This is a genomic window from Aestuariibius insulae (assembly GCF_040783535.2).
In the GTDB taxonomy this organism is placed as follows: Bacteria; Pseudomonadota; Alphaproteobacteria; order Rhodobacterales; family Rhodobacteraceae; genus Aestuariibius; species Aestuariibius insulae.
Genome location: NZ_JBFONW020000005.1, coordinates 162,856 through 388,045, shown reverse-complemented (window position 1 = coordinate 388,045; position 225,190 = coordinate 162,856). Strand labels below are relative to the sequence as shown.

General features: G+C 63.0%; 218 protein-coding genes, 2 tRNA genes, 1 pseudogene and 1 riboswitch (1 of these 222 cut by a window edge). Of the genes and pseudogenes, 102 read left to right on the top strand and 119 right to left on the bottom strand.

All coding sequences use genetic code 11. The annotated features are described in order from the left end of the window. From AAD018_RS15775 to AAD018_RS18420, 3 genes and pseudogenes are all read left to right on the top strand, one after another. On the top strand, positions 1–315 hold the end of the coding sequence (locus AAD018_RS15775; RefSeq protein WP_367316644.1) for a xanthine dehydrogenase family protein molybdopterin-binding subunit. Its footprint begins 1,827 nt before the window's first position; only the last 315 of its 2,142 coding nucleotides appear in the window; the start codon falls outside the window, past its left edge; it ends in the stop codon at positions 313–315. Further along, a complete protein-coding gene (locus AAD018_RS15770) occupies positions 312–1,034 on the top strand; it encodes an SDR family oxidoreductase (protein ID WP_367316643.1) in 723 nt (240 codons plus the stop codon). Before AAD018_RS15775 ends, AAD018_RS15770 begins: the two co-directional genes overlap by 4 nt. Before the next feature lie 231 nt (positions 1,035–1,265). Beyond that, a pseudogene (locus tag AAD018_RS18420) lies at positions 1,266–2,295 on the top strand (IS30 family transposase). 152 nt (positions 2,296–2,447) lie between these two features. Here the strand turns inward: AAD018_RS18420 and AAD018_RS15750 are convergent. Next, positions 2,448–2,798 carry an ArsR/SmtB family transcription factor gene (locus AAD018_RS15750; protein ID WP_367316639.1) on the bottom strand — a complete coding sequence of 117 codons (351 nt, stop codon included), beginning with the start codon at positions 2,796–2,798 and terminating at the stop codon, positions 2,448–2,450. A 50-nt stretch (positions 2,799–2,848) separates the two neighbouring features. Between AAD018_RS15750 and AAD018_RS15745 the strand changes: the two genes are divergently transcribed. From AAD018_RS15745 to AAD018_RS15730, 4 genes are all read left to right on the top strand, one after another. Further along, positions 2,849–3,184, top strand: a complete 336-nt coding sequence (locus AAD018_RS15745; protein ID WP_367316638.1) for a hypothetical protein — start codon at positions 2,849–2,851, stop codon at positions 3,182–3,184. Then, on the top strand, positions 3,174–4,238 hold the full coding sequence (locus AAD018_RS15740; RefSeq protein WP_367316637.1) for a pyridoxal phosphate-dependent decarboxylase family protein: 1,065 nt from the start codon (positions 3,174–3,176) through the stop codon (positions 4,236–4,238). The genes AAD018_RS15745 and AAD018_RS15740 overlap by 11 nt, the downstream gene beginning before the upstream one ends. 49 nt (positions 4,239–4,287) lie before the next feature. After that, positions 4,288–4,911 (top strand): LysE family translocator, encoded by a 624-nt coding sequence (locus tag AAD018_RS15735; protein WP_367316636.1) that lies wholly within the window; start codon positions 4,288–4,290, stop codon positions 4,909–4,911. Between the two features lie 304 nt (positions 4,912–5,215). Continuing rightward, complete coding sequence (locus AAD018_RS15730; RefSeq protein WP_412005296.1) at positions 5,216–5,635, top strand: hypothetical protein; 420 nt, start codon at positions 5,216–5,218, stop codon at positions 5,633–5,635. Between the two features lie 40 nt (positions 5,636–5,675). Here the strand turns inward: AAD018_RS15730 and AAD018_RS15725 are convergent, their stop codons facing one another. After that, the gene (locus AAD018_RS15725) at positions 5,676–8,174 is read right to left on the bottom strand and encodes a glycosyltransferase (RefSeq protein WP_367315222.1); all 2,499 of its coding nucleotides are present in this window, start codon (positions 8,172–8,174) and stop codon (positions 5,676–5,678) included. A gap of 167 nt (positions 8,175–8,341) precedes the next feature. Between AAD018_RS15725 and rfbC the strand changes: the two genes are divergently transcribed. Genes rfbC through AAD018_RS15700 form a run of 5 tightly spaced genes read left to right on the top strand, consistent with a single transcriptional unit; the run spans position 8,342 to position 12,564 of the window. Further along, a complete protein-coding gene (rfbC, locus tag AAD018_RS15720; protein WP_367315223.1) occupies positions 8,342–8,890 on the top strand; it encodes a dTDP-4-dehydrorhamnose 3,5-epimerase in 549 nt (182 codons plus the stop codon). After that, complete coding sequence (gene rfbB / locus AAD018_RS15715) at positions 8,887–9,930, top strand: dTDP-glucose 4,6-dehydratase (RefSeq protein WP_367315224.1); 1,044 nt, start codon at positions 8,887–8,889, stop codon at positions 9,928–9,930. The genes rfbC and rfbB overlap by 4 nt, the downstream gene beginning before the upstream one ends. Then, positions 9,927–10,775, top strand: a complete 849-nt coding sequence (gene rfbD / locus AAD018_RS15710) for a dTDP-4-dehydrorhamnose reductase (RefSeq protein ID WP_367315225.1) — start codon at positions 9,927–9,929, stop codon at positions 10,773–10,775. Before rfbB ends, rfbD begins: the two co-directional genes overlap by 4 nt. Beyond that, positions 10,772–11,644 carry a glucose-1-phosphate thymidylyltransferase RfbA gene (gene rfbA / locus AAD018_RS15705; RefSeq protein WP_367315226.1) on the top strand — a complete coding sequence of 291 codons (873 nt, stop codon included), beginning with the start codon at positions 10,772–10,774 and terminating at the stop codon, positions 11,642–11,644. Before rfbD ends, rfbA begins: the two co-directional genes overlap by 4 nt. After that, positions 11,641–12,564, top strand: coding sequence for a glycosyltransferase (locus tag AAD018_RS15700; RefSeq protein ID WP_367315227.1), 924 nt, complete (start codon positions 11,641–11,643; stop codon positions 12,562–12,564). Before rfbA ends, AAD018_RS15700 begins: the two co-directional genes overlap by 4 nt. A 4-nt stretch (positions 12,565–12,568) precedes the next feature. Here AAD018_RS15700 and AAD018_RS15695 read toward each other — a convergent pair whose 3' ends face one another. Next, positions 12,569–15,664 carry a rhamnosyltransferase WsaF family glycosyltransferase gene (locus AAD018_RS15695; protein WP_367315228.1) on the bottom strand — a complete coding sequence of 1,032 codons (3,096 nt, stop codon included), beginning with the start codon at positions 15,662–15,664 and terminating at the stop codon, positions 12,569–12,571. 261 nt (positions 15,665–15,925) lie between these two features. Here AAD018_RS15695 and AAD018_RS15690 point away from each other — a divergent pair, with 261 nt between their 5' ends. After that, a complete protein-coding gene (locus AAD018_RS15690) occupies positions 15,926–18,313 on the top strand; it encodes a M10 family metallopeptidase C-terminal domain-containing protein (protein WP_367315229.1) in 2,388 nt (795 codons plus the stop codon). On the opposite strand, the gene AAD018_RS15685 is transcribed toward AAD018_RS15690, so the two are convergent. Together AAD018_RS15685 and AAD018_RS15680 are read right to left on the bottom strand one after the other, a co-directional pair. After that, positions 18,314–18,988 (bottom strand): ABC transporter ATP-binding protein, encoded by a 675-nt coding sequence (locus AAD018_RS15685; protein ID WP_367315230.1) that lies wholly within the window; start codon positions 18,986–18,988, stop codon positions 18,314–18,316. Positions 18,989–19,004: 16 nt separating this feature from the next. Then, on the bottom strand, positions 19,005–20,297 hold the full coding sequence (locus AAD018_RS15680) for a sugar transporter (protein WP_412005295.1): 1,293 nt from the start codon (positions 20,295–20,297) through the stop codon (positions 19,005–19,007). An 89-nt stretch (positions 20,298–20,386) separates the two neighbouring features. On the opposite strand from AAD018_RS15680, the gene AAD018_RS15675 reads away from it, so the two are divergent. Further along, positions 20,387–21,193, top strand: a complete 807-nt coding sequence (locus AAD018_RS15675) for an ABC transporter permease (protein WP_412005294.1) — start codon at positions 20,387–20,389, stop codon at positions 21,191–21,193. Between the two features lie 9 nt (positions 21,194–21,202). Here AAD018_RS15675 and AAD018_RS15670 read toward each other — a convergent pair whose 3' ends face one another. Further along, the gene (locus AAD018_RS15670; RefSeq protein WP_412005293.1) at positions 21,203–23,965 is read right to left on the bottom strand and encodes a hypothetical protein; all 2,763 of its coding nucleotides are present in this window, start codon (positions 23,963–23,965) and stop codon (positions 21,203–21,205) included. 221 nt (positions 23,966–24,186) lie between these two features. Between AAD018_RS15670 and AAD018_RS15665 the strand changes: the two genes are divergently transcribed. The 3 genes from AAD018_RS15665 (at position 24,187) to AAD018_RS15655 (ending at position 26,232) form a co-directional block, all read left to right on the top strand. Beyond that, positions 24,187–25,476 (top strand): nucleotide sugar dehydrogenase, encoded by a 1,290-nt coding sequence (locus AAD018_RS15665; RefSeq protein WP_367315234.1) that lies wholly within the window; start codon positions 24,187–24,189, stop codon positions 25,474–25,476. A 71-nt stretch (positions 25,477–25,547) separates the two neighbouring features. Then, a complete protein-coding gene (locus AAD018_RS15660) occupies positions 25,548–26,057 on the top strand; it encodes a hypothetical protein (RefSeq protein WP_367315235.1) in 510 nt (169 codons plus the stop codon). Beyond that, positions 26,047–26,232, top strand: coding sequence for a hypothetical protein (locus AAD018_RS15655; RefSeq protein ID WP_367315237.1), 186 nt, complete (start codon positions 26,047–26,049; stop codon positions 26,230–26,232). The genes AAD018_RS15660 and AAD018_RS15655 overlap by 11 nt, the downstream gene beginning before the upstream one ends. On the opposite strand, the gene AAD018_RS15650 is transcribed toward AAD018_RS15655, so the two are convergent. Further along, on the bottom strand, positions 26,229–27,353 hold the full coding sequence (locus AAD018_RS15650; RefSeq protein ID WP_367315238.1) for a glycosyltransferase family A protein: 1,125 nt from the start codon (positions 27,351–27,353) through the stop codon (positions 26,229–26,231). The genes AAD018_RS15655 and AAD018_RS15650 overlap by 4 nt on opposite strands. 8 nt (positions 27,354–27,361) lie before the next feature. After that, on the bottom strand, positions 27,362–27,958 hold the full coding sequence (pncA, locus tag AAD018_RS15645; RefSeq protein ID WP_367315239.1) for a bifunctional nicotinamidase/pyrazinamidase: 597 nt from the start codon (positions 27,956–27,958) through the stop codon (positions 27,362–27,364). 98 nt (positions 27,959–28,056) lie between these two features. On the opposite strand from pncA, the gene trhO reads away from it, so the two are divergent. Next, complete coding sequence (trhO, locus tag AAD018_RS15640) at positions 28,057–28,932, top strand: oxygen-dependent tRNA uridine(34) hydroxylase TrhO (RefSeq protein ID WP_367315240.1); 876 nt, start codon at positions 28,057–28,059, stop codon at positions 28,930–28,932. On the opposite strand, the gene AAD018_RS15635 is transcribed toward trhO, so the two are convergent. From AAD018_RS15635 to hslU, 4 genes are all read right to left on the bottom strand, one after another. Further along, positions 28,919–30,136: an MFS transporter gene (locus AAD018_RS15635; RefSeq protein ID WP_367315241.1), complete on the bottom strand. Its 1,218-nt coding sequence runs from the start codon at positions 30,134–30,136 to the stop codon at positions 28,919–28,921. The two genes, trhO and AAD018_RS15635, sit on opposite strands and share 14 nt — an antisense overlap. Before the next feature lie 45 nt (positions 30,137–30,181). Next, positions 30,182–30,790 (bottom strand): hypothetical protein, encoded by a 609-nt coding sequence (locus tag AAD018_RS15630; RefSeq protein WP_367315242.1) that lies wholly within the window; start codon positions 30,788–30,790, stop codon positions 30,182–30,184. 102 nt (positions 30,791–30,892) lie between these two features. Beyond that, complete coding sequence (locus tag AAD018_RS15625) at positions 30,893–31,987, bottom strand: alpha/beta hydrolase (RefSeq protein WP_367315243.1); 1,095 nt, start codon at positions 31,985–31,987, stop codon at positions 30,893–30,895. A 68-nt stretch (positions 31,988–32,055) separates the two neighbouring features. Beyond that, positions 32,056–33,357: an ATP-dependent protease ATPase subunit HslU gene (gene hslU / locus AAD018_RS15620; RefSeq protein ID WP_367315244.1), complete on the bottom strand. Its 1,302-nt coding sequence runs from the start codon at positions 33,355–33,357 to the stop codon at positions 32,056–32,058. A gap of 255 nt (positions 33,358–33,612) precedes the next feature. Here hslU and AAD018_RS15615 point away from each other — a divergent pair, with 255 nt between their 5' ends. Further along, positions 33,613–34,071: a hypothetical protein gene (locus AAD018_RS15615; RefSeq protein WP_367315245.1), complete on the top strand. Its 459-nt coding sequence runs from the start codon at positions 33,613–33,615 to the stop codon at positions 34,069–34,071. Positions 34,072–34,248: 177 nt separating this feature from the next. Here AAD018_RS15615 and AAD018_RS15610 read toward each other — a convergent pair whose 3' ends face one another. From AAD018_RS15610 to regB, 10 genes are all read right to left on the bottom strand, one after another. Next, complete coding sequence (locus AAD018_RS15610; RefSeq protein ID WP_367315246.1) at positions 34,249–35,310, bottom strand: hypothetical protein; 1,062 nt, start codon at positions 35,308–35,310, stop codon at positions 34,249–34,251. After that, complete coding sequence (hslV, locus tag AAD018_RS15605; protein WP_367315247.1) at positions 35,307–35,873, bottom strand: ATP-dependent protease subunit HslV; 567 nt, start codon at positions 35,871–35,873, stop codon at positions 35,307–35,309. Before hslV ends, AAD018_RS15610 begins: the two co-directional genes overlap by 4 nt. 101 nt (positions 35,874–35,974) lie before the next feature. Next, positions 35,975–36,295, bottom strand: coding sequence for a thioredoxin (gene trxA / locus AAD018_RS15600; RefSeq protein ID WP_367315248.1), 321 nt, complete (start codon positions 36,293–36,295; stop codon positions 35,975–35,977). A 60-nt stretch (positions 36,296–36,355) separates the two neighbouring features. Then, positions 36,356–39,736, bottom strand: a complete 3,381-nt coding sequence (gene addA / locus AAD018_RS15595; protein WP_367315249.1) for a double-strand break repair helicase AddA — start codon at positions 39,734–39,736, stop codon at positions 36,356–36,358. Then, the gene (gene addB / locus AAD018_RS15590; protein WP_367315250.1) at positions 39,733–42,666 is read right to left on the bottom strand and encodes a double-strand break repair protein AddB; all 2,934 of its coding nucleotides are present in this window, start codon (positions 42,664–42,666) and stop codon (positions 39,733–39,735) included. The genes addA and addB overlap by 4 nt, the downstream gene beginning before the upstream one ends. Continuing rightward, positions 42,663–43,346 (bottom strand): nucleotidyltransferase family protein, encoded by a 684-nt coding sequence (locus tag AAD018_RS15585; RefSeq protein WP_367315251.1) that lies wholly within the window; start codon positions 43,344–43,346, stop codon positions 42,663–42,665. Before AAD018_RS15585 ends, addB begins: the two co-directional genes overlap by 4 nt. Then, positions 43,343–44,320: an aminoglycoside phosphotransferase family protein gene (locus AAD018_RS15580; protein ID WP_367315252.1), complete on the bottom strand. Its 978-nt coding sequence runs from the start codon at positions 44,318–44,320 to the stop codon at positions 43,343–43,345. Before AAD018_RS15580 ends, AAD018_RS15585 begins: the two co-directional genes overlap by 4 nt. Further along, entirely contained in the window at positions 44,307–44,774 is a 468-nt protein-coding gene (gene tsaE / locus AAD018_RS15575) for a tRNA (adenosine(37)-N6)-threonylcarbamoyltransferase complex ATPase subunit type 1 TsaE (protein WP_367315253.1), read from the bottom strand. Before tsaE ends, AAD018_RS15580 begins: the two co-directional genes overlap by 14 nt. A gap of 41 nt (positions 44,775–44,815) precedes the next feature. Continuing rightward, positions 44,816–46,435 (bottom strand): PAS-domain containing protein, encoded by a 1,620-nt coding sequence (locus AAD018_RS15570; RefSeq protein ID WP_367315254.1) that lies wholly within the window; start codon positions 46,433–46,435, stop codon positions 44,816–44,818. 96 nt (positions 46,436–46,531) lie between these two features. Then, positions 46,532–47,896 carry a sensor histidine kinase RegB gene (regB, locus tag AAD018_RS15565; RefSeq protein WP_367315255.1) on the bottom strand — a complete coding sequence of 455 codons (1,365 nt, stop codon included), beginning with the start codon at positions 47,894–47,896 and terminating at the stop codon, positions 46,532–46,534. Between the two features lie 99 nt (positions 47,897–47,995). On the opposite strand from regB, the gene AAD018_RS15560 reads away from it, so the two are divergent. Further along, on the top strand, positions 47,996–48,589 hold the full coding sequence (locus AAD018_RS15560; RefSeq protein WP_412005292.1) for an SCO family protein: 594 nt from the start codon (positions 47,996–47,998) through the stop codon (positions 48,587–48,589). A 75-nt stretch (positions 48,590–48,664) separates the two neighbouring features. Next, positions 48,665–49,213 carry an ActR/PrrA/RegA family redox response regulator transcription factor gene (locus AAD018_RS15555; protein WP_367315256.1) on the top strand — a complete coding sequence of 183 codons (549 nt, stop codon included), beginning with the start codon at positions 48,665–48,667 and terminating at the stop codon, positions 49,211–49,213. Positions 49,214–49,222: 9 nt separating this feature from the next. Here AAD018_RS15555 and AAD018_RS15550 read toward each other — a convergent pair whose 3' ends face one another. From AAD018_RS15550 to AAD018_RS15530, 5 genes are all read right to left on the bottom strand, one after another. After that, positions 49,223–49,990 carry an ATP-binding cassette domain-containing protein gene (locus AAD018_RS15550; protein WP_367315257.1) on the bottom strand — a complete coding sequence of 256 codons (768 nt, stop codon included), beginning with the start codon at positions 49,988–49,990 and terminating at the stop codon, positions 49,223–49,225. After that, positions 49,987–51,048: an ABC transporter permease gene (locus tag AAD018_RS15545; protein ID WP_367315258.1), complete on the bottom strand. Its 1,062-nt coding sequence runs from the start codon at positions 51,046–51,048 to the stop codon at positions 49,987–49,989. The genes AAD018_RS15550 and AAD018_RS15545 overlap by 4 nt, the downstream gene beginning before the upstream one ends. 80 nt (positions 51,049–51,128) lie before the next feature. Next, complete coding sequence (locus AAD018_RS15540; protein ID WP_367315259.1) at positions 51,129–52,145, bottom strand: sugar ABC transporter substrate-binding protein; 1,017 nt, start codon at positions 52,143–52,145, stop codon at positions 51,129–51,131. A gap of 194 nt (positions 52,146–52,339) precedes the next feature. Next, the gene (locus tag AAD018_RS15535; RefSeq protein ID WP_367315260.1) at positions 52,340–52,996 is read right to left on the bottom strand and encodes a YjbF family lipoprotein; all 657 of its coding nucleotides are present in this window, start codon (positions 52,994–52,996) and stop codon (positions 52,340–52,342) included. After that, the gene (locus AAD018_RS15530) at positions 52,987–55,116 is read right to left on the bottom strand and encodes a YjbH domain-containing protein (protein WP_367315261.1); all 2,130 of its coding nucleotides are present in this window, start codon (positions 55,114–55,116) and stop codon (positions 52,987–52,989) included. Before AAD018_RS15530 ends, AAD018_RS15535 begins: the two co-directional genes overlap by 10 nt. A 207-nt stretch (positions 55,117–55,323) precedes the next feature. Between AAD018_RS15530 and AAD018_RS15525 the strand changes: the two genes are divergently transcribed. Both AAD018_RS15525 and AAD018_RS15520 read left to right on the top strand, forming a co-directional pair. Next, positions 55,324–55,971, top strand: coding sequence for an alpha/beta hydrolase family protein (locus AAD018_RS15525; RefSeq protein ID WP_367315262.1), 648 nt, complete (start codon positions 55,324–55,326; stop codon positions 55,969–55,971). A gap of 74 nt (positions 55,972–56,045) precedes the next feature. After that, positions 56,046–56,639 carry a glutathione S-transferase family protein gene (locus AAD018_RS15520; RefSeq protein ID WP_367315263.1) on the top strand — a complete coding sequence of 198 codons (594 nt, stop codon included), beginning with the start codon at positions 56,046–56,048 and terminating at the stop codon, positions 56,637–56,639. On the opposite strand, the gene AAD018_RS15515 is transcribed toward AAD018_RS15520, so the two are convergent. Beyond that, positions 56,614–57,780: a TIGR03862 family flavoprotein gene (locus AAD018_RS15515; RefSeq protein ID WP_367315264.1), complete on the bottom strand. Its 1,167-nt coding sequence runs from the start codon at positions 57,778–57,780 to the stop codon at positions 56,614–56,616. The genes AAD018_RS15520 and AAD018_RS15515 overlap by 26 nt on opposite strands. 39 nt (positions 57,781–57,819) lie before the next feature. Between AAD018_RS15515 and AAD018_RS15510 the strand changes: the two genes are divergently transcribed. Then, complete coding sequence (locus AAD018_RS15510; protein WP_367315265.1) at positions 57,820–58,116, top strand: HNH endonuclease; 297 nt, start codon at positions 57,820–57,822, stop codon at positions 58,114–58,116. Between the two features lie 165 nt (positions 58,117–58,281). On the opposite strand, the gene AAD018_RS15505 is transcribed toward AAD018_RS15510, so the two are convergent. Both AAD018_RS15505 and AAD018_RS15500 read right to left on the bottom strand, forming a co-directional pair. Next, positions 58,282–58,890: an enoyl-CoA hydratase/isomerase family protein gene (locus AAD018_RS15505; RefSeq protein WP_367315266.1), complete on the bottom strand. Its 609-nt coding sequence runs from the start codon at positions 58,888–58,890 to the stop codon at positions 58,282–58,284. After that, entirely contained in the window at positions 58,887–59,654 is a 768-nt protein-coding gene (locus AAD018_RS15500) for an SDR family oxidoreductase (RefSeq protein ID WP_367315267.1), read from the bottom strand. The genes AAD018_RS15505 and AAD018_RS15500 overlap by 4 nt, the downstream gene beginning before the upstream one ends. Before the next feature lie 114 nt (positions 59,655–59,768). On the opposite strand from AAD018_RS15500, the gene AAD018_RS15495 reads away from it, so the two are divergent. Beyond that, positions 59,769–61,283: a DUF2125 domain-containing protein gene (locus tag AAD018_RS15495; RefSeq protein ID WP_367315268.1), complete on the top strand. Its 1,515-nt coding sequence runs from the start codon at positions 59,769–59,771 to the stop codon at positions 61,281–61,283. Between the two features lie 148 nt (positions 61,284–61,431). On the opposite strand, the gene AAD018_RS15490 is transcribed toward AAD018_RS15495, so the two are convergent. Beyond that, positions 61,432–62,022, bottom strand: a complete 591-nt coding sequence (locus AAD018_RS15490) for a TetR/AcrR family transcriptional regulator (protein WP_367315269.1) — start codon at positions 62,020–62,022, stop codon at positions 61,432–61,434. A 135-nt stretch (positions 62,023–62,157) separates the two neighbouring features. Here AAD018_RS15490 and AAD018_RS15485 point away from each other — a divergent pair, with 135 nt between their 5' ends. Both AAD018_RS15485 and yaaA read left to right on the top strand, forming a co-directional pair. Continuing rightward, complete coding sequence (locus AAD018_RS15485) at positions 62,158–62,559, top strand: RidA family protein (protein ID WP_367315270.1); 402 nt, start codon at positions 62,158–62,160, stop codon at positions 62,557–62,559. Between the two features lie 412 nt (positions 62,560–62,971). Then, on the top strand, positions 62,972–63,745 hold the full coding sequence (gene yaaA, locus AAD018_RS15480) for a peroxide stress protein YaaA (RefSeq protein WP_367315271.1): 774 nt from the start codon (positions 62,972–62,974) through the stop codon (positions 63,743–63,745). On the opposite strand, the gene AAD018_RS15475 is transcribed toward yaaA, so the two are convergent. Further along, on the bottom strand, positions 63,742–64,911 hold the full coding sequence (locus tag AAD018_RS15475) for an acetyl-CoA C-acyltransferase family protein (RefSeq protein ID WP_367315272.1): 1,170 nt from the start codon (positions 64,909–64,911) through the stop codon (positions 63,742–63,744). The two genes, yaaA and AAD018_RS15475, sit on opposite strands and share 4 nt — an antisense overlap. 88 nt (positions 64,912–64,999) lie before the next feature. Beyond that, positions 65,000–65,470, bottom strand: coding sequence for a CreA family protein (locus AAD018_RS15470; protein WP_367315273.1), 471 nt, complete (start codon positions 65,468–65,470; stop codon positions 65,000–65,002). A 105-nt stretch (positions 65,471–65,575) separates the two neighbouring features. Between AAD018_RS15470 and AAD018_RS15465 the strand changes: the two genes are divergently transcribed. From AAD018_RS15465 to selD, 5 genes are read left to right on the top strand one after another with little or no spacing between them, the layout of a single operon-like run. Further along, entirely contained in the window at positions 65,576–66,235 is a 660-nt protein-coding gene (locus AAD018_RS15465; RefSeq protein ID WP_367315274.1) for an ABC transporter ATP-binding protein, read from the top strand. Then, positions 66,232–68,628, top strand: a complete 2,397-nt coding sequence (locus tag AAD018_RS15460; protein WP_367315275.1) for an FtsX-like permease family protein — start codon at positions 66,232–66,234, stop codon at positions 68,626–68,628. Before AAD018_RS15465 ends, AAD018_RS15460 begins: the two co-directional genes overlap by 4 nt. Next, positions 68,618–69,658, top strand: a complete 1,041-nt coding sequence (locus tag AAD018_RS15455; RefSeq protein WP_367315276.1) for a lipocalin-like domain-containing protein — start codon at positions 68,618–68,620, stop codon at positions 69,656–69,658. Before AAD018_RS15460 ends, AAD018_RS15455 begins: the two co-directional genes overlap by 11 nt. Beyond that, complete coding sequence (locus tag AAD018_RS15450) at positions 69,651–70,208, top strand: pyridoxamine 5'-phosphate oxidase family protein (RefSeq protein WP_367315277.1); 558 nt, start codon at positions 69,651–69,653, stop codon at positions 70,206–70,208. Before AAD018_RS15455 ends, AAD018_RS15450 begins: the two co-directional genes overlap by 8 nt. Before the next feature lie 48 nt (positions 70,209–70,256). After that, entirely contained in the window at positions 70,257–72,407 is a 2,151-nt protein-coding gene (gene selD, locus AAD018_RS15445; RefSeq protein ID WP_367315278.1) for a selenide, water dikinase SelD, read from the top strand. Here the strand turns inward: selD and mnmH are convergent. Next, on the bottom strand, positions 72,404–73,450 hold the full coding sequence (gene mnmH, locus AAD018_RS15440; RefSeq protein WP_367315279.1) for a tRNA 2-selenouridine(34) synthase MnmH: 1,047 nt from the start codon (positions 73,448–73,450) through the stop codon (positions 72,404–72,406). The two genes, selD and mnmH, sit on opposite strands and share 4 nt — an antisense overlap. 84 nt (positions 73,451–73,534) lie before the next feature. On the opposite strand from mnmH, the gene AAD018_RS15435 reads away from it, so the two are divergent. Continuing rightward, positions 73,535–75,103 carry a hypothetical protein gene (locus tag AAD018_RS15435; protein ID WP_367315280.1) on the top strand — a complete coding sequence of 523 codons (1,569 nt, stop codon included), beginning with the start codon at positions 73,535–73,537 and terminating at the stop codon, positions 75,101–75,103. 59 nt (positions 75,104–75,162) lie between these two features. Here AAD018_RS15435 and AAD018_RS15430 read toward each other — a convergent pair whose 3' ends face one another. The 3 genes from AAD018_RS15430 to AAD018_RS15420 all read right to left on the bottom strand — a co-directional run bounded on the left by AAD018_RS15430 (position 75,163) and on the right by AAD018_RS15420 (position 78,901). Beyond that, positions 75,163–75,963 (bottom strand): metallophosphoesterase family protein, encoded by an 801-nt coding sequence (locus tag AAD018_RS15430; RefSeq protein ID WP_367315281.1) that lies wholly within the window; start codon positions 75,961–75,963, stop codon positions 75,163–75,165. A 79-nt stretch (positions 75,964–76,042) separates the two neighbouring features. Beyond that, the gene (gene serA / locus AAD018_RS15425) at positions 76,043–77,638 is read right to left on the bottom strand and encodes a phosphoglycerate dehydrogenase (RefSeq protein ID WP_367315282.1); all 1,596 of its coding nucleotides are present in this window, start codon (positions 77,636–77,638) and stop codon (positions 76,043–76,045) included. A 111-nt stretch (positions 77,639–77,749) separates the two neighbouring features. Then, on the bottom strand, positions 77,750–78,901 hold the full coding sequence (locus tag AAD018_RS15420) for a phosphoserine transaminase (protein WP_367315283.1): 1,152 nt from the start codon (positions 78,899–78,901) through the stop codon (positions 77,750–77,752). Between the two features lie 252 nt (positions 78,902–79,153). Here AAD018_RS15420 and serB point away from each other — a divergent pair, with 252 nt between their 5' ends. Continuing rightward, positions 79,154–80,026 (top strand): phosphoserine phosphatase SerB, encoded by an 873-nt coding sequence (serB, locus tag AAD018_RS15415; protein WP_367315284.1) that lies wholly within the window; start codon positions 79,154–79,156, stop codon positions 80,024–80,026. Here serB and AAD018_RS15410 read toward each other — a convergent pair whose 3' ends face one another. Further along, the gene (locus AAD018_RS15410; protein ID WP_367315285.1) at positions 80,027–81,010 is read right to left on the bottom strand and encodes an asparaginase; all 984 of its coding nucleotides are present in this window, start codon (positions 81,008–81,010) and stop codon (positions 80,027–80,029) included. Between the two features lie 180 nt (positions 81,011–81,190). Between AAD018_RS15410 and AAD018_RS15405 the strand changes: the two genes are divergently transcribed. From AAD018_RS15405 to AAD018_RS15395, 3 genes are all read left to right on the top strand, one after another. Beyond that, positions 81,191–81,721 carry an invasion associated locus B family protein gene (locus AAD018_RS15405; RefSeq protein ID WP_412005291.1) on the top strand — a complete coding sequence of 177 codons (531 nt, stop codon included), beginning with the start codon at positions 81,191–81,193 and terminating at the stop codon, positions 81,719–81,721. A 112-nt stretch (positions 81,722–81,833) separates the two neighbouring features. Continuing rightward, positions 81,834–83,006 (top strand): dual-specificity RNA methyltransferase RlmN, encoded by a 1,173-nt coding sequence (gene rlmN, locus AAD018_RS15400; RefSeq protein ID WP_367315286.1) that lies wholly within the window; start codon positions 81,834–81,836, stop codon positions 83,004–83,006. A gap of 45 nt (positions 83,007–83,051) precedes the next feature. Next, complete coding sequence (locus tag AAD018_RS15395; RefSeq protein WP_367315287.1) at positions 83,052–83,243, top strand: hypothetical protein; 192 nt, start codon at positions 83,052–83,054, stop codon at positions 83,241–83,243. Positions 83,244–83,247: 4 nt separating this feature from the next. On the opposite strand, the gene AAD018_RS15390 is transcribed toward AAD018_RS15395, so the two are convergent. Then, the gene (locus tag AAD018_RS15390) at positions 83,248–84,093 is read right to left on the bottom strand and encodes an LOG family protein (RefSeq protein WP_367315289.1); all 846 of its coding nucleotides are present in this window, start codon (positions 84,091–84,093) and stop codon (positions 83,248–83,250) included. 92 nt (positions 84,094–84,185) lie between these two features. Here AAD018_RS15390 and dapD point away from each other — a divergent pair, with 92 nt between their 5' ends. The 5 genes from dapD to rnr all read left to right on the top strand — a co-directional run bounded on the left by dapD (position 84,186) and on the right by rnr (position 89,628). Then, positions 84,186–85,010, top strand: a complete 825-nt coding sequence (gene dapD, locus AAD018_RS15385) for a 2,3,4,5-tetrahydropyridine-2,6-dicarboxylate N-succinyltransferase (protein WP_367315290.1) — start codon at positions 84,186–84,188, stop codon at positions 85,008–85,010. Between the two features lie 564 nt (positions 85,011–85,574). Further along, positions 85,575–85,820 (top strand): GlsB/YeaQ/YmgE family stress response membrane protein, encoded by a 246-nt coding sequence (locus AAD018_RS15380; RefSeq protein WP_367315291.1) that lies wholly within the window; start codon positions 85,575–85,577, stop codon positions 85,818–85,820. A 38-nt stretch (positions 85,821–85,858) separates the two neighbouring features. Further along, complete coding sequence (locus AAD018_RS15375; protein WP_367315292.1) at positions 85,859–86,179, top strand: hypothetical protein; 321 nt, start codon at positions 85,859–85,861, stop codon at positions 86,177–86,179. Then, on the top strand, positions 86,172–87,311 hold the full coding sequence (gene dapE / locus AAD018_RS15370; RefSeq protein WP_367315293.1) for a succinyl-diaminopimelate desuccinylase: 1,140 nt from the start codon (positions 86,172–86,174) through the stop codon (positions 87,309–87,311). Before AAD018_RS15375 ends, dapE begins: the two co-directional genes overlap by 8 nt. A 61-nt stretch (positions 87,312–87,372) precedes the next feature. After that, the gene (gene rnr / locus AAD018_RS15365; protein ID WP_367315294.1) at positions 87,373–89,628 is read left to right on the top strand and encodes a ribonuclease R; all 2,256 of its coding nucleotides are present in this window, start codon (positions 87,373–87,375) and stop codon (positions 89,626–89,628) included. Here rnr and AAD018_RS15360 read toward each other — a convergent pair. Next, positions 89,625–89,969, bottom strand: a complete 345-nt coding sequence (locus AAD018_RS15360) for a hypothetical protein (protein WP_367315295.1) — start codon at positions 89,967–89,969, stop codon at positions 89,625–89,627. The genes rnr and AAD018_RS15360 overlap by 4 nt on opposite strands. A gap of 139 nt (positions 89,970–90,108) precedes the next feature. Here AAD018_RS15360 and AAD018_RS15355 point away from each other — a divergent pair, with 139 nt between their 5' ends. Further along, the gene (locus AAD018_RS15355; protein WP_367315296.1) at positions 90,109–91,452 is read left to right on the top strand and encodes a lytic murein transglycosylase; all 1,344 of its coding nucleotides are present in this window, start codon (positions 90,109–90,111) and stop codon (positions 91,450–91,452) included. 3 nt (positions 91,453–91,455) lie between these two features. On the opposite strand, the gene AAD018_RS15350 is transcribed toward AAD018_RS15355, so the two are convergent. From AAD018_RS15350 to AAD018_RS15305, 10 genes are all read right to left on the bottom strand, one after another. Further along, positions 91,456–92,310 carry a class I SAM-dependent methyltransferase gene (locus AAD018_RS15350; protein WP_367315297.1) on the bottom strand — a complete coding sequence of 285 codons (855 nt, stop codon included), beginning with the start codon at positions 92,308–92,310 and terminating at the stop codon, positions 91,456–91,458. Positions 92,311–92,329: 19 nt separating this feature from the next. Continuing rightward, positions 92,330–92,800, bottom strand: a complete 471-nt coding sequence (locus AAD018_RS15345) for a hypothetical protein (RefSeq protein ID WP_367315298.1) — start codon at positions 92,798–92,800, stop codon at positions 92,330–92,332. Then, positions 92,797–93,309, bottom strand: coding sequence for an RNA pyrophosphohydrolase (locus AAD018_RS15340; RefSeq protein WP_367315299.1), 513 nt, complete (start codon positions 93,307–93,309; stop codon positions 92,797–92,799). Before AAD018_RS15340 ends, AAD018_RS15345 begins: the two co-directional genes overlap by 4 nt. Then, the gene (locus AAD018_RS15335) at positions 93,309–94,655 is read right to left on the bottom strand and encodes a S41 family peptidase (RefSeq protein WP_367315300.1); all 1,347 of its coding nucleotides are present in this window, start codon (positions 94,653–94,655) and stop codon (positions 93,309–93,311) included. Before AAD018_RS15335 ends, AAD018_RS15340 begins: the two co-directional genes overlap by 1 nt. Positions 94,656–94,660: 5 nt before the next feature. After that, the gene (locus tag AAD018_RS15330) at positions 94,661–95,743 is read right to left on the bottom strand and encodes a murein hydrolase activator EnvC family protein (protein WP_367315301.1); all 1,083 of its coding nucleotides are present in this window, start codon (positions 95,741–95,743) and stop codon (positions 94,661–94,663) included. Further along, entirely contained in the window at positions 95,740–97,257 is a 1,518-nt protein-coding gene (gene gpmI / locus AAD018_RS15325) for a 2,3-bisphosphoglycerate-independent phosphoglycerate mutase (RefSeq protein ID WP_367315302.1), read from the bottom strand. Before gpmI ends, AAD018_RS15330 begins: the two co-directional genes overlap by 4 nt. Positions 97,258–97,571: 314 nt before the next feature. After that, positions 97,572–98,042, bottom strand: a complete 471-nt coding sequence (gene rlmH, locus AAD018_RS15320) for a 23S rRNA (pseudouridine(1915)-N(3))-methyltransferase RlmH (protein ID WP_367315303.1) — start codon at positions 98,040–98,042, stop codon at positions 97,572–97,574. Then, the gene (gene rsfS, locus AAD018_RS15315) at positions 98,043–98,426 is read right to left on the bottom strand and encodes a ribosome silencing factor (RefSeq protein WP_367315304.1); all 384 of its coding nucleotides are present in this window, start codon (positions 98,424–98,426) and stop codon (positions 98,043–98,045) included. Positions 98,427–98,626: 200 nt separating this feature from the next. After that, a complete protein-coding gene (locus tag AAD018_RS15310; protein ID WP_367315305.1) occupies positions 98,627–100,063 on the bottom strand; it encodes a mechanosensitive ion channel family protein in 1,437 nt (478 codons plus the stop codon). A gap of 52 nt (positions 100,064–100,115) precedes the next feature. Next, positions 100,116–100,736 (bottom strand): SOUL family heme-binding protein, encoded by a 621-nt coding sequence (locus AAD018_RS15305; protein ID WP_367315306.1) that lies wholly within the window; start codon positions 100,734–100,736, stop codon positions 100,116–100,118. A 221-nt stretch (positions 100,737–100,957) separates the two neighbouring features. Between AAD018_RS15305 and leuC the strand changes: the two genes are divergently transcribed. The 3 genes from leuC to AAD018_RS15290 all read left to right on the top strand — a co-directional run bounded on the left by leuC (position 100,958) and on the right by AAD018_RS15290 (position 104,387). Continuing rightward, positions 100,958–102,364: a 3-isopropylmalate dehydratase large subunit gene (gene leuC, locus AAD018_RS15300; protein WP_367315307.1), complete on the top strand. Its 1,407-nt coding sequence runs from the start codon at positions 100,958–100,960 to the stop codon at positions 102,362–102,364. Positions 102,365–102,551: 187 nt separating this feature from the next. Beyond that, positions 102,552–103,157, top strand: a complete 606-nt coding sequence (gene leuD / locus AAD018_RS15295) for a 3-isopropylmalate dehydratase small subunit (RefSeq protein ID WP_367315308.1) — start codon at positions 102,552–102,554, stop codon at positions 103,155–103,157. Positions 103,158–103,550: 393 nt separating this feature from the next. Beyond that, a complete protein-coding gene (locus tag AAD018_RS15290) occupies positions 103,551–104,387 on the top strand; it encodes a hypothetical protein (protein WP_367315309.1) in 837 nt (278 codons plus the stop codon). On the opposite strand, the gene AAD018_RS15285 is transcribed toward AAD018_RS15290, so the two are convergent. Beyond that, positions 104,384–104,563 carry a hypothetical protein gene (locus tag AAD018_RS15285; protein WP_367315310.1) on the bottom strand — a complete coding sequence of 60 codons (180 nt, stop codon included), beginning with the start codon at positions 104,561–104,563 and terminating at the stop codon, positions 104,384–104,386. The two genes, AAD018_RS15290 and AAD018_RS15285, sit on opposite strands and share 4 nt — an antisense overlap. Between AAD018_RS15285 and AAD018_RS15280 the strand changes: the two genes are divergently transcribed. The 5 genes from AAD018_RS15280 to AAD018_RS15260 all read left to right on the top strand — a co-directional run bounded on the left by AAD018_RS15280 (position 104,546) and on the right by AAD018_RS15260 (position 108,864). Continuing rightward, the gene (locus AAD018_RS15280) at positions 104,546–105,472 is read left to right on the top strand and encodes an endonuclease/exonuclease/phosphatase family protein (RefSeq protein WP_367315311.1); all 927 of its coding nucleotides are present in this window, start codon (positions 104,546–104,548) and stop codon (positions 105,470–105,472) included. The two genes, AAD018_RS15285 and AAD018_RS15280, sit on opposite strands and share 18 nt — an antisense overlap. A gap of 56 nt (positions 105,473–105,528) precedes the next feature. Further along, on the top strand, positions 105,529–106,635 hold the full coding sequence (gene leuB, locus AAD018_RS15275) for a 3-isopropylmalate dehydrogenase (protein ID WP_367315312.1): 1,107 nt from the start codon (positions 105,529–105,531) through the stop codon (positions 106,633–106,635). A gap of 25 nt (positions 106,636–106,660) precedes the next feature. Then, positions 106,661–107,659, top strand: a complete 999-nt coding sequence (locus AAD018_RS15270; RefSeq protein ID WP_367315313.1) for a DMT family transporter — start codon at positions 106,661–106,663, stop codon at positions 107,657–107,659. 14 nt (positions 107,660–107,673) lie between these two features. Further along, positions 107,674–107,750 (top strand) — tRNA-Pro (locus AAD018_RS15265). Positions 107,751–108,078: 328 nt separating this feature from the next. Beyond that, entirely contained in the window at positions 108,079–108,864 is a 786-nt protein-coding gene (locus AAD018_RS15260; protein ID WP_367315314.1) for a MauE/DoxX family redox-associated membrane protein, read from the top strand. Between the two features lie 232 nt (positions 108,865–109,096). On the opposite strand, the gene ilvD is transcribed toward AAD018_RS15260, so the two are convergent. Then, positions 109,097–110,830, bottom strand: coding sequence for a dihydroxy-acid dehydratase (gene ilvD / locus AAD018_RS15255; protein WP_367315315.1), 1,734 nt, complete (start codon positions 110,828–110,830; stop codon positions 109,097–109,099). A gap of 107 nt (positions 110,831–110,937) precedes the next feature. Between ilvD and AAD018_RS15250 the strand changes: the two genes are divergently transcribed. Genes AAD018_RS15250 through AAD018_RS15240 form a run of 3 tightly spaced genes read left to right on the top strand, consistent with a single transcriptional unit; the run spans position 110,938 to position 114,086 of the window. Beyond that, positions 110,938–111,789 carry a CPBP family intramembrane glutamic endopeptidase gene (locus AAD018_RS15250; protein ID WP_412005290.1) on the top strand — a complete coding sequence of 284 codons (852 nt, stop codon included), beginning with the start codon at positions 110,938–110,940 and terminating at the stop codon, positions 111,787–111,789. 54 nt (positions 111,790–111,843) lie between these two features. Beyond that, a complete protein-coding gene (gene accD / locus AAD018_RS15245) occupies positions 111,844–112,809 on the top strand; it encodes an acetyl-CoA carboxylase, carboxyltransferase subunit beta (protein WP_367315317.1) in 966 nt (321 codons plus the stop codon). A 41-nt stretch (positions 112,810–112,850) separates the two neighbouring features. Then, on the top strand, positions 112,851–114,086 hold the full coding sequence (locus tag AAD018_RS15240) for a bifunctional folylpolyglutamate synthase/dihydrofolate synthase (RefSeq protein WP_367315565.1): 1,236 nt from the start codon (positions 112,851–112,853) through the stop codon (positions 114,084–114,086). A 430-nt stretch (positions 114,087–114,516) separates the two neighbouring features. Here AAD018_RS15240 and zapE read toward each other — a convergent pair whose 3' ends face one another. After that, complete coding sequence (gene zapE / locus AAD018_RS15235) at positions 114,517–115,572, bottom strand: cell division protein ZapE (protein ID WP_367315318.1); 1,056 nt, start codon at positions 115,570–115,572, stop codon at positions 114,517–114,519. A 140-nt stretch (positions 115,573–115,712) separates the two neighbouring features. Between zapE and AAD018_RS15230 the strand changes: the two genes are divergently transcribed. After that, complete coding sequence (locus AAD018_RS15230; RefSeq protein WP_367315319.1) at positions 115,713–116,954, top strand: MFS transporter; 1,242 nt, start codon at positions 115,713–115,715, stop codon at positions 116,952–116,954. A 4-nt stretch (positions 116,955–116,958) separates the two neighbouring features. Here AAD018_RS15230 and AAD018_RS15225 read toward each other — a convergent pair whose 3' ends face one another. Genes AAD018_RS15225 through AAD018_RS15205 form a run of 5 tightly spaced genes read right to left on the bottom strand, consistent with a single transcriptional unit; the run spans position 116,959 to position 120,854 of the window. After that, positions 116,959–117,876: an alpha/beta fold hydrolase gene (locus AAD018_RS15225; RefSeq protein WP_367315320.1), complete on the bottom strand. Its 918-nt coding sequence runs from the start codon at positions 117,874–117,876 to the stop codon at positions 116,959–116,961. A gap of 13 nt (positions 117,877–117,889) precedes the next feature. Then, entirely contained in the window at positions 117,890–118,804 is a 915-nt protein-coding gene (locus AAD018_RS15220; RefSeq protein WP_367315321.1) for an ornithine cyclodeaminase family protein, read from the bottom strand. Then, on the bottom strand, positions 118,801–119,421 hold the full coding sequence (locus AAD018_RS15215) for an HAD family hydrolase (protein WP_367315322.1): 621 nt from the start codon (positions 119,419–119,421) through the stop codon (positions 118,801–118,803). Before AAD018_RS15215 ends, AAD018_RS15220 begins: the two co-directional genes overlap by 4 nt. Next, positions 119,418–119,870 (bottom strand): YaiI/YqxD family protein, encoded by a 453-nt coding sequence (locus tag AAD018_RS15210; protein WP_367315323.1) that lies wholly within the window; start codon positions 119,868–119,870, stop codon positions 119,418–119,420. The genes AAD018_RS15215 and AAD018_RS15210 overlap by 4 nt, the downstream gene beginning before the upstream one ends. 54 nt (positions 119,871–119,924) lie before the next feature. Next, positions 119,925–120,854, bottom strand: a complete 930-nt coding sequence (locus AAD018_RS15205; protein ID WP_367315324.1) for an AEC family transporter — start codon at positions 120,852–120,854, stop codon at positions 119,925–119,927. Between the two features lie 288 nt (positions 120,855–121,142). Here AAD018_RS15205 and AAD018_RS15200 point away from each other — a divergent pair, with 288 nt between their 5' ends. Next, entirely contained in the window at positions 121,143–121,358 is a 216-nt protein-coding gene (locus AAD018_RS15200; RefSeq protein ID WP_367315325.1) for a hypothetical protein, read from the top strand. Positions 121,359–121,446: 88 nt separating this feature from the next. Further along, complete coding sequence (locus AAD018_RS15195) at positions 121,447–122,061, top strand: TetR/AcrR family transcriptional regulator (RefSeq protein ID WP_412005289.1); 615 nt, start codon at positions 121,447–121,449, stop codon at positions 122,059–122,061. Here AAD018_RS15195 and AAD018_RS15190 read toward each other — a convergent pair. The 3 genes from AAD018_RS15190 to AAD018_RS15180 form a co-directional block, all read right to left on the bottom strand. After that, positions 122,058–122,771 carry an NYN domain-containing protein gene (locus tag AAD018_RS15190; protein ID WP_367315327.1) on the bottom strand — a complete coding sequence of 238 codons (714 nt, stop codon included), beginning with the start codon at positions 122,769–122,771 and terminating at the stop codon, positions 122,058–122,060. The genes AAD018_RS15195 and AAD018_RS15190 overlap by 4 nt on opposite strands. A gap of 99 nt (positions 122,772–122,870) precedes the next feature. After that, positions 122,871–123,350: a GNAT family N-acetyltransferase gene (locus tag AAD018_RS15185; RefSeq protein ID WP_367315328.1), complete on the bottom strand. Its 480-nt coding sequence runs from the start codon at positions 123,348–123,350 to the stop codon at positions 122,871–122,873. Further along, positions 123,347–124,459, bottom strand: coding sequence for an S-(hydroxymethyl)glutathione dehydrogenase/class III alcohol dehydrogenase (locus AAD018_RS15180; protein ID WP_367315329.1), 1,113 nt, complete (start codon positions 124,457–124,459; stop codon positions 123,347–123,349). Before AAD018_RS15180 ends, AAD018_RS15185 begins: the two co-directional genes overlap by 4 nt. A 96-nt stretch (positions 124,460–124,555) precedes the next feature. On the opposite strand from AAD018_RS15180, the gene AAD018_RS15175 reads away from it, so the two are divergent. The 3 genes from AAD018_RS15175 to AAD018_RS15165 all read left to right on the top strand — a co-directional run bounded on the left by AAD018_RS15175 (position 124,556) and on the right by AAD018_RS15165 (position 125,516). Next, positions 124,556–124,840: an I78 family peptidase inhibitor gene (locus tag AAD018_RS15175; RefSeq protein WP_367315330.1), complete on the top strand. Its 285-nt coding sequence runs from the start codon at positions 124,556–124,558 to the stop codon at positions 124,838–124,840. Positions 124,841–124,893: 53 nt separating this feature from the next. Next, positions 124,894–125,103 carry an I78 family peptidase inhibitor gene (locus AAD018_RS15170; protein WP_367315331.1) on the top strand — a complete coding sequence of 70 codons (210 nt, stop codon included), beginning with the start codon at positions 124,894–124,896 and terminating at the stop codon, positions 125,101–125,103. An 80-nt stretch (positions 125,104–125,183) separates the two neighbouring features. Continuing rightward, the gene (locus tag AAD018_RS15165) at positions 125,184–125,516 is read left to right on the top strand and encodes a DUF2794 domain-containing protein (protein WP_367315567.1); all 333 of its coding nucleotides are present in this window, start codon (positions 125,184–125,186) and stop codon (positions 125,514–125,516) included. 2 nt (positions 125,517–125,518) lie between these two features. Here the strand turns inward: AAD018_RS15165 and AAD018_RS15160 are convergent, their stop codons facing one another. The 3 genes from AAD018_RS15160 to AAD018_RS15150 all read right to left on the bottom strand — a co-directional run bounded on the left by AAD018_RS15160 (position 125,519) and on the right by AAD018_RS15150 (position 128,122). Next, a complete protein-coding gene (locus AAD018_RS15160; protein WP_367315332.1) occupies positions 125,519–126,277 on the bottom strand; it encodes a C40 family peptidase in 759 nt (252 codons plus the stop codon). Then, complete coding sequence (locus tag AAD018_RS15155; protein WP_367315333.1) at positions 126,274–127,653, bottom strand: leucyl aminopeptidase family protein; 1,380 nt, start codon at positions 127,651–127,653, stop codon at positions 126,274–126,276. Before AAD018_RS15155 ends, AAD018_RS15160 begins: the two co-directional genes overlap by 4 nt. An 85-nt stretch (positions 127,654–127,738) precedes the next feature. Continuing rightward, on the bottom strand, positions 127,739–128,122 hold the full coding sequence (locus AAD018_RS15150; protein WP_367315334.1) for a hypothetical protein: 384 nt from the start codon (positions 128,120–128,122) through the stop codon (positions 127,739–127,741). A gap of 141 nt (positions 128,123–128,263) precedes the next feature. Between AAD018_RS15150 and AAD018_RS15145 the strand changes: the two genes are divergently transcribed. Both AAD018_RS15145 and AAD018_RS15140 read left to right on the top strand, forming a co-directional pair. Then, positions 128,264–128,911 (top strand): carbonic anhydrase, encoded by a 648-nt coding sequence (locus AAD018_RS15145; protein ID WP_367315335.1) that lies wholly within the window; start codon positions 128,264–128,266, stop codon positions 128,909–128,911. Between the two features lie 80 nt (positions 128,912–128,991). Then, positions 128,992–129,651, top strand: coding sequence for a hypothetical protein (locus AAD018_RS15140; RefSeq protein WP_367315336.1), 660 nt, complete (start codon positions 128,992–128,994; stop codon positions 129,649–129,651). Between the two features lie 15 nt (positions 129,652–129,666). Here AAD018_RS15140 and AAD018_RS15135 read toward each other — a convergent pair whose 3' ends face one another. The 6 genes from AAD018_RS15135 to AAD018_RS15110 all read right to left on the bottom strand — a co-directional run bounded on the left by AAD018_RS15135 (position 129,667) and on the right by AAD018_RS15110 (position 137,215). Next, on the bottom strand, positions 129,667–130,689 hold the full coding sequence (locus AAD018_RS15135; protein WP_367315337.1) for an aspartate-semialdehyde dehydrogenase: 1,023 nt from the start codon (positions 130,687–130,689) through the stop codon (positions 129,667–129,669). A 391-nt stretch (positions 130,690–131,080) separates the two neighbouring features. After that, positions 131,081–132,325 (bottom strand): lytic murein transglycosylase, encoded by a 1,245-nt coding sequence (locus AAD018_RS15130; RefSeq protein ID WP_367315338.1) that lies wholly within the window; start codon positions 132,323–132,325, stop codon positions 131,081–131,083. 284 nt (positions 132,326–132,609) lie between these two features. After that, positions 132,610–133,635: a DNA polymerase III subunit delta gene (gene holA / locus AAD018_RS15125; protein ID WP_367315339.1), complete on the bottom strand. Its 1,026-nt coding sequence runs from the start codon at positions 133,633–133,635 to the stop codon at positions 132,610–132,612. Then, entirely contained in the window at positions 133,632–134,111 is a 480-nt protein-coding gene (lptE, locus tag AAD018_RS15120) for an LPS assembly lipoprotein LptE (protein ID WP_367315340.1), read from the bottom strand. The genes holA and lptE overlap by 4 nt, the downstream gene beginning before the upstream one ends. Continuing rightward, positions 134,098–136,653 carry a leucine--tRNA ligase gene (leuS, locus tag AAD018_RS15115; protein WP_367315341.1) on the bottom strand — a complete coding sequence of 852 codons (2,556 nt, stop codon included), beginning with the start codon at positions 136,651–136,653 and terminating at the stop codon, positions 134,098–134,100. The genes lptE and leuS overlap by 14 nt, the downstream gene beginning before the upstream one ends. Positions 136,654–136,711: 58 nt before the next feature. Further along, complete coding sequence (locus AAD018_RS15110; RefSeq protein WP_367315568.1) at positions 136,712–137,215, bottom strand: DUF3576 domain-containing protein; 504 nt, start codon at positions 137,213–137,215, stop codon at positions 136,712–136,714. A 252-nt stretch (positions 137,216–137,467) separates the two neighbouring features. Between AAD018_RS15110 and AAD018_RS15105 the strand changes: the two genes are divergently transcribed. Together AAD018_RS15105 and AAD018_RS15100 are read left to right on the top strand one after the other, a co-directional pair. Next, positions 137,468–138,487, top strand: coding sequence for a porin (locus tag AAD018_RS15105; RefSeq protein WP_367315342.1), 1,020 nt, complete (start codon positions 137,468–137,470; stop codon positions 138,485–138,487). Positions 138,488–138,554: 67 nt separating this feature from the next. Beyond that, a complete protein-coding gene (locus AAD018_RS15100; protein WP_367315343.1) occupies positions 138,555–139,208 on the top strand; it encodes a YggS family pyridoxal phosphate-dependent enzyme in 654 nt (217 codons plus the stop codon). Here AAD018_RS15100 and AAD018_RS15095 read toward each other — a convergent pair. Beyond that, the gene (locus AAD018_RS15095; RefSeq protein WP_367315344.1) at positions 139,205–139,705 is read right to left on the bottom strand and encodes a L,D-transpeptidase family protein; all 501 of its coding nucleotides are present in this window, start codon (positions 139,703–139,705) and stop codon (positions 139,205–139,207) included. The genes AAD018_RS15100 and AAD018_RS15095 overlap by 4 nt on opposite strands. A 185-nt stretch (positions 139,706–139,890) precedes the next feature. Between AAD018_RS15095 and AAD018_RS15090 the strand changes: the two genes are divergently transcribed. Then, entirely contained in the window at positions 139,891–141,300 is a 1,410-nt protein-coding gene (locus tag AAD018_RS15090; protein WP_367315345.1) for a cytochrome ubiquinol oxidase subunit I, read from the top strand. A gap of 4 nt (positions 141,301–141,304) precedes the next feature. After that, complete coding sequence (locus AAD018_RS15085; RefSeq protein WP_367315346.1) at positions 141,305–142,315, top strand: cytochrome d ubiquinol oxidase subunit II; 1,011 nt, start codon at positions 141,305–141,307, stop codon at positions 142,313–142,315. Here AAD018_RS15085 and AAD018_RS15080 read toward each other — a convergent pair. The 5 genes from AAD018_RS15080 to AAD018_RS15060 form a co-directional block, all read right to left on the bottom strand. Beyond that, entirely contained in the window at positions 142,306–142,785 is a 480-nt protein-coding gene (locus tag AAD018_RS15080; RefSeq protein ID WP_367315347.1) for a GNAT family N-acetyltransferase, read from the bottom strand. The genes AAD018_RS15085 and AAD018_RS15080 overlap by 10 nt on opposite strands. 4 nt (positions 142,786–142,789) lie before the next feature. After that, positions 142,790–143,383: a YfbR-like 5'-deoxynucleotidase gene (locus AAD018_RS15075; protein WP_367315348.1), complete on the bottom strand. Its 594-nt coding sequence runs from the start codon at positions 143,381–143,383 to the stop codon at positions 142,790–142,792. A 65-nt stretch (positions 143,384–143,448) separates the two neighbouring features. After that, positions 143,449–144,024: a YceI family protein gene (locus AAD018_RS15070; protein ID WP_367315349.1), complete on the bottom strand. Its 576-nt coding sequence runs from the start codon at positions 144,022–144,024 to the stop codon at positions 143,449–143,451. A 74-nt stretch (positions 144,025–144,098) separates the two neighbouring features. After that, positions 144,099–145,034 carry a DUF5996 family protein gene (locus AAD018_RS15065; RefSeq protein WP_367315350.1) on the bottom strand — a complete coding sequence of 312 codons (936 nt, stop codon included), beginning with the start codon at positions 145,032–145,034 and terminating at the stop codon, positions 144,099–144,101. Positions 145,035–145,090: 56 nt separating this feature from the next. Further along, a complete protein-coding gene (locus tag AAD018_RS15060) occupies positions 145,091–146,068 on the bottom strand; it encodes a threonine dehydratase (RefSeq protein ID WP_367315351.1) in 978 nt (325 codons plus the stop codon). Positions 146,069–146,199: 131 nt separating this feature from the next. Here AAD018_RS15060 and ahcY point away from each other — a divergent pair, with 131 nt between their 5' ends. From ahcY to AAD018_RS15040, 4 genes are all read left to right on the top strand, one after another. After that, positions 146,200–147,591 (top strand): adenosylhomocysteinase, encoded by a 1,392-nt coding sequence (ahcY, locus tag AAD018_RS15055; RefSeq protein ID WP_367315352.1) that lies wholly within the window; start codon positions 146,200–146,202, stop codon positions 147,589–147,591. Positions 147,592–147,603: 12 nt separating this feature from the next. After that, positions 147,604–148,278: an extensin-like domain-containing protein gene (locus AAD018_RS15050; RefSeq protein WP_367315353.1), complete on the top strand. Its 675-nt coding sequence runs from the start codon at positions 147,604–147,606 to the stop codon at positions 148,276–148,278. A 109-nt stretch (positions 148,279–148,387) separates the two neighbouring features. Next, positions 148,388–148,729 (top strand): DUF2853 family protein, encoded by a 342-nt coding sequence (locus AAD018_RS15045; protein ID WP_367315354.1) that lies wholly within the window; start codon positions 148,388–148,390, stop codon positions 148,727–148,729. 359 nt (positions 148,730–149,088) lie between these two features. Next, the gene (locus AAD018_RS15040) at positions 149,089–149,706 is read left to right on the top strand and encodes an SRPBCC family protein (RefSeq protein ID WP_367315355.1); all 618 of its coding nucleotides are present in this window, start codon (positions 149,089–149,091) and stop codon (positions 149,704–149,706) included. A gap of 287 nt (positions 149,707–149,993) precedes the next feature. Here AAD018_RS15040 and AAD018_RS15035 read toward each other — a convergent pair whose 3' ends face one another. Beyond that, a complete protein-coding gene (locus tag AAD018_RS15035; RefSeq protein WP_367315356.1) occupies positions 149,994–150,593 on the bottom strand; it encodes a TetR/AcrR family transcriptional regulator in 600 nt (199 codons plus the stop codon). Positions 150,594–150,661: 68 nt separating this feature from the next. On the opposite strand from AAD018_RS15035, the gene AAD018_RS15030 reads away from it, so the two are divergent. Further along, the gene (locus AAD018_RS15030; RefSeq protein ID WP_367315357.1) at positions 150,662–151,087 is read left to right on the top strand and encodes a VOC family protein; all 426 of its coding nucleotides are present in this window, start codon (positions 150,662–150,664) and stop codon (positions 151,085–151,087) included. Between the two features lie 240 nt (positions 151,088–151,327). Here AAD018_RS15030 and AAD018_RS15025 read toward each other — a convergent pair whose 3' ends face one another. Genes AAD018_RS15025 through AAD018_RS15015 form a run of 3 tightly spaced genes read right to left on the bottom strand, consistent with a single transcriptional unit; the run spans position 151,328 to position 154,049 of the window. Further along, positions 151,328–151,756, bottom strand: coding sequence for an EVE domain-containing protein (locus AAD018_RS15025; RefSeq protein WP_367315569.1), 429 nt, complete (start codon positions 151,754–151,756; stop codon positions 151,328–151,330). Further along, the gene (locus AAD018_RS15020) at positions 151,756–152,724 is read right to left on the bottom strand and encodes an NAD(P)H-dependent glycerol-3-phosphate dehydrogenase (protein WP_367315358.1); all 969 of its coding nucleotides are present in this window, start codon (positions 152,722–152,724) and stop codon (positions 151,756–151,758) included. Before AAD018_RS15020 ends, AAD018_RS15025 begins: the two co-directional genes overlap by 1 nt. Next, positions 152,721–154,049: a UDP-glucose dehydrogenase family protein gene (locus AAD018_RS15015; RefSeq protein WP_367315570.1), complete on the bottom strand. Its 1,329-nt coding sequence runs from the start codon at positions 154,047–154,049 to the stop codon at positions 152,721–152,723. The genes AAD018_RS15020 and AAD018_RS15015 overlap by 4 nt, the downstream gene beginning before the upstream one ends. 100 nt (positions 154,050–154,149) lie before the next feature. Between AAD018_RS15015 and AAD018_RS15010 the strand changes: the two genes are divergently transcribed. Together AAD018_RS15010 and kdsA are read left to right on the top strand one after the other, a co-directional pair. Then, a complete protein-coding gene (locus AAD018_RS15010; protein WP_367315359.1) occupies positions 154,150–155,097 on the top strand; it encodes a KpsF/GutQ family sugar-phosphate isomerase in 948 nt (315 codons plus the stop codon). Further along, positions 155,097–155,933, top strand: a complete 837-nt coding sequence (gene kdsA, locus AAD018_RS15005) for a 3-deoxy-8-phosphooctulonate synthase (RefSeq protein WP_367315360.1) — start codon at positions 155,097–155,099, stop codon at positions 155,931–155,933. Before AAD018_RS15010 ends, kdsA begins: the two co-directional genes overlap by 1 nt. Positions 155,934–156,237: 304 nt before the next feature. On the opposite strand, the gene AAD018_RS15000 is transcribed toward kdsA, so the two are convergent. From AAD018_RS15000 to AAD018_RS14990, 3 genes are all read right to left on the bottom strand, one after another. After that, complete coding sequence (locus tag AAD018_RS15000) at positions 156,238–157,914, bottom strand: hypothetical protein (protein ID WP_367315361.1); 1,677 nt, start codon at positions 157,912–157,914, stop codon at positions 156,238–156,240. 209 nt (positions 157,915–158,123) lie between these two features. Further along, the gene (locus tag AAD018_RS14995) at positions 158,124–160,010 is read right to left on the bottom strand and encodes a polysaccharide biosynthesis protein (RefSeq protein WP_367315362.1); all 1,887 of its coding nucleotides are present in this window, start codon (positions 160,008–160,010) and stop codon (positions 158,124–158,126) included. Between the two features lie 199 nt (positions 160,011–160,209). Next, entirely contained in the window at positions 160,210–160,833 is a 624-nt protein-coding gene (locus AAD018_RS14990) for a sugar transferase (RefSeq protein ID WP_412005288.1), read from the bottom strand. 118 nt (positions 160,834–160,951) lie between these two features. Here AAD018_RS14990 and AAD018_RS14985 point away from each other — a divergent pair, with 118 nt between their 5' ends. Next, entirely contained in the window at positions 160,952–161,788 is an 837-nt protein-coding gene (locus AAD018_RS14985) for a DUF2793 domain-containing protein (protein WP_367315363.1), read from the top strand. On the opposite strand, the gene AAD018_RS14980 is transcribed toward AAD018_RS14985, so the two are convergent. Continuing rightward, complete coding sequence (locus AAD018_RS14980; protein WP_367315364.1) at positions 161,785–162,648, bottom strand: NAD-dependent epimerase/dehydratase family protein; 864 nt, start codon at positions 162,646–162,648, stop codon at positions 161,785–161,787. The two genes, AAD018_RS14985 and AAD018_RS14980, sit on opposite strands and share 4 nt — an antisense overlap. Beyond that, complete coding sequence (gene tsaD, locus AAD018_RS14975; protein WP_367315365.1) at positions 162,645–163,733, bottom strand: tRNA (adenosine(37)-N6)-threonylcarbamoyltransferase complex transferase subunit TsaD; 1,089 nt, start codon at positions 163,731–163,733, stop codon at positions 162,645–162,647. Before tsaD ends, AAD018_RS14980 begins: the two co-directional genes overlap by 4 nt. 57 nt (positions 163,734–163,790) lie before the next feature. On the opposite strand from tsaD, the gene AAD018_RS14970 reads away from it, so the two are divergent. The 11 genes from AAD018_RS14970 (at position 163,791) to AAD018_RS14920 (ending at position 173,794) form a co-directional block, all read left to right on the top strand. After that, entirely contained in the window at positions 163,791–164,495 is a 705-nt protein-coding gene (locus AAD018_RS14970; RefSeq protein WP_412005287.1) for a uroporphyrinogen-III synthase, read from the top strand. Positions 164,496–164,565: 70 nt separating this feature from the next. Continuing rightward, positions 164,566–165,936: a COG4223 family protein gene (locus AAD018_RS14965; RefSeq protein WP_367315367.1), complete on the top strand. Its 1,371-nt coding sequence runs from the start codon at positions 164,566–164,568 to the stop codon at positions 165,934–165,936. A gap of 9 nt (positions 165,937–165,945) precedes the next feature. Continuing rightward, positions 165,946–167,526 carry a heme biosynthesis protein HemY gene (locus AAD018_RS14960; RefSeq protein WP_367315368.1) on the top strand — a complete coding sequence of 527 codons (1,581 nt, stop codon included), beginning with the start codon at positions 165,946–165,948 and terminating at the stop codon, positions 167,524–167,526. Between the two features lie 75 nt (positions 167,527–167,601). Continuing rightward, positions 167,602–167,677: transfer RNA gene (locus AAD018_RS14955), tRNA-Thr, on the top strand. A 116-nt stretch (positions 167,678–167,793) separates the two neighbouring features. Further along, positions 167,794–168,297, top strand: a complete 504-nt coding sequence (locus AAD018_RS14950) for a GNAT family N-acetyltransferase (RefSeq protein WP_367315369.1) — start codon at positions 167,794–167,796, stop codon at positions 168,295–168,297. Positions 168,298–168,415: 118 nt separating this feature from the next. Continuing rightward, positions 168,416–169,213, top strand: coding sequence for a DUF6478 family protein (locus tag AAD018_RS14945; RefSeq protein ID WP_367315370.1), 798 nt, complete (start codon positions 168,416–168,418; stop codon positions 169,211–169,213). A 13-nt stretch (positions 169,214–169,226) separates the two neighbouring features. Then, positions 169,227–169,580: a hypothetical protein gene (locus AAD018_RS14940; protein WP_367315371.1), complete on the top strand. Its 354-nt coding sequence runs from the start codon at positions 169,227–169,229 to the stop codon at positions 169,578–169,580. Next, positions 169,577–169,942, top strand: a complete 366-nt coding sequence (locus AAD018_RS14935; RefSeq protein WP_367315372.1) for a DUF4087 domain-containing protein — start codon at positions 169,577–169,579, stop codon at positions 169,940–169,942. The genes AAD018_RS14940 and AAD018_RS14935 overlap by 4 nt, the downstream gene beginning before the upstream one ends. Positions 169,943–170,008: 66 nt before the next feature. After that, positions 170,009–172,030: an FAD-dependent oxidoreductase gene (locus AAD018_RS14930; RefSeq protein WP_367315373.1), complete on the top strand. Its 2,022-nt coding sequence runs from the start codon at positions 170,009–170,011 to the stop codon at positions 172,028–172,030. Between the two features lie 120 nt (positions 172,031–172,150). After that, on the top strand, positions 172,151–173,056 hold the full coding sequence (locus AAD018_RS14925; RefSeq protein ID WP_367315374.1) for a LysR family transcriptional regulator: 906 nt from the start codon (positions 172,151–172,153) through the stop codon (positions 173,054–173,056). A gap of 63 nt (positions 173,057–173,119) precedes the next feature. Continuing rightward, complete coding sequence (locus AAD018_RS14920; protein WP_367315375.1) at positions 173,120–173,794, top strand: diguanylate cyclase domain-containing protein; 675 nt, start codon at positions 173,120–173,122, stop codon at positions 173,792–173,794. 180 nt (positions 173,795–173,974) lie between these two features. Here AAD018_RS14920 and AAD018_RS14915 read toward each other — a convergent pair whose 3' ends face one another. From AAD018_RS14915 to AAD018_RS14900, 4 genes are read right to left on the bottom strand one after another with little or no spacing between them, the layout of a single operon-like run. Further along, a complete protein-coding gene (locus AAD018_RS14915) occupies positions 173,975–174,940 on the bottom strand; it encodes an OmpA family protein (protein ID WP_367315376.1) in 966 nt (321 codons plus the stop codon). Beyond that, a complete protein-coding gene (locus tag AAD018_RS14910) occupies positions 174,937–175,503 on the bottom strand; it encodes a peroxidase-related enzyme (RefSeq protein ID WP_367315377.1) in 567 nt (188 codons plus the stop codon). The genes AAD018_RS14915 and AAD018_RS14910 overlap by 4 nt, the downstream gene beginning before the upstream one ends. Beyond that, positions 175,500–176,228 carry a GNAT family N-acetyltransferase gene (locus AAD018_RS14905; protein WP_367315378.1) on the bottom strand — a complete coding sequence of 243 codons (729 nt, stop codon included), beginning with the start codon at positions 176,226–176,228 and terminating at the stop codon, positions 175,500–175,502. The genes AAD018_RS14910 and AAD018_RS14905 overlap by 4 nt, the downstream gene beginning before the upstream one ends. Beyond that, a complete protein-coding gene (locus AAD018_RS14900; RefSeq protein ID WP_367315379.1) occupies positions 176,225–176,947 on the bottom strand; it encodes a competence/damage-inducible protein A in 723 nt (240 codons plus the stop codon). Before AAD018_RS14900 ends, AAD018_RS14905 begins: the two co-directional genes overlap by 4 nt. 38 nt (positions 176,948–176,985) lie before the next feature. Here AAD018_RS14900 and sfsA point away from each other — a divergent pair, with 38 nt between their 5' ends. The 3 genes from sfsA to AAD018_RS14885 all read left to right on the top strand — a co-directional run bounded on the left by sfsA (position 176,986) and on the right by AAD018_RS14885 (position 179,693). Further along, a complete protein-coding gene (sfsA, locus tag AAD018_RS14895; RefSeq protein ID WP_367315380.1) occupies positions 176,986–177,702 on the top strand; it encodes a DNA/RNA nuclease SfsA in 717 nt (238 codons plus the stop codon). Positions 177,703–177,757: 55 nt separating this feature from the next. Continuing rightward, complete coding sequence (gene map / locus AAD018_RS14890) at positions 177,758–178,567, top strand: type I methionyl aminopeptidase (protein WP_367315572.1); 810 nt, start codon at positions 177,758–177,760, stop codon at positions 178,565–178,567. Positions 178,568–178,655: 88 nt separating this feature from the next. Continuing rightward, a complete protein-coding gene (locus tag AAD018_RS14885; protein ID WP_367315381.1) occupies positions 178,656–179,693 on the top strand; it encodes a TRAP transporter substrate-binding protein in 1,038 nt (345 codons plus the stop codon). 56 nt (positions 179,694–179,749) lie between these two features. Here the strand turns inward: AAD018_RS14885 and AAD018_RS14880 are convergent, their stop codons facing one another. Genes AAD018_RS14880 through AAD018_RS14870 form a run of 3 tightly spaced genes read right to left on the bottom strand, consistent with a single transcriptional unit; the run spans position 179,750 to position 181,690 of the window. After that, a complete protein-coding gene (locus AAD018_RS14880) occupies positions 179,750–179,917 on the bottom strand; it encodes a hypothetical protein (RefSeq protein ID WP_412005286.1) in 168 nt (55 codons plus the stop codon). Positions 179,918–179,927: 10 nt separating this feature from the next. Beyond that, positions 179,928–180,482 carry a 16S rRNA (guanine(966)-N(2))-methyltransferase RsmD gene (gene rsmD, locus AAD018_RS14875; RefSeq protein ID WP_367315382.1) on the bottom strand — a complete coding sequence of 185 codons (555 nt, stop codon included), beginning with the start codon at positions 180,480–180,482 and terminating at the stop codon, positions 179,928–179,930. Beyond that, entirely contained in the window at positions 180,479–181,690 is a 1,212-nt protein-coding gene (locus AAD018_RS14870) for an NAD(P)/FAD-dependent oxidoreductase (RefSeq protein ID WP_367315383.1), read from the bottom strand. The genes rsmD and AAD018_RS14870 overlap by 4 nt, the downstream gene beginning before the upstream one ends. A 98-nt stretch (positions 181,691–181,788) precedes the next feature. On the opposite strand from AAD018_RS14870, the gene AAD018_RS14865 reads away from it, so the two are divergent. After that, the gene (locus AAD018_RS14865; protein WP_367315384.1) at positions 181,789–182,277 is read left to right on the top strand and encodes a peroxiredoxin; all 489 of its coding nucleotides are present in this window, start codon (positions 181,789–181,791) and stop codon (positions 182,275–182,277) included. A 2-nt stretch (positions 182,278–182,279) separates the two neighbouring features. Here the strand turns inward: AAD018_RS14865 and AAD018_RS14860 are convergent, their stop codons facing one another. Genes AAD018_RS14860 through AAD018_RS14830 form a run of 7 tightly spaced genes read right to left on the bottom strand, consistent with a single transcriptional unit; the run spans position 182,280 to position 188,987 of the window. Then, on the bottom strand, positions 182,280–183,161 hold the full coding sequence (locus tag AAD018_RS14860) for a mechanosensitive ion channel family protein (RefSeq protein WP_367315385.1): 882 nt from the start codon (positions 183,159–183,161) through the stop codon (positions 182,280–182,282). Between the two features lie 4 nt (positions 183,162–183,165). Next, positions 183,166–183,462 (bottom strand): 4a-hydroxytetrahydrobiopterin dehydratase, encoded by a 297-nt coding sequence (locus AAD018_RS14855; protein ID WP_367315386.1) that lies wholly within the window; start codon positions 183,460–183,462, stop codon positions 183,166–183,168. Beyond that, on the bottom strand, positions 183,459–184,640 hold the full coding sequence (locus AAD018_RS14850; protein WP_367315387.1) for a GNAT family N-acetyltransferase: 1,182 nt from the start codon (positions 184,638–184,640) through the stop codon (positions 183,459–183,461). Before AAD018_RS14850 ends, AAD018_RS14855 begins: the two co-directional genes overlap by 4 nt. Before the next feature lie 44 nt (positions 184,641–184,684). Further along, positions 184,685–185,446, bottom strand: a complete 762-nt coding sequence (locus tag AAD018_RS14845; RefSeq protein WP_367315388.1) for a glycerophosphodiester phosphodiesterase family protein — start codon at positions 185,444–185,446, stop codon at positions 184,685–184,687. After that, positions 185,443–185,907, bottom strand: a complete 465-nt coding sequence (locus AAD018_RS14840) for a RidA family protein (protein ID WP_367315389.1) — start codon at positions 185,905–185,907, stop codon at positions 185,443–185,445. The genes AAD018_RS14845 and AAD018_RS14840 overlap by 4 nt, the downstream gene beginning before the upstream one ends. Positions 185,908–185,946: 39 nt before the next feature. Then, positions 185,947–187,248, bottom strand: a complete 1,302-nt coding sequence (locus tag AAD018_RS14835; protein ID WP_367315390.1) for an HlyD family type I secretion periplasmic adaptor subunit — start codon at positions 187,246–187,248, stop codon at positions 185,947–185,949. Beyond that, a complete protein-coding gene (locus AAD018_RS14830) occupies positions 187,245–188,987 on the bottom strand; it encodes a type I secretion system permease/ATPase (protein ID WP_367315391.1) in 1,743 nt (580 codons plus the stop codon). Before AAD018_RS14830 ends, AAD018_RS14835 begins: the two co-directional genes overlap by 4 nt. Before the next feature lie 206 nt (positions 188,988–189,193). On the opposite strand from AAD018_RS14830, the gene AAD018_RS14825 reads away from it, so the two are divergent. Further along, on the top strand, positions 189,194–189,634 hold the full coding sequence (locus AAD018_RS14825; protein ID WP_367315392.1) for a hypothetical protein: 441 nt from the start codon (positions 189,194–189,196) through the stop codon (positions 189,632–189,634). Positions 189,635–189,643: 9 nt separating this feature from the next. On the opposite strand, the gene AAD018_RS14820 is transcribed toward AAD018_RS14825, so the two are convergent. Then, positions 189,644–191,869: a transglycosylase domain-containing protein gene (locus AAD018_RS14820; protein WP_367315393.1), complete on the bottom strand. Its 2,226-nt coding sequence runs from the start codon at positions 191,867–191,869 to the stop codon at positions 189,644–189,646. Between the two features lie 276 nt (positions 191,870–192,145). On the opposite strand from AAD018_RS14820, the gene AAD018_RS14815 reads away from it, so the two are divergent. Both AAD018_RS14815 and AAD018_RS14810 read left to right on the top strand, forming a co-directional pair. Further along, positions 192,146–192,484, top strand: coding sequence for a P-II family nitrogen regulator (locus AAD018_RS14815; protein ID WP_367315394.1), 339 nt, complete (start codon positions 192,146–192,148; stop codon positions 192,482–192,484). Between the two features lie 29 nt (positions 192,485–192,513). Further along, entirely contained in the window at positions 192,514–193,893 is a 1,380-nt protein-coding gene (locus AAD018_RS14810) for an ammonium transporter (protein WP_367315395.1), read from the top strand. Positions 193,894–193,953: 60 nt separating this feature from the next. Here the strand turns inward: AAD018_RS14810 and AAD018_RS14805 are convergent, their stop codons facing one another. The 4 genes from AAD018_RS14805 to AAD018_RS14790 all read right to left on the bottom strand — a co-directional run bounded on the left by AAD018_RS14805 (position 193,954) and on the right by AAD018_RS14790 (position 197,500). After that, positions 193,954–195,135, bottom strand: coding sequence for an amino acid aminotransferase (locus AAD018_RS14805; protein ID WP_367315396.1), 1,182 nt, complete (start codon positions 195,133–195,135; stop codon positions 193,954–193,956). Then, a complete protein-coding gene (sseA, locus tag AAD018_RS14800) occupies positions 195,135–195,992 on the bottom strand; it encodes a 3-mercaptopyruvate sulfurtransferase (RefSeq protein WP_367315397.1) in 858 nt (285 codons plus the stop codon). The genes AAD018_RS14805 and sseA overlap by 1 nt, the downstream gene beginning before the upstream one ends. A gap of 69 nt (positions 195,993–196,061) precedes the next feature. After that, complete coding sequence (smpB, locus tag AAD018_RS14795) at positions 196,062–196,538, bottom strand: SsrA-binding protein SmpB (RefSeq protein ID WP_367315398.1); 477 nt, start codon at positions 196,536–196,538, stop codon at positions 196,062–196,064. Positions 196,539–196,648: 110 nt separating this feature from the next. After that, a complete protein-coding gene (locus tag AAD018_RS14790) occupies positions 196,649–197,500 on the bottom strand; it encodes a LysR family transcriptional regulator (RefSeq protein WP_367315399.1) in 852 nt (283 codons plus the stop codon). 96 nt (positions 197,501–197,596) lie between these two features. Here AAD018_RS14790 and AAD018_RS14785 point away from each other — a divergent pair, with 96 nt between their 5' ends. Continuing rightward, positions 197,597–197,761 (top strand): hypothetical protein, encoded by a 165-nt coding sequence (locus tag AAD018_RS14785; RefSeq protein WP_367315400.1) that lies wholly within the window; start codon positions 197,597–197,599, stop codon positions 197,759–197,761. A 10-nt stretch (positions 197,762–197,771) separates the two neighbouring features. Here AAD018_RS14785 and AAD018_RS14780 read toward each other — a convergent pair whose 3' ends face one another. Further along, positions 197,772–198,803, bottom strand: coding sequence for an NAD(P)/FAD-dependent oxidoreductase (locus tag AAD018_RS14780; RefSeq protein ID WP_367315401.1), 1,032 nt, complete (start codon positions 198,801–198,803; stop codon positions 197,772–197,774). Between the two features lie 52 nt (positions 198,804–198,855). On the opposite strand from AAD018_RS14780, the gene mnmD reads away from it, so the two are divergent. Beyond that, on the top strand, positions 198,856–199,512 hold the full coding sequence (mnmD, locus tag AAD018_RS14775) for a tRNA (5-methylaminomethyl-2-thiouridine)(34)-methyltransferase MnmD (RefSeq protein WP_367315402.1): 657 nt from the start codon (positions 198,856–198,858) through the stop codon (positions 199,510–199,512). After that, on the top strand, positions 199,509–200,372 hold the full coding sequence (locus tag AAD018_RS14770) for a DMT family transporter (RefSeq protein WP_367315403.1): 864 nt from the start codon (positions 199,509–199,511) through the stop codon (positions 200,370–200,372). The genes mnmD and AAD018_RS14770 overlap by 4 nt, the downstream gene beginning before the upstream one ends. Here AAD018_RS14770 and AAD018_RS14765 read toward each other — a convergent pair. After that, a complete protein-coding gene (locus AAD018_RS14765) occupies positions 200,338–202,506 on the bottom strand; it encodes a lytic transglycosylase domain-containing protein (protein WP_367315404.1) in 2,169 nt (722 codons plus the stop codon). The two genes, AAD018_RS14770 and AAD018_RS14765, sit on opposite strands and share 35 nt — an antisense overlap. 140 nt (positions 202,507–202,646) lie before the next feature. Between AAD018_RS14765 and dapA the strand changes: the two genes are divergently transcribed. The 4 genes from dapA (at position 202,647) to AAD018_RS14745 (ending at position 206,437) form a co-directional block, all read left to right on the top strand. Continuing rightward, entirely contained in the window at positions 202,647–203,516 is an 870-nt protein-coding gene (gene dapA, locus AAD018_RS14760; protein WP_367315405.1) for a 4-hydroxy-tetrahydrodipicolinate synthase, read from the top strand. Positions 203,517–203,528: 12 nt separating this feature from the next. After that, the gene (locus AAD018_RS14755) at positions 203,529–203,930 is read left to right on the top strand and encodes a VOC family protein (protein WP_367315406.1); all 402 of its coding nucleotides are present in this window, start codon (positions 203,529–203,531) and stop codon (positions 203,928–203,930) included. After that, a complete protein-coding gene (locus AAD018_RS14750; RefSeq protein WP_367315407.1) occupies positions 203,923–205,575 on the top strand; it encodes a thiamine pyrophosphate-binding protein in 1,653 nt (550 codons plus the stop codon). The genes AAD018_RS14755 and AAD018_RS14750 overlap by 8 nt, the downstream gene beginning before the upstream one ends. A 94-nt stretch (positions 205,576–205,669) precedes the next feature. After that, positions 205,670–206,437 (top strand): hypothetical protein, encoded by a 768-nt coding sequence (locus AAD018_RS14745; protein ID WP_367315408.1) that lies wholly within the window; start codon positions 205,670–205,672, stop codon positions 206,435–206,437. Here AAD018_RS14745 and cobO read toward each other — a convergent pair. Then, positions 206,434–207,042, bottom strand: coding sequence for a cob(I)yrinic acid a,c-diamide adenosyltransferase (gene cobO, locus AAD018_RS14740; RefSeq protein WP_367315409.1), 609 nt, complete (start codon positions 207,040–207,042; stop codon positions 206,434–206,436). The two genes, AAD018_RS14745 and cobO, sit on opposite strands and share 4 nt — an antisense overlap. A gap of 285 nt (positions 207,043–207,327) precedes the next feature. Between cobO and AAD018_RS14735 the strand changes: the two genes are divergently transcribed. Next, complete coding sequence (locus AAD018_RS14735) at positions 207,328–207,624, top strand: hypothetical protein (protein ID WP_367315410.1); 297 nt, start codon at positions 207,328–207,330, stop codon at positions 207,622–207,624. Positions 207,625–207,627: 3 nt separating this feature from the next. Here the strand turns inward: AAD018_RS14735 and AAD018_RS14730 are convergent, their stop codons facing one another. The 6 genes from AAD018_RS14730 to cobN all read right to left on the bottom strand — a co-directional run bounded on the left by AAD018_RS14730 (position 207,628) and on the right by cobN (position 215,524). Then, the gene (locus tag AAD018_RS14730; RefSeq protein WP_367315411.1) at positions 207,628–208,161 is read right to left on the bottom strand and encodes a hypothetical protein; all 534 of its coding nucleotides are present in this window, start codon (positions 208,159–208,161) and stop codon (positions 207,628–207,630) included. A 144-nt stretch (positions 208,162–208,305) separates the two neighbouring features. Continuing rightward, positions 208,306–209,013: an LrgB family protein gene (locus AAD018_RS14725; protein ID WP_367315412.1), complete on the bottom strand. Its 708-nt coding sequence runs from the start codon at positions 209,011–209,013 to the stop codon at positions 208,306–208,308. Beyond that, positions 209,010–209,348 carry a CidA/LrgA family protein gene (locus AAD018_RS14720; RefSeq protein WP_367315413.1) on the bottom strand — a complete coding sequence of 113 codons (339 nt, stop codon included), beginning with the start codon at positions 209,346–209,348 and terminating at the stop codon, positions 209,010–209,012. Before AAD018_RS14720 ends, AAD018_RS14725 begins: the two co-directional genes overlap by 4 nt. A gap of 99 nt (positions 209,349–209,447) precedes the next feature. Next, on the bottom strand, positions 209,448–210,704 hold the full coding sequence (locus AAD018_RS14715; RefSeq protein WP_367315414.1) for an NADH:flavin oxidoreductase/NADH oxidase family protein: 1,257 nt from the start codon (positions 210,702–210,704) through the stop codon (positions 209,448–209,450). Positions 210,705–210,778: 74 nt separating this feature from the next. Beyond that, the gene (locus AAD018_RS14710; protein ID WP_412005285.1) at positions 210,779–211,234 is read right to left on the bottom strand and encodes a hypothetical protein; all 456 of its coding nucleotides are present in this window, start codon (positions 211,232–211,234) and stop codon (positions 210,779–210,781) included. A 435-nt stretch (positions 211,235–211,669) separates the two neighbouring features. Then, positions 211,670–215,524 (bottom strand): cobaltochelatase subunit CobN, encoded by a 3,855-nt coding sequence (gene cobN / locus AAD018_RS14705; RefSeq protein ID WP_367315416.1) that lies wholly within the window; start codon positions 215,522–215,524, stop codon positions 211,670–211,672. A 472-nt stretch (positions 215,525–215,996) separates the two neighbouring features. Between cobN and AAD018_RS14700 the strand changes: the two genes are divergently transcribed. After that, a complete protein-coding gene (locus tag AAD018_RS14700) occupies positions 215,997–216,161 on the top strand; it encodes a hypothetical protein (RefSeq protein ID WP_367315417.1) in 165 nt (54 codons plus the stop codon). 5 nt (positions 216,162–216,166) lie between these two features. Here AAD018_RS14700 and AAD018_RS14695 read toward each other — a convergent pair whose 3' ends face one another. From AAD018_RS14695 to AAD018_RS14685, 3 genes are all read right to left on the bottom strand, one after another. Then, positions 216,167–216,622: a GNAT family N-acetyltransferase gene (locus AAD018_RS14695; protein ID WP_367315418.1), complete on the bottom strand. Its 456-nt coding sequence runs from the start codon at positions 216,620–216,622 to the stop codon at positions 216,167–216,169. 111 nt (positions 216,623–216,733) lie between these two features. Beyond that, complete coding sequence (cobW, locus tag AAD018_RS14690; RefSeq protein WP_367315419.1) at positions 216,734–217,783, bottom strand: cobalamin biosynthesis protein CobW; 1,050 nt, start codon at positions 217,781–217,783, stop codon at positions 216,734–216,736. Positions 217,784–217,847: 64 nt separating this feature from the next. Beyond that, complete coding sequence (locus AAD018_RS14685; RefSeq protein ID WP_367315420.1) at positions 217,848–218,495, bottom strand: HupE/UreJ family protein; 648 nt, start codon at positions 218,493–218,495, stop codon at positions 217,848–217,850. A 120-nt stretch (positions 218,496–218,615) separates the two neighbouring features. Beyond that, a riboswitch (cobalamin riboswitch) is annotated at positions 218,616–218,841 on the bottom strand. A gap of 227 nt (positions 218,842–219,068) precedes the next feature. On the opposite strand from AAD018_RS14685, the gene smc reads away from it, so the two are divergent. Beyond that, entirely contained in the window at positions 219,069–222,521 is a 3,453-nt protein-coding gene (gene smc, locus AAD018_RS14680) for a chromosome segregation protein SMC (protein ID WP_367315421.1), read from the top strand. A gap of 51 nt (positions 222,522–222,572) precedes the next feature. Here smc and AAD018_RS14675 read toward each other — a convergent pair whose 3' ends face one another. Genes AAD018_RS14675 through AAD018_RS14665 form a run of 3 tightly spaced genes read right to left on the bottom strand, consistent with a single transcriptional unit; the run spans position 222,573 to position 225,108 of the window. Next, positions 222,573–223,406 (bottom strand): glycosyltransferase family A protein, encoded by an 834-nt coding sequence (locus AAD018_RS14675; RefSeq protein WP_367315422.1) that lies wholly within the window; start codon positions 223,404–223,406, stop codon positions 222,573–222,575. Beyond that, a complete protein-coding gene (locus AAD018_RS14670; RefSeq protein WP_367315423.1) occupies positions 223,403–224,242 on the bottom strand; it encodes a glycosyltransferase family 2 protein in 840 nt (279 codons plus the stop codon). Before AAD018_RS14670 ends, AAD018_RS14675 begins: the two co-directional genes overlap by 4 nt. Continuing rightward, positions 224,239–225,108 (bottom strand): glycosyltransferase family 2 protein, encoded by an 870-nt coding sequence (locus tag AAD018_RS14665; RefSeq protein WP_367315424.1) that lies wholly within the window; start codon positions 225,106–225,108, stop codon positions 224,239–224,241. The genes AAD018_RS14670 and AAD018_RS14665 overlap by 4 nt, the downstream gene beginning before the upstream one ends. Positions 225,109–225,190: the final 82 nt, after the last annotated feature.

Sequence of the window (225,190 nt, the reverse complement as noted above, 5' to 3'; positions counted from 1 at the left end):
TCGCAGCTCATCGGGGGCGTGGCTTTCGCCATTGGCATGGCGATGACTGAGCACACAATCCGCGATCCGCGGAATGGTCGAACCGCGAACCCCGACCTCGGTTTATATCACATGCCCGTCCAGGCCGACATGCCTGAAATGCGTTTTGAATTCCTTGAGGAGAAGGACCCGCACGTGAACCCGTTAGGTGCCAAGGGTCTGGGTGAACTGGGTGGCGTCGGTCTCCAAGCCGCCATTACCGACGCCATGCGACATGCCACGGGCCGGCACGTGAGATATCTTCCTTATACGCCGGAGGCGCTGTTTCCTGCATGATCTTTAACCTCAGAGGCCAACACGTGTTGATCGTCGGCGGCTCCTCCGGCATCGGCTTCGCAGTCGCCAGGGCAGCTCTTGATCTTGGCGCTCGCGTCACATTAGCAGGCCGATCCATGCAACGTCTGGCGATTGCCCGTACCGGCCTACAAGCCGCCCCGGCGATCCTCGCTCTGGACGCGACCGACCGAGAAGGCACAGGTGCGGCCTTGGCGAAAGTTGACCCGATCGACCACCTCGTGCTGACGGCTGGGGGCGGCTCCACCGATGGACCCGTGGCGGAGATCGGCTGGCAAGGCCTGGCCGACACAATGACCAATAAACTTGGTGCCCAGGTCACGGCCTTAGCAGCAGCTCTGCCGCATCTCACCGAAAGCGCCTCTGTTACGCTGACAAGCGGTGCCGCCAGCCGATCCGCTACGCCTGGCATGGGCGCTCTGACCGCCACAAATGCCGCCATCGAAGCCCTGACACGCACACTCGCCGTGGAACTGGCTCCTTGCCGGGTCAACGTAGTCTCTCCCGGCCTCGTCGACACGCCCGGGCTCGCGACATTGGCCGGCGATGGTAAGGACGCCATGCTAAAAAATACCGCTGCGGTACTCCCCGTGGGCTTCGTCGCCAAGCCCGAACATATCGCTCCGCTGTATCTTGCCGCCATCACCAGCCGCTACGTCACTGGTGCGGTCCTGGACGCAAACGGCGGCGCGCTGCTGTGATTAGTGCGATGGCTGCATTTGCGGCCTTTCCCCAGCCTGCCGGTCAGGCGAGGACTGCATTGACTTTAAGGCTGGCTTCCAACACGGACGTCGGCGCCTATATAGCCGCGCATAAACCGGCTACCCGGCCTGGGGCGGGCGCGGCAATATCGCCACTGCCAATTCTAGATCGGTGCATTTTATCTCGAAGTGCGACAAACGAAGGTTATCAATGCGTTGGGAGGTCCAGCCATGACGCGATCGTTTGTTCATTTGAGCTTGGAAGAGCGACGGACACTTTACCATCTCCTTCATGCGAAGGCTTCGATCTCGGAGATCGCGCGGATCATGGGTCGCCATAGATCCACGATCTATCGGTAGATTCGTCGCAACTGGTGGCACGATAAGGAAGTCCCGTCGACCGATGGATATTGGCCGCTCACCGCTGAAAGCCTCGCATCTGACCGTCGAGCTCGTCAGCAGAAGTTGGTTCACAAGCCTGCGCTGCGCGTTGTGATCATCGATCGGCTGGAGGCGGGCCAGTCTCTCGAACAGATCGTGGGCCGCTTGAAGATCGAGCCAGGACAACCTGATCGGATTTGCCACAAGATGATCTATCGCTTCATCTATCCAGAGAACGGCCAGTCAGCCGAGTTGGCGCGTTATCTTCCAGGGCGCCGACGGAAGCGTCGGCCGCGTTTTGCACGCAAGCCGCAAGGTTCTGTCTTCCTTGAGAGCATCGCGATGAAGACCCGGCCGTATATGATCGAAGGCCGAAAGAGCTTCGGGCATTGGGAAGGGATCTGATGATCTTTCAGCGAGGACACGGCGCTGCAAACATTGCCACCATTGTTAAACGCAAGACCCGATATACAGTTCTCCTCCAAAACAACGATCGGCGGTCAAGATCCATCATGCAAAGGCTCATTGATGCGATGGCGCCCCTAATCCTACAGGCCCGCCAGTCCATCACGTCCGACCGCGGCTTCGAGTTCACGGCCCGGCGCGGGCTGTATCGTGGTATAAGAACCGCGAGCTGGTTCTGTGATCCGCAATCCCCCTGGCAGAAAGGAACGGTCGAGAACACAAACCGCCGATTGAGACGCCACTTGCCCTATGACACCGCCTTGCTCCCTCTTTCTCGCGGCGCAGTCCAGTCCGTCGCAGATCAGCTCAATACCACGTCGCACAAATGCCTGTGCTTAGGACGCCGGCCGAGGCGTTCCGCGAGGAGCTGGCCGAGATAAGAAGCGATAGATCTCTCGACGAGCGTCCGGATTGAGCCCACCTTGACCGATGCTGCGCAGAGCCTGAATGGCAGCTTCGGGGGTTTCAGATGGATCTAGGCCAGCGATCTGTTCCGTCCCAAAATGCAAGAACGATTGTGTTGGAACGGGCCATATGTTCCGCGGCGACGTCCCGCGAAGGTGCACCCTACTTCAACCGGTCCCCCAACCGCCCCAGCACTTGCTCGATGGCGTCCCGATCCGGCTTGTAGAACACCCAGTTCTTGATCTGCTTGGACGTGACCAGCCCGGCGCGGGCGAGCGCCTGCATGTGCGTGGTCACGGTCGGCTGCGAGAGCCCGATCTTCTGGGTGATGAACCCCACGCAGACGCCGTCTTCGACGAGATCGCCGTCGCGCTGCCGGGGGAAGTGGGCGCGCGGGTCGAGAAGCCAGCCGAGGATCGTCAGCCGCTGCGGGTTGGCCAGCGCGCGGAGTGGGGCGACGAGGTCATCGACCTCCGCGCCCGAAGAGGACGTTGACGGATCGGGCCCATCCATATAGTCGATAACCTATATAGATTCTCTTCTATCAGGATCGCACGACCCTCATGGCTCCGCAAGACACCCTCACCGATCCGCTGCGCGCAAGCACCGCAGCCCTCGACGCGGCCCACGGCTGCGCGCGCGCCTATCTCGACGGCGCCCATGCCCGGCGTGTCTCGCCCGACGCGGCCGCCCTGGATGGCCTCGCCGCGTTCGACGCCGCGCTGCCCGACGCGCCCTCTGACCCCGCCGCCACGGTGGCGCTGCTGGACCGCCTCGGAACGCCCGCCACGGTGGCCTCCACGGGCGGGCGCTTCTTCGGTCTCGTGGTGGGGGGCACGCTGCCTGCCGCCCTCGGCGCGCACGCTTGCCGCCGCCTGGGACCAAGTGGTGTTCAATGAGGCCACCAGCCCCGTCGGCGTCGCGCTGGAGCGGGTCGTGGCACGGTGGCTCCTCGACCTGCTCGACCTGCCCCCGTCCGCGTCGGTGGGCTTTGTCACCGGCGCGACCATGGCGAACCTGACCTGCCTCGCCGCCGCCCGCCAGCACTTGCTGGCGCGGCAGGGATGGGACGTGAACGGGAAGGGGCTCTGGGGCGCGCCGCCCCTGCGCCTCGTGGCCGGGGCGGAGACCCACGTGACGGTCAAGAAGGCGCTCACCCTTCTGGGCTTGGGCACGGACGCGCTGGAGCTCGTGCCCTGCAACCCGCAGGGCGCGCTCGATCCGGTTGGCGTGCCGGAGCTCGACGATCGCACGATCGTGCTGCTTCAGGCGGGCAACGTGAACTCGGGCGCCTGCGACCCGGTGGCAGAGGTGGCCGGGCGGGCGCGCGACGCCGGCGCGTGGGTTCATGTGGACGGTGCCTTCGGCCTCTGGGCGGCCGCGTCGCCGAACACGCGGCATCTGCTCAATGGGCACGGCGCGGCGGATAGCTGGGTCGTGGATGGCCATAAATGGCTCAACACGCCCTACGATTGCGGCGTCGCGATCTGCCGCCACCCGGCCGCGCTGCACGAGGCCATGCGGACGCAGGCCCCCTACCTGAAGGACGGGAGCATAGCCGCGCCCAAGGACATGGTGCCGGAGTTCTCCCGGTCGGCACGCGGGGTCGAGCTCTGGGCTGCGCTGCACTCGCTCGGGCGCGCGGGCGTGGCCGAACTGATCGACCGGTGCTGCGGCCACGCGCGAACGCTCGCCGACGGTCTGAGATCGCTGGGGTTCGATGTGCTGAACGATGTGGTGCTGAACCAGGTCGTCGCGACGGCGCCGAACAGCGAGGACCGGATGGCCGACCTCGCCGCGCGGGTCCAGGCGTCGGGCGAGGCGTGGTTCGGGCCCACGACGTGGAAGGGGCGGCCGGGCGTGCGCTTCTCGATCGCCTCCTGGACCACCACCAAGACGGACATCGAACGGACGCTCGCGGCCATCGAAGCGGCGATGGCCGATCTGCGCTGACCGGCCATTTCCCGCACCCAACCGAACCAGTCCCGAAGGTCCGCTTCCCATGAACCCCGCATCCATCGACCTCGTCGCCGCAGGCGCCTTCACCCTGGCGGCGATCGGCCTGCTCGGCTCGCCCGGCCCGGCGATCGCCGCGCTCCTTGCGGTCGGCAAGACCCACGGGCTGGGCCGGGGCCTGCGCTTCTACGGCGGGCTTCAGATCGGGCTCGGCGCAGCGGCGGCGATCAGCGCGGCCGGGCTCGTATCGCTTCTGATAGCCATGCCCGCCATGCGCATCGTCATGATGGTGGTGGCGACCGCCTACCTCCTCTACCTCGCCTGGAAGATCGGTACCGCCCCCGTGGGCGCAGACCCGTCGGAGGCCGACGCAACCGCACCCAAAGGGGGCTTCGCGCTGGCCGGTGCGGTCATCGGCATCACAAACCCAAAGGCTTACGTCGCCTTCGCCTCGCTCATGGCTCCCGTGATCCTGGTATCCGAAGCGCCCTTCGCGGACGGTCTGCTGAAATGGGCGCTCGTCGTCCTCGTGATGATCGTGGTCGACATCCTGTGGCTCTTCGCCGGGGTCGCGCTCGGCCGCGCCAGCCTGCCGCCGAAGGCCGAGCGTGCGCTCAACGTCGTGCTCGCCCTGATGATCGTCGCGGCAGCGGGGTTGGCGTTCCTGTAGCTGACAGCGCTTCAGCTCAAGCGTTCCAAAGGTATAGCCATGCTAAACCAGATCGTCGCGCCGACCGCAGCGGAAGGCGGCGAAGTCCCGCGATGCAAACACCCAAACGCCAGAATGCCGCGCCATCAAGCAATGTCCGGTCTGGCAAACTGCAGCGCGGCGCCGATGCTCAGTACGAATGACCGAAATGGGCTGGCCCCGGTCATCTAACCAAAACCGTCAGATGACGGCACCGAGCCCAAACGTAGATTGAGATTGGACCCTTCATAGCTTCATATAGCCTAAGCCAATAGTAGGAAGTATTGTGTCGAAGCGCGAACTCTTGATCGATGGCATCAAGCCAGACGAGATTGTGAATCTCGATGATTTGGACGCCTACACTCTCGCTGGGCGTCCAATTGTATTCTCTGTTGGCGAAGCGAAAGTTCTCGCTGAGTTCTCCAAATCAGGGAAAGTGCTTACTGTTGAAATTGCCGTTGTAGAACAAGGTGGTGAAGGGGTGTTCCCGGTGCTGATCAATACTATTGAAAGAGCGGTATTGAAGCGGGATTTTGCTGCAATCGAATGGTCTGTCCTTGCAAGGAACTGCTCGGCGCCAAATCCTAAACTGATGCGAGTTCTAGAGAAAATCGGCTTCGAAGTACGACAACTAGATAGTGGCACCGAGTTCTACTGGCAGCGACGGTCCATCAATGACTCTCTCTTGCGGCGTGTTTCACGCTAGGTCCGATTTGTCCGCACACCGGACATCCGACAGTGGAACGTCACGCGCCGCTGGTTTCGATGTGGCTTTTATAGGCGCGGGCGGTTTTACTGAGGGTTGCGTTGGGCTTTTCGGAGGCGCTTGGGAAAAGGGACGGCAGGCGGCGGGCTATGACGTCGGTGCCGTAGAGCTGGAGCGCCAGATCCTGGATCTCTTTGAGATGGGCGATGCGGGCGGCGTCGTCTTCGGCCAGGGCACGCAAAGCGGGCAGGACGCCGGAGGGGGGCAGGTAGAAGGGCAGATCGCCGAAGGTTTCCTCGAACTGGTGGGGCAGAAGGCAGGGCAGGCCCGCGATCATCGCCTCGATAATGGTGCGCCCGAAAGCCTCCCTGTAGTCGGTGTCGGGGAAGTAGACGAAGGCATCGAGACCGGAGAGATACTCCTTGGGGTCTATCGATCCGAAGGGATGATCTTCCCAGTTCGAGGGGAGGCATCCCAGCATCAGGAAGGGCTGAAAGGCGCCGCCGAGGATGACGACGCGGACATCCTCGTGGTCGGGATAGGCCTGCAAGAGCTGCTCTGGATCTTCGAGCCATTTCTCATGGGCGTCGCGTCCGTGGCGGCCAATCCGGTAAGGTGCGGTCATCTGGGGCTTTGGCTCGGCCAGGTAGGTGGCGGCGTCGAAGGTCGGCGTCCAGTCGAGGTCTGACAGGGGTGGCGCGTCGGGGCGGCTGCGCACGGCCTCTTCGATTTCGGCGCGTATCAGGGGGCCGATGGGGCAGATTTCCTTTGTCTCGGCGTTGACGCTGTCGATCCGGCTCAGCAGGTGCTCGCGGTCGTAGACGATCTGGTCCGGCGGGCGCTGGAACGAGTTGTTTATGACGAAGAAGGCGTGCCGTGCCTCGATCTTTGGCGCGACGATGCCAAAATGACCATGGGTGATGACCGAGGGGTTGCGGATGATCAGATGATCCACGGTCAAGTGATCGAAGGTATAGGGTTCGACGATCTTACCTGCCAAATCGCCGTAACGCGGTGTTGTCGGGCGACCGCGGTCGTAGTCGCAGCCGCAGTGAATCAGGATCGGCTCCAGGCCCTGTGCCGCGAAATAGCGCATTTCGTCCACGGTCGAGGATGTGTTGCCGCCGGGAAAGACGGTGTCGGTGAGGATCGCTATCTTCGCGGTTCGGCGGCGGTCCGGCGGCGCGTGGCCGGTCAGGGCCTCGGTGACACGCTCTGGCGGATTGAGCGCCTCGGGCGGGGCGGGAAACGGGCGGTCCTCCTGCGGGAAGGACATGACAAGATCGCGGGGGCGTTTCGTGTCGTGCCACCGGGTGAGCTCGTCACGGTAGCGCTGGCGCGGCGTGGTCATGCCGAATTTGGGCGAGTATCCGGAGACGGGATCGTTCGTCAGCGAGTTCGGCAGGTCGGCGAAGAAGGTGAGCGGGTCGTTGAGGCGAGGGACCGGCTGCCCGGTGATGCGCGTGATGCGGCGCACGATTTCGCTGTCGGCGGCGAACCGGACGCTGTCCCATGCGCCGAGGGCCTCGTGGAAGAAGCGGGCCCTGACCATCAGATTGATGAAGCCGCCGGTCACGATGCCGTCGGCGGAGTTCGCTCCGATCGGCGAGAGCCTGGTGGGCGTGCCGTCGGTGTCGAGCCGGATGGTACCCATCATGCTGGCCGGCAGATCGGAGGCGGTGAGCTGACGAAGATGACGCGCGATGCGTTCGGGATGCGACCAGTCGTCGGAATCCTGGCCTGTGAGGTAGGCGCCGCTGGCAGCCCGGGCCGCGCGGTTCTTGGACACATAAGGCCCGACATTGGCGGCGTTGCGTAGAAGGCGGATGCGGGGATCTTCTGACGCGAGGCGCTGGAGCGTGGGCCAGCTGTCGTCGGTGCTGCAATCGTCGCAGATCAGCAGCTCAAGATTGCGGTGGCTCTGGTTCAGGATGGAGCGGATGGAGCGTTCGAGCAGGTCGCCGCCGTTCCAGACGGCCATGAGGACGCTGACAAGCGGACCATCCGTCACCGGCGGCACCGGGTCGGTCGAGAGGCGATGAAAGAGCGGCTGGCCGCCATGCTCAAGGGTGATCGGCGCCGCGCCCTCGCGGGTGACGTAGCGGTTGATGATCTTGAGCCAGCGCGCCTCCTCGCCTGTCTGCGCGGCCTCTACGGCGTCGAAAATATCGACCCGGTCTGCCATCCGGCCCGGCAGGTGATCGCGGGCGAAGGCGCGGGCGCGGCCCAACTCTCCAGCCGCCATGATGGCTCCGGCGGCGGAGAGGACGTAGTTCGGATCATAGACGATTTGGCGCTCGAGCGGGCCATAGATCGCCTCGGCATGGAGGACAGGATTTTTGGGCTTCATCCCCGGATGACAGATCCGGTAGGCGACGGGGTCGAGATCGGGATGCGGCCAGCGTCTGAGATAAGCTCCGAAGCGCAGGTAGTGATGCGCGGGGTCGAGCCCGCTGACGGCGACGTCTGGATAACGGTCGGCATACCATTCGGCGTCGAAGTACCGCGAGCGGGCAATCCGCTCAATCTCGTCGCTCACGGGATCGGGCCTCTTGGTCGGTTGATGTACCCGGATCGGTAGCATCCGGTTGGCGGAGCAACAATGCAAAGGCGCGCCCGGCTGGCGGTTTCCGCAGGGTCAATGCGGCTGGCCCGTGCGCCCCGGCTTTGGTAAGAGAGCCAAAAGAGCAGGGATCGCAAGACCATATGCAAGTCGAGACAACCGCTCTGGAGGGCGTTCTGGTGCTTGAACCCAAGCGGTTCGGGGATGCGCGCGGGTTCTTTTCGGAAAGCTGGAATGCGCGGGTGATGGCCGAGCACGGGATCGAGCTGGACTTTGTGCAGGACAACCATTCGATGTCGGCGCGCGCGGGCACGGTGCGGGGGCTGCATTATCAGGTGGAGCCCCATGCACAGGCCAAGCTGGTGCGTTGCGGGCGCGGGCGGCTGTTCGATGTGGCGGTCGATATCCGGCGCGGCTCGCCCACGTTCGGGCGCTGGGTCGGGGCAGAGCTGAGCTTCGAGAACGGGCGGCAGCTTCTGGTCCCGGCGGGGTTCGCGCATGGCTTCGTCACGCGGGAGGACGAAACCGAGATTGTCTATAAATGCACTGATTACTACGCGCCCGATGCGGATCGGGCGATCCGCTATGACGATCCGGAGATCGGAATCGACTGGGGTCTGAGCGGGGCGCCGATCCTGTCCGAGAAGGATGCGGCGGCGCCGCTGCTGGCGGATGCGGAGGTGTTCGCATGACGCTGCTTGTCACAGGCGGGGCCGGGTTCATCGGCTCGGCGGTGGTGCGGCTGGCGGTCAGTCGGGGCAAGCGCGTCGTCGTGGTCGATGCGCTGACCTATGCGGCCTGTCTGGAGAATCTTGCGACGGTCAAGGACAGCCCGCTTTACGGTTTCGAGAAGGCTGATATTCGGGACCGGGCGGCGATGGATGCGATATTTGCACGGCACCAGCCAGAGGCGGTGATGAACCTGGCCGCCGAAAGCCATGTGGACCGTTCAATCGATGATCCCTCGCCGTTCATCGATACGAATATTGGGGGGACGTTTACCCTGCTGGAGGCAGCGCGCGCCTATTGGACCGGGCGCGGGCGGCCAGGGGGCTTTCGGTTTCATCATATCTCGACCGATGAGGTTTTCGGGTCGTTGGGGCCGGAGGGGGCCTTTGACGAGACGACGGCCTATGCGCCGAACTCGCCTTATTCGGCGTCAAAGGCGGCATCGGATCATCTGGTGCGCGCCTGGGGCGAGACTTACGGCCTGCCGGTTCTGACGACGAATTGCTCGAACAATTACGGGCCGTATCATTTTCCAGAAAAGCTGATCCCCGTGGTGATCCTGAACGCTTTGGCGGGCAAGCCGATCCCAGTTTACGGCGCGGGCGAGAACGTGCGCGACTGGCTTTATGTGGAGGATCACGCGGAGGCGCTTTTGACCGTTGTGGACAAGGCCGCGCCCGGCAGCAGCTATGCGATCGGCGGCAATGCGGAGGCGCGCAACATCGATCAGGTGCGGACGATCTGCGGGATCCTCGACCGGCTGCGGCCCGGGGGCGCTTCGCATGCGCAGCTGATCGAGTTCGTGACCGACCGGCCCGGGCATGATGCGCGCTATGCCATCGATGCTTCGAAGATCCGGGCGGATCTGGGGTGGACACCGTCCGTGACGCTGGAGGACGGATTGGAGCGGACGGTGCGCTGGTATCTGGAGAACGAGACGTGGTGGCGCGCCCTGCAGGCGCGCGACGGGGTCGGCACGCGTTTGGGGGCGCTGGCCTCGTGAAGGTCCTGTGTTTCGGACGGTCCGGGCAGGTTGCCACCGAATTGCGCGCGCTGGACGTCGAGGCGCTGGGCCGCGATCAGGTGGATTTTGCGCAGACGGCAGAGGTCTGGGCGACCGCTGAACGCGCGCCGGCGGATGTCTGGATCAACGCGGCGGCCTGGACGGCGGTGGATGCCGCCGAAGAGCACGAGGCTGAGGCGCGGCAGATCAATTGCGTGGCGGTGGAGGCTTTGGCCGAGGTAGCGGCCAAACGTGGGATCCCCTTGGTGCATCTGTCGACGGATTATGTCTTTGACGGGAGCGGCGAGCGGCCGTGGAGGCCGGAAGATCGTGTGGATCCCTTGGGCGCTTACGGGCGGACCAAGCTGGCCGGGGAGAACGCGGTACGAGAGGCTGGCGGGACCCATGCGGTTCTGCGGACGTCCTGGGTGTTCTCTGCGACCGGGTCGAATTTCGTCAAAAGCATGCTGCGGCTTGGGGCCGAGCGGGACAGCCTGCGGATCGTGGCCGATCAAGTGGGCGGGCCGACCTCGGCGGCGTCGATCGCGGCGGCCTGTCTGGAGGTGGCGCGGCAGCTGGTCGACGCGCCGGACAAGAGCGGGACCTATCATTTCGCGGGGGTTCCGGATGTGAGCTGGGCCGGGTTCGCGCGAGAGATCTTTGACGCGGCGGGCATGGATGTGGCGGTCGAGGAGATCCCGACGTCGGGTTATCCAACGCCAGCCGCGCGCCCGCTGAATTCCCGGCTGGACTGCAGCGCGACCGAGCGGGTCTTTGGGATCGCGCGGCCGGACTGGCGCGAGGATCTAAGGGCGGTGTTGGCGGATCTAAAGGTGGCGGCATGAGCCGGAAGGGGATCGTTCTGGCCGGAGGGTCGGGCACGCGGCTTTATCCGGTGACGCTGGGGCTGTCGAAGCAGCTGCTTCCGATCTACGACAAGCCGATGATCTATTATCCGCTGTCGGTTCTGATGCTGGCGGGGATGCGCGAGATCGCGATTATCACGACGCCTGAAGATCAGGACCAGTTCCGGCGGCTGATGGGCGATGGCAGCCAGTGGGGGCTGTCGCTGAGCTTTATCACTCAGCCCAGCCCGGACGGTCTGGCGCAGGCCTATCTGTTGACCGAAGAGTTTCTGGGCGGTGGATCTTCGGCGATGGTGCTGGGGGACAACATCTTTTTCGGGCACCGCATGCAGGAAATGCTGGCCGAGGCCGATGCACAGGAGAGCGGCGGGACGGTCTTTGGCTATCGCGTCGCCGATCCGGAGCGGTACGGGGTGCTCGATTTCGATGCAGAGGGTGTCGCGCGCGATATCGTAGAAAAACCGCAGGTGCCGCCGTCGAGCTATGCGGTGACGGGGCTTTATTTTCTGGACGGGACGGCGCCTGAGCGGGCGAAGGCGATCACGCCCTCGGCGCGGGGCGAGCTGGAGATCACGTCGCTGCTGACCGATTATATGGCCGATGGAGCGCTGACGACCAAGCTGATGGGGCGGGGGTATGCGTGGCTCGATACCGGGACGCATGGCAGCCTGCTGGATGCGGGTAATTTCGTGCGCACGCTGGAAAGCCGTCAGGGGCTTCAGACCGGCTGCCCCGAGGAGATCGCCTTTCAAAAGGGTTGGATCGACCGCGCGCAGCTGGCGGATCTGGCGGAGCGGTACGAGAAGAACGCCTATGGCCGTTACCTAAAGGCCTTGGCCGAAGCGTGAGCGGCGCGCCCCATGTCACCGTGCTGATGGCGAGCTATAACGGGCGGGATTGGCTGCCCGCGCAGGTGGATAGCCTGTTCGCGCAGACGCATGAGAACTGGTCGCTTCAGGTCAGCGATGATGGATCGGTCGATGGCACGCGCGATCTGCTGGATGTGCTGTCGGCGGAACATCCTGGCCGGATCGCCTGGCAGCCGGGGCCGGGGCGCGGAGCGGCACAGAACTTTCTGGCGCTGGTGCGGGATTTGCCGGAAGCGCCCGGCTGGATCGCCTTTGCCGATCAGGACGACGTGTGGTTTCCGGACAAGATCGAGCGTGGCGTGGCCGCGCTGAAGGGTGAGGCGGGACCGGCGCTGTATTGCAGCGTAACGCGGATCGCGGAGGCTGACCTGACGCCAAGGGAAGTGTCGGATGCGCGCCCTCGCCCGCTTGGGTTTCGTAACGCACTGGTGCAGAACGTGGTGGCGGGCAATACGATCCTCGTGAACCCGGCGGCGGCCCGGCTGCTGCGGCAAGCCGCGCAGAGGACCGGCGAGGTCGTCATGCATGACTGGTGGGTCTATCTGCTGCTCTCGGGCGCCGGGGCGGCCTTGCATCATGATACCGAGCCGGGGCTGCTGTACCGGCAGCACGGGGGCAACGAGGTCGGCGCGAACAAGGGCGCGCGGGCGCGGCTGATGCGGGTGGGGATGATCCTGACCGGCCGCTACAAGCAGTGGACCGATACGAACATGGCGTGGCTGCGATCCGTGGAGGATCTGCTGACGGAGGAGAATCGCGCGCTGATGGAGGAGTTCGACCGGATGCGGGCCGGGCCGCTTTCCGTGCGGTCGCGGCTCGTGGATCGGCTTGGGCTTTATCGGCAGACGCGGCTGAGCACGCAGGCATTGAGGCTAGCGGCCGCTCTGGGTCGGATCTGAGGTTTTAGATCCGGATGCCGAAGCGGTCGTAAAAGCGGTCGCTTTCAGCGCGCATTGCCTTGTCGATGATTGCCAGACGCTCGGGCGTTTTGCCCGGGTCGGGTTCGAAGACGGCGCGATGCGCCTCTTTGAATAGCGCGACGATATCCTCATCCGAGTTCGCCGGATCGCGCATCGCCTCGCAGATGCGTTCGCAGTCGATCATTCTGAGGGACGGATTGGTCTTTTCCGGCGGCACCGTCCAATCCAGTGGGACAGGCGGCAACAGAGCCTCGAGCGTCTCACGGATGTCGCCGCGCAGTCGCGGGGTGATGGGCCGATCGGGGAACCGTGATTGCCATTTGTCGACAAACTTGGTCGGGCGGATGACTGCGCGCCGTTGCTTGACGAAGGCCTGAAAGCTCTGGCCACCGAACGGGTTCCGCGTCTTGAGCCAGCGGTCGAAATTTTCCTTCAGGTATTGGGAATAGTCCGCGAAAACAATTTCTGACAAAGGCCGGATGAAGACCAGAATATCGACCGGGATACCTTTCTCTTGCACCAGATCGATAAACGGATCGGCCGCCCCCAGGTTCGAGAACAGCGCCTCGTGAGAGAGGATGGCCAGCTGGCCCTGCGTCATTTCCTGAAGCTGTGCCTCAGAAACGGAGCCGATATCGGCAGCATTGCCGGGATGGATCGGGTCGTTGTGGGGATAGCAGATCCCCGCCTTGGCGAGCGCATCCCTGTTCTGCAGAAGGACGTTCTGTAGATAGGTCGACCCGCATTTCGGGGCGCCGATATGAAGGAGGATCTTCTTGTCGCTTCGGGCGGGTTCTGACGGCCCATCCACTTGCGGACGGCTTATGCCCGCTGCGATTTCCGGGATCACTTCGTCCAGCGGACGGCCCAACTTGCGCAGATCGATCCGGCGGTCTTCGGGCGAGACAGGCGTGCCCGTGCGAAGATCAGTCAACGCCTCGCCCAGCTTTGCCGCGAGCGCGGGGGCGAAGGGGGCCGCCGAATAGATCGCCGGGCTGAGTGCGCTGAGATCCTTGACGTCGAAGCTGTTGGTGACGACGCGCACACCCGAGGCCGCCATTTCGAGCGGCGGGTGGCTGGGATGGGGGGACAGCATCAGGGACAGGGCCAGATCGACCGTCAGCAGGTAGGAGGGATAACGCTCGAACGGCAGCTTTCCGAGGCTTTTCAGCTGGTGGCCGTTTTCCAGCCGTATCGTATCGTGGCGCAGGCCCATGCTGACCAGCTCGATCTCTTGCGGGGTCAGGCCGGTTTGCTTGAGAAAGAGGTTCAGCGTCTCGAGCGTGGTCTCGAACATGTTGCGGGCGACTTCGGGGCGGCCATAGACCGCGAGCCGGATTGGGCGGTCGCCTTTGAAGGGCGCGCGCTGACCCTTGGCGTAGTGTTCGATGTCGATGGAGGGATGAAAGGAGGGCGCTTCGGGGGTTGCGCAATCGACGCCCTGACCCGCGCAATAGTCCCTGAGCAGGGTCGTGTTGAAGATCGGCGCGATATCGAAGCCGTAGCTGGCCGTCGCGTCAGCGTGATCGGCGCCCCAGGGATAAAAGCCCGGCTCATAGTCCTGAATGAGATAGCGGATCGGCGTCTTGGCGTAGCCGAACCGGGTCTGGAGATCCTTCGCGACATGGGCGGTCCACCAGGCGGTGGCCACGAAGATATCGTCCTTGTGCGCCGGAAGGCGATCCGCGCTTTTGCCGCAATGAAGCGTGATGCGGCCCGGCAGGTCTGCATCCTCCATCGCCTCTGGCTTGAGCCGACCCAGAACGAAGCTGCGCGAGGCGCCTTGCACCGCGATGGGCAGATCCGTGGCCACAAAGCGGACGCGCAGACCCTCCCGGGCAAGGCCGAGTCCCAGATCGACCGCGGTGGCGATGCCCGCAAAGATCTCGGACGGATTGAGCGAGGGCAGGAGGATCGTTACCGAGGGCTGCGTCTCACTGAAGTCAGGGGTCCAGGAGGCCACCTTTCGGTTCACCTCCGGCAGCTTGCCCGGCGCCTTGTCCGGGCCTTCGAGCCGCGGCGGGGAAAGCCCAGGCGAGAGGCTGAAGAGGCGGGTGTCGAAGCGGTCGAACGCATCGTCGAGCCCCGGCCCCAGCGCCATCCGCCAGGTCCAGATGCGCCGGCCAAGCCCGGTCACGGCATAGGTCAGCGCGATCTTCGCGCGGTCGATATGACCGGTGACGGCCATCCATGCCGCGTCCGCCAGAAAGGGCAGCATGCCGCTGCGCCGTCCCAGGAACGGGCGCAGGCTTCTGAGCTTGGCCGGATCGGGGCGTCCGGTCTGCTGCGCACGGTAGGCGAGGTCGTTTGCGAGGTAGCGCGCGAGCGCGTAGCCCGACGCCTTTTGTCGCATCCACGTCATATCGGGTCTGGGTAGGCGGGGACGCGCCGATCCGGTTTCGCGGTCCACCGCCCCGATCGCGTTGCCGCCGTGTTGCCGATAATCGACCAGCGGTCGGTCGATCCGGGCGATACCGCCCATGGCTTCGGCGACGAGGCCAAGCCACAAGTCATGGTAGAAGTGAACGCCGGTCTGGGCGGGAAACGGCAGGGCTGCCGCCACGAGACGGCCGGTCATCAGCGCTGTCATACCGGTGATCGTATTGCGATAGAGAAGCCCGCGCAGCCCGGGTTTCGGATGCCGTTTTTCGATCTGGAACATCGAGGCGTGCAGGGGCTCTCCGGTTTCGTCAATCAGGCGAGCATCCGCATGGGCCAGATCCGCGCCGCCTTGCGCAAGAGCGTCGATCCCGGCGCGGAGCCGGTCCGGGTGCCAGATATCGTCCTGATCGCAAAGGGCATAGAGCGCGTCCGGCCCTGCCTCCGACAAAGCCGCTTCGAGGCCCGCCTCGAAAGCGCGCACCGCATCGAGCGGGCCCGCCGGTTCGATCAGCGTATGGGGCAGATCACCGGCCAGCTCTGCCGCGAGATCGGCGGAAGTGGTGTCGGCAATAACGAGATAAAGACGAAGGTCCGCATCCTCGGGCAGGTCCTGCGCGGCGATCGATGCCAGTTGCTCGCTCAGGTAGTGTCGATCCGGGCGGTAGATGGCCAGGACGATACGGATAACAGGCGACATTTCGCGTTCCGAAAGGTTTCAACGCCGCGTGCCATACGGACCCGACGCGCCCGTCTTAGTGTGTCTGCAGGGGAGGAACAATCGAGACGAGCCGAATTTTACACGGCGTCATCGGGGCTTGCCCTGATGTTGCCAGATTTCGGCCATGCCTCTACTGCATCAGGCCGAAAACGATAACGACGAAGATGAAATTGCGACCCGGTGAGTCGTCCTGCCTGCAGGATCGTGCCGGATCGCAGGGGACAGACGGGACGGAATATCATGGCGATTGTAAACGAAAGACCGGATCGTGACGCGGCTGGGGACAGATCGACATCCTATGACGCGGATGTCGGGGACATCATCTATGGCGAGCTGAGTTCGGGCAGCGATAGCGATTGGTATGAGGTCGAGCTCGAGGAAGGCGAGACCTACGTCTTTCAGGGCTACGGTCGCGGGGGTTCTATTAACGGTTTATCTGATTCAACGCTTGCTCTTTACGACAGCGATGGCAATCGGGTCGCCTTTAACGATGATGTCGGTGGCGATAACCGGTTTTCACAGATTGAGTATACGGCAACTCGGGACGGCACGTTCTATGTGGCCATTGATGGTTATTCGACCTCCGACGATGGTCAATATGGTATCCAGATCGCGACGGATGTCTTCACGCCGGAACAGGCCGGGGTTCAGCTTTCTGACTTTGGTTGGGGCATTCCGACACGGATCGCTTTTGAGCCTGGCTCGGACGGTGTCATCACCGTCAACCTGACTGCTTTGACCGAGGAGGGCCAACAGCTTGCGCGCTGGGCTCTCGATGCGTGGGAAGATCTGATCGACGTCGATTTCCAGGAAACGTCCGGCAGTGCTGACATCACCTTTGACGACAATCAATCGGGCGCTTTCGCGGGGCCAAGCAGCTTTAACCCCTCGACAGGCGAGATCTTTACTTCGACTGTCAATGTTAGCACTAATTGGATCGACACCTACGGCACGACCGTCGGCAGCTATTCTTTCCTGACTTATATTCACGAGATCGGCCATGCGCTGGGCCTCGGACATGCGGGTGAATACAACGGCACGGCCAGCTATCCGAATGACGCGACTTTCCTGAACGACAGTCACCAGCTAACGGTCATGTCCTATTTCGGGGTGCGCGAAAACACGTTCATCGACGCGACCGACGCTCTGCCGATCACGTTGATGATCGCCGATATCGAAGCGGCCAAGAACCTCTACGGGGACTCCTCGGCCTATTCCGGGGCGACGATCTGGGGCGCGGATTCGAATGTCGGGGGATATCTGGGCGAGATCTTCTCGACCGTTTTCGACGGAGAATCGCGGGACCGAGACGTTTGGGGCGGTCAGGAATTCATGTTCACGATCCACGATACCGGCGGGTATGATCGATTGGCTTTGCAGACCGTGAACTTCGATCAGCGGATCGATATGCGCCCTGGAGCTATCTCTGACGTGAATGGCCGTGTCGGCAACATGATCCTCTCGCTTGATACGGTGATCGAGGAAGTGCGCGCCGGTGGCGGAGATGACGACATCATCGGCAACAGCGCGAACAACCGGATCGTGGGCGGTGGCGGGAATGACGCTATCGATGGTCGCGGCGGCTTTGATACAGCGGTGATCGACGCGCGGCTTGACGATCTGGCGGTCAGCATGGGCGGCGACACCCTGACCGTTATCTCGGCCGCTGGACGGGATACGTATCGGAACGTCGAGCGGTTCGAGTTGCGCGACGGGATCTATACGCTCGAAGAAGTCCTGAACGGAGGGTTCCTACCTGGTGCCACCAATGGCGACGATCGTCTGATCGGCACCTGGGAGGAGGACCGGGTCAGAGGACTGGAAGGCAATGATTTCATCGACGCCCTTCAGGGGAACGATGAGGTTTATGGAGATGAAGGTGCCGACCGCATCTGGGGCGGTGCCGGGGATGACCGGATCTGGGGCGGCGATGATGATGACCGGATCTATGGCGGCTTCGGAAAGGACGACATTAAGGGGAATGCCGGTCAGGACCGCATCTTCGGCGGCGAGAATGACGACATCCTCCATGGCGGCAACAGCGCCGATATCGTGGAAGGCGGACGCGGCAACGACACCATGTCCGGCGGTGAAGGGGCGGATAAGCTTTATGGTGGATCCGGCCTTGATACTATCAACGGGAACAACGGAAACGACCGCATTTGGGCGGGCGATGGCGCCGATACCGTCAATGGCGGCGATGGGGCTGACATCATCAATGGGGGCGCGGGCGCCGATACCCTGAACGGTGGCCGCCAGAACGACGAGATCTACGGAAATGTCGGGAGCGATATCCTCAATGGTGGGGACGGGAACGACATTCTCGGCGGTGAAAGCGGGTTCGACCGGATTAGCGGCGATGCCGGCAACGATACGATGTCGGGCGGAACAGGCGCGGATGTGTTCGTGTTCAACAGCCTTCGAGGCGGAGAGTTCGACACGATCACCGACTTCCGGACCGGGATCGACGATATCGAGATCGGCCCCGTGAACAGCTTTGGCGATCTGACGATCTCGGATGTGACGATCGGAGGGGTCGATGGAGCGGCGGTGGACGCAAATGGTCACCGGATCTTCCTGGAGGATGTCGCGGCCGCAGATCTGTCCGCGGGCGACTTTATCCTGTGATCAGTTGATCTGCTTGACGGCCTGTTTCATCACTTGCTGGTGATACTTGATACCCGCTTTGACGTCCGTGAAATAAGTCAGCTTGCCGTCTTCGATGACGGCGGCATGCTGGCACAACCGCTCGATCTGGCCCAGACCGTGCGAGACGACGATGGCGCCGCTATTCTCCATCCGGTCAAAGAACACACGCTCGCTTTTCTCCCGGAATGAGGCATCGCCGACGGCGGTGATCTCGTCCACGAGATAGGTGTCGAAATCGATGCCCATGGAGACCCCGAAAGCCAGTCGAGCCTTCATCCCCGAGGAATAGCTGCGGACCGGTAGGTGGAAGTGCTGGCCCAGCTCGGCAAAGTCGCGCACCGCCTCGACCAGATCGTCGGTGTCGACGCCGTAGACGCGCGCGATGAACCGGACGTTCTGCGCGCCTGTCAGCTCTCCGTGAAAGCTGCCGGCAAAGCCGACGGGCCAGGAGATCTGGCCGGTCGTCGTGACGCGCCCGCTATCGGGGCGCATCGTGCCCGCGATCATGCGCAGCAGGGAGGATTTGCCCGCACCGTTCCGACCCAGAAGACCGACGACCGTTCGGGACGGAAAGACCGCGTTGATGTTGTCGGCGACGACCTTGTGCCTGCCGTTCAGGATATAGGTCTTGGTCAGGTTCTCGAGACGGACCATATCGGCGCGGCTTCCGTTACTTTCTGTCGCGCAGGGAATAGAAGACGAGGGTCAGGATTGCCCAGCTCATGAAGAGCGCGCCGCTGATGAGCAGCAGGATCAGGGTTCGCCGCGGATATTGCGATGTCTCCGCGAGGGTCGGCCCGATATAGTTGGCAAGATAGCGGGAGGTCCGGACCGCTTCGGCCTGCGCGGCGTCATAGGAGGCGGAGGCCGACAGCCAGGTGGCCTGCGCAAACTCCTTGTCGACGGCTAGCGCCTCGTATTCGCCCAGAAGCTCGGAATAGGCGTTGTCGAGTTCGTTGTCGGATTCCACGAGGCTTCGCTTCTCGGCCTCGATCCGATCGCTGATCGCGTCGATCCGGCGCTCCAGGCTTTGGATCCGAGGGTCGGAGCTGTTGGTCGTGGCCAGCAGAAGATCCAGCTCGATCTGGGTCGAGACAAGCTGGGTCTGAAGCGTGTTCATCACGGTCATCTGCCCGACAACATCCGCCTGGGGATCCACGATCCGCGTGCGGGTCTGGAACTGCGTGAAGACCTGACGGGCCTCTTTGAGGCGCTGGCTGGCGCGTTCCAGCTCTTCGGCGGCGTAGCGTGTGGCGTCGTCGCGCGCGATCGCCGACATCTCGTTGATCATCCGATTGCTCTCGTCGAAGATCGCGTTCGCGATGGCGGTCGCATCCTCGGGAGAGAAGGCGTGGACGCGAATTTCGATCAGGCCGCTTGAGCCGTCGTAGAAGACCTTGACCATACGCTGCCAATAGTCGGTCATCTCTTCGATCTTGGCATCCGGCGACATGCTGAAGACGGGGTCCTCCTCCGCCACATATCGCGAGCTGAGATCCAGCTGCTCGTCAATCAGCCGCACCATCTCCTGGCTTTGGATGAACTCGTAGAGGATATCGGTGTCCGAAGAGGAGGAACTGCCCCCTAGCTCTGTGATGCCGCCCAGAAGCTCGACGGCGGACGGCATGTCCTCTGTCTGTACGGCAAAGCCGACGGTCGAGGCATATTGCTCTTTCGCGATCTCGTAGAGGTAATAGGCCGCGCCGCCGATGGGCAGCAGGACGATAAGGAGGAACGACAGGATCGCCCCGTAATGCCGCCGCTTCATCGTTGCGCGGGCGGCCAGCTTCTGTCCCGGCTCGGCGGCGGGCGCGGGCGGGATCGCCTTGAGCGCCGGTTCCTCAAGTGATTTGAGGGGCTTGAGGGGTTTGCCATCCTCGACGGCGGCGATGCGCGGCGCGATGCGGTCCGGCTGATCGTCGGGGCCCTGCTCGTTCTGCGGCTGTGATCTCTGCTCTTTCAACTTCGGGCCCATCGCTTATGCTGTTTGCGCCTGTTAGACGATAATTTCACCATCTATCAAAGGCTGAACGGAAAGACCAACCGCCCCCGATGACGAGTATGCCCCGCTCCCGAGCCGTCCCGCGTTCGTCCTGGCCTGTCAAGTCCGGGCGCACGATTATTGCGCTGATGCTACGCGAAATGTCGACGACTTATGGGCGGTCGGCGCTGGGATATCTGTGGGCCATCCTCGAGCCGGTCGGCGGCATCATGTTGATGACGTTCATCTTTTCGCTGGCGTTCCGGGCGCCGCCGATGGGCGACAGCTTCCCGCTTTTCTATGCGTCGGGAATGCTGCCCTACTTGATGTATATGGAAATGAGCGGCAAGATCGCGGGTGCGATCCGGTTCTCGAAACCGCTGCTGTTCTATCCCGGCGTGACCTTCATGGATGCGCTGATCGCGCGTTTCCTACTGACCGCGCTGACCCAGCTTGCCGTTTTCGTGATCGTCCTGACGAGTATCATCGTCTGGTTCGATCTGACGGCGATCCTGAATTACTCGGCGATTGCCACAGGTCTGGGAATGGCGCTGATGCTGGGGCTCGGCGTCGGAACACTGAATTGTTATCTTTTTGCGATGTCACCGATGTGGGAGCGGAGCTGGGGTATCCTTAACCGGCCGCTTTTCATCATCTCTTGCATCTTCTTTCTGTTCGACACCGTCCCGCAGCCGTTCCGCGACTATCTATGGTTCAATCCGCTAATCCACGCGATCGGCGCGGTCCGGCAGGGGATCTATGCGACCTATTCGGGCGACTATGTCTCGATCCTCTATGTCTTCGGGATCAGTTTCACCTGTCTGGTCCTCGGGCTTATCTTCCTGCGCCACAGCTACCGCGATATCGTCAATATGTGAGCTGCGTTGTCAGAAGCTGAAGTCGTCGATCTCGATCTCGCTTGGCTTGATGTCCCGCAAACGGATCGTCGTCTCGCCGCTCACAATCTCGGTTCCGGACGTTCCTTCCACCGTGGCAGAGCGAATGGTAAGGCCGCCATATTTTTCATAAACCGAGCGGCCGGGCGCGATCATCGAGATCGTATCGATCCCGGGTTCGAAGTCGCGGATCGTGTCGACCTGACGCCCTTCCCACGGGTGGAAGATGAAGGTGTCCCGGCCGGTCCCGCCGACAAGGGTGTCGTTGCCTTTCCCGGAATTGATCCGATCATCCCCAGATCCGCCGTCGAGATAGTCGTCGCCGTCCTCGCCGCTGAGGAAGTCGTTGCCAGCCTCACCGTAGACGGTGTCGGCATGATAGCCAGATCCGATCGAATCGTTGCCGTTGCCGCCATACATGACGTCAAAGCCGTAGCCGCCGCCCAGCATGTCGTCGCCGTCGCCCCCTTCGATATGGTCCGTTCCAAAGCTGCCGGCCATCGTATCGTTGCCCGCCCCGCCGATCACAGTGTCCTGACCGGGGCCGCCGGAGGTGATGTCGTTGCCGTCGCCCGCGTCGAGCCAGTCGTCGCCTGGACCCGCGCCGATCGTATCGTTGCCGTCGCCGCCGTAGATCCGGTCGTTGCCTTCGCCGCCGCCCATATTATCCCGACCCTCGCCGCCATAAACGATGTCGTTCCCATCGCTGGCCGAGAGCGTATCGTCGCCTCGGCCGCCTTCGATCAGATCGTCACCTGCTTCGGCCATAATCTCGTCGTTGCCGTCGCCGCCGATGATGTGGTCGTCGCCGCGACCGCCTTGGATCCAGTCGTTGCCGCCGCCGCCATCGAGAACGTCGTCCTCCGGGGTGCCGTAGATAAAATCACGAGTCTCCGATCCGATGATCCGCTCGATCGAGGTAAAGCTGTCGTTACGCGCCGCGCCTCCGTTATTGGACGGGTCGCTAAGGTCGATGGTCACGCTTTCTCGCGTGCCCGCATAGCTGACCGTATCGATACCGCGTCCGCCATCGAAGCGGTCGGCGCCGCCGCCACCGATGAAGAGATCGTCGCCACCGCGTCCGTTGAAGGATTCGTTCGCGCTGGTGCCGCCGAACCGGTTATCGGCTCCATCGCCTTCAAACTCCCTGCTGGGCGGAGGGGCGGGGGTCTCCTCCGGTTCAGGGGTCGGATCCTCGTAGGGGGTGGTCACGGGATCCTCTCGCGGGGGGGGAGGCGCGATCGGATCGGGCATCGGCGACCGCTCTTCCTCGGGTGCGACGTCAAAGCGGGTGAGCCCCACGAAATGGTGAGGGGCGAAATCCGACCGCTCGAGCGACCGGCCATTCGCGGTTTCGATCACGAGGCGCTCGCCGCCGAAATCGAGGATGACACCGCCGTCATGGGGCAGGAAATTGATCTGATCGATGGTATAGAAGGGTGCGATCATCGACAGGTCGAGCCGGTCCTCGTTCAGGCGGAAATCACGGATCACATCGTCCTGGCCGTCTTTGGTAAAGACGAAGGTGTCGCGCCCCCCTTGCCCGAGAATCGTGTCGAGGCCCGCACCGTCCAGCACGACGTCGTTGCCGCCGCGAAGGGTCACGAAGCCGCCACCGTCATCGAGCTGGAGGATATCGTCGGAGGCGGTGCTGCTCGTTCGTGCCGCCTCGCCGGTAATGGTGCGTCCCTGCGCGGACAGATCCACGGAAAACTGCGAAACCCCGGCCTCGGCGGCGGAGGCGGCGAAGATCTGCAGACCGTCCGCGGTTTCGACGATCTCGACCGCGGAGACGTTGTTCAGCGACGAAAGCGCGTCGTCGGCAATCGTGTCGAGATGGACAAGGTGCCCGTCGGGCAGCATCGTGAAAAGCGACAGTCCGTCATCCCCGCCGCCGGCAACGACATAAACGCGGCCATCCACCTCGATCGCGTCGAGGGCAGTGACCGTTCCGAACCGCGTCTCAAGCGTGTCCATAACGTGATCGACCGATGTCATCTCTCCGTTGTCCTCGATCCGCAGGACCGTCAGGCTGGAGGTGATCGAAGACGCCGCGATCAGGAAGTGATCCCCGGCGATGCTGATTGGTTCGATGGCGGTGATTGCTCCGACGGGAAGCTGGTTCCCGGCACCGAGGTCCTCCACATGGGTGAGGCGGCCATCGGTGCCGATGCGGTAGCCTGACAGGCCATGTTCGGTTCCCGAGCCGACATAGAGGAACGTCCCCGCTCCCGTCTCGACCGTGGCCATTGCTGTGATGCCGCTGGCATAGGCGTCGCCTTCATCATCCTGGTGCCCCCGGGAGATCAGCGTGTTGCCCTGCTTTTCAAAGACCGACACGCCCTGACCGGCGGAGCCTGCGATGTAGACGAATGTGGTTCCGCCGACATTGGCGGCGACCATCTCGGCCGCGTTGACGAAACTCGGGGATCCGTTGAGCTGCACATGCAACGATGACATCTCCGAGGTGTCGCCCTCACCTGCTGCAAGACCAGCGGCAGCGTCCAGAACGGTCGTCAGAACGTTCTTGTTCTCTCCGTCCAGAGTGAACCCCGTCACATCGTTGCCATGGCTGATCGGAAGACCGGTCTGGACCGACAAGCCCAGCGCGCTGACATCGACGGTTGTCGACAGGCCTGCGCCGAAATCCTCCACCCCAAGCTGGCCATCCGACCGTTCAAACAGGGTTGCGATCGCCGCAGGGGTCTGGAGGCCAAGACCTCCGATTGTACCGACAAAAGAAAAACGCGCCATCTGAGCCTCCCATATCGCTGTGTTGGCGCAGCAGTATATTGGAGCGCGATGCGGAGACGGCGGTACGGAAATGTGGCGCTTCGAAGGGCTTTCCCAACAAGTCATCTAAAGTTTCATTCAACCCGGTGGAGAACCGGTCAGGCTGGCGGAACGGCTTTCCTCTTTCGGCCTGACTTGCGATAAGCCGTCGAAAGACCTCTCCTTTCGAAAGTCCTTCCGCTTTGCCTTTCCCCCCTCTTGAACGATGCCGCATCGCGGTGATTGGCCTTGGCTATGTCGGGCTACCGCTCGCCGTGGCCTTCGGCGCCCGGTACGACACGGTCGGCTACGATGTAGATCCGGAGCGCATTCGGGCGCTTGAAGACGGAACGGACGCTACAGGCGAGATCGAGCCCAAAGCCTTACGCGCGGCAGAGCGGCTGTCCTTCACCGCCGATGCGGCCGATCTGGCATCCTGCAATGTCTATGTGATCGCGGTCCCGACCCCGATCGACATTCATCGTCAGCCGGATCTGCATCACCTGAGGGAAGCGTCGGACATGGTCGGCGGTCTGATCTCGGACGGGGATGTCGTGATCTTTGAATCCACGGTCTATCCCGGGGCGACCGAGGATGATTGCATCCCGCTCGTCGAAGCGCGGTCGGGCCTGCGGCTGAACAAGGGGTTCTTTGCCGGATACAGCCCCGAGCGGATCAATCCGGGCGATCGCACCCGCCCTTTGACCAAGATCGTCAAGGTCACGTCCGGGTCCACACCCGAGGCCGCCGATTTTGTCGATGCGCTCTATGCCAGCGTGATCGAGGCGGGCACGCACAAGGCGTCGAGTATCAAGGTCGCCGAAGCCGCTAAGATCATCGAGAACACCCAGAGGGACGTGAATATCGCGCTGATCAACGAGCTGTCGGTGCTGTTCTCGCATCTGGAGATCGACACGACCGAAGTGCTTGATGCAGCGGCGACGAAGTGGAACTTCAATCGGCTCTCGCCGGGTCTGGTGGGCGGGCACTGCATCGGGGTGGACCCCTACTATCTTGTCCATAAATCGATGGCAGCGGGGCATATCCCAGACATCATCCGCCTCTCGCGTGAGATTAACGACGGAATGGCGCGCCATGCGGTGACGCGGCTGGTCAAGGCGATGATCCGCAAGGGTCTGCGGATCGGCGGTGCTCGGGTTCTTGTTTTGGGGCTGACCTTCAAGGAAAACTGCGCGGATCTGCGCAATACTAAGGTGGTGGATCTGATCGCCTCGCTCGAGAGCTACGGTATGTCCTGTGACATCCATGATCCGGCGGTTTCGCAACAGGAAGCGGCGGATATCACCGGGCACGTGCTTCTGCCCGAGGTTCCCGGGGACGGTGCGGACTATGACGCCGTGATCCTGGCCGTGGCCCATGACGCCCTGACCGGCCTTGGTGTGCAGCGTTTGACTGCGGGGATGCGCCCGGACGGCGTTTTCTTTGACATGAAGGCGGCCTTCGATATTGCGCAGAGCGACCTTAGGCTTTGATAAATTGAGCGAAACAGGCCCGCGACACCAAACTGTTTGAGCCGCAGAACGATATTAACTAGGATAAGCGCATGTCAGGGGAAAACGACATGACCGATGTGGGCGAAGACGATCTTCGCCGGCGCCTGAGCGCGCAGGAGCGCGAGATCGAGCGCCGGGACCGCGAGCTGGGTCTGCTGGCCAAACGCCTTCATGCGATCGAGGGCGACGAGGTCGAGGGGATGCATGGCGGCAGCCTTGCTGTCGCGCGGCTTGCCTTGCGCGAACACCAGATCCAGCATCTGCAACGTCGGCGGGGATGGCGCAGCCTGATCCGTCGCGGTCCGGCGGAGGCCCAGGCCGAGGCCGCGCGGGTGCGGATGTCTCGGTTCTTTGACGCCGACTGGTATCTGAAAACCTATCCGGATGTTGCAGCGGCAGGGCTTGATCCCGCGCTGCACTACGCCAGCAGCGGTCATTTCGAAGGGCGCAATCCGGGACCATCGGTCGACACGCTGCGATATGTGCAGAAGCATCCCGAAGTGGGTGCCTCGGCGGTGGAGCTTCTCGATCACAAGGAACGGAGCGGTCATGACGGATGACATTCCGGAGACGGACGATGTCGAGCATCTGTGTCAGGAGAACCGCGCCTTGCGGGATCAGGCCGATGAATTACGCCGCAGCGTCCGTGCGAAGGCGGAAGATCTGGCGGAACTGACCCAGCATCTCAAAAGCTGCCATCCGCCCCGCTCCAAGACGGGTGGCTCCAAGGGTTAGCCGTCCAATTTGCGCCGGATCTGCGCGAGATTCGGCTCCAGCGGTTCAGTCCGGGTGATGTTGCCGAGCGCCGCCGTACTGACGACGTGATGCCCGCCAATCACCGGAACCGCGATTGGTGCCCTATCCCGTGTCGCGGTCAGGATAAAATCCCAGTCGATCAAACGCGTCAGGCCGGTATCGAAGCCGATCCCGGTTGCTGGGTTGGACCTGCGATGCACAAACACGTTTAGATCGATGAAGTTTTCCTGCTCCAGCGCGGACCGGTCGAAGGGGCAGTAGAGAATATCGCTCCAGTGATCGTCGAGATTATGCCGGCAGATCGCACCATAGGCGCTGTCCCGCTCCGGCTGCCGGGCCAGGGCGGCGGAGAGATAGAGCAGGCAATCAGGTGCCCAGAGGTTATCGCTGTCGAGATAGGCGACAAGATCGCCCTCGGCCCGCCTCAGCCCCTCGTTGCGCGCGGCAGCAGCGCCCTGGGGTATGGTCTTGACGACCTCGAGCTGGCCGGAGGCGAGGTAGGGCGCGAACCGGGCGGCAATCATCTCCGACGTGGCGTCGGTGCTGCCATCGTCGATCACAAGGACCTTCCGGGGCGCCAGCGATTGCAGCAGCGCCGAGGTGATCGCCCGCATGAGCGGCTTGGCCCGGTTCCGCGTGGGCAGCACCACATCGATGGCGGGCGGGTCGTGCCGGATAAGATCGAGCGCGCCCTTGCGGGCCGCCTCGGGGCATTCCTCGGGAAAGAGCGGGTCCCGGGACTGCATCAGCCGATCAAAGGCTCGGCGGGCGTACCAGCGTTCGGTGCGTGATTTGCGGGCAAAGAGGTCCTCGACCGCCTTTGCAAGCCTTGGCCGCATCCCGACCAGACGATCCGCATAGTGATCGCGAGCGTGCTGGGCCATCTGCGTCTGGACATCGCGGGCGGCATTGTCTTGCGCAAGACGTGTTTCGAGCCGGGTGAGGAGGGCTGCCAGCGCCGGGTGATCGTTCCCAAGATCCTCACGGACTTGCGCGATCTGAAGCGCAAGATCGAGATCCGGCTGACCGTCTTCGGTCAGAGCCGGGCGGTCCAGTGCTGCGGTCAGTTCGGCAAGGCGGCGCGAAAGGTCGTCACTCATCGACCGGGTCAGGCCAGCGTCACGCCGGATTTGCGCAATCCGGTGAGCGCCGCTTCCCGCGATCCGTCCAGATCGATCGACCGGCAGGCCCCTTCGATCACCGTCACCTCATAGCCAAGCGTCACGGCATCGAGCGCGGAATAGAGAACGCAGAAATCAAAGGCGAGCCCGACGATGGTGAGCTTTTTCAGACCGCGCGTCTGCAGATATCCATGCAGACCTGTCGGCGTCTTGTGATCGTTCTCCAGAAAGGCCGAATAGCTGTCGATCTGCGCTTGGAAACCCTTGCGGATGATCAGATCGGCACGGTCGGTTCTGAGATCAGGATGAAACTCAGCGCCCGGTGTGCCGATGATGCAGTGATCGGGCCAGAGAACCTGCGGGCCATAGGGCATTTCGGTCATGTCATAGGCCGCGGCGCCGGGATGATTGGAGGCGAAGGACAGATGCTCCTCGGGGTGCCAGTCCTGCGTCAGGATGACCGATCCGCTCTCGGACATCATGGCGTTGACACGGCCGATGACCTGATCTCCATCGGGAACAGCAAGCGCGCCGCCGGGGCAGAAATCGTTTTGAATATCGATGACGATCAGCGCGTCGGTCATCCCGCATCCTCTTTGACCCCCTGGAGGTGTGGGTCCGGCGCGCTCATCTGTCAACCGGGCTTTGCGCCGGGCCGCGTTTGGCGCTAGGAGACGCGCCGATGATCATCGTGGCCGCCCTTTATGCTTTTCTGCCTGTTACCGACCCCGCCGCCGTGCGGGCGCGTGTCGCCGCCGCGTTCGAGCCGCTGGGGCTGCGCGGCACGCTTCTGGTCGCGCCCGAAGGACTGAACGGCACGATTGCAGGGACACGCGAGGCTATCGATGCGGCAAAGACGGTCCTGGCCGGGATTGCCGGGGACACGCCGCTCAGCTGGAAGGAAAGTCAGACCGAAGCGATGCCCTTCGGGCGGCTGAAGGTGCGGCTCAAGCGCGAGATCGTGACGATGGGACAGCCCGATGTCGACCCGCGCGCCAGCGTCGGGCGGCATGTCGCGGCGGAGGAGTGGAATGATGTGATCCGCGATCCCGGTACAGTCGTGATCGATACGCGCAACGCCTATGAGGTGGCCATCGGCAGCTTTGACGGCGCGGTCGATCCGCAGACCGAGGCCTTCGGCGACTTTCCGGACTGGTGGGCCGAGAATGCGGATCGCTTCGCCGGCAAGCGGGTCGCGATGTTCTGCACGGGAGGCATTCGCTGCGAGAAATCCACGAGCTACCTGATCAGGCAGGGGGTGGAGGATGTCGTCCATCTCGATGGCGGGATCCTCAAATACCTCGAAACGGTCCCCGAGGAGGAGAGCCTCTGGCACGGCGGCTGCTTCGTCTTCGACCAACGGGTCGCGGTGGGTCACGGGCTCGAGCCGACGGGGCATTTGCTATGTTATGGGTGCCGCAAACCGCTCGAGACCGGCGATACGCAGCACCCCGATTACGAGGAGGGGGTGGCCTGCCATCGCTGCGCGCATGTCACCAGTGAGGCGGATAAGGGCCGCTACCGCGAGCGGCATCTGCAGCGGGTCAGGGCCCGCTAGAGCGGCGCGCCCCAGCGATGCCGAGGGCGGACAGGATCCCCGCTACCGCGAAGAAGACCGACATCCCGATCATCTGCGTTTCTAGGCCGAGGCCCGCATCGATCAGCACACCGGTCAGGCCCGGCCCGATGGCCGACCCGAAGACCATGATCGCCACCGACATCGCCTTGATCGCGCCAAGATGCCGTGTGCCATAGGCCTCGGCCCAGAAGGAAGCCGGAACGGTTGCCATCGCGCCGGTCGACAGCCCGAAAATCGCGATGGCAAAGGCCGCTGAGGCCGGTGTCTCGACCAGCGCGAAAAGCAGAAACGCCGCGATGAAGGGAACCTGCATGATCGGCATGAGGCGGAGCGCCCCGATCCGGTCGATCAGCACGCCGGACACCAGCATCGAGCCGGTCGCAACCGCCGTATAAAGCGGAAAGAGGGCGACGAGGTCGAGATGGCTCCAGCCCTTGATCTCGGCATAGTGGACCTGCTGGAAGAAGAAGGCTGTCCCGAAGGCCGGAGGCCCTAGAAGCGCCGGGATAATCAGCCAGAACAGACGGTGACGCAGGACCTCGGGGCGGGTCCAGTGGCGCGCCCCGAGCCCGCTGCTGCTCTCCTCCTCCGCGGCGTGTTGGGGCACCCGTTCCAGCCGCAAAAGGCGCAGGAGCACCGGCAGAAGCAGCAGCACCGCCAACGCGCAGGCCGCCCAGAGGAGCCGCCAGTCATACCGGGCCAGAAGAGCGACAAAGAGGATCGGGAGCACCGCTTCGCCGAAGGAGAAGCCGAGGTTCGCCACCGAAAGAGCCTTTCCGCGAGTGGCAATGAACCACCGGGCGATGGCGACGCGCCCGATATGGCTCATCATACCCTGTCCGGCAAAGCGCAGCAGAAAAATCGCGGCGCCCAGCGTCCAGAGGCCCGGTGCCACGGCCATCAGAAGGCAGGCGCCCGCCAGAAGCGGGATGACCCAAAGGCCCAGGGCGCGAACGCGGAACCGGTCGGTCAGCCCGCCTGCCCAGACGACAGCGATGGCCGAAAGGGTCGTCGCCGCCGTATAAAGCAAGCCCCAGCCGCCATGGGACAGGCCGAAGCCGTCCTGGATCTCTTCGGCAAAGATGGAGATGAAGAAGGTCTGCCCAAAGCTCGACCCGAAAGTCAAAAGCGCGCCTGCCCCTAGGAACGGGGCGTTGCGCGCAAGAAAAGAGAGCCGGGCCATGTCCCGCTCTCTGCCCTGTCGCCGGACGAAAGGACAGAGGCGGCGTTATCCCTTGGGCGTCTTGCCCGGTTTTGCGGAAGCCCGCGTCTTGCTGGCGGCGGCGTTGGCTGCCTTCTGGGTCTTAGTCGTGGCGGCGATCATCTTCTCGGCGGCGGGCGTCGCGCGTTTCGAGGCCGGTGCGGGAGCTTGCGTCTTGATCGCCTTGGCCACCGCTTCAGGCGCCTTCGCGACGGCTTTTGCGGGTGTCTTAGCGGCAGGCTTTTGCGCGGGAGCTTTCGCTTTGGCCTTTGGTGCGGCCGCCGCGCTTGCGATGTCTTTTGGCGTCAGAGCGGGGGTTGGCTTGATAGCAGGTGCTGATTTGGCCGGTGCGGGCTTCTGACTTGCTTTGGTCTTCGTCGCCGGTGCCTTGGGTTTTTGCGGACTCCCCTTGGCCTTGGGTTTCGCGGGCGCCACCTCTGCGTTTGAAGCAGCGGCAGGTTTGAGCGTTACCCCAGCAGGGGGCATCTTCGGCTTGGACGCTTCGGGACGCGGGCTGGCCTTCGCCTTCGGCGCAGATGCGTCCTGCGTCGCGGCAGGCGGAGCGGTCCGGTCGGCCATGCGGCGGGCGGCCGCTTCAATCGCGCGCCCGGCCCCGGCGGGTTTGTCCTCGGTCATTCTGGATCTCCTTCAACAGGCGTGATGCGTGGTCCGTTACCAGTCCAACGCAGGTCCTGCCTCTTTGTTCGGGATCAATTGCACAAGATCAACCGGACGTCCTCAGTTGGACAGCGCGCCCCCCGGAGACAGCACGATCTCGGTCGCGTTGCGGATGGTCAGCACCGTTCCGGGAAAAAGCCCGGCCCGCCCCGCCCGGTCGCCCGAGAAGGCATCGTTAATGTCCCGGATCCGCGAGAAAAGGCCAAGCAGAACCGCCGAATTGCCTGCCGCGAAATGATCCGTCGACCCCGCCTCGGCGGAGAGGTCAACGACCGTGATCGGCAGATCGGCGAGCGGTTCGATATCGCCCAGATTGCCGATCCGGCGTGGCGATCCATTCAACCGGGCCGACAGCCGCAGCGCGCGGTCCCGCTGCGAGACGAACAGCACGAATGGCTCGGGCACGGGGTCGATCCGCGCAAGCTGCGAGACAAAGACATCCGGGTCGATATCGGCCGAGATCAAAAGAACCCCGGACAGCATATGCCGCGACCGGCCCGGACGGGCGATGTCCATCTGGCGCATCACCTCGACCGAGATCAAAGCGCCCATCGAATGCGCGACCAGCACGATCCGGTCGGCTCCCGCCGCGTGGACCTCCTCTATCAGCGCTTGCAGCCCGTCACGGGCGAACAGCGCGCTTTCCCGGTCATGCCCATATCCCAGAACCCACCCCTGACTGGGCCAGGCATAGTGGACCGCGACCCCGTCGATCTGCAGGTCATGGGCCAGCTGCGCGATCCGGATCACCCCCTCGTCATAGGTATTGTTGAAGCCGTGCACGTAGATGACCGCCTCGCGCCGTCCTTCCGGATAGGCGGCTAAAGCCTGCGACAGTCCGGCCCGGAATTCGGGCGCCTCAGCGAACCGCTGGCTTTGGGTGACGACGATGTCCCGCATTGGATCGGGCTCGCGCGGGTTGACGGGGATCTCGCCCAACCGCCGCTCGGGCGGGATCGACAGGGTCACGGATGCGAAGGAGAGGCTCGCCGCGCGATCCTCTGCCGCCTGTATCGCCGATACCAGTGGTCGCGTCGTGCCGATAAAGACCTGCCGCTCGGCCCCCGGTGTGGGCCCGGCAAAGGAGGTCAGCGTCGCCCGCGGCGCGCAGCCGATCAGGCCGATGAGACACAGCAAGGACAGGACGCGGAACATGGGTCAGATCCGGGACGGGGAAAGTCGATCCCTGACTATCCGCCCCGTCCTCACCTGTCGAGATAAGGTCAGAGCACGTAGCGGCTTAGATCGGTGGAGCGGGACAGCTCGCCAAGATGCGCCTCGACAAAATCGGCATCCACCGCGACCGCATCGCCGGACCGGTCGGGTGCGCTGAAGGACAGATCCTCGAACACCCGCTCGAGCACGGTATAAAGCCGACGCGCGCCGATATTCTCGACCGCTTCGTTCACCTCGGCGGCGATGCGGGCCAAGGCGGCGATCCCGTCATCGGTGAAGTTGACTGTCACCTCCTCGGTGCCCATCAGGGCGGTGTATTGACGGGTCAGCGCATTGTCCGTCTCGGTCAGGATGCGGACGAAATCGGCTTCCGTCAGCGCGCGCAGCTCGACCCGGATCGGCAGGCGGCCCTGAAGCTCGGGCAGCAGGTCCGACGGCTTGGCGATGTGGAACGCCCCCGACGCGATAAAGAGGATATGGTCCGTCTTGACCGGCCCGTGCTTGGTCGAAACGGTCGTGCCTTCGATCAGCGGCAGCAGATCCCGCTGCACGCCTTCGCGGCTGACATCACCGCCCCGCGTCTCGGATCGGACGGCGACCTTGTCGATCTCGTCGAGAAAGACGATCCCGTTCTGCTCCACCGCCTCGAGCGCCGCGCGGTTCACCGTCTCGTCATCGAGCAGCTTGTCCGCCTCTTCCGAGATCAGCAGCTCATAGCTCGCCGCGACGGTCAGGCGCTTCTTGACCGTCCGTTGGAACGCCTTGCCGAAGATGTCGCCGATATTCATCATCCCCATCTGGCCGGGTTGACCGGGCAACTCGAGCCCCTGCATCGGGTTCGAGGTATCAGCGACCTCAAGCTCGATCATCGTATCATCAAGCTCGCCCGCCTTGAGCTTCTTGCGGAACATCTCGCGCGTCCCGTCCCGCGCCTGATCGCCTGCGATGGCCTCGATCACGCGCTCTTCGGCGGCCTTGTGGGCCTTAGCCTTGACGTCCTCGCGCATATGCTCGCGGGTTTGAAGGATCGCGGTATCGACCAGATCGCGGACGATCTGTTCGACGTCGCGTCCGACATAACCAACCTCGGTGAACTTGGTCGCCTCGACCTTGATGAAAGGCGCGCGCGCCAGCTTGGCCAGACGCCGAGAGATCTCGGTCTTGCCGACGCCGGTGGGACCGATCATCAGGATGTTCTTGGGATAGACCTCCTCACGCAGATCGTCGGGCAGCTGCTTGCGCCGCCAGCGATTGCGCAGCGCCACGGCCACCGCGCGTTTGGCATCCGCCTGCCCGATGATAAAGCGGTCGAGTTCCGAAACGATCTCGCGGGGGGTGAGGTCTGTCATGAGGGCCTTCGTCTGACTGGGTGCGCCAGAGATAGGGATGTGGGCGGAAAACGCAACGGGGGGTGAGGGGGCTTGAGAGACTTTCCGGACCTTGGCGACAGGATTATTAGCAACCATCGAAAAGGTTAGCTTAGCTTCCATACCGGTCAGGGCTCGGCGTCTTACGATTGGCTATTATGTAGGAAAAATTTGGGTAGTAATGGAGCGACTTGCTTCTCCTTAGATCGCCTTTAGAAATTTGGGATCGAACATATTATGACGCCAAAATTCAAAAGTTTGGCTGTGACAACGTCACTCGCAGCCGCTAGCTTTCTTGCGGATCTTGAGGCAGTACTGAAGATCTCGCAGAATATTTTATGGGGATCTTCAAACTATCAGACGGCGATGAATTTACGCATTGGAAAGCCTGTAATCATCGTCGGTATCCCTCAACTTGATGAAACAGAGTATGAAGAGCAGACATTATCGATCTATCGAATTGGAATGATGGCTTATGCATATAAAATTGTTACGGTTTTCGTTGTGGCTTCGGACAAAGAGTCAGCTATCCGGAAGGCTGAAATTCTAAAAGTTAATATGGATCGCCTTGCTTCTAGGCAGTACCCAAAAAACGGAAATATACAGTGGAAGATGCATACTTCTGGTGAAGCCGTTTCAAACGAGGAAGTCATCGAGCTTGCAAAGAATGCTGAGGTTGTCGTTACACTCTATTAGTCTGTATCCGGCTTGTTTTAAGATCGGTTGGCAATTCCTATGCCATGAAGTAGCCAAATTTTTAAAGTATCAAAAGAACAATTGACCGGCGGTTGTAGTTAGCACCAGTCATTGCTTGCGAAGTAAAAGATGTTGGTATTTTTATGCAACCTGAAGTCTATTTAGATCATTCACATTTCACCCCACCGGCGGCAGCTTTGCCCTTGGCAGGAACGGCAGCATTCCCATCAGGACACCTCGGATCCTCTCCCAGAAGGCTCCCAGCAAGACCAGCACCACCCCGAGCAGCAGGATGAGCGTGGCGATGCCCATGCCTTCCTCGAGCTGGGCGCTGAGGGCCACGACATAGCCGACCGCTGCGATCAGGAAGGAGCGGCGGTCGATCACGATGGCCACGAGAGCGAGCGCTCCAAGGAAGACCACCAGAGCGAGCCGTGCGCCCGGCGCCTCGCTGGTGATGAGCGTCAGCGCGACGGTGTTCACGATGGCGGGCGCCGCCACCACATGCAGCCAGAACCCGTTCGAGGCCCGCCGGGTGACGCGGTGCGGGTCGGACATGTCGAACCACATGGCGACCGCGAAAACACCGACCCCGAAGAGCAGCGTCGCCAGCGCGAAGGGCCCTTCGGAGGAAAGGAGGAAAAGATCCGAAATCTCTCCCGGATCGCCCGCCTGCACGGCCAATGACACAGTGATCAGGATGAAGATCCCGATCGCGACCAAAGCAAGCGCGAAGGGCACGCGGAACCGCACCCAATAAAGCAGCAGCGCCCCCGAGGCGAGCGCCAGCGGAATGATCGTGCTCGACCAGTCCTGCTGCGCGACCATGAATGGCTCGGCATAGGAGGCCGAAAAGCCCAGCGTCGTATTGAGCGCCCAGAAGATCGTCAGCGTGATCGCCGGGGCCACCATCCGGCGGCGGCGGATGAAATATTCCGACAGCGCCCAGATGATCCCGGCGGCGACAAGGCTGCGCGCGACGATCAGGCCGAAGACGTTGTTGAACCCGGTCAGCGCGGCGGCGGTGGACACGCCCGCCCAGCCTGCGGCGAGGATCACGAGGCCGACAACGATAAAGATCTCGTTGAACCCTTTGAACAGCTCGAAAGGCTCCTCGTCGGGGCGCGCGGCGCTCAGATGTCCCTTGCGCTCGGCCGAAAGCGTCAGGATTCGGGCGGCCTGCGCCTCGGTGATGGCTCCTGCGGCGACGGCGGCGCGCAGGTCGTCCTTTTCGATCATGAGCCGCTCTTTGCGATGCTCTCAACGGTCAGGTTGCCGTTGGTGTAGACGCAGATATCGGCGGCGATCGCCATGGCCTGACGAGCAACCTCCTCGGCCGAGCGATCCCCTTCGATCAGCCCGCGCGCGGCGGCGAGGGCAAAGTTGCCGCCCGATCCGATGGCGGCAATGCCATGCTCGGGCTCCAGAACATCGCCCGCCCCGGTGATGACCAGCAGCGCATCGCCGTCGGTGACGATCAGCATCGCCTCGAGTTTTTGCAGGTACTTGTCCGTGCGCCAGTCCTTGGCCAACTCGACCGAGGCGCGTTGAAGCTGCCCGGGATGCGCCTCCAGCTTGGCCTCCAGCCGCTCGAGCAGGGCAAATGCATCCGCCGTCGAGCCTGCAAAGCCGGCCACGACGTCATGCCCGCCGGGCGACAGCCTGCGGACCTTGCGCGCGGTCCCCTTGATGACCGTCTGGCCAAGGCTGACCTGTCCGTCGCCTGCGACGACGACCTCATCCCCCTTGCGCACCCCGATGATCGTGGTGCCATGCCAGCCGGGAAAATCACTATCCGCCATGAGGCCTCCTTGCCGTCTTCCGGTTCCATATGGGCCACCTTACGGCGGAAATGAAGAAGGCGCCCCGGAAGGAGCGCCTTTTGCAGAAATCAGCTTGTGCTTCAGATTGACTCTTCGATCCAGCTTTGCAGCTGCGCCTTGGGCTTGGCGCCGGTCATGTTCGAGACGACATCGCCGCCCTTGAACATGAAGAGCGCCGGGATGCCGCGCACGCCAAGCTGGGCGGGGGAGTTCGGGTTCTCGTCGACATTGACCTTCACGATTTTCACCTTGCCGTCCATCTCGGCGGACAGCTCCTCCAGAGCGGGGCCGATCTGCTTGCAGGGGCCGCACCATTCGGCCCAGAAATCGACGACGACGGGAACGTCGGACTGGCGCACTTCGGCGTCGAAGGTTGCATCGGTGACGGCGTGGGTGGCCATATCGGCTCTCCTCAAAGGACTGGGTTCGGATGCGGAAGGTAGGAACGCGGCCGGGTGGGGTCAAGCAGGTGTGGCGGTTCTGAGCGCTTCAGACACAAGATCGTGCGCAAGAGGCATCAATGCGCCTGTCGCGGTCCAGAGGATTGCGGTCTCGATCCGTCTCTCGGGAAAGATCAGGGACAGCGCGGCGGCATAGGCGCCCATCTGGCGCAACAGACCGTCCGGGACCGCCTCGGGCCGGTCCGGAACGGTGCGGTTCGTCTTGAAATCCACGGCGAGGATCCGGGTCTCCTCGACAATCAGTCGGTCGATGGCGCCATGGATCCGCCGCCCGCCAAGCGCCGCCAGAGGGGCCGTGACGGACACCTCGGCCAGCGCACCGGGTGCAAAGATGTAGGTCAGCGTGGGGGTCGCGAGAACCGACACAGCCTCTGCCAGGGCCCTGTCGATCTCAGCCATCGTGCCCTTGCCTGTCAGATGGTTTCGCGCCGCGTTCTGCCATACGCCGCGATCCAGATCCGGCAGGATTTCAAGCAAAGTGTGAACCCGCTTGCCGTGGGCCAGCGCCTCTTCCTCGGTCTCTCCCAACGCGCCCGGCAGGGCCTTGGCGCCGCCCAGATCCGACGGCGAAAGCGTGAGCTCCGCCACCGGCGCGGTCGGGGCGGGGCATGTTGCGAAGCCCGGAAGGCGAGTCCCTTCAGCACGCGCTGCCGGTTGCGGCTCCAGCGGACCCGCCATCCAGTCGGCATGGCTCAGGCGAAGGCCTTCGCCCGTGGGCATCGCGGCCTCGACGGCTCCGGCGGCGGGCATCGCGGCGGCAAGGCGCGCGTACCAGCTGGGATCCTTCGCCTCGACCTCGCCTGCCGCGCAGCAGATCAGCCAGCTTTCCGCCCGGGTCATCGCTACGTAAAGCAGGCGGTTGCGCTCTTCCTCCTGCTTGGCTTTCGCCGCATCGGAAAGGCTATTCATCGCGGCAGGCCGGTCCGCTTTCCGGATACCCCAAAGCGCTGTGCCGTCCGCATCGAACAGCACCGGATCGCTGGGCGCCTTTCGCACCGCCATATCGGGCAGGATCACAATCGGTGCCTCAAGGCCCTTGGCGCCATGCACCGTCATCACCCGCAGCTTGCCGGCCTGCGCGCCCATCTCGCGCTTGATCTCGATCTCGTCCCCGTCGAGCCAGCCCAGAAAACCCGTCAGGCTGGGCACATCCATCGCCTCGTAAGTCAGCGCGAGCGAGAGCAGCGCGTCGATCGCATCCTCCGCCTCGCGCCCAAGCCGCGACAGAAGCCGCGCGCGACCGCCATGGCGCGTCAGAAGCCGGTCGATCAGATCATAGGGGCGGCGAAAGTCGGCCTCGTTCCTTAGATCGTCTAGAATGGCCATCGTTTCGGGGTGGTCGGCCCGTGCCGCCCGCAGCGCGGCCCAAAGCGGCGATCCGGCAGGTCGAGGCTGCGCGAGATCGTAAAGCTGCCCCTCGCTCCACCCGAAGAGCGGCGATTTCAGCGCGCAGGCCAGGGCATAGTCATCCTCGGGCAGGGCCAGAAACGCCAGCACCGCAAGGATATCCTTGACCGCCAGATCCTCGATCACCCGGAGCCGGTCCGCGCCCGCCACGTCGATCCCGCGCGCCTTGCAGCTTTGGATCAGCTCGGAAAACAGCGCGCCGGTCCGCCCGCGCACGAGGATAAGGATATCGCCTGCCGTCACCGGGCGGCGCACGACCTCGTCGTTCCGCATCTCGGGCAAAGTTTCATGTGCGATCATCCGCTCGATCTCAGCGGCAACCGTGCGCGCCAGCTGCACCTTGGGATCGCCGGGCGGGATATAGTCGATGGGATCGGTCCAGTCGGGCTTGTCGTCTTTCTCGGAGACAGGCACCGGCGGCCACAGATCGACGCGGCCCGGCAGATCGGCCTTGAATGCTTTGTGCAGAACGTCCGTGCCCAGCCCAGGCGTACCGCGAAAGACCTCATCGACCAGCCGCAGGATCGGCACGGCAGAGCGGAAGGAATGATCGAGCGAGCTGATCTTGAGCCGCCTTCCCGCATCGTTCAGACCGCCTTCGAAATGGGCGCGCATCCGGTCGAAGGCCCCCGGATCGGCCCCCTGAAACGAGTAGATCGATTGCTTCAGATCGCCGACCACGAAGATCGTCCGCTCCGCATCGACCCGCGCGCCTTCGCCTGCCGTGAATTCCTGCGCGAGGCTGCGGATCACGTCCCATTGTGCGGGGCTCGTATCCTGCGCCTCGTCGACGAGGATATGGTCGATCCCGCCATCGAGCCGGAAGAGCACCCATTGCGCGACATCCCGCGCCGTCAGAAGCTGCCGCGCCTTGCGGATCAGATCATCGAAGTCGAGCCATCCGCGCCGCTCCTTGGCGGCAGCGAAGGTCGGCAGGAAATCCCGCGCAAACCGATGAAGCGCCCGGCTGCGGTCAAAGGCCATCAACGCCAGACGCGCCTCGCGCCCCGCCTCGACCCGCTCCATCAGCGGGTTGAGCCAGCCCATCAGATCCGGAGCGGTCTCCCGTAGATCCTTGGTCGGGAACGTGCCGATCTTGGCCGAGAAGGGCGCCTTCGCGCTGGCACCGGTCAGGAAAACCTCCTCCAGCACCGCGAGGTCCGCCGCCTCGAGGCGCGTCTTCCCGATAAGTGGATCCAGCTTGTCCGCCGCCTTTTGATCGGTCGATTTCCCGGACCGGCAGAGATCGCGCAGCGCGCCCAGCTCCGCCAGATCCTCCGCACCGACCACCTCGTCGATCAGATCCTGCAAGGTGGCCGTCCCGCTCAGACCCAGCGCGCCCCTCAAGGCCGCATCGACATCGCCATCCTCGAACAGCTCTGCCTTCGACACGATCTGCTGCATCAGATCGTCGATATCTCCGCCCGTCACCTGCATCATCAGCGCGCCGACCACCTCCGGCGCGTCCTCCGCCAGCCGTTCGAGGACGGTCAGGCGTAGTTGCCGCGCGCTCCGCTCGTCCATCTCGACAAAGCCCGGGCTCACCCCCGCCTCGAGCGGGAAGCGCCGCAGCAGGGCCGCGCAAAACGAATGGATCGTCTGGATCTTCAGGCCGCCCGGCGTCTCGATCGCGCGCGCGAACAGCCGCCGCGCCTCGGCGATCCGGTCTGCATCGATCCGGGTCGTGACGCCCAGCTGGCGCAGGCTCGCCTCAAGCGCAGGGCGCGGCAGCATCGCCCACTCGCCCAGACGGCGGAAAAGACGGTTCTGCATCTCGCTGGCGGCAGCCTTGGTATAGGTCAGGCACAGGATCCGCTGCGGCTCTACCCCGTCGAGCAGCAGGCGCGCGACGCGGTCGGTCAGAACCCGCGTCTTGCCCGATCCCGCATTGGCCGCCAGCCAGGTCGAGGCGCGCGGATCGGCGGCGCGGATCTGGCGTTCGGTCGCTTCGTCGAGGGGCGGGACAACGCTCATCCGACCCGCTCCGGCACCGAGAGGTCCGACAGGTCCCACTCACCGAACCGCGACAGGTGATCGAACTCGCCGCCATAGTCGGTCATCTCCATGGCCCGGCGCGCGGTGTAGCCTTGGGCTTCGTCAGCCCAGCGGGTCATCAACGCGACCAGGCCGTCCCAGACGTCAGCGGGCGGCACCTCGTCCAAAGGCGCATCGACGGTCGCGGGCGGCGTCGCCAGCCCGATATACCGCGCGAAAGCGACCGAACTGCCCGGCGGGACATCCTCGAACGCCCCGCGCTCAACCATCGCCGTCTCGAGCAATAGCTGCTTGTCAAAGGCCTTCTGCTGCCTTGCGGTCGGCGGTGTGCCTGTCTTGTAATCGTAGATCGCGACGCGCCCGTCGCCCAGCCGGTCGATCCGGTCGGCTCGGGCGGTCAAAGTGAAATCCAGACCGGGCAGCGCGATCCGGCCTTTTCCCTCAAGCCGGTGCGGTGTCCCGGCAGCCTGACGCTCCGCCTCGGTGCGGACGATCCATCCCGCGATCCGCGCCAGACGCGCCCGCCACATCGCGCGCGTCGCGGGCCAGGGGGCCTCGGCCGCGAGGGTCTCATCGGCGATCCGCATCAGCGCGGCCTCGGCGTCGGCCTCCTCATAAGGCCAGCCCGCGACAAAGCGCTCCAGAACCCGGTGGATCACCGTCCCGCGCAGCAGCGCATCGGGGCTGGCATGAAGCGGCCCGAGGGGAGAGACCCCGAGGATCCGGCTGGCATAGATTGCATAGGGGTCCCGGATGAGAGTCTGGATCCGCGTGACGGAAAGCTGTTTCGGCCGCGCCTCCACCGGCGGGCGGGGAGAGGGACGGCGCGCGCGCGGTACCGGCTCCACTGGGTCGAGCGCCTTGGCCCAGTCCAAATAGTCCGCCCCCCGCTCGCGCATCGCGGCCAGCGCGCCGGGACCGCCCTGATCCGGCAGGCCTTCCATCAGGTTCATCAGCCGGTTCAGCCAGCGCGACGGCACCGCATCCGCATCGTCCAGCCGCACGGAACGGGTCAGCCAGACCTCCGGCGCCCCGGCCCCCTGCTGATAATCATGCGCAGAGAGACCGATCCGCCGTTCGGGCAAAAGCAGCCCTGCCTCCTGCCGCAAGGCGCGGTTGAGCCAGGGATCGGGCGCCGGACGCTCGGGCCAGCTGCCATCGTTGAGCCCGCCGAGGATGACCAGATCGGCCCCCTGAACCCTTGCCTCCAGCGTGCCCCAAATGCGGATGAAGGGATGCGCGCCCTCACTGCGCCGCACATCCTCGCGCGACAGGATCGAGCCGAACAGCGCATCGTAATCCAAATGGCTCATGGCGCCGCCATGCTCTGCTTCGTCGCGCAGTTGGTCACAGACCGCCTTCGCCGTCTCGCCCGCCGCCTCGAGCCACAATGCGCCGGATCCTTCCGCGCCCGGCCCGTGCGCCATCCGCTCGGCCAGCGACAGATGATCCGCGACATGGGTCGCAAGGGCCCTGTCGCCCCGCCCCGGCGCGCTTTCGACCAGATCACAGATCCAGCTCACCCAGTTCAGCCGTTCGGTGGCGTCCGGCTTTGTCTCTGCCCAGTCGCGCAGCTTGCCTGCCTCCGGAAAGGCCAGAGCCTCGCTGCGCACATGAAGCTCAAGCTCGCGCACCCAGCGCAGGTGATCGCCGCGCCCCGCTTCGCTGCTATGGGCCAGCGGATGTTTCAGACAGACGAGCAAGGCGTCGAACTGCACAGGCTGTCCCAGCGCCAGCACATGCCGCAGGAACCGACCCGGCGGGCTAAGGTGAAGCGGCAGCCCCGCGCTGTCATCGGGCGTCAACCGCCACCGGTCGAGCGCCGCCGTCACCTGTCGCGCCAGCGTCCTGTCCGGTGTGATCAGCGCGGCCCGGACGCCTTGATCCGCTGCCTCCCTCAGGCGTAGCGCAATCGCCGCCGCCTCGATCCGGGGGCTTGGCGCCTCGAGCAAGGTCATCCCCGACGCCGCCTCCTGCAGATCGCCCAGCTGGACCCCGTCCCGCATCCATTGATCCGTGACCGGCGCAGGGCGCAGCGACAGCGATACCAGCGCGTTTCGCTGCGGCGAAGGCGCGGCGGTCTCCGTCCAGCGCAGCACCTGCCCCGGCGCCAGATCCAGCGCCGCCATCAGCTTGCGGAACCGGTATTGCGGATGATCTTCCGAGGAGAGCGCCGCCTCGAGCGTCGCCCAGACCGGCTCCGGCAGATCAAAGTCGAAGCCCGGCAGGATCACCGCCCCTTGCGGCAGACGTGCCACCGCCTCCATCAGAAGCGCCGTTGTCCCGCGCGATCCGGTCGAGCCTGCGATCAGCACCGGATGTTCCGGCGGGGCCTTGTGCCAGCGCGCGATGAGGATCTCGGTCGCGCGCCTCAGCCGCGCCTCGGGATCGGGCGTCTCGCGGCTTTGCGCCAGATAGCTCTCGGCGATCTCCACGAATTTGAGCGCCCGGATCCAGTGATCCGAGACATCGGGCACATCAAGGCGCCGGATCGCCTCCGGCTCCACGCCCTCGCCCTGCATCTCGTCGATCAAGGCGACAAGGCTGTCCGCGAGATCAAAGATCTTGTGCCGTCCCGCCAGATCCGGCTCCGCCTCGATCAGCCGTGCGATCAGCTGCGCCACCTCGAGCCGCCGCCGCATCCCGCTGACCGGCGGCGCGTCCGGGACCAGCGCGGGATCAGAGCCGAGATCCGTCACCAGCCGGATCTGCGGCAAGAGCGCCGCTGGCCCCGCGTCAAAAACCTCGCGGATGCGCCGCTGCATCCGCCGCGTGTTCACGAACAGCTCTGCCCGCGCCAGATCCAGCGGCTCTGGCCATCTCTGCCTTAGCCCGGCAACAAGCTCGGCCGGAAAATCCACCCCCGGCGGCAGCGCAAAAAGCCGAGCGGCGGAACCGGGGACCGTCACGACAAGGCCAGCATCGCCTCGGCAACCGCGATCCCGTCCGGATGGCCGACATCGCACCAATGGCCGTCATAGACATGACCAAACATGCGCCCTGCCGCGATCATCGGGCGCCAGATCTCCCAGATCGAAAAGGCGGACGCCTCGATCGCAGCCAGACCGTCCGTGCGGATGATCTGCACGCCGGTATAGATCAGATCGGGGTGCTCAGAGATCCGCCCGTCTGCATCAAGCGCAAAGCTGCCAGCGCCCCGGTGCCCATGCGCGCGCGCTTGCGGCACCAGCAAAAGCAGCGCATCCATCCGTCCCGGATCCCAGGCGGCGCAAAGCGCCTCGACCGGGTTCGGCCCGTGCCAGACGGCATCGGAATTCATCGTCAGCACCGGATCCGGGCCCAGCTCGGGCAGCGCATTTCGCAGCCCGCCACCCGTCTCAAGGATATCGGGCGCCTCGGTGATCGTCACGACGCCGCGCTCTTCCAGGTAAGGTCTCAGCCGCTCGGGCCGGTAATGCAGATTGGCGACGATATTGGCGATCCCAGCCGTGCGGATCGGGCCCAGTGCGTGGTCGATCAGCGGCAGGCCCGCCACCTCGATCATCGGCTTGGGCTGCACCTGCGTCAGCGCGCCCATCCGGGTGCCGAACCCGGCGGCAAAAAGCATGGCAGAGGTGGGGCGCGTCATCCGGAATATCCGTCCAGTTGAGGGAGGGCGCGATGGATCAGCGGCCGGATCTCGGCCAGCGCCGGGTGACCCAAAGCATCCTGCAGCCGCGCCTGCACACGCGAGACGAACCGCAGATAGGCATCGCGTCCGTCCCGTTTCGCGAGGCGGTTAAAGACACCGAGAATGCGAAGATTGCGCTGCAACGACAGGACGGAAATCGTGGCGAAGAAGTCTTGTTCATCCTGCCGCATCGTCTTGGCCATTCGGCGACAGGCATGGGTAAGGGTCTCCTTGCCGATATCGCGGCGAATATCGGTGATCAGCGACACAAAATCGTAAAGGGGATGGGCAATCACGGCATCCTGAAAATCAAGCAGCCCGATCCGGGCAAGACCCTCCCGCCCGTCGCGGTAGACAAGGTTCTCGACATGAAAATCCCGCAGGGCCGTCGCGGTCGCCCCAGGAGCATACTCCGCCAATAGCCGCTCGAGCGCGGCCAGAGCATTTGCCTTCAGCGCAGGATCGCGCTGCTCGGAGGCCCAGTCGAAGGCGACATCACAGATCGACGCCGCCTCGGCAGGATCAAAGCAGGCGAGACCCGGCATGCGCGAGCAGCCTTGCAGATGCTCCAGAACATCGATCGCCAGATCGTAAAGCTCGGTCTCATCCTCCGGACGCGCGGCAATCCGGCGCGCAAAAAGGTCATCGCCGAAATCCTCGATCAGCAGCAGCCCGGCGTCCAGATCCAACCGGTAGATCTCGGGCGGGAACAGGCCGTTCTCCCGAAGATAATCCGCCACCGCGATGAAGCTGGTCGTCGATTGCGGAGGCACGCCTGCCACATCCATCAGGATCCGCGTCTCGCCCGAACCTTGCGCCACGCGCGAGTAGAACCGCCCGGACGCATCGCCCGCAAGGTGGCTCAGTCGGGCCCCGGCCCAGCCGGCCTCTTCCAGAAAGGCCGCGCGGCGGGCATCGTTATCCAAGGGCATCGGCCAGCCGCTCCTTCCAGGTTCCGCCGGGCGCTTTGAAGATCGCGCGCCGTCCGTCCGCCTCAGGGGCCAGATCGAGCGTCAGCGCATCGGCCGGACGCGCCTTGCCCAGCCGGTCGGGCCATTCGATCAGGCAGATCTCGTCCTCCATCGCCTCGTCCAGCCCCAGCTCATAAAGCTCGGACGTGTCCGACAGCCGGTAAAGATCGCAATGCCAGATCCGGGGCGGGGTCTCTCCATAGGTCTGGACCAGCGTGAAGGTCGGCGAGGGGATATCCTCGTCGGTCCCAAGTCGCGCGCGGATCACCCCGCGGGCAAAATGCGTCTTTCCCGCCCCAAGCGGCCCCTCGAGGCAAAGTGTATCGCCCGCCGCGAGATGCGGCGCGACAGAGCGGGCCAGATCGTCTGTCGCCGCATCATCGGGTAGATAGAGAGGGGCCGAACACCAAGACATGGGGTCAGCATAAGCCCGACAGTCCGGCCCGCAAGATCCAATCAGGCGTTTGCGCGCGCCTCGGCTGGAACGTCGGGTGCCACTTCGAGCGGTTCGTCCGGAGCGGCGAGAGCAGGCGTCTCCGACGTCTCCAGCACCGGAGAGAGACGGCGGGCAAAGCTGCACAGCGTATCGCCTCCGCCCAGCGGTGTGCAGGTCAGCTCCATCGACCGGCCGTCCAGCATCTGGATCGGCGCGCTCCATTCACTGCGGTCGGAATGGATGTCGATGAAGTCGCGTAGATCGCCCCAGGCCGGGGTCGGCAGGGCCAGCTCCTGCATCGTCCGGGTCACGTCGATCACGGTCGGCTCCGTCAGGTATTCCTCGTCAATGCCGAACAGCTTCGTGAAGGCGGCATTCGACAGCGTCAACCGCCCGGTGACCGAGAAAACGCAAAGCGCCTCGCTTTGCGCATCGATGACCGCTTGCCCCAGATCGATCTGCGACCGGAACCGCCGGGTCAGCGAGATCTCGGCGCTGATATCCTCGATCAGGAAGGCGACGGCGCCATCGGGATGGGGCCGGCCGGTGACGCGGTAGGTCTGTCCGTTAGGCAATGTCCAGACCTCGCCATAGGTGCCCGAGACGGCAGCGCTTTCCATCGAGGTGAAAGCATCACGCCAGGTGCCGTAATTCTTGGGTTCAGGCAGCATCCGCGCATCTCGCAGCCGATCCAGGAAAGAGCGCAGGCTGGGATGGGCGGTCAGAAAGTCGATCGGCAGCCCGGTCAGATCGTGCAGCGCCGGATTGAAAAGAACGAGATTTCGGTCCTTGTCAAATATCGCGAGACCGGTGGGAAGATTGGCAAAGGTCTTGGCCAGCGTCTGGACGAAATTCCGCTGGGCCGTCTCGGCTTTGACCAGCGGACCGGCATCTTCGGCGATAAAGAGTGTCTCTTCCCCCCGATCAAGCGCCACGACATCGAACCAGAGCGGCTCTCCCTCCGGCTCTATCCTCAGGGAAACGCGCCGCTGGGCTGGCGTCTTGCCTGAACTGACCGGGGCAAGCTGGTCAAAAAGAACCGGGGGCGGCCAGGCGCCGGACACATCCGCGATCTGATCGGCAAGGGCGAGATAGGCGGCGTTCGTCCAGCGAATGGATCCTGTCCGGTCCTGCCGCCAGATCAGCTGCGGCGCATCTTCGGCAATGGCCCGCAGCGTCTCGATCTCCCGCGCGGTGGCCGCATCCTTGAACGAGCGCAGCGTCTGCTCGCCGTCATTCTGCAGGATTTCGATCCGCGTGAGCGTGCCAGACCGTTCCGCGATCAAGCCTCCGCACGGGCCCGCCTCCGCGCAGTCCATTTCGATCCGCTGCGCCGGGCCAAGCTCCTTGAGGCGCGCGCCAAGCTCGGGGAACCGGGGGCTCGCCAGATGCACGAAGCGGTCCAGATCGGGGCAGTCCCGGTCCGAGGATCCCAGCAATGTTTTGGCCGGCGGCGTGGCATCAACCAATGTCATCTCGTTGAAGAGAAAGATCACCCGTTCAGCAGGCGGCGCCTGAAACTGCGCCAGCCGGGCGTGGTCCCGGCGGCTCAGAAGTTTCAATCCCAGAAGGATAAGCGCCGCGGATAGAAGCGCGGTGCATACGGCTATCGCTATGGCAAAGGGCGTAAGAGCTGCCATCCGTTCGTCCTCGATCATCTCGGCAATTTTTCGCCGACTCAACCGAAAGTCGCTTTGGAAGGTTAAGGGGTGGTTAATGCATCCGCCAAAGATGCGTCACGCGATAATCAGGCGGTTCTCGCCGAGCACGCCGTCGCCCTCGGTATCGGAACTTTCGATCATGTGGCGAGGCCACGTGACCTCGACGATGGCGCCCCGCATCCCGCCGGGCCCGCCCGCACCGCCATTGGCGAAGACCAGCGTTGCGCCCGATCGCTCGAGTAGCGTCTTGGCAATGAACAGCCCCAGCCCCATCCCCTCATAGCCCGGACGGGCCAGTCCCCGCTTGCGCCCGACATAGGGGTCCCCGATCCGTCCGATCACATGGGGCGGAAAGCCCCGTCCGTCATCGGCAATGCGAAGGGCAATCGTCCCCGCGGTCCAGCGGATATCGACCTCCACCGCCTTGTCCGCGAAATCGACCGCGTTCTGGATCAGGTTTCTCAGCCCGTGAATGATCTCGGGCCGCCGTTCGACCGTAGGGTGCCGCAAGCCGCCATTTTCCGAACGTGACGTGATCCGCACCGTCTTGCCGCGATCCATGTGAGGCTCCGCCGCTTCCTTCAGCACCGTCTCGAGCGGGGCTCGGCGCATGTGCAGATCGTCCTTTCCGGCCCGTCCCATCGACCGCAGAATGTCCCGGCAGCGGTCCGCTTGCTCGCGGATCAATTCGGCATCCTCGCGCAGATCGTCGCTCTCTTTGAGCTCCTCGATCAGCTCCGAGCTCACCAGCTTGATCGTCGCTAAAGGCGTGCCCAGCTCGTGCGCCGCCGCCGCGATCACGCCGCCCAGGTCGGTCAGCTTCTGCTCGCGCGCCAGCGCCAGCTGCGTCGCGGTCAGCGCGTCCGACATATTGCGCATCTCAGAAATGATCCGGTGCGCATAAACCCCGAGGAACACCACCCCGATCACCAGCGCCAGCCAGAAGCCGAAGATGAACAGCGTCGGAATCTCCAGCGCCTCGCCCGACGCGGTCCGGATCGGCACATTGATCCCCGCGACCAGCGTCAGCAGGCCGATGGCGACCAGCCCCAGCAAAACCGTCTGCCTCAGCCGCAGGAATGTCGCCGCAATCGTCACAGGCGCCAGCATCAGGACGGCAAACGGATTATGCAGACCGCCGGTCAGGAACAGCAGCAGCGTCAGCTGCGCGATGTCGAAAAGCAGCATCATCACCGCTTCGCTGCCGTTCAGGCGCTTGTTCTCGGGATAGACGAAGATCGCGATGAGGTTGCCGATGATCGCGATGCCGACGGCCAGAACGCACCAGCCCAACGGGATCTGCAGATCGTAGAACCGCCAGGCCACGATGATTGCGGCGCTTTGTCCCACAATGGCGAACCAGCGCAGAATAACGAGCGTGTGCAGACGGATCCAGTTCGCGGGCACCCGCCCGTGCGCGAGGTCGAGCGTAGACGTCATTGCACAAACTTCCTATCTACCGGACAACTCAGATCGGCGACCTTGTCCCTAAAGGTAGCACCGATCTCCCGCAATGCGACAGCAAGGAGCGCCCGCCCCGTGCAGACCAAGACCTTCGCAATCCTCGCCGCCGGTGTCGCGACGACCTTCGTGGCCGGAACGGTCGTCTTCAGCCTGACCCGCGCCCCCGATGGCTGCAGCGGCGGACAGATCGCGGGCGGCGATATCGGCGGGCCTTTCACGCTGGTCGACGAGACCGGTCAGACGGTGACAGAGGCCGACGTCATCGACGGCCCGACCCTGATCTATTTCGGCTACACCGCCTGTCCCGATGTCTGCCCTATCGACACGATGCGCAACGCTCAAGCCGTCGAGATCCTGGAAGAGCGAGGCGAGGCCGTCCGCCCCGTCTTCATCACCATCGATCCCGAACGGGACACACCCGAAGTCGTCGCCGATTTCACCGACAACTTCCACGACGATATGATCGGTCTCACCGGCTCTATCGATCAGGTCGATGCGGCGGCCAAGGCCTACCGCGTGGTCTACAGCCGCGCCGATGACGAGCCAGATTACTACCTCATGAACCACATGACGTTCAGCTATCTGGTGGATGAAACCGGCTTCATCGACTTCTTCCGCAACGATGTCGGACCCGAGGCGATGGCCGACCAGATCGCCTGCCATATCTAGTCGCACCCATTGGACGAACCCGGATCGGGCCCTAAATTCCTTTGTCTGAACGAAAGTTTTGATGAGGATGGCCCCATGCCCGAGCTTGCAGAGATCGGTGAAGACAAGTCGCTCCTGCTGGTGGATGACGACGAGCCCTTTGTGAGACGCCTTGCGAAGGCGATGGAAAAGCGCGGCTTCGATGTCGAAACCGCTGAAAGCGTCGCGGCGGGCCGGGCCATTTCGACCGCGCGTCCTCCGGCCTATGCCGTGATCGACCTGCGCCTGACCGACGGCAATGGTCTCGACGTGGTCGAGACCCTGCGCGAACGCCGCCCGGATAGCCGGATCGTCGTTTTGACGGGCTATGGCGCGATCACGACCGCCGTGGCCGCTGTCAAGATGGGCGCAACCGACTACCTCTCGAAACCCGCCGATGCCAATGATGTGGTCAACGCGCTGCTCGCTCCGCAGGGAGAACTTCCGCCGCCGCCGGAAAACCCGATGAGCGCCGACCGCGTGCGCTGGGAGCATATCCAACGGGTCTACGAGCTGTGCGACCGCAACGTCTCGGAAACCGCGCGGCGTCTCAACATGCACCGCCGTACGCTGCAACGCATCCTGGCGAAGCGCTCTCCCCGTTAAGGCATTGGGCTAGGCTGCGACCGGCGGTTCCTTGGCGCCGGTCATGAAAGCGACCGCATCCGACATCGTGTAATCCTTCGGATCGATCACGGTCAGGCGCTTGCCCAACCGGTGCACATGGATCCGGTCAGCGACCTCGAAGACATGCGGCATATTATGCGAGATCAGGATGATCGGGATGCCGCGCGACTTCACGTCCTGGATCAGCTCCAGCACCCGGCGGCTTTCCTTGACGCCAAGCGCCGCCGTCGGCTCGTCGAGGATAATCACCTTTGATCCGAAGGCCGCCGCCCGGGCGACAGCCACGCCCTGCCGTTGCCCGCCTGACAGCGTCTCGACCGCCTGATTGATGTTCTGGATCGTCATCAGACCCAGATCGCTCAATTTTTGGCGGGCCATCTCCTCCATCTTCTTGCGGTCAAGCTGCCGCAGCCACTTGCCGCGAAATCCCGGCTTGCGCAGCTCGCGCCCCATGAACATGTTGTCGGCAATCGACAAAGCAGGCGACATGGCAAGCGTCTGATAGACCGTCTCGATCCCCGCCTCGCGCGCGTCGATTGGAGAGGTGAACCGGATCTCTTCCCCCTCCAGCCTGACCGTTCCTGCATCGGGCGTCACCGCGCCCGACACCGCCTTGATCAGCGTCGACTTGCCCGCGCCATTGTCTCCGATCACCGCCAGGATCTCTCCCGGCATCAGCTCGAAATCGCAATGATCCAGCGCTGTCACGCGCCCGTAGCGCTTCACAAGGCCCTTGCCCTCCAGAACCGGGGTCATGCCGCCACCTTCCTGATCCATTGATCGACCGCGACCGCCGCGATGATCAGCACCCCGATCAGAAGGAACGTCCACTGCGCATCCGCTCCCAGAAGGCGCAGCCCTAGTGTGAAGACACCCACGATCAGCGCCCCGAAGAACGTCCCCAAGATCGATCCGCGCCCGCCGAAAAGCGAAATCCCCCCGATCACCACCGCCGTGATGCTCTCGATGTTCAAAAGCTGCCCCGATGTGGGAGAGACCGACCCGATCCGCCCGATCAACGCCCATCCGGCGAAGGCGCAGATCAGCCCGGCCAGAGCATAGACGGAGATCAGCGTAGCCTTGACGTTCACGCCCGACAGCTCCGCCGCCTCGGGATCGTCGCCGACGGCATAGACATGACGCCCCCAGGCCGTGTGTTTAAGGACGTAGGCCAAGACCAGCACCAGCAGCACCAGAAAGACCACGCCGAAGGTAAAGACCGCCCCGCCGACGCTGAACTTCGCGCCCAGAAGCTGCAGCAGCGGCGCTTCGGCGGCGATCTCCTGACTGCGGATTGTCTCGTTCGCGGAATAAAGGAAGTTCGCCGCCAAGACGATCTGCCACATGCCCAAAGTCACGATAAACGGCGGCAGCTTCATTACTGCGACAAGCCAGCCGTTGAGATATCCGATGGCCGTTCCCGCCATTAGCCCGCAGGCGACAGCGACGCTTGGCGGCAGCCCGTAGCGGAACGTGAACTGCCCCATCACGACCGAACTGATGACCGCGATGGCCCCCACGCTCAGATCGATTCCGGCGGTCAGGATCACAAGGCTTTGCGCCGCCGCCACGATCCCCACGATCTGCACCTGTTGCAGGATCAGCGTCAGCGCGAAAGGAGAGAAGAACCGGCTGCCCAGAAGCAGACCGAAGACGATGATCGCCGCGACCAGAACGATCAGCGGCACCAGCGCAGGCGTCGTATGCAGCGCGTGGTGGAACTTGCCGATCAGCCCCTTGTCGTCCTCGTCGAAGGCGGCGACGTCGCTGGACGCGCCCGACGCCGCGCCCTCGTAATCATCCGTCCCCGACATATCGTCTCTCCCTCCCAGACCGCGGGACCGGCCTTAACCGGTCCCACCGTAGAACGGGGCTTAACCCGCCATCGCCGGACCTAGCCCCAGCACAGCTCCATGCCTTCGTCGGTATCGATGCTCTCGACCCCATCCACCGGCTGATCGGTGACAAGCGCCACGCCGGTGTCAAAGAAGTCCTTGCCGTCGGTTGCCTCGGGCTTGGTGCCGTCTGCGGCCCAAGCGGCAATCGCCTCGATCCCTTTGGAGGCCATTAGCAGCGGATATTGCTGCGACGTGGCCCCGATCACCCCGTCTTTGATGTTCTGCACACCAGGGCACCCACCGTCGACCGAGACGATCAGAACGTCGTTCTCTCGCCCGATGGCGCGCAGCGCCTCATAGGCGCCCGCCGCGGCAGGCTCGTTGATCGTGTAGACGACGTTGATCTCGGGATCCTGCGCGAGCAGGTTCTCCATGGCGCGGCGTCCGCCTTCTTCGTTGCCTTGCGTGACGTCATTGCCGACGATCCGTGGATCGTCCTCGTCGCCCCACCGGTCGGGATCGCCCAACTCGATGCCAAAGCCCTGCAGGAAGCCTTGATCGCGCAGAACGCCCACGGTCGGCTGGCTGACCGCCAGATCGAGCATCGCGATCTTGGCATTCTCCGCCTCGTCGCCAAGGGCAGCTGCCGCCCATTGCCCGATCAGCTCTCCGGCAAGAAAGTTGTCGGTCGCAAATGTCATATCCGCCGCATCGATCGGGCTGAGCGGCGTATCGAGCGCAATCACCAGCAGCCCCGCATCCCGCGCCTGCTGCACGGCGGGCACGATCGATGAGGTGTCCGAGGCCGTCAGCAGGATCCCCTTGGCGCCGTTGGCGATACAAGTCTCGATGGCCGCGACCTGCGTCTCGTGATCTCCATCGACCTTGCCCGCATAGGTGCTAAGCGCCACGCCAAGCTCTTCGGCCTTGGCCAGCGCGCCTTCGCGCATCTTGACGAAAAAGGGGTTCGTGTCGGTCTTGGTGATCAGACAGGCCGAAACCTCGTGGCCCTCCGCCTGCGCCATACCTGCAAGCGCCGTCAGGGCAAGCGCCCCGGCAAATAACGTTCTCATGGTAGTCCTCCCTAGCGTTTGACGTATCAAACTCATGCCGCCCTGTTCCGGACGTCCTGACACCTAACCAGATTCCCTAACGCTGCGTAAACACATAAGAGACCGGGCGGGCCGCCCTACGCGACCGCTGGCCAAGGGGGCAGAATTTTCTAGAAAATTCTGAAGACCAAAATCTTCTAGAAGATTTTGCCCGCTCAGATCCGCTCGATCTCGAGATAGCCGACCGATGGGCTGAGCCATTGGCGCGACTTGCGCACAACGCCCTGGGCATCGATCCAGTAATCATTGGTAAAACTGTCGCGCTCGTCCGAACAGCTCTCGGTGATCCGCGCTGTCTGGTACTGGATCTCGTAGATCACGATGGGCTCGCGCACCGGCGTGCTTAGCGTGCAAGTAAAGCGCCGCTGCTCGATCCCGTCCTCGCCTGTCAGATAGTCATGCACCCGCACCGCCTGTCCCGTCGTGCCCAGCGCTTGCCGTACGGCCAGCGTCTCGGCGCCCATCAGATCGCCGCCCAGACCGCGCGTGGATTTCAGGAAGCCCGTCTCGAAGGTTAGGCTGATCCCGTCGCTGGTCACGAAAGTCCGCCCATTCGGCGTCGCGATCAGCTCTCCCATCAGGGCCGAGACGCCCCGCTCTTCGATATAGACGACAATCGCCGTGCCTTCGACAGGCTTCAGGGCCTCGCGCGTCAGACCAGCACGCAGATCGACGGCCTGATTTTGACCTGTCAGCCCCTGAAACAGCGTCGTTCCGACATCGACGAAGAGCGGGCGGTCGTTCGTGCTGCATCCCGACAGGGTCAGCGCGGCCAGACCGGCCGCGACAGAGCGTGCAAATCCTAGCGCCAAAACCGCCCCCAATCCTCTGACAGGTCGGGGTTCTGCCCGCCTTTGACCGTATCGTATAGCCGCCCGCCCACGCGCACCCTCTGACCGCCATCGCGGGTCAGCGAGCTCAGGTTCGTCGACACCGTGCGCCGGGAAGGTGTGCCAAGGAACCAGTCGACCGGGATCGAGATCCGGATCCCCTTGTCGAAGGAGCCTTCACCGAAATCCTCTTCGGTCGCATCGGTCAGCGTGAAGTAGCCCCCGACCCGGAACCCGTTGTCGAATTCCCGGTCGAGCGAGACCGTCGCCCCGGTATCCCCAGCCAGATAGCGGCCCATATCGACCTGTCCCATGAAGCCATTGTCGAAGTCGTAATAGGCGCTCACATGGCCTGTCACGACATCGTAATCCTGAAAGCCGAGGCCCTGCTCGAATTCGCGCTGCTGCACCGCGTTCACCTCGAGGCCCAAGGCAAGGCGGCTGTTGACCGGCGACCAGAGCAGTTCCGAGGAGACACCGCCAAACATCCGTTCCAAATAGCCTGCCGTTACGCGGCCAAAGACCTCCTGGCCCGGCTTGAAATAGTAGGCCAGCGTCAGATCCTTCAGCGTGACCGTGTCGACTTCGTTGTAGAAACCGACATTGGTCCGCACCGGCTCCAGCCCCGAAGCGCGGATAGGATCGCCCTCTTCCAGATTGCCGCCCAGCGATTGGCGGATCGCGCCAGATACGATCAGGTTCGGCCGGATCGCATAGGAGGAGGACAGCTCGACACCGAGTCCCGCGCGCAAGGGCTCGGAGGCATCGAACGCGCTCAGATCAAGATCGGGCGCGATATTCCAGGAAAAGCGTGGGATCTCGTAGACCTCGCGCGGCGCCAGAGCAGGCGCGGCAGCAGCGGGCCCGATCACCGACCGGTCGTAGGAGAGCTGCGTTGCACCAGGCCGGTTCTCCAGCCGCTCCATATCGCTGCGCCGGATCTGCACCGAGGAGACGGGCAGGCCTTTCTCGACCGGCTCGAGGATGAAGAGCTCGTATTCCGGCGGCAAACCGTGGGTCAGGATCCGCGCGATGCGGCCCATGCCTTGCGGATAGGACCGGAAATCGTCGTTGACATAGCGCACGCGCACCTGCCGGTCGCCGAAGACCAGCGAGACCAGCGTCATGCCCTCGCCCTTCATGGCCTGACCGATCTCGCCTGTGATCGTCTCGCGTCCGGCGGCGGTCGAGGGATCTTCCCAGCTTTCGGAGGCCAGCACATCCTGCGTGCGCACCAGAACCGGAAGCGGCGCAATATCCTGCCCGCCCACGGTCTCGCGGCTTTTGGGGTCGAGGATAAGCGTTCCGCTGATCCCCAGCTCTTCACCGTAAAGGTACGACACGCCCAGCTCGAATTCCTTGCGGGGCCGGTAGGTCAACCCGAAATTGACCGGAGAGGACGGCTCGAACGTGCCCAGCGCATCCTCGCGGGCATAGGCATCGCTGGAATACTCAGCCTTGAAGGTCAGCGTATCAGTTAGCTTGACCGACACCCCGCCAAACGGCGCGGCATCCCCGCGAAAAAGCACATCATCGTTGACCGTCCCGCCTTCGCCGAAATCGATCTCGGGCCGCACTTCGAACCGCTCGTCGATCGCGCCCAGCGGGTTCTCGAACCCGCCCTGCGAGCCCAGACGCCCCCAGCCCAGACCGCCGGTGACGGCCACGCGGCCGCCGAAGGTCTTGGTCGCGACCACGTATTCGCCGCTAAGCAGGCCGGTGCCCAGAAAATCCTGCAACCCCACCGCGACGGCAGGCAGATAGCGGCTCTCGTCCAGAACCCGAACCCTCAGATCGAAGCTGCGGTCATAGGTTTCGTCTTCCCCGGGGCCGAAGAACTCGTCGATCCGCGAATAGCGGAAGCTGCCCGAGATGCGCGGCGTCACCTGGAATGTGAAGGTCGTGCGCCGCTGGTCCAGCACCGCGCCATAGGTCAGGCCGATCTCTCCGTCCGGTGCGCTTTGCGCCGTCGGCATCTCGATCAGGCCCGGCGTGCCGTAAAGCGTGTAGGTCGGAACCTGCTCCTGCGCCATGGCCGGAGCTCCGAGGACAAGCGCGAGCGCCGTTGCGGTCAGACCGGGCAGGCGGGAAAAATGGGGCATCGCGGTCTCGGCTCCAGCAAACAGTCAACCCTACCTAGACGGATTGTCCGAGCAATGGAAAGCCCGACCTCCGGCGGCCTCCTGCCGATTGTGGCGCGCGCGCCACCGGCCCTGCGCCGTGCGGGTAGGGGATACCCGACTGGCGCGCGCCCGCGCCCTGCGTAGACTGACCCATGTAACGAGTGAGAGGGTGGACCCATGAGGAAGATGACGCTGAAGACCGCGGCCGAACTTGCCGCGGCCTCCTACGATCCCGAACATGCGGCAGCGACGCGAGGGCGGATCAAGGTCACGCATGACAGGGACGACGTGCAGGCCTACCTGACGGACGACAATGTCCTGCTGATCCCGGGCAGCAACTCCGTTGCCGATTACCTCAAGTACAATCTGCGGATGATGCGGCTCTTTCACCGCCAGCTTCGGGTGCAGATCCCGGGAACCGCGCCGGGGGCAAGCGGGGCAATCTGGCATCAGGGATTTCTGGCCCATGCCAAATCGATCTACGACAAATTCGACGGCCAGCAACCCGACTTCATCATCGGCCATTCGCTCGGCGGCGCATCCGCCCAGATCCTATCGATGAGCTGGAACATCCCCGCCGTCGCCTTCGCCGCGCCCCGGCCCCTGCGCAGCGCGGTGCCCGTCCCGAACGAGGGCAAATGCCTGACCGTTTGCGACAGCCGCGACTGGGTGACGGACCTGCCGCCCGGGCGCTTCCGGCATCTGCATCAGGCCCAGCGGCTGAACCTCTCGGGCGGCTACGCCTTCCAGCACCCGATGAAGCACTACAAGATGCTGATCGACCCCGGCATCCGCGCCCGCGCCCTGCCGATGGTGTGGCCGATCATCGGCTAAGGTTCCCGCGCTGTCCCTTGCGGATCCCGATGCTGTCGCGCAGGCTCGCGCCGAACCGGACAGGAGCCAAAGCGATGACCTACACCCTCTACGGCACCGCCAAGAGCAGGGCGATGCGCGTCATCTGGTGCCTGAACGAGCTGGATCAGCCGTTCGACCATATCCCCTGCGGCCCCCGCGCCAAGGAGATCCAGGCCCTGACCCCGTCCGGCAAGATCCCCGTCCTTCAGGTGGACGAGACGACCCTCACCGACTCCACCGCCATCCTCAGCTTCCTCGCCGACCGGCATGGCGCTCTGACCCATCCGCCCGGCACGACCGAGCGGGCACAGCAGGACGCCCATATGCTCTTCGTCCTCGACGAGGTCGAAAGCCTCCTCTGGACCGCCGCCCGTCACACCTTCGCCCTGCCGGAGGATCTGCGTGTGCCCCAGATCAAGGACAGCCTGCGCGCCGAATGGCCGACCAGCCTCGCGCGCTTGTCCGAGCGCGTCGGAGACGGCCCCTATCTTTGCGGGGAGACCTTCACCATCGCCGATATCGTCGCAAGTCACTGCCTCGGCTGGGCAAAAATGGCGCGGTTCGACTGGGACGATCCGGTCTTGGCCGCCTATAACGACCGCTGCCGCGCTCGCCCGGCCTTCAAGACGTCCCAGACCGCGCCTTAAGCCACTCCGCCGCGCCCGTCCCGGCCCAGCGGCCCGTCGCCAGACAGCCGGTCAGCAGATAGCCTCCCGTCGGCGCCTCCCAGTCCAGCATCTCGCCTGCGCAAAAGACACCCGGACGCGCCGTCAGCATCAGCCGGTCGTCCAGCACCTCGAACCGCAGGCCGCCCGCGACCGAGATCGCCTCGTCTAGCGGCGCAGGCCCCGCCAACCGCACCGGCAGATCCTTCACCAGTGCCGCGCTCCACCCTTCGGGCGGCCCGCCGAATTCCCGCATCAAGGCCGCCTTCACCGGATCCAGCCGCAGCCCTTTGCGCAGCACCGCAGACCAGGTCTCCTTGCCGCGCCGCACCAGCCGCCGCGCGACCTCTCCCTCCGGCCAATCGGGTTTGAGATCCACATGCAGCGCCGCACCATCCCGCAAGGCGCGGCTCAACGCATAAATCCCGCCGCCTTCGAGGCCGGTCTTCGACACGATCACCTCTCCGCGCGACACCTGATCCTCTGCGCGCCAGGCCACGCCTTTCACCGGCTGGCCAAAGACCCGCGCCATATGCGGCGACCAATCCACGCGGAACCCCATATTCGCGGGCTGAAACGGCGCGACATTGCGCAAGGCCTGCGCCCAGGCGCCGTCGGATCCCAGCCGCGCCCAGCTCGCCCCGCCCATCGCCAGCACCGTGACCTTTGCCTCCACCTGAACCGCGCCGCCCGGCGTCTCGAACACCGACGCCGCGCCCTCGAACCCTGTCCACCTCCATCGCCGCTCCAGCGTCACGCCCCGCGCCTCGAGCCGCGCCAGCCAGGCGCGCAACAGCGGCGAGGCTTTCATCGCCACCGGGAACACCCGTCCCGTCGACCCGGTGAACATCGGCTGCCCCAGCCCCTCGGCCCAGCGCACGACATCCTCGGCCCCGAACGCCTCCAGCATCGGGCGCAACGCCTCACCGCTGGCCGCCACATGGTTCTCGACCGTGCCGTCCCAAGTCAGGTTCAGCCCTGACTTGCCCGCCATCAGGAACTTGCGCGCAGGCGACGGCATCCGGTCGCAGATCACCACAGGGTGGCCAGCGCCCGACAGCACGTCCGCGGCCGCAAGCCCCGCCGGTCCCGCTCCGATCACAAGCGCCTCGATCTGCCTCACCTCTTGCCTCCTGCCTGCCGCGCCGTAGCTCTGCCTGTCATGACCGACGATCCGATCTGCCCTCTTTGCCTCCGCCCGATCCCGCCCGAGGCGCGCTCCTCGCTCCACCACCTGATCCCCAAACTGAAAGGAGGCAAGGGCGGCCCCGTCGTGCGCATGCACCACATCTGCCATGTGGAGATCCACAAGACCCTGACCGAAGCCGAGCTTGCCCGCGACTACGACACCCCCGAAAAGCTGCGCGCCCATCCCCGGCTGGCCAAATTCGCCACCTGGATCGCCAAGCGCCCGCCGACCTTTCATTCGAAATCCGTCGGCCCGCAAAGAAAACGCTGATACCACTCCAGCATTAACCTTAATTTCAGCTTTAACAGTCAGTTAGAGGGACATGAGACCTCTATTCCCCTCCGATAACGGCGCCGTTTGCCTCGCTTGCGAGCTGACTTGCGCGCTCCTGACGATCCTGCCCAGCACGCTGGCCCTTCTCGTGGTCGCTTTGCTCTAGGCGTTCCGGATCATCCGCCCGATCGCGGCGATCCGCTCAGGCTCCGCCGCCAAGGCCGCCGCGCATAGCCCGCGCGCGGCCTCCACGACATCCTCCTCGATCCGGTCGATCAACCCGAACCGCAGTGCCTCCTCGGCCTCAATTTTCTGCGCTGCCATCAAAATCAGCGCCGCCCGCGCCGGTCCGACCAACCGCACCAGCCGCCCGGGATCCGACGGCTGCGGCAAAACGCCCATCCGCATCACCGGATAGAAAAACCGCGCGCCGGGCACCGCGATCCGGATATCGCAGGCCACCGCCATCCCAAACGCTCCGCCTGCGAGCGTCCCATTCACCGCCGCCACGCTCAGCCCGCCAAATGCAGCAATGGCGCCCGAGGCCTCTTCCCAGGCCGGATCCGTCGCAAGCCCGGTCTTCACCTCGTCCAGATCCGCCCCGGCGGAAAAGACCCGCCCCTCGCCTGTGAGGATCAGCGCCCGCGCGTCTCTGGCCCCTCGCACCGCTTCCGCAACCTCGCGCAGCATGTCGCTGGTCAGCGCATTCGCCTTGTCCGGTCGATCCAGCACGATCCGGACCAGCGCCCCCTCGCGCTCGACACGGATCACACCAGACCGATCCGCGCCCGGACCCCTTCGTCCCTGAGCGAGATCTCCTCGCCCACATACCCGTCCGCATCGGCCGAACACATCCAGACCAGCGCCTTGGCCGGCCACTCCGCCGGGATGTGATCCGACCAGTCGAGCTGGCTCACCGGGTTGATCCCGCTCGCCTTGATCTCGCGCTGCATCTCGGTCGCGACCGTCCCCGGCGACAGGCCCATCGCCCGGACCCCACCGTCCCGGCCCTCCTTGTCGGCGCAGCGGGTCAGCATCGCCGCCCCCGCCTTGGACGCGCAGTAATGCGACCACGCCTCGACCGGCCCATGCGCCGCGCCAGAGGATACCGTCAGGATCGTCCCGCCGCCCTGACCCAGCATCACCGGCATCGCCGCGCGCATCCCGTGAAAGACGCCCTTGAGGTTGATGTCGATCACCCGCCCCCACTCCTCCGGATCGGCCTCGGCCAGATGAGCGATCGGCTCGATCACGCCCGCATTGCCGATCAGCACGTCAAGCGATCCGAAGGTCTCCACTGTCTGCGCCACCGCCGCCTCGACTTCCCAGTAGCGGCTGACATCGCAGGGGATCGCAATGGCCGCCTCGCCGATTTCACCGGCAATCTCCCCGATCTCGGACCTGCTGCGCGCCAGCAAGGCCACCCGCGCGCCCGCCTCCGCAAAAGCCCGCGCCGCCGCCGCACCGATCCCGCGGCTCGCGCCCGTGATCAGAACCGCCTTGCCCTCCAGCCCGGTCTTCAGGTTTTCCACCATTTCACTTCCCCTCTTGCTCCTGATACGGAAACATCCCAGATGCTATGAATAAGAAATCAGACATCGCTCCCGTCCAGGGGGCAACCGGATATTTCCAGACGAAAGGATTATACGATGACATCCAGGTCTTTTGCGCGCGCCAGTACCGCCGTGCTGGCCCTCTTGGCCGCAGAGACAGCCTATGCCGACGTGACCGCATCTCAGGTATGGGACCGCGTTCAGCAAGCGCTCGATATCTACGGTGAGGACGCGATCACGATCGGCTCCGAAGAGACATCGGGCGACACGCTCACCGTCTCCGATCTCGCGATGCGGATCGAAGACGAGACCGGCATGGTCACCACGATCGAGATCGACAGCGTCACCTTCACCGAACAGGGCGACGGCACGGTCGAGGTTGTCTACCCCGCGAGCATGCCCTTCACTGTCACCGGAGAGAGCAACGATGGTGAGCCCTTCACCGTTGGACTAGCAATCGTTCTGGACGGCATGGATGTCGTCGCCAGCGGATCACCAGAAGACTTGGTCTTCGACTATACCGGCGACCGCTACGCGATCGAGCTTGTCTCGATCGAGGGCAGCGGAGAGATCCCCGACATGGACGCGATGATCGAGCTGACCGGGATCGAAGGCAGCTCGAACGTGACCGAAGAAAGCGGCCAGTCTGTCGCCTATGACCTGTCCGCAGATGCGATGGCGTTCAACTTCGACATGCCCAGCCCCGAGGTCGAGGGCGAGTTCATCCGCGCCAACGGCACAATCGACGGCGTCGCGATCACCTCCAACTCGGTCCTTCCGGACGGCGTCGACCTGTCAGACCCGGCCCAGATCTACCAGGAAGGTGTCTCGGCCACGGGCGGCTACACGACCGGTCAGGCCAACTACGTCGTCGACGTTCTCGTCGACGGTCAGGCATTCAACGGCACGATGAGCTCCGATGGCGGCCAGACCGATGTCAATATCGTCGACGGCGCATTCGCCTATTCCGGAAACGTCTCGAACCTGCAGGTCAATGCAGCTGGCGACGCGGTCCCCTTCCCGATCGAGGTCGGAATGGAGCAATACGCCTTCGGCATGACCGCGCCGGTTATCGCAACCGAAGATGCAAGGGATATCGGTCTTCTGCTCAACTTCGAGAACCTGACGATGAGCGACATGATCTGGCAGATCTTCGATCCGGGCGAGGTCCTGCCCCGCGATCCGATCACCGTCCTCATGGATCTCACCGGTCAGGCGCGCATGACGACCGATCTGGTCGATCCCGAAGCGATGGAAAACCTCGCGGGCCCTCCCGGAGAGCTTGAGGCACTGACGCTCAACGGTCTGCGCATCTCCGCCGCAGGCGCCGAGGTGACGGGCGAGGGTGCCTTTACCTTCGACAACGAAAACCCCGCCCCCCAGTTCGGCGGCATGCCGCAGCCGACAGGTGAGGTCACCTTCGATCTGTCCGGGATCAACACCCTGATGGACAACCTCGTGCAGATGGGCATCGTCCCCGAAGAGCAGCTGATGGGCCCCCGCATGATGATGGGCATGTTCACCACGCCGACCGGCGAGGACAGCATGACCTCCACCATCGAAATCAACGAGGAAGGCCACGTCTTGGCCAACGGCCAGCGCATCCAATAAGCGCCGGACCCCCGAAAACAGCAAGGCCGCCGCGGGACCCCCGGGGCGGCCTTTTTCTCGCCTTCTGGAAGCCTGCCCCTCTTCAACGGGCTCGCGCGAGCCGATCTTTTTCAGATCGCGATATGCCCCCCGCCAAGATCCCGAATTCTCAGGTCTTGAGAAATCCCGATGCAAGCGAGGTGAAAGCCTCAACCGCCTTCGGCAGCGTTTCCTCCGGCTCTTCGCTGGCGGCGACCCACAAGGCTGCATTCAGGGCCGCACCGCTCAGCAACCGCGCAGTCGCCTCGACATCGATCGGTTTTAAAACGCCCGTCTCCATCAGATCGCTGACGACCCGGCGGGTCTCCTCAAGACAGGCGCTCTGGCTGGGCCATTGCGAGGGATCGCCAAGAACGGCAGGTCCGTCCAGCAGGACGATCCGCTGTATCTCCGGATCCAGCGCCAGTTCGATATAGGCCAGACCTTCCGCAAGGAACGACCCCCAAGGATCATCGACCGTCGCGCCAACCTGCTGGGCCTTCATCGCCATCTCGCCATCGACCTGTGCGACAACGGCGGCCATGAGCCCCTTTTTGTCACCGAAGTTGTGGTAAAGCGCCCCCCGCGTCACCCCCGCTGCTGCCGTAAGGGCATCCATCGACGCGGCCGCATAGCCCTCGGCCGCGAACGCCCGGCGCGCCGCTGCGATCAGTTTGGCCCGTGTTTCTTCCATTCCTTTGGCGCGGCTCGCGGTAGCCATCTCTCGCTCCAGTACCTGATCCCGATCGAACCGTGTTGACATACGGGTCGTATATGAAATACCCACATACGAACCGTATGTCAGCTGATCCTGATCCTGTGAAGGGTCATGTGGCCAAATCCAAAGGAACTCAACATGAGCAAACCAGAACCGGTCTTTCCGGCCGACCGTCACGCCCTGTACGAACTGCATGGCTATTCCGCTGCGATCCGGTCCGATGATCTCCTCTTCGTTTCGGGTCAGGTCGGAAGTCGCGCCGATGGCAGCCCCGATCCCGACTTCGAAAACCAGGTCCGGCAGGCTTTCTCCAATCTGGTTTCGACCCTTGATGCCGCTGGCTGCACCTTGGGGGATATCGTTGACGTGACCACGTTCCACACCGATCCGGAAAAACAGTTCGAAACGATCATGGGTGTAAAAAACGACTTCTTCCCCAAAGCGCCTTATCCGAACTGGACGGCGCTCGGCGTCACATGGCTCTCGGGCTTTGACTTCGAGATCAAGGTCATCGCCCGCATTCCGGACCGGAAGACGTAGGGCCGCTCGCTCTACCCCGCATGACGATGACCGAGTGACGTCCGATCGTCACAAGGACCCGCTCTGCGGGGTAGGGCCCACGTCTCCTCGGCCAAAATAGGCATTGGTGCCAAAAGCAAAACAATCCGCCCTCACGACGCATCTTGTTGCCGCCTGTTGCGCGCGAGGGACCCGCACGCTGCATTAATGACGCCAGCGCATCCAATTCCACCGACCAGATACCGACGCAATACCGACCGGATACCGAAACGCCAATTCCGGCAAGAACGCGAAATTTATCAATGAGTCGCAGAGAATAAAGCTGGTCCGCCAATCGGGTCTTAAGCATTCCCTGAAGACCTGCGGCGACGCTTCGCTTGCGGCGGCCGGCCCATCGTCCTACCTCCTTTGAAACCGTCGAAAGGGGCCGGATATGCTGATCGTTCTCTCACCCGCAAAGTCGCTCGATTGGGAGACGTCTCAAGGTCCGATGACCACCCCCGACTTTGCCGAAGACGCGCTTCGGCTGGCCAAGACCGCCCGGCAGTTGACGCTCAAAGATCTGAAATCCCTGATGAAAGTCAGCGACGACCTCGCGCGTCTGAACCGCGACCGCTTCCGCGCCTTCTCGGCCGATCCCGATCCGGACGACCTGCGCCCCGCCGCTTTGGCCTTCAACGGCGACACCTATCAGGGTCTCTGGGCCAAGGATTTCTCCGACGCCGACTGGGCCGAAGCAGACCGCCGCTTGCGCATTCTCTCCGGCCTCTACGGCCTTCTGAAACCCCGCGACGGCATCCAGCCCTACCGCCTCGAGATGGGCTCGCGCCTCAAGACCCGCCGCGGCACATCTCTTTATGACTATTGGGGCGACGACATCTCCAAGGCACTGAAGTCACAGGCAAAAGAGCAGGGCACTGATATCCTCCTCAACTGCGCCAGTCAGGAATATTTCGGAGCCGTCGCACCCAAATCGCTCAAGCTCCGGGTCATCACCCCGACCTTCCTCGAAGACAGGGACGGCACGGCAAAAACCATCAGCTTCTTCGCCAAACGCGCACGCGGCGCCCTTGCCCGTCACGTCATTCAGAACCGCCTTACCAGGCCCGAAGATCTGGCCAGCTTCGAGGCGATGGGCTATCGCTATGATCCCGCGTCGTCCCCGGAAAAACCCGTCTTCTCAAGGCCCTACCAAGCCGCCGCCTAGACCCGCTCGATCGCCAGCGCGATCCCCTGACCGCCGCCAATACACATCGTCATCAGCGCCTTGGAGCCTTGGGTCCGCTCCAGCTCGTAAAGGGCCTTCACGGTGATGATCGCGCCCGTCGCGCCCACCGGATGACCGAGCGCAATCGCCCCGCCGTTGGGGTTCACCTTCTCGGGGTCGAACTCTAGTGCCCGGCTCACCGCAAGCGCTTGAGATGCGAAGGCTTCGTTCGATTCAATCACATCAAAATCACCTACCGACAGCCCTGTCCGTTCGAGCAAATTCTGCACCGCCGGAATGGGTCCCACGCCCATCACCTCGGGCCGCACGCCCGCATGCGCATAGCCCAGAATGCGCGCCCTCGGCGTGGCACCCTCCAGCGCATCCTCCCGTGCCAGAACTACCGCCGCAGCCCCGTCGTTGATGCCCGATGCGTTGCCCGCAGTGACGCTTCCATCCTTCTGGAACACAGGCCTCAGCCCCGCGAGCTTCTCGGCTGACGTCTCCTTGGGATGCTCGTCCGTATCGAAAACCGTCGTCCCACGCCGTCCTGCAATCTCAACCGGAACGATCTGTTCGGCGAACCGCCCGTCGGCCATTGCCGCCGCTGCGCGCGTCTGGCTTTCCAGCGCGAAAGCATCCTGATCCTCGCGGCTAACCCCATGCTCTGACGCGACATTCTCGGCCGTCACGCCCATATGACCGGTTCCGAACGGACAGTTGAGCGCGCCCAGCATCATATCCTGCGCACCCACATCGCCCATCTTCTGACCCCATCGCGCGGCGGGCAGGATGTAGGGCGACCGGCTCATGCATTCCGCTCCGCCGGCCAGTGCCACATCGGCATCGGCCAGCTGAAGCGCCTGCACCATCGACACGATCGCCTGAAGCCCTGACCCGCACAGCCGGTTCACGTTCATCGCAGGCACCGTCTCCGGGATCCCAGCATCCATGGCCGCGATCCGGCTGACATACATATCGCGTGGTTCGGTATTGATCACATGCCCAAAGGCCACCTGCCCTATCCGGTCCGGAGAGACCCCCGACCGCTCCATCGCAGCCTTAGCCGCCGTCGCGCCGAGGGTCGAAGGCGGCACCGCGGCAAGGCCCCCGCCGAAGCTTCCAATCGCCGTTCGCGCCCCGCCCAGAATGAAGATATCGGTCATGGCACATTCTCCTCGTTGCCGCCCAAGCTCAGTCAATCCCGGGGTGGGAGGATCCGCAACAGCGGGCGGGTCATGACGCTGGGTCGTATCAGCTGCCGGGCTGCCAGATCGGCACGGTCGAGATCGACATCTTGGCCGAGCCTTCCGTCAACTCGCGCGCATGCGCCAGATACACCAGTGTCCGGTTGCTCTCGTCATAGATCCGCTTGATCCGAAGGGATTTGAGGATGATCGACCGACGCTCGCGAAAGACCTCCTCGCCGCCTTCGCTGCGGTCGATATCTTCCAGATTGGCAGGATCGATCGGCCCGGTTTGGCGACATGCAATAGAGGCGTTCGACGGGTCCTCAAACCAGTTGCCCTGGCTCAAACGGTCCAGCACACTCCGATCGAAATAGGCGATGTGGCAGACCACACCGGGCACCTCGGGATCGGCGATCGCTTCGATCACGATGTCATTTCCGACCCAGTCAACGCCAACTTTGCCCACCTCTTCGGCAAGGGCGGCGGTCGACCAAATGATCAGGTTCAGGCTCAGGCTCAGGAGGATGCGTGTCATAGTCGCACAACAAGGCATTCAGCCTACGGGTTCCGGTCCTTTAGGTGGGTTTCTTGCCCAAGCGGCCCTAGGTAGCGGCGTTGAAGATGCAATCCGGATCACAGAATGCTGCTAGACGTCGAGAACGTGACGAAGACCTTCGGCGCTGCTGAAGAGCGGATCGAAGTCCTGCGCGGCGTGTCCCTTAGCCTCGATGCGGGCGAAACCCTTGCGCTCACGGGCGAATCCGGCAGCGGCAAGTCGACGCTTCTGCATCTGATCGGCGGGCTCGATCATCCCGATAGCGGGTCGATCCGGCTCGATGGGACCGAGGTGACGACGCTCGATGATGCAGGCCGCGCCCGCCTGCGCCGCGATCAAGTCGGCGTTGTCTTCCAGCAGTTCAACCTGATCCCCAGCCTGCGCGTCGCGGACAATATCTCGTTTCAGGCGCGGCTCGCCGGACGCTCGGACCCGGATTGGAACGCGACCCTCGCCGGGCGCCTTGGCCTATCGAGCCAGCTTTCGAAATACCCCGAGCAGCTCTCCGGCGGCCAACAGCAGCGCGTCGCCATCGGCCGGACGCTTGCGGCCAAGCCCCCCCTGATCCTCGCGGACGAGCCCACGGGTAACCTTGACGAGGCGACTGCCGATGCGGTGCTCGATGCTATGTTGACGCTGGTGCGCGAGACCCGCTCGGCGCTTCTGATCGTCACCCATTCGGGCCATGTCGCCGCGCGGATGGATCGCCAGATCCATCTTGCCAAAGGACGCATCGCCTCATGATGCGCGCGGGGCTTCAGGCGCTCCTGTCGCATTGGACGCGCAATCCGCTGCAGCTTTTCACCCTGCTCGCAGGGCTGGCGCTTGCGACGGCGCTCTGGTCGGGCGTGCAGGCCATCAATGCCGAGGCCCGGGCTAGCTACGATGCCGCCGCGCAGACGCTGGGAGAGGCGCGCTATGCCCAGCTGCGCCGCGCGGACGGCAGCCCGATCCCCCAGCAGACCTATATCGACCTGCGCCGCGCGGGCTGGCTTGTCAGTCCCGTGCTCGAAGGCCGGGCGCAGATCGGCGCAGTCGATCTCAGGATTGCCGGGATCGATCCTCTGACCGCCCCGCCGGGCGTCGGCACCATCGCGCTGACGAACGGAGAGATCGGAGACTTCCTGACCGGAGCCGGACAGCTCTTTGCCACGCCAGATACCATCGCCCGCATCGGCGAGACCCCGGATCTGACCTTCCTGCCGACGGACGGCGTCGCACCGGATCTGGCCATCACCGATATCGGCATCGCTCAGTCCCTGCTGAATGCCGAAGGAGAGATCACCCGCCTCGTCGTGATCCCCGCGCAACCTCTGGGCCGTCCGCCGCTCGAGCAGATCGCGCCGGATCTGGTGCTGACGGCGCCGCAGAACGATACCGACATGGCGCAGCTCACAGACAGCTTTCACCTCAATCTCACCGCCTTTGGCCTTCTGTCCTTTGCGGTCGGCATTTTCATCGTCAACGGCGCCATCGGGCTGGCTTTCGAGCAACGGCGCCAGATGTTCCGCACGCTGCGCGCGACAGGTTTACCTTTGCGAAACCTCATCGGGCTACTTGCGGCAGAGTTGATCCTGTTCGCACTCGTCGCCGGAACGATCGGCATGGCGTTGGGATACCTCATCGCGGCGGCGCTTCTTCCGGATGTCGCCGCCACGTTGCGCGGCCTTTACGGCGCGGATATCGCGGGCACGTTAACGTTTCGCGGCGGCTGGTTCGTCTCTGGCCTAGTGATCGCGCTAGGCGGCACGGCTTTGGCCTCTATCGGCGCGATGTCGAAACTGGCCCGCCTACCGATCCTGGCAGCGGGGCAGGGGCGCGCTTGGGCGATGGTCTCCTCCGCCCGGCTTCGGATCCAGGCCATTGTATCGGTCGCGCTTCTGCTCGCCGCCGCCGGGATCGCCGCCTTCGGCTCGGGCCTGATCGCGGGATTCTCCCTTCTCGGAGCGCTGCTTATTGGCGGGGCGCTGGCGCTGCCGGTGATCCTCGATCTGCTCCTGTCGGTGGGCGAGCGGATTGCCAAAAGCGTCACAGCGCAGTGGTTCTGGGCGGATACGCGACAGCAGCTCCCGGGCCTCTCGCTCGCCCTGATGGCTCTGCTTCTGGCGATGGCCGCCAATATCGGCGTCTCGACGATGGTCTCCAGCTTCCGGCTCACCTTCATCGGCTTTCTCGACCAGCGCCTCGCCTCCGAGATCTATGTCAGCACCGAAACCGCCGAAGGGGGCCGTCTGCTCGAGGAGTTCGCGACAGAGCATGCCGATGCCGTCCTTCCAATCCTCTCCGCTGAGACCGATCTCGCGGGTCTGCCCGGCACCGTTTTCGGCGCGCGCGATCATGCGACCTACCGGGACAACTGGACCTTCCTGTCCAGCACCGCGACCCCGTGGGAAGCCGTCCATGCCGGAACTGGGATCCTCCTCAACGAACAGACGGCCCGCAAGCGCGAGCTTTCCGTTGGCGATCCGTTAACCATCGGCGAGGCGACCTTCCCCATCACCGGCATCTACGGCGACTACGGCAACCCCACCGGTCAGGCGATCCTGAGCGAAGAGACCTTCCGCGATCTCTTCCCCGAGGCAGAGGCGACCCGGTTCGGTCTCAGAACCTCCGACCCCGAGGCGCTGCAAGAGACGCTGATCTATGATTTTGGGCTCGATGCCAGCGCCATCATCGATCAGGCGGGGATCAAGGCCATCTCCCTCGACGTCTTCGAACGCACTTTCTCTGTCACGACTGCCCTCAACATCCTGACGCTCGCCGTCGCGGGCTTTGCCATCCTGATGAGCCTTCTGACCCTGGCCGGTATGCGTCTGCCGCAGCTCGCCCCCGTCTGGGCGCAAGGCCTCACCCGCCGCGCTCTGGGCCGGTACGAACTGATCCGCGCGCTCCTTCTTGCCGCACTGACGACGCTCGTCGCCATCCCGCTCGGCATTGTCCTCGCCTGGGCACTGCTGGCCATCGTGAACGTGGAGGCATTCGGGTGGAAACTCCCAATGTACCTCTTCCCGCTTCTCTATCTCCGCCTCACCCTGCTGGCCTGCCTCGCCGCCGCCCTCGCCGCGCTCTGGCCTGCCCGAAAGCTGGCCCGCACCCCCGCCGCCCATCTTCTCAAGGTGTTTTCCAATGAACGTTAAGGCTCTGGCCGTCGCGATCTGCCTGGCGGCTCCCGCCACCGGTCAGGGGTTCGCAGGCCTCGGAACCGAAGTAGACGGCTTCTCCGTCCCTCAGCCGAACCCGACATTCGACTTCCCTGCTGATCACGGCGCGCATCCCGATTACCGCATCGAATGGTGGTACATCACCGCCAATCTCGACGGCGCTGATGGCGTGGAATACGGGCTGCAATGGACGCTCTTTCGATCTGCTCTCGCTCCGGAGGACGGCACCGGATGGGAGACCCCCCAGCTCTGGATGGGCCATGCCGCGATCACGACGCCCACCGATCACTTCGTTGCCGAACGCCTCGGACGTGGCGGCGTCGGTCAGGCGGGCGTCACCGCCGACCCGTTCGACGCCTGGATCGACGACTGGAGCCTTTCAGGCCCCGATTTCGACACCTTGCGCATGACCGCAGCAGGCGCTGATTTCGCCTATGAAGTAGATCTCACCGCCACCGGCCCCCTCGTCTTTCAGGGCGATCGCGGCTTCTCCGTCAAATCCTCCGAAGGGCAGGCGAGCTACTATTACTCACAGCCGTTCTTCGAGGTCGCAGGCACGCTGACCCTCCCTGAAGGCGAGGTTGCCGTCACCGGCTCCGCATGGCTCGACCGCGAATGGTCGTCCCAGCCGCTTGGAGGGGATCAGACCGGTTGGGACTGGTTCTCGCTCTCTTTCGATACGGGCGAAAGGATGATGGGCTTCCTGCTGCACGAAGGCGAGGACACGTCCTATACCTCCGCCACATGGATCGAACCGGATGGAAGCGCCACGCCCTACCCGAACGGAGCCTTCGCAGCGGAACCGCTCACCATCACAGATGTCGGTGGCAGGGACGTTCCGACGCAGTGGCAGGTCCGCCTGCCCGACAGGGGCGTCGACGTGACGGTTACCGCGATGAACCCGCAGGCCTGGATGGAGACGAGCGTTCCCTATTGGGAAGGTCCCGTCCACATCGAAGGCAGCCATACCGGGCGCGGCTATCTGGAGATGACGGGCTATGAGTGACTGGTTTGAAACGCTGGAGGGGACGCTGGATCAAATCTGGTCGCGCCTGTCGCGCGGCGTCGCCGACCGCCGCGCTCCAGCGCGCCAACCGACCTTCGCAACCGTCTCTCCCAGCGGCTGGCTCGAGGCGCGCACTGTCGTTCTGCGCCGCGCCGACCGTCAGGCGGCAGAGCTGGACGTCTATACCGATATTTCCTCGGACAAGATCAAAAGCCTGACTGCCACCCCCCGCGCCGCGCTCCATATCTGGGAGCCGAAGCCTCGTCTTCAGATCCGCCTGCAGGCCGATGTCGCGATCCTTCAGGACGCAGAGGCAGCCGGTATCTGGTCGAACTTGCCTCCCGAGGCCCGCCTCAGCTACGGCAGCACCCCGTCCCCCGGCACGCAGATCGAGACAAGCCTCGCCTACGTCAAGGACCCGGACCCGGCGCAATTCGCGATCCTGCGGTGCAGCCTCATCTCCATCGACGCGGTCCACCTCGGCGACGACCATCGCCGGGCCGCCTTCACACGCAAGCAAGACTGGACAGGTCAATGGCTCGCCCCCTGATCGCAACGTGAGTTTCCGCCGGGCGATCAACCCGTTAGACCGGGCCATATGATAGCGACCACGCCTCTGTCCCGCGAACTAATCCTAATCGGTGGCGGCCACACCCACGCGCTGGTGCTGCGCAAATGGGGGATGAACCCGCTTCCCGGGGCGCGTGTCACGCTCATCAATCCGGGCCCGACCGCACCCTATACCGGCATGCTCCCGGGCTTTGTCGCGGGGCATTACACCCGCGACGAGCTTGATATCGACCTTGTCCGCCTCGCCCGCTTCGCCGGGGCGCGGTTGATCCTCGGCAAGGCCAGCGCAATAGACCCCGACGCCCGCACTGTCACGGTAAAGGACAGGGTGCTGCCCTTCGATGTCTTGTCCGTCGATATCGGCATCACCTCCGACATGCCGGACCTTCCCGGCTTTGCTGAACACGGTATCCCCGCCAAGCCTTTGGGACGCTTCGCCTCTGCCTGGGAGGTGTATCGCGACGGCGGCAACCCGGCCGGTTTCGCCGTGATCGGCGGCGGCGTTGCCGGTGTGGAGCTGGCGATGGCCATGCATCACGCGCTTCGGGAAAGAGGCCGCGACGTGCAGGCGACGGTCATCGATGCAGGCCAAGCGCTTTCCGGAACCGGTTCCCGCGCGCGGTCAAAGCTGCTGTCATACCTGGAGGCCCGCGATATCGCGCTGATCGAAGACACGGAGGTGGAGGAGATCACCGACACTGCCGTCCGGCTGACAAACGGTCAGCAGATCCCCTCGACCTTCACCACCGGCGCCGCCGGGGCGCGCCCGTACGGCTGGCTTGCCGAGACGGGCCTCAACCTCACCGACGGCTATCTCACCGTGAACCGGTATCTCGAAACGGCGCATGACGGCATCTTCGCCGTCGGCGACTGCGCCCATCTCAGCCACGCCCCGCGTCCTAAGGCCGGTGTCTTCGCCGTCCGCGAAGCGCCCATCCTCTTCGATAACCTTGTCGCCCGCCTCAGCGAAGGCACCCTCACGCCCTACAAGCCACAATCCGACTACCTCAAACTCATCTCCCTCGGCGAGAAATCCGCACTCGCCGAGCGATCCGGCCTTGCGCCGTCCGGCAAAGCGCTCTGGCGTCTTAAAGACAAGATCGACCGCGACTTCATGGCCAAGTTCATCGATCTCGAGCCGATGCGCATCGACCCGCCCAAACGCGCCGCCACGGATGCGATTCCGGATGCTCCGCTCTGCGGGGGCTGCGGTGCCAAGGTGGGGCAGGGCGCACTGACCTCCGCCTTGTCAGGCACACCCGGTCCCGACCGAAGCGATATCACGCGGCTCCCCGGCGACGACGCGGCGCTTCTGACCATGGGCTGGACGCGTCAGGTCATCACGACCGATCATTTGCGCGCAGTCACAGAGGACCCGCACCGGATGGCCCGCATCGCCGCCATTCACGCGCTCGGCGATATCTGGGCGATGGGCGCTGCCCCGCAAGCCGCGCTCGCAACGCTCATCCTGCCGCGCATGACGGACAAGCTGCAAAAAGCATGGCTGTCCGAAATCATGGAGGCCGCCGGAGAGGTCTTTGCGGCCGAAGGTGCCGAGATCGTCGGTGGCCACACGACGCTGGGATCCGAGCTGACCATCGGCTTCACCATCACAGGCCTGCTCGACGGCCCGCCCATCACGCTTGCAGGGGCGAAACCCGGCGACGCGCTCATTCTGACCAAGCCCATCGGCAGCGGCGTCCTGTTGGCCGCCGAAATGCAGCTCGCCGCTAAAGGCACCGATATCGCGGCGCTCCTTGACGCCATGGCCCAATCACAAGGGCAGGCCGCAGCGCTCCTAAGAAAGGCTCATGCGATGACCGATGTGACGGGCTTTGGCCTCGCCGGTCATTGCCTCAACATCTGCGAGGCGTCCGGGCTAGCCGCCGAAATCGAGCTTGCAGCCATCCCCGTCTACGACGGAGCGCAGGCGCTCGCCGGTCAAGGCGTCCAGTCGGTGCTCATGCCGACCAATCGTGCCGATGCCGCCTCCCGGATCACGGTCCCGGACGATCCCCGAACCGCGCTTCTCTTCGATCCACAAACGGCAGGCGGCCTGCTTGCAGCCTGTCCAGCCAAGACCGCCGACAAGACCCTCGCAAACCTTCACTCCGCCGGGTTCGATGCCGCGATCGTCGGGCAGTGCATCGAGGGTGCGCCGCACCTGACAGTCCGCTAGTCCAGCAAGGCGGCGATCTGGTCCGCCGCCGCCTCCCGCCCGGCCATGTCGAGCGTCGCGGCTGTCACCACCCCCAAAGATCCCCCGCCCCGTTGCGCGCGCGATTTCGCGTAAGCCGGATCGTAATGCTGATACATCAGCTCCGAGGCGAATCTCCGGAACGCGCCCTCATCGATCCACCCCATCCAGCGCTTGACGATCGCTTTGCCCTGATAGGTTCGAAGCGGCAAAATTCGCTCTTTCAGCTCTTCCGGATCCTCGATCATGTCGGCATAGGCCTCGGTCAGATAGGCCGCCCGCGCCTCCAGTGGAGCTTCCACGGTGATCCGGGGCGCCTTCTTCATCAGCGCCCAAAGCTGTGGCGGCACGATCAGATCCCCGATCTTGCTCGACTCCGCTTCCAGAACCAGCGGCCTGTCAGACGAAACGGTTGACAAGGCCAGTGCCAAGGCGCTCTCGAACGCCTTCTGGCTGGGCTGTCCGCCTGCCATCGCACCCAAAAGCGAGCCGCGATGATGCGCCAGCCCCTCCAGATCGACCACCTGCACCCCGCGCGCACCCAGCCGCTGCAGTAGATCCGTCTTGGCCGTGCCCGTATTGCCGTCGAGCAGCACGACGCGCAGCCCAAGCGGCCTGTCGTAAAGCCGTTCGCTCACCAGCCGCCGGTAACGTTGATACCCGCCTTCAATCGTATCGGTCCGCCAGCCGATCTGCGCCAAGATCGAGCCGAAGGACCCCGACCTCTGCCCCCCGCGCCAGCAATAGACCAAGGGCCGCCACCCGCCGCCCTTCTCCATCAGACGCGTCTCGATATGGGCTGCCGCATTGCGCGCCACCAAAGCCGCCCCGATCTTGCGCGCCAGAAAGGCACTTTCCTGCACATAGATCGTCCCGACACGCGCCCGCTCGTCATCGCTCAGAACCGGCAGGCTGATTGCCCCCGGAACGTGATCCTCCGCAAATTCCGACGGAGAGCGCACGTCGATCACCGTATCGAAGCCGTGCCCGTAAAGATCCGCCAGGGTGCTGAAACTCTGTGCCATCCCTCCCTCTAACCCGTTCCGCTGACTGGGGAAACGGCCCTTGCGCCTTGCCCGTATCGCAAAAGCCGTGCCACGGTCACACCCATGGTAGCGCTAAATGACTTCAACCCCCTCAGCCCGGCAGAAGAGCGGCTCGTCGCGGTAGCCGAACTGCCCGAACGCGCGACGGTCGGCAGCGGCGATCGCCCCAGTGAGGCAACGCCTGAAAACACCGTCCGCGCCGATCTCATCCGTTACCTCCTGCTGGAGGACGAGGCCCTGCACGACAAAGGTCTGCGTCTGCGCGGCGCCTGGATCACCGGACCGCTCGATCTGCAAGGATGCGACATCGCGCGCGATCTGACGCTCAGCCATTGCCACCTGACCGAGGCGATCACGCTGATCAACACGCGCCTGCGCGGCCTTCACCTGTCCGCCTGTTCGCTCAAGGCACTGGCAGCGGACAATGCCAACTTCTCAGGCTCGCTTTACCTGAGATCGGGCACCGAGGTTTTCGGAGAGATCAGCCTCGCAGGCGCCCGGATCGCGGGTGACATGCAGTGTTGCGACGTCACCCTGCGTCCGGGCGAGCAGGATGCCATCTTCGCCCCCTCCCTGCGCGTCGACGGGTCGGTCTTTCTGGGCAATTACCCCTACTCCGAAGGTCTGACCTCGCTTACCGCCGAAGGCACGCTGTTCCTCTCCTCCGCCCGGATCGAGCATGATTGCTTCGTTTCGAACACCGCGATCTCTCTATCGCCAAACGTCATCGATACCGGGGTCTTCGCCCCGACCGAAGAGCATGGCCGCACCATCGCGCTCAGCCTCGCGCGCGCCCAGATCGGCGGGATCCTCTACTTTCAGGACAACCAGATCGGCTCCGGCGGCGTCGTCAATCTGGCCGGGGCCGACGTCCGCCGTCTCAAGGACGAACCGACCGGACCGGGCGCCAACTATCCCATCCGCCTTGATGGTTTCCGCTATACCGACTTCTCCCGCCGGGCCGACCTGTCGCTGAAAGCGCGTCTCGACTGGCTCGAACGTCGCCCCGACGATCTGCCCTTCGTCGCCCAACCCTACGAGCAGTTGGCTCAAGTCCTCACTTCCCTAGGTCACCGCGACGATGCGAGAACCGTCCTGCTGCGCAAGGAGCGTCTCCTGCGTGCCGAAGACCGCCAGCAACTGCGCCGCGAGAAAGGGATCACGCCGCGTTACCTCGCTTCCGTAATCTCGGACGCAGCGCTCGATCTGACGGTCGCCTACGGATACCGGCCCAGCCGTTCGGTGCTCTTCGCCGTGCTGCTGATCCTTGCCCTCGGCCTCTTTTTCGACGCGACATGGAGAGCGGGCGACATGACGCCCAATTCGGCCCCGATCCTGACCTCCGCCGCCTGGATCGAGGCGACCGAAGCGCATCCCGAAGGCCCCGCGCTCGTCTGGTCGCAACCCGGTGAGGCCGGACAGGACTGGGAAAGCTTCAGCGCCTTCGCCTATGCCGCAGATCTGGTGATCCCGCTGGTCGCCTTCGGACAAGAGGACGCCTGGGCCCCGTCCACCTCTCGCTCGCCTCTGGGCCGGATCGGCTGGTGGCTGCGATGGTTCGCCAAGGGAGCGGGCTGGATCGTGACAGCGCTTGCCGCCGCGGCAGTAACCGGAGTGATCCGGCGGGAGTAGGTTTGTGCTGGGCGGTGAGGGCAGCGTAGCCCGCGCCGGTTACGAGGCATCAAGGTCTGCTATGCTGGCCCCAACGAACGCCGTCCATCGGGCCAGAGCGTAAAGACCGACCCGTCCTCGAACACGGCCGGGACGAGCCGATTGCCATAGCCCGCCCCGGCATCGAGATTGACCCGATTGCCGTAATGCTCGGGCGCATCCAGCGCCGTGTGACCGTGAACGACAAGCCTGCCGTGATCCCGGTCATCCTCCAGCCAACCGTCGCGGATCCAGAGAAGATCGTCTTCCTCCTGCTCGTCCAGCGGAACGCCGGGACGGAGGCCCGCATGGACAAAAAGCAGATCGCCTGCCTCGTGCCAAAGCGGAAGCGTAGAGAGAAAATTCAGATGAGCCTCAGGCACAGCCTCGCGGGCGGCGAGGATCACCTCCTGATCGGACAACTGGCCCCGATCGGTCCACCAGGACATGAACGTCTCGACATCCTTGCCCTGCGGTGACCGAAAGGTCGGAAAATCCGGCCCTCCAACGCCATAAGAGCGCAGCGTGGTGGTCCCTCCAAGCCTCGGGTTCATCCAGCTCAGCCCCGATTTGATACGGTCATCATGCTGAATGCCTTGGGTGACAAAACGCAGGAACATCCGGTCATGATTGCCCATGACGAACCGCCAGTTCCGCCCCTCGGTTTGGCCCGCGATCAACCGCTCCAGCACCCCTTTGCTGTCCGGCCCCCGATCCGTGTAGTCGCCCAGAAAGACAACCTCCGCCTCGGGTCCCCCATCGTCCTCGATCAGCGCCAGCGCACGGTCGAGCTGCTCGGAAAAGCCGTGGATATCGCCGATGGCATAGATGGGTTGGGTCATGGCTGCCTCGGTCGATCCTGCACCCGCCGGTAGCTAACGCGAAGCGTGCCACCGGCGAGGGTTTTCTTGGGTTGCGCCGTCAGACGACGTCGAAGGAGAGCGGTTTGATCTGCCGGAATAGCTCCGTCGCACCCAGCTTTTCCATGACGGGGGCGGGCACCGGATCATCGACATAAAGAAGCGCGATCGCCTCGCCGCCCCGATCCGACCGGCCCAGCGTGAAGTTCGCGATATTCACCCCGTTCTCGCCCATCGTGTGACCCAAAGCGCCGATGATCCCGGGCTCATCATTGTTGGTGGTATAAAGCATATGCCGCCCGATCTCGGCATCGATATTGATGCCCTTGATCTGGATGAACCGCGGCTTGCCGTCCGAAAAGACGGTCCCACCGACGCTGCGCTCGCGCTGCCCGGTGACGACCGTGACCTTGATATAGCCCTCGAAAGCACCGGACTGATCCTGCGTGGTGGTCGAGATCGCGATACCGCGCTCCTTGGCGATGACCGGGGCCGAGACCATGTTCACGTCCGGATTCACCCGCTTCATGATCCCGGCGATAACAGCCGAGGTCAGCGCCTCGAGGTTCATGGCCGAGACCTCTCCATCATAAAGGATATTCACCGCCTCTATGGGCTCGTCGGTCATCTGGCCGGTGAAGTTGCCCAGATGCTCGGCCAACTTCAGCCACGGCCCCATGATCTTGGCTTCCTCGGCGGTCACGGACGGCATGTTCAGCGCATTGGTCACAGCCCCCGTCAGCAGATAATCCGACATCTGCTCGGCCACCTGAAGGGCGACATTTTCCTGCGCCTCTGTGGTGGCTGCTCCCAAATGCGGGGTGACGACGACATTCGGCAAGTTAAAAAGCGGTGACTCGGTTGCCGGCTCGACAGCGAAGACATCAAAGGCGGCACCAGCAACATGGCCGGATTTGAGCGCTTCGGCTAGCGCCTCCTCATCGACCAGCCCACCGCGCGCGCAGTTCACGATCCGAACGCCGGGCTTGAGCTTGGCGATATTCTCGCGGCTCAGGACGTTTCTGGTCTGATCGGTCAGCGGCACATGCAGCGTGATGAAGTCGGAGCGCCCCAGCAGCTCGTCAAGCTCGACCTTTTCGACGCCCATCTTATCGGCCTTTTCCTGGCCGAGGAACGGGTCATAGGCGATGACCTTCATCTTCAGACCCTTCGCGCGATCGCAGACAATCGAGCCGATATTGCCTGCACCTATGACGCCCAGCGTCTTGCCGGTCAGCTCCACGCCCATAAAGCGCGACTTCTCCCATTTGCCCGCATGGGTCGACGCATTGGCTTCGGGGATCTGCCGGGCCACGGCCATCATCATCGAGATCGCGTGTTCAGCCGTGGTGATCATGTTGCCGAAAGGCGTATTCATCACAATGATTCCGGCCTTCGAGGCCGCTTCGCGGTCGACATTGTCGACCCCGATCCCGGCACGTCCGATCACCTTGAGGTTCTTGGCCTTCTCGATCAGCTTCGCGGTCGCCTTGGTGGCCGAACGGATGGCGAGGCCGTCATAGTCGCCGATAATCTCGGCGAGTTTCTCCTTGTCCTTGCCCAGTTCGGGCATGAAATCCACGTCGACGCCGCGATCGCGGAAGATTTGGACGGCGGTTTCGCTAAGCTTGTCGGAGACGAGTACTTTGGGGGACATGATGTCATCCTCATGGAAAGACGGTCCCGCAGGAGGCAGGATTTTCTAGAAAATCCTGAAAGACAAAATCTTCTAGAAGATTTTGCCTCCTGCTGAGACCGTGGAAAAGGGTTAGGCGGCTTGGGCTTGCGCTGAGATCTCGGCGTCGAAGGCCCATTCGATCCAAGGCAAAAGCGCCTCGATATCTGAGGTTTCGACAGTCGCGCCGCACCAGATCCTGAGACCCGGAGGAGCATCGCGATATCCGCCGATATCCAATGCCACGCCTTCGGCCTCGAGCCGTTTGGCAACGGCCTTGGCAAAAGCGGCGCCGTCGGCGATCCTTGGATCGGTGAACTTCAGGCAAACCGAGGTGTTCGACCGGGTCGCGGGATCGGAGGCGAGATTGGCGATCCAATCGCGGCTCTCGCAGAAGTCCCAGACCGCCTGCGCATTCGCATCCGCACGCGCTTTTAGCGCAGGCAGGCCGCCGATGGATTTCGCCCAGGCCAGCGCCTGCAGGTAATCTTCGACGCAGAGCATCGACGGCGTGTTGATCGTCGCGCCTTCGAAGATCCCCTCGATCAGTTTGCCGCCCTTCGTCAGGCGGAAGATCTTGGGCAGCGGCCAAGGCGGGGTGTAACTTTCAAGCCGTTCAACGGCGCGCGGGCTCAGGATCAGCATGCCGTGTGCCGCTTCTCCACCCATGACCTTCTGCCAAGAGAACGTCGTCACATCGAGCTTGTCCCAAGGCAGATCCTGCGCGAAGGCCGCCGAGGTCGCATCGCAGAGCGTCAAGCCCGCGCGGTCCGCCGAGATCACGTCGCCCGACGGGACCTTTACACCCGACGTCGTCCCGTTCCAGGTGAAGCAGACGTCCTTGTCCCAGTCGACTGCTGCCAGATCGACGATCTCGCCATATTCAGCCACGGTCGTTTTGCAATCGAGCTTGAGCTGCTTGACCGCATCCGTCACCCAGCCCGAGCCGAAGCTTTCCCAGGCCAGCATCTCGACTGGTCGCGCGCCCAGCATCGTCCACATCGCCATCTCGTAGGCGCCGGTATCGGAGGCCGGCACGATGCCGATGCGGTACTCGGCGGGCACGCCAAGGATCTCTCGCGTCGTTTCGATCGCCGCCTTCAGCTTGGATTTGCCGATGCTGGCGCGGTGCGAGCGTCCGAGGGGCGCATCGGACAGGCTGTCCAGCGTGAATGTCGGGGGTTTGGCGCAGGGGCCGGAGGAAAAGCGCGGGTTTTCCGGCCGCGCGGTCGGTTGAGTCGTCATCTGAATGGTATCCTTACAGATATGCGCCCTTCGTTGGGGAAGGGTGTCCCGCTGACGGAGGTAGCGGCTCAAGGCCTATCCGGCAACCCGTCATGGGCTGGCTTTTTCGGTTTTATCGGATCGGTATTTCATGGTCCCGACCGGTCCAGGTGGATGGCGGTCGTTGGATTTGCATATTTATGACAAGATGAAGAGACGCCTTGCACATCCTGCCTCTGACCGGCTTCTTGCGGGAAAGAGGAGAGGTGCCCGATGCCCATCATCAATTTGATCGCTGCGCCCGGTGGGCTGGAGCGACCGCTGGTTGAAAACCTGCGCAATGCCTGGGGCGGAGGAGAGGTCGTCTGGCTGTCGGACGCGCAGGCGGCGGAATTCGGCATGCCTGCGACCCCGGATAATCTGGGCCACGTGCGGGCCGAGCTGGATCTTCTGGGGATCGACCTCAATCAAGTCCCCGAGGCCGGTCGCCGCAAGCGGCTTTTGCTGGCCGATATGGATTCGACGATGATCGAGCAGGAATGCATCGACGAGCTGGCCGATGAAGCGGGCGTCGGCGCGCAGGTGGCTGAGATCACAGCGCGGGCCATGAACGGTGAGCTGAACTTCGAGGAGGCGCTCCGCGACCGGGTTGCCCTCCTGAAGGATCTTCAGGCCGATGTGATCGGGCAGGTTCTGGAGAGCCGCATCACCGAGCGGGCCGGCGGGCGCACGCTGGTTGCGACGATGAAGGCGAACGGCGCTTATTCTGCGCTGGTCTCCGGCGGATTCACCGCTTTCGCCTCTTCTGTCGCGGCCAGTCTCGGGTTCGATGAGGCGCGCGCAAATACGCTCGCCGAAAATAGCGGGCGGCTGACCGGAGAGGTTGTTCCTCCGATTCTGGGACGGGACGCGAAGGTCTCTGCCCTGCTGGAGCTGACCGAGCGGCATGGGATCACACCGGGTGATGCCATGGCGATCGGCGATGGGGCCAACGATCTGGGCATGCTGGATCTGGCCGGGATGGGCGTGGCCGTTCATGCAAAGCCTTCCGTGGCGCAGGCCTGCGATCTGCGCATCCATCACGGTGATCTGACCGCCCTTCTGTTTTTGCAGGGCTATGCGGCGTCGGACTTTGCCCCCGGGTGATCAGTGCAGCGGCTTGGCTGCGCGGATATACCCGGTGACGAGATCCCGTCGATTGCGGATCGGCGCATCGAGATAGAGCAAAGCTGCCGGGTCCGCCTGATCCAGAACCCCGAGACGGATCAGCATGGCGGTGATTGCCGCTTCCGCCGCGCGGGTGGCCCCGTCTGTGATCTTCAGCGCGATGCCCAGCTTTTGCTTCGGCAGGATAGCGGTAAAGACGCCTTCGGCGCCGGTCTTGACCGCGACACCCCGCATCGCCCGCATCAGGGCGGTGCAGGCGCGACCTTCCCCGGCGACGAGGTCTGGATGGGCGATCATCGCCTCGACCAGGCGCGCCTGCGCCTTGGCCCTCGCGCCGCTATGCGCGTTGGCACTTGCAAAAACCGCCATCGCGCGCGCAAGACCGCGGACCGTGGTCGCAAAGTTCGGCGCGGAGCACCCGTCGATGGCAAAGCCGGGGCTGGTCTCTCCGGTTGTCTCCTCGAAAGCCTCCAGAATGCGCCGCTGTACCGGATGGTCCGGATCGATATAGTCCGGGCCCGCGCCCATGGCCTGACCGAGGGCGAGAAAGCCCGCATGTTTGCCAGAGCAGTTGTTGTGGATCTGACCCGGCATCCCCGAGCTGCGGATCAGTGCGGTCCGCGCCGCGCGGTCGGCGGGATCTTGCGGACCGCATAGCAGCGCCTCCTCGCTCAGCCCCAGATCGGAGAGCCAGTGCGCGACCCGCTCGGTATGGATTGCCGCCCCCTGATGGGAGGCGCAGGCCAGCGCGAGCCGTTCGGTGGTCAGACCGGAGACGCCTTCCTCCAAGAGAGGAACGGCCTGCAGCATCTTACAGCTTGATCGGGGATAGATCGTCGCTTCCGGATCGCCCCAGCTTTCGACAAGGGATCCGTCGGGCCGGCAGATGGCGATATGGCCCAGATGCACACTCTCGACGCGGTCTCCGCGCCAGATTTCGATCAGTCGCTCCGGCTGTGTCATCGGCTCTCCCTTGCCTCTCGCCCGTTTTTGCTCATCATTCTGCACCGACGGGTCTTTTCGTATCCTGTATTTTCTTGGTAGGACCCACCTGATCAGAACGAAAGGGGGTCCGCCTGTGCAAAAGACAGCCAACAAGGCGCGCGGCACCACCCGGCACAAGGGCAGCATGGAGACTGACAGATGAAGATCGCAACGATCCTGACGGGGTTAACGATGACGATGGTGGCCGGATCGCTGGCCGCGCAGGACACCGCCGAATCCGAAAACCGGGTGTCGGCCAATACCGACTGGAGCGTGTTCGAGGATAACGAGCCGCGCGAATGCTGGGCGGTCTCGGCGCCGAAGGAAACGGTGAATACGCGCGACGGAAACGTCGTCGAGGTGCGCCGCGGCGATATCCTGCTGATGGTGTTTAACCGGCCGGCCCAGAACGTGACCGGGCAGCTGGCCTTTACCGGCGGCTATCCTTTCGCGGGCGGCTCGACTGTGACGCTCGATATCGGCGGGACGGAGTTCGAGCTCTTTACCGAAGGCGAATGGGCCTGGCCGACAACGCCGGAAGAGGATGCGCAGATCATCGCCGCGCTCAAGCGCGGATCGCAGGCGGTGCTGACCGCCCGGTCCGGACGCGGCACGCAGACCCAGGACACGTTTTCCCTTCTTGGATTTACGGCCGCCGTGGACGACGCGACCGCCCGCTGCACCGGCTGACCGGACAGGACCGGGGGCCAGCCCCCGGACCCCCGGGATATTTGACAGGCAAAGACGGTTGGGACTTTGCCCTATTGTCCTTATATAAGCGCGATTCCCGATGGAGAGCGCCATGGCCGATGCGCCGATCACCCAAGATGTTCTGACGATCCCCCGCAAGCTGCCGGAGGGGCCTCAGAACCTTGTGGGTCTGACACGGAACGCCCTGCGCGAGACTTTGATCGAGGCGGGGACACCCGAAAAGCAGGCCCGCATGCGCGCGGGGCAAATCTGGCAGTGGATTTACGCCAAGGGCGCGCGTGACTTTGACGCGATGACCAACCTCGCCAAGCCCTATCGCGCCATGCTGGCCGAGCGGTTCGTCATCGCCGTCCCCGAAGTGACCAAGCGGGACGTCAGTGCCGACGGCACCCGCAAATACCTTGTCCGCATCGCGGGCGGTCACGAGGTTGAGGTCGTCTACATCCCCGAGGAGGGGCGCGGCACGCTTTGCATTTCCTCGCAGGTCGGCTGCACGCTGACCTGTTCGTTCTGCCATACCGGCACGCAAAAGCTGGTCCGCAACCTGACCGCCGGAGAGATCATCGGCCAAGTCATGGTCGCCCGGGACGATCTGGGCGAATGGCCCGAACCCGGCGCCCCTAAGGACGAGACGCGGCTGTTGTCGAATATAGTCCTGATGGGCATGGGCGAGCCGCTCTATAATTTCGAGGCGGTACGCGATGCGATGAAGATCGCGATGGACCCTGAAGGGATCTCCCTGTCGCGCCGCCGTATCACGCTGTCGACCTCGGGCGTTGTGCCCGAGATCGCCCGCACCGCGGATGAGATCGGCTGCATGCTGGCCGTCAGCTTTCACGCCACCACCGACGAGGTGCGCGACAAGCTGGTCCCGATCAACAAGCGCTGGCCGATTGCCGATCTTCTCGATGCCCTGCACGCCTATCCCAAGGCCAGCAATTCCGAGCGGATCACCTTCGAATATGTCATGCTCGACGGAATCAACGACAGTGACGAGGATGCGCGCCGTCTGATTAAGCTGATCAAGGGCATTCCGGCCAAGATCAATCTGATTCCATTCAACGAATGGCCCGGTGCACCTTACAAGCGCTCTTCCTGGAGCCGGATCCAGGCCTTTGCCGATATCGTCTACAAGGCAGGCTATGCCGCCCCGATCCGCACGCCGCGCGGCGAGGATATCATGGCCGCCTGCGGGCAGCTCAAATCCGCGACCGAACGGGCGCGTAAATCCCGTGCCGAGATCGCGGCAGAGACGGGGCTCTGAGCGCCGTTAACTTCGTTTCAAGACGAATCGCGACAGGGTGACGTCATGCAGACACTCACCGTTCAGTTCCAGATTTCCGCCCCCATGGAAGAGGCCCTGCGCCTCGCCGCTTGGGAAGACGATACCAGCGTCGCCGATATCATGCGCCAGGCCATCGGCCGCGATATCCGGCGCCGCAAGCAAATGCAGCAGGCCGCACTCAGGCGACAATTGCAGAAAGAGGATATGACAGCCTGAGGGACTAGCGGTCCGGGATCGTCTCGCGCTTTTCGCCCGCGCCTTCCCAGTTCTCCATCGCCTCAAGCGCATCTTCGGCCGTCTCGACAAACTTGAAAAGATCGAGATCGGCCACCGCAATCGTGCCCGCCTCGCACAGCGCCTCCCAATTGACGATCCGCTCCCAGAACGCGCGTCCGAACAGCAGGACCGGCACCCGCTGCATCCGCCCGGTCTGGATCAGCGTGAGACATTCGAAAAGTTCGTCCAGCGTGCCGAACCCGCCCGGAAAGACGCAAACGGCCGCCGCGCGCATCAGGAAATGCATCTTGCGGATCGCAAAGTAGTGGAAATTGAAACTCAGCTCCGGCGTCACATACCCGTTCGGCGCCTGCTCATGCGGCAGCACAATCCCAAGCCCGACAGACCGCCCGCCCGCATCCATGGCCCCGCGATTGCCCGCCTCCATAACGCCGGGACCGCCGCCCGTGACGATCACATTCTCCGTTCCGCCGGTTTTCATCGACGCTTCGGTCACGAGCTGTGCGAACCGCCGCGCCTCGGCATAATGCGCGCTTAACTCGGCCAGCGTTTCGGTCCGCGCCTCGCCCTTCCGCGCAGGCTCCGGGATCCGAGCCCCGCCGAACAGCACCACCGTCGACTGGATGCCCGCCGCATCGAGCAAAAGCTCCGGTTTCAGCAGTTCAAGCTGCAACCGCACTGGCCGCAACTCAGGCCGGCACAGGAAATCCTCATCCGTAAAGGCCAGCTGATAGGTCGGAGAAAGCGTCTGCGGCGTCTGCGGAACCTGCGTGGAGGCCTCCCGATCTTCCTCGCTATGGCGCAAAGGGTGGCGGCGGTCGTCTTTCATCTGAGGTCCTTCAAAGCGGCTTCGTTGCGCTGGCGCGAGACCCTCACTATAGCTCGCCCAACCCCATGGCCACCCGCGAAAGAGAGCCCCCGATGTCAAATGCCGATCTGGAAACCGCAATCGAGGCTGCCTGGGAGGCACGCGCCGATATCACCCCCGCCACGACGGGCGAAACCCGCGACGCGATCGAGGATACTCTAAACGCCCTCGATAGCGGCAAGCTCCGCGTCGCTGAAAAGCAGGGCGGCGACTGGCATGTAAACCAATGGGCCAAAAAAGCCGTCCTCCTGGGCTTTCGCATTAAGGATATAGAGCATCAGCCCGGCGGTCCCCAAAATGGTGGCTGGTGGGACAAGGTCGACAGCAAGTTTGCAGGCTGGGGCGACAATACCTGGCGCGCCGCGGGCTTCCGCGCCGTGCCCAATTGCGTCGTCCGCAAATCCGCCTATATCGCGCCCGGCGTCGTTTTGATGCCGTCTTTCGTCAATCTCGGGGCCTATGTGGACGAGGGCACGATGGTTGACACATGGGCCACCGTCGGCTCCTGCGCTCAGATTGGCAAGAACGTGCATCTGTCGGGCGGCGTCGGTATCGGCGGCGTGCTCGAACCCATGCAGGCGGGCCCCACGATCATCGAGGATAACTGCTTCATCGGCGCCCGCTCCGAGGTTGTCGAAGGCTGCATCGTCCGCGAAGGCTCCGTTCTGGGGATGGGCGTCTTCATTGGCCAGTCGACCAAGATCGTCGACCGCGACACCGGCACCGTCAGCTATGGCGAAGTCCCCGCGGGATCCGTCGTCGTCGCAGGCTCGATGCCGTCGAAGAACGGCGTGCATCTTTACTGCGCGGTTATCGTCAAACGCGTGGACGAAAGAACCCGCTCGAAGACCTCGATCAACGAGCTTTTAAGAGACTGACAGGCTCCGGCATCACCACCGGCCGAACCGCCCCGGTGATGTCCTCCAAAAGCAAGGCACCGTGCACTACTTTGCCGCGGTAGCCGTTACCTTACGACCCGCCCTAGTTGGTCTCCCGGCCCACCATTTCCCCTGATCCCGTCGGATTAACCTTGTCACCGATTAACCTTAATGCGCGGTCTCTTCATCGAGTCTCGCTCCTCTTCATCTCGTCAAAAATACTCAAGTCCGCCGCTTTCAAACCAAAGACACGCCCGGTCTTCTGGCCCGCCCGCCGCCGGGTCCAAGCAACCCCCCACACGATCTCGCAATGAAAGCCTTTCACCAGACCCTCTACCCACATCCATTAACCCTAAACCGCGTTAACCTTAACGCTCCTCCTGCAGCCCGGGCGGATCCCTTTCATCGGGCCAAAAATATGCAAATCCAGACCCATCAGCCCCAAACTCCGCCCGCAAGACAAAGTCGACACGCCCCGGCCAGGACCCGACCAACGCCGCTCGGCGGGAACCCCCTTCACGCTTCCGTGTTACCCCACAGAAGGTTAACACGGAGACAAACCTAATGGGACTTGGCCTTATCGCATCTATCATCGTCGGCGGCCTCGCCGGATGGATCGCCAGTATGATCATGAAGGCCGACACGGGCCTCATTCTCAATATCGGCCTCGGGATCCTCGGTGCATTCACCCTGAACCTGATCCTCAGCCTCATCGGCATCTATGCTGCCAACAGCTGGATCCCGCAGCTTTTCGTCGGCATCATCGGCGCCTGCCTCCTGATCTTCGGCTATCGCAAGATCAAAAGCTGACCCTTCCGTCCGCTCCCGCCACGGGCTAGGAAACGGGCATGAAAGACGGTAGCAAGCAAAAGGTCTTCACCCTTCTGGTGGAGGTCGGCCGCAAGGACGGTGACGGTCTGCCCAAGGGCACGACCGGCGCCGCCCTGATGTGCTACGCCACCGGTATCGACGAGGCGGAAGCCGTCCGCGAAACCGTCGCGATCCTCAAACAGGCCGACATGGCCCCCCTCGACGTCTCCGGCTACGGCACGCGAGAGGAACGTCTCGCCGAAGGCCACGACATCCCCGACGAGGAGCTTGCCCTGATGGATCGCGCCTTGGCCGAAAACGCCGTCATCGTCGCGCAGATGACCCCCTTCCATGACTGACCCCGTCGCGCTTACCGCCGATCTTGTCCGCTGCGCCTCCGTCACGCCCGAGGAGGGCGGCGCGCTGCAATTGCTCGAGGCCCGCCTCACCGAGGCAGGCTTCACCTGCACCCGCATCGATCGCAACGGCACGCCTAATCTTTTTGCCCGTTGGGGCGCAAAAGGCGCCACCCGAACCTTCGGCTTCAACGGCCATACCGACGTGGTTCCCATCGGCGATGCTGCCGCCTGGACCGCCGATCCTTTCGGCGCCGAGATCCGCGACGGATGGCTTTATGGACGCGGCGCAACCGACATGAAATCGGGCGTTGCCGCCTTCGCCGCCGCCGCGATTGACCTTGTCACGGAAACTCCGCCCGGCGGAGCCATCATCCTGACCATCACCGGCGACGAGGAAGGCCCGGCCACCGACGGCACCACCGCGATCCTCGACTGGATGGCCCAGCAAGGTGAGGCCATGATCTCCTGCCTCGTCGGAGAGCCGACCTGCCCCGACGAGATGGGCGAGATGATGAAGATCGGACGCCGCGGCTCTCTCACGGCCCATATCAAAGCCAAAGGACAGCAAGGCCACGCCGCCTACCCGCACCGTGCGCTCAACCCGCTCCCCGCGCTTGTCCGCCTGCTCGACCGCCTCGCCAGCGAAGAGCTCGACACAGGCAGCGACCATTTCGACGCCAGCACGCTTGCCATCGTCACCGTCGATACCGGCAATCCGGCAACCAACGTGATCCCCGCCGAAGCCCGCGCGACGCTCAATATCCGCTTCAACGATCTGCACAGCGGCGCCTCCCTCACCGAATGGCTGATGGAAGAGGGCGAAGCCGTCACCGATGAAAGCGGCGTGTCCCTCGACATCGAGATCAAGATCTCCGGCGAAAGCTTCCTGACGCCCCCCGGCCCCCTCACCGATCTGGTCGCAAAGGCCGTCGAGGCCGAAACAGGCCGCCGCCCGGTCCTTTCGACCTCCGGCGGCACATCGGATGCGCGTTTCGTCAAGGATCACTGCCCGGTCGTGGAATTCGGCCTCGTCGGCCACCGCATGCATGCGGTCGACGAACGCGTCCGCGTCGAGCAGATCGAGCAGCTCAAGGCGGTCTATACCCGCATTCTGCGCGATTACTTCGCCTGAGCCGATCCAGACCAATCTATTTCACGATGACCCGTCCGGCACCGCATGTTAGGGCAAGCGCATGACACAGATCCCGACGCGCGATCAGATCCTCCAGTGGATCTCGGACAACCCCACCCAAACCTCCAAGCGCGACATCGCCAAAGCCTTCGGGATCAAGGGCGCCGCCCGCATCGATCTCAAGAAGATCCTGCGCACGCTCGAAGATGAGGGTCATCTGGAAAAGCGCCGCCGCAGCTTCCGCGATCCCGACAAGCTCCCGCCCGTATCCGTCCTGCAAGTCACCGGCCCCGACACCGAAGGCGATCTGATAGCCCGCCCCCTCGAATGGGAGGGAGAAGGCCCCGAGCCGCGCGTCCTCCTCATTCCCCGCCGCTCCGATCCTGCGCTGGGCGCAGGCGACCGTATCCTTGCCCGCCTGACCGAGCTGCGCGGCGAAGATCCCGCCTATGAGGCGCGCCTCATTCGCCGCATCGGCACCAACCCCCAGCGCATCCTCGGCATCTTTCGCAAAGGCGACGAGGGCGGCCGCATCGTCCCCATCGACAAGGGCGCCGACAAGCAATGGACTGTTCCCCCCGGCGCCACCCATGGCGCGAAGGATGGCGAACTGGTCGAAGCCGAGCAATCGGGCCCCAAGGGCCGCATGGGTCTGCCCAAAGCGCGCATCACCGACCGGCTGGGCGATCCTTCTGCGCCCAAGGCGGTCTCGCTTATCGCGATCCACCAGCACGGCATCCCGGACCATTTCCCCGACGCGGTGATCGCCGAGGCCGACGCCATGGAGCCTGCTGGCCTGGAGGGCCGCGAGGATCTCCGCGATCTGCCGCTCATCACCATCGACCCGTCCGACGCCCGCGACCACGACGATGCCTGCTTCGCCCAGCCCGACGACGACCCCAAGAACGAGGGTGGCCACCTCATTTGGGTCGCCATCGCCGATGTCGCCCACTACGTCCGCCCCAGCACCGCGCTTGACCGCGAGGCGCGCAAGCGCGGCAACTCCACCTACTTCCCCGACCGCGTCGTGCCCATGCTGCCCGATCGCCTATCCGGCGATCTCTGCTCGCTGCATGAAGGCGTTCCCCGCGCCTGTATCGCCGTGCGCATGACCGTCGATGCGCAAGGCACGCTCATCGCCTCGACATTCACCCGCGGCCTGATGAAATCCCCCGCCTCGCTCCACTACGAAGAAGTGCAGGCCGCCATCGACGGCACCCCGAACGACCGAACCGGGCCGCTTCTGGATCCGGTCCTCAAACCGCTCTACGCCGCCTACGCCACCCTCAAGAAAGCCCGCGCGTCCCGCCAGCCGCTCGAGCTTGACCTGCCCGAACGCCAGATTGTCCTGACCGACGAGGGAGAGGTCGCCTCCGTCAACTTCAAGGATCGCCTCGACGCGCACCGCATGATCGAGGAGTTCATGGTCCTCGCCAATGTCGCTGCCGCCAAGACACTCGTCAAAAAGCGCAGCCCGCTGCTGTTTCGCGTCCACGAAGAACCCAGTCCCGAAAAGCTCGACGCGCTACGCGAGACGGCCCAGGCCTCGGGCTTCCAGCTCGCCAAAGGGCAGGTGCTCAAGACCGCGCATCTCAACCGCTTGCTCGATCAGGCCGCGGGCTCCCAGCATGCGGAGCTCATCAATCTCTCGACACTCCGTTCGATGACGCAGGCCTATTACAGCCCCGAGAATTTCGGCCATTTCGGCCTCGCCCTGCAATCCTACGCGCATTTCACCTCGCCGATCCGGCGCTATGCCGACCTGATCGTCCATCGCGCACTGATCTCGGCGCATGGCTGGGGCGAGGATGGTCTCACGCCCGAGGATATCGACCAGCTCGACCAGACCGCGCAGCAGATCTCGGACACCGAGCGGCGCTCCATGATGGCCGAGCGCGACACGACCGACCGCTATCTCGCCAGCTATCTCGCCGACCGCGTCGGAGCCGAGATGACAGGCCGGATCAGCGGGATCGCCCGCTTCGGTATCTTCGTAAAGCTGGACGAAACCGGCGCCGACGGTCTTGTTCCCATCCGCGAGATTGGCCGCGAATACTTCCACCATGACGCCGAAAGCCAAACCCTCATGGGCGCCGATACCGGCCGCGTCATCGCGCTGGGCCAGAAAGCGCTGGTGCGCCTCTCCGAAGCGGTCCCAGTTACCGGCGGGCTGATGCTGGAGCTGCTCGAGCTGGACGATGCCAAGCTGCCCAAAGGCTCTGGCCCGTCACGAGGCAAACCGCCGCGCCGCAAGATCGCCTCGTCCAAGCGCCGCAAGGACAAAACGGCGCGCAAGGTCAAACGAACGCGGCGCTAGTCGTCCGCCTCGTCCATCTTGGATTTCACATCCTCGGCCCAGTCCTTTCCGGGATCGCCGCCCCATAAAAGCCAGGCGATGTACCCCGCCGACGGATCGTCATCATCGCCGAACCCGTCCGCATCCTTGTCGACCTCGTGGCGCGCGAAATAGCTCACCATCCGCTCGATCGTGTCGGAGCTCAGCCGTTCCCGGTTCTTCAGATCGCGCGCACGCGCGACACCGACATCCGTCCCGCCCCGGTCGAACTTATCGCGCAGCTCGAGCCCCTTCTCGCCCTGATCCGCAACCTCCTGCGGCGGGGTGAAATCGATGTGGTCATATTTCTGCGGTCTACTCATGAGCGTGGCCTCCTTGGGGGGTGCAATACGGCTCACCCCCTAGATGTTCCCCGCCCCGGGCAGAAAATCGCCCAAAAAGCGGCCTTATGACGCGAAGAAGATCTTCCCGGGATTCATCATTTCAGGTAGTCTGACGCTCATGAGGAACACAGAGCAGCTTCGCCGCGCGATCCGCCGCGCCACCCTCCCACTCGCCCTGATCTCGGGGGCCGGGGCCGCCGTCGCGACCCCTGTCGCGCAGTCGCCCAGGCCCGAGGCGCGGCCCGCGGTGGTCGTGCTAGCCAGTTCGCTCAGGCCGCAATCCCGCCCCGCCGACGTCAGCCCATCGCAGGAGGCGCCCGTGACCCTCGCCCAGGCCACATCGAACGAGGCGTTCAACCGCTGGATCCGCGACTTCCGGACCCGCGCCCAGGCGCAGGGCATCACCGACGCAACGCTTAGCAATGCCTTCTCGGATATCCGTTACAATGCCGACGTCATCCGCCGCGACCGCAACCAATCGGAGTTCACCAAAACGCTGTGGGACTATCTCGACAGTGCGGTCTCCGACAGCCGCGTCAGCAATGGCAAGGCCGCCTTGCGCGAACACGCTGCCATCCTAGACGAGATCGAAGCCCGTTACGGAGTCGAAAAAGAGGTCGTCGTCGCCGTCTGGGGCCTCGAAAGTGCCTATGGCGAAGTGCGCGGCGACACCCCGATCATTGGCGCACTGGCCACGCTTGCCTTCGACGGACGTCGAGGATCGTTCTTTGAAAGCCAGCTCGTCGCAGCGCTCGAGATTCTGCAGAACGGCGACACCACCCCGCAGAACATGACCGGCAGCTGGGCGGGCGCCATGGGCCACACGCAGTTCATCCCGACCTCCTACCTGTCCTACGCCGTCGATTTCCGCAGCGACGGACGGCGCGACATCTGGTCGGACGATCCGACCGACGCGCTCGCCTCCACCGCCGCCTATCTCAAGAATTTCGGCTGGGTTCAGGGCCAGCCCTGGGGCGTCGAGGTGCGCGTCCCCGACGGCTTCGACTACACTCAGGCCAGCCGCAAGATCACCCGCAGTCCTGCCCAATGGGCGGCCGATGGCGTCGTCGCCATGAACGGCCAGCCCGTGCCAGACCACGGAAGCGCCTCGATCCTGCTCCCGGCCGGAGCGCAAGGCGCGGCCTTCATGATCTTCAAGAATTTTGAGGTGATCGAGCGCTACAACACCGCCGACGCCTATGTGATCGGCGTCGGCCATCTCAGCGACCGCATCGCGGGCAAGGCGCCGATCCAGGCCAGCTGGCCGCGCGGCGACCGCGCGCTTCGCTTTGCCGAACGAGAAGAGCTGCAGCGGCGGCTGACCCGCGCCGGGTTCTCGACCCAGGGTGTCGACGGCCGGATCGGCCCGAACACAATCGACGCGATCCGCAGCTATCAGCGCGCGAACGGGCTCGTGCCCGACGGCTATGCCTCGCTCAGGCTGCTTGAGCGGCTGCGCTAGGCGTCAGGCCCGCTCCAGTCGCATCATCAGATAGCGGTTATGTTCGCAAAAGGCCTCGGCCGACCGGGTCTGCTCCATCAGGCGGACCCGCAGCCTCTCGCGCTTACGCTCTGACATCACCAGCCGCAAAGCGCGGTTCAGCAGCCAGCGCTGCGCCGGTTTGACCTCGGACAGCTCCCTGTCGATCCGCTCGACCGCGCCGCCGACCACGTTGAACAAAGCCTGCTCGATCTCCACCGACGGGGCGACCGCCTCGGTGATGTCGCTCTCATGGACGACCTTCAGCGGCAGCCCCTCCAGTGTCTCGCGAAACGCCCCGATCCGATGCCCGCCGCCCACCTTTGCGCGCGTCTTGTCGACCGTGTACCCCTCGTTGCGAAAGCAATCCGAGACGATGATCCGCCCCTCCGGTCCCAGCAGCGTCAGACATTTACTCAGCCCCTGATCCAGCGGAATATACTGAAAACTTTCGGAAAAAAGGCACAGATCGAAGGGGCCTTCAACATTGGCCTCCTCAAACTTCGCCTCGTGAACCACCGCCCCCGGCGCATTTGTCCGGCACCGCTCCGCCAAAAGAGGCGAGGGCACCACGATCTCGACCCGATGGCCCAAAGCGATCAGCTTTCCCGCCGTCTCTCCGGCGCCGCCGCCGATATCGAGGATCCGCAAAGGCCCCTTGGGCAGCAGCGAAAAAAGTCGCTCGGTATAGGCCGCCTGCGCCGGTCCCAGATTGGCTGCGCAAACGTCGATCCCGTCCCACAGCCCGTAATGCATGTCCTCGCGGCCCGTCAGCCAGCGGATAAGGCCCAGACCGGCATCCAGCCCGATGGCCTGCGTGTCGAGTTTTGTCTTGGTCATGGAACTCCGCCGGATCTGCCTAGGAACATCCTCCGTCTACACAGTCCAACAGCGTTTGTCGCATAGCTTCATCCGGTTGCCCGAAGGCAGATCCGCCGCACGGCGTCGCGTCCAGAACCAGCCTGTCGTCATCGACCCTCAGGAACGCGATCAGCGGCACATCCGGCTCGATCCCGCCGCACCAGGGACCGGCGCAAGTGATGGCCAGCGTGACCTCAGTCTCGACCTCGGTCGTGAACCCATCCGTATTCAGCGCCATCCCCTCGAAGCGGGCCGGCAGCTCCGCCCCTTCCGGCGCCTGCCCCGTTTCTGCGAAAGACGGGGCCTTCTTGCTGTCAAAGGCAAAGGTGCCTTCGACCACGTGATAGGTCTCCTCGCTTGCGGCCGCCTGCTCATAGGCATCCTCAAGCGTGACCTGCATGCAACTCAGCGCCGCCGCCTCTCCTGCGATCATCGCGCAGCCCGCGGCCATCATGGATCGAAGTCTCATCGGCTCTCTCCTGTTTTGGCAATCTGTTCGATCCGCTCGCCGAAGGTTTCCAGAACCGTCGCGTAGACCTCGCGCTTGAACGGCACGATCATATCCACCAGATCCTCCGGATCTGCCCATTTCCAGGTCGAGAATTCCGGCTCCTTCGTCTCGATATTGACGTGGTGATCCTCGCCGCGAAACTCAAGCAGCAGCCATTTCTGCCGCTGCCCGCGATACTTGCCGCCCCATAGGGTCGGGACAAGCTCCTCGGGCAGATCGTAATGGACCCAATCGTCGATCTCGGCGCTCAGGACGACGAGATCGGAGGAGATCCCGGTCTCTTCTTCCAGCTCGCGCAAGGCGGCCAATTGCGGGCTTTCGCCCTCGTCGATCCCGCCTTGCGGCATCTGCCAGGCATCGGCAGAGTTGTCGCGCCTTTGCCCGACAAAGACCTTGCCGTCGCGGTTGACAACCGCGACGCCGACGCAATCCCGATAGGGAAGGCCGTCGACCCCGCCCCCCGGCATCACTCCGACCGCAGGGCGCTCAGCCCCTTGAGGATATCGATCGCGTAGGCCAGCTGGTAATCCTCCTCGCGCAGGGCAGCGGCATCTTCGGCCCGCGCCCGGTCTTCGAGGATCTGGTCCACCTGCTCGTCCGTCAGGCTGTCATTGTCGAGCGATCCGCGCAGATCCGCCTCGCCGCCCAAATTGCGGCGGTTGTCCTCTTCGGCCTCGTCTTCGGCTTCTTCCTCTTCGGTCGGAGGGGCGGGCCGGGGCTGCTCCACGATGATATCCGGCGAAATGCCCAGCGCCTGGATCGACCGCCCGGATGGCGTGTAATACCGCGCCGTCGTCAGCCGCATCGCGCCTTCGCCGCGCAGGGCCATGACGGTTTGCACCGATCCCTTGCCAAAGCTCTTGGTGCCGATGACGATGGCCCGCTCGTGATCCTGAAGCGCGCCCGCCACGATCTCGGATGCCGAGGCGGATCCGCCATTGATCAGCACCACGATGGGCTTGCCTTCGGCCAGATCGCCCGCCGTCGCATTGGCCCGGTCGCTATCGCGCGATCCGCGCCCACGGGTCGAGACGATTTCGCCTTCTTCCAGAAACGCGTCCGACACCTTGATCGCCTGATTGAGCAAACCGCCCGGATTGTTGCGCAGGTCCAGCACGATCCCGTTGATATTGTCGATCCCGCCCGCATCCTCGATCTGCTCTTCCAGACCGTCCTTCATGTTGGGATAGGTCTGTTCGTTGAACGTCGTCACGCGCAGCACCACCGTCTCGCCCTCGGTCCGGGCGCGGGCGGCGATCAGCGGGATCGTATCGCGGGTCAGCGACAGATCGAACGGCTCCTGCTCGCCTTCGCGCACGATTGTGATGACGATCTCGGACCCCTTAGGCCCCCGCATCAACTTGACCGCATCGTCCAGCGTCAGACCCAGCACGCTTTCCCCGTCGACAGCCGTGATGAAATCTCCAGCAAGAACACCCGCCGCATCCGCAGGCGTTCCATCAATCGGAGAGACGACTTTCACAAAGCCCTCCTCCTGCGTGACCTCGATGCCCAGACCGCCGAACTCGCCGCGCGTCTGAACCCGCATCGCATTGGCATCCTCCGGCGACAAGTAACTGGAATGCGGATCCAGCGAGGTGAGCATCCCGTCGATGGCGGCCTCGATCAGATCGCCTTCGTCCACCTCTTCCACATATTGGGCGCGGATTCGCTCGAAGATGTCGCCGAACAGATCCAGTTGCTCGTACACACTGTCAGAGCTGTCCTGTGCCAGCAGCGGCCCCGCCAGCTGGCTTGTGAGGGCAGCGCCTGCAATCGTGCCGGCAGCCGCCACCATCAGAACTTTTTTCATTCCACTCATTCCTCATCCTTCGCGAACCATGTCGCGGGGTCTCGCGGCCCATCTTGATCTCGGACCTCTATATAAAGCGTTTCTGTCGGAGCAATGCCATTCACTGTGCTGTCATGTGCCAGAATCGCGTCAATCTGACCGCCCATTTCACCGATCGGATAGCCTTCGGCCACGATATCCCCGACCTCGCCCTCGATCTTGGCGAGCCCTGCAAGGATCACCATCAGCCCGGCTTCGGGTTCGAGAATCACCACGTTTCCATAATCCAGAAGCGGCCCGGCATAAAGAATCGTCGCCGTCGCGGGCATCCGCACCAAGGCGGCAGGCGCGGTCTGAACCATCCAGCCGGGCCGCGTCTGGTCCGCATCGAACCGCTGACTGATCTCTCCGGTCACCGGAAGCGGATGCCCGCCCGCACCGCCATCCGCAGATCCTTCCGGCGCCTGCCGCCGCCCCGTCTGGGCCAGCCCATCGGCCAGAGCCTCCAGCGTCTCGGCGCCGGCCAGCAGCAAGGCCGTATCGATCGCATCCTCCTCGAACCGCTTGGGAAGCGGCTCCCGGTCGGCCAAAGCGCGCGCGATCTGCCCGCGCGCCTCCGTCATGTTCTCCAGCCCCGTCTGCAGCACGCCCAGCGCCGCCTCCCGCTCGGCGCGCAGGGCCTCGATCTCTGCCAGCGTGGCAGAGAGAGCATCGGCCCGTGCCTGCAAACCGTCGCTCATATGCGACAGGATCATCCCGGCCCGCGCCGAACCCAAAAGACCGGACGGATGCGCCATCAGGGCAGGCGGCGCCTCCGCTCCGATGGTCTGCAGCACGCCCAGCAGATCGGCGATCTCCGCCTGCTGCGCCGCGATCACCTGCTCCAGAACCGCTTGCCGCTCTGCCAAAGGCCGCATCTCGTCCCGCAAAGAGGCCAGCCCCGCCTCATAGGCCTGCACCACCTCGGTCAGCGCCCGGATCTTGTCGCGAGAGCCCTCCGCCGCCTCCAGCCGCTCCGAGATCCCGATCAATGTCGCCGAAGCCTCGCGCAAATCCTGCGCGGGCGCCCCCGTCGCGAGAACCCAGATCAAGGCGGCCAGACGGATCACGTCAGCAAGCTCTCCCCCGTCATCTCCTCGGGTGGATCCAGCTCCATCAGCGCCAGAAGCGTCGGCGCCAGATCCGCGAGCCGCCCATCCTTCAGCCCCGCGCCCTCGGGCCCGCCGACCAGCGCCACGGGGACAAGGTTCAGCGTATGCGCCGTATGCGGCCCGCCGGTATCGGGATCGATCATCGTCTCGCAATTGCCGTGATCGGCGGTCAGCAGCATCGCCCCGCCCGCCGCCTCAAGCGCCTCCATGACCCGCCCCAGCCCGGCATCGACAGCCTCGCAGGCCTTGATCGCCGCCTCCAGATCGCCGGTATGACCGACCATATCGGGATTGGCGTAATTGCAGACGATCAGGTCATAGCCCGCCTCGATCGCGCCCACGAAGGCATCCGTGACCGCCTCCGCCGACATCTCGGGCTGCTCGTCATAGGTCGCCACATCGGGCGAAGAGGGCATCTTGCGATCCTCACCCTCCTCCGGATCTTCCTGCCCGCCGTTCAGAAAGAACGTCACATGCGGATACTTCTCCGTCTCCGCCACGCGAAACTGCCGCAACCCCGCCTTGGCCACCCAAGCGCCCAGAGTGTTCACGATCTCCTGCTTGGGAAAGGCCGTCGCCATATAGCCGTTATGCGCCTCGGAATAATCCACCATCCCCAGCCGCGCCGCCAGTTCGGGCCGGTCGCCCCGGTCCCAGCCGTCAAACTCCGGATCGCCGATCGCCGCCAGGATCTCCCGCGCCCGATCCGCACGGAAGTTTAGGCAGAACAGCCCATCCTCCGCCGCCATCCCGGCATAGTCCGTAATCACCGTGGCCGGGATAAACTCGTCCGTCTTGTCATCTGCGTAGGCGGCACTCACCGCCTCCAAAGCCGTCTTGGCCTGCTCTCCTTTGCCAAGAACCATCGCATCATAGGCCGTCCGCACCCGGCTCCACCGGTTGTCGCGATCCATCGCATAATACCGCCCGATCACGGTCCCGATCGATGCACTATCCGGCAGGTTCTCCAGCAGCCCCGCGACGAACCCCTCCGCCGTCTTCGGCCCGACATCGCGCCCATCTGTGATCGCATGGACGACAACCTCGAGCCCCTCATCGACAAACCATCGCGCCGTGGCGAGCAGATGGTTGAGATGCCCATGCACCCCTCCATCCGAAACGACCCCCATCAGATGCGCTCGCCCGCCGCTTTCCTTGAGCTTCCCGATGAAATCGCAGATCGCCTCAGTCTCGAAATAGGAGCCATCCTCGATCGCCAGATCGATCTGCCCTAGATCCATCGCCACGACCCGGCCCGCGCCGATATTCGTGTGCCCGACCTCCGAATTGCCCATCTGCCCGGACGGCAGGCCCACATCGGGACCATGCGTGATCAGCCGAGCACTCGGGCAGGTGGCGTGGATCCGGTCAAACACCGGCGTGTCGGCCAGGGCAGGCGCATTGCCCTCCCGATCTTCGCGCAGGCCCCAGCCATCGAGGATACACAAGACAACGGGTTTGGGTCGGGACATGGCGCGGCTCTCTGCTGTGAATGCTGTCTGTGTAAAGCACCGCGCCGCCCTCCGAAACCGGCGGTTTGGACCAGAGGTCCCGGCGCAAGGCCGGGACGCCGCCCGAGAGGTGGCCGACTGGGTTATAGCCGATGACACGGTCCGCCCGGATCAAGCGGCAACGCCGCGCCGGGCGAGCGCCGGACCGGCCCCATGGGCCGGCGCTTTTGCAACGCCGCACGTCCCGCGGGACAGTAAGGACGAGCTTGGCGACCATAAAGCGCGTCGTTCATCGGTCGAAGCGCCGCCCCCGGCCCGGCGCGCGCCCGGCGCTCTTACACCCGATGATAGGGCGCGCCTGCCAGGATCGAGGCGGCGCGATAAAGCTGCTCGGTCAGCATCACCCGCGCCAGCATATGCGGCCAGACCATCGCCCCGAAGGACAGGACCAGATCGGCGCGCTCCCGCAGCTCGGGCGCGACACCGTCCGCGCCGCCGATGACAAAGGCCGCGTCACCGCGCCCGTCATCGCGCCACCGCGCCAACCGTCTCGCGAATTCGGGCGAGCCCATCACGGCCCCCCGCTCGTCCAGCACACACAGAACCGACCCCGCAGGCAGGCTCCGCTCCAGCAGGATCGCCTCGGCGGCCATCCCGCCGCCCTTGCGATCTTCGACCTCGCTCAATGACAAAGGGCCAAGCCCCAAGGCTCGGCCCGTGCGGTCGAACCGCGTCCGGTAGTCCTCCAGCAGCGCCAGTTCCGGCCCCTTGCGAAGCCGGCCCACGGCGCTGATCTGAACGCGCATCTACCCTTTGGCCGACGCGGCTCCCGCCGGTTGCCACATCTTTTCGAGCTGGTAGAACTCGCGCACTTCGGGCCGGAAGACGTGAACGATCACGTCCCCTGTATCGATCAGCACCCAGTCACCGGTATCCTTGCCCTCGACCTTCGAGATCACCCCGAATTCGGCCTTGAGCAGGTCGGTCAGCTTTTCCGAGATCGCCGCGACCTGACGTGTCGACCGACCCGAGCAGATCACCATGTAATCGCCCATTTCGGATTTACCGCGCAGATCGATCTGCACCACGTCCTCTGCCTTGTCGCTCTCGAGGGATGAAAGGATGGCCGCGAGAAGCTGTTCGCTCATGCTGCTCTGGGTCATCGGACCGGACGCGCCACCGGCGCCCATCGAAGCGGCCTGCGCCGCTGAGGCGGGGCTCCCCGCCGTTGAAGAAAGAGACAGACCATTGTCCTCCTTGAAACGCGCCGCATACGTGCCCCGGCGCCGGGCGTGGCCTAAGGGTAACAACGGGGGCATGTCATTTCAATGACAAGGGCAGGGCGCAGGCTCTCCTGTGACAAGATGTGCGCAGATCGGCGGGGCGCGACCTATTCCGCCGCCTTGCCGAATTCCGCCTTGCTGGTCTGCAACTGCGAGCCTTCCAGCAGCTTGACCTCCCGCTGCGGGAAGGGGAACGACACGCCGTTTTCGTTGAACGCATCCCACAGCGCCAGATAGACGTTGCCGCGGATATTGGTCAGACCGCCGGTCGGATCCTTGATCCAGAACCGCAGGATATAGTCGACCGAACTGTCGCCGAAGCCCACGATATGGCAAACCGGCGGCCTGAAATCGAGCACGCGGGTCACGTTCTTCGCAGCCTCGATGGCAATCCGCCGCACCTCGTGCGGATCGTCGCCATAGGCCGTGCCGAAATAGATATCGAGCCGCACAAATTCGTTCGAATGGGACCAGTTGACCACCTGATTGGTGATCAGATCCTCGTTCGGGATCAGATATTCCTTCCCGTCCCGCGTCGTAATCGACACGTAGCGCGCGCCGAGCGAGTTGATCCAGCCGAACGTCTCTCCCAGAGAAATGACGTCCCCCGGCTTGATCGACCGGTCCAACAACAGGATCACGCCCGATACAAGGTTCGAGACGACCTTTTGCAGACCGAAGCCCAGACCGATACCGATGGCACCCGACAGAACCGCAAGACCCGTCAGATCCACTCCGACCGCGCGCAGGCCGACAAAGATCGCGACCCCGTAAAATACGACCTGCAGCAGCTTGACGACGAGAACCCGCATCGACGGGCTCAGATCCTCGTTCCGGCTGACGCGGTCCGACGTGGTGCGTGTCAGGAACCGCGCCAGATAGATCAGCAGTCCCAGCAGTGCGATGGCCCGGATCACCAGCCAAAGCGAGATCCGCATCTCGCCCAGCTCCACTGCGATCCCGTCGAGGATCGCAATCGCCTCGTCCGTCAGCCGCAGGATGCTCAGCGTGATCCAGGCCCAGGCGCCATAGCGGACCACTTGCCGGACCAGCATGTTTCCGATCAGCCGCGTGCCCAAGGCCACGACCAGCCAGGCCGTCGCCAGATTGGCGATGATCCCTATGAGATAGGATCGAGAGGGCCACGTGATCTCGCGCATCACGAAATAGGCGACCCAGATCAGCACCACGAAAAAGATCATCCGCAGCCGCTTGTGAACGACGACCAGCGCCTTCAGCCGCCAGCGCGGCCAGCCGGTCTTGGTGCGCATCCAGGCATGCATCCGCGGGCCGAAATACCACCGCAGACCTATGGCGATTAGGAACACTCCAAAGATGATGGCGACCTGATACGCATTCCAAGGCCGCATCAGCGTCTGAAGAAAAACCTCGCCGCGCGACAGGACGGACTGGCCGATCTCAAGCAGATCCTCAGCCTCGACCGCTGGGATCTCGACGCCGGAATCGATCCCGGTCTCGGACCCGGGATCGGCTTCGGGATCCGTCCCCGGCCCCTGTCTGCCATTGATGCCGTCATGCTGCATGGATCACACTTTGCCTTGCGACCTTGATCCGCACAAGGATGGCACGAAAGAGTTACTCTTTTGCCACCGGGATCGCGACTTCGTTGCGACGCTGACCCGGCAGGGTAAAGGGATCATCGTAGTAATAATGCGCAACCGGCCCCGTCCGCTTTAGCCCAGCCGCCTCGATCCATCCGGTCAGCTCAGCTTCCCGCCGGTCCAGCTGCGCCTGCGTCGCCCGCCCGGAGAAGGTCAGCACCGCCTGACGACTCGCGGGCGCCTCTCGAAAGACCACCGCCTCGTTCTCGGGCGTGGGCAAAGTGTCTACCGTGAACCGCGACGGCATCATGAACGTCACCGTCCAACGCCCGTCCGATCCGCTCTGCCCGACCGGCGCGGTCATCTCGATCTTCTCCGATTGGGCCACGGGTGCCGTCATCGCGATCTTGTCCGACGCGCTGTTGCCGCCGAAGATATACCCGGCCAGCACCCGAAAGCCCGTGTTCAGCGCAGACCGCCGGGCGCCCTCCACCGTCACCTCGGCCAGAAGGTGCGGCTGATAGTCCCGCAGCTCCACCGCGCCGTCCTGCCGGACCACCTCGTAGGGCGGCACTTCCAGCCCGTTATATCCCTGCGCCACAGCACCAGACCCTCCGATCAGGGCGGCCACGCCCAGAACCAACCGTTTCAACATCCCGCATCCTCCTGCCATTCAGGCCCAACAACGTCACCCACACCTTGCGAGATAGGCCCGGACAGCGTATCGTCCCGCCCCATGATCCGTCTTTTCGACATCGGCGACCGCGCCCGCCTGATCGAGCGCTTTCACGGCCCGCTCCGGACCGTCCGCGCGCGCGGCTAAACGCGCCTTCCGACTGTCACCGCTGCATTTCACTTCCAAGGGAGAGGACCATCATGTCCCCCAAGACGCTTTACGATAAAATCTGGGATGCCCATCTCGCCCACGAGGCCGAGGATGGCACCTGCCTGCTCTATATTGACCGCCATCTGGTTCACGAGGTCACGTCCCCCCAGGCCTTCGAAGGCCTGCGCATGGCCGGCCGCACCGTGCGCGCCCCGGACAAGACCATCGCCGTGCCCGATCATAACGTGCCGACCACCCCGGGCCGCGAAGATCCCAAGAACATGACCGAGGACAGCGCCATTCAGGTCCAGGCCCTCGACAAGAACGCCAAAGAGTTCGGGATCCACTACTACCCCGTCTCGGACATCCGGCAGGGCATCGTCCATATCGTCGGCCCCGAACAGGGCTGGACGCTGCCCGGCATGACCGTCGTCTGCGGCGACAGCCACACCGCGACCCACGGCGCCTTCGGCGCGCTCGCCCACGGCATCGGCACCTCCGAAGTCGAACACGTGCTGGCCACGCAAACGCTGATCCAGAAGAAGTCCAAGAACATGAAGGTCGAAATTACGGGGAGCCTCCGCCCCGGCGTGACGGCCAAGGACATCACCCTCTCGGTGATCGGCGCGACGGGAACGGCGGGCGGCACCGGCTATGTCATCGAATATTGCGGCCAAGCCATCCGCGAGCTCTCCATGGAAGGTCGCATGACCGTCTGCAACATGGCCATCGAAGGCGGCGCGCGTGCAGGCCTCATCGCGCCGGACGAGAAGACGTTTGAGTATGTCAAAGGCCGCCCTCATGCGCCGAAAGGCGCGCAATGGGAGGCCGCGCTCAATTGGTGGAAGACGCTCTATTCCGACGATGATGCAGAGTGGGACATGATCGTCACGCTCAAAGGCGAAGAGATCGCGCCGGTCGTCACATGGGGCACCTCGCCCGAGGATGTCCTGCCGATCACCGCCAAGGTCCCGGCGCCCGAGGATTTCGAAGGCGGCAAAGTCACCGCCGCCTCCCGCTCGCTCGACTATATGGGCCTCAAGCCCGGCACGCCGCTCAGCGAGATCGCCATCGACACCGTCTTCATCGGCTCCTGCACCAACGGCCGGATCGAGGATCTGCGCGCCGCCGCATCCATCCTGAAGGGCAAAAAGATCAAGGACGGCCTGCGCGCCATGGTCGTCCCCGGCTCTGGTCTCGTCCGCGCCCAGGCCGAGGAAGAGGGGCTCGCCGACATCTTCAAAGAGGCCGGGTTCGAATGGCGTCTCGCGGGCTGTTCGATGTGCCTTGCGATGAACCCCGACCAGCTCTCACCGGGAGAGCGCTGCGCCGCCACGTCCAACCGCAACTTCGAGGGTCGGCAGGGCAAGGGCGGGCGCACGCATCTGATGAGCCCGCAAATGGCCGCCGCCGCCGCGATCACGGGGCATCTGACCGATGTGCGGGAAGTGATGTAGTCACCAGCATCCGGTCCGGTGGCGTCGCAATTCCGCACAGGGCACGCCGATTCCACCGACCTGATACCGACGCAATACCGACCGGATACCGAACGTGAATTTTTGCTTACGAGGATGAAGATCCGCGAACCTGATCTTCACCCTTTCGCCAAGACAGTTAACTTCCTCCGTGAAAGGAGAGACCCGAATGGACAAGTTCACCACCCTCACCGGCATCGCCGCGCCGCTGCCCCTGATCAACGTCGACACCGATATGATCATCCCCAAGCAGTTCCTCAAGACGATCAAACGCTCCGGCCTCGGCGTGAACCTCTTCGACGAGATGCGCTATAACGACGACGGCTCCGAGAACGAGAATTTCGTGCTCAACAAGGACGCCTACCGCGAGGCCGAGATCCTGATCGGCGGCGACAATTTCGGCTGCGGCTCCTCCCGCGAACATGCCCCCTGGGCGATCAAGGATTTCGGCATCCGCTGCGTGATCGCGCCCAGCTTCGCCGATATCTTCTACAACAATTGCTTCAAGAACGGCATCCTGCCCATCGCGCTCCCGCAAGAACAGGTGGACCTGTTGATGACCGAAGCCGAGAAAGGCGCGAACGCCCGCATCACTGTGGACCTTGAGGGCCAGACCATCACGACCTCCGAAGGAGAGACGATGTCCTTCGAGGTCGACGCCTTCAAGAAGCACTGCCTTCTGAACGGCCTCGACGATATCGGACTGACGATGGAGAACGTCTCCTCCATCGATCGATTCGAATCGGACGCCGCCCAATCCCGCCCCTGGGTTTGATGCAGCCGGGGGTTGTTTTGGCAGGTTTGTCACGTAATTCCGGGTGGACCCCGCCCGGACCAGTGGAAACGATGACGCGGTTTTCCAGGACGTTGCGTCAAAATGCGCAACAGAGAAAAATCAAGATATAGCTCATTTGATCCACTACGGGACTACATCTCGATCTGGTTGTGCGCGGTCTGCTTGGATATACTGCAATGGTTGCAAAGTCGCGCCAGTATCGCCGCAAAATAGTCTCACTTCTCGGGCCAACGTCGCTATGACCTTGTCTGCCACAAGAGACCCGGGGAGAAATGAGATAGCGATGAGGCTGACCGTTTTGGGGATCGGTGGTGGCGATAGTCCTGAATTTGGGCTCCCAAACGGAGTCCGCGAACGGGGAGGAATTGCATCGTGATCTCGAGGCTGGCCGGAGCTGTCCTGCGCGCGATGTGCGTCGTCGCCCTGATCCTCATGCCGTCGCTGGTACTCGAAGGCACGACTGCCGACACTGCCCAGATCGCCGCTCTGATCGCGCTCTTCGCTGCCGTCCTGACCCTTGTCGAATACGGCTCCGATGCGCCCAGCCTTGTTGAATTCCGCGATGCGCCGCCCTTCAACCGCATCCGCTTCCTGTCGATCTTCATCACCGTCCTTCTGCTGACGGCGATCATCCAGGTGCCCTCCGATGGCGCGATCCTGCGCCGCTTTGTCGAGATCCTCGGCCGCCTCGTCGCCCAGGCCGTCGACTTCCCCTATTCGCCCGTCCGCCTCGTCGTGCTGGCCATGCCGTCCAACATGGACGCCGATCTGATCGAACGGATCCGCACCGCCGCAGGCATCGCTTACGTCATTTCGCTGCTGTCCATCGCGATCTTCGTCTGGCTGATGCTGATCCACCGCTGGCCCAGCCGCGCGCGTCCGTTCAACGTCTGGGTCAACCTGCCGATGTTCGACCCTTCCGCCGGGGACGACGTCGTCACCCGCCTCTACAGGGATGCCCGCATTAACCTTATCTTAGGGTTCCTGCTGCCATTCGTGATGCCAGCGGTTGTCAAAGCGGCGGCATCCTTCCTCGACTACTCCGTCCTCTCCGACAACCAGACCCTGATCTGGACGATGACGGCATGGGCCTTCTTACCTGCAAGTCTGCTGATGCGCGGCATCGCCCTGGCGAAGGTCGGCATGATCATCGAAGGCAAGCGCCGCAAGGCCTATGCCCGCGCCGAACGGGATGGATTTCTAGCCTAACGGCGTACCTTCTTCTCGTTCTGGCAGTCCTTTCTCCCGGCGCGATCGCCGCCGAAACACTCCGCATTGCCGTCTTCGCAGGTCCCTTCAGCCGCGATGGGCCGGGCCTCCTGCTTCGCGACCTTCTTGGCAGAAAAGACGAAAGCCTGATCGCCGCGATGGCGCAGATTTCCCATGTCGATCCCGACATCCTTATCCTTGCCAATATCGACTACGATCACGGCCACGCCGCCTTAACCGAGCTTAACGCCCAACTCGCCGAGACCATCGCGCCCTATCCCCACCGTTTCACCGCCCGCCCCAATACCGGCCTCTCGACACCCTTCGATATCGACGGGGACGGCCGCACCGGACGGCCCCGCGACGCGCAAGGCTACGGGCTCTTTTCCGGCGATGGCGGCATGGCGATCCTGTCGCGCAAGCCAATCCTCAGCGATCAGATCCGCGATCTGAGCACCATCCTCTGGAAAGACCTGCCGGATGCCCGGCTGCCCCAAACCGGCAACCAACCGTTCTTTTCCGAAGATATCCTTAACGTGCAGCGCGTCTCCACCACCGCGCACTGGATCATCCCCATCGATGCCGGACCCCGGACCATCGAGTTGCTCGTCTTTCACGCCTCTCCGCCGGTCTTCGACGGCCCAGAGGATCGCAACGGGTTGCGAAACGCAGACGAAATCCGCCTTTGGCAGCTCTTTCTGAACGGAAAACTCCCTGAAAAACCGGCCCATCCCGTGATCCTCTCAGGCGTCGTCAACCTCGATCCCGTCGACGGACAGGGCCGCAAAAAGGCGATCCACGATCTCCTCGCTCACCCGTCCCTACAGGACCCCGAGCCGCGCAGCGACGGAGGCAAAGCTGCCGCCGACCTCGATCACCGGGGCGATCCCGCGCTCGACACCGCGGACTGGCCCGACGGCGATCCGGGAAATCTCAGGGTCGATTACATCCTTCCGGACCGCTCTCTCACCGTCGAGAATGCCGGGATCTTCTGGCCCGATCCACTCCCGCCGGACCTCTTTGGCGAAGACGGTCAAGCGGCAGGACCGCACCGCATCGTCTGGGTCGATCTGAAGCTGCCTTGACCCTCTGCGGACCCGCCGCTAGGCCACCGGAGCGTACATTTTCAGGAGCTTGACCCATGGCCGACATGTCCCTTCTCATCCTGCCCGGCGACGGGATCGGCCCCGAGGTCATGACCGAGGTCCGCAAGGTCATCGACTGGTTCGGCACAAAGCGGAACCTCACCTTCGATGTCAGCGAAGGCCTCGTCGGCGGCGCCTCCTACGATGCCCACGGCACCCCCCTCACGGACGAGACGATGGCCAAGGCCCAACAGGTCGATGCCGTTCTGCTCGGAGCCGTTGGCGGCCCGCAATATGACGAACTCGACTTCTCCGTGAAGCCCGAACGCGGCCTGCTGCGCCTGCGCAAAGAAATGGACCTCTACGCCAACCTGCGCCCCGCCCAATGCTTCGATGCGCTCGCCGATTTCTCGAGCCTCAAGCGCGACGTCGTCTCGGGCCTCGACCTGATGATCGTCCGAGAGCTGACCTCCGGCATCTATTTCGGCGAACCGCGCGGCATTCAGGATGACAATGCCGGTGGCCGTGTCGGTATTAACACCCAGCGCTACACCACCGCCGAGATCCGGCGCGTCGCACGCTCCGCCTTCGAGCTGGCGCGCAAGCGGGACAACCGCGTCTGCTCCATGGAGAAAGCCAATGTTATGGAATCCGGCATCCTTTGGCGCGAAGAGGTGCAGTGGGTTCACGACAACGAATATAACGATGTCGAGCTTAGCCACATGTACGCCGATGCGGGCGCCATGCAGATCGTCCGCTGGCCCAAGCAGTTCGACGTGATCGTCACCGACAACCTCTTCGGCGACCTCCTCTCCGATGCTGCCGCCATGCTGACCGGCTCGCTCGGCATGCTGCCCTCCGCCTCGCTCGGCAACCCGATGGAAAACGGTCGGCCCAAGGCCCTTTATGAACCGGTCCACGGCTCCGCACCCGACATTGCGGGGCAGGGCAAGGCCAATCCCATCGCTTGCATCCTCAGCTTCGCCATGGCGCTGCGCTATTCCTTCGACCGGGGCGAGGAGGCCGCGATGCTCGAGCGGGCCGTCGAACAGGCCCTCGCGAACGGCGCCCGCACCGGCGATCTGATGGCAGACGGTGAGGCAAAGCCGCTTTCGACCGCCCAGATGGGCGACGCCATCCTCACCCTCCTGAACGAGGCCTGACCCAAGCGCAAAGCGGAGAGGCCGAATGCCCAACCAGAACGTAAAAGCGGCTCTTTTCGCGCTGGTGGCCTTCGGTGTCTTCGCCACGCATGACGTCGTCGTAAAGATCCTCGGGGCGAGCTATTCTCCGATCCAGATCGTCTTCTTCAGCGTCCTGCTCAGCTTCCCGCTGGCCACGCTGATGCTGATGCGCGACGCCACGCCCGGCACGCTTTTGCCGCGCCATCCCTGGTGGATGGCCGTGCGCACCGTGGCCACTGTGATCACGGCGCTCTGTGCGTTCTACGCCTTCTCCGTCCTGCCGCTGGCGCAGGTCTATACGATCCTCTTCGCCTCCCCGCTCTTCATCACGATCCTGTCGATCCCGATTCTCGGCGAACAGGTCCGGCTGCGGCGTTGGCTCGCCGTTCTGGTGGGGCTCAGCGGCGTTCTCATCGTCCTCAACCCGGCGACCACGACCCTCACGCTTGGCCACGCAGCGGCACTGGCCGCCTCCCTCTGCGGCTCGCTCGCGGCGATCATCGTGCGCAAGATCGGGCGGGAGGAGCGTCTCGCTGTCCTGATGCTCTATCCGATGGTCACGAATGTCATCCTGCTCGGCGCCTGCCTTGGCTTCGTATACCAGCCCATGCCTGCGCAGGATTTCGGTCTTCTGGCCATAATCGCCGTGCTTGCCTGGATCGCGACCCGCTTCATCCTGCATGCCTACAAGACCGGCGAGGCGGTAATCGTCGCGCCTATGCAGTATTCCCAGATCCTCTGGGCGACGCTCTACGGTCTTCTCTTCTTCGACGAGGTCCCGGGCCAGAACGTGATCCTTGGCGCAGGTATCATTATCCTGAGCGGGTGCTACATCGTCTTCCGCGAAAGCCGCGCCTCGGACAGCAGCACCACGCCCGTTTTGCGCACCCGCTCCCGCATTGAAACCGGCACCACCCTGCGCATCGGCCCGATCATCCGCGCCCGTCTCAGGCGGGAGGCCGACGAAGAAGCAGACTTGCATAAGCGGCCGCCAATAGAGTAGGCCCCGCTCACGGTCGGAGTGTAGCTCAGCCTGGTAGAGCACTGCCTTCGGGAGGCAGGGGTCGGAGGTTCGAGTCCTCTCACTCCGACCAGATTATCCTAAATTTGCTGCAGGATTGTGAGCGGACGCTGCCTCTCTCCGGTCTCGGCAACTGAACTATCGGGCCTCCAGCCCCCCCCAATCGAGCCGTTCCGATCGAGAGCGTCCCCCCCGCCAATTCTCCCCGAAATCGAGGCCGGTTGCTCCGGATAGCACCTGCTATTGCCCCATTAAGCTACTGCACCCAAAAGATAGCGAAAGGCCCTCTCCAAACTGCTGGAAAGCGGGCGTTATTCGTATACCCTTTCTAGAAATACAGGCGTACCACGCGATCCGGTCGCCCTCATCTTCCCATACCGCCGAACGGAAAGGAGACACCGATGCCCAAAGATACCCGCGATGTCGCCGACGTGGATAGCAGCCCGGCTGAGGCAGCGACCGGAAAGACAGCAGTGCTCTACCGGATGGCGCTGCCGGATCACCTCTGCCCCTCCGGGCAGAAGGCGCGCTGGCTCCTCGAGCGTCAGGGCTACGATATCGACGACCGCCTCTTCCGGACCCGCGCCGAGGTCGATGCCTTCAAGTCGGCGCACAACGTCCAGACGACCCCGCAAGCCTGGATCGACGGGGGCCGCGTCGGCGGATATACGGACCTGCGGGAGAGGTTGACCGGGTGGGATCCCAAAGCCACCACCTACCGACCGGTTTTCTACCTCTTCGCCGTCGCGGCGCTGACAGCCGTGGCCCTGTCCATCGGGTTTTTCGGCGCGATCACCTGGCAGACGCTCGGCTGGTTCATCTCCGTCTCCATGATCCTTTTGGGCATGCAGAAGCTGCGCGACATCGAAGGCTTCACGACGATGTTCCTCAACTACGATCTGCTCGCCCGCCGATGGGTACCCTATGCCTACATCTATCCATTCGTCGAAACCACAGCGGGCATCCTGATGACCGGAATGATCCTGACATGGATCTCCGCCCCCGCAGCCCTCTTTATCGCGACCGTCGGAGCCGTGAGCGTCTTCAAGGCCGTCTATGTCGACCGACGAGAGCTGAAATGCGCCTGCGTCGGAGGCAACTCCAACGTCCCGCTCGGCTTCGTCAGCCTCACGGAGAACCTGATGATGATCGCCATGGCAGTCGTGATGCTCTGGCTGATGATCTGACGCGGGGCGCGCGCGGCGAGGGTCGTTCGCCGCGCAGGGTCTTCGGGCCTCCAAAGGCATCGCGTCCTCGCGGCGCCCGTAAGTACGGCCAGAGGACAAGAACCCGCCCGGCGCGTTCATCAACGCCGCTCTCTCAAATCCACCGACCGGATACCGACGCAATACCGACCGGATACCGACAGGCCGATTTGGCCGACATCGCGCCGTTAACCCACGTCAGACGGTCAGCTCGTCAGATATCGGCGTAGACGTGTTTCTCAGCCTCCGCCCCCGGATGCGTCACTGCGCCGAGCCGCGTTGATCCCACCAGTTGCGCATATTTCCAAAGCGCTCCCGACGCATAGATCGTCTCGCGCGGACCGCTCCACGCCTCCTTGCGCTGGGCCATCTCCTCGTCGCTCACATCGACGGACAGCTCGCCCTTTACGGCATCGATCGTGATGACATCCCCTTGTTTCAAAAGGGCAATCGGCCCGCAATGCGCGGCTTCGGGTCCCACGTGACCGACGCAGAACCCCCGCGTCGCGCCGGAAAACCGGCCATCGGTGATCAGAGCGACCTTCTTGCCCATCCCCTGACCGGAAAGCGCCGCCGTCGTTGCCAGCATCTCCCGCATCCCCGGGCCACCGGCGGGTCCCTCATTGCGGATGACGATGACCTCGCCTTCCTCATACTCCCGCTTCTTGACCGCCTCGAACGCATCTTCCTCGCATTCAAAGATCCGGGCAGGCCCCGTAAAGCTTTGTTCCTGCGTCGGAATTCCGGCCACCTTCACGATGGCTCCCTCCGGCGCAAGATTGCCTTTCAGCCCGACAACCCCGCCTGTCGGCGTCAGCGGGGCGTCCACGGGATAGATCACCCGCCCATCCGCCTCGCGTGTGATCAGGTCCAGCTCCTCGCCCATCGACCGGCCCGTCGCGGTCATGCAATCCTCGTGCATCAGCCCCGCCTTGCGCAGCTCCTTCAGCACGACCGGTACGCCGCCCGCCTCGTAAAGGTCCTTCGCCACGAACTGCCCGCCGGGCTTGAGATCAACGAAATAAGGGGTATCACGGAAGATATCGCAGACATCGAACAAATCGAAATCGATCCCCGCCTCATGCGCGATTGCGGGCAGATGCAGCCCCGCATTGGTGCTGCCACCGGTGCAGGCGACGACCCGCGCGGCATTCTCGAGCGATTTGCGCGTCACCACATCCCGCGCCCGGATGCCTTTCTCGAGCAGTTTCATAACCGCCTCGCCCGAGGCGACGGAATACTGGTCCCGGCTCTCGTATGGCGCAGGCGCCCCGCTGGAATTCGGCAAGGCCAAGCCGATCGCCTCGCTCACGCAAGCCATTGTATTTGCGGTAAATTGCCCGCCACACGCCCCAGCGGAGGGGCAGGCAACCCGCTCCAGAACGGCAAGCTGCTCGTCTGAATAGTTGCCCGCCTGATGCTGCCCGACCGCCTCAAAGACGTCCTGAACCGTCACATCCTTCCCGTCGAGCCGGCCCGGAAGGATCGACCCGCCATAGATGAAGACCGACGGCACGTTCAGCCGCACCATCGCCATCATCATCCCCGGCAGGGACTTATCGCATCCGGCCAGCCCGACGATGGCGTCATAGCAATGCCCCCGCATCGTCAGCTCGACCGTATCCGCAATGGCCTCGCGCGATGCCAAGGAAGAGCGCATCCCCTCATGCCCCATGGCGATCCCGTCGGTCACGGTAATCGTGGTAAATTCCCGAGGCGTGCCGTTCGCATGTTTGACGCCCAGCTTGACCGCCTGCGCCTGCCGGTTCAGCGAGATGTTGCACGGGGCCGCCTCGTTCCAGCAGGTCGCAACTCCTACGAAAGGCTGGGCAATTTCCTCCTCGCTCAATCCCATCGCGTAGAAATACGACCGGTGCGGCGCCCGCTGGGGCCCCTCGGTCACATGCCGGCTCGGCAGCTTCGACTTGTCCATTTTTCCCTTGAGCATGCGAGGGTCCCTCCCGTGTTGCCCGACGGGATAAAGCCGCGCCGGACCAGGCACAAGGAAAACAGCTCTCATTGCCCTTCCGCCACCCCGGCCCTACCGTCCTGCTCATGTCCTATGCTCCGCAGGAAAAGCTCACCGATCCCGCCCGACCGTCCAGCGGCCTGGGCCGCCTTCTCCTGGGCTGCGTCGGGGTTCTCGCAGGCAGCCTCCTGATCGGCCCGCTCCTTCTGATTCCGATCCTGTCGCTTCTCCCGGCAGGCGCGGGAGACTTCAATTCTCCGCTCGGCACTCTGATCGCGCTTGCCAGCTTCATCCTTATGATCGCGGCGCTCACGCTGGTCCTGCGGTTCATCCACAACCGGGGCCTGCTCACCCTCGTCGGTCATCCGAGTCAGGCGCTTCAGGATTTCATCAAGACCCTCAAGGGGATGGCCATCCTCTACGCGGTCTTTCTCGTCGTCCCGGGCGGAGGAGAAGCGCCCGCGATCCCGAACCTTCCGTTCGGAACGTGGGTGCTTCTGCTGGCCCCGGCCCTCATCGCGATCTTCATCCAGGTCAGCGCAGAAGAGCTTCTCTTTCGCGGCTACCTGCAAAGCCAGCTCGCCGCGACCGCGCGCAGCCCCATTGTCTGGCTCGGCGTACCCTCCTTCCTCTTCGGACTGCTCCACGGCTGGAACACCGACGATCCCCAAGGCGCGCTGATCTATATCGCGATCACCTTCGTCCTCGGCCTGATGCTTGGCGATCTGACCGCCCGTACCGGCACGCTGGGACCCGCCATCGCGATCCACCTGGTCAACAACACGATGGGCATCCTGATCCTCGGCAATGAAGGCCTGCTCGACGGGCTGGCGCTATATGTCATCCCGGTCGACGGCCCATTCATCCCGCCGCTCTGGCCCAGCCTTCTGTCGCTGCTCTGTGTCTGGCTAACCGCCCGGATCGCTTTGCGCGTTTGATTGCAAAGCGGCGCGCGGGGGAATATCTGCCTTCCTGCAACGAAGGGTCGCGCCATGAACTGGATCACCAACTACGTCCGTCCCCGGATCAACTCGATCTTCTCCCGCCGGGAAGTCCCTGAGAACCTGTGGACCAAGTGCGATGAATGCGGAACGATGCTGTTTCACCGCGAACTCAGCGACAATCTGAACGTCTGCACCAACTGCCAGCACCACATGTATATCTCGCCCCGCGACCGCTTCGCGTCGCTCTTCGACGGCGGGATTTATACCGAGGTTGAGGTCCCCGAACCGATCACCGATCCGCTGCATTTTCGCGACCAGAAGCGCTATATCGACCGCCTCAAGGATGCCCGCCGCACAACGGGCGAGGATGAGGCGATGCTCGTCGGCGAAGGCGAGATGGGCCGCACGCCTGTCGTCGCCGCCTGCCAGGATTTCTCCTTCATGGCAGGCTCCATGGGCATGTATGTCGGCAATGCGATCGTCGCCGCCGCCGAACGCGCGGTGGAGATGAAGCGCCCGCTGATCCTCTTTTCCGCCGCAGGCGGCGCCCGCATGCAGGAGGGGATCCTGTCGCTCATGCAGATGCCGCGCACGACCGTCGCGGTGCAGATGCTTAAAGAGGCAAACTTGCCCTATATCGTCGTGCTGACCCACCCGACGACCGGCGGCGTCACGGCCTCTTACGCGATGCTAGGCGACATCCACATCGCCGAGCCGAATGCCCTCATCTGCTTCGCCGGTCCCCGCGTCATCGAACAGACCATCCGCGAAAAGCTCCCCGAGGGGTTCCAGCGCGCCGAATACCTGCTCGACCACGGCATGCTCGACCGGGTGACCCCCCGGACCGACATGCGGGACGAGCTGATCACCATCGTTCGGATGCTTCTGGACCTGCCGCCCGCGATCAAGGGCGATCTGCCCGCCCCGGCCGAAGGTCCCGACGCCGCGCCCACCCCGGCCGAAGCCGCCGACGCCGCGATCAACGGCGAGGATCCTGAACCGGCCAAGCCGTGAGCCCGCCCGAAGCGACCGGCTCCGACGCCATCCTCGACCGGATGATGGCGCTGCACCCTAAGATCATTGACCTGACGCTGGACCGGATGTGGCGCCTCCTGGAGGCCCTCGGAAATCCGCAAGAGAGCCTCCCGCAGGTCATCCATATCGCAGGCACCAACGGCAAGGGCTCGACCCTCGCCATGATCCGCGCAGGGCTCGAAGGCGCGGGGCACGGCGTCCACGCCTATACCTCCCCGCATCTGGTGCGCTTTCATGAACGCATCCGGCTGGCCGGAACACTCATCTCCGAGCCCGCGCTGACCGCTCTTCTCGATGAATGCTACGAGGCGAATGGCGGCGAGCCGATCACTTATTTCGAGATCACGACCTGCGCCGCGCTCCTTGCCTTCTCGCGCACCCAAGCCGACTATACCCTACTGGAGGTCGGCCTTGGCGGACGGCTCGACGCAACGAACGTTCTAACACCGCGCCTTTCGATCATCACGCCGGTCGCACTCGATCATCAGCACTTCCTCGGCGACACGATCGAAGAGATCGCGGGCGAAAAGGCCGGCATCCTCAAACAAAATATCCCCGCCGTCATCGCCCCGCAGACCGAGGCCGCCCTTGATGTGATCGAGGACAAGGCGGCTCGCACGGGAACGCCCCTTCTCGTCCACGGCCAGCACTGGCATGCCAGTGTCGAACGCGGACGCCTCATCTTTCGGGACGAGACCGGCCTGCTCGACCTGCCGCTTCCGTCTCTTCCCGGCGCGCATCAGATCACCAATGCGGGCACCGCGCTGATGGCCCTTCGCCACCTCAAAGCCGGAGAGCGCGCTTACGAGGCCGCCATGACCTCTGCCCGCTGGCCCGCTCGCCTCCAACGCCTGCGCAAGGGGCCACTGACCCAGACCGCACCGCAAGCCGAGCTCTGGCTCGACGGCGGCCATAACCCTGCGGCAGGACAGGCACTCGCCAAAGCGCTCGCCAAGATGCCGCCCAAACCGCTCTACCTGATCGCAGGCCTGCTCAAGACCAAGGACGCCCGCGGCTTCTTTGCGCCCTTCGCGCCTTTTGCCCCCGAGGTCCTGACCGTCGACATCCCGGGCGAGACCGCGACCCTTTCGGCCGAGGACACCGCCGCCGCCGCAACAGCCGCAACACTACACGCAACACCCGCAACATGCGTCCAGGACGCCGTCACCAAGATCGCAGCAACCACCCCCCATGCCCGCATCCTGATGTGTGGCTCGCTCTATCTCGCGGGCCAGATCCTCTCCGAGAACGGATAGGCCCGGAAAAATCAATCCGCCCCTCGGGCCGATGATTGTTCACGCTGTTGCGCATCGGGCGTTGCGTTAATCCCGGGATGCGCGGGGTGCCGTGTCATTTCCACCGACCAAATACCGACGTAATACCGACCGGATACCGAAGCCCCAAATCGGACCCCCCAAAAAAAGTCGAATCACCGATTCGTTTTTGCTTTGACTAAATTGCCACAGGTCAGCTATATCTTGCGACACAGGCAAGAAAGGGCGGATCGCACCACCCTATCCACAAAATGTCGTATCCAGGCAAGGGCCGGGCATCGTCGTATTATGCGGCGAAGGCTATAAGAGTCCGATGGCTGCGCACATCCTGGCTCCGCAGGGTGCCTCTTGTCCGCGCATCCCTCGCGCTGGACCATCTTGCGACCTCAGGGGGCAGGCTGACCGACAGAAGTCAGCCGCCCCAACCTTCTCCCTGCATTTCCTGTAACCTGCTGGCGGTCCTCGCAAATTCGAACGATCCTTCGCCCTCGACATAGAGCATCTCGGGCACCGCCGCAGCCGAGCAAATCAGCCGCACCTTCGCCTCGTAAAGCGCATCGATCAGCGTCACGAAGCGCTTCGCCTCGTTGAAATTCGACCGCCCAAGCGTCGGGATATCCTCGAGGATTAACACTCTCACCGCCTCGGCCACCGCAAGATAGTCCGCCGGGCCCAGCGCCCGCCCGCACAAATCATAAAACTTCGCCCGCGCAACACCGCTCGAAAACCGGGGCAACACCACCTCGCGCCCCTTCACCCGAAGCGTCAGTTCCTCCGAAGCGCCGCCTGACAGATCCTCCCAGATCGATGCAATCGCCTCTCTGGCATCCGTGTCGACCGGGCTGAAATAGACCTGCTCTCCGGCCAGCCGGCCCTGTCGGTAATCCTTGGGCGAGACCAGTTCATGCACAACCATCCGCTCTTCCAAAAGAGCAATAAAAGGCAGGAACAGATCGCGGTTCAGCCCATCTTTATAAAGGTCCTCCGGCACCCGGTTCGAGGTCGTCACCACAACAACGCCGCCATCGAAAAGCTTCTGGAACAGGCGTCCGACGATCATCGCATCGGCGATATCGGTGATCTGCATCTCATCGAAGGCCAGGCATCGAACCTCTGCGATGATCCGGTCCGCCACCGGCCCGATGGCGTCGTCCTTCCCGGCCTTGCGCGCGGCGGCCAGCCCGTCCTGGACCTCCTGCATGAAAGCGTGGAAATGCACCCGTCGGCAATCCACGTCGAGCGCGGCGGCAAAAAGATCCATCAGCATCGACTTCCCGCGCCCGACGCCGCCCCACAAATACAGGCCTTTCGGAGGTTCGGCCGCCTTGCGAAACCAGCCCTTCGAAGGGGTCTCGGCCAGTCCTTCCCGGATCCGCTCGAACTCGGTCAAAACGGCTTCCTGCGCCGGATCGGCCTCCAGAAACCCATCCTTAACTTTTTGCCTGTAAAGATCGATGACACTCGTCACGTCAGCCGTCCTGTTGCCTCGTCTTTCGAATACACAATCGCCTCTCCAGCACAATGCGGGCGCAACACATCAAGCGTTCTGATGCGTCAGACAAAATTAACTCATTTGACTGCAAGGTGACGCAGCGGTCCAATCACGACATGGACCAACGCACACCGCTCATCACGCCTGTCCTCGTCGCGGGCTGCATCATCATCATGGTCAGCTTCGCTATCCGGGCAAGCTTTGGCGTGTTCCAGATCCCCATCGCCGACGAATTCGGCTGGCTCCGCACGGAATTCAGCCTTGCCATTGCGATCCAGAATCTCGCATGGGGCATCGGCCAGCCCATCTTCGGCGCGATCGCCGAGAAGATCGGCGACCGCAAAGCGATCGTCATGGGCGCCTTCATCTACGCCGCGGGCCTGTTGCTGTCGTCTGGCGCGACCACGCCTCTCGAGCATCAGATGTACGAGGTTCTGGTCGGCTTCGGCATCGCAGGCACCGGCTTCGGCGTCATCCTCGCCGTCGTCGGCCGCGCCGCTTCGGACGACAACCGCTCGATGGCACTGGCCGTCGCGACCGCCGCAGGCTCCGCCGGGCAGGTTTTCGGCGCGCCGCTCGCCGAATGGCTGCTGTCGATGATGAGCTGGCAGATGGTCTTCGTCGTCTTCTCAGGCGTCATTCTCGCAACCCTGGCGTGCCTCCCCATGATGCGCGCGCCCGAGCCCGCCTCGAAGGCCGAGCTTGAGGAAAGCATGAGCGAGATCCTCGGAAAGGCTTTCCGCGACCCGTCCTACGCCTTGATTTTCCTCGGCTTTTTCTCCTGCGGCTACCAACTGGCCTTCATCACAGCACACTTTCCCGCCCTCGTGACCGAAATGTGCGGGCCGATCATGCCCGGAGGCGTCCTTCATTCCATCGGCATCACGACGACCTCCGCCCTTGGTGCCGTCGCTATCTCGTTGATCGGACTTGCGAATATCGGCGGTACGCTCCTCGCCGGATGGGCCGGAAAGCGCTACACCAAGAAGTACCTTCTGGCCGGAATTTACACCGCGCGCACGATCGTCGGCGCGCTTTTCTTCCTTTTCCCGATCACGCCTGGAACCGTCCTTCTCTTCTCTGTGGCGATGGGAAGTCTCTGGCTGGCCACGGTCCCGCTCACCTCGGGCCTCGTCGCGCATATCTACGGGCTGCGCTACATGGGCACACTTTACGGGATCGTGTTTCTCAGCCACCAGCTTGGCAGTTTCATGGGCGTCTGGCTCGGCGGGCGCCTTTACGATCAGTTCGGCACCTACGAGATCGTCTGGTGGGTCGGCGTCGCGGTCGGCGCATTCTCGGCCATCGTGCACCTGCCCATCCGGGAAAAACCGCTGGCCAAGCCTTGCATGGCCTGACGCCTCACTCCTTGCGGATCTTCCGCATCATCTCCCTGAGGGTCGCCGCAACCTCGCGCCCGTGAGTGTAGGGCAACCCGTGCCCCGCATCCGCGATCACCTCCTGGTGAACATCGTGATTGAGCGCCGCAAGGTCGCCCAGAGCGCTGTCCGGCACGATATGATCCTCCTGGCCCCAAATGGCGAAAACGGGGATCTCGCGCCGGTTTAGAACCGCAAGCGGCGTTGTGAGATCGGTGTCGAAGATATGTCGCCGACTGGACAGGACCGCACCAAGAAAGCCCTTGCGGCTATATTGAGCGTCCTGGATCTGCTCCAGATCGGGAACTTCGCTTCGCCCGCCATCGAAGGCCCCGCGCGCCATATGTCCGGCGGTCAGGTAGTGCAGCCAATCCCCCGCCACGGGCGTGTCGCGGATCCAACCGGAATAGCCGATCTCGGTCATCCCGTGCCCGGCTGAGGCCAACAGGACGACCTGGCGCACCCGGTCCTGGTTCTCGGCCGCCCAGACCGTCGCGACGATCGCCCCCATCGAATAGCCCATGATCGTCAGATCATCATCGAGCTTGAGATGCGTGACCAGATCGTCCAACTGACGTTGAAAAAAAGCTGCGTCCTGAGGCCCGGATGGAGCATCAGAATAGCCCCTTCCGTAAAGATCATAGACGAGGGTTCGATAGCCGATATCCCCTAAAGCCTTCGCCATGGATTCCCAGATCGGAGACGGTGTCGTGAGCCCGTGGATCGCGACCACAACCGGCCCGCGGATCGGGCCAAGCCAGCGATAATGGGTCGTGCCTTGGGATAGTTGGACGAATTCACCCGGGGCTTCGGTGCGATCAGGAGGGCTCTTCCGCCATTCCAGCACATAGGGCAGGGCGATCAGGGCGAGCAAAAGGACGAGGAGGATCAAACCAACCATTTCTAATGTCTCCTCAAGATGCGCACCATTGGTCAAAGATGTAACGGCTCACCATCAGATCGAGATGCGCGCCCCCACCATTCTTGAAGATGGTAATCTCTTCGTCGGACTCACGTGTGAAGGCGCCAAAATCGTAGTAGTCGGCCTGAATGTCCTGGGGTGAAATCACTCCGCTCGCCAAGGGGATTTTCAGCTCTCCGATATGATCCAGCGTCGTCTGACGACTATCGACGAAGATACGTCCTTTGCGAAGGGCGGCATCGTCGGCCTCCCTCATATCCGGCCGATAGGCGCCGATCAGATCGATATGCTGGCCGGGCTGAAGCCATTCTCCATGCAGCACAGGATCGGTGCTCATCGTTGCGCAGGAGACAATATCGGCGCGTCGAACCGCATCTGGTAAGTCTGCGGCAACGCTTACACCCGGGCTTTGGGCGGCGAGGGTATCGGCGCTATCCTTCGTCCTATTCCACAGAACGATTTGCGCTGCGGGAAACAGCTCGCGGTATCCGTCGATAAGGGATGCGGCCACCGTCCCGGCGCCGATAATGAGGATCGAACGACTATCCGGGTGAGCCAGCTTGGAGGTGGCAAGCAGGCTGTCTCCTGCGGTCTTCCATTTCGTTACCAGATGAAAGTCGATCAGAGCCTCGATCTCCCCGGTCTCATCGGAAAAAAGGCTCAGCGCGCCGTTGATCGCGGGCAGGTCTTGGCCCGTGTTGTCCGGGAAAATCGTAGCGGTCTTCACCGCCAGTCCCAGCCCCTTTATCCAGGCTGATCGGGATAGAAGCGTCCGGTTCCCCTGATAAAGAAAGGTGTCGCCAATCTCAGCTTCGGGGCGTTTGTGCCCTTCGGCAAGTGCATCCATAACGCCTTTCCAGCTGAGGATATGGTCCCCGTCCTCAAAGCTGATTTGGGGGACGGTCAAAGCGCTTGGTCTGCTGTCAGAAGCCCGTCCTTTACAAGTCGGGAGGCCCATTTTTCGGATGTGGTAAATAGATGCGTCTGCCATCCACGCGATGCGGCTGCGTTGATGTTGTCCTGCCGATCATCAGCAAAAAGAAGGCCTTCAGGTTCGAATTCTATATCCGCTTCGACCGCCTCGTAGATTGCGGGCTCCGGTTTGACCTGTCCCATCTGGCCCGAGATGTAGCGGCGGTCGAACTCGGCCAGAAAGGGATACTCCTTCTCTGCCAACTCGAATGTCTGGATCCCGAAATTGGAGAGCGCGAAGACGGGAACATTGGCCCGCCGCAAGGCCCGCAAAAGGCGGACGGAGTGATCGATTGCAGGGCTGGCGATCTCGATCCAGCGATCATGCCACATCCGGATCTCATCAGACCAGTCCGGATGGGCCACGGCCACAGCCTCCACTTCGTCCTTCCAGTTTGCGCCTCGATCGACGCGGTCGTTCATCTCGTGCAGATCGACGGCCGCAAACATGGCCCTGCGACGGTCTTCTCCGATGACACGGTCATAGAACCGCTCTGGCTTCCAATCGATAAGGACGTTCCCGATATCGAAAACAACGGCCTGAACGCTCATGTGCTTTCCTTTCCGGCGGCTCGGACCTCGCGCTCCAACGCGTCCAGAAAGCGTGACCGATCCGCCTTGCTGAAGGGGCGTCCTCCGCCCGTTCGGAACGGATCGGCAGCGCGCAGATCCGCCATCAGATCCCGGGACGCCAGTTGCTGGCCGATATTCGCAGGCGAGAACGTCTCTCCGTTCGGGCGGAGAACCCGTGCTCCTGCTTCGATGCAGCGGGCGGCCAAAGGCACATCAGTTGTCACAACCACGTCGCCAGGGCCGGCCCGATCGGCGATCCAAATATCTGCGATATCTGGTCCATCAGGCACGACAATCGTATCGACGAGGGGATTTTGGGACGGACGCAGACCACCATTCGATACGATGGCCATCCGCAGCTGATGCCGCGTTCCGACCCGCTCGACCTCGGCCTTGACCGGGCACGCATCTGCATCGACGTAGATCATTCCAAAGGGCGTTCCGGTGTTGCTTTTGCGCAGATACTCAGGGTCATCGCTAGCCTAGGGCCCCAGCGTTGTCACCCATGCAATCACGACAGGTAGGCTGGCAACACTCAGAACCGTAGAAACAAGGATCGCAGCGGAGACGCGGGCCGGGGCAACTTGGTAGTGCTGAGCCAGAATGTAGACATTTCCTGCCACAGGAAGGGCCGCCGCGGCGATCATAATGGCGGCGGCGCTTTGCGAGACGGGAAACAGGATCAAAGCGCAGATCGCAACGGCACCGGGATGCAAAACCAGCTTGCAGAAAGTAAGCCAGCCCGCGACGCTGATCCGCTCTGCTGACTTGGAGGCGAGGGATGCACCGATCGCAAAAAGGGCGCCGGGCGTTGCGGCAGCCCCGAGAAGCGTTAGGAACTCGTTCATCGGTGCCGGTATGGGAATATCGAGAGCCGACCAGGCAAGGCCGAGCGAAATCGAGACGATCATGGGGTTTCTTATCAGCCCAAGCAGCGCCGACGCGAAGACATTCGCCTGCTTTTCCTGCCCGCCACCGACAAGGATGACGATAAGGCTTCCGAAAACGATCAGATCGACGGCAAGAACCAACATGACAGGCCCGATCGCCTGATCGCCAAGCAGGAGAGCAAGCATCGGTATGCCAAGAAAGCCGACATTTCCAATCACGGCGCATTGTGCTTCGACAGCCGCCTCCCGCAGACCGCGCTTTCGGACCAGCGCAACGATCGTGGCGACAAGATAGATGGCCGTCGTTCCCAGCAGATAGGCAGACACAAAGGTCCAATCGAGAATGTCAGACAGGCTGAGATTGGCGGAAAATCGGAACAGCATCGCGGATAGCGCGAAGTAGAAAACGAACTTTGTTAAGTAGGCTGTCGCTTCCGCAGTGAAGAAACGGGTCCGCGCGGCTCCGTAGCCGAGGGCGATCAATGCAAAGAAGGGGAGGGTTTTGAGGAAGACCTGAAGCATTACAGATCCGATAGCTGCAAGGCATTGCAAGTCCAAGGGAAAAGGGTCTCTGGATAGAGAACAGTATCCCGAAGGCTCAGGGATAACTGCAATGGAAGAGGTAGAGAGCTTGGATTGCTCGCAATCAGCTTCTTGATCCAGGGACCGATTGATCGGGATCCTAGATGACCGCAAAAAAAATGCGGTATTGAACCGTTCCGTTCACTTTTGGCTGGACAGCAAATCACGATGATGTAGTGTCGAGATATGAACTGAACTGTTCAGTTTTTACCTTCAAAGGAGAACATCATGCACCGTTTTCACGTAGTAGCCGCCGGCCTGTTGTTTGTTGTTCCATCTCTCGTTTCGGCAGCGCCGTTTACTGTCGAGAGTGTTTCGACCCAAACGAGTCCCGCTGCGGGCTGCAAGCAAATCGAACTTGCCGTGGGTCTTAGTCCTTCGGAATGCGGTACGAAAACCGACGCAGAACTCGCTGAGATGATGCTTGATAAAGGCGACGAGTGATCAATCGGCAATTGACGTTGCGCGAGGCAAGACAGGGAGAAGCGGCCTTGTCTTGCGTGAAATGAACCGCTTCGTCTATATACATCCGATGACTTTAGTTGATCCACCTGCCCGTAAGGGTCGAAAGATGGACCAGGTGCTCGAGGGCGCGCGTACGGTTTTTCTCTCAGACGGTTTCGAGGGGGCAAGCGTTGACGACATCGCGAAGACGGCGGGTGTCTCCAAGGCGACCCTCTACAGCTACTTCCCGGACAAGAAGCTGCTATTCCTCGAAATCGCACGTCTTGAATGCACGCGGATGGCCGAAGACCACGATCACGCCTTTAGTCCGGACCGCGACGTCAGACATGTGCTTCATGAGATGGGCGTCGAGATGATGACTCTCATCACCTCAGATTTCGGGCTGAACGTGTTCCGGATCTGCGTCGCCGAAAGCGACCGATTTCCTGAACTGGGACAGCAATTCTACGAAAACGGACCAATGAAGGTCCGGGCGGTGATGATTGAATATCTCGAGGCAAAGATCGAGGACGGCACACTCGCGATCGAGGACTGTGCGCTGGCTGCCGATCAGTTTGCGGAGATGTGCAAGGCGGACATCTTTCCCTCGATGATCTTCGGCGTGGGGCGGGTCACGAAGGACCGCATCACCTACGTGGTCAAGGAGGCTGTCGAGACATTCATGGCTCGATACGGCGCCTAGTCGATGCGTCTTACCAGAAGCTGATTGTCGTCTCCCCGCTTTGTCTCGAACGTCTTGATGTCCTTGATAAGATCGCTGAGCTTTTTGTGTCCGTATGTGCGGGTATCGAAATCGGGACTAGCGGCCGTAATGTACTGACCAAGCGGACCAAGAGCGTACCATTCATCGTCTTGACCGATCAAATCCATGGCGCGCGTAACCAAATCGCGCGCCTCGTTCGCAGCCTTTGTTTTGCGCCGCTCGGTTTTTGGACTTTCGGATCGGGGCGACGTCCCAGCCAGGTTCTCCAGAAAGATAAAGCGTTTGCAGGCCTTGCGGAATGCCTCCGGCGTCTTCTGCTGTCCTATCCCATAGACATCTAGACCCTGTTCACGGACCCGGCTGGCCAATCGGGTGAAGTCGCTATCTGACGAGACAAGCACGAAGCCATTAAAACGTCCGGAATGCAGAAGATCCATCGCATCTATGACAAGCGAGATGTCGGACGCATTCTTGCCGACCGTATTTGCCGGAGAGTGCAGTGGAACCAGTCCATGGTCGGCCTGAACCTTGTTCCACCCCGACATCTGCTGCGACGAGAAATCCCCATAGCATCGGCGGACCGAAGCTTCACCAAGAGACGCAATCTCCTCGAATATTGCTCCGGCATATTTTGGCGACGTGTTATCTGCATCGATCAAAACGGCGAGGAGAGGACGGTCGGCGGGCATATGGGGACTTTCTGGCGAGATTATTTGTCTCGGCTTCTATAGCCTTCTCTCCGTGAGGTGACCACAACGACTGGCGTCCCGAATGGGGCGGCTTCGATCTTACAGGTCGCGCATCATGACGAGTGCATCCACGAACCGGCCATCGGGAAGCTGAAAGGCTTTGGGCAGGCGCCCTACGACATCAAAGCCAGCGCGAAGCCAAAGATCGACGGCCCGGTCATTGCTGGCCACGACGAAGTTGAATTGCATCGCCCTGAAACCCTGCCTTTTCGCGGTTTCCATTGCATGGTTCAGCATCGCTCTCGCGATGCCTTTGCCTCGAGCTGCGGCCGCTGTCACGAAGGCGGCGTTGCAAATATGGGCTCCTCCGCCGCCTTGATTGGCTTTTAGATAGTAAGTGCCGAGCGGCGCCTCATCCTCGGCGAGGAAGACGCTGTGATCCGGACTTTGCCAATAGGCCAAAGCGTCCTGCCGCGAGATAGTCGGATCGATGGCATAAGTATCACCCGCCCGAAAGACAGGCTCGAGCATGTTCCAGATTGAACCTGCATCCTCAGGCTTGACGGGACGAATTCTCAATAGAGAACAACCGATCGGATGGATTTGCCTTCATGCATAAGGTCGAACCCCTTGTTGATGTCCGAAAGCGGCATCGTGTGGGTGATCATCGGATCTATTTCGATCTTGCCATCCATATACCAATCGACAATCTGCGGCACATCTGTCCGACCTCTGGCGCCGCCAAAGGCCGTCCCGCGCCAAACGCGTCCCGTGACAAGCTGGAAAGGACGTGTCGCAATCTCGGCCCCAGCGGGAGCGACGCCGATGATGATGCTTTCACCCCAACCTTTGTGTGCGCATTCGAGCGCCGTGCGCATGACCTCGACATTTCCAGTTGCGTCAAACGTATAGTCGGCACCACCCCCGGTGAAGTCGACAAGATAAGGGGCGAGGGGACCGTCGACCTCGTTCGGATTGATGAAGTCGGTCATTCCAAACCGGGTCGCCATCTCCACCTTGGTGTCGTTCAGGTCGACGCCCACGATCCGGTCCGCCCCGGCAAGCCGCAGACCCTGTATGACATTCAGCCCGATCCCGCCAAGACCGAAGACAATAGCGGTCGATCCGATCTCGACCTTCCCGGTATTTATGACGGCGCCGATACCGGTGGTGACGCCGCACCCGATGTAGCAGATCTTGTCGAATGGCGCATCAGACCGAACCTTTGCCAAAGCGATTTCTGGCAAGACCGTATGATTGGAAAAGGTCGAACACCCCATGTAATGCCGGATTGGCGTGCCATTGGTCATGGCAAAACGCGATGTGCCGTCGGGCATGAGGCCCTGACCTTGAGTGGACCGGATCGCCTGGCAAAGGTTGGTCTTGGGGTTCAGGCAATAGTCGCATTCGCGACATTCCGGAGTATAGAGCGGGATCACATGATCCCCTGGTTTGAGCGAAGTCACACCCGGCCCAACCTCTTGGACAATACCTGCGCCCTCATGGCCTAGGATTGCGGGGAAGAGCCCTTCAGGATCGGCTCCGGAGAGAGTGAACTCGTCCGTGTGACAGATCCCGGTCGCTTTTATCTCGACCAGTACTTCTCCGGCCTTCGGACCCTCCAAAGTCACGTCCATGACCTCGAGCGGCTTGCCCGCCTCGAGCGCGACAGCGGCTGTTGTACGCATCTCGGATCCCTCCCTGATTTAGGCCGAAAGGTGGGGGATTGCCGATCGCTGCGCAAGGGGCTTGACCGCCCGGGCCTCTGGTCCACTTATGCCAGCATGAAACATCTGATCCCAATTTTCCTTTTGGCGCTGGCGGCTTGCGAGCCCGCGCCTTCGGTGACCGGAGATGTCGAAGGTCTGGATAAGCTCACGCCCGATACCTGCGGTGCTGAAGATTATCAAACTCTCGTTGGCCAGAATATCGCATCCGCGACCTTTCCGGCGGATCTGAACGACCGCGTCATCCGGCCCGGTGATATTGTAACGCAGGAGTATCGGCCGGACCGGGTCAATTTCCGGGTAAATGACACAGGGGTGATCCAATCCGTCACCTGTGGCTGATCGCTGTTGTCGCCGTAGCTGGATGCGGTCCAACGAATGGACCGACCTCTCGCATGTCCGCGCCCGAGGATCTCTCTGCCTGCGCTGCAGAACCCTATCGCGGCCTTGTCGGCCAGAACGAAGACCGTCTTGAGACGACGCTGATCCTGGCGCCAGTTCGGGTCATTCGGCCGGGAACGGTAGTAAATTGGCCTCCCCTGACGAGCCGTATCAACTTCGAGATTTCGGAAGACGGTCAAGTCACCCGCATTTTTTGCGGGTAGGATCCTGCCCTATCGCCATCTCTGCCACATAGCATGTCTTGATCTGAGCGACGTTTACGGCAACTCTGCCTCTCATGGACATGTCGAGCGTGACGCCGTTCCCCGGACGGCCCTCTACCGTAGCGTTTCATCGCACGGAGTTAAGCCTGATCCTGTCTCTTTACGGGCGCATGGTGGCGGCAGGCGAATGGCGTGACTACGGTATTTCACATCTGAAAGATCTCGCGGTCTTCGCTGTTTTTAGGCGAACTGCCGAGCATCCGCTTTACCGCATTGAAAAACGGCCGAAGCTTCGAAATCGGCAGGGGCAGTATGCTGTGATCGGACCGGAAGGACAGATCCTCAAACGCGGAAATGATCTGCGGGCCGTTCTGCGCGTTCTCGAGCGCAAGCTCATTCGGGTCGTGGAATAGCTCTAGAGACGCTTTCTCGCCGTAACGGACCCGTCCCCCTGCGTTTCGATCCTTTTGATTGCAGACCCCAATGGCTCATAGGCAGTTGCCATATGATGTGCATTGGCATGGATCAGGGTACGGTCGTCTACCATCCAACCGACGTGACCCTCCCAGAACACGAGATCGCCGCGCCGCAGATCGTCTACTGGGCTGCCGAGTTCAGCCTCCTGCTGATCACTGTCGCCGGGGCATGGGATATCGCATGCAAGGCACGCCATTTGCACAAGTGCCGAACAATCAAGACCGAAGGCGGAATTGCCGCCCCAAAGATAAGGCGTGCCAAAGAAAGTCTGGGCGACAGTAACTGGGTCCTGAAACGGCCGATCGAGCGGGCGAAGATGGGGCTTGGGAACGAAGCCGACGTCAGTTTCAAAGAATTTGGGCCGTTCGTCCAATACCCTGAGGTGTGTGCCAAAGCCGAAATGGCCAAGTTCAGCGGTCTTCATATCTGGTTCGGGATAGGCATGGGTGGCGCGGACCGACACTCTGTGGGTTGGAGCGTTCAGATCGGCAAGGTCACTGCTACGAATGAAGCCGGTATATCCGTCCCGCAAAGCTGTGACCTCGGTCCAATCGCCTCTGTTGTCGTGCTCGGTGACGGACTCCCCTCGCTGCAGCTGGCGGTCGCGCGGTCCGCCATGCGAACGGCAAAGATCGGTCAACTGCGTCGCGCGCCGGGTCGGCCCGTCCCCAAGCTGTCGTTGGCGCGGATCGGTCACGGGAGAAGATCCGGCAGCGCATCGAACAAGGCGCGGGCCCCTTGGCCAACACCTCCTTTCGGCCGTGCAGGTGCGGATGAGGGCTGCCAGCCATAGATGTCGAAATGCATGTAGCGGGGATGATCGGTGAAGCGACGGAGAAATAAGGCAGCGGTGATCGAGCCTGCAAAGCCACCCGCGGGAGCGTTATCGAGATCTGCGATACCCGGTTCGATCAGAGCTTCATAAGGGTCATGGAATGGCATGCGCCAAACCGGATCTCGGACCTTTAGGGCAGAGCTGGCCAGCACTTCTGCATCGGGATCGTGATCTGTATAGAACGGCGCAAGATCCGGACCGACCGCCACGCGAGCAGCGCCGGTGAGGGTGGCCATCGAGATAAGCAGATCCGGCTCTTCCTCGGAAGCATAGGCCAAAGCATCAGCAAGGACGAGCCGACCTTCGGCATCGGTGTTGTTGATCTCGACCGTCAGTCCTTTGCGCGAGGTCAGGATATCGCCTGGCCGCATCGCGTCATCGGAGATGGAGTTCTCAACGGCCGGGATCAGCACGCGGAGGCGGAGTTTCATGCTCAGCGACATTATTGTGGATGCGAGCCCCAGAACCGTTGCGGCGCCTCCCATGTCCTTCTTCATCAAGCCCATGGACCGTCCGGGTTTGATATTCAGACCGCCTGTGTCAAAGCACACGCCTTTGCCCACAAGCGTAAGAGACGGGCCTTCGGATCCCCAGCGCATATCAATGAGGCGAGGGGCCTGATCGGCAGCACGGCCGACGGCGTGGATCATCGGAAAATCATTCTCCAGCAAATCATCGCCTACAATGACCGAGATATCCGCTCCGTGCTTGTTGGCAAGATCACGTATAGCCTGTTCAAGGTCATCGGGGCCCATATCGGAGGCTGGAGTGTTAATGAGATCCCGCGTGAGAGCCTCGCCGTTTGCAATCGCTTCGATACGGGCGGCGTCAACGTCGTCTGGAGCTACGAGGCGAGCTTGCGGCGGGCGTTTTCCGGCATATCGATCGAACCGGTAGGACGCGAGAAGCCAGCCCAAGGCCGCTTCGTCCAGCGCCTTGCCTGACAGACCATCGGCCAGCGAATAAAGACCCGCAGGGAGCGCATCTGCGACTGCAGCCATCGCAAACCTTTGTCTTCGCTGCTCCGTCTCATCACCTAGGCCAGCAAGAGCTACTGTAATTGCCCCGCCCGACCCCGGAATTGCCAAGGCCGCCCCGAAGGATCCTTTGTAATCGTGAGCTTCCGCCCAGTTCGTCGCGCTATCTCCAAGATGAGCAAGGACATCCGCAAGGGTGGCAGGTGTCACTGGATGAAGCGGTATGACAGCTTCATTTGGCGGTTCAAAACTAAGTGGCATACGGTAGGGATCCTTTGACGGGCTACGTCTCAGGGTAGAGGCCGGAACTTTCGCTGCAAGTCAGAACCGCACCTTAAAGGACCGCTTATGCGCCTTCGAGATGTTCGGGGTCCTCAAGGGCATTCAATGATCTCTGCGAAATACGTCCGAGGCGGGCCACGGTTGCACCAATGGCAACTCCATCTTCGGACCTGCAGGCGCTAACAACCGCGCAGGCTGCACTCGCCAGACTGGCGAGCCCGATGCGACATGCCGCGTTTGAAATGGCAAGGGAGAGTGTTTCGACTAAATCCAGTTCACGCTCTTCATGGGCTTGATGGAGGGCGTAAAGATCCGCACGCAGATCCCGGATAGTGCGTTCCATCGTCTCGGCACCCGCATCACGCCCTAGCTCTTCCATAAGAGAACCCAAGCGGTCCAGATCGACATCGATCCGGTCCGCTGGTTGCAGGCGGATCACTTCGGTCATGGGATACCTTCTTCGCTTGTATTGATAAGAGTTCCTGACCTGCTGAGGTTCCGATTCGGTTTATCCGACCTCGAAATCTCTTTCGTCTTTCAGTCAAATGCCCCATATCGAGCGAACTCAAAGCGAGCAGAGATGTCATCCATGGATCACGCCAAACCTCTTCCCGGATACCTTGTTCAACGCTACGAGGGCTGGAAAGCCACGACTTTCAAAGAGAACGCGTCTTGGTATCGCCACTTGGCAGAGGCGGGTCAGCATCCCCGTGCGATGGTCATTTCCTGCTGCGACAGCCGGGTTCATGTCACATCGATCTTTGGGGCGGATCAGGGCGAATTCTTTATCCATCGCAACATCGCAAACCTCGTTCCGCCCTATAAGCCGAACGGTGACTATCATGGGACATCTGCGGCGGTAGAATATGCTGTCACGACGCTGAAAGTCGCGCATCTCATCGTGCTAGGCCATTCCAGTTGTGGCGGCGTTGCAGGCTGTGACGCGATGTGCTCAGGCGCCGCCCCGGAACTGGAAAGCGAAACCAGCTTTGTTGGTCGCTGGATGGATATCCTAAGACCTGGCTACGAGCGGGTGAAGTTGATCGAGGATCCGGAGCTTCGGGTCGGGGCGCTCGAGAAGGAGGCAGTGATTATCTCTTTGGAGAACCTGATGACGTTCCCCTTCGTGAAGACAGCGGTCGAGGAAGACCGGCTTACCTTGCACGGCCTGTGGGTAAATATCGGCGAAGGCGATCTTGAAGCGTACAGGCCTGAAGATGGGTTTTACGACATCTAGATTTCGGAGCCCGATTAACACAGGCTTCAGAATTTACTGCCATACGGTCGGCGTGACCCGCAACAGGGATAAGAAACGTCATGCCGAAATTTACCTTGAATGGTCTTGAGCTCACCTCGAATACAGGTGGGGCCGTCCGCGAGCTCACGAATGCAACGCTCATGATCGAACCACGAGATGCCGCGGGCAATTTCTCCTTAAGATATGTCGAAGGCCAGTCGCAGCAGGCGCAGGTCACCGCCGCACCCTGTCTCATGGTCTATACGGCGAATGGTCCAAACAACGGGCTGCTGCCCAAGGATATGGAGATGTTCAACCTGTCATGGGAGGACGGCATCGCCACGATCCTTGCCGTAACATTTCAGGACGAGGATGTTGAAGCAGACGGTATCTTTTCGATCGCAGGCGATCCTCTTCCATCGTTCGAAAATGCTGAGGCTTTGGACCTCTTTCTGAGTGAGGCAACGCTTGCGGTCAGGCCTGGATCAGGTGAATTCGAAATCGATCTTGCTGGCGCACCAGGCGTTGAAGTCACCCCGACGGTCATCGAAGACGAGGAGGAAGATTTTGTTTTTCTTGCCTCATGGACCGATGAGCCGGATGAAAATGCGGTCCTCGAACTTGAGCTTCAGCATGCTGATAGCGATGTTGAGGAGATATTGGAGGCTTCTGATGATGCGGTGCTTGATACCATTCCTATAGATATCGGTTTTGATCCATCGGATGATGGATTGCTGTAGCGGGCAAGTCCGTCTCTAGCCTTTCTTAAGAAAGCGGCTCCCCAGAAGTTCGGCAATCTGTACTGCGTTCAAGGCGGCACCCTTCCGCAGATTGTCCGAAACGCACCAAAGGTTCAGGCCGTTATCGATAGTCGAATCCTGACGAATGCGGCTGATAAAGGTCGCAAAATCACCTACGCATTCGGTTGGGCTCACGTAGCCGCCGTCTTCGCGCTTGTCTATGACCATCACGCCAGGTGCTTCGCGTAGAATATCGCGCGCCTCTTCCTCATCGAGAAAGTCCTCGAATTCGATATTGATTGCTTCCGAATGACCCACAAAAACGGGAACACGTACGCACGTTGCCGTGACTTTGATGGAGGGATCTACGATCTTCTTCGTCTCGGCCACCATCTTCCATTCTTCTTGGGTTGACCCATCCTCCATGAAACCCCCTATGTGCGGGATAACATTGAAAGCGATCTGTTTGGTAAATGTCGTCGCCGGTTTGTCATCGGTCGGGTTGTAGATCGACTTCGTTTGGTCCCAAAGCTCGTCAATACCGTCCTTTCCCGCGCCCGAGACAGACTGATAGGTCGATACGACCACGCGCTTGATACGGGTGCGATCGTGGAGCGGTTTGAGTGCGACAACCATTTGCGCTGTCGAACAGTTCGGATTGGCGATGATGTTCTTCTTGGAATAGCCCTCGATAGCGTCAGCGTTTATTTCGGGTACGATCAGGGGAACGTCCGGATCATAGCGGTACAGCGATGAGTTATCGATGACGACGCAGCCGGCCTTGGCCGCCCGCGGGGCCTGATCCTTGGTTGCATCGGATCCAACCGCAAAAAGAGCAATATCCCATCCCGCAAAATCAAAAGTCGCAAGATCTTGGGTTTTCAGCGTTGTATCGCCAAAGCTAACCTCGCTGCCGAGAGACCGGCGCGATGCGAGCGCTGCGATCTCGTCGACAGGAAAGGCCCGTTCGGACAGAATATTAAGCATTTCGCGACCAACATTCCCGGTCGCGCCAACAACGGCGATCTTGTAACCCATGAGAAATCCCTGATGTGATCGCAGGGGTCATAGCGATCTGTCGCCAGCTCTGAAAGAGGCAATCGCCAAAAGCAAACGGGGCGCGGACAAACCGCACCCCGTTGGAAACCTAAGAACCGTTTACGCTACCCCACATCAGACTATCGCAAGAGAGGTAGAGTTGGGTCAATTAGGCGATCTGGCGCTCTCAGGTTTGTGATTTTCGCTAAGGTCGCAGGCGGTCAGGTTGGTGCTCACTTCCGGTAGAAAGGACTCTCTTCAGAGCCTATTCCGTCGCTCTTTATCCGATATTCCGGCAATTGCCCCTTTGAGGTCGCAAGGCTCAGATCATTACCGATAAGCCCGATTCGATACATAGGCGTCTAAGCTATACAAGTTCGTTTCGTCCGCCTCAGGACGACAGACGGCGCAGTAGGCTGGCGGATGGTTGTCCATTTACAGGAAGACCAGCAGCCTGCTGATATGCGCGAATAGCTGCCTCACTCTTTGGACCGATTACACCGTCGGTTCCTCCAGTATCGTACCCAGCAGCGGTCAGACGACGCTGAAGGTCGCGCCGCATATCGATCGTCAGACCGAACCGGTCAGGTGGAAACTCGGCGATAAGGCCAGATCCACCTCTAATCCGCTGGGATAGGTAGCTCACACCAAGGGCGTAGTTTTCCGAGTTGTTGTACCTTAGCAGGACGCTGAAATTCCGGTACACAAGGAACGCCGGGCCAGCAGGACCGGAGGGGATCAGGATCGATGCGCTTCCATGGTCAGGCAAAGTCGTACCGGTAGCGGTTTTGACGCCCGATCCGATCCATGCATCCGTGCTGCGCCGCGTATTTCGACCGGTCAAGCTGGGTGCAAATCCCTGTGGCAGACGAACTTCGATTGCAGCTGGTCGTCCTCTTTGCCAACCGGATCGTGAAAGATAAGCGGCCGCTGATGCCAGTCCATCGGTCGGATCATCCGACCAGATATCCCGTCGGCCATCTCCTTCGAAATCCACGCCGTAGGTTTCAAAGGTTGTCGGGATGAACTGCGTATGTCCCATAGCGCCGGCCCAACTGCCGGTCATTCGAGCCGCGTCGATATCTCCATTTTGCAGGATCCTGAGAGCAGCCATTAGCTGCTGTTCAAAGAACCTGCCCCGTCGCCCATCGAAGGCGAGTGTAGATGTCGCTGAGATAACCGGAATCGATCCGCGCCGAACGCCGTAGTTGCTTTCTACCCCCCAGATCGCGGCAACGACGTCAGCCGCTACGCCATAGCGAGCCTCAATTTGCGCGAGTAGAGATTGTTGTCTTTGAAACGCACGTCTGCCTTGGGCGACCTTTTCTTCGGACGCGACAATGGCGAGGTAGTCTTCGAAGGACCGGCGGAACTCGGTTTGATTTCGGTCCCGCTCCACTACGCCCGGGAGATACCCCGCCCCACGGAACGCGGCATCAAGCGTGGCTGGAGCAATCCCCCGTTCGATCGCGCGGCTGCGGAAGGCTGCGATCCAAGCGTCATATGCGGGATTTGGCGCGGGACGGAGAGCTGGATCTTCAGAAGTGGAAGCGACCTGTGATCCGCCAACCGGTGCGCAGCCCGATAATGCCACCGCCGCAGCGCTGAGAAGTGCCGATCTTCGTGTCATGTGCATGGAGTTCGATCCTTCGCCTGCCTTTTCCAAGAGTGTCGCGTCGGACAGCAGGTGTTGCAAGGCTGGCCTCTCTGGCATGGCGTAAGTATTCGATCGGCTGAAGGATAATGCCTCTCCTGACGGAAAAAATGCGCCGATTTTCGCTGCGACGGATCGTGGATCAAGCAGTAAACTACCCAGGCAAACGTACTTCGCCGCTCAGATAATGCGCGACTTTGCGCTTCGCTCAAACGGGATGTGGGCAGAAACGTGCTGGTTCAGGACACCTTAAGCATTCCTAGAAATCAGGTCCGGGCGGCGATCATTGCAATGCGGATCAAGGCGCGTTCCATGACAGCGTTGGTCGGCGCTTTGCTGGAGGAGCGCAGCGCGAGATCTGTTTCAATAAGGATCTGAAGGGCGCGTTCCAGTCGAGCGCGACCCCATGCCATGGCTTGACGGCTCATGCGGTCCCGGCGCGGTCCGAAGACCGGAGGGCGCAGGCGTCCCATTCCTTGACCCACGCCCGCAGGATCGGAGGCTGCGGTGTGCAATTGCCTGAAATGCCGTGTCGCACCGATGCATAGCGTCACGGGCAGCACGCCCTGTGCCTCAAGCCGGGTCATAAGCGGACCGATCTCGGTCACCGATCCTTCGGAGACGAGATTCAGGATATCGTCCAGCGCCGCCTCCATCGATAGTGGAGCGCAGGCGTCGATATCTTCCACCCGCATCGGTTCGGCAGTGTGAAGCATGTAAAGGCCAAGCTTTTCGATAAGCTGACGAAAGTCTCCAGGCTCCATCGCGCGGGCAAGATCGACGAGTGCCGCCATGGCATCGGATACCGGGGGGGATAGGCCAGCCTCTGTGATCGCACGTTCGATATCGTCTCGGGACGGCGGATCGTCATAGAGGGCGAGGGCAAACGCATTTGAGTGGCTCTCGAACAGTTTTCGGAGGCCGCTCTTAGCGGTGAGTTGACCTGCCGTCACGATGAGTTGGGCGTCTCCTGCCTGCCAATCCTCAAGAGCGGCCGTGATCGCTTTTGCGGCTTGCTCTGTTGCATCCTCGACAATTGCGACACGTGGGCCGGGAAAGAAGCTTTGTGATTTCAAGGCATCTAGCAAAAGCGCCGGATCCTTCCGCAGGTCAGCGCCGGGTATGCGGGTTAGACGCATCTCGTCAGCAGCATCCGGACCGCTAAGCGCGGTCACAAGATCTTTGCGCATCGTTGCCACACGCATTGGATCTTGACCGTAGATCAGGATGCCCGCCCTGGAATGGCTTGGCTCTTTGATGAAGGCACGGGCATCGCGGGCCGAGAGCTTCATTGCAGTGCTATAGTCAGGCGCGCGACGAGCAGGTCAGCGAGGGCCGTTGCAAGGCGGTCCTCGGCGTCCCGTTCCGCAGCAAGGGTCGCGACCGTGCTTCCTGTCGCGGAATAGCCGACGAAGGTCTCCACCGATCCGCTTGTGATCAGTTGACCCGCAGTATCTTCCACACGATATTTCAGCTCACCTTCGAGGGTGTAGCGCGTGATCTCTCGGTCGGAGGTGAAGGCAGACGGATCTTCATCGATGGAAAGAGTGGTCCGCAGCTTAAGATCGGCCGCAGCAGGTCGGCCGAGCCGCTCTTCAAGTCGACGGTTAAGAGCATACTCAATCCGAGTGTCTGGCTCTTCGGTCGCGATCCGGCCTTGCAAGTCGAGCGCAGATCCACCGGGCGCAAGTACAGGCGTAAAGCCGCAAGCGGCAAGAAATCCGACTAGAGCGAAGGAGAAGGGGAGCTTTCGGTCAAACCACCACATTCACGATCCGTCCAGGCACGACGATCAGCTTCTTCGGCTCACCCCCCTCCAATGCGCGTTTCACCGCCGCATCATCGAGCACGAGCGCCTCAATCTCGGCTTTGGGCAGGTCCTTGGCGACGGTCAGCTCCGAGCGGCGTTTACCGTTAATCTGGATCGGCAGGGTGATGTCCTCCTCGACCAGCAATGCCTCGTCGGCGGTGGGCCAGTCGGCATCCGCGATCAGGCCTTCGCCGCCCTGCATCGCCCAGATATCTTCGGCCAGGTGCGGGGTCATCGGCGCCATGAGCTGCGCCAGCGTCAGGATAGCCTCTTGCTGGGCGGCCTGTCCGGCTTTGGATTTCGAGAGGACGGCAGTGAAAGCGTAGAGCTTTGCGATGGCGGCGTTGAAGCCGAAGCTTTCGATGCCCTGCGTGACCTCGAAGATCGCCTTGTGCATGGCGCGCCTCAGATCATTGTCGCCGCTTCCCGACGCGTCCGGGTCCATCTGCCCGATCCGGTCGCACAGGGACCAGACGCGGCCCAGATGTTTGAACGCCGCCTCTGCGCCGCTAGCCGTCCATTCCACATCGCGTTCGGGCGGGCTGTCGGAGAGGACGAACCATCGCGCAGTATCGGCGCCGTATTGGGCGATGATATCGGCCGGATCCACCACGTTCTTTTTGGATTTTGACATCTTGGCGGAGGGGATGACCTCGACCTCGGTGCCGTCCGCCAATTTGCCGTCTGTCACATCCTCGGGCAGATGAAAGAGCGGGCGCCCATTATGGTCGCGCGTCTGATAGATCTCGTGCGTAACCATCCCTTGCGTGAACAGTGCATTGAAGGGCTCTGCCGCCTTGTCGGGCAGATGGCCGGTCTTGATCATGCCGCGCGCGAAGAAACGCGAATAGAGCAGATGCAGGATCGCATGCTCGATGCCGCCGATATATTGATCGACATTCATCCAGTAGCTGGCCGCCTTCATATCCGTCGGCGTCTTGGCATCGGGGGCCGTGAAGCGCGCGAAATACCAGGACGAATCGACGAATGTGTCCATTGTATCGGTCTCACGTTTCGCAGGCTCACCACAGGACGGGCATTCAACGTTGCGCCACGTGGGATGCCGGTCGAGAGGGTTGCCTGGAATATCGAAGCTGACGTCGTCAGGCAGGACAACCGGCAGATTCTCCTTCTTCTCAGGAACCACCCCGCAGGCGTCACAATGCACGACCGGAATCGGACAGCCCCAGTACCGCTGACGGGAAAGACCCCAGTCCCGCAGGCGGAACTTGGTGACGCCCTCACCCACACCTTTTTGTTCGCAAAAGGAGATGGCCGCGTCGATACCATCTTCGCCGGTCTGATTGTCTTGGCCTGCGACTGGTTTAATATATGTCACAAGGTCGGATTTCGGCGGGACGTAGGCCTCTCCACCATCCTCGGGGAGCACAATATCTCCGTCGGTCGGAACGTAAGTGGAGATCACCGGCAGATCGTATTTCCGTGCAAAATCGAGATCGCGTTGGTCGTGGGCCGGGCAGCCAAAGATGGCACCAGTTCCATAGTCCATCAAAATGAAATTTGCGATCCAGACAGGCAGATGCCAGTCAGGGTTCAAAGGATGACGCACGCGCAGGCCGGTATCGAGGCCGAGCTTCTCTGCCGTCTCGACCGCCTCGGCTGTTGTTCCGCCTTTGCGGCATTCGGCGCAGAACGCCTCGACCGCCGGATTGATCGCTTCGAAATGCTTGGCCAGCGGGTGATCAGGAGAGATCCCGACGAAGGACGCCCCCATCAGGGTATCCGGCCGGGTCGTATAAACCTCGACCGCGTCAAACCCTTCGGGTGGACTGATCATGTCGAAGCCGAACTGCAAACCGCGCGACCTGCCGATCCAGTTCGATTGCATCAGTTTGACCTTGGCGGGCCAGCTGTCCAACCCTTCGATGGCCTCTAAAAGCTCGTCGGCATAATCCGAGATCTTGAAGAACCACTGGGTCAGCGCGCGCCGCTCGACGTCAGCTCCGGATCGCCAGCCCTTGCCGTCGATCACTTGCTCGTTGGCCAAAACGGTCATATCGACCGGATCCCAGTTCACCTCGGCCTCGCGGCGCGTCACCAGTCCGGCCTCCAGCATATCCAGAAACAGAGCCTGCTGCTGGCCGTAGTATTCGGGATCGCATGTTGCAAACATGCGGCTCCAGTCGATGCCGAAGCCGAGCGGCTTCATCTGGGCGACCATCGTGTCGATATTGTCGTAGGTCCAGGTCTTGGGATGACCGCTGGACGCCATCGCCGCGTTCTCGGCCGGCATCCCGAAGGCGTCGAATCCCATCGGGTGCAGGACGTTGTGACCGGTGGCTTTCTTATAGCGAGCGATCACATCGCCCATCGTGTAGTTGCGGACGTGGCCAATATGAATGCGCCCCGATGGGTAGGGGAACATTTCGAGCACATAATATTTAGGCTTGCCGCCCTCCATCGTCGCTTGGAACGTTTTGTCTTCGTCCCATTTGGCTTGCCATTTGGGTTCCAGATCGGACGGGGTGTAGCGGGTCATGATGGCTCCGGGCGGAGAAGGTCGGGCGGAATTCGATCGCGAAAAGGGACGAGGATACTCAAAGTCGCGAGTCGTTGATCCGCAACTGCCGCGCTCGCGCAAGGATGGCATCCTCGACAGCGCGCTGGGTTTCGGCGCTGACAGGTCCAGATTGGCTTTGGAGGGCTACATTGAGAGATCGGGCATCCAAGGCGGGATCGGTGATATAGATCGTCGCGCGATAAGGCCGCCCGCCGCCGGGAGGGCGTCCAAACCCTGTCACGATTACCCCGGTGAAGGGGTCGACAGACTGCACAGGCAGAAAGCTCAGCACATCTAGAGATGCCGACCACAGGTATTTATTGACGGCAAACTGCTCGTCCGGATCCGCTGGTTCGAACAAGTCGAAAACGCTCTCCCGGTTGGGATCTGGCCCGGGAATATTCTGCGCCTGCCGGCTTGCAGCCTCTCTTTGGCCGACTCGGTCCGCCGCCGTGCGGCTTTGACCGCATGCCGCGACAAGAGCGACGAGCGAGATCGCGCTCAAAATTCTGACAACTCGTCTTTTCCCGATGCCCGACATTCTATCAAACGGTCCCTTGTTTCCTGTGCCCACGGGCATTGAACCCCTACCTACAGAGCCGTTTTCTGGGCGACAAGCGTTTTGCAAGCTGCCCTCTGCGGCAAGAGTGTGGCAGCCGCGCATCATCGAAGGGCGAAGTAGAGCTGGAACATCGGTCTTCATTGAACTGGACGAGGGTTGGAGCGAAATAGGCGTCGACCCAACGAATGGCGGATAGCCGAGCTGGGCCGCTAAAAAGAAATGAGGGAAATTATGAAAAACATCCTGCTTGCGACGACCGCGCTCTTCGCGACCGCCGGCTTCGCTGCTGCTGAGGTTAGCCTCTCCGGTAGCGCCGAGATGGGTATCTTCGGTGGCGACACGAATATTGAAGGCGCTGACGACATCCCCACGCAGTTCCACACTGACATCGACGTAAAGTTTACCTTGTCGGGTTCCACTGACAGCGGTCTGACTTTTGGTGCTGACATTGATCTCGATGAATCGAATGACAATGATGCATTCGCCGGAAATACTCAGGGCGGCGAGTCAATTTTCGTCTCTGGCGCTTTCGGCACTCTGACGATGGGTGACACCGATGGTGCTTACGACAAAGCATTGAAAGAAGCCATCATTGGTGCTGACATCATCGACACCAACGAGCACTTGGGTTACAATGGTAACAACGGTCTCGACGGTGAATTCTACGATGGCCAGATTGCTCGTTACGACTATGCGCTGTCGAACTTCAACTTTGCAGCCTCGCTGGAATTGAACGATGCTGACGATGCTGGCGATCCGATCTTTGGTCTAGGCGTCGACTACACGTTCCCGCTTTTCGGTGATGAACACACTGTTGGCTTCGGTTACCAGACGGTTGATAGCCTTTCAGGCGTTGATGATGCTGACGACGGTGTTTCGATCTACGGTCTGTCCGGTGACTTCAACTTCGGTGATTTCAACGTCATCTTGAACTATTCGGCGGCGGACGTAGACGACGGCCTCGGCGACTTTGACCCAACTCACTTTGGCCTCGCAGTCGGCTACACGCTTGACGCGCTGACGCTTGCTGTGAACTACGGTGAGTATGACGATTGGGTACTGAGCCAGAACGATGTTTTCCTGGACACTTCCGGTATCGGTTTCATCGCAAATTATGACCTTGGTGGCGGTCTTGAAGCCCAGTTTGGTTATAGCCGTTCGATCATCGATGATGCCCTTATCGACGACGATGGTGACTTGGAAGATGCTGAGCTTGACGCTTACTCGCTCGGTCTGTCGATGAGCTTCTAATCGACCCACGGGTTTGATTAACGTTAAGAGCGGGCTTCGGCCCGCTCTTTTCGTTTGAGGAGGTATCATGAGCCTGAGCGATATTACGGATCGTATTCGCACTACTGAAGATCGCTGTGACCGGGAGGTCGGGTCTGTTACGCTTGTCGCGGTATCCAAGAAACAGCCTGATGCCCGGGTTGAGGACGTTCTTGGCCAAGGTCACCGGATCTTTGGGGAGAACCAGGTTCAGGAAGCGGCAGGCAAATGGCCGTCTTTTCGAGACCAGTTCGACAACGTAGCGCTACACCTTATCGGACCGCTGCAGACCAACAAGGCACGTCAGGCCGTTGAGCTCTTCGACGTCATCGAGACTCTGGACCGTCCTAAGCTTGCCGCAACACTGGGCCGTCTCGCGCAAGAGCGCGGAGCAAGCCCGGACATCTTTGTTCAGGTAAATACCGGCGAGGAGCAGCAAAAAGCTGGTATCACCCCTCGTGAGACCAGCACGTTCGTCAAGGATTGCCGTGCTTTGGATCTGCCTATCGTCGGCCTGATGTGCATTCCTCCGGTGGATGAGGAGCCAGCGCTCCACTTCGCACTTCTGGCAAAGCTTGCACGAGAGAACGGCCTTGACGGTCTTTCCATGGGAATGAGCGCGGACTTCGAAACGGCTATCGCTCAAGGGGCCACACATATCCGCGTAGGATCTGCCATCTTCGGAGAGCGCGTAACGAACTAGGGCACGACCAGTCTCGTGGATGGTGTGATCCGCGCTGCAATCCACTGGAGATGATCCGGACGGAACGCGATGCAACCTTCCGTCGGGAAGCCAAGTCTTCGCCAGCGATGTAGAAAGATTGCCGATCCTCTACCTTTTTTCGCAAACGGCCAATTCCAATCCGTCAGCAGGATCAGATCGTAGAGTGGATCTGCGCGTTTGAGAGCTTCATGGCTGAAGCCATGCGGCGCCTCGACCATCAGATTGTAGTCAGGATCATCCGGGTCATCGGACCAGGCATCCCTAGGACGGATCGGAACGGCCCAGTCGTTCGGCCGCGAAATGCGATCCGGTCGATATAGACAGCCGACAATCTGGTGAGTTCCAACAGGTGTCGCGCTGTCACCTTCCCGCTTCTCCTGAGACAGACCAGATCTCCCGATGGTTCGGGGAAAATGCCGACCCCTGAACCGGATAGATGTAGGTGTTAGAACAAGGTCGTGGGGTTTGGGAAGCATCTGCTATTCATGCGCAAATTGAGTAAAAAGTACCAGTGTTGGATAGATTTGACACGATGCTGATCACGAGGACAGCGCAGTAGTATTCTTTCGTTTAGGCTATTCCGTGAGATCTGGTCGCACCCCCGTGACGATGCCCTTTTTCGCGCCATATAAGGCTCAACCAGTTAAGTTTCGGAGTCATTATGGAAACGCTTCTCCTGTCCCGCATCCAGTTTGCGGCGAATATCTCGTTTCATATCCTCTTCCCGACGATCACGATCGCGCTGGGATGGGTTCTCCTGTTCTTCAAGGTCCGGTTCCAGACCACCGGCGATCAGAAGTGGATGGATGCCTATGGATTCTGGGTCAAGATTTTCGCCCTTTCCTTCGCATTGGGAGTGGTCTCCGGCATTACTATGTCGTTCCAATTCGGAACGAATTGGCCGGGTTTCATGGAGATCGTAGGGAACATCGCCGGCCCCCTTCTGGCCTATGAGATTATGACTGCTTTCTTCCTCGAGGCGGTCTTCCTTGGCATTATGCTTTTCGGCTTCTCTCGTGTTCCTGGATGGCTCCACACGGGTGCGACCTTTCTTGTCGCCTTCGGCACGACGATGTCGGCGTTCTGGATCATCGTGTTAAACTCCTGGATGCATACGCCGCAGGGCTTTGAGATGCGCGATGGCGTAGCGCATGCGACCGACTGGATGGAGATTATCTTTAATCCCTCCATGCCCTACCGCTTCTTCCATATGCTGATTGCCAGCTTCCTGACCGTCAGCTTCCTGATCGCGGGTATCTCGGCCTTCCGTTGGTTGATCGGTGGGCGAACCTCGGGCGTGCGTGCGGCGATGAAGACAAGCGTTTATGCCGCCGCGCTGCTGATCCCTGTCCAGATCCTTGTGGGTGACCTTCATGGCCTGAACACGCTAGAGCATCAGCCGGCCAAGGTTGCCGCGATGGAAGGAAACTGGGAGACCGATACCAATGTGCCGCTTCTGTTGTTCGCGATCCCTGATGAAGAGGCGCGCGAGAACCGGATGGAGGTTGGCATTCCAAACCTCGCCTCGATCATCCTGACGCATAAGGCGGATGGCGAAGTCCCGGGTCTGAACGATTTTGTCACTGAAGATGGCGAGGTCCTGCACCCTCGGGTAGCACCAGTGTTCTGGAGCTTCCGGGTAATGATCGGAACGGGCGTCCTGATGCTGCTGATGAGCTGGAGCGTATCGATCATGATGCTGCGCAAGCGGACCGTCGACGGCGTTCGGAAGCGTGCGGGTGTCGAAGGGATACCCAAATTTGCGCTTTATGGGCTCGTCGCGATGAGCTTCTCGGGGTGGCTTGCCACGCTCGCGGGCTGGTACACGACTGAAATCGGCCGGCAGCCATGGCTTGTTCAAGGTGTGATGACAACCGAAATGGCAGTCGCGGATGTTCCGGCAGCTATGGTTCTGTCGACGCTCATCGGCTATCTCGCAATCTATGCGGTGCTGCTTGTGGCCTATATCTCAGTGATTTTCTTCCTCGCCAAGCGAGCGTCTGATGGAAAGTCGATCGAGGCTCGGGTGCCGCAGTCCCAAAAAGCAGAAGCCATCGTGGCGGCGGAGTAAGGTAATGGGCATGTTTGGAGATCCGGCGGTCTGGCTTCCGTTTGTCTTTGCCGCCCTCATGGGGCTGTCGATCCTGATCTATGTCGTCCTAGACGGCTTCGATCTTGGTGTTGGACTTCTCTTTCCGCTGGCTACACCCGATGAGAAGGATCGCATGATCGCGTCGATTGGTCCCTTTTGGGATGCCAACGAAACATGGCTGGTTCTGGCAGTCGGTTTGCTTCTGGTGGCCTTTCCGATCGCGCATGGGACGATCCTGACCGCACTTTACCTTCCAGTCGCGATCATGCTGACGGGGCTTATCCTGCGCGGTGTCGCATTCGAGTTCAGGGTGAAAGCACCCACCAGCCATAAGGAGCGTTGGAACTGGGCGTTCTTTGCGGGCTCTGCGATGACGAGCGTATCGCAAGGGTTCATGCTTGGCATGTACATCATGGGTCTGCAGTTCACCTGGGCAACCATCGCGTTTGCGCTGCTGACATCGGTTTTCCTGACCGTTGGCTATAGTTTCATTGGTGCGACTTGGCTGATCGGAAAGACGGAAGACAAGCTTCAGAGGAAGTCCGTCGAATGGGCCAAGGGCGGGATTTGGGGGATTATCCTAGGGATCGGAGCGATTTCTTTGGCGTCTCCGCTGACATCTGCTCGGATCTGGGACAAGTGGCTTTCGTGGCCTGAAGTCTTCGTCCTTTCGCCGCTTCCGATCATCTCAGTCTTATTGATTGCCGGATTATGGTATGGACTACGTCGTCTTCCTGCTGAAGGCGACAAGGGTGCATGGCTTCCATTCTCGGGTACGATCGCGCTTTTTGTGCTTGCATTTGGCGGGCTGGCTTACAGTTTCTACCCCTATGTGGTGCCCGAGAAGATGACGATCTACGAGGCGGCTTCTGCACCGGAAAGTCTCTTCATCATCCTGATTGGAACCTGCTTCGTGTTGCCTGCGATCCTGCTTTATACGGCGCTTGCCTATATCGTGTTCCGCGGCAAGGCGACGGAGCTTCGCTATGACTGAAGCGGCAAGCTTTTGACGATACGGTCCATCGGTGTCCCGTCGTTGAGCGGGACGCCTTTGATCCGATCCGTGTCTACAAAACCCATCTTCGAATAATAGGCTAGGCCGGGCACATTATCGGCCCGGATCTTAGCGATAATCGTATGGCCCCCCGCAGCGGTGCAAGCAGCTTTGGTTGCTTCAAACAAAGCGGCTCCTGCGCCTTTCACGCGGCTTCGCTGATCGGTGAAGCTCCCGATGGAGTAGAGACCCGGCTCCCTCTCGAAGACAGCCTGGAAACCAACTGGAGTGCTGCCTGTAAGAACGACAAAGGCAAAGGCTGGTTGCGTGAAATAATGATCGTGAAAGTCGGCGGTGGAGAACGGATCTTCATGGGCGGTTGTTCCTCCTTCTGCGACGATCGCATTGAAGAACTCGAGAAGGGTGGGGATATCGCTCTCTTTCATTGGGCGGACTTCGAGGTCAGTCATTGTCTTAGCAAGCCTTTAACAAATCAGCGTGTCGTGCCGTGAAATCGCTCCGCACCTCGGCGGGCGAGCGTAGAATGATGTCCAGCCCAGCGACAACATCAGGATCGGGTCGGCCAAAAAAGCGAGTTGCCTCTGTTTCTTCAAACCCGGCGATCTGCGTCGCTTCAAGCCAAGCGGAGATCCGATCCGCTTTCTTGATCCCGCGCTTGATCTGTTGAGGGATCTTTGCAGGCAAACCGAATCGGATATGAATCGCGGCCGACAATCGTTCGTCCAAATCCTCGTAGGCAGGACCGACTGCGGCCTTCACCGGCGAGATCATGTCCCCGATGACATATTCCGGGGCATCATGCAGAAGGGCGGCAAGCTGCCACTTGGCCGGAGCAGAGCGGTAGAGGCGCCGATAAAGCGTCTCTACCAGCAAGGAGTGCTCGGCCACCGAATAGGGATAGTCCCCCATCGTCTGACCGTTCCAGCGCGCTACGAATGCGAGGCCGTGAGCGATATCCTCGACCTCGATGTCGACAGGCGTCGGGTCGAGCAGATCGAGCCGTCTGCCCGAAAGCATTCGTTGCCATGCCCGCTGCGGCTTTGCCATTGTGCCCTCGTCGATATCGTCGAGGGCGGACTATGGGCGAGCGTGCGTAGTTGTCCAGCGCCAGTTTATTGTTCGAAGACCAGATCAAAGGTCACCGGAACCGCCGGAGAAATCGCGTCGAGGCCTGCGATTTCGCGCAATTGCTCGATACCGTCGTCGTAGTTGAAATCGCGGATATCCGCGATCACCGGGCGCGCGGTGCTGACCGCGACCGCTGTATCGCTGATCCGGGTCACGTAGAGCGCAGCATCATAGCTTGCATCGCTGTCATTTGCGGCCACAGTGATCTCTACATCGGTGGCGCGGCGTGTTCCCACGGCAAGATCCGCAAAGTCATCTAGCACGATCTCTGTCGAGACCGTCGCGGCTGGAAAGTCGGCAACCTTGAAGAGGATATCTCGCATCCGTTCGTTGCGAATGTCGATGAAGGTTTCGACATTGGCCAAAGGGATCGAGACTTCGACTGCACCAGCATCGCTTACAGCTCCGGTCAGGCCGCTGAACATGTGCGACTCGGCCGTATCCCCGTTCTTGATGGATACGAAGCCGACGCTCGATGCATCGGAGGAAAGCGTCCAGTCTTGGGCAAAGGACAGGCCAGGTAGACAGGCGATAAAGCAAGAGACAAACAGAGTACGCATGGCAAACTCCTAAATGACGTTTTGGATCTCGATCTTAGGTCGAAGTGGGCGCCGGATAAAACATCTTTAACGCGTCAGCGGATATCCCTTGGCTGTCCTGCCGTTCCAATCGCGCAATCAAGGCTCTCGCGATCCCAGTTTCCCAAATCGGCAGCGGCGGAATAGGTCGACTGCAAAAAAGAAAGGAGCACCTTTCGGGGAGAGGAGGCTTTTTGCACGGCGGAGTAAGGCAAGAGGAATTCTCCCAGATCCTGATCAAAGACCGCTTCCTCCGGTTCGACAGATGCCGAGCCGAAACCATCGGGTGATGGGTAAGCGTAGGCGTAAAACATCGCTTCATCAGCACCATTGCCGCCGGGCCAGAAGCCTGCTGACGAGACCTCGTGCGAGTAGGCCTCTTGGGTGATGTCGTCCGGCAGAGCGGGAAAACCACCCGGGTGAGCCGGAGCGCGGCGACCTGAAAATCGCGTCACCGCCAGATCGAAGCTGCCCCAGAAAAGATGGGAGGGCGTTGATTTGCCCAGAAAACCTGTCCGAAAAGTCTGAAAGACGCCGGTGATCGCAACGAGCGCATGGAAATAGTCGCGGGCGGCATCGGGATCATAGGTGAGCGGTTCGGTCTGGTTTCGAAAGGGGATGGGATTGGGGACTTCGTTGGGCGCGTGGTGGAGGTCCGTCGGAGCGCCTAGTGCGTCAAGGGCGGCGATGAATTGGGCATGGAAGTCGGCGACCGACATCGTCTCAAGCGGGAGCGTCTGCTTGCGACCGTCGGTGCAATAGATCGTACAATTGTGGTCGATCAGATCGAATACGACCTCGAACGCCTTGGCATCGGTATGAATCAGAGACGATGTCAGGCCACGGCCAGTGACATAGAAGGTCGCATGCCAAGAGTGGTTGAGCCACGGATCCAAACGGATCCTCAGCTTGCCAGCGATTTGCAGCCACATATGCAGCGCGGTGCCCGTCGATTCGAAACGCTCATACGAAAGCTCGGGCCAGTTCGACATGCGCATCACCTTTCTAGAGTCCAATGGTTAACTATGCGTAGACAAGGCGAACGCCGCTAGCGAGGCGCGGGTGTCGTCCCCGCGAGAACCTGCTGGAACCAGTCCGTATCGATATTGCCGCCGCATAGGATCACACCAACCTTCCTGCCTGCCATCCGGTCTCTTTCGGACATAAGAGCAGCCAACGGAGCGGCTCCGGCGCCTTCGGCAAGGTTGTGGGTGAGGCGGTAGTAAAGACGGATGGCCTCTGCAACGTCGTCATCGGTCACAGTGATGATCCGCTCCGCGCCTTGTGCGTAGATCTCGAGTGCTTTCGGGACCGGAACCCGCACTGCCATGCCATCGGCAAAGGTGGCGGCATGCTCCGTCTCGATCAGGCGACCGGCCTCGACGGAAAGTTTCGCGGTCTGAGCCCGGTCAGACACCACTCCGACAACGTGGGTCTTAAGGCCGAGCGCATCCCGGGCGATGATCGTTCCGCAGATTCCGGACCCGCATCCGATCGGCACATAGACGGTGTCGAGGTCTGGTGCTGCGGTAAAGAGCTCCAATGCGTATGTTGCGACCCCTCGGACAAGTTCGGGATGAAACGGTGGCACCACGACCAGCCCTTCTGCTTCGGCAACGCGAAACGCCTCTTCCCGCGCTGCATCGAAATCGTCGCCGAACTCGATCACCTCCGCGCCGAATGCCGCCATGGCGGCATTCTTCTCAACCGAGTTTCCTTTCGGCACGAACACCTTGGCGGTCAGGTCCGCCGCTGTAGCGGCCCTTGCCTGGCTTTGACCGTGATTGCCTCGGGTTGCCGTGCAAACCCCCCGAGCGTCCGGCTGCGTGCGTTTGACCCAGTCGATAAAGGTGATGCCGCCGCGCACTTTGAAAGCGCCGGTCGGTGTGTGGTTCTCGTGCTTGACCCAAACCTCGCAACCTGCCGCTTCGCTTAGCAGTGGCCAGACATATTGCGGCGTCGGCGGCATCTGCGTGTAGACAAGCTGCGCGGCCGCTTCGAGGTCAGGCTTCGAAAAGAGGGGCATCAGGCTCTCCGTCGGTTTGGGTCCTGCCGACGACGTGCGGACGGCTCACACCGATGCGACCGCACGTGGTGTTGTGAGCATCTTGGGCTGATGGTAACGGAGGCGCAACACTCGCATCAGGAGAGCGGCAGATGGCCAAAGACTACATCGTCAAGGATATCGAACTGGCGGCCTATGGGCGCAAGGAGCTCGACATTGCCGAGACGGAGATGCCGGGTCTGATGGCGCTGCGTGAAGAGTACGGGGAAAGCAAACCGCTGACCGGTGCGCGGATTGTCGGATCGCTGCACATGACGATCCAGACCGCCGTTCTGATTGAGACGCTGACCCATCTGGGTGCCGATGTCCGCTGGGCCTCGTGCAACATCTATTCAACGCAGGACCATGCTGCTGCCGCGATCGCTGAGGGGGGGACGCCGGTCTTTGCGATCAAGGGCCAGAGCCTGGTGGAGCATTGGGATTATCTCGACCGGTCCTTCATGTTCCCGGAAGGGGCGAACCTGATCCTCGACGATGGCGGCGATGCGACGCTTTACGTTCTGCTCGGCGCGCGCGTCGAAGAAGGCGAAACCGACCTGATAGAGATCCCCAAATCCGAGGAAGAAGAGGCGATCTTTGCGCAGATCAAGAAGCGCATGCAGGAAAGCCCCGGCTGGTTCACCAAGACGCGCGCTGCCATCAAGGGTGTCTCTGAAGAGACGACGACGGGTGTGCATCGCCTTTATGATCTCAAGAAGAAAGGGCAGCTTCCTTTCCCGGCAATCAATGTGAATGACAGCGTGACCAAGTCGAAGTTCGACAACAAATATGGCTGCAAGGAAAGCCTTGTCGACGGGATCCGCCGGGCGACCGATACGATGATGGCTGGCAAGGTCGCGGTCGTTTGCGGCTATGGCGATGTCGGCAAGGGCTCTGCCGCGTCGCTGGCCGGTGCGGGGGCGCGTGTGAAAGTCACCGAGGTCGATCCGATCTGCGCGCTTCAGGCCGCAATGGACGGGTTCGAGGTCGTACTGCTTGAGGATGCTGTTGAAACGGCTGACATTTTCATCACCACGACCGGCAACAAGGACGTCATCCGCATCGAGCATATACGCGAGATGAAGGACATGGCGATCGTCGGAAACATCGGCCATTTCGACAACGAAATTCAGGTCGCCAACCTCAAGAACCACAAATGGACGAGCATCAAGGATCAAGTCGATATGATCGAGATGCCGTCGGGCAACCGGATCATTCTGCTCTCCGAGGGGCGTCTGCTGAACCTCGGAAATGCGACCGGGCATCCGTCCTTTGTGATGTCGGCGAGCTTTACAAATCAGGTGCTTGCACAGATCGAGCTGTGGACGAAAGGCGACGACTACGACAACGACGTCTACATCCTGCCCAAGCATCTCGACGAGAAGGTCGCGCGTCTGCATCTGGACCGGATCGGCGTGAAGCTGACGCCACTCGACCCTGAGCAGGCGGCCTATATCGGGGTAAAGCCGGAAGGGCCGTTCAAGTCGGAGCACTACCGCTACTGACGGACCGGGCGGATGAAGATGTTTCGGCGCATCGTCGTCGCGCTCGTGATTGTCGCGGCGGTTAGCATACTTATCGAGCGATTGCTGACGGACCCTGATACGCCGCTGCCCCGCGCCTGGAATCCGATGGAACCGCTTGATGTGTCGGCATCGCCTAACATCCTGACTCCTCTCAAGCTTTCTAGGGCCGTCCGGATGCCTGAACGGTGTTACGCTGCGCTTGAAACCAGCAGGTCCCGGTTCGAGATCTTGCCCGATCTGGAGGCCTCCAATTCAGCCTGCGGGATCTCGGCTCAAGTCCGTCTGACCTCTGTTGGACCAAGCCTCAACCGCCCTCTGAATACGACCTGCGAAACAGCGCTCAGACTGGCGATGTGGGCGGAGCACGGGCTCGAGGATGTGATCGGGATCGATCATATCGGGAGCTATAGTTGCAGGGCGATGCGGACGTCTCGGGGTAGCGCGGGGCGGATGTCGACGCATGCGACGGCGGAGGCGGTGGATATCGTCGCCCTGAGGTTCGCGGATGGGCGGCGGTTGAGCCTGATCGACGATTGGGGCGAGGAATTACAAGGGGTTAGGGACAGCGCTTGCGACTGGTTCCGTGTCGTGTTGAGCCCGGATTACAATGCCTTGCATCGGGATCACTTCCATTTGCAGAACCGGGGGTGGGAATTGTGCCGTTAGGCGCTTTTCTTTGACGGCGAGGATTAATCCGCTTTAGGATTTTCACAGTTCCGCGAGGTGCGGACAATGACGGGGGCAACGTCCCCAAACCAACAGGTGGGAGACCGATATGAGCAAACGTGACGAGCTGATCGAGAAGTATGCAGCGGACCTGAAAGAGAAGTGCGACCACAATCCGGACATGGATCTGCTGACGAAAGTCACCATCGGGTGCGGGCCGTCGATCTATAACCGCGACAGTTCGACCGTGTCGTCGAGCAGCACGGAAGAGCTTGAAACCGTTAAAGAAAAATTCCTGATCAAGAAACTGGGCCTGAAGGATGACGACAGCCTGATGGGCGGGATCCAGTCCGTGATGCGGACCTATGGACATGACAACCGGCACAAATACCGGGCGGTTGTCTACTATCTTCTGGTCAAGCATTTCAACAAGGAGAGCGTCTATAACTGACGCTTGAACGACCTGAAAACGAGGGCGAGGCTCGGCATCTGCCGGGCCTTTTTCGTTGGAGATTTCGGGACAAGAGCCGAGGAAGAGGCGCCCAATGGTTAACAGCGGCCGGGGACCGGCAGTGAGTGTTAACATCGGAAAATGCGTCATATCGCGCTTTCGGTATCCGGTCGGTATTGCGTCGGTATTTGGTCGGTGGATTCGTGGCATGACCCTGCCTTAACGATGCGACCGCTGTTTTGACCGCGCAACGGCCTGAAACTGAGTCCGAATCGGAGTTTGACCGCGAGTGCGCTCTGGCCTGTTGCTGACTGCGGATCCGGTTCCTAGGGTGGAGCGATGGTGCCGGAGGAGAACGCATGAAGATCGGACGTTTGATGCGGAGCGCACTCCTGCTTTTGGTCATCATCGGGATCGGTATCGCGGCGGTTGTCGTCCGGCCGACCGGGGCGCCGGACTATACCGGCGCGCCGCCCGAGCTTCACGAGGACGGGCATATCGAACACGTGACCTCTCAGGTTGTGCCGATGCCGCTGGACGCATTTCTTGCGTGGCATGCGGAGAACCCGATTCTAGATTTCCTCCAGCCTCGGGGACAGATCCCGGCGGTCGAAGGCGTGACGCTGCTGGAAGGCAACTGGACCGAAGCGGGCGATCGGCGCCGGGTCAACCTGGCCGGAGGGCATTCCGCGGCGGAGCAGATCCTGGAGCGGAGCGAGACGCGGTTCCGCTATCAGATCTGGGGTGCCACAACCTCGGCCCGGTATGTGATCGATCATGCCGAAGGGATCTTTGACTACGCCGATCAGGGAGACGGCACGACGCGGGTGACCTGGACCTACCGAATGGCGCCGAAGGCGGTCTTTACCCGGCCCGTGCTGGTGCAGTTCATGGAGGCCGATTTCGCGCCGTTCATGGGGGACGGGTTGGCGCGGATGGCTGAGGCGGCGGAAGAGGTCGGCGGTGAGGGATCTTAGCAGGGTATGTTGGTGAAAAGAGTTGAAGGATGTCAGCTAGGCGGCCTTAGCTGCCGTGGGTACCTTTGCAACCAACGACCGCCTTCAGCCCGGAGCCGTCATTGATTCCCGGTGTAGCGGATGACCGGAGCCAGCCCGAACCAGACATTGGTCTCTGCGACGGTTTGGCCGGTCAGCGGGACCTTTCCGACCTTCGCTGTAAGTGCGCCAAAGTCCGGTTAGGCGAACCGTTCATCACATGGTGTTTTTTAGTGATCGTGAAAGAGCCGTTTGAGCACATAGCGATGCTATAAAAGAGGCTCGGACTTTCTCTGGACAAGGATTGTAAGGAGCGAGGTAATCGCGTTCTCATAAGCCTTGATGTCTGCTCCCGCGTCACAGGCCAGTGCGGCCCGATCAAACATTGCCGACACCAAATCCGCGTAGATATCAATCTTGACCGTTGAAGCAGTCTCCCCAAGCGCATCTTTAATTCCTTGACGCAACTCCTGACCACCAGTTTGAATATCTATTCGGCGCATTTCGTCGGAGCCGAGAACGGCTGGACCTTCAAGCAATAACAACCGCACACGCCCCGGCTTACGCATAGCTTCAAAGTAGGCATTTGCGCCATGCATCAGCGCCTCAACTGGGCTTGTCGCATAGGCCGAATGAGCTTCGATCTCTCTAGCGATCTTGGCGGCTTCGGTCTCTGCTACAGCCTGAAACAGGGCCTGTTTGTCCCTAAAGTGATGATAAAGCGCGCCACGCGTCACCCCAGCTTGATCTACGACTTCGGGGGTTCCCGTGGCTGCATAACCCTTCTCGACGAAAAGGCTGCGAGCGGCTGCGATCAACGCACTGCACGTTTCCTTACTACGGTTTGAATTTGAACGTTTCTCTTGCATACATACAGCCTGCATGTTATTCCACCATCTACATACATAGTGTATGTTTTAACGACGGAGCGCAAGCGATGAAGCTGACCCAATATTACCCCGTTTTCATGGTCGAGGATGTTGCCGAGATCAGCATATTCTACCAGACGCATTTCGGTTTCCGCTCACTTTTCGACAGCGATTGGTATGCGCATCTGCAATCGAATGATGACAAGACCGTCAATCTGGCGATCCTCCAAGGAAATCATGAGACGATCCCCGAAGTAGCGCGAGGCCGTGCGTCAGGAGTGTTGTTGAACTTCGAAGTGGAGGACGTGGATGCGATATACGAGAAGCTTAAAGCCGAGAATTTACCCATATTACTTGCGCTTCGTGACGAACCTTTCGGTCAAAGGCATTTCATAACGCGCGACCCGAGCGGCGTGCTGATCGACGTGATCAAACCTATTCCTCCGAGCGAAGAATTCCTTGCTCAATTCGCTGATGAAGCGTTACCCAAATAAGTCAACTTTTTGGGATGATAATTTAAATTAGCCCAAGATAAACACAGCCAGAAATTCTCATTTTGAGGACGACTGGAAATGTGTTTATTCTCGCCTGCCAAAAACTCCGTTCAAAATCCGATTGGTTGTTGAAGGTTTTTTGGCAGGCCAGCAATAGCGAACATTCATACACCACGCAGCATCCGGCAATCTGGGCTCCGAGCGGACCTTCACGCTGTTAGTCCTCCCATCGCACCAGCCCTAAAGCTCCTCCGGATCAACCCCGCCCATCCGGCAGATCTTGTCCCAGTATTCGCGCAGCACGGGTTGGACCGAGAGGCGGGATTGTGTGACGAGGGGCATGTCCGAGAGGTCCTCGCGGGCTTTGATCGCGCTCAGGGTGACGGGGGTCTCAAGCGGTTTGACCGCCTTGATGTCCACGCATTCCCACCTTTCGTCGTCGGTGGTGCTGTCGGGATGAGCTTCGGCGATGACCTCGACGATGCCGACGATCTCGCGGTCCTTCTGGGAGTGATAGAAGAAGCCGAGGTCCCCTTTTTTCATCTCGCGCATGACATTGCGGGCCTGGTAGTTGCGCACGCCGTCCCATTCCTCTCCGGCGTCGCCTTTGGCGGTCTGGTCGTCCCAGGACCAGGTGGAGGGTTCGGATTTGAAGAGCCAGTAGTGCATCATTCCTCCTTGAGCGGACGGGCGAGAAGCTGGTCGGCCATTTGTGTGGGCGTGAGCTGGCCGCTCGCAAGGGCGGCGGTTGTTCTCAGGACGGGCAGGTCGAGGCTGTGCTTGTCCGCGAGGGTCCGGGCGGCGATGGCGGTCGCCTTGCCTTCGACGGTGACGTTTGGGGGGAAGGGCTCTCCACGGCCCAGCGCAAGGCCGAAGCGGGTGTTGCGGGACTGCTCCGACATGGCGGTGAGGGTGAGGTCGCCGAGGCCGGAGAGACCCGTGAGCGTGGCGGGATCGGCGCCGAGGGTCGTGGCAAGGCGGGTCATCTCGGCGAAGCCTCGGGTAAGGATCGAGGCGCGGGCGCTTTCGCCGTAGCCCGCGCCGATGGCGGCCCCGCAGGCGATGGCGATGACGTTCTTGAGGGCGCCGCCCAGTTCGGCTCCGGTCGTGTCGGGGGTCCGGTAGAGGCGCAGGGTGGGCGTGGAGAGATCGGTCTGGAGCTGCTGTGCGGAGGGCGCAGCGCAGGCGAGTGTGAGGCCGGTGGGCAGGCCGCGCGCAACCTCTGCGGCGAAGCTGGGGCCGGTGAGGATCGCGGCGATGGACGCGGGGCAATGGCGGGCGATGAGGGCCGTGGGACCATCGCCGGTGGTCAGGTCGATGCCTTTGCAGCAGGCGATCAGGGGGGTGCCGTTCAGGGTTTGTTCATGCGCCGTGAGTAGCGTCGACAGGGATTGAGTCGGACAAGCGAGGAGGATCAGATCGGCATGAGGCGGGAGCCTGGAGGTAACCTGAAGCGATGTCGGCAGATCGATGCTGGGCAGGCGCGGGTTCTGCCGCGTCTTGTCGAGGATATCGGCGTGATCGGCGCGATATGACCAAAGCGTCGTTGCATGACCCGCCCGGTCATAGGCCAGAGCGAGCGCGGTGCCGAAAGCGCCTGCGCCAAGGACGGCAATGGATGGCAATTCTGCTGTCATGCCTCTTCGGGCAGATGGTCTTTGGTGCCAACGCCGATATAGGCCTCGAACCCCGCGCCCAGCACGTCGGCGGCCGGGTAGACGTTGCGCAGATCGGCCATGCGGGGATTGGTCATGGACCCTGCGATGCGCGGCAGATCGAGGGCGCGGAACTCGTTCCATTCGGTCAGCATGACGAGGATCTCGGCGCCATCGGCGGCGGCATAGGCATCCTCATGCCAGTCGACGGCGGGCAAAAGTGCCTCGCCTTCGTGACGTCCTTGCGGGTCGACGACCCGTACCTTGGCGCCGCGCCCCACCAGGGCCGGAACGATAGTGAGCGACGGGGCGTCGCGCATGTCATCGGTATTGGGTTTGAACGTCACGCCGAGAATGGCGATGGTTTTGCCCGAAACGGATCCGCCGGCCAGATCGATGATCTTGTCGATCATGCGGGTCTTGATGCGCTCGTTCAGGTCGATAACCGTCTCGACGATGCGCATCGGCATGGAATGGTCCTGCCCGATCCGCGCCAGCGCGTTGGTATCTTTGGGAAAGCAGGAGCCGCCATAGCCCGGCCCGGCATGGAGGAATTTGTTGCCGATCCGGTTGTCGAGCCCGATGCCGCGGGCGACTTCCTTCACGTTGGCTCCGGTCCGTTCGCACAGGGCGGCGACCTCGTTGATGAAGGTGATCTTGGTCGCCAGAAACGCATTGGCTGCGTATTTGATCATCTCGGCGCTTTCCAGGTCGGTGGTCACGATCGGGAAATCGCGCAGGTAAAGCGGGCGGTAGATTTCGGACATGATATCGGCAGCGCGGTCGCTTTCGACGCCGACCACGACGCGGTCGGGGCGCATGAAATCGTCGATCGCCGCGCCCTCCCGCAGGAATTCCGGGTTCGAGGCGACGTCGAAATCAAGGTCCGGATTGGCCTCAGCCACGACGCGTTTGACCTCGCGATTGGTGCCGATGGGAACCGTCGACTTGGTCACGATGACAACGTAGTCGCTGGCGTTCTCGGCGATCTCCTTGGCAGCGGCATAGACATAGGACAGGTCCGCATGACCGTCGCCGCGCCGCGAGGGCGTGCCCACCGCGATAAAGATCGCCTGCGCGCCTTCCATCGCTTCGGTCAGGCTTTCGGTGAAAGCAAGGCGACCGGCCTCGGTATTCTGGGCCATCAGACGATCGAGCCCGGGTTCGAAGATGGGGACCTCCCCTTTCTTGAGCCGCGCGACCTTGTCGGCATTCTTGTCGACGCAGACGACCTCGTGCCCGAAATCGGCCAGACAGACACCCGAAACAAGCCCCACATACCCCGTTCCGATCATCGCGATGCGCATACCGTGTCCCATCTTTCTGTTGCCCGCCGGGTATCGGATGAATGCCGGGGACGGTTCAACCCCTCTTGCACAGGCGGGCCGGTCGGCGCAGATGAAGGGAATGAGCGATCCAAAGAACAGCGCAAGACGGGTTCTGACGACCGAAGCGGCCGCCCTGCAGGCCTTGGCCGATCAGCTGCCTGCCGATTTCGAGGCGGCGGTTCAGGCGATCCTGGCGGCACCTGGCCGGGTCATTGTATCGGGGATCGGGAAGTCGGGGCATGTGGGGCGCAAGATTGCGGCCACGCTGGCCTCGACCGGAACGCCGGCAGTCTTTGTGCATGCGGCCGAGGCGAGCCATGGCGATCTTGGCATGATCTCGACCGGGGATATTTGCCTTCTGATCTCCAACAGCGGGGAGACGCCGGAGCTGGGAGATATCGTGGCCCATGCGGCGCGGTTTTCGATCCCGATGATCGCCATCTCCTCGAAAGCGGGGAGTACGGTCATGGCGGCGGCGGACTATCGCCTGATGCTGCCCGAGGTGCAGGAGGCCTGCGCGATCGGCATGGCGCCGACCACGTCCACCACGCTCACGATGGCGCTGGGCGACGCGCTGGCCGTCGCGCTGATGGAACAGAAGGGCTTTGCCGCCGATCAGTTCCGGACGCTGCATCCTGGCGGGAAGCTGGGCGCGCGGCTGGCGAAGGTCGGCCAGTTGATGCACGACGATACACCGGTGGTGAATGCGGACGCCTCGATGGAAGAGGCGGTGCTCGAGATGACGTCGAAAGGGTTCGGCATCACGGGCGTGCTGGAGGATGGGCGGCTGGTCGGGGTGATCACCGATGGGGATCTGCGGCGCAACATGGCGGGCCTGATGGACAAGCGCGCGGGCGATGTGGCGACGCGCGATCCGGCGGTTGTCGGACCGGATATGCTGGCAGCCGAGGCGCTGGGGCTGATGAACAGTCGTGACCGTCCGATCAGCGTTGTGATGGTCGTGAAGGATGGCGCAATCGTGGGCGTGCTGCACATGCACGATCTGCTCAAGGCGGGAGTGGTCTGATGTTCGGCAATGTCATCGATGTGTCCGGTATCGCGGTTGGCGGGACGGAGCCGTTTTTCCTGATTTCAGGCCCTTGCCAGCTGGAAAGCCTTGATCATGCGCGAATGATGGCGGGCCGGATCGCAGAGGCTTGCGCGCCGACCGGCACCCGGTTCGTGTTCAAGGCAAGCTATGACAAGGCGAACCGGTCATCGATCAAGACGGAGCGGGGACTTGGGATCGAGGAGGGGCTTGGGATCCTTTCCAAGATCCGGTCTGAATTCGGCTGCCCGGTCCTGACCGACGTGCATTTGCCCGATCATTGCGCGGTGGCGGCCGAAGCGGTCGATGTGCTGCAGATCCCCGCCTTTCTCAGCCGCCAGACGGATCTGCTTGTCGCCGCCGGAGAGACCGGGCGCGCGATCAACGTCAAGAAGGGCCAGTTCCTGGCGCCCTGGGATATGGAGAATGTGGCCGCGAAAGTTGCCAGCACCGGAAACCGGACGATCCTGCTCTGCGAGCGGGGGACCTCGTTTGGGTATAATGCGCAGGTGAGCGATTTTCGCGGGTTGCCGGTAATGGCGCAAACAGGCTGGCCGGTGGTGTTCGACGCGACGCATTCGGTGCAGCAGCCCGGCGGGCAGGGTCTGACAAGTGGCGGGCAACGGGAGTTCGCTCCGGTGCTGGCGCGGGCGGCGGTTGCGGTCGGTGTGTCGGGGCTTTTTATCGAAACACATGAGGATCCCGATAATGCGCCATCGGACGGGCCCAATATGATCCCGATCGAGCAGATGGAGGCACTGATCGGAGAGTTGCGGGCGTTTGATGATCTGCGAAAGCGGCCTGACATCGGCTGATATGCGTTGCGTTCGACTTCAAGAGCGAGCGGCGCGCTTTTTGGCGGATTGCGAGGGCCTGTAGGACGCCCCGGTGTCGCAGTTCTGTCTCCAAGTCTGCCGGGCATCTGGGCGAGAGTTCGGTTCAACCCCGCGGACAGGTTCTTGGTCTGGAGTACCTTTGTCTGCGGCAGACCTAAGCTCTGGGTCCGCGGCTTGGGAGTGACGGCGGTGCGGGCGCCGTGAAGCGAGGGGCGACGCTTTTCGAGTAATCGGGTGAGAGGGAAGGCCGCCAGAGGACGGCCTTCCTTTGTGCCGACCGAGATTAGCCGAGGAAGTCGAACTGGTCGGCCATGACGAGTGGCTCGACGGCGGTGTCGGGTGGATTGAAGTCCTCTTCTTCGGTGCGGCCGTCGTCGTAGGTCGTGATCCGCAGATCTATGACGCCTCGGTCGTCGTAGAAGGTCTGGATTTCGGCCCAATCCTCGACATCGGAGCGGTCCTCCTCAATTGTCAGGCGGCGGGTGCCGAAGTCGAAGATCTCCTCGCGGAAGCGGCCGTCGTCGAATTCCGTAAGGCGGGATGCGATGCGGCCGGCTTCATCGTGGGTGGTTTCGATCCGGTCCCAGACTTGCGTCTCGCCGCGATCGACACGCTCGGTGGCGCGCAGCACGCCCTGGTCGTAGTCCTGCAAGAACAGACGGCCGTCATCGTATTCGGTGATGCGGTAATCGAGACGACCGCTTTCGTTGTAGGTCGTCTCGATCCGTTCCCAGTCTTCGCGGTTACGGGCATCGACTTCGAAAACGCGTTCGAGGATGCCCGCGTCGAAATTTTCTTCCCGTTCGACACCGTTGTCGAAGAGTGTGAAGCGGGCATCGAGCTGACCGGCGTCGTTATACTTCGTTTCGATAACGCGCCATGTTTCGGTGTTGTCCAGGTCTCGCTCAAGATCGACCCGGGCGAGGCTTCCCCCCGGCTCGAACGTCTGTTCGACCTCGCGTCCATCGTCAAAGACAGTGAAGCGGGATGTGATCTGGCCGGTCGCGTTGTAGCGGGTTTCGATGGCGGTCCAGGCCCGTGTATCCTCGAGATCCTCAAGACGGCTGCCGCGCAGGACACCCCTATCATAATCCTCTTGCAGGAGACGCCCGTCATCGTAGGTGACGCGCTTCAAATCGAGACGTCCGGCGGGGTCGTGGGCCATTTCGATCGTGTCCCATGCTTTTACATCGTCAAGATCGATCTGGAACGACTGGCGGATCACACCGGCTTCAAAAGACTCTTCCAAAAGCCGCCCGTCGAAGAAATCCTTGGACCGGTATTCGATCTGGCCTGCCTGATCATAGAGGGTCTGAATCTCGCGCCAGGGCGTGTCGCTATTGCCGCTGATCATCCGCGACTCGCGGATCACGCCTGCGTCGAAGTAGGCCTCCATCTCGCGACCATCGTCATAGACCGTGACGCGGTAGGCGAGTTTTCCGGCGTCGTCATAGTCACTGCCGATGAACTCCCACGGTTTGCGGTCCCGGACGTCTTCGAATGTGCTAGAGCGCAGGATGCCGTCCCTGAAATCCTGATCAAGGACACTCCCATTGTCATAGATGGTTAGTCTGTCTTCGATATTGCCGTCTCTGTCGTAATAAGTGTCCTGGGTCCGCCATTCCTTGCTGTCGCGCCGATCTTCGACGAAGCTGCGTGCCTGGGTTCCATCACGAAAGATGTCGTAGCGGAACGAGCCGTCGTCAAAGAGGGTCTGGCGCTGCTCGAGCGTGCCGGTATCATCGAAGACCGACCAGATTTCGGCCCAGTTTCTGACGTCGCTGGGATCATTGCCATAGCTTTCGGCGAGAATGCCATTCTCGTAGCCTTCACTGCGTGTCGTGCCATCGTCGAACAGAATATCACGGCTTTGAATGAGGCCGTCTTCTCCGAAAATGGAGGTGATTTCTTCCCAGTTGAACCGATCGTCTTCGTCTATGCGAGTAATGACTTCAGTCATAAAGTGTCCTTCCCTTAAGTCGTTTAAAGCGTTGGATAAACGCCGTCATAATGCGGTTTGGCAGTTATAATCTGCAGAAGGTCTGCAAGATCACGATATTACCACCGCGATCTCTGAGATAAATATGAACGTTGTTCAAATAAAGAGGTGAAGACATGGTTTTTTCAGCTGTGCCTCCTTCGCCACAGCCGTGCCTTGGGACGGGACGCTTAGTTGGTCTTGGAGACTTCGGACATGTCTTCTGTGCCGTATCCTTCGACCCAGCGGGCGATGGAGGCGCGGGCGGCCGTCTCATCGCCCATCTCGACAGCGTTGCGCAGCGCCCTGAGCGCGCCGGCCACTTCGATTTCGGACGGATGATCCTCGAGCGCCGCAAAGATCTTTTCGTTGGAGGTGGTGATGTGACCTTCGCCCATCAGAAGCTCTTCATGGAGCTTTTCGCCCGGGCGCAGACCAGTGATCGCAATCTCGATATCGCCTTGGGGGTTGTCCGCGTCGCGCACCGTGTAGCCGGAGCTTTCGATGACCTGACGCGCCAGATCTTTGATTGGAACGGGCGTTCCCATGTCGAGCACGAAGACCTCTCCGCCGCGGGCGAAGGAGCCGGAGAGTAGCACGAGGCGCGCGGCTTCGCGGACGGTCATGAAATAGCGGGTGACATCTTCGTGCGTGACAGTCAGCGGGCCGCCACGCGCGATCTGGTCCTGAAAGAGCGGGATCACGGATCCCGAGGAGCCGAGGACATTGCCGAAGCGGACCATGGCGAAGATCGTCTGGCCGGGGCGAGCCGCGAGATCCTGCACGATCATCTCGGCCAGCCGCTTGGTCGCACCCATGACGGAGGTCGGGCGCACGGCCTTGTCGGAGGAGACAAGCACGAAGCGTTCGCAGCGGTGATGGCGGGCGGCGCGGGCCAGCGTGGCCGTGCCGAAGACGTTGTTGGAGATCCCGGGGATCGGGTTCGCCTCGACCAGGGGGACGTGTTTGTAGGCGGCGGCGTGCAGGACGACGTCGATATCGTGGCGGTCGAGCGTGTCGCCCACGAGGCGCTCGTCGGTGACGGAGCCCAGAACCGGGATGATCTCGGTCGCGGCACCGGGTTCGATCAGGTCGTTGAGCTCCCGCTCGATCGAGTAGAGGGCCAGCTCGGACAGCTCGAAGAGCACGAGGCGGGTCGGGCGGCAGGCGAGGATCTGTCGGCAAAGCTCGGAGCCGATGGAGCCTCCGGCGCCTGAGATCAGGACGGCGCGGCCCCGGTAGACGTCGCAGCCCAGATCGGGCGCGCAGTCGAAGGTCTCGCGCCCGACAAAGCTGTCCGGGCGCACCGGTGCCAGCTTGTCGGCGAGTGCTTCGGCGCCGATCAGCTGGGCAAAGGACGGAAGGGCCTGAACGTCGAGGCCGAGATCGGACAGGCGGCGCGCGATCTGGCTGAGGCGCGGCTGGGAAAGCGACGGCATGGCGAGGCAGGCGAGCGTGATCCCCTTGCGTTCGACCATGCGGGCGGCGCGCGTCGGGGCGACCACGGGCAGGCCGGCGACAGACAGGCCTTGGAGCGCGGGGTTGTCGTCTATGAAGCCGACCGGTTCGACAAGCGGGTCATGGCGCAGGGCCGAGGCGAGCTGGATCCCGGTGGATCCGGCACCGTAGATCAGGACGCGGCTGCGGGTGCTGGCCTTGCGGTAGGCGACCATGACGATCTGGAGCATCGTCAGGCGCAGGGCGGAGGAGAGCAGGAAGAAGCTCATCCCGAAGATGGCGTAAAAGCCGGTGCTGTAGCTGTAGCCGAACAGCGGGCCGAGAACGGCGAGGCTGATGGCGACGCAGGCCGCGAAGATGGCCGTGCGGGTCAGGGCGGTGATGTCGAAGCTTTTGAGGCGGATGCGCGGGATGCCGAGCGCGAGAGAGATCACGGCCGCGACGACGGCGGCACCAAGCGTGCCCTGAAAGCCCGAGATCAGGTCCGAGACCGGCGCGCGGCTTTGCCCCTGCGCTGCGAGGCTGCACCAGAGCGCGACAGGCACGACGAGCAGATCGACGATGAAGAGGAAGGTCTGGCGTTGGCGGCGCGAGAGCCTGTTGAGGGTCGTCAGGATCATCAGCGGCTCGCCGTTATCCGAGCGGGATCGGACGTCGTGAATATCAAGAACCGGCTCCTCTTGGTGGGACTATCCGGAGATTTCTCTTCCGTTGATGAAACGGTGGCGAAAAAATGGCAAGGGCGAAGGGTCAATTTATTCAAGATCTTAGGCGGTTGTCTGCTTAATCCAGTTGCGGTTTTGGGCATCGGGGCGGGGTCTAGCGGGCCAGCACGATGCGTAGGGTGCGCCAGATGATGCGCAGATCTAGCAGCAGGGACTGGCGCTGGGCATAGATAAGGTCCAGGCGGGCTTTTCTGGGTATGCAGCGGCGGACATAGATGGCGTCTGTTTCCTCGGGGGTGCGGGCGGCGGCGAGCAGGCGCGCCTCGTGTTGCGCAAAAACAAGGGTGGCGAGACCCGTTACTCCGGGTCGCGATTGCAGGACGCGGGCATAGAGGTCCGGGAAGCGTTCGACATAGGCGCGCAGGGGCGGACGCGGGCCAACGATGCTCAGATCGCCGCGCAGGATATTGTAGAGCTGCGGCAACTCGTCGGCGCGGGTGCGGCGCAGGATGTGGCCGAGCGGGGTGATGCGGCCCGATTTGTCGCCGCCCGAGACACCGGTGCCATCGTCGGGGGCGGGGCGCATGGTGCGGAACTTCCACAGATCGAAGCCTTCGGTCGGTGTCTTCATCCGTTCGGAGCGGAAGAGGACAGGGCGCCCCTGGGAGGTGAGAAGCGCGATGGCGATCGAGATGATGACGGGCGCGAGCATAATCGCCAGCAGCGATGCGAGCGCGATGTCGAAGAGACGTTTGCCGGGAGCGATCTGACGGGCCATGGCCGCCTCTTGCGGCGGGTGACGGCGGATCGCAAGAGGGACGCAACGGCCGGTTGTGTGACGAAGCGTTCAGATACGGCGGGCAAAGAGGTCGCGACATCCGCAACGGAGACGCCCGATGACCGATCAATCGCCCATCCTCGCCCTGCCCTATATCCTGCCGTCGCAGGCGCAAAAGCATGTCACGCATAACGAGGCAGTCCGGCTTCTGGATCTGCTGGTGCAGCTGACGGTGACGTCGGATGACCGGACGGACGGGCCAGCTGCGGCTCCCGAAGGGGAGCGGCATATCGTGGGCGCGGGCGCAACCGGGGCCTGGGCCGGTCATGATGGTGAGATCACGTTGCGCGAGAACGGGGTCTGGCAGTTCTTTGAACCGCAAGCCGGATGGCGCGCCGTGGTCGCCGAACGGGGCCAGATGGTGATCTTTGACGGATCCGCCTGGGCGCCGGTGAGCGGCGCGGTCCCGGACCGGCTGCAGAACCTCGTCTGGGCGGGCATCGGGACAAGCGCAGATGCAAACAATACGCTGGCGGTCGCGGGGCCGGGTACGTTGCTGACCCATGCGGGCAGCGATCACCAGCTGAAACTGAACAAGGCCAGTGCGGGCGATACCGGAAGCCTGCTCTTCCAGACCGGATATGGCGGACGCGCTGAGATGGGCTGCGCCGGAACCGATGATTTCAGCGTGAAGGTCAGCGCGGACGGCTCGACATGGGCAGAGGCTATGCGGATCGATGCGGGCACGGCGCAGGCGACGATCCCTGATATCGCGTCGGGCACGGTCGAGATCGCGGACATCCTGCGTCTTGTGCCTGGACTGACCGCGGATCTGCCTGGCGCGGTGGATGCGGGATCCGGAGCCATGGCCTTCGCCTCGGATCTGTCCGGCGGTCCCGCGCCGGTCTATTCCGACGGGACGGTCTGGCGGCGAATGGACGGCACGGCAGTCTAGCTTTTGAAGTAACGGCGCAGGCCATCCTCGAGGGTGATCTTTGGCTGCCAGGTCAGGATGCCTCGTGCTTTGGAGGGATCCAGCACCGTGGAGCCCGCTTCGGCAGCGGCGGGGTGCGCCCGGATGCGAAGCGGTCTTCCGGTGATCCTGCGGGTCAGGTCGAGAAGCGCCTTTGTCGTCGTCGCACGTCCCGTCCCAATATTAAGAACGCCGCCGGGACAGGTTCGGCTGGCCGATAGAAGCGCCGCGCAGACATCGGAGACATGAAGGTAATCGCGCGCGGTCAGGCCGTTTCCGTAAAGGTTGAAGGAGGCCTCTGATCTTATGGCGTCCTTGAGGATCTTGATGACCCCCTGACCCTCCTGCGCCATGTCGGATCCATAGACTGAGGACAGCCTGAGGATCGTCAGGCGGGGCCCCAGATGGGCGTGAATCGACCGTTCGAGCCCCAGCTTTGCCTTCCCGTAGGAGGAGACAGGCTGGGTTCGCGCGGTTTCTGTGATCGGTGTCGGACCGGGATTCCCGTAGACCGCTGCAGAGGACAGAAGGACGAGATGGCCGGTCCAGCCGAGATACTGAAGCTCTTCGATCATGCGGATATTACCCTGCGCTTCGACCAGGGCGGCGTTTCGATCGTCGAGCCGCGGGTTTGAAAGGCCCGCGCAGTGAAGGATCGTTGCGGTTTTCGGTACTGCTCCGACCCAGTCGAGGGTAAAAAGATCCTTTGTCGGCACCAGTTCCGCTGTCGCAGGCGCGGAGCGCATCGGGCTGCGATGCACCGCGATGACAGGATCCGTGGTCCGCGCGACAAACTCTGACCCGATTAAGCCGGAGGCGCCGAGGATCACGAGATCCTTCATGCCTTGGCGCCCTTCTTGCCCGATCCGATCATGGCGGGCGCGCGGTCATCGAGCGGCCAGCGCGGGCGCGCGGCGAGAGTCAGATCATCGGTCTGGCCGTGCCTGAAGCGTTCGGCCCCGGCAAAGGCGATCATTGCCGCATTGTCCGTGCAAAGCGCCTGGGGCGGGGCGATGAAGGCGGTCTCGTGCTCTGCGGCAAGCGCCTCGAGCGCTGCGCGGAGAGGGCCGTTTGCGGCGACGCCGCCCGCGACGGCGAGCGCCGGATTTTCCTGCGGGAGATAGAGATCGAGGGCGCGGCGGGTCTTTTCGGTGAGGATGTCGCGGACCGCCTCCTGAAAGGCGGCGCAAATATCGGCGCGATCCGAGCGGCGCAGGCCGCCCTGTTCCGCGATCAGGGCGTCGCGCTGGCGCAGGACGGCCGTCTTGAGGCCCGAGAACGACATATCGCAGCCCGGGCGGTCCAGAAGGGGACGGGGGAGGCGGAGCCGGGAGGCGTTGCCGTCGCGAGCCGTCTTCTCGACGCTGGGACCTCCCGGCTGCGGCAGGCCGAGGATGCGGGCGGTCTTGTCGAAGGCCTCGCCCGGGGCATCGTCGATCGTGCCGCCGAGCCGCTCGAACCGGTCATGGGTGTGGGCGATCAGAAGCTGGCAATGGCCGCCGGAGACGAGCAGCATCAGGTAAGGGAACGCGATGCCGTCGGTCAGGCGGGGTGTCAGCGCGTGACCGGCCAGATGGTTGACCCCGATGAGCGGCAGGCCGGTCGTCGCGGCGAGCGCCTTGGCGGTCATGACACCTGAGAGGACCCCTCCGATCAGGCCGGGGCCGGCGGTGACGGCGACGGCATTGAGGTGTTTGAGGGAGACGTCTGCGGTCTCGAGCGCCTCCTCGACGCAATGATCGAGCTTTTCGGCATGGGCGCGGGCCGCGATTTCGGGGACGACGCCGCCGAACTCTGCATGCAGATCGGTCTGGCCGAAGACGATATTCGACAGGATCGTGGCGCCCCGGTCCTCGACACGGACGACGGCGGCGGCGGTGTCGTCGCAGCTGCTTTCGAGGCCGAGGATGTGGATCGGAGGAGCCATGTCGGTGTCGCTTGCCAAGGGTGGCGGGGGGCGTAACACTGGCCTTGCCAAGTCACAATGGAAGATCGCGTGCCGGACCCGATGATCGTGCTGCTGACACGCCCGGAGGCTTCGGCCCTTCGGTTTGCGGAGCGGATCCACGCGCGGATGACGGCGGAGGTGGTGATCGCGCCGATGGTGCGGATCGACCCGGTGCCGGCGGAGGTGAAGTGGGACCGCTGGCGCGGCGCAATCCTGACGTCGCAGCATGGCGCTGGGCGGCTGGGCGATGTTCCGGACGGGTTGCCTGCCTTCTGCGTGGGACGACGGACGGCGCAGGTGGCCGAGGCTGCGGGCTGCACGGTGCGGTCGGCGGATGGGGATGCGGAGGCTCTGATCGCGATGATTGCGGAGCTGCGTCCGGAGGGGCCGCTGCTGCATCTGAGAGGAGAGGTTTCGCGCGGGGAGATTGCGGGGCGGCTGACGGCGTTGGGGCTCGAGACTGGAGAGACGGTCGTTTACCGGCAGCAAGATCTGCCGCTGAGCGATGCGGGGCGGTCGGTGCTTAGCGGATCCCGCGCGGTTACGGTGCCGCTTTTCTCTCCGCGCGCGGCGGAGCGGCTGGTGCGGGCAGGGCCGTTCGGGGCCCCTGTAATGATCGCCGCGATGAGCGCGGAGGTGGCGCGTGCGGCGGAACCCATCGGGGCGGCAAGGATTGTGGTTGCAGAACGACCGAACGCGGCCTCTCTTCTCAAGGCGCTTTCGGAGCTGCGCGGCGCTTGAGACAGGCCTGACCGCGAGCTAAGTAAAGTATGGCCCCGGGATGCCGGGCGGTTTTGATGGGGATGGCGACGTGGCGAAATCGAAGACACCTGCCTCGGACGAGGACAACGCTCCGCCGACCGATGTCGATCCCGGCGTGCCCGAAGGTGGCGCTGAGGTGCCCGATAGCGCCCCGGTAATGGTTGATCCGCAGTTGAAGGACGACAGCTCCGGCGAGCAGGAGACGCCTCCCGAGGCGGATGGCGAGGTGCCGCGCGATGTCGAGGATGGCGTGCCCGAAGATGGTGCGGAGGTGCCGGATTATACGCCGACGCTGGTCGATCCTCAGCTCGTCGAGGAAGGCCACGAGGATGCGGCCCGCTCTGAGATTGTGGACGACGAACCTGAGCCGGTCGAAGCCGAAGAGTTGGAGACAACGGCGCCCGTGGCCGCTGGAGCCGCGACCGAGAGCAAGAAGTCTGGCGGCTTCCTGCCTTTGCTTCTGGGCGGTGCGATTGCGGCGGGGCTCGGATTTGTGGCGGCCTATGTCCCGATGTCCGAGGGGCAGGGTGCGGATGCGCCGGACCTGACGCCGCAGCTTGAGGCGCAGTCGGAGAGGATTGCCCAGCTTGAGGCCGATCTGGCGGCGGTTCAATCGGCGCCCGTCGGATCGGCTGTCACGGCAGAGGATCTGGAGGCGTTGCGCGCGGATTTGTCCGGTGGACCGGACGATGCCTCAGAGGACTTTTCCGAAAGCATCACCGCGTTGGATGAACGGCTGACTGCGCTGGAACGGCAGCCGACCGGTGAGGGAAGCGGCGCGAGCGCGGGTGCAGTCGCGTCGTTCGAGCGCGAGCTTGACGGCGTGCGCGGCGAAATTGCGGCCCTGTCGGGCGAGCTTTCCGACCGCGATGCGCGCATCGTCGAGCTGTCGGACCGGATCGCCGCAGAGGAAGCGGGCGCGGTCGAAGCTGCCCGGACGGCGCAGATCGAGGCGGCGGCCACGCAGATCCGGACGGCGATTGCCACCGGTGAGCCTTATGCGGACGCTCTTGAAACCGTTAAGGGCGCGGCGGATGAGGGCGTTGTCGCGGCACTTGAGCCTTATGCTGCCTCGGGTGTTCCGACCTTGGCTGCGCTGGTTGAGAGCTTTCCCGAGGCGGCCCGGGCGGCCCTTACCGAGGATCGGTCCGAGAGTGGCGGCGTCGGCGTCGGAGCCTTCCTGCAGTCGCGCCTCAACGTCCGGTCGGTGGAGCCGCGCGAGGGGACCGATGCCGATGCGGTGCTCAGCCGGGTCGGCGCGGCGCTTGACGAGGGCGATCTGAACACGGCGGTTGCGGAGCTGAACACTTTGCCAGAGGCTGCGCAGGCCGCGATGTCCGACTGGGGCGAAGGATTGCGCGCCAGAGCGACGGCGATAGAGGCTGCTGCCTCGATGTCTTTGCCCGGCGCAGAAAATTGAGGACCTGATATGCTGATTTCCCTTCTGAAGGTTCTCCTTTTTGTCGTTGTCGTCATCGCCTTGGCCTACGGGGTCGAACAGGTGATGGGGCTGGATGGCAGCGCGATCATCACGTTCGGCGGGCTGGAGCTGACGCTTGGCCCTCTTGAGGCGCTGATCGCGGCGGCTTTGCTTTGCCTCGCCATCTGGCTTTTCATCAAGACGGTGAGCTTTGCTATCGCCTTCGTCCGGTTCCTGAATGGGGACGAGACGGCGATGACGCGCTACTTCAATCGCAGCCGAGAGCGCAAGGGCCTTGAGGCGCTGTCCGAAGGATTGATGGCTCTGGCCTCGGGCGAGGGGCAGACGGCGCTGCAAAAGGCCGAGAAAGCGGATCGCTATCTCAAGCGGCCCGAGATGACCAATTTGCTGGCCGCGCAGGCCGCCGAGATGACAGGCAACCGCAAGAAGGCCGAGGAGACCTATCGCAAGCTGCTGGAAAACCCGCGCACGCGCTTTGTCGGCATTCGCGGGATCATGAAGCAGAAGCTGGCGGACGGGGACACCGATACGGCGCTGAAGCTGGCCGAGAAGGCCTTTGCGCTGAAGCCGAAGCATGTCGAGGTGCAGGATACGCTTCTCAAGCTGCAAGCCGATCGCGCCGACTGGCAAGGCGCGCGCAAGACGCTGGGCGCGAAGCTAAAATCGGGGGCGCTTCCCCGCGACGTGCACCGGCGCCGCGATGCGGTTCTCGCCATCAGCCAAGCGCGCGACGTCATGGCCGAAGGCGCGACGATCGAGGCGCGCGAGGCCGCGATCGAGGCCAATCGCCTCTCGCCCGATCTGGTGCCCGCCGCCCTGATGGCCGCGCGGAGCTACATCGATCAGGGCAAGTCGAAATACGCCGCCCGGGTCATCAAGGGCGCGTGGGAGAGCCAGCCGCATCCCGAACTGGCCACCGCCTTTGCCGAGATCGAGCCGAACGAGACGCCCGAAGAGCGGATCAAGCGGTTCCAGACGCTGATCCGGCACAATATCGACGATCCCGAGACGAAGATGCTGATGGCTGAGCTACATATCGCGGCCGAGCAATTCCCCGAAGCGCGCCGCGCTCTGGGCGATCTGCCGACCGAGCATCCGACCGCCCGGAACCTGGCGATCATGGCGGCGGTCGAGCGCGGCGAAGGGGCCGACGATGCGATCGTGCGCGGCTGGCTGACCAAGGCGCTGACTGCGCCGCGCGGCCCGCAATGGGTGTGCGAGAATTGCTCGCAGATCCACGGGCATTGGGATCCGATCTGCGCGAATTGCGGCAGCTTCGATACGCTTACCTGGAAAGAGCCGCCCGCGGGCGAGATCGCCATGCCCGCCTCGACCGAGATGCTGCCGCTGATCGTTGGCAAGCCCGCGCCACTGGCCGCGCCCGAAGAAGAGATGCCGCCGATGGCCGATGCCGTGCCGATTATCCCGCCCGCCGAGGAGCCCGCGCCGACCGAGCCAGAAGTGACCCTATCCGAAGAACCCGATACGGGCGAGATGGTTGATCAGCAGGCCGAGCCGGAAGAGGCCGAAGTGATCGACGTCGAGCCGGACGAACGCAAAAGCGCCTGACGCTTTGAAAACGGCGCGTCACGGCGCATTTTCCGCTATCGCCGCGCAAAACCCGGTGCTAAACCGCGCGCCGTGGCCGCTGTAGCTCAGCTGGTAGAGCACGTCATTCGTAATGATGGGGTCGGGGGTTCGAGTCCCTTCAGCGGCACCACTTCCTTTTTTGAGCAGAGCCATTCGTTCGCTTGGGATTTACCCTTGGGGCAGTCCGGCGTCTTTTGTCGGGGGCGGGGAGGCCGGTATGCTGGTGTAGATGGGAGAGGCTTTGGCATGACAGATCTTGGTTTTCGGCGGATGAGGCCGGAGGAGGCTTCGGCGACGCGCGATCTGGTCGAGGTGGCCTTTGCGCCGGAGGACGTGCCGACCTTTCTCGATGGTCTTCGGGCCGCCGGGTGCATTCTGGGGGAGTGGGTTGCGGAGGAGGACGGCGTGCTTGCCGGGCATGTTGTCTTCAACCGGATCGGGTTGGTTTCAGGGGACGGGGCGGAACGGGCGGCCGTGATGCTGACGCCGCTTGCCGTGGTGCCGGAGCGGCAGGGGCAGGGGATCGGGACCGGTCTGACGCGGGCCGCATTGGCCGAGCTGGAGGCGGATGGCGAGGATCTGTTCTTTGTGCTGGGGCATAAGGACTATTATCCCCGCTTCGGATTCAGGCCTGTCGATGCCAGCCGGATCGCGAGTCGGTGGGGGCAGACTCCTCATTTCATGGTGCGCGGGGCGGATGTGCCGGAAGGACGGCTTGTTCTTCCCCAGATCATCGAAGAGGCTGACTGATCGCCGGCTGCCTTATCGGGCGACGGAAATCCGCCGGGTGCCGCTCAGCGGTTCGTTAACACATTGATGTCAGACCCGGGCAGGCTCTAAGAGAAGAGCGACGTATTCCGGAGCGGTCATGGCGAGAGACGACTGGACGACTCCTTTAAAACGCAGCGCGCAGCTGGCCGAGGCGGCCTGGCACGGACGCGTTCTGGACCGCTGGCGGCGGATTTCGGAGCGGGCTGCGTCGTCGTCGCTGATCAAGCTGCGCAAACGGAGCGACCGGGCACGCGAGCTGCGCGAGGCGCTCGACCGGACAATACAGGTGGCCGATGACCGGCTAGCGCTTCCCCGGATCGGATCGACGGTCATGCGCACCGAGCCAGGGACGGATTGGAACTGGCGGCCCGAGCTGTGGCGGATCCTCTTCAGGGAAAGGGGCGCTGCGCAGATCCCGCGGCGTCAGGAAATCGGCCCGGAACTGACGTTGTTCCACGATTGCGACCGGTCCGAGATCGCCGTGCGGCAGATCCGCAATTCGGGGGAGGATGACCTTGCGCCCTATGGTCTTCGGATGGAGATCCTCGGGTTCGACGGCAGCTTCCTGAGCATTGTGATCGAACTGCCTCCCGAGGCTGTCGAGGGGCTTGGCAAGCGGCATCTGATCCGGCTGGAAGCGGCGGTGGAGACAGAGCGGCCCCTGTCCGTTTATGCGAGGTTCAACGTCCAGCATGGGCCGAACAGCGATCAGCTGACCGAAGGTCTGCCGGTCGAGCGGGATGGGGCGGTGGTAGAGTTCGATCTGGGTTATAGCGAGATCAATGAAAAGCGTGTGGACCGGGCATGGCTCGACGTGATTTTCGAGCAACCCGCATTGAACCAGATCGTCCTGCGCGATCTGACGCTGTCGCGCTATCCGCGCGCCGAGCTGTAGAAGGACGACAAGGATGACGAAGTTGGTGCCGGTCGGACTGACAGCCGGGATCTGGGAGGCGCGGTTGATGGCCTCCAAAGCGCCCGAGGTCACGGTGACCTGCCGGGGCGATGCGATCGAGGCTGTCGACGTTACCGAAGAGGGCAAGGGCATCTGGCGGCTGCGCGTGCCCGTCCCGCCCGAGAGCCTGTCGGACGGGGTCCAGAGCTATGTAGTGTCGAACGGATCGGGAGAGACGCTGGGGCATTTCGAGATCCTTGCAGGCGCTGAGCTGAACGGCGATTTGAGGGCCGAGATCGCGCTTTTGCGCGCCGAACTGGATCTGCTCAAGGGCGCGTTCCGGCGCCATTGTCTGGAGAGCGAATGAGAGGCGTGGCGCTCGCCCTGTGTTTCTGCGCGGTCTCTGCCGGGGCGGAGACGCGGTGCGGCTGGTACGAGAATCCGACGCCGGCGAACCAGTGGTTGGTCGACCGGGATGGAATGTGGGTATTGTCGACGCAAGGCGGGCTGGAGGCGCCGCCGGGGTTCTACAACCTGCCCGAAGCTGCCTTTGCCTTTGACCTCGAATGGGTCTCTTCGAATGGTGAGCCCGGAGATGGGTATTACGGTTACGGATGCGCTTGCATTGAAGGGGCGTTCGAAGCTCCGGGCACAGTTCTACGGGTCGACAGCATGAGGCCGGTGCCGCTTATGCGCTGCGAGGAGGATCCCGATCTGCCCGCGCGCTGACGTTGCGTTGCGGATGACGTTCGGGAAGGGGTGCCGCAGGGTGGCCGGGACAAGGGAGAGATTGCCATGACCGATTATCCGCACCTGCTGGCTCCGCTGGATCTGGGATTCACGACGCTCAAGAACCGGGTCCTGATGGGATCGATGCATACCGGGCTGGAAGAGACCAAAGACTGGAATCGGGTCGCGACCTTCTATGCGGAGCGGGCGCGCGGCGGCGTGGCTCTGATGGTGACGGGCGGGATGGCTCCGAATGCGGAAGGCGGTGTATTTCCCGGCGCGGCGGGGCTCTATTCGGACGAGGATATCGCGAACCACCGGATCGTGACGGACCGGGTCCATGGCGAGGGCGGCAAGATCGCGATGCAGATCCTGCATGCGGGGCGGTATGCCTATTCGCCCGATTGCGTCGCGCCCTCGGCGATCAAGTCGCCGATCTCCCCTTTCCCGCCCAAGGAGTTGGACGAGGCGGGGATCGAAAAGCAGATCTCCGATATCGTCACCGCTGCCGCGCGGGCGCGCGAAGCGGGCTATGACGGGGTCGAGGTAATGGGATCCGAAGGGTATTTCCTGAACCAGTTTCTGGTGACGCATACCAACAAGCGCGAGGATCGCTGGGGCGGAACTTACGAGAACCGGATGCGGCTACCGGTCGAGGTCGTGCGGCGCGTGCGCGAGGCGGTGGGGCCCGATTTCATCGTGATCTACCGGCTTAGCATGATCGATCTGATCCCCGATGGATCGACCTGGGAAGAGGTCGTGCAGCTGGCCCGCGCGATCGAGGGCGCGGGCGCGACCATCCTGAATACCGGGATCGGCTGGCACGAGGCGCGGATCCCGACGATTGCGACCAGCGTGCCGCGCCGGGCCTTTACCTGGGTGACGAAAAAGCTGATGGGTGAAGTGCAGATCCCGATCATCACGTCGAACCGGATCAACATGCCCGATGTGGCCGAGGCCGTTCTGGCCGATGGCTGCGCCGACATGGTGTCGATGGCGCGACCATTTTTGGCGGATGCGGATTTCGTGGCCAAGGCGGCGGCGGGTAAGGCGGAGCAGATCGCGCCCTGCATCGCCTGCAATCAGGCCTGTTTGGATCATACATTCTCTGGCAAGATCTCGTCCTGCCTGGTCAATCCGCGTGCTTGTCATGAGACCGAGCTGGTGATCGAACCGGCAGACACGGTCAAATCCGTGGCGGTTGTGGGTGCCGGGCCTGCGGGTCTGTCGGCGGCGATCACGGCGGCCGAGCGCGGGCATCGGGTGACGCTCTTTGACAGGGCGGAGGAGATCGGCGGGCAGCTGAACCTCGCCAAGCAGGTGCCTGGCAAGGAGGAGTTCTGGGGGCTCGTCGACTGGTATCGGGCGCGGGTCGCCGAGGCAGGCGTTGCGCTGAAGCTGGGGCAGGAGGCCCGGGCGGAGGATCTGGACGGCTTTGATGAGGTGATCATCGCGACCGGCGTTCTGCCGCGCGATCCGCAGATCGAGGGTCAGGATCATCCCAATGTTGCCAGTTATATAGAGATCTTGCGCGGCCGGGAGGCAGGCGAACGTGTCGCGATCGTCGGAGCGGGGGGAATCGGCTTTGATGTGGCAGATGCCCTTGTCACCGAGGACAGTCCGACCGAAGATCTCGGCGCATGGCTCGAGGAGTGGGGTGTGGGCGATCCTGAGGCGGTGCGCGGGGGTTTGAGGCCGGAAGGGCCGCAGCCCGATCCCGCGGCGCGTCAGGTCACGTTGTTGCAGCGCAAATCCGAGAAGCTGGGGCGCAGGCTTGGCAAGACGACGGGGTGGATCCATCGCGCTGGTCTGAAGATGAAGAATGTAGAGATGATCGGGGGGGTCACCTATGAGAAAATCGACGATGCGGGGCTGCATGTCTCGTTCGGGGAGGCGCGCGAAAGACCGCAGGTCATCGCCGCTGACACAATTGTATTCTGCGCGGGACAAATTCCTGAGCGAAGCCTTGCCGATGCTCTGGAAGCGGCTGGGCGGTCGGTTCACGTCATCGGAGGGGCCGATGTGGCAGCAGAACTTGATGCAAAACGCGCGATCGACCAGGGAACGCGGCTCGCCGCAGCTCTTTAGGGCGTTTCGGTTTCGGCAACGATCTGTGTTTGAAACCGCTTTCTTGTCCCGGGTTGTTCTCAATCCTGCCCGATTTCAAAGCGATACCCCGCGATGAATGAAGGTGCGAAGGAGAGCGGGATGGATCGCCTGACCGAGATGGAAGCGTTTGCCACGGTCGTAGATCAGGGCGGGTTCACGGATGCCGCGAAGAAGATGGGGATCTCCAAATCCGCCGTCTCCAAACATGTGTCGTCGCTGGAGGCGCGTTTGGGTGCGCGCCTGCTGAACCGCACGACGCGCCGCGTCAGCCCCACCGAGATCGGTCTGGCCTATTACGACCGCGCGCGCCGGGTTCTGAACGATGCGGGCGAGGCGGATGCGCTGGTTACGTCGATGCAATCGGCGCCGTCGGGGCTTTTGCGGATTTCGGTCGCGACCGATTTCGGGGTCAACCACCTGAGCCCGGTTCTGGGGTCGTTTCTGACGGAATTTCCCGACATCACGGTTAATATGGTGCTGAACAACCGCTACGTGGAGCTGATCTCGGAAGGGTTCGACATGGCGATCCGGATCGGAGAGCTTGAGGATTCCACGCTGCGCGCGCGCAAGCTGACCGAGACGAGCAAGCGGATGATCGCCTCGCCCGACTATTTCGAGCGGTATGGTCGCCCCGAAAAGATTGATGATCTGAACGATCACAAGCTTCTGCATTATTCGAATCAGTCGAATGGCGCGGTTTGGAAGCTGACGGCGCCGTCCGGGGAAAAGCGGCAGGTGCGCACGGCGGGATGGCTGACGGTCAATGACGGGCAGTCGCTGCTGAACGCCGCGATTTCGGGGCTGGGCATCGCCTATCTTCCGTCGTTTCTTTACGCGGATGCGCTGGAGCAGGGCCTTGTCCAGGAAGCTATTCCCGAACTTCCGGGGGAAACGCAGGGGATCTATGCGGTCTATCCCCCGGGACGGTTTACGCAGCCCAAAGTACGCGCTTTCATTGATTTCCTGATCCACGCCTTTTCCGACAAGGGTCCGGACGTCTGGTAAGTCGTTAACCTCTCGTTGAGGTTCGGGGTCTATATTCCCGGATGAGTATGAGAGGACATGCGTATGGAGCGGATCACGAGCTGGTTTGTCGCGACAACCCTTCTGGGCTGTCTCGGCCGCATCGCCGCCATCGTCGGCTTGGGAAGCGCCGGAGCGCTTGGAACCTCTGGACTTGCCAGTCAGATCTTTCTTGTGACGATGCTTTGCGCGCCACTTGTGATGGCAATCCTTCTTTTGGCGCAATCCTGGCCGTCACTCTCGACACGATCGCTATGGTCGGCGTTGCAGGCGCATGACCGACTTCAGCGGCTAAGTGACCCTTTCTCGACCGGATCACCGGATCGAGGGGTCGTATTGTGCCTTGATCGCGCTCATCTGCGGCGGATCGGAATGCGACACGGTACTCCGGCAGCTGAGCGCTGCATTGACCAGGTGGAAAGCGCAGTTCTTGAAAACATACGTCCGGGTGACGTGATCGCGCGCCTGAACGAAAGCGAGATCTGCGTCTGGCTGCGCAATGTCAGCGACGAGAATGCCCTGACAATCGGAACACGTCTATGCCGCCTGGTTCCGGTGACCTTGGAAAGCGGACCAACGCTTTTGATCGCACCGGTTCCTGGGGCGGTCCTGAAGGACCCCCCGATCGAGATGGAGGCGATTCTTCGAGAGACTCCGGCTCTACCGAAGGAGGGCTATAGTTCTCCGATCGAAGAGAAACGGACAGGTACAGACGGCTGAATAAGCTTGGTCTATCGAGTGGATGGAGTTGGTGTCATTGCGAGTGGTATCCTCTAGAGCCAGACCGGAAGCCGGCGGGCTTTGCTGCAAGAGATAGCTAAGGAGTTGGGCGCGTAGCCTTGGCTGCTATCGTGCTGGGACTGCCTAAAGGATATGGATGGGGTGGTCTGGCTTATTGGCTTATTCGGTGGAAATCAGGATCGCTTCGACGCGGCGATTGGCTGTACGACCGATTTCACTCAGATTGCTCGCGATCGGTGACAGATAGCCTATTCCGTCAGCTTCAAGCCGTTCGGCTGCGATATCATATCTTTCTATAAGACGGGTGCGGACGGCCTGCGCGCGGCGGCGGGAAAGCGCGACATTGGCCTCGAGCGATCCTTCGGCATCGGTATGACCGACCAGAGCGATGCGGCGGCTGGGATAATCTGAAAGATAGGCGGCCAAAGCCTCGAGCGCTGCGTAAGGACCCTCGCTAAGCGCCGCGGACCCGGTGGCGAAGTCGAGATCGGCGAGGATCGCGCGCCCGATTGTATCGAGGTCCGTCTGTATGTCTCCGGTTGTCGCCTGAAGAGCGCGGGGCTGGTTCGCAGCGGCCTCCCCGCCGGGGCCGGACCTTGAGACCGAACGGACCGGAGCAGCGCGAGGCGCTTCGGGTGTGGGAGCCGTACCGCCAAGCTGAATGAGCTGGATATATCCCGCCCCACCGGTTCGGCTGATGAAGAGGCTGAGCGCTGCATCCTCCTTGCGGGCGCTCAGAACCCGAAAATCCCCCAAATCGACGAGCATCTGCGGAGCGGGTAGAACCTCTGTCCCGAAGCGGAAATCGAAGCCGCCGCAGGCATCCGTTTCACAATCGAGAGGGATCTCCCAACCGTCCTCGCGCAGCTGAATGCGGAGAGGCGCTGCGATCTGTTCGGTCGTCAGGCCCGTCCCTGGAATACGCCAGATCTGGCGCGTGACCGTGCCGTCGCGGCGGTCGGTCGGGATCTCTCCATCCGACCAGGGGCCGATGGGCAAGGCATAGCTGCCTGACGCGGTGACATCGTTCAGGGTCAGGGCCGCGTTCGAGGGAAGATCGACCGTTTGGCCAAAGGCGGGTTGAGTGAGGGCCGCGATGAGGGCCGCGGCCGCGCGCGTCGTCATCTGGCCTGAGCGTGATAGGCGTCGTTGGGGCGCATATCGGTGGCGGAGGCGACGCGGTTGGTCATGTTGAAAAAGCCCGCGACCGATGCGATGTCGAAGATGTCGCGGTCTGTGAAGCCGTGATCGCGAAGGGCCTGGCGGTCGTGTTCGTCGATGCGGTGGCTCTCGAGGGTCATCTTCTCGGCGAAGCTCAGCATGGCTCGCTGGCGATCATTGAGCGGCGCGGTGCGCCAGTTCATCACGAGATGCTCGCCTAGCTGGGGATCGCCCGAGAGTTGCCGGACGGCGGCGCCATGGGCGGTCAGACAATAAAAGCATTTGTTGATGGAGGAGACGGCGACGGCGATCATCTCGCGCTCGAGCTTGGTCAGTGCGCTGTCGCCCAGCATCAGGTCATTGTACATCGCGGTGAAGGCGTCGAGCTTGGCGATGTCGAAGGCGTAAGCGCGCAGCACATTGGGCACCATGCCGAGCTTGTCCTCGCAGATATCGAAGTATTTTTGCGTCGCCTCAGGGAGCGGATCGACTTGCGGCAGATCGAGGGCGGTGGGGCTGTCGGTCATGGGGCCTCCGGATGGATGCGGTAATGGTAGCCGCCGATCACGGTCATGCCCAGACTGCGATAGAGCGCGTTTGCGGCTATGTTGTCCTGGGTTGTGATGAGCGTCATGTGGGTCGCGCCGTGGCGCGCGGCCCAACGGGCGGCGGCCTGCATCATGTGGACAGCGAGGCCGCGGCGGCGGTGGCGGGCGAGCGTTTCGACGGCATGCGTCATGGCAAAGGGCCCGGCAATGGCGACGAAGGCGGCGCCTGCGGGCTGGTCTTCCGTTCGGCCGAGGATCGTTGTCTTGGGATCCGGGACGCGGGCCATAACGGCGCGGCGCTCGGGCCCGATGCCGCCCGCATCCCAGACTTCCTTCATGATTTCGAGGGGTGGCCAGACCTCGAAACAAGTAACAGGCGGCGGGTCGGCGGCGAGCGTGCCGATGGGCGCGGCATAGGCGTGGACAGCATCCTTGATCCGGTAGCCGCGTGCCTCGAGCGCCTGATCGAGGGCTGTCTCGCCGTCGCGGATCATGAAGAGTGGGGTCTGACCGAAGGCGCGCATCGCCTCTTCGGCAATTGGGATGTCGGCGTCGATGACGGGCGCCTCGGCGGTGGCGGAGGAGACACGGCCTCCGGCACCGCGGCCCTCGCGGATCATCCAGGGGCCGTGGCGCGTCTTGGAGGCCGGTTGCCATGTCGTGTCGATGACCTCGTAGATATCGGTGATCGTGGGACCTGTCATTCGGGGAACAGCTGGTTTAGCTCCACCATGGCAGCGTCGAGGCGGGCCTTGTCGGTGCCCCGGATCACGATGTTGGCGCCGTAGGCCCCGTCCTTTTGGTAGGGGTAGGAGCCGAAGGCGAGGTCCTTGTATTGCTCGGAGAGTGTCTTGAGCGGGCCGGCGATATCGCCTTCGCCGCGCTGGATCCGGAGCGTCTGCGACAGGAGCGGTGCGCCGCCCGTGAGGGTGGGCAGGATCGAGGCGAGCATCGCTTCGAAAATCGCGGGGACGCCTGCCATGACGTAGATATTCTCCAGCATGAAGCCGGGGGCGGCGGAGATCGGGTTGTCGATCAGCGTCGCGCCGCCGGGGATGCGGGCCATCCTGAGGCGGGCCTCGTTCAGGTCGGTTCCGGCGCGGTCGTAATGGGCCTGCAGGATTGCGCGAGCGTCGTCCCGCACGTCGATCGGTGTATTCATTGCGCGGGCTACGCAGTCGGCGGTGATGTCGTCATGGGTCGGGCCGATCCCGCCGGAGGTGAAGACGTGATCGAACTTGTCCGACAAATCGCGGACGGCGAGGATGATCGCCGTTTCGTCGTCCGAGACGACGCGGACTTCTCTCAGGTCGATGCCGTGGGTCGTCAGCCGCCCGGCGAGGTGGTGCATGTTGGCATCGCGGGTGCGGCCCGAGAGGATCTCGTCCCCGATGACGAGCATGGCGGCTGTGGGATTGGGCATCGGTTTTCTCCTGTCTTGAGATGGGTATAGGAGGGGGCATGAGATTTGACACCCCTTTGATCCCGGCGCGGCTGATCCGGCGCTACAACCGGTTCCTGTCGGATGCGGAGCTTGAGAGCGGCGAGATCGTGAAGGCCCATTGCCCCAATCCCGGCTCGATGATGGGGCTCAAGGATCCCGGACTGCGGATCTGGCTGGAGCCGAACGACGATCCCAAAAAGAAGCTGAACTATGGCTGGCGGCTGGTCGAGTTGGAGGGCGGGCACTGGTCGGGGATCGATACCGGCGTGCCCAACCGTGTGGTCGGCGAGGCCCTGCGGGCGCGGGCTGTGCCGGAGCTGGCCGCCTATGGCGGCGTGCGGGCGGAGGTTAAATACGGCGAGCGGAGCCGGGTGGATTTCCTGCTGACCGAGCCGGGGCTGCCGGATGCCTATGTCGAGGTGAAGAACGTCCATCTGCGGCGGGAAGATGACTGGGCGGAGTTTCCCGATAGCGTGACGACACGGGGGGCGAAGCATCTCGTGGAGCTGTCCAAGATGGTGGAGGCCGGGCGCCGGGCCGTGATGCTCTATTTGGTGCAGCGGACGGACTGCGGGCGGCTGAAAATGGCTGCCGATCTTGATCCGGGCTATGCGGCGGCCTATGACGCGGCGCAGCATGCGGGGGTTGAAATGCTGTGTTACGGCACAGCTATTGATCGCGAGAGTGTGACGCTTGCGGCGAAATTGCCGGTTGCTGCGACGCCGCAAACCTAGAAGATCGGCGAAAAAGGGCCTATTTGTGGATAACGAGCCAGACAAGGAGTGGACCTTGGACGAGCGCAAGACCCGCCTTACGAAGGACGGGATACGCATCTACGAGCCGGTGGACTTTGCCGGAATGCACAAGGCCGGGCGGCTCGCGGCGGAGATCCTCGATGCCGTGGCGCCTTTGGTGGAGCCCGGTCAGACGACGGCTGTGCTGGATGAGTTCATCACAAGCCGGGTCGAAGAGGCGGGGGCGACCTCTGCCACGATCGGCTACAAGGGCTATCAACATGCGAGCTGCATCAGCGTGAACCACGTGGTCTGCCACGGGATCCCGGGCGGAAAGGTCCTGAAGGACGGCGATATTCTGAACATCGACGTTACGGTGATTGTCGATGGCTGGTATGGCGACACGTCGCGGATGTATGTCGCCGGGTCGATCAGCCGCAAGGCGGAGCGGCTGGTTCAGGTCACGCATGACGCTCTAATGCTAGGGATCGAGGCGGTGAAGCCCGGTAATACCTTCGGCGATATCGGCTATGCGATCCAAAGCTATGTGGAGCGCCAGCGTATGTCGGTTGTGCGGGATTTCTGCGGCCACGGGCTGGGCCGGGTGTTCCATGCACCGCCCAATGTGCTGCATTACGGGCGCGCGGGAACTGGGGCGCTGCTGGAAGAGGGGATGTTCTTTACCATCGAGCCGATGGTGAATCTTGGCCGACCTGAAACCAAGGTTCTGGCCGATGACTGGACGGCGGTGACGCGGGACAAGTCGCTGTCGGCTCAGTTCGAGCATTCGGTCGGGGTCACGGCGCAGGGGGCGGAGATCTTCACGCTATCTCCGGCGGGGACTTTTCATCCGACCTGGAGCTGATGGGCTTTGCTCATGCGACTGACTTGCAATTAGGTCAGATATGCTTACCTTTATATGCGCCTTACCAAGAAGAAAGGGAGGCTGACCCATGAAATTTCCCCTGAAATCCTCTGTGCTTGCGTTGATCGGTCTAGTCGGTGCGGCCATGGCCGAACCCGAAGTGACGCTGCGCTTTCAGCATTTCGTCTCGCCGCTGTCGGCGAACCCGACCTATTTCATGCAGCCCTGGGCGGATGCCATCGAAGAGCAGTCGGGCGGGCGCATTGAGGTCGAGCTTTATCCCTTCATGCAGCTGGGCGGGAAGGCTCCGAGCCAGTACGATCTGATCCGAGACGGAGCGATTGACGGCGGCTGGGTGATCCCGGGCTATCAGCCGGGGCGGTTCCCCGAGGCCGAGGCGCTCGAGCTGCCCTTCATGACGACGAAAAGCGGTGAAGAGGCGAGCCGGGCGGCCTGGATTTTTACCCAGGAGCATCTGATGGACGATTTTGCCGATGTGCATCTGATCGCCGCCCATATGCATGGACCGGGGATCGTTCACAAGCGCGGGGCGGGTCTGGGCACGGTCGAGGATTTCAGCGGGTTGCGCCTGCGCGGGCCATCGCGTCCGGCGACAATGCTGCTCGAAGAGGTTGGCGCGGAGCCGATTGGCATGCCGGTTCCGGCCTTTCCCGAAGCGCTGTCGAAGGGCGTTCTGGATGGCGGCGTAATCACGTGGGAGATGTCGCCGTCGCTGAAATTGGACGAGCTGACGGACAGCCATACGGATGTGGCCGGAGACCGGGCCTTCTATAACCTTTATTTCATCTGGGCGATGAATCGGGATGCCTATGAGGGCCTGCCCGAGGATCTGCGCGCGGTGATCGACGCTAATTCCGGGCTTGAGACAAGCGCGATGGCGGGACGCGCGCATGACACCGGTGACACGGAAGGGCGCGATGCGATGGCGGCGGCGGGCAACGAGATCGCGGAGTTGAACGAGGACGAGACCGCGCGGCTGCGCGAGATCGGGGATCGGGTGCGCTCGCGCTGGATCGAGGAGGTGACGGCGCGCGGTCTGGACGGTGCGGCCCTGGTTCAAAGCGCGATGGAGGCCGTGGAGGCCGGGCGCGCCGACCCGTCGTAGCGACGGCGACTCAGGCGGCGCCATTGCATATTTATGACAAGATGAAGGGGGAGGGGTTAGTCCTCTCCCCTTTGTCTGTCGAGGTGACGCCAAAGGCAGGTGAGGACGGTTGCACCGGCCAGCGGAGAGGCCGTATCCGAGATCAGGACCGGGGCCGCGAAGGGCTGCGGTTTAGGGAGCGGGAGGGACTCGGCTCGCTCGGGGATGTAGGTCGCGTCGGTCATGGGCTTAAGATTAGCGCGGGGCGGCGGGTTTTTCGAGAAATGTGATCCATGTGCTGCCGAAGCGGCGTTCGTCCGCTGGGATGAAGCCCTCGGGGGCGGGGTGGGCGCGGTCGTCCTCCCAGACGATGAGGGCGCCTTCGGCGATCCAGGGGGCGGCGGCGAGGGCCTTGCCGCCGAGATCCGTGCCGTAGGGTGGGTCGAGGAAGACGAGGTCGAAGCTATGGTCGGCCATCGGCAGGCGGGTGGCGTCGGTTTTGAGGAGACGGGTGTCCTCCGCGCGGCCTGCTTTGGCGATGTTGGCCTCGATCAGGCGCTGGGCCGGGCGGTTCTTCTCGACGAAGGTGACATGGGCGGCGCCACGCGAGAGGGCTTCGAGGCCGAGCGCGCCGGTGCCCGCGAAGAGGTCGAGGACGCGGGTTTCGGGCCCCGGGAGGCCGCGCGTATGCAGGATGTTGAAGAGGCTTTCGCGGATCCGGTCGGTGGTCGGGCGCAGATGGGCGGCGGGATCGCCTTTGCCGACGGGGGTCAGGCGCAGGCCCTTGTGACGTCCAGCGACAATTCTCACGCGGCGAGGAGGGTCTTCAGCTCGGTCCCGTCGGTGAGGGCGGCGCGGTCGGGGGTGCGGCCCGCCTCGATCAAGCGCTTGCCGATCATGTAGGCGCGCGGATCGTTCATGGCATCGACGGCGAGGAGCTGACCCTTGCCGAAATACCAGTGGGAGACGGCACCGGGCTTGTCGCCTTGGCGGACGAGAACCTCGTCGTAGCCGGTATTGAGGCCCGCGATCTGGAGCTTGATGTCGTATTGGTCGGACCAGAACCACGGTTTGGGCTGATAAGGCGTGTCTGCGCCAAGCATGTTGGCGGCGACCGCCTCGGCCTGGTCGATGGCGTTCTGGACGCTTTCGATGCGCATGCGCTGCCCCCGGACCTCCAGAGACGCGCAGTCACCTGCCGCCCAGATGTAAGGGTCGGAGGTGCGGCCCATCTCGTCGGTGGCGATGCCGTGGTCGATGTCGAGGCTGGCGCTTTCGGCAAGTTCGGTATTGGGCTGGATGCCGATGCCGACGATGCAGCTGTCGATGTCGAGATCGGTGCCGTCCGAGAGCACGGCGTGGGCGGCGTATTGGTCGCCGCTGAGAGATGTCAGGCCGCAGTTTTCCTTGATCGTGACGCCGTGGCTTTGGTGCAGGTCGCGAAAGTAGTCCGAGGTCTCGGGTGCGGCGACGCGTTGCAGGATGCGGGGGGCCTGTTCGACCAACGTGACGTCGAGGCCCTTCTTTGCGGCGACGGCAGCGGCTTCGAGGCCGATATAGCCGCCCCCGACAACGAGGGTCTTGCCGCCCTTCTCGAGATAGGGGGCCATGCCGTCAGCGCAGCCGAGGGTGCGGATGGTCAGAACGCCCCAAAGATTGCCCGCGATGCTTTCAGGCAAAGCGATCGGGCGGGCACCGGTGGTGAGGGCGAGGTGATCATAGGTGAGCACCTCTTTCGTTTCGAGCGTGACGGTGCGGGTGACGGGATCGACGGCGACAGCGGTCGTGTCGGTGCGGAGCGTGATATCGTTGTCGGTGTACCAGCCCGCTGGACGCAGGTAGAGGCGTTGTTCCTCCATCTCTCCAAGCAGGTAGGCTTTGGAGAGGGGCGGGCGCTGGTAGGGCGGGGCGACCTCCTGACCGATGAGAGTGATGGCGCCATCGAAGCCCAGAGCGCGCAGGCGAGCAGCGAGGGCTGCTCCGGCCTGTCCGGCGCCGATGATAACGATGTGGCGCATGCCCAAGCCTCCGAAGGAGTGAAGCGGCTGGCGCGCCGCTGATACGCAACCTATACCGGCCTCACCTGAACGCCAACCAGTCAAGAAGGATGCCGCCCATGCCATTGTCCGTTGGAGATACGCTGCCCGATGCCGACCTGATCCGGATCGGAGAGGACGGGCCCGAAACTGTCTCCGTGTCGTCCCTGACCAAAGGCAAGAAGGTCGCGCTGTTCGCGGTGCCGGGCGCCTATACGCCGACCTGCCATTCCGCGCATCTGCCAAGCTTTATGCGGGTCTTTGACCGGCTGAAGGAAAAGGGTGTGGACGACGTCATCTGCGTTGCCGTCAACGACCCGTTCGTCATGCGCGCCTGGGGCGAGGAGACGGGTGCAACGCGGGCCGGGATCCACATGCTGTCGGATGCGTCTTCGCAGTTTGCCGAAGGGATGGGCATGGCGTTCGATGCACCGCCCGCCGGTCTGATCAAGCGCTCACAGCGTTATGCTCTTTATGCTGATGATGGCGTAATCAAAGTGCTGAACGCCGAGGAGAGCCCCGGCGAATGCGATGTGTCTGGCGGCGAGGCGCTGCTGGATCAGATCTAAGATCAGTCCTCGACCAGTTCGATCTTGTCGGCGGTGAGCATATTGCCCTCGTGAAGGATCGTGCGGGTCGGGAACGGGATGTTGATGCCCGCCTCGTCCAGCGCCTCTTTCACGGCGCGCTTCATGTCGGCTTGATACTGGAAGTAGACGCCGGCATCGCACCAGACGCGGACGAGGAAATCGACCGAACTCGCGCCAAGCTCGTTGACCTGGATGAAGGGTTCAGGATCGTTGTGCGAGCGGTCGTCAGCCATGATCGTGTCGAGGATCACCTGCTGCGCTTTGGCGAGGTTAACGCCGTAGCCGACGCCGAAGGTCCATTCGGCGCGGCGGGTGGGATAGGTCGAATAGTTGGTGATCGTGTTCGCCCAGACCTCGGAATTGGGGATCATGATCTGAACGTTGCCGATATTGGCCAGCTCCAGATAGTTGAGTGTCAGGCTTTGCACCGTCCCCATCTTTCCGTTGACCTCGACAAAATCGCCGATCTTCACGGGGCGGAAGAGGATCAGCATCACGCCTGCCGCCACGTTCGAAAGCGTGCCTTGCAGGGCCAGACCAATGGCGAGGCCCGCCGCACCGACGAGGGCGACCATCGAGGTCGTTTGCACTCCGAATGTGTTGAGCACGAAGATGAAGGTGAAAGCGAGGATCGCGTAGCGCGCGATATTCGACAGGAAGGCGAAGAGCGTCTTGTCGAAGCGCTGGTGCCGGTCCGAGAGCCGCTTGATCCGGCGGGAGATGGCGCCCGCGATCCAGAAGCCCGCGATCAGGATCGCGATGGCGGCGAGCAGGTTGCCGAAGATCTCGGTCAGGAAATCGAGGGTGAGGATGTCGCCGATTGTCTGGCCTTGCCAGATTTCGGTATTGAGAAGCTGTTCCAAGGGGTTACTGCGCGAGTGCGTCCATTTTCTTGGCGAGCCTTACGTCCAGCTCGCTGAGGCCATCTGCGTCATGGGTGGTCAATGTGACCTCGACCGTCTTGTAGACATTCGACCATTCGGGATGGTGGTTGAGTTTCTCGGCCCAGATGGCCGATTGGGTCATGAACCCAAAGGCTTGCACGAAGTTCCCGAATGTAAAAGTTTTCTGTATCGCGTCGCGATCCTGCACCTCTTCCCAGCCGGTTTGGGCGAGGGCTTTCAGGGCCTCGGCGCGGGCCTCGGGGCTGAGTTTGTCGGTCATTGCTGCTCCTCCTGATGGGTTTTGCGGAACGGGCCGTAGGCGGTCAGAACCTCGATTTCCTCTTCGGTGGCGGCGCGTTCGGCCTGCAGGTAGCGGGCGACGGCGTCGGTGAAGCCGTCCTCGCGGAACCAGTGGAGCGAGTGGGTCTGCACCGGCAGATAGCCCCGGGCGAGTTTATGTGCGCCTTGGGCGCCTGCCTCGACGCGGGACAGCCCGTGTTCGATCGCATAGTCGATGGCACGATAATAGCACAATTCGAAATGCAGGCATGCGTGATCCTCGGTGCAGCCCCAGTAGCGGCCATAGAGCGTATCACGCCCGATGAAGTTCAGAGCGCCCGCGATGTAGCGTCCGTCCCGTTCGGCGAGGACCAATAGCATGTCGTCCCGCAGGTGCTGCTGCGCTTCGTCAAAGAAGGCGCGGGTCAGGTAGGGTGTGCCCCATTTGCGCGCGCCGGTGTCCTGGTAGAAATGCCAGAAGGCGTCCCAGTGATGGGGTTCGATCTGGTCCCCAGTCAGCATGTGGATTTGACCGCCGAAGGCGTTCGCCGTGGCGCGTTCCTTGCGGATGTTCTTGCGCTTGCGCGAGGAGAGGCTGGCGAGGAAGGCATCGAAGCTGTCGTAGCCATCGTTCAGCCAGTGGAACTGCTGGGTCGTGCGTTTCAGCAGACCGATGCGCTCGCCCTGATCGGCCTCGGTGTCGGTACAGAAGGTGATGTGGAGCGAGGAAAGCTCGTTTTCCGAGGCGAGCTGAACGGCGCCTTGGGTGAGGGCGGCCATACCGGTGGTCTCGTGCCCCGGCTTGGTCAGGAAACGGCGGCCGGTGGCGGGGGTGAAGGGGACGGCGAGCTGAAGCTTGGGGTAGTAGCGGCCGCCATAGCTTTCATAGGCGTGGGCCCAGTTGTGGTCGAAGATGTATTCGCCCTGGCTGTGGCCCTTGGCATAGAGCGGGGCGACGGCGAAGGTCTCGTCCGATTTGGCGGCGAGATAGCGCGGTTGCCAGCCGGTGCCCGGGCCGACCGAGCCGCTGACCTCCAGCGCGCGCAGGAAGCGGTGGGTGGTAAACGGATCGAGCGGGCGGCCTGTGGCTGCTTCGGGGCAGGCGCAGGCATCCCAGTCGCCGGGCGCGATCTGGGAGAGGTCGGAGAGGACGCTGATCTCGATCTGGTCGCTGGTCATGGATGCCCCTTGAGCGTTTGCACTTGGGGCCGGGGGCGCATCGGTCAAGGTGTCGGATCGTAGCCTTCGAAGGTGAAGGTATGGGCGATCTGTCGAGCCTCGGCTTCTTCCTTGGGCGAGCGAATGGTCCAGCAGAGGATCTTAGCGCCCTTGTCCTTGAGGCGGGTGACGTGGGGGCTGGTCAGATCGGTATGCTGGTGGCTGATGAAACTGGCGCCGGTCGTGTCGTAATCGGGGATTTCAGCCAGGCGGTCGCGGATCGAGGCGGGGATATGCGGCCAGTCGGCTTCGGGGAACGCGCAAGTCGTGAGGCCGCGGGGGATCTCGGGCGCGAGATCCTTAAGGGCCCGGACGGAATGGGGATTGAAGGACATCACAGCGGTCGGGCCGTCATAGCCTTGCAATGCGTGGGCGACAGCCTGTTCGAGGCGGCCGATATTGGAGCCGAGGGTGCCGTCCTGGTCCTTGAGCTCGATGAGAACGGGGATCTGGCCTGCGATGAGCTCGAGAATGTCAGGCAGGGTCGGGATTGTGTCGGTCGAGCCGGTCAGGGGGATCTGTCTGAGTGTGTCGCTTGGATGGGCGCGGACGGCTCCCGACGCATCGGTCAGGCGGGCGAGCGTGTAGTCATGGAAGACCATTGCCTTCCAATCCGATGAGAGCTGGACGTCAATTTCGACACCGATGCCGTTTGCTATGGCGGCCTGAACGGCGCTGGTGGAGTTTTCGATCCGGCCCGCTGCGTGATGGTGCAAGGCGCGGTGCGCGAGCGGACCGGAGGTGAACGCCTCGGGGAGGGGGATCATTTGATCTGGAAGATCCCTTCGATCTCGACCGCGACGCCAAGGGGAAGCGAGGCGGCGGAGACGGCAGCGCGGGCATGGCGGCCCGCATCACCCAGCGCGTCGACAAGGAAGTCGGACGCGCCGTTGATAACCTTGGGCTGATCGGTGAAATCGGGGGTCGAGTTGACGAACCCTGTTAGTTTGACGACGCGGACGAGGCGGTCGAGATCGCCGTCGCAAGCCGCCTTGACCTGCGAAAGGAGCGCCACGGCGCAGGCCTTGGCCGCGTTTGCGCCGCCTTCGAGATTGACGTCATTGCCCAATTTGCCCGTGATCAGGCCTTCGGCCGTCTGGCTGATTTGGCCGGAAACATAGACGAGATCGCCGCTTTGAACGAAAGGGACGTAGTTGGCCGCCGGGGCGGGTGCGTCGCTGAGAGTGACGCCGAGCTGGGCAAGGCGGGTTTCAATCTGTCCGGTCATGGGGAGCCTCCGTTGGTTCGGAGCGACGCTAGACCGGTTTCAGCTCTCGCGGAAGGCCTTGGCGAAATAGTCACTCAATGGTTTGACGAGATAGGCCATTGGCGAGCGATCATCGGTGCGGATGAAGCTTTCGACGGGCATGCCGGGGATCAGGGTCATGTCGGAGGGCAGTTTGGCGATCTCGCCTTCGGCCAGGACAATCTCGGCCCTGTAATAGGTCAGCTGAGAGCGGTCATCTTCGAAGGCATCGGCAGAGACGAGCACGACCTGGCCGTTGAGTTCCGGGCTGCGGCGTTGATCGAAGGCGGAAAAGCGCAGCACGACGTCCTGACCGACGAAGACCTGATCGATGTGATTGGGTTCGATCTGGGCCGCGATGACCAGCGGCCGGTCTTGCGGGATGACGTAAAGCAGCGGATCGGCGGGACGGATCACCGACCGGCGGGCGAAGACCTGCAGGCCGTAGACAATCCCCGCCACGGGGGAGCGGATATCGAGGCGGGAAAGCTGTTCGCGGAGCGAGCGGCGACGTTCGAGCAACTCAAGCTCGGAATATTGCAGATCGCGCAGGGTCGTGATCGCCTCTTCCCGGCGGGCGGTGCCGAGTTTGAGGATCTCGATATCGATTTCAGTCACGCGGCCCTCGGCCTGTGCCTTGGAAGCGGCCAGCTCGCCCGCGCGGCCTGACAGGCTCGCCTGTTCGCGTTGCAGCGATAGAACACGGCTGGCCTGAGCCAAGCCTCGGTCGAGGAGACTTTGCTGATCGGTCAGCTCTTTTTCGATATAGCCAAGCTGCGAGGTCAGGGCGATCTGCTGTGCTTCGATCCCTACAATCTGGTCGGCGATCTGGTCGCGGCGCTTGCCAAGCTGCTGAGTTTCCTTCTGGGTGGACGCACGGCGGGCCTCGAAGAGACGTTCCTGCCCTTCCATCAATTCGCGCGCCTGATCGCCGCCTTCGGCGAGGAGTGGGTCGAATTCGATTTCCTCCGCATCGTCGCGCTCTGCCTGGAGGCGGCCGCGGCGGGCCATAATCTCGAACAGTTGGTTTTCGACGATTGAGAGTTCGGATTGAAGAAGCGTCGGATCGAGCTGGATCAAGAGATCCCCCTCTTCCACGCGGTCGCCTTCATCGACGGTGATCGCTTGGACGACGCCGCCATCAGGGTGCTGAATCACCTGGCGGTTCTGGTCAACCTCGATCTGGCCGGTCGCGATGATCGCGCCCGAGATCTGCGCCATGACGGACCATGTGCCGAAGCCGCCGACGAGGATAATCAGAGCGATGAAGCCGATGGTCAGCGGGCGAGAGGCGGACCAGGTTTTGTCGGGTTGCGGGCTCATGTGACGCCTCCTTTGCGGACGCCGGCGGCGGCGATGTCTTTATGATTGGCAACCATTTCGCGCAGCACCTCTTCTTTCGGGCCGAAGGCCTTGCGCGCGCCGCCTTCGATGACGAGGAGCATTTCGCATTCCTGAATGGCGGCCGGGCGATGGGCCATGATGAGCACACTGCGGCCCGAGGCCTTGGTTGCTTTGATCGCGGCGTTCAACGCCTGCGATCCCTCATTGTCGAGGTTCGAATTCGGCTCGTCCAGAACGAGGATGACAGGGTCGCCATACATGGCCCGGGCCAGACCGATCCGCTGGATCTGACCGCCCGACAGCCGCCCGGAGGTCGTGCTGACGCGGGTATCGTAGCCTTCGGGGAGCTTGAGGATCATCTCGTGCGCGGCGGCGCGTTTGGCGGCTTGTACGACCATCTCGTCATCGGGTTCGAGCGACAGGCGCGCGATGTTTTCGGCGATCGTGCCATCAAAGAGTTGAAGCCGCTGGGGCAGGTAGCCGATATGGCGGCCAAGATTTTCGGGGTCGTACTGGTCGAGCGAGGCGCCATCGAGGCGGATCTTGCCGCCTGCGGGCTTCCAGACGCCGGTGAGCGCGCGGGCCAGCGTGGATTTGCCCGCGCCCGAGGTTCCGATGACGCCGATGGCAGTGCCCGGCTGGACCACGAAGGACAGCATGCGGAGCGAGGCCTGCTTTTCACCCGGGGGAATGACGGTGAGTTGCTGAACCTCAAGAAGCGCCTTGGGTTTCGGGAGCGCCGTCTTCGGCTTGGTATGGGGGATGCCGCCGAGCAGATCGGCGAGGCTTTCCCATCCCTTCGTGGCGCGCTGGACGACGGCCCATTGGCCGATCGCCAGCTCTACCGGAGCCAATGCGCGACCCATCATGATCGACGCGGCGATCATCGCCCCTGCCGAAAAGGCGCCTTGCGTTGTCAGCACGAGATAGGCGCCAAGACCCAGCATCGCCGATTGCAGGAACATGCGGAAGGATTTGGTCAGCGCGGTGAAGGTGCCCGAGACATCGACCGAATCGATTGTGGAGCTGAGGCTTTTGTCGCGGGCAATGCGCCAGCGGCGATAGGCGGCTTCAGTCATGCCCATGGAGCTGACCATCTCGGCCTCGTCGCGGAACTGCTGGCCGAGATTTTCGGTCTGGTGCACAGCGACATTTGCCTCGAGCACAGGCTTTTTCGTGGTGGTCTGGTTCACCAGCGTGATGATGATCAGGAGGACCCCGCCTACAACGGCCAGAAGGCCCAGAAGCGGGTGAAAGACAAAAATCCCAAGGAGAAAGATCGGGGTCCAGGGGATGTCGAAGAACGCCATCAGGACAGGGGAGGTCATGAGCCGCTGCACCGCTTCGAGATCGCGCTGGCCGGTGTTGCGCCCCTCGGGCACGCCGAGCGAGGCATGCTGCATCGTCGCCGAAAAGACCCGTTGGTCGAGGCGGGACTGGAAGCGGGCCCCGGCGCGGGCCATGACGCGGCCGCGCACGTAATCCATGATACCCATCATGCCGTAGAGGAACGCGACGAGGACAGTCAGGGCGATCAGTGTTTCGATCGAGCGGGATCCGAGGACACGATCATAGACATTGAGCATGTAGATCGGGCCGGTCAGCATCAGCAGATTCGCGAAGAAGCTGAAGATCCCCACGGCCCAATAGAGCTTGCGGCTTTCGCGCAAGGCATCCCTGAGTTCGGCCTTGCCAGGCTGACTAACCTGTTTGTTCATGCCCGTCCCTGTATCTTTCGATGCGCCGCTAGCTAATCCATTCGCCCAAGCGAAGATAGATGCGGCAGCGCCCGAGATATCCGAGAAGTGTTTACGTTTCTTGAGTCTGTAAAATGCGTGATGAATAAACATGCTTTACTGTCGCGGCTTCCCCAGCGGACCGTCTGATTATACAAATTTTTCGAGACCATAGGGTAGAGAACAGGATGAACATACTCAAAAGCGGAGCTTTCACGGCTTTTGGGGTGACTTTCGCTCATGCCGTAGCGGCAGGGCCGTTCGATGGTGTCTATAGGCAGAGCGCGGAGGCCGACTGCACTGCGATCGGGGTCGAAGGCGGAGCGCTGAAGATCGAAGGCGGGGTCTTCACCGGGGTCGACAATTCGTGCCGGATGGAGCGGCCGGTTTCCATCGTCGATATGGATGCCAAGATCTACGACATGGTTTGCACGGGCGAAGGGTCCGACTGGCAGGCACGGGCCATCGTAATGCGGGCAGCCGATGGCGGCATCGTTATGATGTGGGACGGGTACGCGTTCAAATACGAGGCCTGTCCGGCGGCGGTGCCGGACGAGGAAGACGAAGAGGCCGGGGCAAAACCTGCCTTTGCGATCGAACCGCCAGAGGGCGATGCACCGGACGGTTGATCGAGACGGTCAATTCCCTCGGATCAGATCCTCGAGCATATCGATCAGGACACGCTCCACCTCTTCTTCGGCGGTGCGGCTGGGTTGCCTGCGAGTGCCGCCAAATCCGTCGCTTTCGGCACCGACATAGGTCGAGCTGCCCTGCGACTGGGTTTGCGCCGGAGCCGTATAGGCTGGCGCGGCCGGGCCCTGCATCGGAAGCGGCGTCGGCGGCAGGTCCTGGTGCACGCCGATCATCGCCTCGCGCCAGATATCGGCCGGAAGACCCCCACCTGTGACGCCGGTGAGTGGGGTATTGTTGTCGTATCCCATCCAGACACCGGCAACGTAGTCCGCTGTGAAGCCGATGAACCACGCATCCCGGGCGGCCTGGGTCGTGCCGGTTTTGCCCGCAGCCTCGCGGCCGGGCAGGCGCGCGCGCTGGCCGGTGCCTTCCTCGACGACCTTGTGCATCATCCAGACAAGTTGTTCTGCCGCGTCGCGCTGGATCACACGCTCCCCGATCCCGCCGGAGCTGTTGTCCATCAGCGGTTCGCTTTCACCCTGAAGGCGAAGCTGGATCAGACCATAGGGCGTCACGGACGAGCCGCCGTTAAGGATGCCGGCATAGGCGCCCGTCATCTCGAGAAGGGTCGATTCCGAGGCGCCAAGGGCTAGGGCGGGACCGAGCGCCAAATCGCTTTCGATGCCGAACATGCTGGCGACGGTGCGGGTCGTCTCGCGGCCGACCTTTTCGGACAGGCGCACGGCGGGGATGTTGAGGCTGTCGCGCAGGGCATGGGTCAGCGTGACAGGGCCGCGGAACTTGCGGTCGTAGTTCTGCGGGGTCCACGGACCGGAGCCGGGGATATTCAGCGTCAGGGGCGAATCGTCGAGGATATCATCGGGGGACAGCCCCAGATCGAGCGCGGCCGCGTAGATGAAGGGCTTGAACGCCGATCCGGGCTGGCGGTTGGCCATCGTCGCGCGATTAAAGGCCCCTGCGACCGTCGTGTCGCGTCCGCCAACCATTGCGCGCACGGCGCCGTCCGCGCTCATCACGACGATGGCGGCCTGCGCTTCGGAGCCGGGTTTGAGCTTTTCCTCAAAGATACGCTTCATCGCGTCCTCGGCTGCCTTTTGCATGGCCTGATCGAGGGTGGTCTGGATAATGACATCCTCGGTCGTGTCGCGGGTGAAGAATTCGGGGCCGCTTTCCATGACCCAATCGGCGAAGTAGCCGCCTGCCCGCCGCTCGGCGGCTTTGGAGAGGGTGGCAGGGTTGGTTCGCGCGATCTGGGCCTGATCGTTGGACAGATAGCCCTGGTCGTTCATCAGACCGATGACGATGCTGGCCCGGTCGCGGGAGCGTTCGAGGTTGTTGGTCGGCGCATAGGTCGTCGGCGCCTTGAGAAGACCGGCGAGCATCGCGGCCTCGGCGGCGCCAACCTCGGACGCGGATTTGCCGAAATAGCGCTGGGCCGCAGCTTCAAACCCTCGGGTGCCCGCGCCGAGATAGGCGCGGTTAAGGTAGATCGTCAGGACCTCGTTCTTGGTGTAGCGCACCTCCATCGCCATCGCGTAGACGGCTTCCTTGGCCTTGCGCCAGAGCGTGGTGCGGCGGCAGTCGGCCTCGTAGGCGGCTTCGCTTTCCCAGGCATCGGGGTCGTAGGGGTCGCCGAGGCAGAGCAGCTTTGCCGTCTGCTGGGTAATGGTCGAGCCGCCATTGCCCGAAAGGGGGCCGCGCCCGGCGCGCAGATTGATCTTGATCGCCGAGGCGATGCCGCGCGGATCGATGCCCGGATGCAGGTAGAAGCGCTTGTCCTCTGTGGCGACGACGGCGTGCTTGAGATGGGGAGAGACGCTTTCTGCGGTAACGATGCCGCCGAACTGGTCGCCGCGCCAGGCGAAGACGTCGCCTTCGCGGTCGAGCAACGTCACCGAGCCGCGAGCCCGGCCATCGACCAGAGCGGTCGCTTCGGGGAGGGTGGTGGCGTAATAGCCGACGGCCATCGCGATGAGCAGGCTGACGATGACGCCGCCGCGCCAGGTCAGACCCCAGATAATCCGCAGAACGAACCGCAGAAGATCGCCGAATGCACCGAGGATCTTGGCAAAGAGGCCGTTGCGCTGGCGCGCGGGCTTTCGGCGAGAGGCGCTTTTGCGCCGCGACTTAGGCTTGGCGGCTGTCTTCGCAGACCGCTGGGTCCGTTTGTCCGCAACGAGAGGCGCCCGTGACTTGCCGTTTCGACTCATGCTCTGCCCTTACCCTGTGCCGGGATTTGTTTTGCCGCCCAAGATAGTCACTCGCGCCGCAAAAGTAGAGAGCATCCGGTGCCGCGTTGCGAATTTATTCCACGCCTAATTAATAAGCGCTTGAGATCATTTGTGCAAAAATTGTGCATATGAGCGCTTGAGCGGCGTCGCCTAAGCCGCTCCGTCTCTTGCCGCAGCCGCGCTCGCTGCGCCTTGTGCAACACGAGCGGGCCGCCGGGATGACCGGCCACCGCGCGTAACTGCAAGGGGAAGATCGTGAAACTCATCATTGCGACGATCAAGCCGTTCAAGCTCGAGGAGGTCCGCGAAGCGCTGACCGGAATCGGGGTGAAAGGCATGATGGTAACGGAAATCAAGGGCTTTGGAGCGCAGTCGGGTCACACCGAGATCTATCGCGGCGCCGAATATGCCGTGAATTTCGTGCCGAAGGTGAAGCTGGAAATCGTCGTTGCCGCGGCGATGGCCGATCAGGTTGTGGCGACGATCGCATCGACCGCCAAGACCGAGAAGATCGGCGACGGAAAGATCTTTGTCCTGGACGTGGAAAGCGCCGTCAGGGTGCGGACCGGGGAAACCAACGAGGACGCGCTCTAGCGCGCTGTGGGATGAGGGAAACACATTCAATGACATATCTAAAGACACTCGCCCCGGCGGTTGCGCTGATCGCGCTTCCCAGCCTCGGGCTGGCGCAGGATGACGGTCCCGCCGCTGGCGTGAACGCCTCGACCGACAGCGTCTTCATCTTCAACTCGCTGCTCTTTTTGATCGGCGGTTTCCTCGTGTTCTGGATGGCGGCCGGTTTCGCCATGCTCGAGGCCGGACTTGTCCGGTCCAAGAACGTGACGATGCAGCTGACCAAGAACATCTCGCTCTTTTCGCTGGCGGCGATCGCCTACTATCTCGTCGGCTATAACCTGATGTACCCGCTGGGAAGCTGGTCCATCGGATCGGACGAGACGGGCGGCTATCTTGGCATCCTGTTCTCCACCGCCAAGCTGGAAGCCGTGGGCATCGCGGCCGAAGCGGCCGACGATTACGGCTATGCCTCGACCGGATCGGACTTCTTCTTTCAGCTAATGTTCTGCGCCACGACGGCGTCGATCGTCTCGGGCACGTTGGCCGAGCGCATCAAGCTGTGGCCGTTCCTGATCTTCGTCGTCGTTCTGACCGCGTTCATCTACCCGATCCAGGCCTCCTGGAAGTGGGGTGGCGGTTTCCTCGACAGCCAGTATGGGTTCCTCGACTTCGCGGGCTCGACGGTCGTGCACTCGGTTGGCGGCTGGGCTGCTCTGATGGGCGCCATTATCCTTGGACCGCGCATCGGGAAATACGCAAAGGACGGGCGTGTCGTGCCGTTCCTTGGCTCGAATCTGCCGTTGGCGACGCTGGGCACGTTCATCCTGTGGCTTGGCTGGTTCGGCTTCAATGGCGGCTCGCAGCTGGCCATGGGCACGGTCGGAGACGTGGCTGACGTCAGCCGGATCTTCGCCAACACCAACACGGCGGCAGCAGGCGGCGCGGTTGCAGCGCTAATTCTGACGCAGCTGATGTATGGCAAGGTCGATCTGACGATGGTGCTGAACGGTGCGCTGGCCGGTCTGGTCTCGATCACGGCTGAGCCTCTGACGCCGTCGCTGGGCGCGGCTACGCTGATCGGTGCCGTCGGCGGCGTGATCGTGGTGCTGACGGTTCCGCTTCTGGACAAGCTGAAGATCGATGATGTGGTGGGCGCCATTCCGGTGCACCTCTTCGCGGGGATCTGGGGCACGATGGCGGTTCTGCTGACAAACGCTCAGAGTGAGACCAACCCTGATGGCGCGACTTTCATGGGGCAGCTTTTGTCGATCCTGATCGTGGCCGCCTTCGTGATAGTCACCAGCGGGATCATCTGGTTCATCCTGAAGGTCACGATGGGGATCCGCGTCAGCGAGGAGCACGAGGTCACCGGTCTCGACAGCTCGGAGCTGGGGATGGAAGCCTATCCGGAATTCGCCAAGGGCTAAGCCCCGCGCGATAAGGAAGACCGACCCGGGCGTTTTGCGGCGCCCGGGTTTTTCTTTGGCTCAAACGGTTGTCTCGGCGATGGCGCGGGCGACGCGGGGGATGGTCTCGTCCGTCAGGCCCGAGACATTCATCCGGCCATCCCCGATCAGGTAGATACCGTGATCCTCGCGCAGGGCGCGGATCGCCTCTGGCTCGAGAGGCAGGCGAGAGAACATGCCATTCTGCGACGCGATCCGGTCGAAGCGGTCCGAATTGGTGAGGCGCCGAAGCTCTGCCGTGAATGTGTCGCGCAGGGTGCGAATGCGGGTGCGCATGGCGGTCAGTTCGGCTTCCCACTCGGCCTTGAGAACCGGGTCGGCCAGCACGGTGCTGACCAGACGCCCGGCATGGTCGGGCGGGAAGGAGAAGGCGTTGCGATTGAGCAAGGTGAGCTGGCTTTGCAGTGTGGTGCGGTCGGCATCATTCGCGGCGAGCGCGAGCAGCAGCCCGGCGCGGTCGCGATAGAGGCCAAACGTCTTCGAGCAGCTGATGCAGAGCAGCATCTCGGGCAGGGTTTTGGCCAGATGGCGAAGGCCGGCGGCATCCTCGGTCAGGCCGGTGCCGAAGCCTTGATAGGCCAGATCGATGAGAGGGACAGCGCCAGTTTGGGACAGGATCTCGGCGATCCGGGTCCAGTCCTCGGGCGCCGGATCGATGCCGGTCGGGTTGTGGCAGCAGCCGTGGAGCAGGACGACATCGCCGCGCGGGATGCTCGCCAGATCCTCGAAGAACGCGTCGCGGTCGAGCTCTCCTTCCGGCGCGGCGTAGCGGTAGGTGCGGGTGGGCCGCTGGAGGTAATCCAGTACGGCCATATGATTGGGCCAGGAAGGATCGGGCAGCCAAACGGTGGCGTCCGGTGCGGTTCGGGCGATCAATTCGTAGGCCTGACGTAGCGCGCCCGACCCGCCGGGGGTTCCGGCAAAGGCGATGCGGTCCGCGCTCGCGGCGTCGCCAAGGGTCAGCTTGCGCAGGGCGTCGGCGAAGGCCGGATCGCCGGTGAGGGCGGTATAGGCCTTGGTCTCTTGCGTCTCTGCGAGGTGCTGTTCGGCCTTGCGGACCGCTGACATCACCGGGGTGGCGCCCTCGGAGTCGCGGTAGATACCGACGCCCAGATCGACCTTGCCCGGGCGGGTGTCGCCCCGAAAGGCCAGCATCAGGGCGATGATCGGGTCCTCCTGACCGGCGGGAAGGCCGTGGAACATCAGGCTGAGCCGGTGGCGATCGGAAGATCGGGGAAGGCGCCCCATTCGGTCCAGGACCCGTCGTAGAGGGCGTGATCCTCCTTCCCGATCCGCGCCAAAGCGAGCGACAGGATGGCGGCGGTGATACCCGATCCGCAGGTGGTGATGGCCGGTTTGCCTAGATCGACATTCGCCGCCTCGAAGGCTTTCCGAAGGGCGTCGGGGCCGCGCAACGTGCCGTCCTCGTTCAGGAGGGTCTTGTAGAAGAGGTTCTTGGATCCAGGGATATGGCCGGAGCGCATACCGGGGCGCGGCTCGTCTGCCGTTCCATCAAAGCGGGCCGGGGCGCGGGCGTCGATTATCTCGTGATCGCCGAGCTTGGAGGCGCGCGCGACTTGCGTGACGTCCCGGACCAGCAGGTTCTGGCGGCTGACGGTCATGTGGCGGTCGCGGATAACGGGGGGCAGATCTTCGAGCGGGCGACCCTCGTCTTGCCATTTGGGAAGGCCGCCATCGAGCACGGCGACGTCCTTTTTGCCCATCAGCTTGAAGAGCCACCAGACCCGCGGCGCCGAGAAGATCCCGGTGCTGTCATAAATCACGATCTGATGGCCATCGCCGACGCCCATGGCGCGCATGCGGGACATGAACTTGTCCACCGGCGGCACCATATGCGGCAGGTCCGAGCGGTGATCGCTGATCTCGTCGATATCGAAAAAGCGGGCGCCGGGGATATGGGCCGCCTCGTATTCCGCCTTGGCGTCGCGACCGCTATCCGGCATGTGCCAGCTGGCATCGAGGATCCTGAGGTCGGGATCCTTCAGGTGATCTGCAAGCCAGGCGGTTGAGACAAGGGTGGCGGGATCATCGGCGGACATGGCAAGCCTTTGGTTCGTGGATGCTGCCGGTGGTAATGGGCAGTTGCGGCTCTGGCAAGCGGGGAAGCGTCAACCCTGCTTGAGCAGGCGAGCCTTCTGGCGCTGCCAGTCGCGCTTGGCCGAGGTATCGCGCTTGTCCTGGGTCTTCTTGCCTTTGGCGACGCCGATCTTGACCTTTACCAGACCGCGATCGTTGAAATACATCACAAGAGGCACGAGCGTCATGCCTTGCCGCTGGGTCGAATTCCAAAGCTTCGAGAGCTCTTTTCTGGAGACGAGAAGCTTGCGGCGGCGGCGTTCCTCGTCATGGCCCCATGTGCCGGCCTGCGCGTAAGGGGCGATATAGGCGTTGACGAGCCAGAGTTCGCCGTCCTCGACGGCGGCATAGCTGTCGGCGATGTTCGACTGGCCGGTGCGCAGCGCCTTCACTTCGGAGCCCATCAGCATGATGCCGCATTCAAGGTCATCCTCGATCGCGTAATCGTAGCGGGCCCGCCGGTTTTCGGCGATCACCTTGTAGTTCTTGTTATCGTCCTTCTTGGCCATCGGGGGGAGATAGGCAGTTCGGTGGCCGCTGTCGAGGGGCCGGAGGGGGCGACTGCGTCTTGCTGCGCTGCGACGACACCCGCCCGCCCGGCCTTCGCGGTGCGCCGGTGTTAGATGTCGGTCTTGAGCCAGCTGGTAAAAGCCTTGAGAGCCGGAGAAGGCTCGCCGGCACGGGTCACGAGGAAATAGCCCGCGCCCTCGTCTTCGAACTCTCCCAACGCCACGAGCGCGCCCGAGGCCAGGTCGGCATCGACATTGGCGCGGGTCTGGGCGGTCAGGCCGTGCCCGGCCCGGACGGCTGAGAGAACGAGCGCGTTACTGTCGAGATGCTCGATCCGCGTGCCTTCGGTGACGAGGCCGTGGCTGATCGCCCATTTGCGATGCTCGAAGCCGCGTTCGACGAAGTACCAGCAGCAGGCAGGCAGCGTATTGATCTTTGTGAAGGTTGGGCTGGCCACGACGACGAAGGTCGCAGGAGCCAGTTTCTCCGCCTGCAAGCCGGGCCAGGCGCCAGACCCATAGCGGATCGCCAGGTCGGCCTCGCCGCCCGCGATATCGGCGAGCCGGTTGGCCGGTTTGAGCGCGATCTCGACCTCGGGATGAGCGGCCCAGAAGCTGCCGAGCCGGGGCATCAGCCAGTTTTCGGCGAAGGTCGGGGTCGTGGCGACAGTCAGGGGGCGGCCTGCGATCTCCCCGCGCAGAGCCTCGATCCCGGCGGCGATGCGATCGAAACCGTCGGCGAGCGCTGACCCGAGGATCTGTCCTGCGGCTGTCGGAATCACGCCCTTTCCTGTCCGGTCCAGAAGCGGAACGCCAAACTCAGCCTCTAAAGCGCGCAGATGCTGCGAGATGGCGGCATGGGTTACGTTGAGCGATCTGGCCGCCTCGGACAGCGATCCGGTCCGCGCAGCTCCATCGAACGCGCGCAGGGAAGCGAGGGAGGGGATGGTCTTCCAGTCCATTGGTGTAAGTCCAACTTACAAGGTTGAGATATTGCTGACTGGGTTTGATTATAGGGGAAAGGTATCTCTGATGTCAGTCACAAAAGGAGAGCTGACATGTTGGGATTACTGAATGAGACGTTCCGTTCGGCCCTTCGGCAGGACCGCCATCTTCCCTTCGAAGAGAAGCGGCGGCGGACATCCTCTGCGGAGGAGCGTCGACGCCTAATGGCGATCGTGGACCGGCAGGGCGAGTGGTACTGGTGGAGAAGTGGGCGCTAGAGCCCTGACACTAGAGGTTGTCGGTGACGCGAAACCCGGCGGGGATGCGGTCATGGCCGTCGAGGATAAGATCGGCCATGACCTCTCCGATCAAGGGGGCCATGCCAAAGCCGATCTTGAAGCCTCCGTTTGCGATATAGGTGCCCTCGCGGGCGGGATGGGGGCCGAGCATAGGGGCGCGGCTGCGGGCGCGCGGGCGTAGGCCGGCCCAGCGGGCGATCACCGGGGCTGCGGCGAGGGCCGGGACGGCCGCCTTGGCGCGGTCAATGAGCGCGTCGAGCTGGGCGTTGGTGGAGAGGTCGTCGAATTCCCGCTCTGTGGTGGAGCCGATGGCGGTTGTGCCATCGGTATGCGGGATGATGTGGAGCGTGTCCGCGAAAAGCTGCGGCGCGCCTGCCGCGTCGTGATCGAGGAGGGCGGCTTGGCCCTTGATCGGCGTGCCGACGGTGCGGTTCAGTTGGTGTGACAAATCGGTGAGGCCTGATGCGCCAGTGGCCCAGACTTCGATGGGGGCCTCAGGCGCGTGGGTTTGGATCAATCCACCAAAGGTCTCGACCGCTTTGGCCAGCGCCTGCGTTGCCCGGCGCGGATGCAGGTGGGCGGAGAGCGTGTCGCGGATCCAGAGGCTGGTCGGGCTAACGGGGGCGAAGGGGCCGGGATCGGAGGTGATCTCCCATGTGGCATTGTCCTGCCAAAGGTCGCGAGCGGTTTGTGCACGGCGGCGGGCGAGGGCGAGCGCGTCATCATCCGGGATGGGCCGGAGGCGGCCTGATCGCAGGTAGCCGGTCTCAAGTCCGGTTCGATCCGTGACGTCGGCCCAATACTCTTCTGCCATCAGAAGGCTCTCGAGCTGAAACGCCTTCTTGGGATTCCAGTTTTCAGGCACGTGCGGTGCGAGCGCGCCGACGATCCCGCCGCTGGCGCCGGAGGCGATGCCGTTCGGGTCGACGACCGTCACGAGTGCGCCTCGGCGCAGGCAGGCATAGGCGACCGAGAGGCCGAAGATACCCGCGCCGCGCACGGTGAGATCGGCAATTGTCATCGCGGGGCGGCCTCGTCATTGTCGCGTTGAGACCCGCTTAGGATATCCCGCCATGACAGGCCAGATCGCGTGGACGGACGGCACGCCTCTCTCGGTGCGCTTTGACGATCCGTATTATTCGCTGCAGGACGGGCTTGCCGAGAGCGAGCATGTGTTCCTGCATGGCAACCGGATCGAGGAGAGGCTAGATGGCCCGCTTCGCGTGGCGGAGCTGGGATTCGGAACGGGGCTGAGTTTTCTGGCGCTGTGGCGCCTTTGGGAGGCGGGGCCGAAGCAGCCGCTTAGCTTTACGTCGTTCGAGCTGGCGCTGCCGAGCCCCGAGGACATGCGCCGAGCCCTGGGGCGGTTTCCGGAACTTGAAGCGTTGGTAGGACAGCTATTGGCGGAACCGCTCGGGGCCGGAGCGCGCGAAGTGGCGCTGGGGCTGGTGCTGGAGATTATCGGAGGGGACGCGCGGACGACTTTGCCCCACTGGGGCGGGCACGCGGATGCCTGGTTCCTCGACGGGTTTTCACCGGCGAAGAACCCGGAGCTGTGGGAGCCGGATCTGATGGCGGAGGTCGGGCGGCATACGGCCAAGGGCGGAACCTTTGCGACCTATACCGCCGCCGGGCATGTGCGGCGGGCGCTGGAGGATGCAGGGTTCGAGGTCAGCCGTGTGCCGGGTTACGGGCGCAAGCGGCATATGAGCATCGGGCGACTGGGATGAGCGGCACGCGGTTTGGCATCGCCTTGATGGTGCTGACGACCTTTGTCTTTGCGGTTCAGGACGGGATTTCGCGGCATCTGGCGGGCGAGTATAACGTACTGATGATCGTGATGATCCGGTACTGGTTCTTTGCCTCTTTCGTTATGGCGATCGCGGCACGGCGGGAAGGATCGATCCGGGAGGCGGCGCGGACCCGTCAGCCAGTCCTGCAGGCGTTTCGGGGCATTCTGCTGGCTGCTGAGATCTGCGTGATGGTACTCGCCTTTACCATTCTGGGGCTGGTGGAGAGCCATGCGATCTTTATCTGCTATCCCCTTTTGGTCGCGGCCCTTTCCGGGCCGGTCCTGGGGGAGCGGGTCGGCTGGCGGCGGTGGGTGGCGATCGGCGTGGGCTTTGTCGGCGTGCTGGTCATACTGCAGCCCGGGGCGGGGGTATTTGCGGTCGAGGCGATCATTCCGCTTATCTCTGCGCTGATGTTTGCGCTTTACGGTTTGCTGACGCGTTATGCGGCGCGCCAGGACACAACGGCAACCAGCTTTTTCTGGACGGGGACGACCGGGGCGGTTGCGATGACGCTGGTGGGCGTTTGGGCATGGGAGCCGATGACGCTGCCCGATTGGGGCTGGATGGCCGCGCTTTGTGTGACCGGCGTGACCGGGCACTGGCTGCTGATCCGCTGCTATGAGGTGGCCGAGGCGAGCGCGGTGCAGCCCTTTGCCTATTTTCAGCTGGTCTTTGGGGCTGTCATTGGAGTGAGCGTTTTCAACGAGGTCATCGCGCCGAATGTCGCGATCGGCGCGATGATTGTTGTAGGAGCGGGCCTTTTTACTCTGTGGCGGGAGCGTCCTCGGGTGAGTTAGGCCGGATCTCGAATGCGGGAGTGGGTCCCTGAGTGGAGACGGAGCCCTGCACCGTCGGCCGTGCCTGGGGCCGGAACGTCTCGAGCCCGCGATCCTGCTCTGCCACGAGCACATCGACATCCCGCGCGGATGGCCGCGCAGTCGGGCGGGTAATCGGTTTGATCCCCTTGATGAGTTGCTCGAAATCGACCGGGTTTACCCGGCCTGTCAGTCGCGCCTCGTAGACCGGCATGCTTTCGGTCACGCGCATGACGTAGTTGCGGGTTTCGCGGAAAGGAATGTGTTCGATCCAGTCGACGGCATCCACGTCGTCAAGCCGGGGGTCGCCGAACGTATCCGTCCAGCGCAAGGGACGGCCGGGTCCGGCATTGTACCCTGCGGCAATCATTGCAGGCGTATTGCCCATCCGGCCTTTCAGCCATTCGAGATAGGCGATCCCGAGCCGGGCATTATAGGGAGGATCGGTTGTCAGTTTGGCCTTGAGATAAGGCTCCCCCAACCAGCCCGAAACCTCACGCGCAGTAGCGGGCATAAGCTGCATGAGGCCCTGTGCGCCAACGGGCGAAGAAACCACAGGATCGAATTCGCTTTCACGGCGCGCGATAGCGAGCGCGAGCGATTGCGGAACGTTCATATCTTCTTCAGCAAGGGGGTGAAGCGGAAAGTAGATCTCCGGCAGGACAATGCCGCGTTCGGCGGCGCGTTTGCCGACGCGAACAGCAATATGGGAGGCTCCGCGTTCGGTCAGGAGATGACCAAGCTGGCCCAGACCGGTCCGGTCCAGATCATCGGAGAGGCGCAGGAAGAACACCTCAGCCATGGAGCGGCGACCGGCCTCTTCCAACCACATGGCAACCTTGGCAACATCGGTCTGGGCCCAATCTGCCGCGCGCCAATCGCCGAACCGCTCGGTTCCGGCAAGCGCTTGATCGGCGGGCAGGTTCGCCCTCTGGGCAGCAAGCAAGCCGTAGAACGCGGTCTGGTATTGACCGGCGCGGCGGTAGGCGATCTGGGCAGCGTTGACCGCCCCGATCTCGTCAAGGGCGCGGCCTTGCCAGTAGCCTGCGCGTCCGATGGAGATCGGCGTTCTAGCGGTGCGATCAAGATTGGAGAAGTGCCGGTAGGCCGTGATCGGATCATCCATTTTGCGCAAAGCGAGGTAGCCGGACAACCATTCCAGATCGGTGAAGGCGATGCCGCTTTCGGTGAAGTGGTTAGAGGCTAGAATATAAGCCAGATCGTCTTCGCCTGATCGCATCGCAGCACGCGCGATTTGCCTGCGCTGGTTGGACCACGCCTGCGGCTGGCCGAGCTTTTCCGCGCTGGTCGAATGGGCGGCCAAAAGCTCAATCGCGTCGTCGGTGAGGCCCTTGGCCATGCGCCAGCGAAAGCGTTCGTAGGCAAGGCCAGGATGATCGGCGAGCTCCTCTGGGACATCCTCAATCAAAGCGTCGAGATTACCGGAGTTGCGGCGCAGCGCGATGCGGGCCTTGGCAAGTGCCTGCCAATCTTCGTCCAGCCGAGAAATCAGACGCTGGGCATCGGTGATCCGGCCACGCCAGAGCATGTTGTCGACGCGGGTTTCGTGATGGGGCGCAAGGATCGCACCGTTCTCGCGCAGCATCCTGTCATAGACCGCATCGGTCAGCGGCATGGTCTGCCAGGCTTTGATCAGGAGCGCTTCTGCCTCGCTTGGGCGGTCCGTTGCACGATAGGCATCGGCCAGCCTCAGAACGCCGATCCCGGTCTGGGGTTCGGTCTCTCCGATAAAATCCAGCACGTCCTGCGCCGCGATGCTGCGCGGCATCTTCTTTTCGCCTTCCGCGCGGATCCGGTCCATCTGAGGCCAGCCTGGGTTGGCGCGGATAAAGCTGGCGTAATCCTGGAAGCGGCCGCCGCCGTCGCGAAGGAGCCGCCATGTGACAAAGGTCGCGCCTTCGGGACCTGCGCCAGAAGCGACGGTTCGGGCCGTCGTCCAGTCACCTGATGCCATCTCGCGCAACGCGAGGTTGATGAAGTCGGCGGGCGTCTGTTCGACGACCGTCTCTTCTGTTTCCCCAGTCTGGCCGTCCTGTGCGAAGGACGGAAATGTGATGGAAAGGCCCGCTGCGCAGGCGATGGCGAATCTGAGCATCGTGTCGATATCCCGTTTCGGTTGCCGCGATGGTATCCGAGGCTGTCCGTCAGACAACTCACAAACTTGGCAAAGGTTCGGATCCGGCCTAGGTTCGCGCCGATTTGGCCACTCTAGCAGTTTCTCTAAAGGAAAGCCCAATGTTTTCAGGATCGATGCCCGCCCTCGTCACTCCGTTCAAGGACGGCGCGCTCGACCTCAAAACGCTTGGAGAGCTGGTCGAGTGGCAGATTGCCGCCGGAAGCACCGGTCTGGTGCCCGTCGGCACCACCGGAGAGAGCCCGACGCTGAGCCATCAGGAGCACGATAAGGTTGTTGCCGCCGTGATCGAGGCGGCTGCAGGTCGCGTACCGGTGATTGCAGGCGCCGGGTCGAACAATACAGACGAGGCGGTGCGTCTGGTCGAGGCGGCCAAGAGCGCCGGTGCCGCTGCCGCCCTGGTCGTGACGCCCTATTACAATCGCCCGACGCAGCGCGGGCTGATCGCCCATTTCGAAGCGGTGGCCGAGATCGGGGTGCCGATCATCATCTACAATATCCCGCCGCGTTCGGTCATCGACATGACGCCCGCCACGATGGGCGCCCTGGCGCGGCTGCCGAATATCATCGGCGTGAAGGACGCGACGGGGGACATCACCCGTGTTTCCAAGCAGCGGGCCACCTGCGGGACGGATTTCGTGCAGCTGAGCGGGGAGGATGCCTCTGCCCTCGGGTTCAACGCCCATGGCGGCGTTGGCTGTATTTCGGTGACGGCGAATGTCGCGCCGAAGCTGTGCGCGGAGTTTCATGCAGCGACGTTGAACGGCGATTACAAGGCGGCGCTGGATCTTCAGGATCGGTTGATGCCGCTGCATACAACGCTCTTTGCCGAGCCGGGGCTCTGTGGCGCGAAATATGCGCTGTCGCTGATGGGGCGCTGCAGCGACGAGGTTCGCAAGCCGCTTGTGCCGCTGGAGCAGGGCAGCCGGCTCGGGATCAAGGATGCGATGGCGGATCTGGGTCTCATCTGAAGGAGAGATGCTGTGCCGGAGCTGTCACGTCTTGATCATCTGGTTCTGACCGTCGGCGATATCGACCGGACCGTCGCCTTTTACGAGGGCGTTCTGGGGATGCGGGCCGAGACCTTCTATCCCGCCGATGGATCGACGCGGGTGGCGCTGGTCTTTGGCGCGCAGAAGATCAACCTTCATGCGGCGGGCCATGAGTTTGAGCCGAAAGCGATGGCTGCCCTGCCCGGCAGCGCGGATTTGTGTTTCCTGACAGAGGTTTCGCTGGAGGAGTGGCGGGCAGCCTTCGATGCGGCGGGTGTCGCGATCGAGGAGGGGCCCGTTCGCCGGACGGGCGCCACGGGGCCGATCCTGTCGCTTTATGTGCGGGATCCAGACGGCAATCTGATCGAGGTTTCGGTGGCGCTTGATGAGTGAGCGTCATGGCGGGCAGATCCTTGTCGATCACCTGAAGGCGTTCGGGGTCCGCCGCGTCTTTTGCGTGCCGGGAGAGAGCTTTCTGGCCGCTTTGGACGGGCTCTACGGCAGCGGGATCGAGACTGTCGTCTGCCGTCATGAAGGCGGGGCGGCGATGATGGCCGAGGCTCATGGCAAGCTGACGGGCGCGCCCGGTGTGGCCTTTGTCACAAGGGGTCCGGGGGCGTGCAACGCGTCGGCGGGTATCCACGTGGCGCGGCAGGATTCGACGCCGATGGTCCTGTTCGTCGGTCAGATCGCGCGGGGGCACCGGGACCGGGAGGCGTTTCAGGAGGTCGACTACCGCGCGATGTTCGCGCCTCTGGCGAAATGGGTGGCCGAGGTGGACGAGACCGAGCGGCTTCCGGAGTATATCGCCCGCGCCTGGCGTATCGCGACGAGCGGGCGACCCGGGCCGGTTGTCCTTGCGCTGCAGGAGGACGTTCTGAGCGGAGTTGTTGAGACCACCGATCGCCCGGTGCCGCCCGTCGATATACCGCCTGACTACCGGGGGGCTGCTGAGGGCATCACCGCCCGGCTTGCCGAGGCCGAGCGCCCGATGATCGTAGCCGGAGGACCGCTCTGGTCCGTTCAGGCTGCTGAGGATCTTGCTGCTTTCTCAGAGGCTTGGCAGATCCCCGTGGCGGTCGGATTTCGGCGGCAGGATTACCTCGACAACCGGCATCCGTGCTATGCGGGCGATCTGAATGTCGGGGTCAACCCGCGCCTTGGAGAGCGGATGCGACAGGCCGACCTGCTGCTGGTTCTGGGATCGCGGTTGGGCGATATCGAGACCGGCGGGTACGAGCGGCCAGATCCTTTGGAAGCGGGTCCGGCGATTCTGCATGTCCATGCAGATGCAGGGGAGGTCGGGCGGGTCTATGCGGCGGAGATGGCAATATCCGCGCCCGCACCGCCGGTGCTGGCGGCTTTGAGGGACTGTGCCGTGACGCGGCGGTGGGAGGCGTGGTGCGCCGAGGCGCGGAGCGACTACGAGCGTTGGATCACGCCGCAGGAAACGCCGGGTGCTGTGAAGCTGGAACGGATTGTTAACTGGCTGTCCGATACGCTGCCGGAAGAGGCGATCCTCACCAACGGGGCGGGAAACTATGCAGCGTGGCTTCACCGGTACTTTGTCTACAAACGGTTTGGAACGCAGCTTGCTCCGACAAGTGGGTCGATGGGCTATGGCTTTCCGGCGGCTATCGCGGCGGCGCTTGAACATCGCGGCAGGCCGGTTGTCTGTTTTGCGGGGGATGGGTGCTTTCAGATGACGCTGAACGAGACTTCGACCGCGGCGCAGTATGGGGTGGATGTCACTGTTATCGTTGTGAATAACGGGCGGTACGGGACGATCCGGATGCATCAGGAAAAGACCTATCCGGGGCGCGTCAGCGGGACCGAACTGGCCAATCCAGACTTTGCCGCCTTGGCGCGGGCTTATGGCGGGCAAGGCTGGGTTGTGGAGCGGACAGATGATTTTCCCGCGATTTATCAGGAAGTTGCAGATTGCTCTGGCTTGCGGATCATTGAGCTTAAGGTCGATCCCGAGGCGCTTTCGACGGGTCAAAGTCTGAGTGACGTTCGGGCGGCGGGTAAAGGTTAATGAATTTGCCGGTTTCGTTAATCGATTTTCTCGTCTTGCCAAACTTTTGCCGGTCTCTCGGGGTAGGTGAGCGCCAAACGAGGGGCTCTTTCTGATGCGACATCTGATTTTTTTCGCGATTATCGGCGCCGTAGTGTTCGGTCTTATCTGGGCGCAGCAGAACACTGACTTAATGCAGCGCGCGCAGACTGTTGCGGGGGTTGTCGACGAAAGCGGCGAACGGGTTGAACGACCCAGCCTTATGTCGCGCGTTCTTGGTATCTTCGAGCCGAAGGCCGAGGATCAGATGCTCGCGCCGCTGCCCGAGGTCGAGGGATGGACGCGTGTTGCGATCGCCGAGCCCTTTGCCGCGACCGATTTTGCCATGGATGGAACAACCGTTCCGAAGGAGGGGTGGCTGGACGCGGCGCCGGAGGATGTGGACCGCACGGCAGCTTTGGCCGATCAGGAAAAGAGGATCATGATGGCCTTGCGCAGCGGGGAGCATCGATCGGGAGCGGTCTATCGCTCTGGGGATGCGACGTTTTTCGTGATGGTGCGCCGCGATCCCAGGGACAAGGTCGAGTTGCACATGATCGGGACGGCGCCGCCTCCCGAAGTGGTGGACCGCCCGTCGAATTTCGTGGCGGTCGAACGGGAAGCTCCGGCACCGCTTGAGATCGGCGGAGCGCCGGTGGTCGAGGACAATGATCAGGTCGGCACGGGCGAGATCGGGATGATCCGCATGACCGTACCTTTCGGGGAAGGCGCGGTGCTGTCCCTTTGGGGCGCGGGGCCGCGGGACAGGGCCATCGAACTGATTGAAACATCAGGGATTTTGGACGACCCCGCCTTCGCGCTGCCGCCCGAGGACGGCGCCTAGAACTCCACGCCGATCTGCGCCTTGATGCCGGATCGGAACGGATGTTTGACCAGCTCCATCTCGGTGACGAGATCGGCGGCCTCGATCAAGTCCTCATGGGCATTGCGGCCGGTTAGAACGACATGCGTCATCGGGGGCTTTTCGTCCTTCAGGAAGGCGACCACCTCTGCGATGTCGAGATAGCCGTAGCGCAGGGCGATATTGACCTCATCCAGTAGGACCATGCGGTTGGTGTCGTCGGCGATCAGCTCTTTCGCCTTGGCCCAGGCGGCCTGCGCCATTTCGGTATCGCGGGTCTTGTCCTGGGTTTCCCAGGTGAAGCCTTCGCCCATAGTGTGAAACTGGCAAGCTTCTGAGAACTTGGAGAGAATCAGATCGCGTTCCCCGGTGGACATGCCGCCTTTGATGAACTGCACGACAGCGCAGGGCATGCCATGCGCGATGCAGCGGAAGATCATCCCGAAGGCGGCGGAGGACTTGCCTTTGCCCTTGCCGGTATGGACGATGATCAGGCCTTTCTCATCGGTTTTGGTGGCCATGATCTTATCGCGGGCGGCCTTTTTCTTGGCCATCTTGGCGGCGTGGCGGTCGGCGTCTTCGGTCATGGAAAGCTCCTGTCCTGAGAGGGGCAGGATAGGGGCTGTAGCGGAACGGGGGAAGGGATCTTGAGCGGCCCTGGGACCGGTTGGCGAATCGAAGGTTAACGGCGCCATTTGCCGGAAATCGGGGTTTCGGTATCCGGTCGGTATTGCGTCGGTATTTGGTCGGTGGATTTCACACAGGTATCGCAGTTACCAAAGCGCGCGGGCGCTTTAGGATCCAGTCTTGGAGGTTAAGCGATCGTTAACCCCTTTCCGCAATAGCTGGGCCACTTTTGTGGAGAGAGTGTCATGGCGCGTCCCCTTCCGGTTTTCGTTCTTCTTGGGCTTGGCCTTGCCGGGTGCAACACGGCCCCGGTCGGATTCGGTGGGATCGATCCGGTCGTGGTGGAGGTCGATGGCAGCACGTTCGAGGTGCGCCGGAAGGGCGACGCTGCCTCTTCAGTTCGCACGAATGTGGAGTTTGCCCGTCCGGCGACGATCCTGTCAAAGGCGGCTCAGGCGATCGGTCAGGCCACCGGGTGCGACGTGGTGCCCGGCAGCCTGACCGGAGATCAGGCAATACAGCGCGCGCGGCTGTCCTGCTAGACGTCAGCGCAGGCGGACGGTGATCGGATTGTAGCCGAAATCGTCGGTTTCGTTGTTCCGGCGCGCCTCGTTGACGGCGCCGATCACGATGGCTCCGACAAGACCTGCACCGGCAGCACTGGCCGAACGGGCCTGAGCCGTCAGATTGACGGGCTGCATGGTCACAGAGTTCGACTTCTCACCATGGACGCAGCGCACGAAGAGCGCGGGTGAATCCGGGCCATAGTCGGGAACAATGATATTGGCGGGCGTCGTGAAAGAGGCGGTGTAAACGCCAGAATCGAGGGTGCAGGGCACCCCGGTCAGCTCTCCGTTGCTGCCATCTTCGAGTTGCGCACGGGTGCGGACCTGAACGCTTTCCTGGCCGCGGAACCGCGGGACCGGACTGCCCTGCGCGCGGGCGCGGCCATAGACGTCGAGGCCGACGGCGGCGGACGGGTTCTTGGGCGTGACGGTGATTGGGGGTTGGGTGATTTCAGCACCTTCGCAGCCGGCCAGCACCAGCACGGCGGCGGCCGCTAAATAGGAGAGTTTCAAGTGAGTTATCCTTCCGTTGGCTCCGTGAAATTCCGGAGCCCGGCCCGGTTACCGGATCGAGAGGGCGGGTTTTAGGCGTGGGGCTTTACTCATTTGCTTTTACTTAAGTTTCTGCGGGCCTGTTGCCGTGCCGCAACCCTGTCGTCAGAGGAACAACCGCGCGACATAGGGGGCGATCAGGGCGGTCAGAAGGGCGTTCAGGCCCATGCCGATCCCGGCAAAGGCGCCGGCGGTTTCGTTGACCTGAAAGGCGCGGGCGGTGCCGATGCCGTGGGCGGCGACGCCGGTGGCAAAGCCGCGGGCGCGCCAGTCGGTGATCTTCATGGCGTTGAGCAGCGGCGTGACTGTGATGGCTCCGATAATACCGGTGAGGATCACGAGGACAGCGGTGAGGGTCGGGGAGCCGCCTATCTGTTCGGAGATGCCAAGCGCGACCGGAGCGGTCGTGGATTTGGGCGCGAGCGACAGCAGCGTTTCGGCGCGCAGGCCGAGGGCCCAGCCGATGCCGACGGCGCTGAGCATCGCGGTGAGCGAGCCCGCGACGAGGGCCGCCAGGATCGGCAGGGCAAGGCGTTTGACGTGGTGCAGGTTACCGTAGAGCGGGACGGCCAGAGCGATTGTGGCGGGGCCGAGCATGAAGTGGACAAACTGCGCGCCTTCGAAATAGGTCTCGTAATTCGTTCCGGTGACCGTCAGCAGCCCGGCCAGCAGCAGGACGGCGAGCAGGACCGGGTTCATCCACGGTTTGCGGCCCGAGGCGCGGAACATCCAGTCACCCGCAAGATAGGCGATGAGTGTCGCGGTCAGCCAGAGGAGCGGGCCTTCGGCGAGGTAGGACCAAATCTCGATCATCGGTCTTTGGCCAGAAGGCTGAAGGTGAGCGCCCCGACCGCGATGGCCAGGACGGTGCTGCCGAAGAGCGCTGCGGAAAGGGCGAGGCCTTGACCCGCGAGGCGGTCGAGATGGCCGATGATCCCGACGCCTGCGGGCACGAAGAGGAGCGACAGGTGGCTGAGCAGGCCGCTGGTGGTCGGCTGGACCTGCTTCGCGGTGCGGGGCCGGGCGATAAGGAGCGCGAGAAAGAGCGCCATGCCGAGGACCGGACCGGGGACGGGCAGGCCGGTGGCGCGGACAACGGCCTCTCCGGTCAGTTGCAGGACGAGGAGCAGCGCGACATGGGCGATCACGGGCGCGGGTCCGGGATCGGGCCGGGATGCGGATGCGTCAGACGGGTCATGGAGCGAGTTAACCGCATCGGGGCGCGAAAGACACGGGTTGCCTGCGGCCTAGCGGGACGTCTGCCGCCAGCGGCGGTAACGGCGGGTTCGGGTAAAGGCGTTCCGGCGTTCATCTAGCAAGGCGAGGATGGGGGACAGGCCCGGTTTGGGCGGACGGCCCTTTGCCATGCGTTCGATCTGGGCCTTGGCGGTCGCCATCGTGGCAAGGCTTGAGAGGGTGCGGATTTTCCAGTCGATCTGAGGGATTGTGACGTCGAGATTGCGGTTCGCCTTCCAGTCATTCGGCAGGTCCGGGTTGAAGGCCAGCGCGCGGGCAAGGCCGAGGACCGAGACGCCGAAGCCTGCCTCGTCCTTCATCAGCGCTTCGATTGCGGTGGCGCGGCGGGTGATGCCTCCGGTGACCATGATCGGCATCTGCGCGACCGAGGCGATGTCGCGGGCGAAATCGATGAAATAGGCCTCGCGGCGCAGAGTGCTGCTGGCATCGTCGGAGATGCCCTGCATCGCGGGGGTCTCGTAATTGCCGCCCGATAGCTCGACGAGGTCGATCTGCATAGTGTTGACCTGCTGGACCACCCATTTGGCGTCGTCGATGCCAAAGCCGCCCTTTTGGAAATCGGCGGAGTTCAGTTTGAAGGTGACGCAGAAGTCGGGCGCGACGCGGGCGCGGACGGCGGCGATCACGTCGAAGAGGAAGCGTGCGCGGTTTTCGAGCGGGCCGCCCCAGTCGTCGGTGCGGGTATTGGTCAGCGGAGAAAGGAATTGCGAGATGAGATAGCCGTGGGCGGCGTGGATCTGGACGCCGGTGAAGCCTGCTTCTTCGGCTTTGGCGGCGGCGTCGGCGAAGCGGGTGACGAGGGCCGGGATCTCGTCCGCCGTCAGCGCGCGGGGCTTGCCGAAGAGGGCAGAGAAACCGGGGATGGCAACGGCGACGTCGGAGGGGGAGACCGCCTCTTCGCGCATGTCGGCATAGACCTGGCGGCCCGGATGGTTGATCTGCATCCAGACCTGCGCGCCGTTCGACCGGGCGGCCTCGGCCCATTTGGCGAAGGGCGCGATGTCGCTGTCTGCCTCAAGGACGACGCCTCCGGGGCCGGTCAGGGCGGAGGGGTCGATCATGACGTTGCCGGTGATGAGCAGACCCGCGCCGCCTTGCGCCCAGCGTTCGTAAAGACGCTCGAGGCGTGAACCGGGGATCTGGCCGGGATCGGCGAGGTTCTCCTCCATTGCCGCTTTGGCGAGGCGGTTGGGCAGGCGGGTGCCGTTCGGAAGATCGAGCGGCTGGAAGAGGATGTCTTTGCTCATGGAGGCCCCCGGATTGCGGTCCCCGCCGGGGGTGGCGGAGATTGCGTGCAAGCGCAAGCCGGAGGGCCTTGGGATCAGCGGAAGGTGACGCGGATATCGTCGTAGGCGTAGGTGTCAGTCGAGGGGCTGACGATGGTTCCTACCAGCACGCCAAGGGCCGGTGTCGTCTCGAAGGTCGTGGCGCTGGCCCGCTCTTCGGCGGAGACATTGGTGACGCTGGTGGTTGTCGATGCCTGACGGGTGCCGTCGGAACAGGTGGCCGTGATGACCGGGGATTGCGCGCCGTAGTTCGGCACGACCACGCGGCCCGGCGTGGTGACGGTCGCCGAATAGGTATCTGTGCGCAGGGTGCAGGTGGCGCCGGTCAGCTCTGCCATGCGGTTGGCGCGATCGACGGCGCGGACGTTGATGACCGATTGCCCGCGAAACGGCGGCACGGTTGCGCCGCGGGCGCGATCGGTGCCGTAGACGTCTATTCCGACGGCGGCGTTCTGGTTGAAGGGAATCGCCTCGACTGCGGGAGTGGTCACTTCGAGGGGCGCACAGGCTGCGAGAAAAATACCGGCTGAACAAAGGGTCGCTAGGTGTTTCACACTATTTCTCCGTCTCAATGAGGTTTGGATCCGGGTCAGGTCCGGATGCAAAGCTGTTGACGTAAGGTCAGAGAGACAAGCGATAGCGGGGCACACGTTATCCGATAGCTCTGCGATCTTCCGCTCAACGAAAGAGAAAAACGGCCTGTTATCGCGGTGTTTCTTGCAGGCCACAGGGCCGGGGCAAGATCGGGCGCCGTCCGAAATAGATTTATGATCCGTTAATATAATTGGCTAATGGCGGAACTATTGAAGTGGTTCGATGCGTTGCTGCCCTGAAACGTCGAACAATCGAATGGGTAGAACGATGCGAATTTTCAGCGTGATGATGCTTTTATCTTACCTCGGTGTCGCGGTGCTTGCGACCGGGTTTTAAGACGTCCTGATCTGATCTATCCGGGCGCGGGCGGAGTTGGATTTCGGGATCCAGAGCCCGCGCTCGATGGCCTCGTGCAGACGCTCCGCGATTTCGGTCAGCGCTGACGGGTTTTCCTCCTGAATAAATTGCCGTGTGTCCTCGTCTTCGAGGAAGGCCGCTTCGACGAGGTCGAAGTGGTGATTCTTTACGGCGCCGGTCGTAGCGGCGAAGGCGAAGAGGTAATCGACGGTTGCGGCGATTTCGAACGCGCCTTTGTAGCCGTGGCGACGGGCGCCTTCGATCCATTTGGGGTTTATGACGCGAGAGCGCAGGACGCGGGCGATTTCCTCGTCCAGTGTGCGGATGACCGGACGTTCGGGGCGGGAATGGTCGTTGTGGTAGATGGGGCGAGACTGGCCTTGGAGATGCGTGATGGCCGCAGCGGCCCCCCCTTCGAATTGGTAGTAGTCGTCTGAATCGAGGATGTCGTGTTCGCGGTTGTCCTGGTTCTGGACAATGGCCTCGGCCTGAGAGAGGCGCGTTTCGAAGCCTGTCCGGTCTCTTTTGCCTTCTTGGCCCGCCTCGTAGGCGTAGCCGCTCCAGTCGAGATAGGCGTCGGCGAGGTCCTTTTGCTCGGTCCAGAGGCGTTCGTCGATCAGCGCTTGCAGACCCGCCCCGTAGGCGCCGGGTTTGGAGCCGAAGACGCGGGGGGTAGCGCCTTCGCTGCGGGCGCGGGCGGCGGCATGGTTGAGGTGATCCGGCTCATCGAGGGCCATAATGGCCTTGGCGGCTGAGTCCACGAGGGCCACGAGACCCGGAAAGGCATCGCGGAAGAAGCCGGAGATGCGCAGCGTGACATCGACGCGGGGGCGGCCGAGGACGCCCTGGGGCAGGACCTCGAAGCCGGTGACGCGGCGGTTGGCGCTGTCCCATGTGGGTTTGACGCCCATCAGCGCGAGGGCTTGGGCGATATCGTCGCCTCCGGTGCGCATATTGGCGGTGCCCCAGGCGGTCAGGAGGAGCGCGCGGGGCCAGTCGCCGTGGTCTTGAAGGTGTCTTTCGATCAGCAGGTTCGCCGATTTCCATCCCAGCGCCCAGGCGGTGGGGGTGGGCACGGCGCGGGTGTCGACGGAATAGAAGTTGCGGCCTGTGGGGAGCGTGTCGAGGCGGCCCCGGGTCGGTGCTCCCGAGGGGCCGGGGGGAATCGCCTTGCCGTTCAGGGCCTCGGTCAGGCCATGGAGTTCGGCGGGCCCGCAGGCGGCGACGGTGGGGCGGATGTGTCGGGTGATCGTTTCGAGGACGGCCTTGGAGGCTGGGCCGGGGGCGTCAGTTTTGCCCTCGAGGAGACGGATGGAGAGGTCCTCGAGGCGCTCGACCGTATCGCCGTGACTGCGCCAGCCGTTGGCGTCGAGGATTGGCGGCCGGGGGCCGGTCCAGGGGGCGGCCATGTCGCAGTCGAGCGGGTCGAAGTTCAGATCGAGGTCGACGGCGAGGGCGCGCAGGAGGGAGGCGTTTCCGTCTTTGCCGTCACCGCGGGGGAGGCGGGCGAGGGCGATAGTCAGGTCTCGAGCTTGGGGGCCCTCGGCGCTTTGACCGAAGATGTGGAGGCCGTCGCGGATCTGGGCCTCTTTCAGCTCGCAGAGCCAGGCGTCGAGCTTGGTCAGGTCGTCTCCGGCACCTGAGTCCTCGGCGATGCCGGTCGTTTGCGAAATCTCAAGGATTTGGGTGCGAAGATGGTCCGCGCGGCGGGGATCGAGGGAGGCGGCCTCATAATATTCGTCGACGAGGGCCTCCAGATCGCGGAGGGGGCCATAGGTTTCCGCGCGGGTGAGCGGCGGCGTGAGGTGATCGACGATGACGGCGGAGGTGCGGCGCTTGGCCTGGCTGCCCTCACCGGGGTCGTTGACGATGAAAGGATAGATGTGGGGCGTGGGGCCGAGGATGGCTTCGGGCCAGCAGGTTTCGGAGAGGGCCAGCGCCTTGCCGGGCAGCCATTCGAGATTGCCGTGCTTGCCCAGATGGACAAGCGCATGGGCGCCCCAATGATGGCGGAGCCAGATATAGAAGGCGAGGTAGTTATGCGGCGGGACGAGGTCCGGCGAATGATAGGTGTCTTCGGGATCGATATTGTAGCCGCGCGCGGGCTGCAGGCAGACTGTCGCGTTGCCGAACCGATGGATAGAGAGGGCGAAGGCGGGGGATTGGTCGCCGCTGTGCGGCGATGTCTTCGACGAAGGTATTTTTGGCAAGATGAGGGATGGGTTATCTTCGGGCAGGAACGCCTCGGCGATGATATCGGAGCTGAGTTTGCCCAAGGGATGAGTTTGATGATCTGATGACGGCTTCTGGTGCCCGGTCTTCTGCGCTGGGGCTTTCTCAGAGCAGGCATCGGGTGTTTCGGGTGACACCAGGAACGGGTCGTTTTCCGGCTGGCCCCAGCGGGTCTCGATCTGCTCGCGGAGGGTCAGAGGGAGCTGGGCGTAGTGATGTTTGTATGTGGCGAGGGGGAGGGTTTCGCCGCCGTCACGCTCGGCCCGGTCGGTGAGCCAGTTGGTGGGACCTGCAAGGAGTTGGTCCATGAGGGCCTTGCCGTCCGCAGGCGCATTCTCGATGGCGTAGCCCTGGGCGGTGAGGTGACGGAGGGTGAGCGCGGTGGCGGCGGGCGTGTCGAGGCCGACGCCGTTGGCGAGGCGGCCGTCCTTGTTTGGATAGTTGGCGAGGATGAGGGCAACTTTGCGATCTGCAGGCTCGGTTCGGCGGAGGCGGGTCCAATTCGCGGCAAGTTTGGCAGTGAAGCTCACGCGGTCGCCGCGAGCGCGGTAGGTGGCGATCGGGGCCTGGGTGGCCTCGTCGTGATAGGCCTCGGATTTGAAGCTTATGGCGCGGGTCAGGATGCGGCCGTCGACCTCGGGCAGGGCGACATGCATGGCGATGTCGCGCGCGGAGAGGCCGGAAAGGCCGCCCGACCACGCATCCTCGGTTCCGCTGGAGAGGACCACCTGGAAGACGGGGGCATCGTTGGTGTTGAGCGGATTGGTGTCTGCAGGCGCATCAGGCGTGCCGGTGGCGAAGGCGGTGGTGTTGAGAATCGCATCGGGTGGCGCCTCGGCGAAGAGCCGGGCCAAGGTGGCCTGGCTGAGCGGATCCTTGAGGGAGGCGGCGAAGATGGGCAGGGGGTTTTGACCCTCTTGCAGGAGGGTCTTGGTCAGGCGGTTGATCGGGTGGAGACCGGCGCCCTGCAGGAGGGCGCGGTAGAAGACGATGGGCACGATGGGGGCGCCGGGGTGCCAGTGTGTGCGGATCTCCGTCAGATCGGTGGGACCTGTGCCGGGCCAGTAGGCTCCGGCGCGCAGGAGGGGTTTGGCTTCGGGCGGGGCCTCGGTTTGGTTGAGCAAATGGCTCGCATAACGCAGGAGATTGGCGGCGTTTTCGGGGCCGCCTTCGACAAGGTAGGACCAGAGGCGATCATAGGCGTCGCCTGGGACGGTGGAGAGGGCGCGCAGCTCGGTATCCGGTTTGTCGTCGCCTGGCAGAAGGGCGAGGGGGACGCCCGCCTCGGCCAGGCGGGCGGCATATTGGTCGGTGCCGTAGGGCCAGTAACCACGCCCGCCGAGCAGCCGGATGACGACGAGCCGGGATCGCGTGGCGCATTGGTCGAGATGCAGATCGACGCTCATCGGGTGCCGCAGATGGGCAAGGTTGGCGAGGCGGAGGGTGGGGCTGCCCCCGAGGTGCTGGCCGGCGTCCGAGAGGGCGGCGAGTTCCGTATCGGCCGCCGAGATGACGACGAGATCGGCGGGGGTTTGCCCGAGATCGACGGGGTCAGTGCCATCCTCGATGGCGCCGGGTGTGGCGGCGATCAAATGCATGGGCGCTCCGGTCGCCGCTGCGCGGCGATGCCTCCGGCGGAGGTATTTGGGGCAAGATGAGGACGGCGGGTGGTTATAAGGGTATCGCGCGGGGCTGCGGGCTTCGACGGTTGAGGCTGGCTGTGGCGGGAGGTCCGGCCTGCGGTGCGGGATCGGGCGTCCCGCAGGGAGGGATCGGATTGGCCGGGGCCGCGGGTGTGGTTCTTGGCGGTTTCGACCACGGATTGACGGCCCGTTGGGCGGTGGGGGGCGGGTATGTCGGCTTTGGTCGACCGGCGAGCGGCGTTTCTGAAGATATCGAGCCAGTTGGGAGCGTTCGCTGTAGGAGTGTCGACGGCGTGAATCCGGGTCAGAATTGAAGCGGTCCAGACGGTCATCCTTGGCACGACGTGCCCCGGACTTGATCCGGGGCCTCCCGGTCGGGGAACGGGAGGGGGTCGGTGCGGGTTCGTCCGGCGAAAGGAGATCTGACATGGACAAGACGACACGTATCGAGGCCGAGAGGAAGCCTGAGAAGGAGCGGGGTCGGCTCGACAAGCCGTCCAAGGCGTCTGAGGATTTTGCGATCGATGAGCATAAAGGCAAGGCGATCCGCGGGTTCGAGAACCGGCCGGATCCGGCGGATCCGCCGAAGTGAAGGGCTCATAGGGCTTTTTCCATGAAGACGGAGGAGCCGTTCTCCTTGTACTCGCCAAAAGGGCCGCGCCGGGCATAGCCGAGGCGAGTGTAGATGCGGAGCGCGGCGGGGGAGGCTTCACCGGTCTCAAGGCGCATGAGGGGCAGGCCTTCAGCGGCGGCCTCCGCCTCGCAGGCCGCGATGATTGCGTCGGCGAGGCCGGTGCCTCGGTGGGCGGGATCCACATAGATGCGCTTGAGCTCGGCATAGCTGTCATAGGCGCCGTAGCCGCCGCAGGCCAGCGCGGCGCCGCCCCGACAGGCGATATAGAAGCGGACGTCGTCATCGATCAGTTGCTGCGGCGAGAAGGCATAGCGGAGATGCGGGGGATAGAGCGCGGATTGCTCGGCTTCGCTGCCATCGATGAGGCGGAGCGCGTCTGGATGAAGCGGGTCGATGCGGGTGACGGTTGTTTCGGTCATGAGGTTTGCGGGTCTGAGATCCGGTTATCTCGGGATGCGCGCGGGAATCGAGGTCCCGGGTCAAGCCCGGAACAACGGGGTCTGGGATGTCATGGTCAAGCTCACTGGAGGTCAGGCCGACAGCGCTTGGGTGATGGCCGTGCGGTCGAGACCCGCTTGGCCGATGACGACGAGGCGGGTTTCGCGCGGGCCGTCGAAGGGGCGGTCGTAATAGGTATCGATCCGGGGCCCGACGGCTTGCAAAGCGAGGCGCATCGGTTTGCCTGCCACGGCGGCGAAGCCTTTGAGGCGCAGGATGTCATGGGTGCGGATCGTCTCCGCGACCTGCTCGGCGAAGGCTTTAGGGTCGGCGATCTCGGGGCGGGTGACGACGAAGCTTTCGAAATCGTCGTGGTCATGGTGGTGATGGTCCTCCTCCCCGTCGTCGTCGTGGTGATGGTGGTGGATCTCGTGACGCGCCTTGGTGTCCGCTTCGGCTGCGGCGTGCTGGCCGAGTAGAAGATCGATCGGCAGCTCGCCGTGGGCGGAGCGGACGACGCGGACGGAGGGGCGGGATTTGGTGGTGAGGTCGGTCGCGAGCGCCTCGGCTTCGGCCTCGGTCAGAAGATCGGTCTTGTTGACGACGATCATGTCGGCGCAGGCGATCTGGTCGTCGAAAAGCTCTGACAGCGGGGTGTCGTGGTCGAGTTCCTCGTCGGAGCGGCGCTGGGCGTCGACGGCGGCGGGATCATGGGCGAAGCGGCCTTCGGTCGTCGCCTTGCCGTCGATCAGGGCGATGACGCCGTCGACGGTAACCTTGGTTGAGATCTCGGGCCAGTTGAAGGCGCGCACCAGCGGCTGCGGCAGGGCAAGGCCGGAGGTTTCGATGACGATATGGTCCGGGGCGTCAGGCCGGGCGAGGAGCTTTTCCATCGTCGGGATGAAATCCTCGGCGACGGTGCAGCAGATGCAGCCGTTGGAAAGCTCGAGGATGTCCTCGTCCTTGCAGGCGGCGTCGCCGCAGCCTTTGAGGATATCGCCGTCAACGCCGAGATCGCCGAATTCGTTGATGATGAGCGCGATGCGGCGGCCATTGGCCTGCTCGAGCAAGTTGCGGATCAGCGTGGTTTTGCCGGAGCCGAGAAAGCCGGTGACGATGGTGGCGGGGATTTTCGAGGGCATGGGCGCTCCGGATCGGAAGGGGGAATGCCCCGGCTCGGAGGCCGGGGCGGCGAGGCGCGGGGTGTCAGACGCCTGCGCTGAGGGCGGTGACGATGGGGCCTTCGAGGATTTCGAGGGCGAGGAAGGCGCCGACACCGGCGACGCCCGCGCCGATCAGGCGGGCATTGGTGGCGGCGGCGTCATGCGCGCCGAGGAGCGTTTTCGCGAGCCAGCCCGCACCGAGGGCGATGGCGTATTGGGTGATCGCAAGACCGAGGAGGTAGCCAGTGAAGACCGCCGCGGAGGCGCCGCCTTCCTGACCGGCGATCGTGCTGCCGAAGGCTGCGCCGTGGAAGAGACCGGCGGCAGCGAAGAGCGCGAGCATCGCGGTGGTGCCGATGGTGCGGCCCGAGACGAGGAGGCCGCCGATTGCCAGAAGGGAGATGACAACGAGCGTTTCGGTCAGCGGAATCACGGCGCCGAAGGAGGCGATGGCGCAACCGACAAGCATCGTGGCGATATAGGCGGCAGGGGCCAGCAGGCGGTTCGCCGTGAAGATCGCGGCGACGCCCATGGCGATGACGAAGAAGAGGTGATCGAAGCCGAGGACCGGGTGGCCGACACCCGAGAGAGCGCCATCGGCGAAAGTCTCCATCGGCAGGCCGCCAAGCGGATGGTGAGCAAGGGCGGGCGTTGCGGTCAGCGCGAGGGCGGCGGCGAGTAGTCTCTTCATGTCTGGTCCCCTTCGGATCCGGTGAAGGGGGTCTTTCATGGAAGGGCCTCGGCGCACCCGTAACAGGTGGTTTCGGCTGACCCCCACGGAACACCCCGTCCGTTTGTAGCAGTCCCGGAGCCTAAGCTCCGGTGCATGGCTGGTCTCCTGGCTCGCGGGTCGTGGCGGGCGGCCTGCCTTCCCGGGTTGCCCCCAGTGGCGTCGTTGGCGCGCACGCTCACCGCTTACAGTCGCGGGGGCGGCTGCGGCATGGGGCCTCCTGACTGGATCGGCCCGCACCGCATTCCCATTTGATCCCCGGGGCGGTGTGCGCCTGTCGCGGGGAACCATGCGACGACTTTTGTGCGCCTCGGGTGGCGGCACCGTCAAGCGTGATTCTGCGCCTTTGGTGCTTTTGGTCGCTGCGGGACGCTCCGCGGGGAGTATTTTTGGCCAGATGAAGCCCGTAATTTTAGGGGTAAACGCGATATCTTGTGGATAAGATGCGGGTTTGGGCCAGATTTGGGTCGGGGCCGTTGACTCGAGGGGAGGGCCGGAGTCAGTCTTTGCAGATAAGAAAAGACGAGGCAGTCCATGCGGTTTTCCAGGCTCAAGCTGAACGGCTTCAAGAGTTTCGTCGATCCGACGGATCTTATCATCGCGGATGGTCTGACCGGAGTGGTGGGGCCGAACGGATGCGGGAAGTCGAACCTGCTGGAGGCGCTGCGCTGGGTGATGGGCGAGAACCGTCCGACCGCGATGCGGGGCGGCGGGATGGAGGACGTGATCTTTGCGGGCGCCGCGACGCGGCCCGCGCGCAGCTTTGCGGAGGTCTCACTGGTCATCGATAACAGCGAGCGGCTGGCGCCGGCGGGTTTTAATGATGGCGATATGCTCGAGATCGTGCGGCGCATCACCAAGGATGCCGGGTCGGCCTATAAGGTTGGCGCAAAGGATGTGCGGGCGCGGGACGTGCAGATGCTGTTCGCCGATGCCTCCACGGGCGCCCATTCGCCTGCGCTGGTGCGGCAGGGGCAGATCTCGGAGCTGATCAATGCCAAGCCCAAGGCGCGGCGGAGGATCCTGGAGGAAGCGGCGGGGATTTCGGGGCTCTATCAGCGGCGGCACGAGGCGGAGCTGAAGCTGAAGGGGGCCGAGCAGAACCTGTCGCGGGTCGATGATGTGCTGGAGCAATTGGCCTCTCAGCTGGCCTCGCTCGCGCGGCAGGCCAAGCAGGCGGCGCGGTATCGCGAGATCGCGGAGGCGTTGCGTGAAGCCGAGGGGCTGCTGCTTTATCGGCGCTGGCGCGAGGCGGATCAGGCGCGGCTGGCGGCGGCCGATGTGCTGAAAGGGCGGTCGGTCGCGGCGGCTTCGGCCGAGCGGGAGGCGGTGTCGGCAGGGACAGCGCGGGAGGCGGCGGAGGCCGGGCTGCCCGCCCTGCGCGAGGAGGCTGCGATTGCGGCGGCGCTTGTTCAGCGGATCGAGGTCGAGCGGGCGACTTTAGAGGCCGAAGCGGAGCGAGCGGCGGCGGCGGTCGAGACGCTGACGGGGCGGGTCGCGCAGCTAGGGCGCGATATCGAGCGGGAAGGCGGGCTGAACCGCGATGCCGAGGAGACGATCGCGCGGCTGGAAGGGGAGGCGGCGGAGCTTGCCTCGGACAGTGCGGGCGACGAGGACCGGCAGACCGAGGCGGAGGGCCAGGCGCGCGAGGCGGCCGAGGTGCTGGCGGCGCGGGAGGCTGATCTGTCGGAGATGACGGAGGATGCGGCGCGGCTTGCGGCGCGGCACCAATCAGCGGAGCGGCTGGTCGAGGAGACCGAGGCGGTTCAGGCGCGGGCGCGGTCGGAGGCGGCGCGGGCGGCGGAGGTCGTGGCGACTGCGGGCGAGGCCGTGACGGTGGCGGCTGCGGATGCGGATGCGGAAGAAGCAGCGGGCCGTGCGGCGGTTGCGGCGGCGGAGGCAGCGGATGCGGCTTTGGTGGCCGCCGAGCAGGCGCGCGCCGAGGTGCAGTCGCGCGAGGCGGAGGCGCGGGCCGCGCGGTCGTCATCCGATGGCGAAGCGAAGGCGCTCGAGGCCGAGGCAGGCGCTTTGGAGCGGCTGGTGGCGCGCGAGGCCGGGGATGGCGGTCAACTGATCGACCGGGTGAGCGTCGAGGATGGGTTCGAGAAGGCTTTGGGTGCGGCGTTGGCAGACGATCTGCGGGCGCCGCTGGTGGCCGGTGACGGATCGGGCTGGGCGGCGCTTACCGCCTATGACGCCGTGCCGGATCTGCCGGCGGGCGCGGTGGCTTTGGCCGGGTTCGTGACGGCTCCGTCTGTGCTGGATCGGCGGCTTGCGCTGATCGGTGTCGTGGATGCCGGGGACGGGGCGCGCTTGCAGGAGGCATTGCGCCCGGGACAACGGCTGGTGTCGCGCGAGGGGGACCTGTGGCGTTGGGACGGGTTCCGCGCGGCGGCAGCCGATGCGCCCTCGGAAGCGGCGTTGCGGCTGGAGCAGATGAACCGGCTTGCGGCCTTGCGGGCCGAGTTGCAGGCAGCGCGGGGCCGGGCCGAGGCGGCGCAGGCCGCGCATGAGGCTTTGGGCGCGGAGTTGGCGGCGGCGGCAGAGGCGGATGCCGATGCGCGTACGGCGCGCAAGGCGGCGGACGGGGCCGTGGCCGAGGCGCAGCGGCGGCAAAGCCGGGCCGAGGCGGACCGGGATCTGGCGGCCGGGCGGCTGGAGGCAGCGAAGCTGGCCGTGGTGCGGCACGAGGACGAGGCGACGGCGGCGGATGCCCGGCTGAAGGAGGCGCGGACGGCGCTGGCCGGGCTGGGGGATCTGTCGGCGGCGAAGGCGCGGCTTGAGGATGTGAAGATGGCCGTGGAAGCGGCGCGGATGACGATGATGTCGCGCCGGTCGGCCCATGACGAGCTGCGCCGGGAGGCTGAGGCGCGGGCGCGGCGGCGCCAGTCGATCGAGACCGAGCTGGCCAGCTGGCGCAAGCGGCTGGAGACGGCGAGTGCGCGGATGGCCGAGCTGGTGGCGCGCAAGGCGGCCACCGAAGAGGAGCTGGACGAGGCCTCTGCCGTTCCGGGCGCATTGGCCGGGAAGGTCGAGGGGCTCGCGAGCGGTCTGGAGGAGGCCGGAGCGCGCAAGACGGCGGCGGCAACTGCCTTGACGGCGGGCGAGACGGCGGCGCGAGAGGCCGATCATGCACTGCGGGCAGCGGAACGCGCGGCATCCGAGGCGCGCGAGGAGCGGGCGCGGGCAGAAGCGCTCGCGGCGAGCGCCGGGGAGGCGGTTCAGGCGGCCAGGGAGCGGATCTCGGAGGCGCTGGAGGTGACGCCGGAGCGGCTACTGGAGGCGCTGGGGGCCGATCCCGACAAGATGCCCGGGGCCGAGGAGATCGAGGCCAAGGTCGCGCAGTTCAAACGGCAGCGCGATGCGCTGGGCGCGGTGAACCTGCGGGCCGAGGAAGATGCGACCGAGGTGCGTGAGGAGCATGACGGGCTGGCACGCGAGAAGCAGGATCTGGAGGCGGCGATCGCTGCGTTGCGAACCGGGATTTCGAGCCTGAACAAGGAAGGGCGCGAGCGGCTTCTGACGGCCTTCGAGGAGGTGAACCGGTCCTTCGGGCTGCTGTTCACGCATCTCTTCGGAGGCGGTGAGGCCAAGCTGGTTCTGGTTGAAAGCGACGATCCTCTGGAGGCCGGGCTTGAGATCATGTGCCAGCCGCCGGGCAAGAAGCTGTCGACGCTCTCGCTGCTCTCTGGCGGGGAGCAGACGTTGACGGCCTTGGCGCTGATCTTTGCGGTGTTCCTAGCCAATCCAGCGCCGATCTGCGTGCTCGACGAGGTGGATGCGCCCCTGGACGATGCGAACGTGACGCGGTTCTGCGACCTGCTGGACGAGATGACGCGGCGGACGAATACGCGGTTTTTGATCATCACGCACCATGCGGTGACGATGGCGCGGATGGACCGGCTCTTTGGGGTGACGATGGGCGAGCAGGGGGTGTCTCAGCTGGTGTCGGTCGATCTGAAAAAGGCGGAGACGATGGTGGCGTAGGGAGCGTTAGATCGGCGCCCGAGGACGGTCCACGCTCTGCGCGTTTTGCCTTTACGCGAGACCGAAGTCCTTGAGGATCCTGTCGCGCTCCTGATCGGGCAGGGCTTCGCTTTCCAAGATGCGATCGCGACTGGGCTTGCGGCCTCTTTGCTCGCTGATACTGGCGCCGTGGTTCACGAGATAGAACGCCGCCGGAAACGGGATCGGAGCGAGCGTGAAGCCGTAATCGGCCATGCGCGCGGGCGTTTCGGTATGGGATCCACGGCGGCGAATAACCTCGGTGAATGTCTTTCTGCCGCGATGGTCGAAGCGGAGGGCATTGGAGGATCCGCAGATTTTCCAGAATGGGGGCTCCGGGCCGAGAGGCACGACCGTCGGTAGCGCTTCTTCGTACATGTATCCTGTCTCGATGACGTAGCCCTGGCCGTTATTGTCGGTTCGGATATATTCGACCAGTTCCGGATGGAGGATGTCGTCGGCGTCGAGATGAAAGACGTAACCGTCAGAGCCTCGGCGGTGGCCGATTTCGTCAAAGAGGGTGGCGATCTTCTTGGTGCGATCCGAGCCGCGGCTCGAGCCCTTATAGGGCAGGTGCGTGATGCGGGGATCGTCCGGCAGGTCGGGCCGATCCTGGCAGCAGACCATAGCGGTCCATGCGGGGTCGGTCTGGCGGATCAGGCTGTCGAGCGTTTGGGTCAGAAGGCGCTGCACGGTCGGCCAGGTCTCTGTCTTTTCGCGTCCAACAAGCGGGATGGTGAAGATGACTTCCGGGCTGTTTGACGGAGGAGCCAGCCGGGTGGTCGCGCGAAACACGGCCCCTTTGATACGCCGTTGGATCGGCGAATTCGGCTTGAAGAGTTCGGAAAGGCGGATGGCGTCGGTCATTCGAGGTGAAACGTCTCCCTGACCTGCCGGGCCATATCGGGCGGCAGCGCGCTTTTATCGAAATGGGTCATCTTGCGATCGAGGCTCCCGCGCTTTTTTCGAAGGTTTTCCCCGTGATTGACGACATAGACCATCGCGTGGAACGGAACGAGCTTGAGATGGAAGCCGTAGCGGCGGGCGTGTTGCAGGACTTTTTTGTGGACCTCACGCTCGAGAAGAAGGCCGGTAAAGTCCGCCCCGGTTCGTCTGTCGTAGCGGTAGGCGGCCGATGAGCCGCAATGGTTGTAAAACCGCTTGGCCTTCGGAAACTGCCGGTTCGAGGGTTGCAGCACGGCGAGCCGACTGTCGGCGACATCGTACATATATCCCTTGTCGATCAGGTAGCCGTGGCCGTTATTGTCGGTCCGCATATGCTCGGTCAGCTTGGGATGCGGAAGGTCATCGGCATCGAGAGGGAAAAGGTATCCGTCCCCGGTTTCGGTATCGAGGACATGGCGCGCGAGCTGAGTGGCCTTTTCGGGCCGGTCGTTGAACTTGTCCGATGCACCGGAGTGCAGAAACTGGATCTTGTCGTCGAAGCGGACGCCTTCGGGTCGGTCCTGCCCGCAGATCAGGGCGGTCCAGTTCGGATCCGTCTGCCGGTCGAGGGCCGCCATCGTGCGGGCCAGGTTGCTTTCCACGACGTCCCAGTCATCGGAGCGGCGGCGCGAGACCAGCGGGATCGCATAGATCACCTTGGGATCGGCGGAGGGCGGGGCGAGCGGATTCGCCTTTTGCCAAGCGCGGGCCTGGCGGATCTCGTCGATGCGCTGGCGGAGCGTTGCAAGGAGGGTCATGCGAGATCTCCGAGCCGGAACTGTCGGCGGACGCTGTCGGCTTCGTCGCCGGTCAAAGGCGAGATGTCCAGATGCTTGAGTTTGCCGTCCATCTTGCCGCGGCGCTTGCGCATGTTCTCTCCGTGGCCGACGACATAGAGGGCGGCGTGAAAGGGGATCGGCGTCATGTGCAGGCCGAAATGGGTCATATTGCGAGGCACTTTGCGGTGGGCGCCGCGTTTGGCGATGAGCGCGCCGATATCGGCGCCCGCGCGGCGGTCGATGCGGATGGCGGTGGAGGAGCCGCAGGAGCGCAGGAATTCGGTCGCCTCGGGAAAGCGCGCATCGGGCGGTTGGAGGGCGGCGAGCTGGCCGGTTTCGGCATGCATCATGTAGCCCTTGTCGATGAAATAGCCCGCGCCGTTGTCGTCTGTGAGGATGTGTTCCACCACCTTGGGGTGGAGGATGTCGTCGGCGTCAAAGGGGAAGTAGTAGCCTTCCTTGGGCCCTTCGGTGAGGGCGTGGCGGGCGAGGGCTGCCATCTTCGCGCCTTTGTCGAAGAAGGCGTCGGGCTGGTCGAAGGGCAGAAACGTGATGCGGTCGTCCTCGGGCAGGGTGGGGCGGTCCTGGCCGCAGATGACGGCCTGCCAATCGGGGCGGGTCTGGTTCCGGAAGCTCGCGAGGGTCTGGGCGAGATTGGCCTCGACCCGGGACCAGTCATCGGAGCGGGCCTTGGAGACCAGCGGAAGGGCGAAGAGCACGGTGCCGCTGCCCGACGGGGGCGGCAGGGTGTTGCGCAGGCGCCAGAGGGTTCCGATGGCACGGCGCTGGAGCCAGGTTTCACCTTTGGAGATCCGCCGGGCCACGTCTTTGGGGGTCGTGTTCATTGCGGGGTCCGGTCCGGCTTGGGGCGGCCTTTTGGCGCGTCAGGGATGCCGCGCAGAGTAGCGGGGTTTGGAGGCGCCGCAA

Bases quoted from the DNA above. Each gene is read 5' to 3' on its own strand.
- AAD018_RS15770 (WP_367316643.1), top strand. From the start codon at position 312: ATGATCTTTAACCTCAGAGGCCAACACGTGTTGATCGTCGGCGGCTCC.
- AAD018_RS15750 (WP_367316639.1), bottom strand. From the start codon at position 2,798: ATGGATGGGCCCGATCCGTCAACGTCCTCTTCGGGCGCGGAGGTCGAT.
- AAD018_RS15745 (WP_367316638.1), top strand. From the start codon at position 2,849: ATGGCTCCGCAAGACACCCTCACCGATCCGCTGCGCGCAAGCACCGCA.
- AAD018_RS15735 (WP_367316636.1), top strand. From the start codon at position 4,288: ATGAACCCCGCATCCATCGACCTCGTCGCCGCAGGCGCCTTCACCCTG.
- rfbC (WP_367315223.1), top strand. From the start codon at position 8,342: ATGCAAGTCGAGACAACCGCTCTGGAGGGCGTTCTGGTGCTTGAACCC.
- rfbB (WP_367315224.1), top strand. From the start codon at position 8,887: ATGACGCTGCTTGTCACAGGCGGGGCCGGGTTCATCGGCTCGGCGGTG.
- rfbA (WP_367315226.1), top strand. From the start codon at position 10,772: ATGAGCCGGAAGGGGATCGTTCTGGCCGGAGGGTCGGGCACGCGGCTT.
- AAD018_RS15695 (WP_367315228.1), bottom strand. From the start codon at position 15,664: ATGTCGCCTGTTATCCGTATCGTCCTGGCCATCTACCGCCCGGATCGA.
- AAD018_RS15690 (WP_367315229.1), top strand. From the start codon at position 15,926: ATGGCGATTGTAAACGAAAGACCGGATCGTGACGCGGCTGGGGACAGA.
- AAD018_RS15685 (WP_367315230.1), bottom strand. From the start codon at position 18,988: ATGGTCCGTCTCGAGAACCTGACCAAGACCTATATCCTGAACGGCAGG.
- AAD018_RS15675 (WP_412005294.1), top strand. From the start codon at position 20,387: ATGACGAGTATGCCCCGCTCCCGAGCCGTCCCGCGTTCGTCCTGGCCT.
- AAD018_RS15670 (WP_412005293.1), bottom strand. From the start codon at position 23,965: ATGGCGCGTTTTTCTTTTGTCGGTACAATCGGAGGTCTTGGCCTCCAG.
- AAD018_RS15660 (WP_367315235.1), top strand. From the start codon at position 25,548: ATGTCAGGGGAAAACGACATGACCGATGTGGGCGAAGACGATCTTCGC.
- AAD018_RS15655 (WP_367315237.1), top strand. From the start codon at position 26,047: ATGACGGATGACATTCCGGAGACGGACGATGTCGAGCATCTGTGTCAG.
- AAD018_RS15650 (WP_367315238.1), bottom strand. From the start codon at position 27,353: ATGAGTGACGACCTTTCGCGCCGCCTTGCCGAACTGACCGCAGCACTG.
- pncA (WP_367315239.1), bottom strand. From the start codon at position 27,958: ATGACCGACGCGCTGATCGTCATCGATATTCAAAACGATTTCTGCCCC.
- trhO (WP_367315240.1), top strand. From the start codon at position 28,057: ATGATCATCGTGGCCGCCCTTTATGCTTTTCTGCCTGTTACCGACCCC.
- AAD018_RS15635 (WP_367315241.1), bottom strand. From the start codon at position 30,136: ATGGCCCGGCTCTCTTTTCTTGCGCGCAACGCCCCGTTCCTAGGGGCA.
- AAD018_RS15630 (WP_367315242.1), bottom strand. From the start codon at position 30,790: ATGACCGAGGACAAACCCGCCGGGGCCGGGCGCGCGATTGAAGCGGCC.
- AAD018_RS15625 (WP_367315243.1), bottom strand. From the start codon at position 31,987: ATGTTCCGCGTCCTGTCCTTGCTGTGTCTCATCGGCCTGATCGGCTGC.
- hslU (WP_367315244.1), bottom strand. From the start codon at position 33,357: ATGACAGACCTCACCCCCCGCGAGATCGTTTCGGAACTCGACCGCTTT.
- AAD018_RS15615 (WP_367315245.1), top strand. From the start codon at position 33,613: ATGACGCCAAAATTCAAAAGTTTGGCTGTGACAACGTCACTCGCAGCC.
- AAD018_RS15610 (WP_367315246.1), bottom strand. From the start codon at position 35,310: ATGATCGAAAAGGACGACCTGCGCGCCGCCGTCGCCGCAGGAGCCATC.
- hslV (WP_367315247.1), bottom strand. From the start codon at position 35,873: ATGGCGGATAGTGATTTTCCCGGCTGGCATGGCACCACGATCATCGGG.
- trxA (WP_367315248.1), bottom strand. From the start codon at position 36,295: ATGGCCACCCACGCCGTCACCGATGCAACCTTCGACGCCGAAGTGCGC.
- addA (WP_367315249.1), bottom strand. From the start codon at position 39,736: ATGAGCGTTGTCCCGCCCCTCGACGAAGCGACCGAACGCCAGATCCGC.
- AAD018_RS15585 (WP_367315251.1), bottom strand. From the start codon at position 43,346: ATGACGCGCCCCACCTCTGCCATGCTTTTTGCCGCCGGGTTCGGCACC.
- AAD018_RS15580 (WP_367315252.1), bottom strand. From the start codon at position 44,320: ATGCCCTTGGATAACGATGCCCGCCGCGCGGCCTTTCTGGAAGAGGCC.
- tsaE (WP_367315253.1), bottom strand. From the start codon at position 44,774: ATGTCTTGGTGTTCGGCCCCTCTCTATCTACCCGATGATGCGGCGACA.
- AAD018_RS15570 (WP_367315254.1), bottom strand. From the start codon at position 46,435: ATGGCAGCTCTTACGCCCTTTGCCATAGCGATAGCCGTATGCACCGCG.
- regB (WP_367315255.1), bottom strand. From the start codon at position 47,896: ATGACGTCTACGCTCGACCTCGCGCACGGGCGGGTGCCCGCGAACTGG.
- AAD018_RS15555 (WP_367315256.1), top strand. From the start codon at position 48,665: ATGCCCGAGCTTGCAGAGATCGGTGAAGACAAGTCGCTCCTGCTGGTG.
- AAD018_RS15550 (WP_367315257.1), bottom strand. From the start codon at position 49,990: ATGACCCCGGTTCTGGAGGGCAAGGGCCTTGTGAAGCGCTACGGGCGC.
- AAD018_RS15545 (WP_367315258.1), bottom strand. From the start codon at position 51,048: ATGTCGGGGACGGATGATTACGAGGGCGCGGCGTCGGGCGCGTCCAGC.
- AAD018_RS15540 (WP_367315259.1), bottom strand. From the start codon at position 52,145: ATGAGAACGTTATTTGCCGGGGCGCTTGCCCTGACGGCGCTTGCAGGT.
- AAD018_RS15530 (WP_367315261.1), bottom strand. From the start codon at position 55,116: ATGCCCCATTTTTCCCGCCTGCCCGGTCTGACCGCAACGGCGCTCGCG.
- AAD018_RS15525 (WP_367315262.1), top strand. From the start codon at position 55,324: ATGACGCTGAAGACCGCGGCCGAACTTGCCGCGGCCTCCTACGATCCC.
- AAD018_RS15520 (WP_367315263.1), top strand. From the start codon at position 56,046: ATGACCTACACCCTCTACGGCACCGCCAAGAGCAGGGCGATGCGCGTC.
- AAD018_RS15510 (WP_367315265.1), top strand. From the start codon at position 57,820: ATGACCGACGATCCGATCTGCCCTCTTTGCCTCCGCCCGATCCCGCCC.
- AAD018_RS15500 (WP_367315267.1), bottom strand. From the start codon at position 59,654: ATGGTGGAAAACCTGAAGACCGGGCTGGAGGGCAAGGCGGTTCTGATC.
- AAD018_RS15495 (WP_367315268.1), top strand. From the start codon at position 59,769: ATGACATCCAGGTCTTTTGCGCGCGCCAGTACCGCCGTGCTGGCCCTC.
- AAD018_RS15490 (WP_367315269.1), bottom strand. From the start codon at position 62,022: ATGGCTACCGCGAGCCGCGCCAAAGGAATGGAAGAAACACGGGCCAAA.
- AAD018_RS15485 (WP_367315270.1), top strand. From the start codon at position 62,158: ATGAGCAAACCAGAACCGGTCTTTCCGGCCGACCGTCACGCCCTGTAC.
- yaaA (WP_367315271.1), top strand. From the start codon at position 62,972: ATGCTGATCGTTCTCTCACCCGCAAAGTCGCTCGATTGGGAGACGTCT.
- AAD018_RS15475 (WP_367315272.1), bottom strand. From the start codon at position 64,911: ATGACCGATATCTTCATTCTGGGCGGGGCGCGAACGGCGATTGGAAGC.
- AAD018_RS15470 (WP_367315273.1), bottom strand. From the start codon at position 65,470: ATGACACGCATCCTCCTGAGCCTGAGCCTGAACCTGATCATTTGGTCG.
- AAD018_RS15465 (WP_367315274.1), top strand. From the start codon at position 65,576: ATGCTGCTAGACGTCGAGAACGTGACGAAGACCTTCGGCGCTGCTGAA.
- AAD018_RS15460 (WP_367315275.1), top strand. From the start codon at position 66,232: ATGATGCGCGCGGGGCTTCAGGCGCTCCTGTCGCATTGGACGCGCAAT.
- AAD018_RS15455 (WP_367315276.1), top strand. From the start codon at position 68,618: ATGAACGTTAAGGCTCTGGCCGTCGCGATCTGCCTGGCGGCTCCCGCC.
- AAD018_RS15450 (WP_367315277.1), top strand. From the start codon at position 69,651: ATGAGTGACTGGTTTGAAACGCTGGAGGGGACGCTGGATCAAATCTGG.
- selD (WP_367315278.1), top strand. From the start codon at position 70,257: ATGATAGCGACCACGCCTCTGTCCCGCGAACTAATCCTAATCGGTGGC.
- mnmH (WP_367315279.1), bottom strand. From the start codon at position 73,450: ATGGCACAGAGTTTCAGCACCCTGGCGGATCTTTACGGGCACGGCTTC.
- AAD018_RS15435 (WP_367315280.1), top strand. From the start codon at position 73,535: ATGGTAGCGCTAAATGACTTCAACCCCCTCAGCCCGGCAGAAGAGCGG.
- AAD018_RS15430 (WP_367315281.1), bottom strand. From the start codon at position 75,963: ATGACCCAACCCATCTATGCCATCGGCGATATCCACGGCTTTTCCGAG.
- serA (WP_367315282.1), bottom strand. From the start codon at position 77,638: ATGTCCCCCAAAGTACTCGTCTCCGACAAGCTTAGCGAAACCGCCGTC.
- AAD018_RS15420 (WP_367315283.1), bottom strand. From the start codon at position 78,901: ATGACGACTCAACCGACCGCGCGGCCGGAAAACCCGCGCTTTTCCTCC.
- serB (WP_367315284.1), top strand. From the start codon at position 79,154: ATGCCCATCATCAATTTGATCGCTGCGCCCGGTGGGCTGGAGCGACCG.
- AAD018_RS15410 (WP_367315285.1), bottom strand. From the start codon at position 81,010: ATGACACAGCCGGAGCGACTGATCGAAATCTGGCGCGGAGACCGCGTC.
- AAD018_RS15405 (WP_412005291.1), top strand. From the start codon at position 81,191: ATGAAGATCGCAACGATCCTGACGGGGTTAACGATGACGATGGTGGCC.
- rlmN (WP_367315286.1), top strand. From the start codon at position 81,834: ATGGCCGATGCGCCGATCACCCAAGATGTTCTGACGATCCCCCGCAAG.
- AAD018_RS15395 (WP_367315287.1), top strand. From the start codon at position 83,052: ATGCAGACACTCACCGTTCAGTTCCAGATTTCCGCCCCCATGGAAGAG.
- AAD018_RS15390 (WP_367315289.1), bottom strand. From the start codon at position 84,093: ATGAAAGACGACCGCCGCCACCCTTTGCGCCATAGCGAGGAAGATCGG.
- dapD (WP_367315290.1), top strand. From the start codon at position 84,186: ATGTCAAATGCCGATCTGGAAACCGCAATCGAGGCTGCCTGGGAGGCA.
- AAD018_RS15380 (WP_367315291.1), top strand. From the start codon at position 85,575: ATGGGACTTGGCCTTATCGCATCTATCATCGTCGGCGGCCTCGCCGGA.
- AAD018_RS15375 (WP_367315292.1), top strand. From the start codon at position 85,859: ATGAAAGACGGTAGCAAGCAAAAGGTCTTCACCCTTCTGGTGGAGGTC.
- dapE (WP_367315293.1), top strand. From the start codon at position 86,172: ATGACTGACCCCGTCGCGCTTACCGCCGATCTTGTCCGCTGCGCCTCC.
- rnr (WP_367315294.1), top strand. From the start codon at position 87,373: ATGACACAGATCCCGACGCGCGATCAGATCCTCCAGTGGATCTCGGAC.
- AAD018_RS15360 (WP_367315295.1), bottom strand. From the start codon at position 89,969: ATGAGTAGACCGCAGAAATATGACCACATCGATTTCACCCCGCCGCAG.
- AAD018_RS15355 (WP_367315296.1), top strand. From the start codon at position 90,109: ATGAGGAACACAGAGCAGCTTCGCCGCGCGATCCGCCGCGCCACCCTC.
- AAD018_RS15350 (WP_367315297.1), bottom strand. From the start codon at position 92,310: ATGACCAAGACAAAACTCGACACGCAGGCCATCGGGCTGGATGCCGGT.
- AAD018_RS15345 (WP_367315298.1), bottom strand. From the start codon at position 92,800: ATGAGACTTCGATCCATGATGGCCGCGGGCTGCGCGATGATCGCAGGA.
- AAD018_RS15340 (WP_367315299.1), bottom strand. From the start codon at position 93,309: ATGCCGGGGGGCGGGGTCGACGGCCTTCCCTATCGGGATTGCGTCGGC.
- AAD018_RS15335 (WP_367315300.1), bottom strand. From the start codon at position 94,655: ATGAAAAAAGTTCTGATGGTGGCGGCTGCCGGCACGATTGCAGGCGCT.
- gpmI (WP_367315302.1), bottom strand. From the start codon at position 97,257: ATGTCCCGACCCAAACCCGTTGTCTTGTGTATCCTCGATGGCTGGGGC.
- rlmH (WP_367315303.1), bottom strand. From the start codon at position 98,042: ATGCGCGTTCAGATCAGCGCCGTGGGCCGGCTTCGCAAGGGGCCGGAA.
- rsfS (WP_367315304.1), bottom strand. From the start codon at position 98,426: ATGGGCGCCGGTGGCGCGTCCGGTCCGATGACCCAGAGCAGCATGAGC.
- AAD018_RS15310 (WP_367315305.1), bottom strand. From the start codon at position 100,063: ATGCAGCATGACGGCATCAATGGCAGACAGGGGCCGGGGACGGATCCC.
- AAD018_RS15305 (WP_367315306.1), bottom strand. From the start codon at position 100,736: ATGTTGAAACGGTTGGTTCTGGGCGTGGCCGCCCTGATCGGAGGGTCT.
- leuC (WP_367315307.1), top strand. From the start codon at position 100,958: ATGTCCCCCAAGACGCTTTACGATAAAATCTGGGATGCCCATCTCGCC.
- leuD (WP_367315308.1), top strand. From the start codon at position 102,552: ATGGACAAGTTCACCACCCTCACCGGCATCGCCGCGCCGCTGCCCCTG.
- AAD018_RS15280 (WP_367315311.1), top strand. From the start codon at position 104,546: ATGGCGCAGATTTCCCATGTCGATCCCGACATCCTTATCCTTGCCAAT.
- AAD018_RS15285 (WP_367315310.1), bottom strand. From the start codon at position 104,563: ATGGGAAATCTGCGCCATCGCGGCGATCAGGCTTTCGTCTTTTCTGCC.
- leuB (WP_367315312.1), top strand. From the start codon at position 105,529: ATGGCCGACATGTCCCTTCTCATCCTGCCCGGCGACGGGATCGGCCCC.
- AAD018_RS15270 (WP_367315313.1), top strand. From the start codon at position 106,661: ATGCCCAACCAGAACGTAAAAGCGGCTCTTTTCGCGCTGGTGGCCTTC.
- AAD018_RS15260 (WP_367315314.1), top strand. From the start codon at position 108,079: ATGCCCAAAGATACCCGCGATGTCGCCGACGTGGATAGCAGCCCGGCT.
- ilvD (WP_367315315.1), bottom strand. From the start codon at position 110,830: ATGCTCAAGGGAAAAATGGACAAGTCGAAGCTGCCGAGCCGGCATGTG.
- AAD018_RS15250 (WP_412005290.1), top strand. From the start codon at position 110,938: ATGTCCTATGCTCCGCAGGAAAAGCTCACCGATCCCGCCCGACCGTCC.
- accD (WP_367315317.1), top strand. From the start codon at position 111,844: ATGAACTGGATCACCAACTACGTCCGTCCCCGGATCAACTCGATCTTC.
- AAD018_RS15240 (WP_367315565.1), top strand. From the start codon at position 112,851: ATGATGGCGCTGCACCCTAAGATCATTGACCTGACGCTGGACCGGATG.
- AAD018_RS15230 (WP_367315319.1), top strand. From the start codon at position 115,713: ATGGACCAACGCACACCGCTCATCACGCCTGTCCTCGTCGCGGGCTGC.
- AAD018_RS15225 (WP_367315320.1), bottom strand. From the start codon at position 117,876: ATGGTTGGTTTGATCCTCCTCGTCCTTTTGCTCGCCCTGATCGCCCTG.
- AAD018_RS15215 (WP_367315322.1), bottom strand. From the start codon at position 119,421: ATGAGCGTTCAGGCCGTTGTTTTCGATATCGGGAACGTCCTTATCGAT.
- AAD018_RS15210 (WP_367315323.1), bottom strand. From the start codon at position 119,870: ATGATCTACGTCGATGCAGATGCGTGCCCGGTCAAGGCCGAGGTCGAG.
- AAD018_RS15205 (WP_367315324.1), bottom strand. From the start codon at position 120,854: ATGCTTCAGGTCTTCCTCAAAACCCTCCCCTTCTTTGCATTGATCGCC.
- AAD018_RS15200 (WP_367315325.1), top strand. From the start codon at position 121,143: ATGCACCGTTTTCACGTAGTAGCCGCCGGCCTGTTGTTTGTTGTTCCA.
- AAD018_RS15195 (WP_412005289.1), top strand. From the start codon at position 121,447: ATGACTTTAGTTGATCCACCTGCCCGTAAGGGTCGAAAGATGGACCAG.
- AAD018_RS15190 (WP_367315327.1), bottom strand. From the start codon at position 122,771: ATGCCCGCCGACCGTCCTCTCCTCGCCGTTTTGATCGATGCAGATAAC.
- AAD018_RS15180 (WP_367315329.1), bottom strand. From the start codon at position 124,459: ATGCGTACAACAGCCGCTGTCGCGCTCGAGGCGGGCAAGCCGCTCGAG.
- AAD018_RS15175 (WP_367315330.1), top strand. From the start codon at position 124,556: ATGAAACATCTGATCCCAATTTTCCTTTTGGCGCTGGCGGCTTGCGAG.
- AAD018_RS15170 (WP_367315331.1), top strand. From the start codon at position 124,894: ATGTCCGCGCCCGAGGATCTCTCTGCCTGCGCTGCAGAACCCTATCGC.
- AAD018_RS15165 (WP_367315567.1), top strand. From the start codon at position 125,184: ATGTCGAGCGTGACGCCGTTCCCCGGACGGCCCTCTACCGTAGCGTTT.
- AAD018_RS15155 (WP_367315333.1), bottom strand. From the start codon at position 127,653: ATGCCACTTAGTTTTGAACCGCCAAATGAAGCTGTCATACCGCTTCAT.
- AAD018_RS15150 (WP_367315334.1), bottom strand. From the start codon at position 128,122: ATGACCGAAGTGATCCGCCTGCAACCAGCGGACCGGATCGATGTCGAT.
- AAD018_RS15145 (WP_367315335.1), top strand. From the start codon at position 128,264: ATGGATCACGCCAAACCTCTTCCCGGATACCTTGTTCAACGCTACGAG.
- AAD018_RS15140 (WP_367315336.1), top strand. From the start codon at position 128,992: ATGCCGAAATTTACCTTGAATGGTCTTGAGCTCACCTCGAATACAGGT.
- AAD018_RS15135 (WP_367315337.1), bottom strand. From the start codon at position 130,689: ATGGGTTACAAGATCGCCGTTGTTGGCGCGACCGGGAATGTTGGTCGC.
- AAD018_RS15130 (WP_367315338.1), bottom strand. From the start codon at position 132,325: ATGCACATGACACGAAGATCGGCACTTCTCAGCGCTGCGGCGGTGGCA.
- holA (WP_367315339.1), bottom strand. From the start codon at position 133,635: ATGAAGCTCTCGGCCCGCGATGCCCGTGCCTTCATCAAAGAGCCAAGC.
- lptE (WP_367315340.1), bottom strand. From the start codon at position 134,111: ATGTGGTGGTTTGACCGAAAGCTCCCCTTCTCCTTCGCTCTAGTCGGA.
- leuS (WP_367315341.1), bottom strand. From the start codon at position 136,653: ATGACCCGCTACACCCCGTCCGATCTGGAACCCAAATGGCAAGCCAAA.
- AAD018_RS15110 (WP_367315568.1), bottom strand. From the start codon at position 137,215: ATGTCGGGCATCGGGAAAAGACGAGTTGTCAGAATTTTGAGCGCGATC.
- AAD018_RS15105 (WP_367315342.1), top strand. From the start codon at position 137,468: ATGAAAAACATCCTGCTTGCGACGACCGCGCTCTTCGCGACCGCCGGC.
- AAD018_RS15100 (WP_367315343.1), top strand. From the start codon at position 138,555: ATGAGCCTGAGCGATATTACGGATCGTATTCGCACTACTGAAGATCGC.
- AAD018_RS15095 (WP_367315344.1), bottom strand. From the start codon at position 139,705: ATGCTTCCCAAACCCCACGACCTTGTTCTAACACCTACATCTATCCGG.
- AAD018_RS15090 (WP_367315345.1), top strand. From the start codon at position 139,891: ATGGAAACGCTTCTCCTGTCCCGCATCCAGTTTGCGGCGAATATCTCG.
- AAD018_RS15085 (WP_367315346.1), top strand. From the start codon at position 141,305: ATGGGCATGTTTGGAGATCCGGCGGTCTGGCTTCCGTTTGTCTTTGCC.
- AAD018_RS15080 (WP_367315347.1), bottom strand. From the start codon at position 142,785: ATGACTGACCTCGAAGTCCGCCCAATGAAAGAGAGCGATATCCCCACC.
- AAD018_RS15075 (WP_367315348.1), bottom strand. From the start codon at position 143,383: ATGGCAAAGCCGCAGCGGGCATGGCAACGAATGCTTTCGGGCAGACGG.
- AAD018_RS15070 (WP_367315349.1), bottom strand. From the start codon at position 144,024: ATGCGTACTCTGTTTGTCTCTTGCTTTATCGCCTGTCTACCTGGCCTG.
- AAD018_RS15065 (WP_367315350.1), bottom strand. From the start codon at position 145,034: ATGTCGAACTGGCCCGAGCTTTCGTATGAGCGTTTCGAATCGACGGGC.
- AAD018_RS15060 (WP_367315351.1), bottom strand. From the start codon at position 146,068: ATGCCCCTCTTTTCGAAGCCTGACCTCGAAGCGGCCGCGCAGCTTGTC.
- ahcY (WP_367315352.1), top strand. From the start codon at position 146,200: ATGGCCAAAGACTACATCGTCAAGGATATCGAACTGGCGGCCTATGGG.
- AAD018_RS15050 (WP_367315353.1), top strand. From the start codon at position 147,604: ATGAAGATGTTTCGGCGCATCGTCGTCGCGCTCGTGATTGTCGCGGCG.
- AAD018_RS15045 (WP_367315354.1), top strand. From the start codon at position 148,388: ATGAGCAAACGTGACGAGCTGATCGAGAAGTATGCAGCGGACCTGAAA.
- AAD018_RS15040 (WP_367315355.1), top strand. From the start codon at position 149,089: ATGAAGATCGGACGTTTGATGCGGAGCGCACTCCTGCTTTTGGTCATC.
- AAD018_RS15035 (WP_367315356.1), bottom strand. From the start codon at position 150,593: ATGCAAGAGAAACGTTCAAATTCAAACCGTAGTAAGGAAACGTGCAGT.
- AAD018_RS15030 (WP_367315357.1), top strand. From the start codon at position 150,662: ATGAAGCTGACCCAATATTACCCCGTTTTCATGGTCGAGGATGTTGCC.
- AAD018_RS15025 (WP_367315569.1), bottom strand. From the start codon at position 151,756: ATGCACTACTGGCTCTTCAAATCCGAACCCTCCACCTGGTCCTGGGAC.
- AAD018_RS15020 (WP_367315358.1), bottom strand. From the start codon at position 152,724: ATGACAGCAGAATTGCCATCCATTGCCGTCCTTGGCGCAGGCGCTTTC.
- AAD018_RS15015 (WP_367315570.1), bottom strand. From the start codon at position 154,049: ATGCGCATCGCGATGATCGGAACGGGGTATGTGGGGCTTGTTTCGGGT.
- AAD018_RS15010 (WP_367315359.1), top strand. From the start codon at position 154,150: ATGAGCGATCCAAAGAACAGCGCAAGACGGGTTCTGACGACCGAAGCG.
- kdsA (WP_367315360.1), top strand. From the start codon at position 155,097: ATGTTCGGCAATGTCATCGATGTGTCCGGTATCGCGGTTGGCGGGACG.
- AAD018_RS15000 (WP_367315361.1), bottom strand. From the start codon at position 157,914: ATGACTGAAGTCATTACTCGCATAGACGAAGACGATCGGTTCAACTGG.
- AAD018_RS14995 (WP_367315362.1), bottom strand. From the start codon at position 160,010: ATGATCCTGACGACCCTCAACAGGCTCTCGCGCCGCCAACGCCAGACC.
- AAD018_RS14990 (WP_412005288.1), bottom strand. From the start codon at position 160,833: ATGGCCCGTCAGATCGCTCCCGGCAAACGTCTCTTCGACATCGCGCTC.
- AAD018_RS14985 (WP_367315363.1), top strand. From the start codon at position 160,952: ATGACCGATCAATCGCCCATCCTCGCCCTGCCCTATATCCTGCCGTCG.
- AAD018_RS14980 (WP_367315364.1), bottom strand. From the start codon at position 162,648: ATGAAGGATCTCGTGATCCTCGGCGCCTCCGGCTTAATCGGGTCAGAG.
- tsaD (WP_367315365.1), bottom strand. From the start codon at position 163,733: ATGGCTCCTCCGATCCACATCCTCGGCCTCGAAAGCAGCTGCGACGAC.
- AAD018_RS14970 (WP_412005287.1), top strand. From the start codon at position 163,791: ATGGAAGATCGCGTGCCGGACCCGATGATCGTGCTGCTGACACGCCCG.
- AAD018_RS14960 (WP_367315368.1), top strand. From the start codon at position 165,946: ATGCTGATTTCCCTTCTGAAGGTTCTCCTTTTTGTCGTTGTCGTCATC.
- AAD018_RS14950 (WP_367315369.1), top strand. From the start codon at position 167,794: ATGACAGATCTTGGTTTTCGGCGGATGAGGCCGGAGGAGGCTTCGGCG.
- AAD018_RS14945 (WP_367315370.1), top strand. From the start codon at position 168,416: ATGGCGAGAGACGACTGGACGACTCCTTTAAAACGCAGCGCGCAGCTG.
- AAD018_RS14940 (WP_367315371.1), top strand. From the start codon at position 169,227: ATGACGAAGTTGGTGCCGGTCGGACTGACAGCCGGGATCTGGGAGGCG.
- AAD018_RS14935 (WP_367315372.1), top strand. From the start codon at position 169,577: ATGAGAGGCGTGGCGCTCGCCCTGTGTTTCTGCGCGGTCTCTGCCGGG.
- AAD018_RS14930 (WP_367315373.1), top strand. From the start codon at position 170,009: ATGACCGATTATCCGCACCTGCTGGCTCCGCTGGATCTGGGATTCACG.
- AAD018_RS14925 (WP_367315374.1), top strand. From the start codon at position 172,151: ATGGATCGCCTGACCGAGATGGAAGCGTTTGCCACGGTCGTAGATCAG.
- AAD018_RS14920 (WP_367315375.1), top strand. From the start codon at position 173,120: ATGGAGCGGATCACGAGCTGGTTTGTCGCGACAACCCTTCTGGGCTGT.
- AAD018_RS14915 (WP_367315376.1), bottom strand. From the start codon at position 174,940: ATGACGACGCGCGCGGCCGCGGCCCTCATCGCGGCCCTCACTCAACCC.
- AAD018_RS14910 (WP_367315377.1), bottom strand. From the start codon at position 175,503: ATGACCGACAGCCCCACCGCCCTCGATCTGCCGCAAGTCGATCCGCTC.
- AAD018_RS14905 (WP_367315378.1), bottom strand. From the start codon at position 176,228: ATGACAGGTCCCACGATCACCGATATCTACGAGGTCATCGACACGACA.
- AAD018_RS14900 (WP_367315379.1), bottom strand. From the start codon at position 176,947: ATGCCCAATCCCACAGCCGCCATGCTCGTCATCGGGGACGAGATCCTC.
- sfsA (WP_367315380.1), top strand. From the start codon at position 176,986: ATGAGATTTGACACCCCTTTGATCCCGGCGCGGCTGATCCGGCGCTAC.
- AAD018_RS14885 (WP_367315381.1), top strand. From the start codon at position 178,656: ATGAAATTTCCCCTGAAATCCTCTGTGCTTGCGTTGATCGGTCTAGTC.
- AAD018_RS14880 (WP_412005286.1), bottom strand. From the start codon at position 179,917: ATGACCGACGCGACCTACATCCCCGAGCGAGCCGAGTCCCTCCCGCTC.
- AAD018_RS14870 (WP_367315383.1), bottom strand. From the start codon at position 181,690: ATGCGCCACATCGTTATCATCGGCGCCGGACAGGCCGGAGCAGCCCTC.
- AAD018_RS14865 (WP_367315384.1), top strand. From the start codon at position 181,789: ATGCCATTGTCCGTTGGAGATACGCTGCCCGATGCCGACCTGATCCGG.
- AAD018_RS14855 (WP_367315386.1), bottom strand. From the start codon at position 183,462: ATGACCGACAAACTCAGCCCCGAGGCCCGCGCCGAGGCCCTGAAAGCC.
- AAD018_RS14850 (WP_367315387.1), bottom strand. From the start codon at position 184,640: ATGACCAGCGACCAGATCGAGATCAGCGTCCTCTCCGACCTCTCCCAG.
- AAD018_RS14845 (WP_367315388.1), bottom strand. From the start codon at position 185,446: ATGATCCCCCTCCCCGAGGCGTTCACCTCCGGTCCGCTCGCGCACCGC.
- AAD018_RS14840 (WP_367315389.1), bottom strand. From the start codon at position 185,907: ATGACCGGACAGATTGAAACCCGCCTTGCCCAGCTCGGCGTCACTCTC.
- AAD018_RS14835 (WP_367315390.1), bottom strand. From the start codon at position 187,248: ATGAGCCCGCAACCCGACAAAACCTGGTCCGCCTCTCGCCCGCTGACC.
- AAD018_RS14830 (WP_367315391.1), bottom strand. From the start codon at position 188,987: ATGAACAAACAGGTTAGTCAGCCTGGCAAGGCCGAACTCAGGGATGCC.
- AAD018_RS14825 (WP_367315392.1), top strand. From the start codon at position 189,194: ATGAACATACTCAAAAGCGGAGCTTTCACGGCTTTTGGGGTGACTTTC.
- AAD018_RS14820 (WP_367315393.1), bottom strand. From the start codon at position 191,869: ATGAGTCGAAACGGCAAGTCACGGGCGCCTCTCGTTGCGGACAAACGG.
- AAD018_RS14810 (WP_367315395.1), top strand. From the start codon at position 192,514: ATGACATATCTAAAGACACTCGCCCCGGCGGTTGCGCTGATCGCGCTT.
- AAD018_RS14805 (WP_367315396.1), bottom strand. From the start codon at position 195,135: ATGTTCCACGGCCTTCCCGCCGGTCAGGAGGACCCGATCATCGCCCTG.
- sseA (WP_367315397.1), bottom strand. From the start codon at position 195,992: ATGTCCGCCGATGATCCCGCCACCCTTGTCTCAACCGCCTGGCTTGCA.
- smpB (WP_367315398.1), bottom strand. From the start codon at position 196,538: ATGGCCAAGAAGGACGATAACAAGAACTACAAGGTGATCGCCGAAAAC.
- AAD018_RS14790 (WP_367315399.1), bottom strand. From the start codon at position 197,500: ATGGACTGGAAGACCATCCCCTCCCTCGCTTCCCTGCGCGCGTTCGAT.
- AAD018_RS14785 (WP_367315400.1), top strand. From the start codon at position 197,597: ATGTTGGGATTACTGAATGAGACGTTCCGTTCGGCCCTTCGGCAGGAC.
- AAD018_RS14780 (WP_367315401.1), bottom strand. From the start codon at position 198,803: ATGACAATTGCCGATCTCACCGTGCGCGGCGCGGGTATCTTCGGCCTC.
- mnmD (WP_367315402.1), top strand. From the start codon at position 198,856: ATGACAGGCCAGATCGCGTGGACGGACGGCACGCCTCTCTCGGTGCGC.
- AAD018_RS14770 (WP_367315403.1), top strand. From the start codon at position 199,509: ATGAGCGGCACGCGGTTTGGCATCGCCTTGATGGTGCTGACGACCTTT.
- AAD018_RS14765 (WP_367315404.1), bottom strand. From the start codon at position 202,506: ATGCTCAGATTCGCCATCGCCTGCGCAGCGGGCCTTTCCATCACATTT.
- dapA (WP_367315405.1), top strand. From the start codon at position 202,647: ATGTTTTCAGGATCGATGCCCGCCCTCGTCACTCCGTTCAAGGACGGC.
- AAD018_RS14750 (WP_367315407.1), top strand. From the start codon at position 203,923: ATGAGTGAGCGTCATGGCGGGCAGATCCTTGTCGATCACCTGAAGGCG.
- AAD018_RS14745 (WP_367315408.1), top strand. From the start codon at position 205,670: ATGCGACATCTGATTTTTTTCGCGATTATCGGCGCCGTAGTGTTCGGT.
- cobO (WP_367315409.1), bottom strand. From the start codon at position 207,042: ATGACCGAAGACGCCGACCGCCACGCCGCCAAGATGGCCAAGAAAAAG.
- AAD018_RS14735 (WP_367315410.1), top strand. From the start codon at position 207,328: ATGGCGCGTCCCCTTCCGGTTTTCGTTCTTCTTGGGCTTGGCCTTGCC.
- AAD018_RS14725 (WP_367315412.1), bottom strand. From the start codon at position 209,013: ATGATCGAGATTTGGTCCTACCTCGCCGAAGGCCCGCTCCTCTGGCTG.
- AAD018_RS14715 (WP_367315414.1), bottom strand. From the start codon at position 210,704: ATGAGCAAAGACATCCTCTTCCAGCCGCTCGATCTTCCGAACGGCACC.
- cobN (WP_367315416.1), bottom strand. From the start codon at position 215,524: ATGCATTTGATCGCCGCCACACCCGGCGCCATCGAGGATGGCACTGAC.
- AAD018_RS14700 (WP_367315417.1), top strand. From the start codon at position 215,997: ATGGACAAGACGACACGTATCGAGGCCGAGAGGAAGCCTGAGAAGGAG.
- AAD018_RS14695 (WP_367315418.1), bottom strand. From the start codon at position 216,622: ATGACCGAAACAACCGTCACCCGCATCGACCCGCTTCATCCAGACGCG.
- cobW (WP_367315419.1), bottom strand. From the start codon at position 217,783: ATGCCCTCGAAAATCCCCGCCACCATCGTCACCGGCTTTCTCGGCTCC.
- AAD018_RS14685 (WP_367315420.1), bottom strand. From the start codon at position 218,495: ATGAAGAGACTACTCGCCGCCGCCCTCGCGCTGACCGCAACGCCCGCC.
- smc (WP_367315421.1), top strand. From the start codon at position 219,069: ATGCGGTTTTCCAGGCTCAAGCTGAACGGCTTCAAGAGTTTCGTCGAT.
- AAD018_RS14675 (WP_367315422.1), bottom strand. From the start codon at position 223,406: ATGACCGACGCCATCCGCCTTTCCGAACTCTTCAAGCCGAATTCGCCG.
- AAD018_RS14670 (WP_367315423.1), bottom strand. From the start codon at position 224,242: ATGACCCTCCTTGCAACGCTCCGCCAGCGCATCGACGAGATCCGCCAG.
- AAD018_RS14665 (WP_367315424.1), bottom strand. From the start codon at position 225,108: ATGAACACGACCCCCAAAGACGTGGCCCGGCGGATCTCCAAAGGTGAA.